Consider the following 230,686-nt stretch of genomic DNA (forward strand, 5'->3'; position numbering starts at 1 on the left):
CGTTGGCGCCAGACCTGTCGACCAAGCGAATTATCAAGCAGGCCGTCGCCACGGCGTTCATCATCTGAAACCTGGCGGAATACTCGCGGCTTAGTCTTCCCGTCAGACTGGGTCGAACATCTCCCTGAACTCCGGATCGGCAAAGTAGGCAAGCTTCTCAGCAAAAATTGGCCGCTGTCCGGCCAGAAACAGCAATTGTCCGCTCGCCGGAAGATTGCGCACTTCATCAGGGGTGAGTAGCGGCCGACCGGTATGCTGTTGGCTGTAGGAGATCCCCGTCTTATCGGAATCGAGGGCCCTCGCCATCGTCTGGAACACGACCGTTTCCTGTCCGAGCAAATCAGAGATGAGGCGGGCGCTGTCATGATCGTTGACGCCGAAAACCTGCAGCACGCCGGCGTTTGACAGGAAAGTTCCGGCGCGGTGACCGTAAGTGGCACGCAGCTGATGGATGTCCTGGAGGATGGGCCAAAGCTGGACACCATAACCCGCCATCAGACCCATCGCGCGTTCGACTGGAGCCAAATGCCCAAGGGATGCGAACTCATCGAGCAGATAGAGAACCGGTGTCGCCGGCTTTGTCGGATCGCGTGCCATTTCGATCAGGCTTTGTGAGACAAGCAGGCGCAGCCAGCGTGAATAGGTCGAGAGGCGATCAGGAGGAAGCACGAGGAACACCGTCACGTTGCTGTGCTTGAGATCGGCAAACCGGAAATCCGAGTGACTGAGGACGGCCGTCATGCGCGGTGAATCCAGAAAATGCGTATGGCGTAGGGCTGCGGAGAGAACGCCTGCAGCTTCGCGATCGGATTTTCCGAGGTGGCGGTTTGCGGCACGCGCGACAAGACCTCTCACCGCATCGCTGTCCTGCATACGCTTGAGCAGTGCTGCGAATTGTTCCGGAGCAAGGGTGAGATAGTCGCGGAGTGTTGCGAGGTGCCTGCGTCTCAAAGGCTCAGATGCAACGATCTCGAGCAACAATCCGCCGATAAGAGCTTTTGCCTCCTCGTTCCAATGCGCCTCGCCTGCCATTCCCGGTTCGTCGAACACGAGAGCGTCGGCAAGGGTGTTGGCATCGTCCGCGACATCGAGGCTGTGGGGATCAAGCAGGGCCAGGGGATTGAAGGCTGCCGAGGATCTGCCGGTGACCCCGAAAGGATCGAGCACATGAACCGGCCCGAATTTCTGGCGAGCACGGCCGGTGATCCTTGCATTCTCACCTTTCGGATCAACGCAGATCACGGAACGGTCGGAGGTCAGCAGGTTCGGGATGATCGTGCCAACACCCTTGCCGGTACGGGTCGGCGCCATCGTAAGCAGATGGGCCGGGCCATCATAGCGCAGAGGCCTGGCCGTTTTCGTATCACGCCCGATCAAGAGGCCGGAACCGGATGAGGTGAGAGCGGCTATCTCCTTGTGTGTCGCGAAGCGGGCGGAGCCATGGGTCTCATCGTCATTATCCCCGAAATGCAAAATCAGCGCACTGGTGATGAACCAAAAGGTGATAACGGCGAGCGCCAGCAGGGTTAAGAGACCTGGGACAATGTCGACAGGCGAGCCGTGCCCGAAACCCATTTGATCAAGGAAGTGAGCGCCACCCATGCCGATCACAAACGTGACGATGAACAGGATGAACATAAATCCAAGAAGCCGTTTCCAGATCCGGAAGGGCATGGAAATCAAAACCAGAAATGCCCAAAGCGGATCACGCGCGGCGGCTCGCATCATGTTTTTGAATGCGTCGCGGGCAAGTCGCAATCGCTTCATGGAGCACCCTGCACGCCGTCGCCAGTCTCTGCTGTGCCCGGCTGTATTGGTCCGATCAGATCGGCAAAGAGCGCCTTGTCATTCACCCGGCGGCCGGCGCTCGTCATCGGTGCCCTTAACCTGTATGAGCACGAGCGAGACTTGCTCCTCCTCATTTGTTACCAAGCTCCAGCCATCGAAGCCTAGCGCGGGCTGGTTGCGATTTCCTTTCGTCGCATGGAGAGCCGGCGGAGTCGCGAAGCCGAATACGACGCTTAGCGCCTCTCTGGCTATGATCTCGGCAGTTTCCGATCTGAAGTTCTTTAGATGCTCAGGTTTATTGCCCTCCTTATCAGGATTCGGCAGCCCTGCACGGAACATTTTAATTAATCGTTCGGTATGGAAGTTCGCATCTACGCCGTCAGCAGGCGCCGGGATCGGCGGCAGGGCCTCCGCCATTTGCCTGAATTTTTCCTGTCCGTAGATACGCCTGATCGCTTGAGCAACGTGCTGGAGGAAAGGATCATCTCCATTTTCAGGGTCACAAGTTTCACGCACGACGGCCCATCGGTGGATCTCGTCGACAGTTATTTCATGCTTGGTGTATATCAAGAGATGCCCCCAGCCCCTACTGGGAAATTACACACCTTCACGTTGTAGTCAATCGGCCAACGCCCGCGGCGCTGCTCACTTTGTTGCTGTAGGCTTTTACTCAACACCAACAGGTCGCGCATCGATTCTGCTGAGGCTTGCTGCTTAACACATGTGCAATCAGCAAAATTTTGCTTCAGATGGCCACGGGGACGAGAGCCCTAGCGACCGGCGGTGCGCATTCTTCAAGTCCACATCAGGGACAGTCGCAAATGGTTTCACAAATCTGTTCAAACTTCCGAATGCCTGTTGGTCAAATTGGGTGACGTATTTACTACGTTAAGTGTAATTAGCCCTTTATAACTTAAGTTAGTTCGTTTCTTGTTAGGAGAAGTAATGGTGCCATCTGCTGGACAGTTCGTTCGCGTTCGCGCGCGCTGTTGGCTTGTCGAGCGTGGGCCATCGAACGCACTTTTCCCAATTGTCCGATTAGCATGCGTAGACGATGATGCGGCAGGTGAGGTCGTTGACGTTCTTTGGGACGCCGAACTCGACGCCGAGGTGCTTGCCAACGAAGGCTGGGGAAAGATTGCCAAGCAAGGCACCGACGACCCGGCGACCTTCTCCGCTTATCTCAAGACGCTTCGATGGAACACTGCAACGTCGTCTGATCGTGATCTGTTTCAGGCGCCCTTCCGCGCTGGAATCCATTTGGACGCCTTTCAGCTTTTGCCCTTGCGCAAAGCGTTGAAACTCCCGCGCGTTAACCTCCTGATTGCCGACGACGTTGGTGCAGGCAAGACAATCGAGGCCGGTCTCGTCCTCCGCGAATTGCTGCTTCGTCACCGGATCGATTTCGTTCTTGTTGCCGCCCCTCCTGGCACCGTGCGCCAATGGCAGGATGAGTTGGAAACCAAGTTCGGCCTTTCGTTCCCAATCATCGAACGCGAGTATTTGAACGTTCTGCGGCGGGAACGAGGATACAGCGCTGAACCTTGGTCTTCGGGTTCGCGATTTATCCTCTCTCATTCGCTGTTGACGGACGAGACGTATGTCGCCGGCCTTCGAGACCTGCTTGGCGACTTTCGTCCGCGGTCGCTACTCATTCTTGACGAGGCACATCATGCCGCCCCAGCAAGCGGTATGAAGTATGCGATTGAGAGCCAGTTCACGCGTGTCGTGCGCGGTCTCGCAGATCGGTTCGAACATCGCCTGTTCCTATCAGCGACACCGCACAACGGGCATTCGAACTCGTTCTCGGCGCTACTCGAGATCCTCGACCCACAGCGTTTTACCCGTGGGGTGCCGGTCCGCCCGAAGGATCTGGAACCGATCATGGTCCGACGCCTGAAGTCGGATCTGCGCCATTTCGGGGAGCGCTTCCCACTGCGCAAGATTGAGCCTATTCGGATTGCTGATTTGCCGCAGAGTGCGCCCGAACTCGTGCTAGCCTCTATGCTGCGTGCCTACGCCGACACGGTCCGGGCGAAGGCGGAGGGACTGCCGCAGCGGCAGGCTGGATACGTGCGGCTGACCCTTGTAGGTTTGCAGCAGCGGCTCCTTTCCTCCATTGCGGCGTTCGCACAAACGTTGGAGGTCCATCGCAAAGGACTCCTTCGGGCGGCTGAAGGTGAGACGGTAAACTTCTCAGCGAGCGAGATCGGCCGGGCTGCCGAAGTGGAGGAAGAGCCGCAAGACGAGGCCGCCGCAGAACAGTTGCTTGATCTGGATGAGAACGCCGCAGCCGAAGCCGCAGGCATGGCCACAGCCGCCGTCTCCGACGTGGCAATGGTCGATGATATGCTCAAGATAGCGCGCCGGTATGCGCATGAGCCGGATGCACGTGTCGTTCGACTTGCTCAGTGGATTCGTGAGAACATGGTGCCAGCCGGGCGCTGGAACGAGCGCCGTCTCATTCTCTTCACCGAGTACGAGGACACCAGGCGTTGGCTGGAGAAGCGTCTCCAAGAAGCGCTCGACGATCTTTTGCCGGACGAGCGCATCGCGTGCTTCACCGGCGCGACTTCGACAGACAGCCGCGAGGAACTGAAGCGCCGGTTCAACGCCGATCCGACGGCAGACCCGCTGCGGATCCTTATCTGCACCGATGCCGCCCGCGAGGGCATCAATCTGCAGATGCGTTGCCACGACCTAGTCCACGTCGATCTGCCTTGGAATCCCGCGCGGCTTGAGCAGCGTAATGGCCGTATCGACCGAAAGTTGCAGCCTTCTCCTGTCGTGTACTGCCGATATTTCGTCTACGAGCAGCGTGAAGAAGACGTCGTTCTACAGGCGCTGGTTCGGAAGACAGAGAAGATCCATGACGAACTAGGCTCTGCTGGTCAGGTCATTACCGAGCGTATCAACCGGCGTCTCATGCAGGATGGCATACGCGGTGCCCAAGGGCTCGCCCACGAGATCGATGGCGACGGCGAGACACCCGACCAGCAAACCCAGACGGCCGTCGAGGAGATGGACGACTCGACTGTTGCGCGCCGTGCTCGCCAGGCTAAGGAACTCGACGACCTCCGATCCGCGCTAGAGAACTCGCGTGCGCGCGTCGGTGTTGATCCGAACGACCTCAAGGCGGTAATGTCGGTGGCCCTCAAGCGCACAGGTTCCTCGCTAGACGCTCACCGTGACGGCGCGGTCGGAGAGACTGCGACCTTCCATCTCGACCCGTCGGAGCCGGCTTTCCAGACGTCGGGTTGGGCGGAAGCACTGGACGATCTGCGTATTCGCCGCCGCAAACGCGGTGAGACCCTGAAGGACTGGCGCCGAGATGCCCCGGTTCGCTCCTTTAGCTTTAAGCCTGCCATAACCACGGCGGGCGTTGATGCCGAGGGCGTGGTTCAGGTGCATCTGGAGCATAGACTCGTAAGGCGCCTGCTGGCGCGCTTCGTGGCGCAAGGATCTGCATCTGGCTTGTCACGGGCAAGCGTGGTGATTGGTCCCGGTGCCCAGCCGCGTGTCGTGTTGATCGGTCGGCTGGCGCTCTATGGGCCGGGGGCTGCGCGCCTTCACGAGGAGATCATCCTGGTGACAGCGGCATGGACGGAAGCTGGGCGGGGCAGCAAACCGCTGAAGCCATTCGGCCCGACGCGTGAGGCCGCGACCCTTGTCCAACTCGAGGAAGCATTCAGGACTGCTCGCGTACCCGCACGCCAGATCGTTGATCGCATCCGCCAGTACGCGGCCCAGGATGCCGCTGACTTGGAACCGGAGCTTCGCGTTCGCGCCGATGAGGCCAATGCCGAGGCGGCGAAGGATCTAGTCAGGATCGCCGAGGCGGAGGCGACCTCGCTGAAGCGCCTGCTGGAGGACCAACGCGCGCGCATCGCCAAGGCCGACGCCGAGCCGGACGACAAACAGATGAGCTTCCTGCCCGAGATCGTGGAGGAGGTAGAGCAGCGGCGGCGCGATCGACGGCACTGGAAGGCGAAGATCGACCGCCTCTCGAGTGATATTGAGACAGGGCCGAGCCGCGTACGTGAGTCCTATAGCATAGTTGCGGACCGCCTGGAGACGATAGGACTCGTCTACCTCTGGCCGGAGGGGAATTAAAGCATGGCATCATTCGATCCGAACGAGGAATGGCTCGGCCATGTCCAGCCGATCGGGCTCGTCGTCGCCCCGGTGGTGCTGAAGGCCTATGAGCTTGTTCCTGAGCAGCAGACACGCTCTGATTCCTGAGGCGATCAAGCCGCATTTGTCGCCAAAAGACTCCGGACCGGCGCTTCTCGATCCCTGGGTCTTCTTCTCCAACATTCTCGGCTGGCGTCCCGGCCGGGTGGCTGGCAGCCCCGGCGGCACGCCGATTCCTGACGATCTTATTTTGCGCATCGATGAAAGCGATATCGAGATTGCGCCACACTGGGGCGGTCGCCGATCCCAACGGCGGCTGGCAGATGCTGGTGCGTGTCGAGGCGGCGGGCGTCGACCCAGACGGACGAGGCGCGCTGGAAGGCTGGGAGGCGACGCCGCATCAGCGGCTGGAACGGCTATGTAAAGACCGGGGTATCCGCACGGGAATCCTTGTGACAGATTGCGAGCTGCGCCTGATCCACGCACCCCGCGGTGAGACTAGCGGCTGGCTTCGCTTCCCGCTACGCTCCCTTGGAGAGGTGGGTGGTCGGCCAATGCTTGGCGGCCTAAAGTTACTCCTCTCCTCGTTCCGGCTGCACAACGACGCGCCAGAGCGCCGCCTGCCGGCGCTGCTTCAGAAGAGCCGCGACGAACAGGCCGAGGTTTCGACCAAACTCGCCGCACAAGTGCTCGGCGCGTTGCACGAGCTGATGCGCGGCCTGCACGACGCTGACCGTGAGCGTATGGAACGGTTGGCTCGCGAGCGGCCCGAGCATGTCTATGACGGTCTACTGACCGTGCTGCTTCGCTTAGTGTTCCTGCTGTACGCCGAGGATCGCGAACTCATTCCCTCGCGTACAGACGCCGAAGCGCGACGGCTCTACGACCAGGGCTACGGCGTGCGGACGTTGCATGCGCGGCTGGTGGAGGATCGTGCGCGGCACGAGCTGACTATGCACCTGCGTCGTGGCGCCTGGTCGCGACTGCTTACGTTGTTCCGCCTCGTTCATCAGGGGGACCGTACCGGCGAATGGATCCGCGGGCGCGGAGGCAAGCTGTTCGATCCCTCCGCCTTTCCTTTCCTGCAGGGGCAGGAAGATCCGGGGGAATTGCCGAAACCGGCTGAGGTATCGGATGAATGCATTGCGAAGGTGCTTGACCGCTTGCTGGTGCTGGGCGGCGAGAAGCTCTCTTACCGCACGTTAGACGTCGAGCAGATCGGAAGCGTCTACGAGACCGTGATGGGCTTTACGGTGGAAACCATGGACGGGCCTGCCGTAGCCATCCGCGCGGGCAAGAATGATAAGACCCCGGTCTTCGTGGATCTGAACAAGCTGCTTGCAGCGAAGCCGAACGATCGGACGAAATTCCTTAAGGAGGAAGCGGACCGCGGCACAGTGACCGACAAGGTCGGCAAGGCACTGAAGGGGGCCACTACGATCGAGGAGGTCGCCGCGGCACTGACGCCCATCGTTGACGAACGCGCCTCGCCGGGCGCTGCCTTGGCGGCTCCCGGCACGCCACTTCTGCAGCCGACCGACGAGCGGCGACGGACAGGTAGCCATTATACGCCGCGCTCGCTTACTGCACCCATCGTACAGCACGCGCTGGAGCCAGCCTTTCACCGCATTGGTCTTGACGCCACCCCAGAGGACGTCCTCTCGCTGAAGGTGTGCGATCCAGCCATGGGTTCGGGCGCCTTTCTCGTGGAAGCCTGTCGGGCGCTGGGCGATCGTCTTGTGTTGTCCTGGGCGCGTTGGCCGCTCACTCGCCCCACTATTCCGCCGGACGAGGACGAGCCGCTTCACGCGCGTCGGCTTGTTGTGCAACGTTGCCTCTACGGCGTAGACAAAAACCCGCGGGCAGTTGACCTTGCTAAGTTGTCGCTCTGGCTTGCGACGCTTGCCCGTGATCACGAGTTCACCTTTCTTGATCATGCATTGAAGTGTGGCGACAGCCTCGTCGGGCTTGATGACCGGCAGATCGCTGCTATGCACTGGGACACATCAATCCCCGGCCTGCCGCTGTTCAGGAAATTCATCGCAGATCGCGTAGAAGAACTGGCTAAGAAGCGCGCAGAGATTCAGGCTGCGCCAGACGACACGACGCGGGTAGTCCTGGAGGCGAAGCATCGCGAAGTGGAGACAGTCGCAGGCGACGTGCGCGCGCTGGGTGACGCAGTCCTTTCGGCGTTCTTCGCCGAGGATAAGCCGAAAGCAAGGGAAAAGCGCCGGGTTGAGATTGAGAGCTGGATCTCAGGATTTGGCGAAGCAAAGTGGGATATGCTTAAGGCTGCAGCGCAGGGTCCTCGCGCTGGAAAGCATCCTATCGAGGCGTTCCATTGGCAGATCGAGTTTCCGGAGGTGTTCCGGCGAGATAATCCAGGCTTCGATGCGATTGTCGGTAATCCGCCGTTCGCTGGCAAGAACACAATCATTGCTGGCAACCGTCCATACTATTTGCCTTGGCTGCAAACGCTACATAAAGGCGCGCATGGCAATGCTGACTTAGTGGCGCACTTTTTCCGCCGCGCGTTCTCGCTGATCCGCGATGGTGCGGCCTTTGGCCTCATCGCGACCAACACCATCGGCCAAGGCGATACCCGCGACACCGGCCTCGCGACACTTCTCGAGGCGGGCGGCGCGATTTCTCGCGCCACGCGCCGGCTGAAGTGGCCGGGTGAAGCAGCGGTGGTGGTGAGCGTTGTCCACGTGGTGCGCGGTTCCGCTCCCTTTCCGGTACTCGACGGCAGGCAGGTTCCACGGATTTCTGCCTATGTTGTCTCGGGTGATCTCGACCGTTCGCCCGCGCGGCTGGCGGCCAATGCTCGAAGGGCGTTCCAAGGTTCTATCGTATTGGGGAAAGGCTTTACGTTCGACGATGTTGCGGCGGCGAAGGGCGAAGCCGAGAGCCTAAATGCTATGCAGGATCTGATCGCCAAAGATCCGAGAAATGCAGAGCGGATCTTTCCATACATTGGTGGTGAGGAGGTAAACAACTCTCTGAACTATGCGCACCAGCGGTATATTATAGATTTTGCTGACTATCCGCTGCGACGCGATATTTCGTTACCGTCTTGGTACAAGGCGCTGCCGCACGAGCATGAGAATTGGCTACGCAACGGCATCGTGCCTGTGGACTACCCCAAGCAGGTTGCAGCCGACTGGCCCGATCTGTTGGATGTTGTCGAGCAGCGGGTTAAACCGGGAAGACTAAAGGTCAACGACCAAGTGGGGAAAGTGTCGTGGTGGCGTTTTCTGCGCCGTCGAGATCGATTGTATAGCCAAATAGCTTCGCAGGAAAGAATTTTGGTTCGCTCACTAACGAGCACAAATTTCCCAACGTTCACGTTTTTAAGATCCGGACAGGTATATGACCAAACGTTGATTATATGGTCCTCAGATAGCGACGCAACATTTTGCATATTAACATCTCGCGTTCACGAGGTTTGGGTTAGATTTCTCGGCGCTACAATGAAAGATGACAGTCGCTACAACATCGCAGACTGCTTTGAGACATTCCCTTTCATTCTCGACGAGCAATCGGCCATTTCGTTACTCGCGTCCGGCCAACTTTATTATGAGTTCCGTACTCAGCTGATGATTGATGAACAAATAGGGATGACTAAGACGTACAACCGTTTCGACGATCCAGTCGAACGCGCAAAGAGCATCGTCCGGCTGCGTGAGCTACACGCCGAAATGGACCGCGCAGTGCTCTCTGCCTACGGCTGGGACGATCTTGCGGCCTTGGCCGAACCAGTCTTCCTCGACGACACGAATGAAGAAGATCACGCCTATCAGCGCCGCCTTTTTTGGCCATCCGATTTCCGAGATGAGGTTTTGGCGCGCTTACTTGCGCTGAATGCAGAGCGCGCAACTGCGGAAAAGGAGGCAGGATCAGCTTTGGCGGTTGATGTTGATCGAGAGGACGAAGATCAAGATGAATAAAGCTGAAACAATTCGCTCTACCAAGCTAGGTAAAAAGGAGCTTCGCCTCGTTAGGATGAACAGCCGCTACTTCGGTCTCGCCGATGGCGTTCGCTGCTCCGAGGGAGAGGACGCCGATGACGTCTGGCGGCAATTGCACGATGAGGCGGGGAAGAGCGACCCGAAATACTTTGGTTTCCACGGGGCCCGGACGCGCTTCCTGATCTTCTTTCCGAATGGCTTCCATTCCGATGGATACGGATCGCAGGAGCGCGACTACAAGCTTGCGGCAAAGACTAAGCTGGACGAGACAGCGCCGCTAGAAAAGGCGGTCGATGGGACAGGATTTGGCGAAGCGGTGCTTGCCGTATTCCGGGCGACGAACATGCTCTCGCCGTTCGAAAAGACGCGGCTGCAGGACGTGCTGCGTGGTGCACATGCTGACGATTTCGTCCGGGCCGCAGCTCGCTTCACGCTGGACGGCAGCAAGTCAAATCTTCTCGCAATGGAGCAGGCTCTTAAGCCGCATGACAACGCGAAATGGACTGTTGCGACCTACCTGCCATATCTCTGGCGGCCCGACACCCACATGTTCCTGAAGCCGGAAGCTACCAAGGATTTCGCTACCCGCGTCGGCCATCGCTTCGTCTCGGAATACGAACCGCGACTTAGCCTACCGGTCTACGAGAGCTTACTTGATCTTATCAGGAAGACGGAGCAAGAACTGGCCGACATGCGTCCGCTCGACAGGATCGATATCCAGAGCTTCATCTGGGTAGTGGGCGACTATAAGGAAGGACGGGAAGCCATCTACGAATAAAAGTTGGGGCAGCGGGTACTGCCGGACGGCGACGAGACCCAAGGGGGAAGAATGAGCATTGATCCGAAATTGCCGACAGCCGTCCGCGGACGTCTTGTCGAGACGCTGCGGCGCGATCTGATCGGGCCCGACTTACGTGACATCGATATCACGTCCGAGAAGCTCGATACGAATCCTTCGCGTTGGTACCTGACAGGATTTCTGGTTCCAGCTCCGAAAGATGGAGGTGAGGAGGTAGACCAGCCGGAGGAACCCGGCGATATGGTAACCGACGGCGACGAGCAAGTGGATCCGGATACGGGAAGCGCTCGAGCCGCTGACGATACAGCACCCGACGACCCCGCCCCAAGAAGGCCGCTCGCACCGTCCGCGTGTGGGCTGACCGTGTTGGTCGATGCACGTGCAGAAACCGTCGACGTGACCGCCACGTGGGGCGACTACGTAACTGAGCCGCCTCTGCCTCCTGAGGTGTTCCTTGATGATACGGCCGCGTTTGACCCTAAACACCGCAATGTTGCGTGGCAGCGCATACCCGGTATGGCTCGCGTTACAATAGCCGTGCCAAGACCCGGCGAGCGCGTAACCCGAACGCTTGAAGGCTCGGCCGGAAAGCAACGTCCGGGCGGTGGACTCGTCGTCGAAGCTTTTGCGAGGCCTTACAGCTTGACCCAGCCGGACGGCAGCAAGGCAGACGTCGTGGCGCTAACGGTGATGCTCGTCAACCGTCGCGACCCGACTCGCCGCCGCTTTGCCGACGTGACCTTCGCGTTCCAGGTCAAGCTGGAGGTCCGCAGCGAGCTGCCCCTATTTGCGCGCACCGATATGACAGGGTTTGGCTCCGACGATCCTGACGCCGCAACGGCCGACCTTCACTATCACGACGTAGCGGAATTTGCTGTGGGCAATGCGACGTCAGCAGGCTGGATGCCAGACGACGATGACTTTGTGCGTGCAGCTTACACCGACTTCCTTCCCATGGCAGAGGTCGAACGCGTTGAGCCCAACGAACGAATCGGTGCAACGTTCGGCATGGAAGACTTGGCGAAGCTCGCTGGCGGCGATGCGGACGCACTCGTAGCCGCGCTCTCGGGCCTTCCGCAGGAATATGCAAGCTGGATTGATAACGAGGGCGGTAACGTCGGAAGTATCGATGGAGAGCCGCGGCGGAAGACTGCTGAGCGACTTCTTGATGCTGCCCGCCGCGCACAAACCCGCATCGAGGCGGGCATCGAGCTCCTCAAGAAGGACAAGTGGGCGCGGCTTGCCTTTCTGGCGATGAATGAAGCTGTCGCCCGCGCGGCACGGCAGCGAACTGCCGGTCGCAATGGAAATCCGGCGGAGCAGAATCAGCCAATTTGGCGACCATTTCAGCTTGCATTCGTGTTGCTCAACTTGCCCGGCCTGAATGACAAACTGCACCACGACAGAGAAATTGTTGACCTGCTTTTCTTTCCGACAGGTGGCGGCAAAACGGAGGCCTATCTCGGCCTTGCCGCGTGGACAATCGCCCATCGCCGCCTGACGGCAAGCGGCAAGCTTGGGGCGGGTGTTTCGGTGCTGATGCGCTACACTTTGCGGCTACTCACGCTCGACCAGTTGACGCGCGCGGCGGGTGTTGTGTGCGCACTGGAGCTGATGCGTGGGGAACCCGCGTGGATGGACGGCAAGTCACGTCTCCTTGGTGATTGGCCGATCGAGATTGGCCTTTGGGTGGGATCCGCCGCCTCGCCAAACCGCCTAGGCGGCAAAGCGAACCCAAATCCGGACACGGCAGTCATCCGCGTAAAGCGCTTTAAGACTTCAGGACGGGAAGCGCCAGCGCCGATCAAGGCATGCCCTTGGTGCTCAGAGCCATTTACGGCTGACAGCTTCGCCTGTACGCCAAACGCCATTGCGCCGAAAAACATGGAAATTCGGTGTAGCAACGCGGACTGCGACTTCACCGGCGCAAAGCCATTGCCGATCCTTACTGTCGACGAAGCGATCTATCGGCGGCTCCCAGCATTTGTTATCGCCACGGTCGATAAGTTCGCGGGACTTCCCTGGCTTGGCGAGGCAGGCGCCTTCTTTGGCCATGTAAACCGCGCGGACGAGTGGGGCTTCTACGGCGCGAACGATAAGGCAGGAGAAGGAAAGCCGCTGGGCAACGGCTTCAGCCTCGATCCGCCGGACTTGATTATTCAGGATGAGCTACACCTGATCAGCGGGCCTCTCGGGACTGTCGCGGCGCTCTACGAGGTTGCTCTTGATCGGCTTGCTACTCGAAAGATGATGGGCGTCCGTGTTCGGCCGAAAATAGTCGCCTCGACAGCGACCGTCCGACGCGCCTCGGCACAGATCAAGGCGCTCTTCGACCGCGAAGCCACAGAAATTTTTCCGCCACCGGGACCGGACCGACGCGACAGCTTCTTTGCGAAGACCGTACCACCGAGTCAGCGTCCGGCGCGGCTATATCTAGGGCTCGCCGCTCCCGGCAAAGGGCCGAAACTCGTCTTCCTCCGCACGCTGACCACGTTGCTCGCCGCCGCCCAGAAAGAGGCCGACGAAGGCAATGATGCCGATCCCTACATGACGGCGCTCGGCTACTTCAACGCGTTGCGCGAACTTGGCGGAGCGCGCCGCATCGTTGAAGACGAGGTCCGAAGCTACCTTTCCGACTACGGCGACAAGCGCCGGCGCATCACACCACACGATCTGCCCTTTGCAAGCCGTCGACTGCGTGATGTGCTCGAACTCACCTCTCGTGAGAGCACCGACAAAGTCGCTGCAGCGAAGGACGCGCTTGGCATATCCGCTGTTGATAAGGCGGGCGTCGACGTTGCACTGGCGACTAACATGATTTCCGTTGGTTTGGACATCACCAGGCTTGGGCTGATGCTTATGCAAGGGCAACCAAAGTCGGCTTCGGAATACATCCAGGCGTCCAGCCGCGTGGGGCGACAATCCGACAAACCTGGCCTTGTAGTGACGCTTCTGAACGCGCAGAAGCCGCGCGATCGTTTGCATTTCGAACGTTTCCGGCAGTTCCACGCTGCCTTCTACCGCGTCGTCGAACCGACCAGCGTAACGCCTTGGGCAGCACGCGCTATAGACCGTGCACTTGCCGCTGTTGTGGTGGCATGCGTGCGACATCTGCACCCGCAACTTACCGATGAGCGCAATGCCGTCGAAATTTCCGATCATGTGCAGGCGCAGGATATTATTGACATTATCCTATCCCGCGCACCTCCGGATGCGGTTGTCGGAGGGCACGCCGCACTAAGGGCGATCGTGGAAGGGCTGCTCGACACCTGGAGGCGAATCGCCGACGATCGACGCGGAAACGCGGAAAAACTCTACTACGGCTTTCCAGGCACCCAGGCGCTACTACATCAGCCCCTTGATCCGCTACTCGCGGGCCTCGATCCAGACCTTAAAGCCTTCAAGGCGGGCCGTTCGATGCGCGACGTCGAACATGCCTCGGCTCTGAAAATCATCGACAATTTCGGCAACACACTGAATTGAGGCCCACTATGGCGAAAGACCAGATCCGTACGGGACAAGTGGTCGGACTTTTCGGTCCGGGCTCGATGATGGACCTGCCCGACCGTTCCGTCTTGGTGATGGGACTCGATCATTGGGAATCCTTCGGTCCCCAAGCATTTGAGCCAATCGAGGAACCGCGGCTCGCGCAATTGTTGGAGCGCAGGCTTGCAGGCGGCAATGACAAGCGAGTGTCCTCCGAGAAGCCGCTCAGTTTCCGCACGCCGCCGATCGATCCTGGAAATCCGCGCCTGCCGTCGCCGGCCATCAAGGCGAAGGTATTTCCGGAGTGGTTCGCCTGTGACTCCATCGCCGGCGATGCGCCGAACCGACGCCGGATCATCCGCTTCAGTGAGCTAGAGGCACCCAAGCGCCTCGACTGGAAAGGTGATGACGGCAAGAAGCGCCACGCATCGCCGCTCCGCTTCGTCTGTGGATGCGAAAAGGGACACTTGCAGGACATCGAGTGGCGGCGGGTCGTCCACGCTGGGCGGTTTGGGGAGGCACGGGGCGACGGCGGTGCGTGCCGACGAGCGATGTGGCTAGAGGACTCGGGCACCAGCGCAGATCCTCGCGACACTCGCATCGTTTGTGAATGCGGCGCGCAACTTTCGCTGGAGGAATTGTTTCAACCCGGTCGGCTTGGCGCCTGTAGCGGCAAGCGACCTTGGATAGGCCCGGACGATCCCGACGGCTGTGACAACTCTTTGCGGCTCCTTACCCGTAGCGCGACGAATACATACTTCCCGCAGATCGTAAGGGTGATCTCGCTGCCGGAAGCGAACGACGCACTCGACAAGGCGCTCGACGCGGTGTGGTCGAACGTAAGTACGTGTTCGTCCGCAACAGAGGTTGCGATGGCAAAACGATTCAACCCTGTTGTCGCAGCCAACCTTGGTCCCTTCTCTGACGCCGAAATTCTGGCTCGAATTGAATCTCGTGCCGTGGCTGGAAACGCCGATCAGAGTGATCAGATGAACCCGAGGATCGCGGAGTTCCAGCTACTCACGAGCGGTCGGACGTTAATCGGCGAAAATCGCCCGGACGCCAGACTCCACGCTGAAACGCTCGATCGAAACCTCTGGGATCCGAAACGTGAACCCATGCTCGCCGGAATCAGGGACCTTGTGGCGGTTCACCGACTTCGGGAGGTTTCCTGCCTATATGGTTTCACGCGTTTTGAACCTGCGCCATTGGCTGACGATGGAGTGGAGGACGTTGGCCTTGCTGTGAACGGCGCACCGCTGGGTGAGGTTCCGGAGTGGTTGCCAGCAATCGAACAGTATGGCGAAGGCTTTTTAATACGCTTCGATCCTAGCGCACTGATGGCATGGGCATCGCGGTCAAGGGTTAGGGAGCGTAAATCCATCTTGGATGGCGGTCTCAGAGCATGGAGGAAATCGCGTCGCGACCGCGGCGCTTCTGACAAGATGGCATGGGAAGGAGAGCACATTGAATACACAATGATGCACAGTCTCTCACATGCTCTGATTAACGAGGTCGCAATTGACTGCGGCTATCCTGCTAGCTCCTTGAAAGAGCGCCTTTATCTTATTCCCGGTCTCCCAGGCCAGCCAAAGGAGTGCGCTATACTGATCTACACTGCCAGTGCTGGCAATCAGGGAACGCTTGGCGGACTTGTTGAAGTTACTCGCCGCTTCCCGAACGTGCTGGCGTCCGCCCTGAGCCGGTTGGAACTGTGCTCTGGTGATCCGATTTGTGCCGACCACGATCCGCTGAAGGCGTCAGAGGACCGAGCACTCCATGGTGCCGCGTGTCACGGTTGCTTGCTGATCGCTGAAACAAGTTGTGAACAACGCAACGTCTATCTGGACCGGAGCCTACTGGTCCAAACGATTGCGGGGTCTTCAGCCTTTTTTTGTGAATGACGCTCAAGGCTTTCGTATGCTAGCGAAGATTGTCCGAGCTGCAATGCTTCGGCACATCAAACAATGGCATCGATTGTTACACGGTATGCAGACGATCTCGATCACGGGCTGATGGACGTTCTTCGGGATGGGGCCGCCGTCGCTATTACGCCTCGGTCGTCGTCTTGGCATCTCACCCGATAAACGCGTTTGGCGTTGGGCCATGGACGGCTTTCGCTGCGGGCTTACGGCGTAAGATCGCATGAACACGGCGATATCCATAGGTCGGCATCTCGGAGATGATCGCTTTGATTTCATCGATGAGATCATCATCGGCGAGCGGCGGCCGACCACGGGCTTTGGAGGGACGCTGTTTCACACGCTGAGCCATGTTTGACCGGGCAAGATCAAAAGTCTCGCACACAGCCGTCATCGGGAACTTCCCTTCGGCAATGACAGCGAGCGCAACAGCTGTTTTTTTGGGCCGGTGGCGATCTCAAGCGCCTCTTTGAGAATCTCGCCTTCCATCGTCTTCTTGCCGAGCAGGCGCTGCAACTCTTTGACCTGGTTCTGAAGGGTACGATATTCGGACGCCGGAACAACATCCTCCTCCGCAGCCGTGGCCGTCAGAGCCCCTTGAGTGGCGAGCTTACGCTAGGTGAACAACTGGTTCGGCTGAATGCCGTAACGCCGCGCAACGATGCTGACGGTCGCGTCCGGCTCGTATGTCTCCTGGATGATGGCAAGCTTCTCTGTCGTCGACCAGCGACGGCGGCGCTCAGGGCCGGACAGGACTTCTATTTTAGGACTGTGACTGGTCATAATGGCCACGCCGTCGCATACCCATGCAAAATTGCATTTTTTTGTGCGTAAGTAGTCCCTGCGGATCTATATGTCGGATTCACCGAGGAAATACGCTAGAATTCTGTTTCTATTTGAAGTTGATATCAGTGAAGTAACCGACTCTGGAGAGCCGGAAAGTAAACTCGCGATCAAATCAGATGATTAATGTGGAACGGCGGGACAACGCCCCAAAACTAAGTCCGATCGAACACAATGCTACGGGCGTCATCTGATGCGCCCAGGCCAGTTCGAGTTACCTAAGAACAAGAGCAGCCGAGAAAGCGACACCGTTGTCGTATTCGTGCACGGCCTATCCGGGTCGGCAATATCGACTTGGCGCGCAATGTCGAAATGTTTCGCCGAGGACACCGATTTTGCCGACATAGAATTGGATTACTATACCTATCCCACAAGGCTTATCCGACTGCCGTTTACTCCACCATTGCCGGGCATTCGCGATCTTGCCGACGGATTTCGCACGTTTCTTGAAGAACGTCACTGCACGAAAAAGAAGATACTTATCATAGCGCACAGCCTCGGAGGGGTGATCGCTCGACAGATGATAGTCAGCGCTCTCCGATCAGGTCACCTAGCCAATATCAGCAAGCTCGCACTCCTCGCTTCACCGAGTACCGGCTCACAATTGGCCAACGTGGGAGCGATGGTGTCATTTGCTCACGGACAGCTCAAAGCACTCTGTAAAGATGAACAGGGTCTCGCGGCAATCAACGTTGATTGGGAGCAGATGAAAATCGAAGAAAACATTTCGGTCAAATATATCTTAGGTGGAAGTGACCGAGTGGTGCCCAGCGAGAGTGCCTCACCATACTTAGGTAGAGACAACAAGGCAGTTTTAATCAACGCTAACCACCGATCGATCGTATCGCCCGACGATGCTGAGGACATACGTTACAAAACAGTAAAACGGTTTCTCCTGGATCAGCCCCTGAGAGCGACAAATGCGGCTGCCACGATATCCCCGGGGGTCATTCGCCCTGCTGATCCACTTTTCGATGTCTATACGCCAAAAGAGGACGCGTATTATCTTGTGCGATCGTTCGACAACGTTCTTTCAAGTGTTCTGTCAAGCGGCCATGTCTGGTTGACCGGTGAATCCGGTATAGGAAAGTCAGCCTCCGCACGGCGAGCTGTATTCTCCAACGGTTGGAAGCTATTCCATATCAATCTATCGAGCCACGAGATACACAGCCCGCACAAATTAATCGGGGCAATTACATCTGAGATATCATCAATTACTGGAGAGAGCCTTATAGCAGAAAGTGCTCCACTTTCGGAGCAAATGTCGTCACTCAAACGGGCCCTTCTCGCCGCGAGATCCGATCAGATAATTACGGAGGTAGTTGAGGAAATGCCAATTAAAGAAGAACATCTCGGAGAGTCGGCAAACCTTGTAGCCCAGCTATTGGAGCATGTTGACACTGATGAGCGGTTGTTCGGGCAGATCAGGTTTATATTTTCCTCACGAAACTCACCACAGAATGTTTCGGGCGGACTAAAAAATAAGACGCGCGAAAAGCTTCAGTTTCTTCCTGTTGAGACATGGACGCAGGGCGACATTACTCGCTTGGTTCAATTACTCGCACCAGCAATTAGACCAAATTTATCTTCAGCTGAGCAGCAATACATATCTGCGGCTTCAGGCGGTTCGCCTCGGTTCGTGAAGATGATGTTTCGGCATTGGAGAAATGGAACATCAAATAGCAGTTCCATCGAAGCTCTGTGCCATCAAGTCTCGAAGGAGCTAGTAATTTGATTCACAGCCCCAAAATGTTAAGTGCGCGTACGATTATACCGGACAATCTATATGTGGATCGGGATGCCGATCGACAGCTATCCAACGTTATTGATGAAATGGGGCGCCCGGGATATGTTCTTGTCGCCCGACAGATGGGCAAGACAAATCTGCTGCTTCGAATGAAGCGCCAGCGAGAAGTTCTCGGCGAGTTGGCGGTCTATGTCGACCTGTCCATTGGCTTCGGCGATGCACGTGGCCTTTTCCGACATCTTATCGACCGTTTACTTGAAGCCTCTGAGCTCACGACCCTCCAGTCCCAGATTGAAACTGACCGAATCGATAGTTCTCTCGATCCTAGCTTGGAATATGATCGACACTTGCGTCGCATTTTGAGTGCCGTGCAAAAGAATAGAGTAATCATCATTTTAGATGAAATCGACTCTCTAGTCGGTCAACCTTATTCGGACCGGATCCTGTCACAGGTTCGGAGCATGTATTTTGCTCGCGCAAACTTTCCGATTTATGAGCATCTCACTTATGTTTTGTCCGGCGTTGCCGAACCAACTGATTTAATCAAAGACAAGAACATCTCACCTTTCAACATCGGGGAGAAAATTTACCTTAACGATTTTAGTCGTACTGAGGCAGGATCCTTGCTGGAGAAAGCAGGAATCCAATTACCCGACGACGTCATCAATATGGTTTTCGATTGGACGAGCGGCAACCCGCGTATGACGTGGGACATTTTTGCTGCACTTGAAGACGAGCTTCCCAAAGGAAACTTGAATCCCGATTCTGTAAACGCCATTGTACAGAAGCTCTATCTTACTCGGTATGATCGAGCACCGTTAGACCACATTAGAGCATTGGCAGAAAATGACGCCGATGTCCGCGCTGCGCTTGTTGCCCTCCTTTATGGCAAAGGTGACACGCTTGACGACCGCTCTCGGAGCAAGCTGTATCTAGCGGGTATAACTACCGCGGCGGCGAATGAAGCACCTAGAATTAAGAACCGCGTTATCGAGTCAGCCCTATCCGAGACTTGGCTTGCTCAAGTTGAGGCAGGACAAAAAGGACTCCTCACTGCAGCGTCTAGGCGGTATGATAGCGGCGAGCACTCCGAAGCAGTCTCTCTCGTGCATCAATACCTGAGTTCAGGAGGTTCTATAGAGAACTTGAACGAAGTTGAAATGTTCGAGTATGGGATGGCGCTTTACCATACCGGTGACTACCTCGACTCAATCGCAATACTGCGTGATGCTAGCATTCAAAGCCGCTCAAATGAGGTCCGAACAGTCATCGCATATCACATCGGGCTATCTGCCATGTTGGTGGGTAATATCGACAGTGCGCTAGAAGCCTTTGAGCCACTTTCAAAAACAGATGGGCCGTATAGGCTGAGAGCGCTGCACGCGCTGGGCAATGCATATCTCAAAACTTCGATTAAAGATCGCGCGGAGGATATAATCTCAATTAACCGCCGAGTCCTTTTCGAGGCGGACGAGGATCCGAATCTCAAAGAGAACGAGAAGGCAGAACTTGTCTACGCTGCGCACTACAATTTGGGTCAAGTATATGTAGCCCAAGGTAATCGCGAGGCCGCGAGAAAAGCGTTCGCCGACGCAAACCGGTCCGCATCACCATCAATGAAGCCAGCGTTTGCATCGGCTCGCCTGAGTGTTGCGAACGTCGATGAAGAGCGCGCGGCAATCTTGGAAGAGGTGGCGGAGATCATCATTCGAGATCAGACCCCTTACAGTCGAAGCAAAGGCACACTCGGGTTCGATCAGGATGACATGGCAGAACTTTTGGCTGTCGCGTTAGATATCGGCAATGATGGAATCTTCCGAAGCCTGTTGACGTCAGCAGTCTCAAGAACCGGAACGAACGCTTTCGAAACGCTCGTGACGCTTGCAACTGAAACGGACTTCAAGACCAACTTAGGCCACACCCACACCCTATTGAGACAGGCGCTCACAGACCAGACCATCGTATGCGAAGCCCTGCTTAAGCAAAAGCTCAATGCCGCGACAATCTGGCTAGCTAACTCCATTGAAGGCAAACGAGCCGACGCATTTAAGGCCTATTGGAGCATAGTTACTGAACCAGCTGCGGCTGAATTTTTGTCAGCGAATGATACCGTTGTATTAGCAAATCACGTCGGCGAGCTGGTCCAGAGTGGCGACCTGTTGCTCGCGAAGAAAATAACGGCGTTCGTACGTAAAAATGAGGATATTTTGGCAGCCGCGAGCGCGACCACGTTTGCGTTTTTTGTCTATCATGAAATGTTAGTCCACAAGCTAGAAGCCAATGATGAAAGAGCCCGGCGGGCCGCTCGGGAAATTCTAAAGCTTGTCTCCGCACACGAAATCTCTGCTGATATATTCGCGAGGAGGCAACCGCAGCTAATCGAGAATCTGCGCCGTGCTGCATCAGATCAAATTGAGATTAAAGTTCGCACGCCAAGTAAGTTTCGAAGAAATGAGGTTGTTGAGGTGGTAGATACGCGGACAGGCCTTCGCTATAAGGCGAAATATAAAAAGGTATCGGAAGGACTTGAAGCCGGGTATCTAGAGCTATTAAGTGGCTCAAGCCACACATCGCCTTTTCAGCGAAGATGAGAGTTCATAGTACTCCCCACGCCCGAAACCTCCCCCTCCCCGTCATCTCCCTGAGGCCGAGCTCAAAAACAATCCGCCGAGCCGCCTGCGGCGTCACCTCGAGCGTCTTCGCCACCATTTTTGCCGACACCAATGGCTTCGCCATCACCAAGTCGACGAGCTCGGGCAATTTCGAAGGAGTTCGGCGTCCCTCCAGCTTTCGCTCGAACAGTGTCCGGGCCAGCGCGAGCCTGTCATGCTCCTTGAGTCCGGTCTCCGCGGCGGCGATCAGTCCGTGGGCTATGGCGAGCAACCGAGTCTCCCGGTCACGATGCCGGCGCCGATCGACCGGAATGGTTTTCAGACCGAGGTTGATGGCGGCGGGATACGCACCGGTGGTGATGCCGGCCTGGCGCAAGATCGACGCGGCCAACAAGCGGCCAAGCCATGGCGCGTGCTGCAGGACGGATAGTTCCGTTCCAGGCATCGAGGGCAATGATCGCCTGCAGCACCGCCGGCAACTCGTTGGCCCGGCGCAGCACGCCACGCCATTCGTTGAGCCGCGCATCCTCGTCCCAGTCGAGATCATAGACGAGAGTATCTCGCTCGCGGGTGTCGAAAGCCGGCCGCATCAAGTCAATCATGCTGATTTTCTCGAGATCGTAAGCCATTGAAATCATAGTAAATGATTTCCTAAACGAACTCTATCAAACCAATAGAGTTCGTGACATGGTATAGTTCCGGATTGGTATATCTACCATCGATAAGTACTCCATTTCATCAGTATAATTGACAGATTCGCAGTAAATTTATATCGATATATTCGTTATTTATACTAATCTATACTTAAAGAAGTCTTACGGACGAGCTCCCGATCAACCAAACGCCCGCGCGTTGGGGACGCGCAGGTGGCAATTGTCGCCGGCCCTGCGGGCGAAGAAATCCATCCGGATCAATATGGCCGCATCAAGCTGTGGTTCCCTTTGGGATCGCAACGCAAAGAAGGATGGCACGGACAAGTGGGATAATCCGGCCCGCACAATGCGCAAGAACGATTGTGCAACGCACAAATTTCGGAGGAATGGTTATGAAATTCGGATTTTTAGATACATATCATCCGAAAAAATTGGGTTAAAACTCTCCCAACTCAAGGAGAGACACCATGACGGACACGACATCAGAATTTGATGGGTCAACGATTGGCCTGGAGGCCGCAGAGGAACCCGCATGGACCGCCGCAACCTGGTTTGCGGTTCTTTCGATGGCGGCCACCAGTTTTGCGCTGGTATCGGCCGAGTTTCTGCCAGCGGGATTGTTGACGCCCATGGCGCGCGATCTCGGCATTACAGAGGGTACGGCGGGACAGGTCGTCACGGCGACCGCTTCCGTGGGCGCTGTAACGGCTTTACTGAGCAATGTTCTAATCGGCAAACTGAACCGCAAGACCGTGCTTGTCGGTCTTAGCGCGCTGGCGATTGGCTCCAACATTCTTGCATCAGTTGCTGCAGATTTCTGGCTATTGCTGGTCGGCCGGGCCGGACTGGGTATTGCGCTCAGCGGTTTCTGGGCACTTTCGGTTGCCGTTGTGGCGCGGCTCGTTGGCGCGAATTCGACCGGGCGCGGCATGGCTATCGTCACACTCGGCGTTTCACTCGCCACCATAGCGGCTCCCTCCATGGGCGCCTTGATCAGCGACTGGGTGGGGTGGCGCATTGCCATGTCGATGACGGCGGGGCTTGCCGTCATTGCCATGCTGCTGCAAATATTCAGCCTGCCCTCGCTGCCGGCAAGTACAAGCAACAGTCTTTCCGATGTTTTCCGCCTGACGCGGCGGCGCAGCGTTCAGCTGGGGATGCTGGCAATCCTATTGCTGATGACGGGGCATTTTGCCGGTTCGGTCTATGTACGTCCCTTCCTCGAACAGGTGACGCTGCTTGAGACCACGCCGATTGCTCTCGCCCTGCTCGGCTTTGGCGTTGCTTCCGTGATCGGCAACGTGCTGGGTGGCCGCATGGCGGACACCAGTATCCGCCTCGCACTCATCGTTACCGCCGCCCTGATGGCATTTGCAACAATCGCCCTCGTCCTATGGGGTGTTCATAGCAGCGCCGCATTCGCGCTCGTCGCGCTCTGGGGCCTTGCCTTTGGCATGGCGCCCGTGGTGCTGCCGACCAACCTTTCCCGCGGCGCACCCGATGCTCTGGAAGCTGCCGGCAGCCTGATGGTTGTTTCTTTCCAGGTGGCTATCAGTATCGGGGCTGTTGTCGGCGGCTATATCGTGGATTCCTACGGTGCCACTGCGCCGCTGGCGCTGACCGCGATCCTGGCTGGATCCACGGTCGCACTTGCCTTGTTACAGCGTCGCGATTGACCCTGTCCGTGACGGCAGATGCCTAAAACGAAAGTCCCGCCCGGAATTTGGTCCGGGCGGGACATTTGTGAAAAGCCGATTTTTCTTGCCGTCGCTCTGGTTACTTGCGGTATGAAAGACCACCCCAGATACGGCCTTCGTCTCTGTGTCGGCCACCGTGTACTGCGCCGATATAAGCAGCGGCAGCGGAAACGAGTGCGGAAGCGGCCAGCAGGAACGCGGTCAGAATGCCTGCGACGCGCGCTTTTTCTGCAGCATCCGCAGCCTTGGTCTTGGCATCGTCCAACGCCTTCTGTGCCTCAGCCTTCAGGGTTTCGACCTGCTTCTGCGCTTCATCGACCTTCTTCTGCGCTTCCGCCCTTACGGCCTGCACGCGTTCAACCGTCTGATTTACGCGCGTTTGCGCATCCGTCTGGCTGATGTTTGTACGGGCAGCGACCTGGTTGGCGAGCCATGTCTTGTCGGCATCGGATATCTCACCGGTTGCAAGAAGATTGCCGAGGATGCCGCTGATCTGGCGCTGATAATCGCCGGCGCTCTGGTCACCCGTCAGAGGGGCGGCGGGCGCATCGGTTCTCAAAAGACTATCCGTGAAATAGTCGATTGGATTGGCTTTCAGGCCCTGCGGAAGCATTTGTTCGATGCTGGGTGCTGCAGCCTGACCGGCGCCTTGCGCCAGACCACCTGCTGCACTGCCAGCGCCGGAAATGATGCCGCCCGCAAGTTGGCCAGCACCCTGAACGGCGCCACCGACAGCCGAACCCGTTGCCTCAACCGCGGTCTGCGCCACGCTGCCGACAGCCTTGGCGCCACCGGACAGAACGCCGAGCGCTAGAAACGCCGAGACGACCGTGCCGAGACCCCATACGACCAAGCCATTCACACCGTCGCGGACGGTCAATTCGTTCCTGTCGGCAGCGCCGGCAGGCCGACGCATGCGGCCGGCAATATAGCCACCCAGCATGTAGGAGCCGACCATGGAAATGATGACGAAGAGCGCGGTTATGATGAGCCAGACTGTGCTGACCTCGCCACCATTGTCCGCCGAGATAGAGCTGAGGCCCAAGCCGCCCGCGAATGCGGTGAGGATGGCCATGGCGCCCGAGGAAATTACGGCACCGGCGAAAATCGCTGGCCAGTCCACATAGCTGCGGTTTGGATTCGTTTCGATACCCGTTGGATCAACCATCAGCGTAGCCCCAACAATGAGAGGATGAACAGGACGACGACGACGAGGCCGACTAGATAGATGATGGAATTCATGCGATCTCCTCCGAATGGACGATCAATCCTCCGCGTAGCGGCGATTATATGCAGTGAGACATGCGAGCTGATTGCTCCTTCACCAAACTCGCCGCGCTCCAAAAAGTTTCACGACTTCTCGTTGCTTCGGAATGATTTTGCGCAATACCGCCGGCGAGGTGACGAAAGAAATGTGCTCGTGGTCGGCAAAGAGAGGTCGCCGAACGCAGGCAAGCAGCATGACCAGCCAGACACAAGCCACCCGAACCAGATTGCGACCGAAGGAGATATACCATGTCTGCAATCGATCGAATTGGCTCCACCGCCTCGCTTTACATACGCCCGCGGCCACAGGACGTTTCCCAGGCCGTGCCCGATCCCACACCCGAACGGTCGGCATCGTTGATCGGAGGGGGCGCCGCGCCTTCGCTCTCCTCCAATCTTGCCAACGCACTCTGGTCACTCCGGGGGCAGGAGGGCGGAATAGAAGAGACCCCGCTTGAGGGCGGCGGAACAGGCTCCGATGAGGCCGAGCTTAGCCGCTGGGCAAATATGAGTCTTGGTGAGAAAATCCGGGCCCAATATCTGGAGGCGCGGGGATTGTCCGAAAGCGACCTTGCCGCCATGCCACCCGACGAAAGGAAGGCAATAGAGGACGAGATCCAGAAGGCAATAAGGGTCGCGATGGAGGCTCCAAAAGACGATGACGTGAGCGTGCTCGCCGGCCTTTAAGCGTGACATGCCCCCGGGGGCACTGCGCAGCGCTACGATTTGATACATAAATGCGGGTTTCAGGAAACATGCCGGATACCTGCGGGGCAGATCATTGCCTGATCTATTTCGGATCAGGCAGGATTTCCCATGAAGAGGCAGATTTTCTTCGCCGTCGCCCTATCGGGTGCGGCAGCAGGTTTTGGAACCGTTTATTCGCGCTCAGCGGACACGCCGCCGGAACTTGCTTCTCCCATCTATGGTGTCACGCTTCCTGAAGGATATCGTGACTGGAAGTTCATCGCGCCCGCGCAGGAAGCGCCGCCGCTTGACGAGCTTCGCGCTGTTCTGGCAAACGATATCGCCGTCGACGCCTACAAGAGCGGAACCCTGCCCTTCCCCGACGGCTCGATACTGGTGAAGCTCGCCTATAAACGGCAGCAATCCACGGAGTTTCCGCCGGCCACGGTTCCGGGCGCGGCGACCACTGTGCAGGTGATGGTGAAAGACTCCAGGAAATATGCCGCCAGCCACGGCTGGGGCTTCGGGCGGTTTGTCAACGGCAAGCCGGTGGACGCCGCCCAGCATGAGACGTGCCTCTCCTGCCACGAGGGCAACGTCAAGGACCATGATTTCGTCTTCACGCGATATGCACCGTAACCGATGCCGGGGCTCGGGCGATTTCGCCTTCGCGACTGTTCGCGGAAAGGCGGCCTCTACACTCGATTACAATTTCACCTAAGCCCCGACACATCAGGGATACGTGAGGCCGGGAAATTGGTGCCATCACCGGGTCGCCTTCGCCGCCCGGAGCCCCGAACTCCTGCCTGAAAGGACAAGATGATGACGTTTCTGGTCATTGCCTATCTCGGAGGGGCGCTGACAATTCTCAGCCCCTGTATCCTGCCCATCCTTCCCTTCGTATTTGCGCGGGCGGGGCAACCCTTCCTGCGCAGCACGCTGCCCCTGCTTACTGGAATGGCGGCAACCTTTTGCGCCGTCGCGACGCTTGCCGCTGTTGGCGGGAGCTGGGCAATCAGCGCCAATGAATATGGTCGGCTCGTGGCGCTTGCGCTGCTTGCGATCTTCGGTGTCGGCCTGATTTCGCCCCGCGCGGCCAGCATCATCACCCGCCCGGTCGTCGAACTCGGCAACCGGCTCGCCAATGCCGCCGGCAAGCCCGGGTCAGTACCGACGATTGCGGGCTCGCTGATACTCGGCATCGCCACCGGCCTTTTATGGGCACCCTGCGCGGGACCAATCCTCGGGCTTGTGCTGACGGGGGCGGCCCTGAAGGGGGCCAATCTGGAAACGAGCCTGCTGCTTGCCGCCTACGCCGCCGGGGCAGCGACATCCCTTGCCGTTGCCATCCTCGTCGGCGGCCGGGTATTTGCGGTTATGAAGCGGTCTCTGGGTTTCAGCGAGCGGATTCGCCAGGCGCTTGGCGCGGCGGTGCTTGCCGGCGTCACGGTCATCGCACTCGGGCTGGATACGGGTGTCCTGTCGCAGATTTCCTATGCGAGCACGGCATCCTTCGAACAGCAGGTGCTCGACCGGCTCCACACCGCCAAAGCGCCTAAAGCGGCGACCGCGGCAAGCGCCAGCGCCAGCGCTGCTGCCGCCCGGTCAGAGCTGCGGGTTGAGGGCAAGGCTCCATCCCTCGACGGCGCTGTCGAGTGGTTCAATTCCCCACCGCTCACGCGCGAACAATTGCGTGGCAAGGTCGTCCTCGTCGACTTCTGGACCTATTCCTGCATCAACTGCATCCGCACCATTCCTTACGTGCGCGCCTGGGCGGACAAATACCGGGATCAGGGCCTCGTCGTCATCGGTGTCCACGCCCCCGAATTCGCCTTTGAAAAGAAAATCGACAATGTCAGGAAGGCCGTCGCCGGCTTCAAGATCGATTACCCGGTGGCAATCGACAATGATTACAAGATTTGGCGCGCCTTTGAGAACAGCTATTGGCCGGCGCATTACCTGATCGATGCCAAGGGCCAGATCCGCTACCACCATTTCGGCGAAGGCGATTATCGGCAGACCGAAGAGGCGATCCAGGACCTGCTGCGCGAGGCCGGCAGCAGCGCCTCAGCCAGCGCACCGGTGAGCCCGGAGGCGACAGGAGCCGAAGCCGTTGCGGATATCGCGCACATGCGCTCGGGCGAAACCTATATTGGGTACCGGCAGGCTCGAAGCTTCGCATCCAACGAGGCGATGCGTGCAGACACGGCGCGCAACTACTCCGTCACGACGCCTTCCCTTAACGAATGGGGACTTTCCGGTACCTGGACGGTTGGCGCGGAAGCGGCCACACTTGATGCGGCTGATGGCGGCATCACTTATCGCTTCAGCGCCCGTGACCTGCATCTGGTCCTTGGGCCGGCAAGCGCCGGAAAACCGGTTCGTTTCCAGGTCACCATCGACGGGCATCCGCCGGGCGCAGATCACGGCGCCGACACGGATGCCGAGGGCAACGGCGTTGTTACCTCAACTCGTCTTTACCAGCTCGTCCGCCAGCCCGGCACCGTTGAAGCGAGAACCTTTGCCATCCGCTTCCTCGACCCCGGCGTGCAGGCCTATGCCTTCACGTTCGGCTGAACCTGCATTTTCGTTCCCTTTCACATTAAACCAGAGGAAAAACTTGATGCACCGTCGTCTCATGCCAAAATTCGCGATTGCCATCGCAACCGCACTGATCGCTTTTGCCTCACATGCGGCAGAGGTGAAGAATGTCGTCATAGTCCATGGCGCGCTGGCCGATGGTTCGTCCTGGCGCCGGACGACAGAGATCCTTCAAAGTCGCGGTTTTAACGTCACGATCGTGCAGGAGCCTATCACCTCTCTTGTCGATGACGTGGCGGCCACCAACCGTGTCCTCGATCTCCAGCAGGGCCCCAGCCTGCTTGTCGGGCACAGCTACGGCGGCATGGTGATCTCGGAAGCGGGTAACCGGCCGGATGCGGCCGGGCTGGTCTATGTCGCGGCCTTCCAGCCGGAGAAGGGAGAGAGCCTTCTCGACCTCGCCGGCTCCAAACCGCCGGCCGGCAACGGCATCAAGCCGACGAAGGATGGCGCGTTCCTTTATCTCGATCCCGCCGTCTTTGGACAAGATTTCGCCGGCGATCTGCCACGTGAGGACGCGGCCTTGATGGCAAGAAGTCAGGTCTTCGCCGCCAAGGCCGCCTTTGCCGCCAAGGCCGGCGAACCCGCCTGGAAAACCAAAAAAAGCTGGTCGATTGTCGCAACGCAGGACCGGTCAATCAACCCCGATCTCGAGCGTGACATGGCCAAGCGCGCCGGCAGTGCGGTGACCGAGATTGCGGCAAGCCATGCGGTCTTTGCCTCCCAGCCCGATAAGGTTGCAGACGTCATCGAACAGGCCGCCCGGCAATCCTCAAAGTAAGCGCACCTCCGTAAGATCAAATGCAGCCGCCCCGGATGTCGGGGCGGCTGATTGCGTTGGAAGGGCGAGCCAAATGTATCAGTCTGTATCCGGAATGCACCCTGCTACAAAACCATTCACATTCGCCTCCCTCGGGACACATCGACGATACACGCACCCCGTTACCTGTCCGGCATCCAACACGGACAGGAGAGACAGCAAATGACTTCCGAGATCAATTTCCAGCGCCGCCGCTTCTTCGGCATTGCCGCAATGACGGTTGCCGCCGTCGAATTCGGCGCCACAGGCCTTGCTCATGCCAAGGGCGAAGCGCCTGCGCCTCAGCCGTCAACCGGACGCGACGGAGCGACCTCCTTTGGCGCCCTTAAGCATGTTGAAGCGGGTGTACTCAGCGTCGGTTACGCAGAAGCTGGCCCCGCAGACGGTCCGGTCGTGCTGCTGCTGCACGGATGGCCTTATGACATCTACAGCTATGTTGATGTCGCGCCCATCCTTGCATCGGCTGGATATCGGGTACTCATCCCCTATCTGCGCGGATATGGCACGACCCGTTTTCTCTCGGACGACACGGCACGCAACGGACAGCAGGCGGCGCTTGCGGTTGACATGATTGCCTTTCTCGACGCACTCGGCGTCAAACAGGCCGTCGTGGCCGGTTATGACTGGGGCGCTCGCACCGCCGACATCATGGCCGCACTCTGGCCCGAGCGTTGCAGCGGGCTCGTGTCGGTCAGCGGCTATCTCATCGGCAGTCAGGAAATCAATAGAAAGCCGCTTCCGCCCAAGGCGGAACTTTCGTGGTGGTATCAGTTCTATTTCGCGACGGAACGCGGCCGTGCGGGTTACGCAGCGAACACCCGCGACTTCGTGCGCCTAATCTGGCAGACGGCATCTCCGACCTGGAAATTCAGTGGCGAGACCTTCAATCGTTCGGCCCCCGCATTCGACAATCCCGACCATGTGGCCATCACCATCCATAACTACCGCTGGCGGTTGGCACTGGCAGAGGGGGAAGCCAAGTACGATAATTACGAGCGCCAGCTTGCGAAACTTCCCGTTATCACCGTGCCGACGATAACGCTGGAAGGCGACGCCAACGGCGCTCCGCATCCGGACCCTTCCGCCTACGCATCGAAGTTTTCCGGCAAGTACCAGCATCGCAACATCAGCGGCGGCATCGGCCATAACCTGCCTCAGGAAGCACCCGAGGCTTTTGCTAGGGCTGTTCTGGACGTCGCAAAGCTTTAAACTTGCCGAAGCTCGCGAACCGTTGTCTTACTGCATGTGACAGCGGGGCGCGCGGTAGCGGGCCGCTCGAACCGTCCGGACGACGAAGGCATCCAATGGACCATATCGACCATATTCTCGTCGTGGACGACGACAGGGAAATCCGGGAGCTGGTCTCCAGCTACCTGAAGAAGAACGGCCTGCGTACGAGCGTGGCGGCCGATGGACGGCAGATGAGAAGTTTTCTCGACGGCAATACCGTCGATCTCATCGTGCTCGACGTGATGATGCCTGGCGATGACGGGCTGGTTCTATGCCGTGAGCTGCGGGCGGGGAAACACAAAGCCACGCCGGTGCTGATGCTGACCGCCCGGGATGACGAGATGGATCGCATTATCGGGCTAGAAATGGGCGCCGACGACTATCTGTCGAAGCCCTTCGCTGCCCGCGAACTTCTTGCGCGGATCAAGGCCATCCTGCGCCGCACGCGGATGCTGCCTCCCAATCTGCAGATCAGCGAGGCCGGGCAGCTCCTGACCTTTGGTGAGTGGCGCCTCGACACGGTGGGCCGTCACCTGCTCGACAGGGAGGGCACGACCGTGGCCTTGAGCGGCGCTGAATACCGGCTCCTCAGGGTCTTCATCGATCATCCCCAGCGCGTCCTCAACCGGGACCAGCTGTTAAATCTCACTCAGGGCCGCGACGCCGAACTTTTCGACCGGTCGATCGATCTTCTCGTGAGCCGCGTGCGCCAAAGGCTGGGGGATGACGCGCGCGAACCCGTCTACATCAAGACGGTGCGGGCGGAAGGCTATGTCTTTGCGGTGCCCGTGGAGATTTCGGAGCCGAGGATATGAATGGCCCACGCCTGCTCGCCGGCTGGTGGCCGCGCTCGTTGCGGTCCAGACTTTTCATCATCCTGTTTGCGGGCCTCGCCATTGCCTACGGTCTGTCGTTCAGCATCCTCTTTGCCGAACGATATATGTCGGCAAAGGCGGTCATGCTCGGCACCCTTGAGCAGGATCTGGCTGTATCGATCGCCATAATCGACCGCCTGCCTGCGGAAGAGCGGGCGCAATGGGTCCATCGCCTGAGCCGCAGCAATTATCAACTCGTCCTCGGCCCGGGTGTTCCAGGTGTTTCCGACATGTCTGGCCGCGGCGCTGAAATTGCGCAGAGGATCGAGGAGGCCGCAGGACACCGTTTCCCCGTCAAGGTCGAGTCCATTCCCGGCGACGGCAAGCGGCTTCAGGCGCATCTGACGCTATCGGACGGCTCACCCCTGACAATTGACGTGACGCCGCGCGGCGTGATGCCGCTGGCGGAGTGGCTGCCTTATGTCTTCGCCGCGCAGATGGCGCTTCTTGTTCTGTGCACCTGGTTTGCAGTGCGACAGACGACCAGACCGCTCAGCGCGCTGGCTGCGGCAGCCGAAGCGTTGGATCCGGGGGATAACGGGTTGCCGATGAGTGAGAGCGGCCCAAGCGAAGTTGTCCACGCCGCCCGCGCCTTCAACGCGATGCGCGATCGCGTCGCCCAATATCTCGAGGAGCGGGTCCAGATTCTTGCGGCGATTTCGCACGACCTGCAGACGCCCATCACCCGGATGCGGTTGCGGGCCGACATGGCAGACGATACGCCGGAAAAGGAAAAGCTGGTCAGTGACCTGCATGAAATCGAACGTCTAGTACAGGATGGTATCGCTTATGCACGCAGCGCTCATGGCAATGGCGAGAAATCCTCACGTATCGATCTGGCCTCTTTCATAGACAGCCTAGCCTACGACTATCAGGATACCGGAAAAGCAGTCACGGTTGACGGTATGGTGCGCGGCACAGTATCGACAAAGCCACATGCCCTGCGAAGAATCCTAACGAACTTGATAGATAACGCACTCAAATTCGGGGGCAGTGCGGAAATCAAGGTCGACCGGCGCACTGACGGCACCGTGGTCATCACGGTGCTCGATCGTGGGCCGGGCATCCCCGACGAGATGCTGCAAAATGCCATGCAGCCCTTTTTCCGGATTGAAACATCGAGAAACCGCGACACCGGCGGAACAGGACTCGGACTTGCGATCGCGCAGCAGCTCGCCGGAACAATCGGCGGCTCGGTGCGCCTCTATAACAGGCAAGGCGGCGGGCTTGCAGCCGAGGTGGCTTTTGCCTGAGAGGGACGCAGATCAACGATAAGTATCCCTTATCATTTGATCAGCACTGGCTCCGGAACAACGACGGCTTGGGCCCTAGTTGAAGCAAGCACTTCGCCAGATGGTCTGCGCCTCTCAGCAACTGCAACCGTCGGCAATGCCGATTCGGCGTTGTGACGAACCAGCCATGCCATGACCGCAGAATCGGCAGCTTTCCTCGAAGTCTGCGACATCAAATTCGTGTCGAGAAAAATCAAAGCTCGACGCCTTTATGAGCGCGTCTGTTTTCATCGATGATACTGTCGAAATCGATATCCGTACCCGACTGCGATGAAAGACGACTATAGAATTTCGCAGCCGGTTCACGTCCTGCCTCACGAGCCTCATAGGTTTCGAGCGCGCGCTCGACGATATCGGCAATCGTGCGATTTTCTTGGCGGGCGAGCTTATGGGCGAGGTCGCGCGCTTTGGAACTGCGGACGGATAGTTGCGGTGTTACCATTGAGTGCTCCTTTCTCTGGATCCACAGTAACTTAAATTGAAATGGCCATCGAGATGGCATCTGCCATCTCGATGGCTATCTAGTATTGCTGATTTGGCGCCCCGTGGTTTGGTCATCATGCATGTTCGTTCCGCGTGGAGGCCAACACATCCCCTCCCCGAACACCATACTTTAAGCAATTTCTGCCGCAGAGGGCCGCCAAAGTGCTTTTGATGCAGGTTTTGTCATGGCTTCACCGAACGCCGCATTTCGAGCCTGATGACGTTGTACTTAGCTCATACACGCTTACAACCGGTCATTTTCTCACGCATTCCTTATCTGCACAAAGCACCTGAAAAATGCGCGAAAACCATGGCAAAACGGCAAGCCGCCAATCCATCGCAGCCCCCCAAACGGGCCGCCGACCTGCCCACCGCAGAACTCCCACCAAAATATCGAAAAGGTGGCGTCTGAAGACCAGTAACAACGATACTTTTCGATACAGTTTTACAGTTTCCGGAAACATGCCGGATACGCCGATCCGGCACAAAGCTCCTATCACGAAACGCCGCAGCAGCGGCAAAATGAAAGGAACCTCCCGTGACCAAGATCGAGACTGTTCTTTATACCGGCAAGACCCACACGACCGGTGGGCGCGACGGATCTGCGCAAAGCGATGATGGAGCGCTTGGCATCAAGCTTTCCCCTCCGGGCAGCGGAAAGCCGGGCACGAATCCCGAGCAGCTCTTTGCGGCAGGCTGGTCGGCATGTTTCATCGGCGCCATGACAAAAGCGGCGGCAAAACACCAGCTCCGGCTTCCAGCCGACACCAATGTCGATGCGGAGGTTGACCTCGGCACGACGGGTGGCGAATTCTTTCTGCAGGCTCGCCTGACTGTAAGCCTGCCCGGTATCGATCGTCCAATCGCGCAGACGATAATAGACGATGCCCACCAGATCTGCCCCTATTCGAAGGCAACCAGGGGGAACATCGATGTTACGCTCATGCTCGCTTAAGCCGATGGTTTCCGCCCGCGCGCTTGTCATCGCCATCGTGTTTGCGGCGATATTTGCAGTACCATGCGTATATGACGCAACATCCGACGAGCCCTCGCCGCTTGCGGGACTTCTGGGCGCGGTTTCATCGATCTGACCTCAAGGAAACGGCTCGGCGCCCCGCCGCGGCCGTTTTCGCCAACACTTCTTCCTGCCATCCCTCTTGGTAACGCAGTCGCGTTGCGCAACGCCCTGCGGCAAGCGGACAATCTGTCCACCACCCTTTCACGATATCGGAGACCGGCCTGCCGGTGGGCAAGCGAGTACTGCCTATGGGCGGCGGGCTGCCGAAACCGCCATCTGAACACGGGTCAAAAATCAGGGAAGGTCATATCTTGCTTCACTCCATCGTTGCGCTACGGTTGCGATCAGGGATTTTCACTGGAGGGACTAGGGAATGTGCAACCATTGCGTGATCGAGAACGTGAAAAAGAACATGCTGTCGCGACGCTTGCTGTTCAAGGGCGCCGTGGCCGGTGTAGCGGCGATGACGGCTGGCAGCCTCGCGGCCCCGGTGCTTGCGCAGACACCCAGACAGGTCGTTGATCTCACACATACATATGATTCCACATTCCCTACATTCGATGGCAAACCGGGCATAGAATACGAATGGGCCGCTGAGCTCGCCAAGGACGGTTATCAGCTACACAAACTCACGATCTACGAACATACCGGAACGCATATTGATGCACCTTTCCACTTTAGCGCCGACGGGGCGAGTGTCGATCAGCTGGAACCGCAGAAACTTGTCGCGCCGCTGGTCATCATAGACATCACAGACCGCGCAAAAGAGGATGCCAATTCCACCATCGAGGCCGAAGACATCGAGCGCTGGATATCCGCAAATGGCGACATCCCGGCAGGTTCTATCGTTGCTCTGCGCTCCGGCTGGGCAACCAGAGTAAAGAGCCCCTCCTTCCGCAATGACGACGCGGGAAAATTCGCCTTCCCCGGTTTCGGCAAGTCGGCAACCGACCTTCTGCTCAAGCACGACACCGTCGCGATCGGCGTCGACACGCTTTCGCTTGATCCTGGCAACTCTGCCGATTTTGCCGTTCACAATTCCTGGCTCCCGGCAGGGCGCTACGGCATCGAAGGCCTCAACAACCTAGAGGCTTTGCCGATAAAGGGCGCGACCATCGTCGTCGGTGCGCCAGCACATCGAGGCGGAACGGGTGGTCCGGCCCGGATTCTGGCTCTGGTCTGAACGCAGCATGGCGGGGCGCCCCCGGACACAGCAACCGCTTACCTGCCGCATCAGATCAATCCGCTCAGCATCCGCCGCGGTCGCAAAGGAAAGGCTGGGCGACGCGTCGCCCCGCGCTTGACAGGAAGAATTCCAAGCGGTGACGTCGCGAAGAAGATATTTTTTTGCCGCATAACGTTAGGTCAAGAAACCACCGCGAGGGAAGGTGGAGCTAGTCGACGCCCGGATTACCGTCTAGAGGGCGCTCAGCCACACCACCGTCATTTTTCCCAGTTCGACCGCTGGTCGCCACGTCGCGGCTCTTCCCCATACCCCCCAGTTCAAGGCCAGGCAGACATGTTTTCCGGCTCTCTGTAACGCGACGCAGGCGTCCCGGATGTCTGGCTACCTGCTCTAATCGGTAGGCACGATTTGCATTGACTGGCCTTTGAACGGGGTGTCGCGCCGCAAGGCGATCATGAGGAATTAGGGCCCTCATCACGTATGATCCACTATATGGACCTTATAGATGCATAAATTAACTGCATAAATCCGTCTATTTACTGTTGATTTCATGAATTTTCCTGTGTATCCCGAATAAATGATTTTGTAACGGTCCATATTGTGGAGGCAATATCCCGATACATTCAGACCTTTGGAGGGGTCTGGCCTGTCTGGCAACAACAGCTATCCTGATGTCGCGGTCGTGGCACGGACATCCTGTTTTGCAGACATGTTCATTGCGAAGGTTGTTCTGTGGGAGAGGAGGCCCCGATGACCATGACCGCAAACGCGAATGACGACGTATTTGTACTCGATGGCGAACTGTTGCACACCGGACAGGTAACAGGCTCCTGGTTCATGCGCCCCATCGAGGCCGTGGCGGCGGTGCTGCTGGCGGTGATGATCGGCCTGCTTCTGCTGGGGGTGACGTCACGTTATGCCCTGCATCTGCCGATTGTCTGGATCGATGAAACGGCGTCCTTGTGCTTTCTGTGGTTTGCCATGCTGGGCGCGGCAATCTCCATCGATCGCAGTGAACACCTGCGCCTCACGCTGTTTCTTAACATGTTCCCGCAACGTGTTCTGGGCTATATCAATTCCCTGGCACTGGTGCTGGTGGCGACATTTCTTGCGGCAATCATCAAGCCCGCCATGGAATACGCCATCGAGGAGTGGGTGGTCACGTCAGCGGCGCTGAATATTCCGATGTCGTTTCGCGCTGCGGCGTTGCCGGTCGGCGCCTGTCTTATGCTGCTTTTGGTGCTCAACAATCTCGTCCGACGAGAAAATCTGCGCGATATCATTGCGGCCCTTGTAACGGTCGCGGTTGCCTCCGGCCTGCTCTATCTGGCATCGCCGATGCTGGAATCCCTCGGCAATTTTAATCTGGCGATCTTCCTCGGCCTGTTCGTTGCGGTATTTCTGGTGCTGGGTGTTCCGATTGCCTTCTGCTTCGGCCTTGGAACCCTCGCCTATCTGACCTTCACCACCTGGGTTCCGACCATTGTGATGATCGGACGCATGGATGAGGGCATGTCCGGCATCATTCTGTTGTCAGTGCCAGTCTTCGTGCTACTCGGCTGCGTGCTCGATGCTACCGGCATGGGCAAGGCGATTGTCGAGCTTCTGTCCTCGATGTTTGGCCACATTCGCGCGGGCATGTCCTATGTTTTGCTCGGTTCTCTGTTTCTTGTCTCCGGCATTTCCGGTTCCAAGGTTTCTGATATGGCAACCGTCGCACCGGCGCTGTTTCCGGAAATGAAGCGCCGTGGCCATAAACCCAAGGAAATGATCGCGCTTCTGGCCACCGGCGCCGCCATGGCCGATACGGTTCCGCCCTCAATCGTGCTGATCGTTCTAGGTTCGGCGGCAGGTGTGTCTATTGCCGGCCTCTTCACCTCCGGTTTCATGATTGCAATGGTACTGCTTCTGGTGCTGGCCGTTCTGGCCCGCTGGAAGGCGCGGGATGAAAACATGGAAGGCGCAAAGCGCACGCCATGGCCGCAGGTCGGCAAGGCAGCCCTGATTGCCGCACCGGCGCTCGTTCTGCCCTTCCTCATCCGCAGCCTGGTGGGCGGCGGTGTCGCCACGGCAACCGAAGTGTCCACTATTGCCGTGCTCTACGCCATGATCGTCGGCGCAGTGCTTTATGGCGGCATCAGCCTCAGGAAGCTTTATTCGATGCTGGTCGAGACGGCAGCCCTTTCAGGGGCGATCCTGCTGATCCTCGGCTGTGCATCGGCCATGGCCTGGGGGCTCACGCAGAGCGGCTTTGCTTTCCAGCTGACCGCGATGATTACCGATCTTCCGGGCGGCTGGATGACCTACATGGTCGTGTCGATCCTGATTTTCATGATCCTGGGCTGCGTCCTGGAAGGACTGCCAGCAATCGTTCTGCTCGCGCCGATCATGTTCCCGATCGCCCGCACGCTTGGCATCAATGACATCCATTATTCGATGGTCGTGGTGGTCGCCATGAATATCGGCCTGATGGCGCCGCCCATCGGTATCGGCTTTTACATCGCCTGCAAGATCGGCAACGTGTCGCCGGACGAAGCCATGGGTGCCATCTGGCCCTATCTCGCAGCCATGATCATCGGCCTGCTGCTGATTGCAGCAATCCCCGGATTTTCGACCATTCTGCTCTGAGACCGTGGCGGGTCCGCCCGCCACGCCGATGAATGATACCTGCTTTATTTTGGGAGGAGAAAGCAATGAATATCAACAGACGTACCATACTCGCCGGCGCCGGTTCCGCCGTACTGGCCACCGCCTTCGTGTCGCGCGCCCGCGCTGCCCAATACAATTATAAATATGCCAATAATCTGCCTGCGGCGCACCCGATGAACATTCGCGCCAAGGAGGCCGCCGAGCGCATCGCCAAGGAGACCGATGGGCAGGTCAATATCAGCATCTTCCCCAGCAGCCAGCTGGGTGCCGACACAGACGTTTTGAGCCAGGTGCGCTCTGGAGGCGTTGAATTCTTCACGCTTTCGCCGCTGATCCTGTCGACGCTGGTACCGAACGCCTCCATCAGTGGCATCGGTTTCGCCTTTCCGAACTACGAGTCCGTATGGGCGGCTATGGATGGCGATCTCGGTAAATATGTCCGTGGCGAAATTGCCAAGCAGAATCTCGTTGCCATGGACACCATCTGGGATAACGGCTTCCGCCAGATCACCAGCGCTTCCAAGCCCATCGCCACGCCGGCCGATCTCGAAAGCTTCAAGATCCGCGTGCCAGTGAGCCCGCTCTGGACCTCTATGTTCAAGGCGTTCAAGTCTGCCCCTGCTTCGATCAATTTCGCCGAGGTCTATACTGCGCTGCAGACCGGTGTGGTCGATGGTCAGGAAAATCCGCTGGCGATCATTTCCACCGCAAAGCTGTTCGAAGTGCAGAAATTCTGCTCGGTCACCAATCACATGTGGGACGGGTTCTGGTTCCTGGCCAACAAGCGCGCCTGGGAGCGTCTGCCGGATGACCTGCGCGCAATCGTCGCCAAAAACCTCAACCAGTCCGGCAAGGATGAACGCGCCGATGTGGCGAAGCTCAATGCCTCGGTCAAGGAAGATCTGGTTTCCAAGGGCATGACCTTCAACGACACGGATGCGACACTCTTCCGCGCCGCGCTGAAAGAGGCAGGCTTCTATTCCGAGTGGAAAGCTAAATACGGCGATGAAGCATGGGCCATTCTTGAAAAGGCCGTTGGTGCAAGCCTGACCTGACCGGTCCGTTGAGTAACTGGCCCCGCCCGTAGCGGGGCCAACCCGACTATGTCTGACGATTGGAATGGAGACTGCTTTGACAGGTCGCCTGACGGGAAAACGCGCGCTTGTGTTTGGCGCAGGATCATCGGGGCCGGGTTTTGGCAACGGCAAGGCTGCGGCCGTGCAATTTGCCCGCGAAGGCGCGCGTGTAGCCTGTGTCGATCTATCCGCTGACGCAGCTCAAGAAACGGCTGAGATCATTCGCGACGAAGGTTTGGAGGCGATTGCGGTTGCCGCCGATGTCACAGAACTACAGTCCGTATCGGCCACCGTTGCCCGCACCTGCGAGGCCTTTGGTGGCATCGATATTCTGCACAATAATGTCGGCGTGACCCATATGGGCGGGCCGGTCGAGCTGGATGAGGAAAGCTTTCGCGCCTCGGTCGATCTCAATATCGGCTCCGTTTATCGCACCGCCAAGGCTGTGTTGCCGGTAATGTTGGCGCAGGGCGGCGGGGCCATTGTCAATATCTCGTCGCTCGCCTCCATTCGCTGGACCGGCTATCCTTATTTTGCCTATTACGCCATGAAGGCAGCTGTAAATCAGGCGACCGTGGCGCTGGCCATGCAATATGCCCGGCAGGGCATTCGCGCCAATTGCATTCTTCCGGGAATGATCGACACCCCACTGATCTACAAGCAGATCAGCAATCAATATGCGTCTGTCGAGGAGATGGTGGCAGCGCGCAATGCAGCTGTCCCGGTGGGCCGCATGGGCGATGCCTTCGATATTGCCCGCGCCGCCGTTTTTCTCGCATCTGATGAGGCTAAGTTCATCACTGGCGTCTGTTTGCCGGTCGATGGCGGGCAAAGCTGTGCGGTGGGGGCGTTTTCCTGAGATGGTAACAACAACAACGATCCCGGTAGAAAACGATCTGACGGGCGCGCGCGCGGTGGACCGAGCTCTGGCGCTGCTCTCCATGGTCGGGAGGCACGCGGAACGCGGCGTGGCGCTTTCGGTCATCGTGACAGAAAGCGGACTGAACAAGCCCACAGCCCGCCGCCTGCTGCTGGCCCTGATCCGCGCCGGCCTTGTGGAGCAGGATGAGGAAACGCGACGTTATTATCTGGGCGAAGAAACCTATGTGCTGGGCAGCCTGTCATCGCGCCGGTTTGGCCTTCTTCAGATGGCGCAGGACGGCCTGACGCGCATTTCCCGCCGCTCGGAGGATCTGAGCTTCCTTTCCGTGCGCCGTGATACATTTGCCCTGTGCCTTTACCGCGAGGAAGGCACCTGGCCGGTGCGCACCCATGCGCTTCAGGCCGGTTTTGAACACCCCTTGGGTATTGGAGCAGGTTCGCTCGCCATGCTGGCGGCGCTGCCAGATGCCGAGGTGGAAAGTATCATTGCGGCCAATAGCGGGCTGATTGCCGCCAATTATCCCGGCATCACGCTTGAGGGCCTGCTCCGTGATGTCGAGTTGACGAGAGCCAATGGCTATTCGCTCAACCCCGGCCTGATCCTTTCCAATTCCTGGGGGATTGGTGTTGCCATCCGCGCGCCTGATGGCGCGGTGGCGGGAGCGTTGAGCATTGCCGCTGTGGACAGCCGCATGCGGCCGGAGCGCCAGCCGGAACTGGCAGCGTTGCTGCGCGAGGAAGTGACCCGCATCGAGACACGCATCGCGGAAATGATGGCCAGCCGCGCCCGAACGCGCGGTGAAGGCGACACGAAACGGCAAACGAGGAGAACGAGCAAATGAGCAAAGCGCAGATCGTCGGCTGGGCGCATTCGCCTTTCGGCAAGTCGGCCCTTGAAAATACCGAGCAACTGATGGCTTCGGTCGTGGCACCGGCCATAGACCATGCGGGCGTCGATGTCGGCGATATCGACGGCATTTTCGTCGGCGTAATGAACAATGGCTTCTCGAAACAGGATTTTCAGGGTGCCCTGGTAGCGATGGGCGATGAGCGCCTCGCCTATACGCCGGCGGTGCGTTTCGAAAATGCCTGCTCAACAGGATCGGCCGCCCTCTATAGCGCCATGGATTTCATCGAGGCCGGGCGCGGCCGCGTCGCGCTCGTTGTCGGCGCCGAAAAAATGACGGCGCTGCCCACCGCAGAGGTGGGCGAAATCCTGCTCTCCGCCTGTTACCGTGCGGAGGAGGCCAATATTCCCGGCGGGTTTGCCGGCCAGTTCGGCCGAATCGCGCAGGCATATTTCCAGCGCTATGGCGACCGCTCCGAAGAGCTGGCGATGATAGCCGCAAAGAACCACGCGAATGGCGCGGTCAATCCATATGCCCATATGCGCAAGGATTTCGGCTTCGATTTCTGCAATACGGTTTCCGACAAGAACCCCTACGTCGCAGGCCCTCTGCGCCGCACCGACTGCTCGCTGATTTCCGATGGCGCTGCCGCGATCATTTTGGCCGACGAGGAAATGGCAGCCACACTCAACCGCGCCATCGGTTTCCGGGGCCGCAAGCATGTCAACGACATCATGGCGTTGAGCCGCCGCGATCCGTTGGCATTTGAGGGCGCGCGGCGCGCCTGGGCCGGCTCGCTGGAACTTGCCGGCGCAACGCTCGACGACCTCTCTTTCGTTGAAACGCATGACTGCTTCACCATTGCCGAACTTATCGAATATGAGGCCATGGGGCTCGCAAAGCCCGGTGAAGGATATCGCGTTGTCCAGGATGGAACGGCGCTGAAGACCGGACGCCTGCCAGTTAACCCATCGGGTGGATTAAAATCGAAAGGTCATCCCGTCGGAGCGACCGGCGTTTCCATGCATGTCATGGCGGCGATGCAATTGATGGGCGAGGCAGGCGACATGCAAATTCCCAATGCCTCCCTGGCTGGCGTGTTCAACATGGGGGGCACGGCGGTTGCCAATTACGTCTCGATCATGGAGCGTGTGAAATGACGATGCAAAGTGCCGTGCAGTATCCCGCGGGCGGGGTTGCGCCCTCCACCACAAGGGTGATGAACCTCTCGCATTTCCTGACCCAGGCGGCACGCCGCAACCCGGACCATATCGGCTTCGTCTGGGGTGAAAAGACATGGACCTGGGCTCAAATGGAAGCCCGCGTCGACGCCATGGCCCATGCGCTGGAGAGTGAATTCGGCGTCAGAAAGGGGGACCGCATTCTGGTTCAGTCCTCCAACAACAACCAGATGTTCGAATCCATGTTCGCATGCTTCCGCGTGGGTGCGGTGTGGGTACCGACCAATTACCGTCAATCGCCCGATGAAGTTGCGTATCTGGCCAAGGCAAGCGGTGCACGCGGCATGATCTGCGCCAGTGCTTTTCCCGATCATGCGAAAGCCAGCCTGGAGGCGACTACAATCGATTTCAGCATTGCCATCGGCACGGCTGAGTTCGGTGAGGATTACGATGCCATCGTGGCCCGTCATATGGGGCAAAAAGTCAAAAGCCAGGCGGTGGATCGGGATGACCCTTGTTGGTTCTTCTTCACCTCAGGCACCACCGGCCGCCCCAAGGCTGCAGTGCTTACCCATGGCCAGATGGCTTTCGTCATCACCAACCATCTCTGCGATCTGATGCCCGGTACCGGACCGGACGACGCCTCCATCGTTGTTGCCCCGCTTTCACACGGTGCGGGCATTCACCAGCTGGTGCAGGTGGCGCATGGCGCGAAAACCGTGCTTCCGGCGGCGGAAAAGCTTGATGTGCCCGCCGTCTGGGCGCTGATCGAAAAATGGCGTGTCACCAATGCCTTTACCGTGCCGACCATCCTGAAAATGCTCGTCGAAGACCCCTCTGTGGATCGCTTCGATCATTCCTCGCTGCGCTATGTAATCTATGCCGGCGCGCCGATGTATCGCGCTGACCAGAAACGGGCGCTTGCCAAGCTCGGCCCAGTGCTGGTGCAGTATTTTGGCCTGGGTGAAGTCACCGGAAACATCACCGTGCTGCCGCCTTCTTTTCATAGCGCCGAGGACGGTCCGGAAACGCGCAGCGGCACCTGCGGCTTCGACCGCACCGGCATGGAAGTGCAGATCCAGAACGATGCTGGCGAGGAGGTTGGCGCAGGCGAAACCGGCGAAATCTGCGTGATTGGTCCCGCCGTTTTCGCCGGCTATTACGATAATCCCGAGGCCAATGCAAAAGCCTTCCGCAATGGCTGGTTCCGCACTGGCGACCTTGGTCACCGCGATGAGAACGGCTTCCTCTACATCACCGGGCGCGCCTCCGACATGTATATTTCTGGCGGCTCGAACATCTATCCGCGCGAAATCGAGGAAAAAATCCTCATGCACCCTGACATCAGCGAGACTGCGGTTCTGGGTGTTCCGGACGCGGTGTGGGGCGAGGTCGGTGTGGCTGTGTGCGTAGCCCGCGAGGGCGCGGATATCGCAGCCATCGATCTGAAGGCCTATCTGGAAGGCAAGATGGCTCGCTACAAGCTGCCGAAATCAGTGGTGTTCTGGGATGCCATGCCGAAATCCGCCTATGGCAAGATCACCAAGAAAATGATCCGCGAGGAACTGGAAAAACGCGGTCAGATGCCGGTTTTCGAAGAAAAGCGGACAGGCTGACAGGCGAGACATTCAACCGGGAGGAGACGGTATGACACAAGAGACGACAGGGACAAAAGGGGCTGTCGCGATCACCGGCGGTGCATCCGGCATCGGCTTTTCCACTGCGCAGCTCCTGATGGCGCGCGGCTGGCAGCCATGGTTGCTGGATCTCAAGCGCGAGGCGCTGGATATAGCCTGCGAAAAGCTCGGTATCGATCTATCGCGCGGCATCGTCTGCAACGTTGCGGACGAGGCATCGATAGAGGCGGCTTTCGCCGCCCTGACCGCGGGAGATTCCGATCATGCGGTTGATCTGGTGGCCGTCGTCAACAGCGCCGGCATCGGTATCGACAAGCTGTCCGTTGACACAAGCGTCGAAGAATTTCGCCGTATCGTTGATGTCAATCTCGTCGGCAGCTTCGCGGTAGCGCGCACTGCCGCACGTTACTGGCTGGAGCGCGATATTGCCGGCTCGATCGTGAATATCAGCTCTGTTTCCGGCATGTGTGGAAATCGTGGCCGCAGCGCCTATGGCGCTTCGAAAGGCGGCGTCAATCTTCTGACGATGGTAATGGCAAACGAGCTGGGGCAATCAGGCATTCGTGTTAATGCGATTGCTCCCGGTCCGGTCGATACCCCCCTCACCCAGGCGGTTCATACTGAAAATGTTCGCGACCAATGGCATAGCCGCGTTCCGATGCATCGCTATGGCAGGACGGACGAGATCGCCTCTGCCGTGGCTTTCCTCGTGTCGGATGACGCAAGCTACATCAACGGACAGGTGCTTGCCGTGGATGGGGGCTTCATTACCGCGGGGCTTGCGGTATGACGGAGACAGGCACGCAAGAGCTTCCCCGCCACATCGTCCATCCCGGACCGATAACGCCTGAACGCTTTCGCGCCGTCGGCTGCCACGCCTATCCTGTTACTCTGACGGTCCGGTCCGGCGTAAGCGCCAACGAAGCGATTGCCGATGCCTTTGCGGAGTTGGGGTTCGAAGGTGGTTACGTCAGACTGAAGAACGTACCGATGAAACGGTTGCATTATGTCATGCCGGCAGCCGCACCGGATGACGCACATGCCGCATGGTATAGCGAAACCTTTTCCATGCCGGGTGGCACAATCATCGATGCCGGCCTGCATATGGGCCGGCGAGATAGCGCGCCGTTTCTGCATTGCCATGGTTCATGGAAGAATGCCGACGGCGTTGTCTCCATGGGGCATCTGCTGCCTTTCGAGACCGAATTTGCTGTAGAAACACCGCTTGAAGCTCTGGCGCTGGATGGAGCGATCCTCGATGTGCAAAAGGATGAGGAAACCAATTTCCCCCTTTTTACACCCATCGCGCAGCAGCGCCGCCAGAAGGGTTCGGGTCTTCGGGCACTTTTATGCACAGTGCGCCCCAATACCGATATATGCACGGCACTCGAAGAGGTCTCTGCCCAGTTTGGCCTGCGAGAAGCCGAAGTCAATGGAATTGGCAGCCTGGTCGGTGCGGATTATGAAGACGGAACAAGCCTCACTGCCTACGCGAGCGAAATCCTCATAAGCAACGGCCGTATCGGCACGGCCGCCTCTGTAGACCGACAGGCAATGCTGGATATTGCGATGGTGGACCTTACCACACATATCAGCGGCGGGCGGCTGGTGCGCGGCAAAAACCCGGTCTGCGTTACTTTCGAGCTACTTCTGACCGAAAGACAGGGGCGCGCCGCATGAGTTGCGCTGAGCAACTCAACGGTCCGCCTTACTACAACTCACGCCGTCTGCGGCTTTTCCGCAGGCAACCACTCTTCCAGCGTCACTTCAAAAGTCATGCAAACCGGGTTAGCTCCGGCGATGAAGGGACCGCCATAAACCGAACCTTCGGTATCGGCGACGACACCGGTCAGCGAGGCGCGCAGCGAGCCGTCAGGCTGGGCACGCACTTCGCCGGCAATGGAGACGATTTCCACAGCGGGACCGCGTATCTGCAAGAACGCGCCGTTGCGGGTGCCGAGACAGGCATCAACGAGACTACCAAGTGCACCGCGCACAAAGGCATTTCGAAAACCTTCGGCAAGGCACAGTTTTTCGACACCGAGAACAAGGTCTTCATTGGGTGCGATGCGGGCATAGGCCACACGCCCCATGGATCCGATTTCGACAGTGTTATGCGTGTTCATCGGCGCGCCCCGTACGGTTCTTGGGTTGAAGAAGGGGAATGTTGGTTTCGGGGTCGAAGGACTGCTGCAGCACGAAACTGTCGAGTGACGTCACCAGGGCGGAAACGCCGCTCTCGCCAACAATACAGGATTCAGTCAGCAGATGGCCGCCCTTGACCACACCTGCCGCGGTGCGCATGGCGGCATGGCAATGGACGATCGGCTCGCCCTTCATGCTGCGCCCGAGCGTAGCATTGCCGAAGACAAGCCAGGCCGCACCGGCGTCGATCGGTTTCGTATAGGCAATGACCGCCTTGCCGGAAGGGTCGGGCGGGGCGACGCAATAGGACAATATGTCGAAATAGCCGCCGAGAATGGTGAGCGAGGCATTCTCAATGCCGTTTTCAAAAAGCGGCTGCACGATTCCATCGTAAAGACTGCGGCCCGCCGCAATGAACAGCCGCACGTGGCGCGCAGATGGCGAGTGCAGGCTGTTGATGCGCACCGGCGAGGAAATGCCGGGATGGATCAACGTTCTCGGCCTTGGAAAATGATGCTGTTCTACGGGTGCCACGCTTGCTCCTCCCTGCCGCCTGTACCTTGCAGTACGGTACTTAAAAATCAGCGGAAGGTGCTTTCGAATGCCACCGCCAAACCACCCGTCGGAAAACATTTCTTTCGCAGGCTGCCGCAGTGACGGCAGATCTTTTGCAACATATTGTGGGGAGACCGGGATGACGAAACCGCTGGACAGAATTGACCGAAAGATATTGCGCACCCTGCTGGAGAACGGCAGGTTGAGCAATGCGGAGCTTTCGGAAAAGGTAGGGCTGTCGCCCAGTCCTTGCTGGCAGCGGGTCAAGCGACTGGAAGACGAAGGCGTCATTCGCGGCTACACCGCCATTCTCGATCAGGCCAAGCTCGGACTGACAGAAACTGTTATCATCGAGGTGATGCTGGACCGCCACGACGACGAGGTTCTGGAACGCTTCGGGGAAGTGATGGCCGCTCTTCCGGAGGTGCTGGAAGCCTATCTGACGACAGGTGAATATGATTATCTCATCAAGGTGGCGGTGGCGGGAACAGCAGGCTACGAGCAGTTTCTGCGCCGGAAGCTCTACAAGATCGAGGGTGTACGCCACTCCCGATCCTGTTTCGCACTCAAATGTCTCAAACACACATTATCAGTCGTACCCGATCCCGAACCTCCGTCAATGGTAGCAACCGGCACTGGCCGCGTGCCGGCAAGATAGCCGTTGCGGATTGCGAATGGCGTACCTGAACGAGCTGCCTGGCCGTGGATTGCAGAGGCAACAACTGCCACTGCCGAAGCATTGAGGTTCGACCCGGTTATCCAATCGATTTTGCCAGAAACGGTGGCTTGGACGTTGTCAATGCTGGTAAGCTGGTAAGCTGGTACCCGTGCGGCCACGCAATTGATCAATATTATGTATATTTTACACGGCAGCTAGTGATCAGAATCTGACCACGACTATTTAGTCCCGGGGCGATTTGCACGCCATACGGGCAGGGCGACTAGCCGGCGGATGGTTAAGCCGCAAAGGCCAATGCCAGGCGCCAGTTGCCTCGAGCCAACCAGCCCACACCTCCAAGACTACCGTGGCAGCATGTGTCGCGGCGCGCCTCGAGGTGTCCCGAAATTATTCGGCAGCATCATTCAACCGCCAACACGATACTGCCCGGGGCTTGACTCTCGGAAAATCAAAAGATATGTCACTTTCAATTCTAATATATCAGTTAGGCATTTGATATGTCTGTTACCCTTGAATTCCCATCGTTACCGCTGTCCGAACTCGTCACCCCGCAAGACCTGCCGGCTGACGGAAACATGACCAACAGGATCCATGCCTTACTTCGCAAACTGATTGTCGAGGTGAAGCTGCTCCCAGGGCGAGCGCTGTCGGAAAAGGAGATCGCGACACTGCTGCATGTCAGCAAAACGCCCGTCCGCGAGGCGATCATTCGCCTTGCCGAAGAAGGTTTCGTGACTGTCGTGCCGCAAGGTGGCACCTACATCTCGCCGATCGACGTTCAGCGGTACATGGAGGCCTGTTTCATCCGGTTCAAGCTGGAAGAAGGCGCTGTGATCGAGGCAACCAAGCGGCATTCGCTGGAAGACATCGCACGGCTAAAAACCTGTCTGTCGCAGCAGCGCACTGCTGCCGCGGATGAGGAATTCACTAACTTTTTCCTGCTCGACGAGGAATTCCACCGCACGATCTTTTCAGCAGCTCGCCTTCCTGGAGCCTGGAGCGTGGTAAATCAGGCGAAAGGCGAAATGGACCGAATGCGACACCTGAAGCGCGTTTTTGCAGTCCGTCGCACCGAGAAGGTTATCGAAGAGCACGAAGCAATCGTGAACTCAATCGAATCCGGCGATGTCGAAGCGGCAAGAGAGGCCGTACAGCGCCACCTCGGATCACTCGAAACCAAAATCGCAGAACTCTCCAAGAACCCGAAGATCTGGACCTTCATCGAGCAGGTCAACACGCGCGTCACGAGGAAGCGCGCTTCACGGGGGCAGAAGACGCCTGACTGAACATTCAAGGCTTTTGAGGAGGGGCCTTTCATGTCCGCAGTTCAAATCAACGACGTCGTCAAGCGCTATGGTGCCCTTGAAGTCGTCCACGGTATCAATCTTTCCATACAGCCGCAGGAATTCGTTGTCCTCGTAGGTCCTTCGGGATGCGGAAAGTCCACCACGCTGCGCATGCTCGCCGGGCTCGAAGACATTTCGGACGGCACCGTTTCAATGGACGGCCGAGTGGTCAACAAGATCGCGCCCAAAGACCGCGATGTCGCGATGGTGTTTCAGAACTACGCGCTTTATCCGCATCTGAGCGTGGCCGATAACATCGCTTTTGGCCTGCGAGTGAGGGGCGAAAAGCGAGCGGTTATCGACAAGGCGGTGGCAGAAGCTGCACAGGTCCTCGGGCTCACCGAATATCTGGGCCGAAAGCCGGCGGATCTTTCCGGTGGCCAGCGCCAACGTGTCGCCATGGGTCGTGCCATCGTGCGCAGGCCGAAAATCTTCCTGTTCGACGAACCTCTCTCGAACCTCGACGCAAAGCTGCGCACCCACATGCGGGCCGAGATTAAACTGCTGCACAAGCGGATGAACGCCACCAGCATCTACGTGACGCACGATCAGGTCGAGGCAATGACACTTGCGGACCGCATCGTCATCATGAATGGCGGCCATATCGAGCAGGTCGGTTCGCCGATGGAGGTTTTCCTCGAACCGGCCAACACGTTCGTCGCAAGTTTTATCGGCTCACCGCCCATGAACCTTCTGGACGGGACGATCGAAAAGCAGGATGGCACCGTAAAGGTCAAAATCACGGGTAGTGCCGGACAACGCTTCAGCGTCCCGGAAGCATTTGCGAAAAATGCGACGGAAGGGCAGCAGGTCAAACTCGGCCTGCGACCCGAAATCATGTCGGTAGAGACCGAAGACAGTCGTGAAAACCTCAATTGCAGCATCGACCTCGTGGAGCCCTTGGGCGCGGAGGCTCTGCTCCACGGCAGGGCTGATGGCCAGCCATTTATCGCCAAGGCGGAAACACTTTACGGCGATCATACTCTCAACGGCGTCACCCGACTTGGCATCGATACCACACGCATCCATGTCTTCGATGCGGCAACCGGAAGGTCGCTGAAAACCCCAAGCGGGGCGCGACCATGAAAAAGGGTTTTCATGGACGCCTTCGCGATCTCCAGGAAGATGTTCGCCGCGACTGGCAGCTCTACCTGCTTCTCGCTCCGATGATTATCTGGTTCGCCGTCTTTCTCTATAAGCCCATGTACGGGCTGGTCATCGCGTTTCAGGACTTCTCGATTTTTCGCGGCATTGCAAAGAGCCCGTGGGTCGGTTTTGAAAACTTCGCGGAACTCTTTCACAATGACATGTTCATCCGCGCCTTCTGGAACACCCTAAAAATCAGCGCTCTCGGCCTGATCTTCGCGTTTCCGGTACCGATCATCCTGGCCTTGATGTTCAACGAGGTTCAAAACAGCGTTGCCCGAAGCTGGGCCCAGACGATCGTTTACCTGCCGCATTTCATTTCGGTGGTGATTGTGGCCGGCATCGTCATCAACTTCCTGTCGCCGTCGATAGGCATCGTCAATCTTCTGCTGAAAGGCCTTGGATTCGAGCCGATATACTTCCTGACCCAGCCGGAATGGTTTCGTCCGATTTATATCGGCTCGTCGGTCTGGAAGGAAGCGGGCTTCGAATCCATCGTCTATCTCGCCGCCATCGCTGGCGTGAGCCCGACGCTTTATGAATCCGCCCGGGTGGACGGGGCATCGCGCTGGCAGATGATGTGGCGGATCACCCTGCCCTGCATCCTGCCGACAATCGTGATCATGCTGATCATCCGCATCGGCAATCTGGTCGAGGTCGGGTTCGAATATATCATTCTGCTCTATCGGCCATCCACCTATGAAACGGCAGATGTCGTTTCCACCTTCATTTACCGCACCGGCTTGCAGGGTACCCAATACGATCTCGCGACGGCCGCCGGACTGTTCAATGCGGTTATCGCTTTCGTCCTCGTCTATTCGGCAAATCGCATCAGCCGAAAAGTCTCGTCGACATCGCTTTGGTGAGGAGCTGAAAGATGGCAAACTTCAATCTTTATTCCCGCGGCGACAGGATTTTTGGCTGGGCAAATGCCATTCTTCTGGGTCTGTTCGTTCTGTCGACGCTTTATCCCTTCATCTATGTGCTTTCGGTCTCGCTATCTTCGGGGGCCGCCGTCACGGCTGGCCGTGTCACGCTATGGCCGGTTGATGTGACCCTTGCCGCTTACGACAGGGTATTGTCCGACAGGATGTTCTGGGTCGCCTATGGCAACACGTTCATCTACACCTTCGGCGGCACGCTGATGAGCCTGCTGATCATGATCCCCGGAGCCTACGCCCTTTCGCGCAAACGCCTGCGCGGCCGCACTTTCTTCAACATCGCCATCGCTTTTACGCTGTGGTTCAACGCCGGCATGATCCCTTTCTTTCTGAACATGCGTGATCTTGGACTTCTCGACAGCCGCTTCGGCATCATCCTCGGATTTGCGGCAAACGCCTTCAACGTCATTCTGCTGCGCAACTTCTTCGAAGCCGTGCCAAAGTCCTTCGAAGAAGCCGCCAAAATGGACGGTGCAAGCGAGTTGCAGCTGCTGTGGAAGGTGTTCATTCCGCTTTCCAAGCCCGCAATCGTCACCGTTGCGCTGTTCTGCATCGTTTCGCGGTGGAACGGTTACTTCTGGGCGATGGTCTTGCTGCGCGGCGAGGAGAAGATCCCGCTTCAGGTCTATCTGAAGCGCGTGATCGTCGATCTTAACTCGAATGACGAATTCGCATCGAGCCTGCTCACCGCCCACTATTCGTTCGAGACGGTAACATCCGCGATCATGATCGCTTCCATCATTCCCGTCCTCATCATTTACCCCTACGCGCAGAAGTATTTCACCAAAGGAATTCTGCTGGGCGGAGTCAAAGAGTAGCAGCACAAGGGAGGAGAACCTGTGAGAGCACTACGAAAAGGCACGCCCCTACTGGCGTTGATGACAGCCGCAACCCTGGCCTTGCCGGCATCGGCGCAGGATTCAGGGAAAATTTCCAAGGATCCGCTGGAGCTTACGATCCATTTCCACTTCCGTGACAAATACGTCTATTCAGAAAAATGGCCGGTGGAGCAAAAGGCCGCCGAGATCACCAACATTCATGTCCGCAACGTGGCGTCGCTGGCGACCACCAGCAGCCGCGATGCATTCAACCTTCTGATCGCCTCGGGCAACCTTCCCGACATCGTCGGCGGCGACGCCACGGGCGGGCTGAAGGAAGACTTCATTCGCTACGGGTTGGAGGGCGCATTCATTCCACTCGATGACCTGATCGAGGAAAACGCCCCCAACCTCAAGGCATTCTTCGACAGCCACAAGGAAATCCGCAACGCCATCTCCGGACCGGACGGCAAGCTCTATTTCATCCCTTACGTCCCTGATGGCAAGTTCTCGCGCGGTTGGTTCATCCGCCAGGATTGGCTCGACAAGCTTGGGCTGAAGCAGCCGGAAACACCGGAAGAGGTCTACGAAGTTCTGAAAGCCTTCCGTGACAAGGACCCGAACGGCAACGGTCTCAAGGATGAAGTTCCCTACTTTGCCCGTGAGGAAATCGATGCGGTCCGCCTTATCAATCTGTGGGATGCGCGCGTGTCCGGATCCGAGCGTTATGGCGACTTTGCCGTTTATGACGGACAACTTCGTCATCCCTGGGCGGAGGAAAACTACAAGACCGGGATTTCCAACGTGGCCAAATGGTACAAGGAAGGCCTGATCGACAAGGAGATTTTCACCCGCGGTGCTCGCTCGCGTGAGTATCTGCTGGGCAACAATCTCGGCGGCATGACGCATGACTGGTTCGCCAGTACCTCGACCTACAACGACGCCCTGTCGCCAAAGATCAACGGTTTCGCGCTAAAGCCGATGCTGCCGCCAAAGACGGTCTCGGGCCAACGGTTTGAGGATTCCCGTCGGCTGCGTGTCCAGCCCGTCGGCTGGGCTATTTCGGCGACCAACGAACACCCGGTCGAAACAATCAAGTATTTCGATTTCTGGTTCTCTCAACAGGGGCGCATCCTGTCGAATTTCGGCGTCGAAGGCCTGACCTACGAGATGGTCGATGGCAAGCCGCAATTCAAGAAGGAAATCCTCGACAACAAGGACCCGGTGAATGCCCAGTTGTGGGCGGTCGGTGCGGCGATCCCGCGCGGATACTGGATGGACTACGAATATGAGCGCCAGTGGACAAACAAGATCGCGCTTGAAGGCATCGATATGTACGACAAGTGCAACTGCCTCAAGGATGAGTTCATGGGCGTTTCCCTGAACGCAGAGGAAAAGGCGACATTCGACCGCTACTGGCCGAGCATCCTCACCTACATGACCGAGATGCAGCAGACCTGGATACTGGGTGCCCAGGACGTCGATGCCGGCTGGGATGCCTACAAGAAGCGCCTCACGGCCCTCGGTTACGACGAGGTCATCAAGATGATGCAATCGGCCTATGACCGCCAGTACAAGGCCGCGCAATAAACCTTCGACCGTGATGGCGGCTTTGTCGCCGCCATCCTTTCCCTTCTGTTTTCATAGGAGTTAGAGCGCAATGTGTCCCTCTGCCCCGGCCATCTCCCGACAGACACTTCTCGATGAACCCCGGCCGGGTTCATTGACCATTGGCTACGAGCCGAGCGAAGAAGTACCGCCGACGGAGAACCCTCCGCGCTTTTCATGGCTGCCCGACATCGACGACGGTGCGCGCTACGTATTGCGGATTTCGTCCGATCCCGGTTTTGCAGACAAAAAGACGCTCGTCTTTGAAGATCTCGCGTGGAATTTCTTCACGCCGGACGAAGCCCTTCCGGAAGGCCGCTATCACTGGTGCTATGCGTTGTGGGGCCAGACGTCCGCGACGCCGGATTCCAACTGGAGTACCGTGCGCAGCTTCGAGATCGGCGCTTCGCTGCCGAAAACGCCGCTACCCGGCAGGAAGGCGCGTCATGCAGCCGCGCATGCCAGCCATCCACGGCTCTGGCTCAATCCGGAAAAGTTGCGCTGCTTCTCGGAGGCGGTGGCAAAGGACCCCAATCATTGCAGCTGGTCCGAGTTCTACGAGAAATCGGTAAAACCCTGGCTTGAGCGGCCGGTCATGCCGGAACCTCAGCCTTATCCCAACAATATGCGCGTCGCAGGACTCTGGCGACAGATGTATATTGACTGCCAGGAAGTGATCTATGCGATCCGGCACCTGGCCATTGCCGGTCGGGTGCTCGGACGCGACGAACTACTCGATGCGTCGCGCACGTGGCTGCTGGCAGTCGCTGGCTGGGATCCGAAAGGCGCGACCTCCCGGGCCTATAATGACGAGGCGGGGTTCCGCGTCGTCGTGGCACTCGCCTGGGGCTATGACTGGCTATACGATTATCTGAGCGAAGACGAGCGCGAGACCGTACGCTCGGTTCTTCTTGAACGAACGCGGGAGGTCGCCGACCATGTTATTGCGCATGCCCGCATCCACGTGTTTCCCTATGACAGCCATGCCGTACGTTCGCTTTCGGCAGTACTGACGCCGGCCTGTATCGCACTTCAGGGCGAAAGCGACGAGGCCGGCGAATGGCTCGATTACACCGTTGAATTCCTCGCCACCCTCTATTCTCCCTGGGCTGGAACTGACGGTGGCTGGGCGGAAGGGCCACATTACTGGATGACCGGCATGGCTTATCTCATAGAGGCCGCCAATCTGGTCCGCTCCTATATCGGTTACGATCTTTATCAGCGGCCATTTTTCCAGAACACGGGGCGCTTCCCGCTTTATACCAAGGCGCCGGGAACCCGTCGCGCCAATTTTGGCGACGACTCCACGCTTGGCGATCTTCCCGGCCTGAAACTGGGTTACAATGTTCGGCAATTTGCCGGCGTTACCGGCAACGGCCATTACCAATGGTATTTCGATCACATCAAGGCCGATGCGACGGGCACAGAAATGGCCTTCTACAATTACGGCTGGTGGGACCTGAACTTCGACGATCTCGTCTATCGTCACGACTATCAGCAGGTGGAAGCAGTCTCGCCTGCAGACTTGCCGGCACTCGCTGTTTTCGATGATATCGGTTGGGCGACCATCCAGCAACATATGGAAGACCCGGAACGGCATCTGCAATTCGTCTTCAAATCAAGTCCCTACGGTTCGCTAAGCCACAGCCATGGCGACCAGAATGCCTTTGTCCTCTATGCCTACGGCGAGGATCTGGCGATCCAGTCCGGCTATTACGTGGCGTTCAACTCGCAGATGCATCTGAACTGGCGCCGTCAGACACGGTCGAAGAACGCCGTCCTGATCGGCGGCAAGGGACAATATGCGGAAAAGGACAAGGCACTCGCGCGTCGTGCCGCCGGCCGTATCGTATCGGTTGAGGAAAATCCCGGACATATCCGGATCCTCGGAGATGCGACGTCTGCCTATCAGGTCGCGAACCCGCTGGTTATGAAAGCGCAGCGCGAAATGCACTTCGTCAACGACAGCTATTTCGTGATTGTCGATGAGGTGGAGTGCTCCGAGCCCCAGGAACTGCAATGGCTTTGCCATACCACAGGGTCACCGCAGACCGGCAAGTCGAGCTTTCGCTACAATGGCCAAAAGGCGGGCTTTTACGGCCAGTTTGTCTTCTCGTCAGCCGGCACACCGCAGATCGCGGCCGTCGAAGGTTTTCCCGACATTGATCCCAAGGAGTTCGAGGGTCTTGATATCCACCATCACGTCTGCGCCACGGTTCCAGCAGCAACTCGGCATCGGCTGGTCACCCTTCTGGTGCCTTACAGTTTAAAGGAGCCGAAGCGCATCTTCAGCTTCATAGACGATCAGGGTTTTTCGACCGACATCTATTTCAGCGACGTCGACGACGAGCGTTTCAAGCTCTCCCTTCCCAAGCAATTCTAACCATACGAGGTTCTTCAAATGCAGCGTTTTACCAACATGACCGTAGTTGTAGCCGGCGCCGGCCGGGATATCGGCCGGGCATGCGCCATTCGTTTTGCGCAGGAAGGCGCCAATGTCGTCCTCACCTATAATGGAGCCGCTGAAGGTGCGGCCACGGCTGTTGCCGAAATCGAAAAGCTTGGCCGTTCGGCTCTGGCGATCAAGGCAGACCTGACAAACGCAAGCGAAGTAGAGGCTGCCATTTCTGCTGCCGCAGACAAATTCGGCGAGATCCATGGCCTCGTCCATGTTGCGGGTGGGCTTATCGCCCGCAAGACAATCACTGACATGGACGAAGCCTTCTGGCATCAGGTCCTCGACGTCAACCTGACGTCGCTGTTCCTGACAGCCAAGGCCGCACTGCCCAAAATGGCAAAGGGCGGCGCGATCGTAACCTTCTCGTCGCAGGCGGGCCGTGACGGCGGTGGGCCGGGCGCGCTCGCCTATGCCACTTCCAAGGGTGCCGTGATGACCTTTACCCGAGGACTTGCCAAGGAAGTTGGCCCGAATATTCGCGTCAACGCCGTCTGCCCCGGCATGATCTCCACCACCTTCCACGACACCTTCACCAAACCCGAAGTGCGTGAAAGGGTGGCAGGCGCCACATCGCTGAAGCGCGAAGGCTCAAGCGAAGACGTTGCCGGTCTGGTGGCGTTTCTCGCGTCCGACGATGCCGCTTATATCACCGGCGCCTGCTACGACATCAATGGCGGCGTCCTGTTCTCCTGATATCCGGTGAAAACCATGTCCGTATCGTTACCAAGGGCGAGCCGGATTGCCGTTCTCGGCACTTCGCTCGTCCAACAGAACCATATTGGCGACGCGTCCTCGCTTGCCACATCGGCCCGCGGCTGGATGAGTTGGGCCGAGGTATTGTCGCATGGCAGGCTTTGCTGCCCTGTCCACCATGATCCATCAGCACCAACAGGCTGGGAACCGAGCAATCGACCGGGTGTCAGCCGGTTCTTTTCCGGCCTCAATTTCGGAGTTTCCGGCCAGAAGGCAATCGAGATCGAACGGCGGCTACCGCGACTGCTGCAATCGGATTTCGATCTGGTCATCGTCGATGCCGGCACAAACGACATGATGGTGGAAACACGCCAGACGATAGCCGATACACGGGCGCGGATCGTTTCGGCTCTGCTCGACGCAGGCAAAACCGTCATCCTGCTCCCGATCCTCGCCCGTGGCACCGGGAAATGGCCGGCTGGCGGTGCGGAGCGGGCAAAAGCGCACTGGATCAACCGGCAGAGCATCGAATTTGCCGCAGATAATGCCAATTGCCATGTCTTCGACTGGAATTCGGCATGGGTCGATCCCGAAAGTGAATTCGGCGAGCCTCATCCCGGCTATTCCGACGACGGCACCCATTTTGCGGTGACAGGCGCTTTTGCCGTAGGAAAGCTGCTTGCTACCTATCTGGAGGCGATTGTGCCGCGAGCGCCGGCCCGTATCCTGGCGACAGACGATCGTTTTGACCCGGTGAACAATCCAGCAGGCAATCTGGCAGTTGATTTTTCAGCCCTGACAGTCACGGAAACAGGTGAACAAAGCCATCGTCTCGGCGGGCGGCTTGTCCATCCGGGCACAGGCTTATGGGTGGAGGCCATATGCGATGTTGATGTGCCGGCGCATAGCGACGTACTCGGAATATCGCTGCGTCTGAAAGATGCTGCAGCCGAAGGACAGGAGGCGGTAGCACTTGCGCCTTTCCGTGCCGAAGACGGCACATTTTTTCCTTTCCCTGCCACCCAATGGACAGGGGCGCTCAGAACTCCTCCCCTGAAACTCAGGCCAGGTGAAGCCCCTCCCGAAGTTTTTCTCGATGTGATCCTGCGGCCCGGTTCTCAACCGATCGAAATCGACGTCAACCGCATCGAGGTTCGACCTGTTTCAAGTCCGGTACGCCAATGAGACCATCTCAAGACAAACCACGGCTGTTGATCGCCATGCGCAACGAGCTTCCCGAAGGTTTCTTTGGTTCGCGCGAATGGGCACGCATGAATGCCGTAACCGACATCATACCGGGTTTCCCCTACACGGATTTCGACACGGAAGCGGGAGCAGAAGCGTTGGCCGAGGCGGACATTCTCCTCGCCGCCTGGGGCACGCCATCCCTGACACGCGAGCGCCTCGCCCGTGCGCCAAAGCTCAGGATGGTCGCTTATGCCGCGTCCTCGGTGCGCGCTGTTGCCCCCGCCGAATTCTGGGAAACATCCGATATTCTTATCACCACGGCCGCATCGGCCATGGCCGTGCCGGTTGCCGAGTTTACCTATGCGGCAATCATCATGTGCGGCAAGGATGTGTTTCGTCTGAGAGACGAGCATCGGGTAGAGCGCGGCACCGGCGGTTTTGGCAGCAGACGTGGCATGAGCTTGCCCTATCTCGGCAATCATTCCCGCAAAGTCGGCATCGTCGGCGCGTCACGGATTGGTCGGCTTGTCATGGAGATGCTGACGCGCGGAAAATTCGAGATCGCCGCCTACGACCCTTTTCTTTCGGTGGAAGACGCGGCCGCACTTGGTGCTACGAAAATGGAGCTCGACGAGCTTCTCGCCTGGTCCGATGTGGTCTCCCTGCACGCGCCGATCCTGCCTGAAACCCGCCACATGATTGGTGCCCGGGAACTGGCACTGATGGCGGATCATGCGATCTTCATCAACACGGCACGGGGCTGGCTGGTCGATCACGACGCATTGCTGGGCGAGGCGCTTTCCGGGCGGCTGCGTATCCTGATCGATACACCAGAGCCGGAACCCCTGCCGACGGATAGCCCATTCTACGATTTGCCCAATGTCGTGCTCACCCCCCACATTGCCGGGGCGCTGGGAAATGAATTGCGGGCGCTTTCCGATCTCGCCATTACCGAGATCGAACGTTTCGTCGCGGGGCTTGCCGCGCTTCACCCGGTCCATAAACAGGATATGGAGCGTATGGCATGAGCGCTTTCGATTATTGTTTTTCAACGCTTGGCTGCTCCGAACTTAGCCTGCACGAAGCGGCCGATCTGGCACAGAGGCATGGCATCGTGCATGTGGAGTTGCGCACGCTCTCCGGTACGGTCGACCTCATCCCGGCACTGACTGCCGAATTTGCCACTCCTTCCAGATTTGCAGCCTTTCTGGCCGAAAGTGATCTCGAGGTAGCCGCCCTAAACACATCCATTCGGCTGTTCGGCAGCACCGATCTTTCCGCCATCGAACCTTTTATAGACTGGGCGGAAGCCGCAAACATTTCCTATCTGCGCATCTTCGACGGTGGCAAACAGTTGGGACAGGATGAGATGACACAGGCAGCGGGCCTGTTGGACGACTGGCAGTCGCTGCGACTATCACGGGGTCTGAATGTCGACCTCATGATCGAAACACACGACGCGCTGGCGGACTTCGAGCAGCTTCTCGCCTTCATCGCATGCGTGCCAGCATCGAAGCTCTTGTGGGACACTCACCACACCTGGGCCAAAGGCAGCGATCTCAAAATCCTTTGGCAACACATCGCACAAAATGTCGTCCATCTGCACGTCAAGGACAGCACCACGGACAGCGATGGCCGACGACGCTACGTATTGCCCGGCCATGGCGATTTTCCCATGGCGGAACTGCTTTCGCTTTTACAGTCGGATGAACGACATATCCCTCTCAGTCTGGAATGGGAACGCCACTGGCATCCCGAACTGTCCCCGCTGGACGATGCGCTAAAGGCTGCGCGCGGCTGGTGGAGACAAGGAGCTTTTTAATGCGGATAGCCGAAATTCACCTCACACCGGTCGCCATTCCCGACAGACCGCTACTGAACTGTAAAGGCGTGCATCAGCCGCATGCGTTGCGCACCGTCATCGAGGTCATATGTGACGACGGCACGGTCGGCCTTGGTGAAAGTTACGGAAGTATCAAGGCGCTGGATGGGTTGCGACGGGCGGCCCCTGCCCTGATCGGGCTCGACCCGTTTCATCTTCACGAGCTGAAATCTCGCGTCATCACCGCATTGCCCGGCAGTGGCGGCATCAATGCTAAATCGGCGGTGGCCGATCACAAGTTGACGGACGTGGTTGCCTCAGCCTTTGAAGTCCCCTGCCTCGACATTCAGGGCAAGCTTCTCGGGCGGCCGGTCTCGGATCTGCTAGGTGGCGCCACTCGTACCAGCGTTCCGTTCAGCGCCTACCTGTTCTTCAAATTCGCAGCCCATATAGGTGAAGCCCCGGATGAATGGGGAGAGGTTCTTACGCCTGATCAGATGGTTGGCGAAGCCCGCAGGATGGTCGACACATACGGTTTCCAGTCGCTGAAGCTCAAGGGTGGCGTGCTGCATCCGGATCTCGAGATCGAGACCATGATGAAGCTTCGGGAAGCTTTTCCCAATCATCCGTTGCGGATCGACCCCAATGGCGGCTGGACTGTGGACACGGCCATCTACATCGCACGCAAGCTTGAGAATATCCTTGAATATCTCGAGGATCCGGTCATCGGTATGGACCAGATGGCACAAGTCGCAGCCGCTACGTCGATCCCGCTCGCCACGAACATGATCGTCCTTGAATTCGACCAGATCGCCGCGGCCTTTCGCAAAAATGCGGTGCAGATTGTGCTGTCAGATCACCATTATTGGGGTGGACTGCGCGCCTCGACCCATCTCGGAAAGATTTGCGAGACGTTGGGTCTTGGCGTCTCCATGCATTCCAACTCGCATCTAGGCATCACTCTGGCGGCAATGGTCCATGCTGCCGCCGCAACGCCGAACCTGAGCTTCGATTGCGACACGCATTACCCATGGACCGGTGTCGACGTGATCGAGGGCACGCCGTTCACGTTCCGTGGCGGTCGCCTCGATGTTCCCAATGGGCCGGGACTTGGCGTGACGCTCGATCGGCAAAAACTCACCGAACTTGCGGCACTTTACGAACAGACCTCGATGAAAGAACGCGATGATACAGCCTATATGAAGCTCTTCGACCCAGCCTATGAAAGACGTGTGCCACGCTGGTGACGAGAAGATGCCATGTTACACCCTCGTCAACCTCGAGGCAGCACACCTGTCCTCCCAACCCAGACCGTGACAGTCTTCGCGGTAATCTCTTTCGCAGGGGCGGCAAATCAGCTCGCTCGGCATTTTAGAGCCCGTGCACGATACCGCCGCCGCATAGCGGACAACTTGCCGCTACACATTTATAACCGCGTCTATCTCAATTCACATGCGGATCTCTGTCGCGCGAAAGGCGAGACGCGGCGATGACACCATCTTCCGGTGCAAGCAGATCGTGTCTTTCGGCAAAGGCTACAAACAAACCGCGGGCGGTCTCCGCTTCAATCTCGCCGCGCAACGCGGCAGCGCATGCCTTAAGAGCAATGGAATGTGCGCTATCTCGGTTTGTTGCGGGCCACTCGGAAAGATGTCGGTAGGCCTCCAGCACGTTTCGAACCTCCGCTGGAAAGCCGAGACCGACAAGAATGAAAACAGGCTGTCTGAACATATCGGGTTTCATTGCTTTCTCCTTCCCATCCCGGATATTGGTGGGCGCCATCGCGACGGCGCCCCTGTTCATCCAACAATGTAAATCAAGCCGCCTTCTGTGCTTCTATCTGCCCCGTGGCAACTGTCGGCACCAGAACCGCATCGGTCTGGATGTCGATTTTCCTGGGCTTCAGGGCCTCCGGGATTTCGCGGACGAGATCGATTGAAAGGAGACCATTTCTCAGTTCGGCGCTGCTCACTCTGACATGATCGGCGAGTTCGAACCGATGCTCGAACGGACGGGCCGCAATGCCGCGGTGCAGGTAGCCCTCCGCGGGTGTCTCCTGCCTCTTGCCTGTCACGGTCAGGAGATTGGACTGGAAAGTGATGTCGATCTCGTCCCGTGTAAAACCAGCCACCGCAATAGAAATCTGATAGCTGTCTTCGGCCGTCCTGATAATGTCATAAGGCGGCCAGTCACTGATCGAGCGAGTGCGCTGGGCGTTTTCGAGAAGATTGAAGACCCGGTCGAATCCGATGCTCGATCGGTACAACGGTGCATAGTCGTAAGATGTTGCCATAACCATATCCTCCTTGAAGCAACATGGGTACCAAAGCGCCAAAAGCGGCGCTTCCAGCACGGCCAGTCCTGTCATCAGCGACTGGCGGCTGACGATTTGGTTTTTCGTGTTTTCAAAATCAAGAGGCGAAGCGAACGAATTTTGCGCTCGCGCCCGTATTAAATGTGGCTCGTGTAAGACACGACAAAACTCATCCAGCGACGCCAATATTTCTATGGGTCGTGAGCGGATAGGACAGCGGCGCTGTTGCCGACATGCCCATGCGCTACCCAACTTCGGATGGAGATGACTGATGTGGTCATCGAGGTAACTTGGGCCGTCACTTCGCCGTTTCCTCGCTTACGGTCAAATCGGCGCGGTGACGGCGCGGCAGCCGCCCATTCAGGACCAGGTAGGCGCCGAGACCGATCACCAGACCCCAGAATGCGCCGCCGATCCCAAGCAGCGTAATATTAGCGGCAGACGCCAGGAAGGTGATGAGCGCCGCTTCACGCGATGTCGGATCGGCCAGTGCTCCGGCGAGGCTGCCGCCAATGGTGCCGAGCAGCGCCAGACCGGCGAGCGTCGTGATGAATGTCGCCGGGAAGGCCATGAAGACGGCGGCAAGCGTGACGCCGAACACCCCGACCAGCACGTAGAAGCTGCCCGCCGCGATACCCGCAATCCAGCGTTTGCGTGGGTCTTCATGCGCTTCCCTGCCGGTGGCAATTGCCGCCGTGATGGCCGCTATGTTGAAGGCATGGGAGCCGAACGGCGCCATGAGGAGGGAGCCGAGGCCCGTCACGGTGACAATAGGATTAGCACTCGTCTTGAAGCCGTCATTCCGCAACACCAGCATTCCCGGCATGTATTGGCCGGTTAGCGTAATAAGGAACAGGGGCAAGGCGACGGACAGAAGCGCATTCAGCGAAAAGGCCGGCATTGTGAAGACGGGCGCAGCGAACTCCAGTTTCAATCCTGAAAGATCGACCCGGTCCTGCATCAGCAGGAAGACCATCCCAAGAGCGAGGAGGCCCACCACGGCATAGCGGGCGGAGAAGCGCTTCAACACGACATAGGCAACTATCAGCAGTCCAACCAGAAGCGGATCAACGCTTGCACCGCCAAATGCACCGATACCGAATTGCAGCAAAATGCCCGCAAGCAGGCCAGAGGCGATGCCCGGCGGAATCAGCCGGATCACCTTCTCGAAATAGCCCGATAGCCCAAGCCCGACGAAGGCGGCGGCCGAGATCATGTAAGCGCCCACCGCCTCCGCATAGGGCGTTGTTGCCAATGCGGTGACAAGAAACGCCGCCGCTGGCGTGGACCAAGCGGTGATTATCGGTTCGCGAAATCTCCAGCTAAGGAATAGTCCCGTCAGCCCGACGCCTATTGAAACCGACCATACCCAGGATGCCGCCAATTCCGCGCTAAGGTCCGCAACCTTTGCGGCCTGAAAGACAAGAATGAAGGTGCCGCCATAGTTGACGATAACGGAGATCAACCCTGCCACGACGGGATGGGTTAGATCGTTGAGACGGATGGCTGATGAACTGGAGAGCATGGTCGTAACGAAACTCCTGAAGGGTTTGGGAGCGAGAAGGCATGAATTGCCTTGACAACTAGCCTTCCAATGGCCTGACTTGCCCTTCCACTTTTCCAGAGAGGCTCAGACCATTTGTTCAAGCACTCCCACCTCGAATCCGTGAAGGCATTGCTTTCCCATCCCGCCAATGCGGCGATGCCGCTTTACGCACGGATTCAGCGGGCCATCCGGCAGCTGATCATCAATGGTGCGCTTGGGCCAGGCAGACCACTGCCAGCTTCGCGTGCGCTCGCAAGATCGCTGGGGGTGTCACGCGACACGATCGAAGCGGCTTACGCCCAGCTTCACGCCGAGGGCTTCATCGATCGCCGGGTCGGTAGCGGCAGTTTTGTGGCCGAAATCACGGAGTTCACACCCGGCCATCGTGTTTCCCAGCGGGACGCGCTCGCGCGCAGCCAAGCCCCGAACCTTAGCAAGCGCGGCAACGGCATGTTCCGAGGCGGCGGGGTCCGCGAGATGCTGATCCCGCGCCCCTTTGCGCACGGTGTGCCGGAAATTCGCACCTTTCCGCTCCCGCTCTGGGAGAGACTGGAACGGCAGGTACGCAAAGAGGTTGGCACGCAGGCTCTGCATCACGGCGATCCGCAGGGTACCGAACCGCTGCGCCGCGCTATCGCCGACTACGTGAACCTTGAGCGCGGAGCTCGCGCCACCGCCGACCGCATATTGGTGCTAACCAGTTCACAACAGGCCATGTCGCTCTGCGCCAATATGCTGCTTGATCCTGGTGATAGGATATTCATCGAAGACCCGGCTTACTATGGTGCGCGCAAAGCCTTCGATGCAGCAGGATTGGAGTGCGTTCCCATCAGGGTTGATCGACAGGGCCTCGTTGTGGAAAAGATAATGGCCGAACCGCGCAAGGCCAGAGCCATCTTCCTGACGCCTTCGCACCAGTTCCCGACCGGCGCGACGCTGTCGCTGGATCGTCGGCTCGCCCTGATCGAATGGGCCGCCCGGCATCAGGCATGGATCATCGAAGACGACTACGACAGCGAGTATCACTATGCCGGCAAACCGACGGCCTGCGTGCAAGGCCTAGATCAGCACGACCGAACTATCTATATCGGCACGTTCACCAAATCGCTCTTTCCGGGCTTGCGGATCGGCTACGTCGTGTTGCCGCCGCAACTGGTGAAGCCTATGACCGTGGCACGCACGCTTCTGGACGGCCACACGGCCCCCATGGCGCAACTGACACTGGCGCGGTTCATTGAAGGCGGGCACTTCGGCGCATATGTTCGCACCATGCGCGGTATATACGCCAATCGACTCGACGTACTTGCAGGGCTGGTCAAAAAGCACCTGTCGGATTTTGTCGAACCGCACGTACCGATCGGCGGGCTGCAAATGCCCTGCCTGCTGATCGCCAATATGTCCGAGCGCGCCGCCATCGATGCGGCGCGACGCGTCGGTGTCGAACTTCTCGGATTGTCGGCGTTGCACGCCTCCGGCGAAGCCAGCAGCGGTTTCCTCATGGGGTTTGCCGCCTATACGCCGACCGAGATGGAGGCTGCGGTCAAGAAGCTATCGAATGCACTCCGGATGGTATCAAGATCATAGATAAACCGTTTCCGTCCTGAACCGAGCGGTCTGCCCAACTCGCAGCAAGCGGAGGTAAACAGCAACTGCACCCATGAGCAGTATTTGTAAAACACTGCCGTGCGAGGGTCGCCCGGCGACCCACCTATCAGGACCTTTAAGGAGATCGGCGATGGTAATATCGGCCGCACCGCACGCATTCCAGAATGCTGAAAACGAAGTCGCAAACCCATCGAACTGATCCCCTCGGAGAAGTTCATGAGCCAGGCCGTGCGCGATGCCGAGGGATCGGTGCTCACCAACAAATATGTCGAGGGCTATCTCACCGCGACGCTGACTGCCATCGTCAATGGTTATCCTCAGAGACAGATTGGTGCACTCCTGCCGTGGAATTACCGAGGGTAATCTATACCTGAGGGCTTCTGTCTGCCTTAGGCTGTAACTGGCTATGTGAAGTATGGCAGCTTCGCGCGTTGGGACAGATAAATACTCATGCGCAACTTGACTTCAAACGCTATCGTGCCACCCTCAACCTGGCTCGTTGGGAGAAGCACAATGATGATAGGCTTTCGCATAGTTTTGGCGATTTCTGCAATCTTCACGGCAGGGCAAGCTATTGCGGCGGTGCCCTTCCTGAATGCGACCTGTCCGGGCAATATCGATGTCCACGCCGATGCCGGTGGTCCCGTTTACTTGAATGGCAAGGAAACAAAACTCAAAGTCGTCAATGAAAACTTCTATGAAGCGACACAAGGCGGCGTAACGCTGTCCATCAGCATCAATCCTGACGGCACCCCTTCAATTTCCTATGAGAAGAAGGGCGGTGGAAATGGTATCTGCACAGTGAGGAGTGGCTCGGCCGCCGCGCCCGTGAATAAGCCATCTGCGATGCCAATGGGCACCGGTGCAGTTATTACGCCGGGCAACCGTCCGGCGTATTGTCGGGGCGAAGTGTCGGGAATGTACGGCACCAAGCCCAGTTATATCAAAACCTCGAAACCCAAAAAGACCGGATCGGGAACGACTATCGACGGTACGGTGGACAAGGGTAATGAAGGCATCAAGAAGTTCCAATGCCGATTTGACGGCAAAGGACGCTTCATCGATGTCATGGCAATGACGCCCGATGGTGAGTGATTGAAAGCAGACCGCCTGTTTGCTTGATGTGGCTTTAGAGATGCAGTCGAGAGGACTGTCATGAGCGACACTGCATTGAGACTTTGCCTATTTTCCGTTGCGCTCCTGTTGTTCCCTGGCTCATCGGCAGCTACCACTGGCAGGGGATGCCTGACGGTCGTAAATGTCGCCTTGGACGACGTTTTGAACCTTCGGAGTAGGCCATCGGCGTCTGCCCGGATCGTTGATACCCTCCAGCCGCAACGCCATGGAATCCTGCATCTCGACGGCCAATGCGAGCCGTCGTCCGTTGCGTGGGGTAGCCGTTGGTGTCCAGTCACCCACTACGACGGTGACCGGACGATCCACGGCTGGCTCAAGGCACGCTATGTCCGCGACAGCGAGTGTCCCTGATAATTGCAGAGCCCACGTCGGCTGAACAAAACTCATTCAATGACGGTTGTAGCGGTGTGATCAGGACACTGCTTTCGATTGGCACTAGAAAATTGCCTACTTCTTCAACAAGCTGACCTGAGTAGATTCCGGTTGTTTCTCACCGCCGGCGTCCGATCACCTTCGACCTCCCTGCCATTTATTGGCTGGGGAATTTTTTTGGAGTCGCTAACCCATAAGGGCGTCATCTGCGTTTCAGCTACCAAAGGGATAGTACGGCGCCAACTTCGGAGTATTGGCCACTCCGTATCGTGAGCCCACTAGTCCTTACGACCAGCTTGTCGCCTGTTTTCACGTCGCCAAGAATGCTTCTTCAGACCGGACGTTTGGCGGGAGAAAAAAGCGTGAGGATGATCTTCCTGAACAGATACGGTTTCCCCGACCAGTCGGCAACAAGCCGGATGATATCGTCGCTGGCCATCTCAATGGCGCAGCGCGGAATGACTGTGACTGTTGTTGCAAGTCGCGAAATACACAATCATCCCGGCAGCGTGTTGCCCGCAACCGAAACGGTTCGGGGTGTACAGATCCGACGGCTCGCAAGCGGTCGCTTCGGCCGGCACAGCCTCATGCGCCGGAGCATTGATTATCTTCTTTTTCAGGTGCTGGCATTCGCCTGGCTTCTGCGCAACGTTCGGGCGACGGACACGGTCGTTGTCTGCACCGATCCTCCGCTCCTCTCCGTCATGAGCAGCATCGCGATCCGCCTCAAGGGCGCACTCATGGTGAACTGGATCATGGATCTTTTTCCGGAGACCGCAATCGAGCTTGGATTTTTCAGGAAACGTGCACGGTGGCTTGCGCCATGGCTGACGCAGGCGCGCAACTGGTCTCTGCGATCCCCCGGCATGGTTGTCTGCCCTACCGACAAGATGGCGGAATTCCTCTTCACACAAGGGCTTGCAAAGGATCGCGTCAGCGTCCTGCATCACTGGTCGGATGGGGAGGAAATCTATCCTGTCTTGCCCCAGGATAACAGCCTGCGGAAGGCGTGGGGACTGCAGGACGTGTTTGTCGTCGGCTATTCAGGAAACTTCGGGCGGGCGCATGAGTTCGGCACTATGCTGGCAGCGGCGAAACGTCTCGAGCACCGGCAGGATATCCGGTTCCTTCTCATTGGCGGCGGACACCAGCACGCGACTGTGAAGACTGTCGTGCAGGATCTCGGTCTTCAAAACGTCATCTTCAAGCCGCTGCAGCCCGTTGAGAAACTTGCTGAAAGCCTGAGCGTTGCTGATGTGCATCTGGTCTCGCTGCTGCCGGAACTGGAACACTGCATCATTCCAAGCAAATTCTATGGCATCCTGGCGGCCGGGAGGCCGACGATCTTCGTTGGCGACCCTGATGGAGAGGTGCCGCGTGTTCTCAGAGCCAAAGGATGCGGCAGCAATGTCGAAATCGGCGAGACCGATAAGCTCTCTGGCATCATCGAAAAGCTCTGCGACGACCCGGATACCACGACAGCAATGGGGGATGCGGCACGGCGGCTGCTTTGTGCCGACTATTCACGAGAAAAGGCGGCAGATGCCTGGGCAGTGCTGATCGCCGGGCTGCAGACTGTCGAGCCTTCCAGGCCCCCTATCGCTCAAGGTATCTCGTCATGAAAGACAAAGTCGTCGTCAGCCAGCTCGGCGCCCGCATGCATTATGCCGTACCGAGAATATTTGCATCCGCTGGCCGCCTTGCGCATTTTTACACCGATATATGCGCCACGAAAGGCTGGCCCCGGATCGTCAATTCGTTTCCGGCAACCCTTTATCCCGCACCTGTCAAACGGCTGGCCGGTCGGCTGCCAAAAGGCGTGCCGACAGCGCTGACGACGGTGTTTTCCAGCTTTGGCCTCCGTTCCGTGCTGCGCCACATGCGAACGAAAGACGTTGTGGAGGAAACCTCTCACGCGATCTGGGCCGGGTCGATTTTCTCCGAAATGGTCGCCCGGCGCGGCTTTCATGGGGCCGCCGGGCTTTACGCCTTCAGCGGCGACGCACTCGAACAGATGCAGGCCGCAAAGCAGCAGGGGCTGTGGACCGCAGTCGAGCAGATGATCGCGCCGCGCGATGTCGTCGAAATGCTTCTCAATCAGGAAATGAAGCGGTTTCCCGCATGGGCAGGTCCCGTGCAGGACAACCCGCATGCGCGTCTCTTCGCCGACCGGGAAAAAGCCGAGTGGCGCCTTGCCGATGTCATCGTCTGCCCGTCGGAATTCGTCCGCAAGAACGTCGTCGCCTGCGGTGGGCCGGAAGACCGGTGTGTCGTCGTTCCCTATGGGGTCAATGCGGCGGCTGCCGTCGACAGACCGGCACGCATGCCGGGGCCGATCAGGGTTTTGACCGTGGGCGAAGTCGGGCTGCGCAAGGGCTCTCCCTATGTCGTGGAAGCCGCCCGACTTATGGAAGGTGCAGCCCGTTTCCGCATGGCGGGCCGCGTTCGCGTACCCGATGATGTCAAGCAGCAGATTTCGCAATGGGTCGAGCTGAGAGGGATCGTTCCGCGCTCGCAGATCGTCGAGGAGTTTCGGTGGGCGGATGTCTTCCTGCTGCCGTCGCTCTGCGAAGGCTCCGCGACCGCCGTCTATGAAGCGCTGGCAGCGGGTCTGCCGGTTATAACGACCGAAAACACCGGCAGCGTCGTTCGCGATGGCATCGAAGGTTTCATCGTTCCCGTCTGCGATCCGGAAGCTATCGCGACCGCGGTGCGTGCGCTTACCGACAATCCCGAGCTGAGGCGGATCATGTCTGCCAATGCACTCCTGCGCGCAGCCGAACATACCGTGGAGTCTTATGGCGAGCGGCTTCTTGCCGCCCTGTCCGGGCCGCATCTGTCGGGGTCCGCTGGTCTTTGCCTGGCGGACGACGCGCGATACCTGGGGAACAAAGAGATATGAAGATCATCCACGTCATCGCTTCGATCGATCCCAAGCATGGCGGCTTGCAGGCCGTTGCCATGCGCCTTGCCGCTGCACAGGCCGGCCTCGGCCTCGATGTGAATATCGTCAGCTATGGCGACGCCGCCATCGAGGCGCAGGTCAAGGAAATCGGCAGCAGCATACCGCATTTCGAGAATATCCGCTGGCATCTCCTGCCGCCCCCCGGCAGGCTGGAGACGCTGTTCTGCTTTAAAGGCCGGCGGGTGCTGAAAGACGTGCTGAAAGATGCATCCTTCATGCATATTCACGGGGTATGGGAGCCTTTTCTGCTCTACGCTTCCAAGCTCGCCCGCGCCGCTGGCGTGCCTTACTGCATTTGCCCGGCCGGCATGCTGGATCACTGGAGCCTTCGGCAGCGATCGTGGAAAAAGAAGATCGCCCTGATGCTCTGCTATCGCAAGATGCTGAACGAGGCCGCCTTCCTGCATCTTTTGAACGTCGATGAGGTGGCAGCCGTCGAGACGCTGAATTTTCAGGCGCGAAATCTGATCATACCGAACGGGGTTTTTGCCGAGGAATTCGATCCCCTGCCGGCCCGGGGACATTTCAAGCAGAAAATTGCCCTGGCGCACGGCAGGCGTTACATTCTGTTCCTGTCACGCCTGCACATCAAAAAAGGTGTCGACATTCTCGCCTCGGCCTTTGCGGCTATCTCTGACACCTATGTCGACGTTGATCTCGTTGTCGCAGGTCCACCCGGTGGAGCAGAGGGCCACTTTATGCACCTGGTCAAAAAACTGAATATCCGGAACCGGGTCTTTATGGTCGGGGCCGTTTACGGCGAAGCAAAGCTCGAAGCCATGGTCGATGCCGACTGCTTCTGCCTGCCAAGCCGACAGGAGGGTTTCAGCATGGCGATCACCGAAGCGCTCGCCTGCGGCACGCCTGTGGTGATCACCGACCAGTGTCACTTTCCCGAAGTCGGATCTGCCGATGCCGGGGTTATCGTCGCGGTTGACGCGGCCGACGTTGCAAAGGGCCTGGCAAGCGTGCTCAGCAACCCAGCCAAAGCGAGAACGATGGGTGAAAACGGTCGCCGACTTGTGCTGGAGAAATTCACCTGGCCGGCCATCGCCCATGCCACCCTGGAGGGCTATCGGCTGAGCGCGTTGGATGCCGCCGCTTCCTGACGACGCGAGCCGACTGGCCTTGCCGGATTGCCGACATAGATCGTCCAGGGCTCCAGTGACTTCGCTGTGACGGCTCGCGCGCCGAGCACAGCCCCCTTGCCGACGACGACACCGGGACCGACGAAGGCTTCCGCCGCTACCCAGGCGTCCTCCTCGATCACCACCGGCCGCGTCACGAGGGGAAACGCGCTGTCCTGAACGTCATGCGACCCTGTGCACAGATGGGCACGTTGCGAGACCGAGGCATATTGGCCGATGGTGATCATATCGACATTGTAGCAGATCACGCCAGGTCCGATCGATGAATGACACTCCATGACGAGGTGCCCCGGCCACCACACGATCGCCTTGGAATGCACCATTGCCGTGGCATGCAGGCGCGCGCCGAAACTGCGCAGGAGAAAATTGCGCCAGCGGCGCATCGGCGGCGGCGTCCAGGAGGCAAGAAACCGCCAGACGATCATCCAGACCAGCCGCTTAAGCCGCAAATGCAGTGAAAAGGTCGGACCTCCGAAGCGCGGCAGGGGCGTCGTTGCATGCTGGAAGACAGGATCGTCGTATCGTGAGCGCATGGCCTATCCTCCGGCTTGAGACGTCAAGGATGGTATCGCGTACCGACGCTGCTGCACGCGCGCGGGTATGACGGCAAATGCCAGCGCCGGCGCTGCAAACATCAGCATATGCACCCAGACCATGAGAACCCAGTCGGTCTGATGCGAGATGGCGTGCATGGACGGTATGATCGACAACAGATAGGTGAATTGCGCAGCGAACTCGCCCGTGTTTGCGGTCACCCAGATCCGGCGCACCAGATAGGCGAGCAGGAAAAATTTGAACGCCCCCAGATACCAGAAGGATCCGAACGCATCCGCCATTCCGGTCTCGGTCGTGCCGAGGACAGGATTGTAGTCGCGCGATTGAACCGGCACCGGCAACATGAAGGATTGCTTGACCTCCACGCCCACGAGTTGCGCGGGCACGAAGTTGAACACCAGCCTGTTCCAGTGGAACTTGCCGTAGTCGAATTGCAAGGTGTTTGCGGTGTTGTCGATCCGCATGATCGCGTTGCGCATCTCGTCGCCGCCGTCCCGGAACACTTTCTCAAGATTGCCGATGACATCTATCCTCTTGATGTCATCCCACACGGGAGCGTCGTTGGCCTTGGTGATGGCGCGGTAGTCGCCCATGCTGTTCATCGACAGTGTGCCGAGGAAAAGCGCAATGATCACGAAGATGCGCGGGATCGCCCATCCCTTGTAAAACCACCATGCCAGCGCGAACATCATGATGAGTTCCACCGCTTCGGCGCGCTTTCCGGTTATCACGATGCGATCCAGGTAAAAGACGAGATCGAACGCAAGGACGGCCAGCGCCAGCCAGGAGAATCGCCGTGCAAGGCAAAGCACCGCAATGGCCAGACCATAACTCAACAACCGCGAAAAGAAGATGTACATGACCGGAACTCCGGTCATCTGCACCGCAATGGTCAACTCTCCCGGCAAACGGCTAAGCTTGAAATAGAAGTAGGCGCCGGCGACCGAGAGAACGGCTGCGACGATCAGCAGACGTGTTTCGTCGAAATCGATACGGAAGAATGCAAAGGGTTTTGCCGTTCTGCTCCATCCCCACCAGCACATGAAAAGGCACAGCATCATGAAAAGCGCGGCTCTGGCAAACGCGCCTTCCGGCAGGAACCGTTCAGACGCCAGTCCGGGAACCTGCGGCAAAATGAAACTGAACGTGATGACGCCCGTCAGAAACGGGAACTCGTAAATTCGCTCCCGACGCATCATTCCCCAACAGATGAGCAGGATAACACCACCGAAGAGGCAAAAAACCAGAAGCGTGCTCATGAGGCGAGCCCCGCCTGAACCGGAGGCAAATCCCGCACGAAACTGCTTCTGATGTCGTAGAGGAGCGCTTTGGCGTACTCCTTGAACACCTGCACCCCGTCGCCGTCGATGGCAAGCCGCCACAGCGACACAGTTCGTTGCGCAGGAAGGGAAATCCACTGGACTTGAGGCATCACAAACCGGAAGCGCTTTACTGCGCGCCGTGAATGAAACCAGCTCGTGACCAGAATGGCGCTTTTTGCCCCCATTCCAGTCAGTATAGGCTGTGCGAATGTCGCGTTTTCCCAGGTGCTGAGCGAAAGACATTCCGTTGAGACGGCTGCGGAATCCACCCCCAACCGCACCAGCATGTCACGGATGAAGTCGCAATCCCCATAACCAGTCACCAGAACGAGCGGCGCCCTTCCCTCGTGCCATAGTTTTGCGGCCTGGGCAGCTCGAGGAGGACCGTCACCGCCCAGAACAACGATGACGTCGGCTTGCGCAGGCGGGTCCTCCACGACAAGGAGCGACCCCGCTGAAACGAGGGCAAGTCCGTAGAGCCCGATTGCACTCAGCATCATCAAGCCCAGTAAAATCGCGTTCCGTTTCAATGGCGGAGCATTTCTGATGTTCCGGGAAATGCGCGAACGCGAAAGCCGTCCTTTCGAAACCGGTGTCAAGGGAATTCGCGGTCCGGGCCACGGCGCTTTCATGATGCGATTACTCTTCATTCGCCGATTGAATGGCTCTTGGCTCCGGTGCGGCGCTGGCGGCGACCGGTAGACGCACCACCTCGCGGTAGAGATCGAAATTACCCCTGTTAAGCCATGTTTTCGAGAGGTAGCCCGTCGCGGTAAGGACGAACGCGGTGTGAAGGGCAATCGGCACGAGAAGGCCGGCGGCCATCATTTCCGCCGGAACACCTGATTTTATCCCGGCAAAACCGATGCCGCCGCAAATGAAGGAAATGACGACCAGCGTGTTCGTTGCCGCCGCCGGCGTGAAACCATAGTCCAGCAGTAGATGATGAAAGTGCCAGCGATCGGCCGACATTGGACTGCGACCGTGCATGATACGACGGACAATCAGGCTGAGCGTATCGGTGATCGGCAGGATCACGATCCAGAGCAATGCCGGAAAGGATACGGCACTGCTTGTGGTCGCCAGCAGGACGATCACATAGGCAATCGTAGCACCCAGTGCGGTACTGCCCGCATCGCCGAGGAATATGCTCGCCCTTGCACGCCATGGACCGCGCATGTTGAAGACCAAAAAAGCGCAGAGGCACACGCAGAGTGCCTGAAGCGGCGCGATGATGTCGCCGACACCTGCGAAGATCGCCACGATCATCAGCCAGATCAACGCGACACCCGCAGTGCCACCTGCAAGCCCGTCGACGCCATCGAGCATGTTCCACGAATTCACCAGCCCGGTCACGAAGAGAACTCCGATGACGAAAAATAGCGGCAGGAACAGCTCGGAATGCTGCGTGAACAGCACGCCGATGGAGAGAGAGCCGATATCGGCGCCGCCTACGAGAGCGATCGCCATTGCCAGTTGCATGAGAAGGCGTCCTGCTGCGGGTAGCGGCCGGCGATCATCGACAACGCCCATTAGTAGAATGACCGCCAGCCCGAGCCAGAAGTTCATGCCGAGAGCCTCGCTCCACCCACCGACGAATGCGGAAACAGCGAAAGCGGCAAAGATTGCGATGCCACCGCAAAGAGGAACGGCTCCCGTGTGGCGTTTGCGAATTGAATCGGGGCGATCCACAAGCTGAAACACAATGGTCAGGCGCCTGAGAGCGACGATGAGGGATACGCACAGAATGAAAGTGGCAATGGTGTTGAAGAGTATCCCCGACATGTCTGATCCCCACACTGAAGCTTGGCGGCGCATTTGCAACGATACTCGCCTCCAGACGATCCTAAAAAACACCGGCCCTGAGGGGTATGCGGGCAAAAGGCGTGTGAAATCCACCAAAGGGAGAGGGTGTCGAAATTAACGTCTACCCTCCCTACCCCCGAACCGGATCGACCATCGAAAGAGCTAGGTTTGAGACCTTGACGGCGAGCGACCACAAATGAACGACTCGGCAGCGAGCGGCATCTTACAAGTGATCATTCCTGTGTGGAGAGAACGGCAATCCAGTCCTGAAAGCCTAAAGCATTCGCCGATGCCGGCACCGTCACGTTACGAAGGCCGCTGCGGCCAAGACGCTCGATCGGTTCGATGTAAATTCCATTCGAGGGATCATACCAGCGAAGGGTTTTCTCGCCTGCCGCCAAACTGTCGAGATCGATCGCAACGGAAGGAGTGTCGAGATAGATCACGGCGAAAGACCCTTCCCTGTGGCGCGCCGCGAATGCGCCCGCATCGCTTTTCAGCAAGCTGCCCTGATCGGGTACGAGCTTCCACCATGCCAGTTGTCTGAAAAGCGAGGCCAGATGGGTGATGCTTTGAGCACCACGGCTGTTCAGCGAACCTTGCCAGCTGTCCTTCGCTTCATAAAGCCCGGCGGCGGAAAAATGCCAGACCGGATTGTTGCCGAAGAGCTGACCGCTCGCTCCTGAAAGCAGCGCACCATAGGCAATAAGACGAACCTGACGCTCCTTCACATCGTTCTCGCCTTCATATGCGCCTTCGATGAGGAAAAAGGACGTCTTGGTCCCGATCGGTAACGATCCAGCACCGCCGCCGCGACATTGCTGTAAGTATAAACTGAATCGATATCGAGCCAGGAAGCGTCCCGCCAAAAATCGCTCGTCACGGTATCGGGATTGCCATGCACGGTCTGCAATGCCGAAGGATCAGTTTCAGCGATCCCCATTGCAACAGCCATGACCAGATTGCGATCGGGCGGATCGTAATCCCCGCCCTGCACCCAGATGATGTTGGGGTACTTCGCAAAACGCTGCCCGAGATAGCGTCCATAAGCCCGCAGCTTTTCTGGCCCGGCCGCGACCATTTCCTGATACCATCCTTCGGGGCCACCGCGTGCGCCGCTATAGGCCGGACAGAGAAGCACCAGCAGGTTGCGACTTGCGGCTGCCTTTATGACGGCTTCTGCCCTGTCGAAATAGGCCTCGTTCGGTTGCTCGAAGGCATCGCCTGCGAAAGGTTTCTCGTCGTAGAAGTTCGCTGGCGCCTTGCGGGAGAACTGATGCTCGATCAACGATACAAGCACGGTGTTGAAGCCCTGCCGCTTTCGGGTTTCCAGGTAAAATTCCGCATCGGGAATAGAGGTGTCGCCAATGAGCGACCACGCACTGTCGCCGACAATCAGGAACGGCAGACCCTTGCTGTCTTCAAGATAACGCCCGTCCTGCGACGTCTGCAGCGGAAAAACGGTATCCTGTGCGTTGCAGGTCGAAAACATGCATAGCCAAAAAAAGAAGACGCCGCACAGATGTCCAAGTCGCCGCTGATCGCCGAACATCGCTTCAGAGCCGTTCACGAACGACGCGAAGCCAGTTTTTCAAGGGCAACGGCAGATAGGTTCGAAGGCCCGGCCTCAAACCGGCGGGAATAGACCAGTCCTCCATCCTGAGCACCGTTGACAGGCCAGGACGATCGTTCAGTGTCATGGTAATGACTTCGTTATAGCGTGCGGCCATCCGTTCGATGCTGAAGCGGTTCAGGACCATTTCCTTTCCCGCGATCGACATCCGCTCGAGAAGGTCGCGATCGGCATGCAAGCGCGCGATCGCATTGGCCGCTGCCGTATAATTGCCGATCGGGAACAGAAAGCCGTTTCGGCCCGGCTCGACAATCGTGTCCGTCACGCCACGGATATGAGACACGACCGGGACGCAGCCGCCGGCCATTGCCTCGATCATCGTCATGCCAAGCCCCTCGAAGCGGGAGGGCATGATAAGAACATCGTGACTAGCCATGATGACCGGTATGTCTGAAAGCTGAACGGATCCTGCGTAACTGACGCGATCACCATGGCCGTCTAGCCTTCGCTTGAGCTTGCCCATATCCGGACCATCTCCGACGATCGTCAGGCGTACCGCCTCGGGCGAGGCATCCAGTATCTCCCGCAGCCACATCACGCCTTTCGATGCATCTTCAATGCGGCCGACGAAGAGAACCTTGAGTTCCGGCCCCCGGTTGACGCGCCGAACCGCTTGGCTCCGGAACGCATCGCTGTCCACCGCATTCGGGATTGCGTAGGTGCGATCCTTCGAAAAGCCATTGCGCGCGACCAGATCGGCGCGGCACCGCTCCGATACGCCGATCGTAACATGGGCATAGTCCCGGATCGAGCGCGCGGCAGCGTATGTTCCGGGTGAGATATTATGAACGACGAGAATACGCAGGATACCTTCTGGCAGATAGCGCGCGATATTTGTCTGCAACTGATCGCCAAGAACATTGACGATCACACCGTCGAACCCTCCGTCTTCGATGGCAGCCGCCATTCGCGCTGCACATTCGCGTTCGCTGAGATTGACGGGCATCCGCAGCAATTGACCAAAAGCCTTCTCACCCTGGAGATCGAAAGGCAGTCCGAATGTTTCCTTGCACACGCCGAGCCATCGCACGTCTATGCCATAGGCGGCGAGACCTTTGCGAAGATGTTTGAAGACGGAATAGGTGCCGCCGATATGGGGAAGAACAAAATAGGCAAGCTTCATGGGACACTCTCGCTCTTGCATCCACAACCATGCCGCAACGGATCGACGGCGGATGGTTCGAGTGGCTGCTAAGGCGACATACTAAAAAGCCACGGGATGACAGTCAGTTGCATCTTAGGCTTAGCTGTATCTTCCTTTGAGCGGTTTGCGTCAGTCAGACTATTCGTTTGGCGTAAGACGCAACCCGAATGTCGGTGTGGGGTCGTACTGCTCCAGCGGATATCAATGCCATATCGAGCGTGTCGGCGCCGGGCTGCGATTGGAAAATAAATGAGGATCACTCTCCTTGGACAATTTGGCTCTGGTAATTCGGGCAATGACGGATCGCTGGAAGCCATGCTCCTTTATCTGCGCAGGATGAGGCCCGATGCCGATCTGTTGTGTATCTGTGCAAGTCCGACAGTCGTAAGTGCGAAGTTCAATATTCCTGCGATGGGTGTTGGGGGGCCTCCCCTGACGAATGCATGGATGAGGCAACTGGACAAGCTACTCGGCAAGGTGCCTTCACGGCTCATGCTATTGGTCAGTTCCCTCTTTAGTTTCGACAAGGCTGACCTGATGATCATACCGGGGACCGGCATTCTCGATGATTTTCAGGAAAAGTGGTTCGGCTGGCCCTTTGTCGTGTTTTGCTGGTGTCTCGTTGCACGCCTTCGCAACACACGGATCGCCTTCGTCAGCATCGGCGCCGGCCCGATGAAAAGCCGTCTCAGCCGCTGGTTCCTGCGCTCTGCCGCACAGATGGCCTCCTATCGATCCTACCGGGACGATTTCTCGCTCAACTACATGAAAACGATCGGTGTCGACGTGTCGCGAGACCACCGTTACCCCGATATCGCCTTTGATCTTCCTTTTCATGTCCCCCACCGGCAGAGCCCCGCCGACGGCGTAATGAGAATAGGCGTCGGCGTCATGGACTATCGCGGCTGGCGTCACAACGATCCCGAGGCCGCCAGGATTTACAAGACCTACATCCACAAGCTCTCACGGCTCGTGAGCTGGTTGATCGGTGAAGGCCATCGCATCACCCTTTTGATGGGAGACATTACGGACAGGGTCGCCTGCGCGGATCTGATGTTTCTGCTGACGGATATGCTCTCCGAGGACGAGTTGGCGAAGATCGACATCAGCTCGGCCGCAACGCTGCGCGATATCATGCAGCAGATGGCAGCAATCGACCTTGCGGTGGTGTCGAGATATCATGGAGTTGTCTGTTCCCTGAAACTCGGAAATCCGACGATATCAATAGGTTATGCCAGAAAGTTCGATGATCTGATGAACGATTTCGACCAGGAGAAATTTGCCCGACACATCGACACGTTCGAAGTCGAGGAAGTTATCGAGCTGGTGAAGGAGATACTCGCTGGAGCCGGGGCGGTAAGACAGCGGATCGACCGCGCCAATGATCGCTTCAAGCGCCAGCTTTCCGAGCAAGAGGCGCTACTCGGCCGGGAATTTCTCTCAACTGATGCCGTCGCAACGCCGCAGAGCGTTACGCCTTAGCAAAGGTGTCACGCAGCCTAATGCTTTCGACGTAATACCGAGGCTCTTCAACACTCGACGGGAGTAGTGCGCACAATGTCGCACGCCCTTCAACGGACATTCTCCAAACGGCCTACACCTACGGATCCGGCTGCCATCCCAACGGTCAGATTTCCAAGATCCAAGTCTCCACTCTAGATTTGACGCTACCGTCGATTATCGGCGACGCTGTCGGAGCCCTCGATGCACAAAGTCCGCCGCGCCTTTTTCATGGCCATGCTGGAACAGCACCTCGGAATTGCGATCAATCTCGCTCTGATCGCGATCGTATCGAGACTATTGTCGCCGGCGGAAGTTGGCTTTGCCGTCATCGGCTACGGGGTGACGTCGGTGATCTTCGCCTTTCGCGAATTCGTTTCGTCCGATTTCCTCATTCAGCTCGATGTCGTTGAACGCGATGACATCAACACGTCGCTTACACTCTTGCTCCTCGTCAGCGGCATTCTCGGGATCGTTCTCTATCTATGCGGACCCTATCTGGCGATTTTCTACCACCAGCCCGGTCTCCAGCATTATCTTATCCTCGCAATTGCCGCCGTCATGGCCGAAAGCCTGGGCATGCCGGCGTTTTCAATGCTGCGTCGACGGCTGGCATTCGGCACCATCGCACGCGTCCGAACCATCGGCCTCGTGGCTATGGCTGTCGTGACGATCTTCGCTGCCAGCAATGGATGGGGCTTCGTCAGCTTCGCGCTCGGCCTGCTCGTCGGCAACAGCGTTGCCAGCGCCCTTGCCGCCTATGCCGATCCGGCCCAGCGTACAGCACGCCTTTCGCTCAAGTCGTGGCGCCGTATGGCCGATTTCGGCCGTTACAGGGGCGCTGCAACCATCGTCGACAAATTGTACGAGTCCCTGCCGCAACTGGTGCTCGGCTTTGCCATGACACCGACAGCGGTCGCGATCTACAATCGCGCCAATACAGTTTGCTCCATTCCCGATCGCATTTTCCTCTCAGCAATCTTTTCCTTCGCCTTCCCGGCACTCGCCGCCGAAGTTCGCGAAGGTGGAGACGTCCGCAGGTCCTACCTGCGCGCCCTCAGTTACATCACCGTGCTGTATTGGCCGTCGCTGATCATGGTGGCCATTCTCGCCGATCCCATCGTGCGCCTTGCACTTGGAGACCAGTGGCTCGCCGCCGTACCGATCACCCGGATTCTCGCGCTTGCGTCGATCTTCTGGTTTCCCATGGTTTTGACAACGCCGCTGCTGATCGCTCTAAACGCCAACCGGGAGGCTTTCCTGGGCAATTTCGTCTGCCGCAGCGTCTCGGCAATTGTGCTCTGCTCTGCCAGCTTCTTCGGCCTGACCGCGGTAGCGCTGAGCCAGTTCGTCACGCTGCCCTTCCAGATGCTCGTCGCCTTCTATCTCGTCAGACGCCATGCGCACTTTAAATTACCCGAACTGTTCGCAGCCATCGGGCCGAGTGCCGCCGTGACCCTTGCCGCGATTGTGGGGCCGCTTGCCATATCTGCCTGGATGGGATTCCGCTTTGATTACTCCCTCGCCCAGACTGGCGGCGCCGCCCCTCCTTTCGGTAACAGGCTGGGCCGCTTGCCTGTTTCTTCTGCGTCACCCACTCGTCAGCGAAATACGTTCGACGCTCGATGCTTTTGCCGGGCGTCTGCGCAGGATCGGAAAACCTCCTGCATCGGCTTCCATTTCCGACACCGTCGTTCCCGCAGCGGTGGAACCATGAGCAGCATCGATATCGTGATCCCCAACTACAATTACGGTCGCTTTCTGGAGGGATGCGTAGAAAGCGTCCTTGGCCAGAACATCCCGGACATGCGTATCCTCATCATCGACAACGCCTCCACAGACGAAAGTGTCGCGGTCGCCCGGTCTCTCGCGACAACAAATCCCCGTATCGAAACGTGCCTGCGGCCAAAGATCTTGGCGGTCACGCGTCTTTCAACGAAGGCATTGATTGGGCCCGGGCCGACTATTTCGCCATCATCTGCGCCGACGATGTCCTGTCGCCGGGAGCACTCGCGCGCGCGATGGAGGCGCTCGACAATCACCCCGGCGCGCACATGGCCTTCGGGCGCACCGCCTTCTTCCGTGACGACGCCGAAATAGAATCGGGCCTTCGCAGCGACGCCAATGGCATGCAGCTTCATCGGGGCATGGACTTCATCGCCAAAATTTGCGCGACGGGACGCAGCCCGGTGCCAGGCCCACTCGCTGTCACCAGAACACACATTCAACAACATGCCGGTCACTATCGGCCAGCACTGCGCCATACTGACGATGTCGAGATGTGGATGCGGCTCGCAGTTCTGGGCGATATCGTCGAACTTGACGCCGTGCAGAATTTCACCCGTATCCACGGTGCCAACCAGTCGGCCATCCTTGATAACGTCCTTGCCTGGAATACCGAAATCGAAGCCGCGCTCGAAAGCTTCTTTGGCAATGAAGGGGCTTTGCTTGCCGATGCCCAAACCCTGCTCCGGCGCGGTCGCGCGAGCCTGAGCGATCGCGCCTATTGGTGTGCGCTTTCCAATCTGGTCCGGCGCCGGCCCGGCGCGGGTGCCCTTCTCGCACAGGCTTTCCGCCTGAGACCCGCTTCAGCGTTTCTGCCGCCGGTAAGTTATCTTGTGCGCCGACCTGATGCGTTGCATCGAATTCGCGCAGCGATCGCCCGCCGATAGTGATCGACCGGCCAAATTTTCGATGATGAAGGCCTATTCTTCTGCATTCAGGACAAGCCGCAAGAGCGCCGGCAACGAAGTGGATTTCGTTCGGCGCATTATTGAGGCGCGATGATTCTCGACAGTGCGCTGACTAAGCTTCAAATCGGCTGCAATGACCTTGTTGGCCTGCCCCTGAACAATTCGGTCAAGGATCTGACGTTGCTTGCGAGTAAGCATCGCCAGCGTGGCTCGAGCTGTTTCACGCCGCTCTTCGCGCTCGTTCGCATCACGCGATCGCTCGAGGGCCGACTGCACGCTCCGATATATTTCCTGGTAAGAAAAAGGCTTCTCGATGAAATCGGCCGCTCCATATCGCATCGAATTGATTGCCATACGGACATCGCTGCGACCCGTGATCACAATCACCGGAAACCGATGATGTCTTTCTTTCAGCAAACGTAACAACTCCATGCCGACCATGCCGGGGAGATACGCATCGACAAGCAGACAACCTGATCTGTCGGGCTTGTAGTTTGCAAGATACTCTTCTGCCGAAACATAGGTTGCGACCACCCAGCCTTCTCCTTCGAACAGAGCGCGCAAATTGTCTCTTATGTCCTGCTGGTCGTCTATGACTTCGATGAGCCTGCCCGTCATCGGCTCCATATATTCAGGTTCGCTTATGTGACCTGCTCTCTCGCCGTTTTGGCGAACGACCAGTGTCTCCACCATCTGCATGACGTCCTTGAGTTTCGCCGGCTTGTGCAGATAAGGAATTTCGTGCTGAGCAAAATCCCTCAGGGCCTTGCTTGAAATATCGCCAGTGAGAATGAGTGCCGGAACATTTTGGCGGAGTGCTTGCCGAATATCTTCAATCGCAGCTATGCCATTCCCGCCTGTAGGAAGATTGTAGTCTGCGAGAACAACGTCGGGCATGAACTTCAGCCCTCGAACAATCGCGATCGCTTCGGCAGCAGTTGAGGTCGCAGCGACCACGTATCCAGTCTGCTCCAGACCGATCTTGAGCAGATCGCGCATTCCGTTTTCGTCTTCGATGATCAAAATCGACGCGGACGACAGGGCGATCGCTTGACGCGAATTGTCATCGACTGGCGCACGCAATGGCGCAAGCGGCTCCCCTACCGGCGCCCGATCGATTTCGATCATGAATGCGGAACCTTCATGCAATCGCGACCGCACCGCTATCTTCAGTCCCAGAAGTTCGCTCAGCCGCTTGACGATTGACAATCCCAGCCCCAAACCCCGGTCTTCCGCGCCAGCAGATGCGTCGAGTTGATGGTATTCCTGGAAGACTTCCTCTATATGGTTTTCGGGAATGCCTATACCGGTGTCCCACACTTCGAACCGAACCTTTGCATCGACCCGGCGACAACCGACCAGAATTTTTCCGCTCGGCGTGTATTTCAGTGCATTGGATAAAAGGTTGCGAACGATCTGCTCGAACAGGCGGGGATCGGTGCGAACGGCAAGGCTGGACGGTACGACACGGAGTTGCAGCCCCGCCGCCCGAGCGGGATAATAAAATTCCTTGAAGAGCCTTCCCAGAAGATCGCCAATCGCAAAGCTCACGATCTGCGGTTCCACCATCCCCGCTTCGATCTGGTTGATGTCAAGAACAGAGTTGAGTATACCCAGCATCGAGGACAGCGTCTCCCCCATCCTCTGGACGAAAGTGCGTGCTTGCCCTTCAGCCACGTTCCTTTCCAAAAGCCCGTGCAACAGCTTCAAGGTTTGCAGCGGCTGACGCAGATCGTGGCTTGCCGCAGACAGGAATTGCGACTTGGCCTCGGTCGCCCGCTCGGCGAATTTCTTGGCAGCTTCCCTGCTTTCGGCAACCTGTTTCTGGGCACTTATATCGATGAAGGTGATGACCACTCCGTCGATTGCCTCGCTCGCGCCGCGATAGGGTTTGACGCGGCGGACATACCAGCGACCATCGGGTCCTCCTATCTCTCGGTCGATTGTGTTGCCTCGGAGCAGCGTCGCCGTTGCGTCGACTTGAAGCGTAATGTCGCCATCAAAGCCGCTAAGGTCCGAGAGGGGACGGCCGACATCGGAGGATATGATGTTGAATACCGAACGGGTGGCCGGTGTGAAGAACCGTATACGAAGGCTGGAATCCAGAAAGAGCGTCGGGACATCCGTGCTGTACAGGACATTTTGCAGATCGTTGGAAACTGCCCGCTGACGCTCCAGTGCTTCTTGCAATTGATTGTTGAGGGCTGTCAGCTCTTCATTGAGGGATTGCAGTTCCTCTTTCGAAGTAAAGAGTTCCTCATTCGTCGACTGATACTCCTCATTCAGAGACAGCGCTTCGGCGGTGATCTGCTTCTGTTCTTCGCTGGCAATTTCCAGATTGCGTATGGCGCCCTGCAATTCCGCCCGTGTCTCCTCCAGTTCGAATTCAAGCTCGGTAATGGGCGACGCATCTGTCGTTGATGATTTCTGCGATCGGACAACACCGTTGGCCTGCGCAGCATCCTCCACAAAACATATGAGGAACAGCTCTTCACCCTGACTGAAGAGCGGCTCGACATGAATGTTGAACTCGATGTGTGCGCCGTTGCTGTCGAGTTTTGCATTTTTGGCTACGAACGGCTTTTGATCCCGGCTCGCATGGTGGATCGCAGACCTGATCTTATTATGGAGCGCCGTCGGTGTGATGGCGAACAGGTCATGCGATGCCGGGCCTGAAGCGATCCGCAGGAACCTTGCTGTCGGGCCGATGGAGTAGAGATACTCATACTTCCGATTGACGAGGATTGCGGCGGGCACGTAGCTACCCAGCAGAACCTGGGAAACCGCCTCGGCAAGCGCACTGTGCCTCGACGCTGAAGTCACCTTTCCTAGCGAAGAGGGAATTCTGACATTTCCGCCCGCAACCGCACCGAAATTAAGATCACCGAAAACCGGCGGCCCGATACGCCGATATACCCTTTCGGATTCCGAAATCAGCTTGAAACGGTCATCCATTCCGCCAACGGTTTCGGATTTTCCGACCAGTAAAATGCCGTTCTCCCGCAGGGCGAACCTGAAAAGCGACAAAACCTTGGCTTGGGCTTCCGCTTCGAGGTAAATCAACAAGTTGCGGCATGAAATCAGATCGATCCGTGAGAACGGTGGGTCGCTGAGGACATTCTGCACGGTAAATACCACCGCCCCACGCAGTTGGGCCGTCACGGTGTATCCGTTGTCATCCCTTACGAAATATTTTTCCAGCAAGTCGGGCGGCAGCGATTTGGTCGCCTCATGTGAATAATGTCCATCTCTGGCAATTGCCACCGCCTCGCTATCAGCGTCCGAGGCAAACATCTGAAACTGGAGACGAAGGCCCATGGACTGAATGAGCTCGAGGAAGAGAATAGCCAGAGAATATGCTTCTTCCCCCGTGCTGCATCCAGCGACCCAGACCCGCACTGCTTCGTGAGCCGCTTTTGCATGGAGAATATCCGGAATAATGGTATCGCGTAGAAAGTCGAACACCTTCCCGTCGCGGAAGAAGCTGGTGACGTTGATCAGGAGATCCCTGACGAGATTTTGCCGCTCGTCTTCGCTGCTTTCGAGAATCTCAAGATACCGGTCTATCTTCTCAATCTCGATACCGAGAACCGCCATGCGTTTTTCGACCCGGCGCTGCATCGTTCCATGTTTATAGGCCGAAAAATCATTCGCTGTGGAAACCCTCAATATCTCGATGATCCGGCCTAGCTGGGGCATTCGGCGCTCTATCGAGTGATCGGCTCGAAGCCGCGACAAAAGCGCAATATGTTTGGCGATGGCCGCAGGCATCTCTTCGACCGGTAAAACCGTAGCGCCAATGCCCAGCGAAATGACACTTTCGGGCATGCCGCCAAACTGTGCCTCTTGAGGCTCCTGGACCAGAACAAGTCCCTTGAAATCCCTGATCTGCTGGACGCCGGATGAGCCATCTGACCCCGTGCCGGACAGGACAGCGGCTATCGCCCACGGCCCGAATTCCTTGGCCATAGAACCCAGGAGAAAATCAAACGGCAGAGGTGCCTCATGCAGTTCCCGCCGGGGCGACAGATATATCCTTCCTCCGTCAACCGACATCAGGAATTTTGGTGGAATGACATAGACGTGCTCGGGCTCTATCAAGGCAAGGTTGACAGCCTCCGTTACGACCATAGTCGTTTCGCTCGCCAGAAGTTCTGCGAGCATGCTTTCATGCGACCGGTCAAGATGCTGAACGAGAAGAAACGCACAGCCGGTTTTTTCAGGCAACGCTTTGAGCAGGGCTCTGAACGCATTCAGTCCACCCGATGAAGCACCGACGCCGACAATCGGGAACATCCTAACAGGACGTCCTTCCTGTGATCCGGACATCGAACCGGTGTCTACCTCGAAAGTAGAAGGAACCTTGTTACTATCCTCGCCGCGTTCCGCCATATTCACTCTCGTTAAAATTGACGCGCATTCCAAATAGAGATCGACCCTTGCGAAGCGTCAGGCGTTATGGGTCAACAAGTCTTGAAAGCAGCCATCAAGGCCTTGAGATCATCGGTCAGGGATACATAGTCACCATTCCCCGTCACATGCGGGGCGCAGCGCGTCCGATTGTCGTGAGATGCAATTTCAAAATACGATTAACACGCATAAGTTGCTGACATCGCGAACAAAAGCACGAATGGAGGATGATAAATCAATCCGGCCGCGATTATAATTCATCCATTATAGTTAGTGGTGTCGCGCAAAACATGATGATGGCCTGAAAGAATTATATTTCAACAGTTATGGCGTGTCTGGTTGTCTACCCACATCATGCCAGATTGAACGCCCGCTCGAAATCTCAATCAAAAGTGAGTAATTTCCGAACCTTTTCCAGTTGCGATACTCCATTGTAGGATGCCGGAGTCGAAATTCGGGTAGTGCCACGTCTGTTGATTTCTGGCCGATTTTTAAATTCCGAAAAATCCAGACCGCAACAGAGTAGCTTCCGAAGTTCTGATTGATGACGGCGTTCCGGGTTGAATTACTTCAAACTTCCGTGGTGCCGAGATCTTAGAAAGAAAATCTTCGGTTGCGTCTCTGCCAAGCCAGACAGATCCGCAAAGCACTCTTTAGCGCGGATAGGACATACCATGCTGACATCAGTTCCCAACAACGGACATAGCCAATTCTCATCAAATTTCCATGTGGTTGCGCACTCGAAACCTATGGAAACTTCGGTCAGAAAGCTGGCGATCATCGACGACCGTGCGCTCGACCGTGAGTGTCTGGCTCAGAGCCTGATCGCATACGGCCTTGATATGGAAGTCGAGTTGTTTTCATCACTCGACGACTGGAGACATGCTCCAAACGGCCAGCATAGCGGCATCCTGGTCAACGTCGGTCGCAGCGATTTTTGCGATGACGTATCCCTTCATGAGTTGCGGGAATTCATTGCCGATTTCCCCTATCTGCCGGTCGTCATTCTCGCTGAAAACCGCGATCTGCGTCAGGTCATGAGGGCGTTTGACGCGGGCGTTCGGGGATACATCTCCTCGTCGATAGGACTGGCGGTTTGCGTGGGCGCCATCTCACTTGCATTGGCAGGCGGCGCTTTCGTATCAGCTGAAAATTTGAGCGATCTCAGGCAGTTGCTCGTGGTTGCGGAAGACAAGGAACGCCAGCGTACGGCCATGTTCACCCAACGTGAGGTCGACGTTATCAACGCATTGACGCAAGGTAAGCCAAACAAGATCATCGCCTATGAGCTCAATCTTCGTGAAAGCACCGTAAAGGTACATATTCGCAATATCATGAAGAAAGTAGGCGCCAAAAACAGAACAGAAGTGATCTTCAAAATATCCGATCTCTTCAAAAACTAAAATCAAGTGTCGTGCGGTGGACCTATTGCAGAACCATAATTGCCTGCGGGTGTCGGGCCCCGCATGATGCGGACGCATCGGAGCGATTATGACGGGAAGGCTGTACATCTCCTCTAAGCCTTTCGGCTAGCATTCCCAACATAAAGACGGGGTAACGGCCACCGAGCCGGATACGGTAATCTACGGTCATTGGACATATGGACCCGGGATTGCGCCATGCAAACTTTCGTCGAAAATTTCGAAAACTCGGATCGTCTGCGCCAGCGCTCCCGCAACATCATACCGGGCGGTGCACATACCTATGCAAAGGGTGACGACCAGTACCCTGTCCTGTCTCCCGGCTTCATTGAAAGGGGATATGGTTGTCATGTCTGGGATGTCGATGGAAATGAATACATCGAGTATGGCATGGGCAATCGGGCTGTCGGCCTTGGCCATGCCTATGCCGACGTCGTAGAGGCGGCGCGTGCGGAACTATACCGCGGCTGCAATTTCACGCGCCCGTCAAAGATCGAGGTGGATTGCGCCTCGACCTTCCTTGATACGATCCAGACGGCCGAAATGGTCAAATTCTGCAAGAACGGTTCCGATGCGACATCCGCCGCGATACGACTTGCACGAGCTGTTACCGGCCGTGACCTGATCGCGCGCTGCAGCGACCACCCCTTTTTCTCGACGGACGACTGGTTCATCGGAACAACGGAGATGAATGCGGGCATTCCTCAGGCGATCCAGGATCTGGTCCTTGGCTTCAGCTACAATGATCTGGCGAGTGCGCGCAGTCTGTTTGACCGCTTTCCAGGTCGTATCGCCGCCTTTATTTTGGAGCCGTCACGCGGTGATCCGCCTCGGGACCAGTTTCTTCACAAACTCCAGAAGCTTTGCCACGAAAACGGCGCGCTTTTTATTCTCGACGAAATGATCACCGGCTTCCGCTGGGATGCAGGTGGCGCGCAGAAGACATACGATATCGTCCCCGATCTATCCTGTTTCGGCAAGGCGCTGGGGAACGGCTTTTCGATTTCCGCACTTGCCGGCAAGCGGGAGTTCATGGAACGAGGCGGTATCGATCAAACCGATGCCCCCCGTGTCTTCCTGCTTTCGACGACGCATGGCGCGGAAACGCATGCGATGGCGGCGGCCATCGCGACCATGAAAGTTTACACGCAGGAACCCGTGGTCCCACATCTGGTCCGACAGGGAAATTCGCTGCGCGCCGCCATCAGCCAGATCGCAATTGCGCACGGACTGGATTCCTACTTCGGCATTCAGGGCCACTCCGCCTGCCTCAGCTACTTCACGCTGGACCAGACCGGAAAGCCGTCTCAGGCTTTTCGCTCGCTGTTTCTGCAGGAAACCATCCGTCGCGGCCTTCTCGCACCGTCTCTCGTTGTAAGCTACACGCATGAGGACGAGGATATAGCCAAAACGCTTGACGCCATCGATGGAGCGCTCGTCGTCTACCGTAAAGCGCTGGAATACGGCGTCGACAAATTCCTGACGGGACGCCCATCCGAGGTTGTCTTCAGGCGTTTCAACGGCAACGCGCAGCATCACGCCAGCCATGGGTTGGTCATGGCCGACATGCCCGGATTATCGGAAAGCATCCGAAAGCCTTAACCGGCCGGGGCACCTAGACCGTTCGCATTATCGATACAGCCGCTTTGCGCGGTGCATCGATCTCGCCTGAAAAGATACGCTCGTTGTAATCGAAAATAGATTTTGAGGGGAAATTTCATGCACGTTCTGGTCACCGGGCATCGCGGATATATCGGCTCCGTCATGGTACCCATCCTGCGCAAGGCGGGTCACGAAGTACACGGCTATGACACTGAATTCTACCATCGCTGCGCTTATGTTCCAGGCGGACCTTTGCCGCAGGTCCCCGGCGTATGCAAGGATATCCGCGATATCCAGCCTTCGGATATGGAAGGTTTCGACGCTGTCATTCATCTTGCGGCGCTGTCCAACGATCCGCTGAGCAATCTCAATCCGGAAATTACCTATGAGATCAATTACCGCGGCAGCGTTCGGGCAGCGCGAGCCGCAAAACAGGCCGGCGTCAAGCGTTTCATCTTCGCCTCGTCGTGCAGCAATTACGGCGCCGCTGGCGAGGGACTGGTCAACGAGACGGCAGAGCTGAAACCGGTATCGGCCTACGGCACGTCAAAGGTCTTGGCGGAGCGGGAGATTGCAAGCCTCGCGAGCCCCGGCTTCTCGCCGGTCTATATGCGTCCGGCAACAGCGTATGGCCTTTCGCCCATGCTGCGTTTCGATATCGTCCTCAACAACCTGACCGCTTGGGCGGTGACGGAAGGACTGATCCTCCTGAAATCCGACGGATCGCCATGGCGCCCAATCGTTCACATCGAGGATATTTCGCGCGCCTTTCTGGCTGCGCTCGAAGCGCCGACCGATGCCATACACAATCAGGCTTTCAACGTCGGACAGGATGCGCACAACTATCAGATCCGAGAGATCGCCGAAATCGTCGCTCTCACGGTACCTGGATGCCGGCTGCAATATGCGAGCGATGCAAGCCCCGATACCCGTTCCTACCGCGTCGATTTTGGCAAGATCGCCCGTGCGCTTCCGGCGTTCAAACCGACATGGACGGCGGCCGCAGGTGCCGAGCAACTCTACCGGGCCTACAAGAGCGCCGGCCTGACAATGGCCGAATTCGAGGGACCGCACTATCAGCGGATCGGCCAGCTCCAGAAGCTGATCGGCGACAAGGATATCGACATCAACCTGCGCCGCCCCATGGCCGCGCCGCGCCAGAACGCCGATATTGCGGCATCGGTTTAAACAGGAGGCCCGGATGGGCAAGATGGAGCCTGGTGCAAAGCTGACAGGCGATGCATGGAGAGAGGCAGGTATCGGCCAGACTATTCATGATCTGGCTTCCCGCCTCTTTCCGATCTGTCGCAGCATCACCGGCAAAGGCGTGCGCGACACCATCGATATCCTTAAAGACTATATCGATATCGAGCAGCGCGCCGTCCCAAGCGGGACGCGGGTTTTCGACTGGACGGTGCCCCAGGAATGGAACGTCCGGGACGCCTATGTGAAGAACGGTGCGGGACGCAAGGTGATCGACTTTCAAATGTCGAACCTGCATCTCATGAGCTACAGCATCCCTCAACGTCGCGTGATGCCGCTGGCCGAACTGCAAGCGCATATCTACACCTTGCCGGCACAACCCGATCTCATTCCTTACAAAACAGCCTATTACACGGATGCCTGGGGCTTTTGCATGTCGCATCATGAATTCCTCAAGCTAGAGGAAGGCGACTATGAGGTCGTCATCGACACCGAAAAAGCGTCAGGCAATCTGTATTACGGCGAATATCTGCATATCGGACAAAGCACCAAAGAGGTGCTTCTCTTCGCGCATATCTGTCACCCGTCGCTCGCAAACGACAATTGTTCCGGCCTGGCATTGCTGACGTGTCTTGCTGCAGGCCTGAAAAGCAGGTCCACATATTACAGCTACAGGTTCGTCTTCGCACCCGGAACGATCGGCTCCCTGTCATGGCTTGCGCAGAACGAAGACGGGATATCGAACATTGCGCATGGTCTTGTGGTTTCGTGCATTGGTGACGGGGGCGGGCCGAACTACAAGCGCAGCCGCAGGGGAGATGCACTGATCGACCGGATCGCCGCCTGCACCCGCTGCGGAGAGGATCGCAAACATCTGGCAATCGCCGACTTCATTCCCTACGGCTATGACGAGCGCCAGTTCTGTTCGCCGGGCTTCAACCTGCCGGTCGGACTATTGCAAAGAAGCGCTTTCGGAACCTTTCCCGAATATCACACCTCGGCCGATAATCTCGACTTCATCCGGCCCGAACATCTCGACTCATCCTTTTGGATGATCATGGACATGATCGATGCTCTCGAAGACAACTGGACGCCGTTGAACCTTCGGCCCAAGGGTGAGCCACAGCTGGGAAAATACGGGCTTTTTCCTGCGATAGGCGGCCATAAGACGAATGACGACCGCACCATGGCCTATCTATGGATACTCAACCTCGCCGATGGAACCAACTCACTACTGGATATCGCCGAAAGGTCTAAAATGCCGTTTGTCGATATTGCGAGCGCTGCCGGCAGGCTGCTCGAGGCGGGCCTTGTCTCGAACCTCGGTTTCCTGACGCGCTAGACCTTCATTGCAAAGCGGGCCAACCGAGGTCCTTTTCCGATATGACCGAGGGCGGCGCAGGCCATTCTACACCTATCGCGGGCTCGTCATACCGGATCCCTGCCGCACTTGCCTCGGCATAGGGCACCGAAATCAAATAGGACACAGCAACGTCGTCGCTGAGCGACTGGAAGCCGTGTGCAAAACCCTCGGGAATGTAGAACTGCGCGCCATTGTCGGCCGACAACACCGTGCCAACCCATTGCAGATAGGTGGGCGAGCCCCGGCGCAGATCGACGGCGACATCCCAGATCGATCCTTTGACGCAGGAAACCAGCTTTGTCTCCTGATGCGGCGGTCGCTGGAAATGCAGCCCTCGTACCGTGTGTTTCAGCTTCGATAGAGAAAGGCTGTGCTGACTGAAGTCCGATACCAGCGCGTTGCTCTCAAATTCGCGTTTGCAGAACGTCCTGGCAAAAGAGCCGCGACTGTCCCGCACAGGCACCGTTTTGACGACCCAGAGCCCCTCGATTTTCGTCTTCTCAAACAGCATTCGGCGCTCCTGATGCAATCCCGTATTCAAGAAGAATTCTCCGCCATTTCAGCGGCTCCGGAATACACCCATAGGCAGCACCATACCTTGAAGGCGGGCTGGCAAATAAGTCACCCTTTCGGTTGCGGAAACCAGCCGCCGGAAGCGAATTTTAGCGGATTCCAATATAACCCTACGGCTTATGGATGACGTTTTCGAGCCGAATGCAGTATCGTCACCCACCCCGATCCATAGTATTTTTTCCAGTTAATAAAAGAATTTTCTGAAATTCACTCGAAGACAATGCGATGAAATCAGGGGGCGTCAGATGAATAATGAGGCAGTTTTTTCTGCAAGACTGAGCTCGACGCATCACGTCGGGCTTTGCCGTCTTTGCAGCTCGCCATTGGTGCATACCTTCGTCGATCTTGGAATGTCTCCGCCCTGCGAAAGCTTCGTCGCAGCTGACGCAGCCAACGACGTCGAGCCGTTTTATCCGCTCCACGCATTCGTTTGCGACGAATGCTTCCTCGTCCAGCTTCAGGAATATGTAGCGCCCGAGAATATTTTCACGGAGTACGCGTATTTCTCCTCGTTCTCGGACAGTTGGGTCGCTCACGCAAAGCGGTACTGCGACATGGTCATCGAGCGCTTCGCGCTTGGCGAATCCAGTTTCGTTGTCGAGCTTGCCAGCAACGACGGGTACCTGCTGCAACATTTCCTGACCAGCAACATCCCGATGCTCGGAATTGAACCGGCGGTCAACGTCGCAAAGGTGGCGATCGGCAAAGGTATTCCGACACTGACTGAATTTTTCAACGAGGCTCTAGCAACCGATATGGCGGCCAGAGGCCAAAAAGCTGATCTCATCATCGGCAACAATGTCCTTGCCCAGGTGCCTGATATCAACGATTTCGTCGCCGGTATGAAAGTGCTGCTTAAGCCTGAAGGCGTCATCACCCTTGAGTTCCCGCATATCGAAAAGCTAATCGCGGAAAACCAGTTCGACACCATCTATCACGAGCACTTTTCCTACTTCTCATTGCTGACCATAGAAAAAATGGCCCGCCGTCATGGGTTAAAGGTTTTCGATGTCGAAGAGATTCCCACACATGGCGGTTCGCTGCGGGTCTTTTTCTCGCACGAAGACAGCAAGTTCCCGCGTGAAGCCCGCGTGGATAGCCTCCTGGAACGGGAGCTGAATGCCGGGCTCGACAGAATAGAGACCTATACGGCCTTCTCCGAAGCCGTGCGCCAGACAAAGCGAAACCTCCTGTCTTTCCTCATCCGCCTCAAGGAGATGCGCAAATCGATCTGCGCCTATGGCGCACCGGGAAAGGGCAACACGCTGCTGAATTATTGCGGTATCGGCACCGATTTCATCGATTTTGCAGTCGATCGCAATCCTTACAAACATGGTCGCCTCACGCCGGGAATGCATATTCCGATCCGGCCCGTGAGCGAAATCCAGCGCATGAAGCCGGATTACGTTCTCATTCTCCCCTGGAACCTGAAGAATGAGATCGTTGCACAAATGAACGACATCAGAAACTGGGGTGGGAAATTCGTCGTTCCAATTCCCGACATATCCATCATTGATCCGAGGGAGTTGGTACAATGAAGGTCGTCTTGTTCTGTGGCGGCAGGGGTACTCGCATCAGGGAATATTCCGAAAGCGTCCCGAAACCGCTGATCCCGCTCGGGTCTCAACCGATCATGCGGCATGTCATGCAATATTACGCCCGTTTCGGGCATGAGGACTTCATCCTCTGCCTTGGCTACAAGGCGCATGTCATAAAAGAATTCTTTCTGAACAGCCGGCCGGAAAGCTATGCCGACTGCGTCATATCGAGCCCCGGACGCGTGGAATTGCTCGAGGAACTGCCAAGGGACTGGCGCGTATCCCTGATCGATACGGGGATATGGCGCAATATAGGCGAGCGCCTCTGGGCCGTACGTCATCATCTCAAGGGCGAGAAGATGTTCCTTGCCAATTATAGCGACGGCCTGACCGACGTCGATCTCGACGACATGATTGCCCAATTCGAAAAGAGCGACAAGCTCGCCTGTTTTCTGGCTGTCAGACCGCCCCTCACTTACCACCTGGCGGAGATCGACGAGAGCGGAAGGGTCCGGGAATTTCGGTCGTCGGAAACATCCGACATGTGGATAAACGGCGGCTACTTCCTGATGCGACCAGAAATTTTCGACTACATGCGCGAGGGTGAGGAACTCGTGCTGGAACCGTTCTCGAGGTTGATTTCTGAAGATAAATTGATGGCCTACAAACATGAGGGTTTCTGGCGGTCAATGGATACGCTGCGCGACTGGCAGACGTTGGAGGCAATGGTAGAGCGTGGTGACATGCCATGGATTGGAGACGATGCCTCGATGGCACGCAAGTCGTCAAACACGAAGCTGCTGCCATGAAAAACATGTCCCTCGCCTCCGCCGGTGATCACCTGTCGATCCTTTGTCTAGGAGCTCACTCCGACGACATTGAAATCGGCGTCGGAGGCACGGTCCTCAGCCTGCTTTCAAAGGGCGTATTGCTTGATGTCTATTGGTGCGTTCTCAGTGCCGGGAACGAGCGGGCCCTGGAGGCACGCAGTTCCGCCGAAGCTTTTCTTGCAAGAGCAGCATCCTACTCAATTGAGCTGGCATCGTTTCAGGACAGCTACTTTCCCTCGCAGAGCCGCGAGATCAAGTCATGGCTGCTGACATTGGGCGACAAAGTCAGCCCCGACGTCATATTCACGCATAGCCGCGAGGACGCGCATCAGGATCACCGCGAAATCAACAGGCTCACATCCAACATCTTCAGAAATCACCTGATCATGGAATACGAAATCCCGAAATGGGACGGCGATTTCGGCAGAAGAAACGCCTACGTGCCGTTGAGCGAAGACGCGATGAACATGAAGGTCGAGCTTCTCTTGCAGCATTTTGGAACACAGAGATCCAAGGACTGGTTCGATGCGGATACCTTTCGCGGTCTGGCGCGGCTGCGGGGAATGGAATGCCGTGCGCCTACACGTTTTGCGGAAGCCTTTACCGTCAGGAAGCTGACGTTCGCCTGAACAGGCAGAAGGCCCGTTTACGGTACGAAATCGACGTTTTGCGGAAATTAAAAGAAACCAAAAACAATACAGGGGGCATTGTCGTCATGATCCAGAACCACATCTCCGAAAACCCGCCGGAAGGCACACTGCATCCGCAGGCCGCAGCAAGTGCGGCTGGCTATATCGGCATCATAGATCGTCGCATGCTGGAGCGGGAATGCCTCGCCCATAGTCTCAACTATCAATATGCGGACAGGCGCATCCTGACCTTCTCCAATCTCGGCGAATGGCAACAGGCACGCGCGGAAATCGGCATGCCTGCGGCAGTTCTGGTCAGTGCCTGGCCCGGTCCGTCCGCAGAGACAAACCGCGATCTTGCAGAGATTGTGGCTGCCGTGTCTCCGGCCGCCGTCGTCGTGCTCTCTGACGATCAGGATATCAATACCATTCTGGATACGATCGCTCTTGGCGTGCGCGGGTACATATCGAGTTCCGTCAGCATCGACGTCTGCGTCCAGGCGATCAGTCTTGCAATCGCGGGCGGCCGTTTCATACCAGCCAGCAGCGTCATGAACATGAAAAGTCTGTTCGGCCTGACTGCACACGCATCCGTTCCTCCGACGAAATTTACAAGCCGTCAATCGGCTATTGCGGAGGCCTTGCGGTGCGGAAAGGCGAACAAGGATATCGCTCTGGAGCTGAACCTTTGTGAAAGCACCATAAAGGTGCATATCCGCAATATCATGAAGAAGCTTGGTGCAACGAACCGCACGGAAGTTGCCTGCAAGATTGGCGACATGGCGTACGACCGCTAAGCACACGACATCCACTGACCGCTACCGAACGCCCCGCTTACAGCAGGAACCGTCATGATCCAGTCGTCATCATCTCCGGTTGAGCAGGAAGGTATTTCCCGCTTCATATCCATACTGCGGGAGCGGCGCAGAGCCGTCTTCATCTGCTTTCTCGCCAGTTTCGCAATCGCGGCAATCGGCTATGCGCGAACCCCGATCCGTTACAAGGCCGAGGCAACCCTTGCGCTTGATGTCCGTAAGCTTCAGGCGCTCCCCACTGAATCCGTGGTCTCTCCGCTGCCTCAGGAAAGCCCGGTGCTTCGAACCGAACTCGACATCATCGGGTCGAGGTCCATGGCGGAACGGGTTCTCGTCATCCTGCAAAAAGATCGACTGCTCGAAGGGCGGCAACCCAACTCCGACCGGGCGGACGCCGACGCGATCGTGCTTGGCAACGACGCCGAGACATCGAAAATGATCGATAACCTCATGACCAATGTTCGTGTGATGAATGATGGCCGGTCGTATACAATCTACATATCCTATTACGCCAACGATCCGGCGCTTGCCGCGAAAGTCGCCAATGCTTTCGGAGCAGCCTATATCGACTATCAGATCGACCTCCAGACAACGGCAACCCGGCGTGTCAGCGCATGGCTCGGCGAACGGCTGGTCAGTCTTCGGACGGAACTCGAGGAGTCCGAACGCCAGGCGTCGCAATTTCGCGAAAAATCCGGATTGATAGACACTGGTGGTCTTCCGTTGCAGTCGCAGCGTCTTTCAAGTCTAAATGTCGAGCTGACAACGCTACAGGCCAAGTTGGCGGGGTCAAGGGCGCGCCTGGCCACAGCACTCGAACTGCAGAAAAGCGGTGACGGGCTCGGGATTACGGAAGTTCTGTCCTCACCATCAATCCAGCTTTTAAGGGCGGAGCAGGCAAGGGTCATCAGAGCCATTGCCCAGATCGATGAAAGCGGCGCCGTCATGAGCCCAGAGCGGCCGCAGTTATCCTCCCAGCTCAGTTCACTCAACAAGCAGATCGATTCAGAGATCGCCCAGATCATCGCTGCATTGCGCAACGAGATCGAGGTCAACGAAAAACAGCGGCAGGAAGTAGAGGCCAGCCTCAATGATGTGCAACGCGCCATTTCCACGACGGACATGGCAATGGTTCAATCCGGGCAACTTGACCGGGAAGCAGCAGCGAACCGCTCGATCTACGAGACATACCTTGCACGCTACAAGCAGACCATCGAACAGGACGGTATCGCAACTGCCGAGGCGCGGATCATATCGAGCGCCATGCCTTCCCGTAAACCGACCAGTCCTGACGAGCGTCTGTGGGCACTGGTCGCGCTTCTTCTTGGTTGCAGCACCGGCTTGGCGGCAGCTTTTATCCTGAACTTTACGGACCGGTCCGTTGGCTCCATCACGTCTCTTCAACAGAAAACCGGACTGAACGTCATCGGAAGCATTCCACGCATTTCCTTCAGAGAGCTCCAGAATACGCCCGGAAAATTCAGCAGCGGCGCGGCGGATTTCTACAGCGCGTTTGCCGACCTTCAGACCCACATACAGTTGGCCGAGAGCAAGGCGAAAGTGATAGCCTTCACCTCTTCGGCAGATGGAGAAGGCAAGACGTTCGTGATCGCCAATCTTGCCAGATCTCTTGCGATGAGCGGGGTTAATCTGCTGCTGATCGATGCCAATCTGCGAAACCCGGCTCTCGGGGGGGAATTCGATGTGGGATCGACGTCGCATGTTGGCCAGCCGGTCAGCCGTGAGGTGTCTCTGGACGACATCATCCAACGCGATCAGGCCTCCGGGGTCGATATCATCGTCGCCGAGAAAAGCGACCTGCCGCCAAATCTTGTTCTTGGAAGCAAGCGCTTCGCCGGCCTGATTGCAGAGGCGAGACAGCGATACGAACTGGTATTGATCGAGGCCCCATCCGTTTCCCATGACCTGGACCTGTTGCGGATCGCCACCCTCTCGGATGCCGTATCGTTCGTGGTCCGGCAGGACGTCGCAGATGGCACGGGCATGAAAAATGCCGTCATCAAGCTGCGGGTCGCGGGACGGCCGATCACAGGCATCATCCTCAACGGAATCCGACGCCCGAGAAAGCGCCACCCCCCGGTCTGGCCGAGGATTTTCCGGGACTGGAATACTCATTTCAAGCTGCGGAAACGGGCGACAAGTCTGCGCCCCCCGGCTGTCGTCCATAGCGAGAGGTGAAACATGCGCTTCGTGACAAGGTCCAGGGGCTTTTCCCTGATGATGGCCAGCACCACCTTGCTGTCTCTGGCCGTTTGCCAATTACCGGCCGCCGCAGATGGCACGAACTACAAGGTCGCTACCGGCGACGTCTTGACGATCTCCGTCTACGGCGACCCGGGCCTGACCGGCCTCTTCCCCGTCAGTGCAGATGGAACGATCGGTTATCCACTTCTTGGCAACGTCAACGTGGTCGACCAGACAGTGAACGAAATCGGTGCGCGGATCAGCCGCGATCTGGCAAGCCATGTGGCAAACCGCTCCGTTGCCGTTGCGGTCAAGGAATATGCTCCGATCTTCGTTGTCGGCGACGTCCAGAAGCCGGGAAAATATGAATACCGTCCCGGCATGATCGTGCTTGAGCTCTTCGCACTCGGCGGGGGATTGCGCGAGTCGAATGCACAGAGGGATACCTCGGGCGTACAGTTGATCTCTGCCCAGCAGGAATATGAAGACATGTCGATGCAACTCCTGTCGCAGGATATCCGGCGCGTCCGACTGGAAGCGGAACTCAACGACACGGAATTTGAATATAAGGGCGACGAAATCGGACTCGTCCGGGATCGTACCGCACTGGAGAAGATCGTAGAATCTGAAAAAAGTCTGTTTCGCCTTCGCCTCTCGGCGCAGCAAGACGAAAAGACCAACCTCGAGGTCCAACGACAGAACTTCATTCAGGAGATAGACACGCTCCAGAAAAGCAACGTCATGCGCACCCAGCAACTAGAGTTGCTCGACATGGACGTCAACGCCTCGAAGGAACTTGTCACGCGCGGCGCAGCCTCAGAATCAGCACTGAGAGAGCGTAAGCGCGAACTACTATCCATGAACCAGCAGGTGCTGGAATCGACATCGTTTCTGGCGCGCGCGCAACAAAACAAAAGCGAAGTAGAGCGGCGTATTCTGGAGCTGAAAAGCAAAAGGCACAATGACGCCGCAACCGAATTGCGGGAAACCTCCCTGGACATCATGCGTTTGAAGAAAAAGCTGGCCTTCAGCCTTCAATCCATGGCCGAGATCGGCTCGACGGCGCGGCGGGTTTCCAGCCTCGAGGACATGATCCAGACCAAATTCTTCATCGTGCGTCAGGTTGCAGGTACATACCGCGAAACAGCTGCGGACGAGCATACGCAGGTCCGGGCGGGAGACGTTGTCCGCGTCCGCCTGTCGGTATCCGGCAGAGACCCTGTTTCAGCGGCAGTCGTCACAGGAAGCGTCAACTAAGAGAGACGAGCGTCTCCGACGCCCCTGCTTGAGCGGCCCTGAAAGCAGCTACCGCTTTTGGAGAGCTATAGCGCCATGTCGCAATTTGCTATCCTCAATAGTGCCCTCCAGCAGTCTCGTAGGACCAGCACCAATCAAAAGAGTTTGCCGGCGTTCCGATCGGTAGGATCTCGATTTCCTCCACAGAATAGAAACGACCGGTACCAATGCCAGGGAGACGGAGATGGAATCTGCGAACGTTCCGGTTGGTTATCATATGGTCAGGCAGCGTGCCGTCATCATCGTGAACGGCGAGAAAGGGCTGCAGCCCGTCAATGTGACGCAAGATGCCCTGAACGACATCCAGTCCCCACCGCGGTGCGATGCGCAACGCCTGGCACAATTCGTCGACGTGTTTGCAACGATAGCGGCATCCAAAATCGAGAAGGGAATGTTCGCGTTCGATGGACGGATCTGGATCACAGCGACCGACGTGCATGCCTGGCTCAATTTGGCGGCGGAAAACGGGGCCGCCAAGTAACGTCTCTCAAACTCTAACGCTTTTGTCCCTATACTTTTATCCCAAGCGCGAAAATTCGGCGCACAGCACATGGATTGGTGCGAACCCTACCGCTTATAGCCAGATTGAACCGAAACGATAAAAGCGGTTTGTAAGAGTAACCCGTCGCCCCCTGATACTTTGGCGGGTCCCTGGCAACCGGGGTTACCCGGTAACTGGGAGGGCTCGCTCGTTCAACCGGGCGAGCCTATTTGCGTTCGGCACAAACCGTCACCAGCGCCGCGCAAATCTTGTTGCGCCGACGGGTTGAGATTGAAATTTGCAAGAATATTACCTCGTCAAACTGGAACCACAGATCGCTCGCCACTCATGGAGTAACGAACGATCCGTCGGTCCCCTCGCCTGAAATGACAACCATCGAGCCTTGATCTCAATGGCCCGTGGCATCGCATTGCCTTGATTGATTGATTGATTGAGCCATATTCGCGACTTTCCGGCAGCTCGTCAATTCACCGCAGATACGTCATTAGAGGTACCTTGCCGGGATTTTCGGGGAATAGACTCCGGTTCAATCAGGTGTCAGCCTTGCAGCATTGGAGGACGATTTAACGGTGACGGCCTTAGGCCCCTCGTTTCCCATTGCAAAACCGCTCCATGTAGAGCCGACATTTATCCAGCTGTTCTGCGGATGCATCGTCAGGAAGCCCGCACTTTGAACGGGTCCTGGCGTTCCTCGGGTAAAATGATTGTTGTAGAGCACCGTGTTGATCCGCCTTGAGCGTTCGGCCGGTGCGGCCTTGAAGCTGCCGTCGTGCGTCCACATGAGTTTGTAGGCATCTACGAAGCCGTAACGGACGTTGGCGAAGGTATTTCCATCGAAGACCGTCCCATTATAGTCGGCGCCGGAATGGTTCCAGGTTTCATATTCGACGCCGATATAGGCGATATCCGTGAACCTGTTCCTGCGATAAATATTCCCCAGACCGCCCCAGATGCCGGCAACCCCGGAATCCGCGAATGTCGTGCCGACATAGAGGCCGCTGTTGCTGCGAGTCACACTGTTGTTGGAATATTGCAGGAAATACGGGCTGAGTCCCCGCGTCGAGTCCAGCGCAACCGTCATCATGCCGTGTCGCATCTGAGAGATGCGGTTGCTGTCGACCACCACGTCATAGACGTTGCCGTAGAGAAGAACGCCGGTGGAATCGGAATCATGCTCCGCATAGCTTGCCCTGCCATCGAACACATTATCGTATATCACGGCTCTCGATGCGGTCGCTGCCAGAGCAAAACGGCTCGTTCGATCCGGCACGACATTCCAGGGTTGCTCGAGCAGAACGACAGATCCGTCCGTCGACGCGATGTGACGGTGTTGCCCGGCCCCTCGCCCGCCAACGATGACGAGATCGAAGCCGCCCGGCTTGGCCTCCCCCAGATCCGACAGGGATTTGAAGGTAACCGAGTTCGAGGAAGCGCGGACGAAATCGTTTTTAAGCTTGCTCCCGACGATCTCGAAGCAGATCTGTTCGCCCTTGTTGCAATCGACCTTGGTGCAGTCGTGGGGCGCGGCGTTTCGCGAGATGTTTTTCTCAAAATAGAGGTTTCGCATGCTCCCGAAATGCGCCTGGCCAACAAAAAAACGTCCGATGCCATGACCGTCGTCGCGGCTTTCATCCGCATTTGTCAGCTCGTTGCCCGTCATGGCGAAATCGCGCCCACCCCATAGCGCGACGACGGATTCGCCGTAACCCGTCATCCGAAACCTATTGTTGGAGAAAAACACCTGCCGGCTCGCGCCGTAAAAGGATCCGTTCTCGATCAACTCGGACGCATGCACAAAAAGACCTACGGTGTCCTGGGCATCAAACGCCGGCACGCCCCAGGCGTCGATACGTACGGAATCCAGCCGTGTGTTTTTGGCGTTGCGCAAAGCAAGAAGAGGTTTACCCGCAATGTTGCGGTTGGCATTGAGGGTCAGGTTTCCGAACCGGGTGTCGTCGCCGTTAACGACAACCATGCTCTGATCAATCCCGTGGTTCAGCCTGATCTCCGTTTTGTTCACCCCTTCCCCGAACCACGCCACATTGGCGGGCGCAACCAAAGGCTTTGTCACGAGATAAATCCCGGCGGGGAAATACAAAACCGATGGCGTCGTTGCGGCCGCGGCGTCGAGCGCGCGCAAAATGGCTGCGGTGTCGTCGGTCATGCCATCGCCCGTTGCCCCGAACTGCCTGGCATCGATGCGCTTTTTATCCTGCACCGCCCATGGCGATTGCGACAGGACCTCAAGCGTCAGCGGACCGCTCCAGCCGAAGCGGCCGCCATGGGTATTGTGAACCCAAACTTCATAGTTACCCGGTGGCAGAGCCGGCACCTCGAAATCGACCTTAAAGGGGTTGACGGAGATTGCCGGAACATACGAGCCGGCAACAGCGACCGGCTTGATATAGAGATAGGATTGGCTGGCCCCGTTGGACCGCGAAAGGTTGCGTCCATAGACCGAGACGATGGCTCCCGGCGCTGCGGCATCGGGCCCGATCCACCAGCTTTCCGTGCGATTGATTGCGAAGCTGCGCCCTTGAAGAGTGCTACCCTGGGGCTTGATCAGGTAGGTGGACCATGAAGGAAGCGTGGCTGGCAGCAGCAGCGTCGCCGCCGTCGCGTCAGCCGTCAGCGACGCCAACGGGGTCACCACGCCCTCCGCGGCACCGGGGTGTTGCGAAAAGACTTCGAAACCCGTTCGTCCATCGAGATCGACACCGGTCATCGAGACAACCTCGCCAGGGCCCGCCGTTCTCGAAATTTCCGCGATTGCCGGCCCCTTGCCGCCTACCTCTGTCCAAGGTGGATTGAAGGCATCCGCATCATCCGGCAATCGTGGTTCTGGAACAGGTATCGGGAAACCGAACTGCCGTGGATCAGGTTGGCTGGCTTGCTCTTGCCCTCCCCGCACCGCAGGCTGCCCGGCAGACGAGAGACCCGAAAATGCGAGCACAAGGGCGGCAAGCAAAATCGATAATATCAGGGCATTTGGCGATCTCATCTTGCCGCTTGTCGTAACATATCCGATTGCAGCGACTTCGGTTGTCGCCACCACTCATACAAGTCCTGAATTCCGTATCTGAGCTCGACCGTCGAGTTCCAGCCAAGCGCGTTGAGCCGCGAGCAATCGAGCAGCTTTCTGGGGGCTCCATCCGGTTTGCTGGTGTCAAAAACGATCTGCCCATCGTAGCCGACGATGCCTGCAATCAGATGGGCGAGATTGCGGATGGATATCTCCCGCCCCGAGCCGATATTGATCAGCGGAAAATGCGCCGATGATTTCATGAGGAAGCAACAGGCATCCGCCAGATCGTCCACATGGAGAAACTCCCGCAGAGGACTGCCGGTGCCCCATAGAACAATCTTGTTCTGGCCGCTGATTTTCGCTTCATGCATTCTCCTGATCATCGCAGGAATGACGTGTGAGCTTTGCGGATCGAAATTGTCGTTCAGCCCGTAAATATTTGTCGGCATGACGGAGACGCAATTCAGGCCGTACTGACTGGAGTAGAATTGGGAAAGCTTGAGCGCCGCGATCTTCGCAATCGCGTAGGCCTCGTTGGTAGGCTCCAAAGGGCCTGTCAAAAGGGCATTTTCCGTGATCGGCTGCGCTGCGAATTTCGGGTAGATGCAGCTAGATCCCATCCAGAGAAGCTTTTCAACACCGATATCGGCAGCCGATTTCATGATATTCATCGAAATTAGCGTATTGGTGTAAAGAAAGTCCGCCGGATAGGCCGCATTTGCTGCGATGCCTCCAACCTTGGCGGCAGCGACAAAAATGACCTCAGGTCTTGCCGCCGCCATCCATTGCTCCGTCTCGTACTGTCGGGTCAGATCGAGCTCGCTGCGAGAGACTTTGAGAATTTCGCAATTTTCGCGCTGGAGACGTCGCACGAGTGCCGAGCCGACCATTCCGGTATGGCCGGCAACCCAGACGCGCTTGCCATTCAAGCTGAACGGGATTTCCTGCGATTTATGCGACGAATTCATTTCTTCCCTCTTCCAACATCACGAGGCGAAGATCCGCTTCGACCATTTCCTGAACGAGGTCGCAAAAGGAAGTCGAGTGGCTCCAGTTGAGTTTCCTGCGCGCCTTGCTGGGGTCGCCGAGAAGAAAATCCACTTCCGCCGGACGAAAATATCTGGGATCGATTTCGATGATCGTATTGCCAGTTTTGGCGTCGTATCCCACTTCGTCACTGCCATCGCCATTCCACTCGATGGTCTTTCCGACCACGCCGAAAGCAAGCTCAACGAATTCCCGCACCGTATGTGCCTCGCCGGTTGCGAGCACATAGTCCTCGGGTATTTCCTGCTGCACGATACGCCACATGCCTTCAACATAATCGCGCGCATGCCCCCAGTCCCTCTTTGCGTCGAGATTACCAAGACGCAGCTTGCTCATGAGACCGCGTTCGATGGCGGCAACGCCGCGCGTGATTTTCCGCGTGACGAATGTCTCCCCGCGAATGGGGCTCTCATGGTTGAAGAGAATGCCGTTGGATGCGTGAAAGCCGTAACTTTCCCGGTAATTGACCGTCATCCAGTATGCGTAGAGTTTTGCCGCAGCATAAGGGCTTCTTGGATAGAACGGCGTACCCTCGTGCTGAGCAACAGTGCCCATCCCGCCGAACAGCTCCGACGTGGACGCCTGATAAAACCGGCAACGGTCGCCGAGGTTCAGAATGCGCATGGCTTCCAGCAGCCTCAGCGTGCCAAGCGCATCCGCATTTGCCGTATATTCCGGCGTCTCGAAGCTGACCTGGACATGGCTTTGGGCACCGAGATTGTAGATCTCGTCGGGCTGGACCTCCTGAATGACCCGGCACAGGTTCGTGGCGTCCGTCAGGTCACCGAAGTGAAGACGAAAGCGAAGGTTTTCCTCGAAGGGATCTTGATAAAGATGATCGATCCGGCCGGTGTTGAATGAGGAAGACCGCCTTTTCAGGCCGTGCACAATATATCCCTTGGCAAGCAGCAATTCACTGAGATAAGCGCCGTCTTGCCCGGTTACGCCGATAATCAAGGCTCTCTTGTCTACCATCCACCACATCTCCCAGCGGTTCCGGCCCCGGATGGCGCCTCCTTGAAAGGTATAACGAGGCCCTGCGCATCGGCAGCATACCAAAAGGGAGAGGACGGCCGGTCAGAACTGGCTGATTCACCGTCCACCACGTCGACATCTGCCTTTAAGAGGAGGCAGGGTGGGTATCCCCGCTTCCGACTTAAGCCTTTTGGTCGAGTTGCAGGTCACGCAGGCCGTGCCAGACTTCAAAAATACAACGCCGGGTCGCGCACGATCTTTACGATAACAGGTAGCGCGAGACGACATCATCTACGGTTCATGGAGGCGGATTGGATGGGTACGTTCGCGACGACTTACGAAAAAATGCAGAACTTCAACTGGCTGACGCGCTTTCTGCATGCAGGCCGCTATCGAAAGCTGCTCGAGGTCCTCGAAACAGTGCAGAAGGACGTCGGCAATCGGAAGGTCAGAATACTGGATATCGGCTGCGGCCCCGGAACCGCGGTCGGACATATTCTGGAAAAATTCGACGTTGATTACGTCGGTATCGACTACGATCCAATCTTCATCGAGGCCGCGCGCAATCGCTACAGCAACTACGAAAACTGCCGCTTCATCGTCGGCGACGCCACCGACGAGAGCCTTTACGAAACGATCGAGGCCGACATCGTCATCGCGCTGGAAACGCTTGAACATATCCACCTCAACCGCACCGTCCGTGTCATCGAGCACGTCTGCGCAATCGTTCGTCCCCGCATTTTCCTGGTTACTGTACCCGTCGAAGTCGGGCCAGCCGTATGGATCAAGAACTGGGGTTCGGCCCTCATGGGCTACGACCGGCAATCCGGCAATCTGAAAGAGACTTTTTGGGCAGGCTTATACCGGCTGGACCGGGTGCCCGCTCACCATACGTCACATCAGGGCTTCGACTGGCGGTGTCTGGCGCAGCTTATCCGCGTCAACGCGCCCCTGCGCGAAATCCGCAGCCTGCCGTTTTCTTTTGTTCCACGCTTGCTCAGTCCGAACGTCGCGCTGATCGCCGAGCCGGTAAAATCGAGGATCGATCTGGCAAACGATGACCCCGAAGCATGGAAGATCAACCATGGCCAGACAACCTGGAACCAACAGCATATTGTCGACGGTGCCGTTGCAACCGATGCTGCGCGCCACGCCAAGTCCTCGTCAATATGGTCGATGCGCCTCAAGGGATTGCTGGGAATGGGCCTCGCCACCATGCCATTTGCCTGGCATCGCTGGTCTTACATCTCCATTTCCCCAGGCGAACTGCACTCATCGCATTTCCTGCTGACGATCGACAAACACTTGCTGCGGCCTCATCAACAGATGGACGGCGACATTATCGTCCTTGCAGGGCAAGCCATTGTTCAACGCATTTCTGAAGCCAGCTATCTGCTGATCTAGGATAAGGACTTGTCAGCCGCAGCGAGCGCAGAGAAGACGAAAGTCGGACATGGATCGTTCCGGGTTACGGACATCCACAGGGGGCCGACAACTCCCGTCAAACCCGATATCGCAGGGCCTCCAAAACCCTGACGAACGCCGGTGATGCCTGGCGACGGCTGGGGTAATAGAGGTAATATCCGTCCCAGGGCGGGGAATATTTCTGCAGCACGCGAACCAGCCGGCCGTCTGCGACATAAGGAAGGATCATTTCCTCCGGGATGTAGGCAAGCCCGAAGCCGTCAAGCGCGGCTTCCAGCGAATTGAAACTGTTGTTGAAGGCGAGCTGGCCATCGACCTTGATCTTGATCTCGCGGCCCTTGTCCTCGAACTCCCATACATAAAGGCCGCCGGCACTCGGCAGCCGGAAGTTGATGCAATCATGGCCGACCAGGTCCTTGGGATGCCTCGGGTGTGGTCGGTTCTTGAAGTAGGCGGGCGATCCGACGACAGCGAGACAAAAGTCGGGACCGATCCTTGCGGAGATCATGTCTTTCGCGAGATGTTCACCCATACGCACCCCCGCATCATAACGCTCCGTCACGATGTCGGTCAGTCCGTTGTCGAGGATCAGCTCGACCTTGATGTCGGGATATTGAGGCAAAAATTTCCTGAGTTTGGGCCAGAGGACATAGGTGATCGCGTACTCGGCGGCGACGATACGGATCGTTCCCGCCGGCTTTTCCCTCAGTTCGTTCAACGCATCGACATGCGCTTCGATCTCGTCGAAATGTGGACCGATCCCGTTTAGCAGCCGCTCGCCCGCCTCCGTCGGCGAAACCGCTCTGGTCGTCCGCATCAGGAGACGCACGCCCAACCTGGCTTCAAGCTGGCGAAGTGTGTGGCTCAATGCTGACTGCGATACGCCCAGCTTCGCCGCCGCCCGGGTAAAGCTCTGTTCTCGGGCAACAGCAATGAAAGCTGCAAGATCGTTGACGGTATCGCGTGCCATTCATGAGCCTCCTGCATCCAGACCTGTTGATTATGGCATAATGCTCATGCCGCACTAACAGAAAAAGAGCCCGCTTTGGGCGGGCTCCTGAGCTGTTACGTCACTGCAGGACGTATCAAGCCGACAGGTGCTGCTCAAAGAAGCTGGCGAGCTTGGTGAAGGGGATCACATCCATCTTGTCGTAGAGGTCCGTGTGGCTTGCGCCGGGAATGACATGGAGTTCCTTCGGTTCGGCCGCCGCCGCATACGCGGTCTCTGCGAAATAGAGAGAATGGGCCTTCTCGCCATGAATGAATAGAACCGGGCGCGGCGAAATTTCCGCGATGTAGCTCAGGATCGGCATGTTCATGAACGAAATTGGCGTTGTTTGCGACCAGGCGTTCCGGGAGTTGACCGCCCGCTGATGATAACCGCGTGGTGTCGAGTAGTAGTCGTGATAATCGACCATGAACTGCGGCGCGTCGGGTCCGACTTCCGCGTTGTAGGCCGCCTGATAGGCAGGTGTACCCTTTTCCGCATCGACCCACCGCTGGCGGCTCAACTGTTCCAGGGTCGCCGTGCGCTGCTCCAGCGTGACGCTGTCGTTGTAGCCCTTGGACATAACGCGGGTCATATCGTACATGGTGCTGGCAACCACGGCCTTCACACGCTTGTCCGAGGCTACGGCATTGAGCGCCATGCCACCCCAGCCGCAGACACCGATGACGCCGATCCGTTCGCGATCGACTTCGGGACGCAGACCGATGTAGTCCACAGCCGCACTGAAATCCTCGGTATTGGTGTCGGGAGACGCGATATTGCGCGGTTCGCCGCCGCTCTCACCTGTATAGGAAGGATCGAATGCCAGAGTGACGAAACCGCGTTCGGCCATCGTCTGTGCGTAAAGGCCGGACGATTGTTCCTTGACCGCGCCAAACGGTCCGCTCACCACGATTGCGGGGTTTCCGACGCTGTTGCGGGTTTTGGGCATGTAGAGGTCGGCCGCCAGGGTGATGCCATAACGGTTTTTGAACGAGACCTTCTGGTGATCGACCTTCTCGCTCTTCGGAAAAACCTTGTCCCAGTCCTGCGTCATCTTCAATGCTTGCGCCTCTGCCTTCGATACCGCCATCACTGACGCCGCGCCAATCGCGGCGATGCCGACACCCGTAATCTTGAGAAGGCCACGGCGGCCCATGTCCAGGCCCTCTCCCGTAGAAGCGTTTTCGTTCTGATTGCTCACTTCACTCTCCATTGTCGTTGCCGTGACGAGCGGCCGGTGGGCTGCTTTGAGGGGTGATGCAGCAGCGTCGTTCAAAAGATAGATCGGAGATTGTCGCGAGATTAGACCGCAGCGAAGGCATGCCGTCATGAGCGATATTCATGAATGAACCGAGCCCCTGCATCGACGTGGATAATACGCAAGCAGGCCGGGCGCGGCTAAACAAGACCCTTTGATGAGCATCGTTCATGACTGCATCCCGTGACAGGCGGCTTATTGCAAGATGCTTCATGACTTATGTTTCACCTCGCTGCCTCCCATCAGCAGCGGAAGAGCGTTGAAGAAATAGCCAAGAAAAGCTGCCGTACCATGTCCATAGAAACTACAATTTCCACAGGGGAAGCCAGATCCCGATCCGCAAACTGGGGCGGTGTGTTGGCGATGACGCTCTGCGTTTTCGCCCTGATCGCGTCTGAATTCATGCCTCTCAGCCTGCTGACGCCGATCGCGGATGAACTGCGCATCAGCGAAGGATCGGCCGGACATTCGATCGCGATCTCCGGCGCTTTCGCCGTCGTCACGAGCCTCTTTGTCTCGTATCTCGCGGGAGAGTGGGACCGTAAGCTGCTGTTGCTTGCTCTGACGGCACTGATGGCCCTTTCTGGCGTGACCGTGGCGATCGCACCGAACTATGAAATATTCATGGTCGGGCGCGCGCTCATCGGGATAGTGATCGGTGGGTTCTGGTCCATATCGGTAGCGACCGCCATGCGTCTTGTACCGGAGCATCTCGTGCCCCGAGCGCTTGCAATCTTTAACAGCGGTAACGCGCTGGCAACTGTCGTTGCTCCTCCGCTCGGCGCGTTTCTTGGATCGATCATCGGTTGGCGAGGTGCCTTCTTCACTGTCGTCCCCGTCGCGGCGATCGCATTCCTGTGGCAGCTGGCAAGCCTCCCTTCCATGAAACCCCTCCCCGGGAAAACGTCAAAGAATGCATTCAGGCTACTGAACCGTCCCTTGATCGCTATCGGCATGGCATCGGTCTCGGTTTTCTTTATGGGCCAGTTCACGCTGTTCACCTATGTCCGCCCGTTTCTCGAAACTGTGACACGAGTAGATATCTCGGTACTCACCTTCATTCTTCTGGGCATCGGAGTTGCCGGCATCGTTGGCACCAGCCTAATCGGTTACTTTCTCGCCAACCGCCTGTATCGCGTTCTGATCGTCATCCCGGCTCTGATGGCGGTGACGGCCGTGATACTTGTTGCCTTCGGCAACAGTCTCCCTGTCGCGGCGATAGCGCTTGCGGTCTGGGGAATGATCGCCACCGCGGCGCCAGTGGGTTGGTGGGCGTGGCTCGCCCGCTCAATGCCGCAGGATGCGGAAGCCGGAGGTGGTCTCATGGTTGCGGTCATCCAGCTTGCGATATCAGCCGGTGCGATAGTGGGCGGATTTCTTTACGACGCATCCGGCTACCGCATGACTTTCCTGGCAAGCGCAGGTTTGCTCCTGGCCGCGTCAGCGCTGGCATTCAAATCATCGAGAATATCCTCGTAAAGCAGTTCGGCATGAGAGCATTCCAATGATCGACCGGCGTCTATTTCTTGGGCTGGCTACCGCGGCCACAGCTTTCCCGTCCGCATTGTTCGGTCAGGTAACAAAAACGGAGGTATCCTTGATGAGTTTCCGAATGGCCTTTGGTGGTCACAGCATGACCGCGACCTTGTTTGACAACCCGTCGGCACGCGAGCTCATGAAAATGCTGCCGCTCGATCTCACGATCGAAGACTATTCGACCAACGAGAAAATCGCATATCTGCCTCGAAAGTTGACGCAGGTGACTGACACGCCTTTCGATAACGCACGTCCCGGCGACATCGCTTATTACGCGCCATGGGGTAATCTAGTCTTCTATTACGACAGCTACCGATACTCGAAAGGGCTGATCCGCCTCGGACGTTTCGATGACGGCTTCGAGCCACTTTTCACCCGAGGCGAATTCTCTCTGCGCATAGAGCGCGCCTGACACGCGCCTGCCAAAGGTAAATGCCATTAACGTCGGGAAAGCAAGCGGGCCATGGCATGATGGGGTGCCGGCTTATCGCTATCCGGTCCGCTTTCCCTTTCGAGACGTGCACGAATCTTTTCGATTTCCTCTTCCGTGAGGTGCTCGATCCCAATGAAGTCACCGCGCGCCTGCTCCACCGCCCGCAACAACTCGTCCAGTTTTGCTTCCATCGCTGCGGAATCCCTGTTCTGTGAATTCTGCACGAGAAAAATCATCAGGAAGGTGACAATGGTCGTACCCGTATTGATGACCAGTTGCCAGACCTCCGAAAACCCAAACAGCGGTCCGCTGATCCCCCATACGAGCACGGTTCCGAGAGCCACCATGAAAGCCGTTGGAGAGCCGGAAAATGAAGCTATAGTGCTTGCGAAGCGAGTGAAGAATTTATTCATAACACGCTGCCCCTTGTTGCCGTTTTAGGGATGCCAACCAACAAAATGCACGATTGTTCCGGGGTGCCGTGACAGCAGAAGTTCCAATTTGCACTTCGATCCGCGGCAAGCCCTCATTCTGTTCGTTCTCGCCAAAGTGGTCGGTGAATTCTCCCCAACGACAATGAGCGGCCACCAACTCTCCTACCCCGGCATTCAAGCAGGTCAGCACAAGCGTCGGTGCCATCACCTCCGCTTGACTATTCTCCGCAGCATGGAGCCTCTCGCCTTGCGAGGAATGAGATCGATATCGCTGACAAGCTTTGCGCCCCCCTCCCGCCGTTCCAATGTGATCTTCCGGCTATGAAACGCTTCCAGTTCGGCACGATGCGCTACGCTTACGATCGTCGCATCGGGTAGCTCATCAATTACCGTCTGCATCATCTTGTCCTGACTTTTCTCGTCCAGAGCCGCCGTCGCCTCGTCCATGACGATGATGTCGGGGGCGTTCAGCAACAGGCGTGCGAAGGTCAGCCGTTGTTTTTCGCCACCTGATAACGTCTGGTCCCACGGCGCCTCGTCTTCAATCTTGTCCTTGAGTTGACCCAGACCGACCTTGTCGAGAGCGGCCCCGATCTCTTCCGGCGTCCAGCTCTCGGCCGGTTGCGGATAGCAGACCGCCCGACGTAGCGTGCCAGCCGGAATATATGGCCGCTGCGGCAGCATGAACAATCGGCTGCCGGCGCGAAAATTGACGCTGCCTCCACCCCATGGCCAGAGACCGGAAATGGCCCGAACCAGTGTGCTTTTGCCCGAGCCCGATTCCCCCGCGACAAGCACTCTCTCGCCCGCGCCGATCTCGACATCCGTCTCCTTGACGACGGCCGTTCCGTCACCGAGAGAAACGGACACATCCTTGAGGCTGAGTATTGTCTCGCCTTCCGTTTCGCCTCGCACGATCCGACCGAGAGTGTCGCTCTTTTCGGCGCGCTCAAGGCCATCGAGCGACATCATCAGGGAGGCAACACGTCTCGCGCAGGCGTTCCAGTCGGCCAGACGGGGATAGTTGTCGACCAGCCAGCCAAATGCGGATTGAACAATGGTGAAAGCGGAGGCAGCCTGCATTACCTCGCCAAGAGACATGCTTCCATCGAGAAACTTCGGCGCGCACAACAGAACCGGTACGACGGGGGCAATCAACATCGATCCATTCGATACGACCGTGGTGCGCATATATTGCTGCGCCATGAGACGCCACTGCCGCCGGACATTGCCGAAGCGCTTGTCCAGATCGCTGCGCTCCTCGTCTTCGCCGCCAAGCAGGGCGATGCTCTCACCATTCTCCCTGACGCGCGTAAGCGTGTAGCGAAACTCCGCTTCAACCTGGTTCTTGACTTCGGAAACCTTGACGAAGTTCCGGGCAATGAAGGCGATGGAACTGGATGTGATGATTGCATAGATAACAGCCGCAATCACGAGAAAGCCGGGGATCGTGATCCAGACACCCGCGATAGAGACCGTAAGAGCGCCACCAATCGTCCACAAGACAACGATAAAAGTAGAGGCAGACACGAATGCAGCGATGACACCTGAAACAAAATCCACGGGCGCCTCGGTGGCAATACGCATATCCTCCGAGAGCCTTGCCTCGGGGTTTTGATGGTCACCATCGATCAAATTGAGCTGATAATAGCGGCCATTCGCAATCCATCTCCCAACGAGCGACTTTGTCAGCCAGGAACGCCAGCGCCGCTGAATGCGCATCCTGACATAGACCTGCGAGGTCACGATAAAGACACTTCCCAGGACGAGCAGCGGAAAGACGGATCCGAGAAAATAGACCGTCGACGCGTCGCGTTTCTCAATGGCGTCAAAAATCCCGCGATTCCAGACGTTGATGCCATACTGGAAGCCGACATTTATGCCGATCATAGCCAGAAGCCCGAGCGAAAACAGCCAGGCCAGCCGATCGCCGCGACGGCTCCAGAAACCTCGCGCGCTGATCCAGAAGCGCTTCAGCAGATATTTCCTGCGAGCCTCCTCGGCCTCCTCCGGCGTCAAGCCCAAAGCAGGTTCCATCTCCTCTGGCGGGAGCGGATCATCGTTTTCATGGGCATCGTTTTCGGATGCGGTTTGGGTGCCAGTCTCGTCGGCACCAACGACCGGCTTCGGTCCTGCGTCATTATCGATCATGGGCGCTAAACGAACGATGCGTCGAAAGGTTTCACGGCTTTGTGATGCGTCGTGAAATATAATTCCGTTGCTGCGCGGGGCTTTTCAAAAGCCTCTAAATACACGGCTTTCTGGCCCGCTGCCGACATACCGGAATCGCGCTGGCGGATATTGTGACCGTTGGTGGAGACGGTCCAGGTGCATCGCCATGGGGTGCCTGACTTGGCCCGCGGTGCGACAGATCATATTGACGGTTAACCGCGTGTTGACTTCCCGTTTGACGAGATGGCCTAACATAAGCAGACTCTGAAATTGGACCCCGCCGCACCCGGTTTTCATGCCATGCGGCAAGCATACGGCGCCATCATGCGACTTAGTACCATCACGAACCTGGCTTATGCTGTCACCCTCGTGCTCACGACAGTATCGGCGACCACATTCATTCTATCGGCCAGAAGCGCTTCTCAAGAGCGGGTGGCAATCCAGAATCATCTCGAACTGACCGATCTCGCCGAAGAACTGGCGATCATTGCGGACGAGCGCACCGAGGAGGCGCGTCTTTACGTCATGCGGGGCGACGAGCAACATCTCGCAAAATTCTACGTCGACGAAGATCAGGAAAAGCACCTTGAAAACACCCTGGACAAACTCGCAGCTCTTGGTGTTTCGCCGCAAGAGGCAGGCTCATTTCAGGACATACGAAAGAGCGCCGACGCACTGGACAAGATGGAGCGCGATGCAATCGGTTTCTATCGATCCGGCCGCCAGAACGATGCACAGCAGGTCCTGTTCGGCGATGAGCACTATCGACTGCATACGGACCTGCTGACAACCGTCGCGACGCTGAGAGAAGCCATTGCGGCCCGCTCGCAGGCAATGGTTGACCAGGCTAAAGACCGAAGCGATTTCTACGGATCGATCGCGAAGGTGATGCTTGCGCTCACCGCCCTGATGTTTGTGGCCGTACTCTATTTTGTCCTCAGCAGACGCGTTGCCTTGCCGCTTATCAAAATGAGCAACATCGTCACGCGCCTTGCCCGGCAGGATTACAGTATCGACCTGCCCGACGAAGGCCGGCGTGACGAAATCGGTGAAATGAACCAGGCTATCAGGATCTTCCGCAGCAACGGACTGGAACGGGAACGGCTTGACGCGGAGCACCGCAGGAATCAACGCATCAAGGACCTGATCCTGCAGATGATGCATCGGATTCAGGCCTGCCAGAATCAGGAAGAATTGTCCGACGTCGTTTCGAAATTCATGCCGCAAATTTTCCCGGCCATTGCCGGCCGCCTGCTTGTTCTCAAGGAAAACAGTTCGGTTCTCCATTCGACCGGACAATGGTCCGATCCTTCGTTTTCCGCCCCGGAATTTTCGATAGACGATTGCTGGGCTCTCCGTCGCGGACGTCCCCACGCCAGCAACCCGGGCGGAGACGATGTTGTCTGCCATCACCTACATGGCAGTTTCGGAACAGGCCTGTGCATACCACTCACCGCATTGGGAGAAACCGTCGGCTTATTGTATCTTGAAATTCCGCAGAGTAGCGAGACGCTGGAGTTAGAGCGGCTATATCTCGAACTCCTCGCCGAAAATATAGGCCTTGCCGTTGCAAACCTCCAGCTTCGGCAGCGGCTAGTTGGCATGGCACGGCAAGACGCCCTGACTGGTCTTTTGAACCGTCGATCGCTTGATGAGACGCTGAACAGGCATATTGAAAAGCCAACCAATTCGCTTGCATGTCTGATGCTCGACATCGACCATTTCAAGCGCTTCAACGACCGGTTTGGCCATGATGCCGGTGATGCGGTGATGCAATATGTCGCCCAGGTGCTGTCGGAAGCTGTCGGCGATCTGGGTGAACTATTCCGTTTCGGCGGCGAGGAATTCACCGTGCTCATGCCGGCTGGGGGCATTGAAGATGCCATCAAGGTTGCGGAGAAACTCCGGCATGCGGTCGAGCGCGCACCTTTCACCTACCGGGGCCGTCTGCTTGACTCGATCACCATATCCATCGGTATCGCAACGTCACCGGGCGCCGGAACCGTGAGCAGCGTCCTGGAAAGGGCGGACGCTGCGCTTTTGAGCGCCAAGCAGACAGGCCGGAACAAGTGGGTGTCGGCCGAGAAGCCTCCAACCGATTAGGTAGAGGCTCCGCCGCGCCGATTGCGTGGTTATCGAAGCAGCAGCCGACCTAGCATATTTGACCGGCTAGACGATGAGGTTCGGGTTCTTCCACAGCTGGAATCCGCCTTCGAAAGCAAGCGCATTATCTCCGCGGCGGCATCCGGGCGGCAGGGTATCGAGTTTTTCGACATTACCGCCGCCGATGACCACCTCATCCGGTTCAAGGGCGGCAGTCAGACGCTCTACGACATCAGTGACGCGCTTTTGCCATTTGGCATTGCCCTTCTCTTCGCGATACGCCTCTCGGAGATAGTGCTCGTACGTTTTGCCCTTCCGATAGGGAAGATGAGCGATCTCCATGGGCTGGGCCACGTTTTCGACAATCATCGCAGCTCCCAAGCCTGTTCCGAGACCGAGAAACAACATGCGCCCGCCCTGATAGGAGCCGATTGCCTGGATCAGCGCATCGTTAACGATACGAACGGGGCAGCGGAAAGCGCCGGCGTAATCATAACCGACCCAGCCTGTACCCAGATTGACCGGTTCGCGAAGCGGTTTGTTGTGGACGACCGGACCGGGATATCCCATGGCGATGACGTCATAGGTCATGTCTTTCGCCATGGCGGTTACGGCAATGACCATTTCTGGCCCGGTCATCGCCTTGCCGCTTTCGACCTTGCGCTCGTCGCCACCGGCACTTGAGCGGATCTTGACGTGGCTGCCGCCGATATCGATCGCTAGAACGATCCGATCCTGTGTCATTGAACTACCGTCCGTGGTATTTGCCGGCATGGGCGTCACTCCGGATCAACCCAACCGCCAGGCGGCGCGAAACTCTCCATCTCGACCGGACCCCAGCTTCCTACGGCATAGCGTGGCGGCACGGCCGGGTCGTCGAGAATGGGCTCAACGATTTTCCATGCAAGTTCTGCCGCATCCTGACGGGTGAAAAGCTGGCGTTCGCCTGCCATCGCATCGCCGATCAGCCTTTCATAAGGTGCCATGTCGCCGATGCCGTCATCGACAGCGCCCAGTTCCACCGCCTCGCCGAGCATACCGTCCCCGGCAGCCTTGCGGCGCGCGCCAATGCCGATGGCGATATCTGGCCCGAGCCGGAAGCGCACATAATTTGCGGCCGCCGCCTCAACATCGCCGAAAAGCGCTATCGGCGGCCGCTTGAAACGCACCACAACTTCGGTTGCATGTGCAGGCAGGTTCTTTCCGGCGCGGATGAAGAAAGGCACGCCGTTCCAGCGCCATGTGGCCACGCGAAACCGCACGGCGGCAAAGGTTTCGCGGCTTGAGCCGGGCGCAACGCCGGGTTCGTCAAGGTAACCGTCGAACTGGCCACGCACCACATCCTCGCGGCTGAGCGGTGGCATGGCTTTGAGGATCTGCACTTTCTCATCGACAAGATCATCCGAAGCGCTTGTTGCCGGTGGCTCCATGGCCAGTAGCAACAGCACGTTGATGAGATGGTTCTGGATCACATCCCGGATGCATCCAACCTCGTCATAAAACTTTCCACGTCCCTTGATGCCAAAATCCTCGGCCATGGTGATCTGCACGCTTTCAACATGGTCGCGGTTCCAGACCGGCTCAAGAAAGGCATTGGCGAACCGGAAATAAAGAAGGTTCTGAATCGCCTCCTTGCCGAGAAAATGGTCGATGCGAAAAATGGCATCCTCTTCGAAAACCGCATGCAGCGACTGGTTCAGGGCCTCCGCCGTGGCAAGATCGCGGCCGAACGGTTTTTCCACCATCAATCGCGCCGAGGCTGCTATCCCGGCCTTATCAAGCCCGGTCACGACGGTTTCAAACAGTGACGGCGGAATGGCGAGGTAATAAAGCGGATGACCGTGGTCACCGAGTGCGGCGCGCAGCTTTTCGAATGTCGCCTCGTTACGGTAGTCGCCGGACACGTAATGCAGTTGAGAAGCGAATTTTTCGAAGACGGCTTCATCGATCTTGTCGACGTGGCTGGTAACCGCGTCGCGCGCCCGCGCGATCAGCTGATCGCGCGACCAGTCATCGAAGGCGACACCGACGACTGGCGTTTGAAGCGCGCCGCGTTTCACCATGGCGTAAAGGGAAGGAAAGATCATTTTGTAGGCAAGGTCGCCGGTGGCACCGAACACCACGAGTACGTCCGATCGCTGCTTATCCATGGCCGACGCCCTCATTTTGCTTTTTCCAGATGGCCACCAAAGGCATTGCGCATGGCCGAGAGTACCTTGCCGGCAAACTCCGCCTCACCGCGTGAGGAGAAGCGCTCGAACAGGGCGGAAGCCAAAACAGGCGCAGGAACACCCGTTTCGACGGCCGCCTGAAGGGTCCAGCGCCCTTCGCCTGAATCTGACACCCGCCCGCCATACTGGTCGAGATGAGGGTCCTGCTTCAGCGCCTCCGCCGTCAGATCGAGCAACCACGAGCCGATGACGGACCCATGCCGCCAGACCTCCGTCACGGCAGGAAGATCGATGTCGAACTGGTAGTATTGCGGGTGGGCGAGCGGCGCTGTTTCCGCATCGGCCTCCCGGTGCTGCGTGCCGGCATTCGCTGCCTTCAAGATATTCAGGCCTTCCGCATAGGCGGCCATAACACCGTATTCGATGCCATTGTGAACCATCTTGACGAAATGCCCTGCGCCTGACGGTCCGCAATGCAAATATCCCATTGGCGCCGTGCCGGTGACGGGATCGGCCGCGATGCCCTGGCCCGTACCGGGAGCAAGTGAGGCAAAAATCGGATCGAGCCGCTGCACGGCACCCAACGGGCCACCGATCATCAGAGAATAGCCGCGCTCCAGACCCCAGACGCCACCGGATGTACCGGTGTCGATGAAGTCGATGCGACGGGGCGCAAATTCCGCCGCCAAATCGATGGCATCCCGGTAGAAGGAGTTGCCGCCATCGATGATGGCATCGCCCGCCTGCAGTCTGGCGGCAAAGTCACGAGCAATTTTCGGCGTTATTGCCGCCGGCAGCATTAGCCAGACGGCGCGTGGCGGTGACAGCTTCGCGACCAGGTCGTCTGGCGAGGTCGCGCCAACTGCGCCTTCCTTCACCAATGCTGCGACATTGTCGAGATTGACGTCGAAGACCACGCAATCATGACCCTGTTTCAGAAGACGGCGCACCATGTTTGCGCCCATTCGTCCAAGCCCAACCATTCCGATCTGCATGCTGACACTCCATTTGTCCAATGCGCGATATGTACTTCATTCGCCGAGGCGAACGGTGAAATCCTGGTTTTCCCAATTCCCTGTGTTTGGCCAAAAGAAAGTAAAAACGATTGCGTCGCCCGCCGCCATATCCTGAACGGGCAAGTCGACGAAATATGTGCCAAGGCCGGAAGCAATCGTTCTGGTGTCACTGGTCGTCACCCAGCCATCCGCACTCCAGTGCACGACAGCATCATCCGTCAGTTCGAGGCGCAACATCTTGCCGGCCGGTATCCCGGCAATCTTGTTATTGAAACACCAGATCCGAAGGTGCGACGGCGTCTTGTTGAGGATGTAGCGTTCCACACCCTGCGGCGGCATGTCGAAAACGGAACCATCGGCAAGCGACCGCAGAAGTTTGATATGTTCAGCATGCGCCCAGACCAGCGGCATCGCACTTCCTGAGGGCTGGCCGTAGAAAAGCTCGTATTCAGGGATGTCGGGCTGGTCCCAGATCTGCTCGGGGAAAAGGCCGTTCCCACCGGCCGATTTCTCCAGCGTTACCAGCAGCGCTTCGGCCACCTCCCGCCTTCCCGCAGCAAGCTCGTAGTGGGCGCGTTCGCCGGTCAAAAGCGGCCATGGCCGCCCCTGCCCGGTGCCGTCGAACGCTGCTCCATCGGCGTGCTCACCATATCCATCGCCCGTATATCTATACCATACAGGCCCCTGCGGCAGATCGGCACGCAGGCAATGGTCGATTGCTTTGATCGTCGCGAGAATATGCGGATCGTCAGGCGCGCGCAGGCCGAAGCGAACTAGGGCAAGCGCATCGGGGCTGATGACGTCGCTGGTCGGCAGCGTGGAACGGTCCGGCGTCTGGTTGCGGATGGGCGTATCGCCGAATGGTCGAGCTACGTCGGTCGCGTCAGGCGAAGCGATGCGAACATAGTGGCCGGAAATGCCAAGCGCGGCGCAGAATGTCTCGTCACCGGCAAAGGTCCATTGTTCGATCTGCTCGTTCCAGCAATCAGCCGTTTCCCGTAGATGCACGGCTTCGGCAGCATCACCGTCCATATCGATAAGGTCGGCAGCGGCAAGCAGCGCAGCGATCTCGACGGCAAGGGTGAAGGGACTGTAGCCGGCATCCTCTTCCCACCTGTCCTCCCCGGTCGTCGGGCCGTTTGCCAGAATATAGGCTGCGGCACGGTGGATCATCGGCATAAAATCCGCCCGCGTGGCATGATCCAGGTGACCATGTCGATGCAGCATATCCGCCAGCAGGATCGGAAAGGCGCATTCATCCATCTGTACGCCCGGCCAATAGGGTTTGCCATCCAGCCAGAGATTTTGCGGCCAGCGGCCCGACGGTTGCTGCACCTGACGAAGATAATTGAGGATCGCCAGCGCCTCGTGGTGATCGCCGGCCGCCAAAAATCCGCCGGCCGCTTCCACCAGATCGCGCGGCCAGACCAAATGATAACCACCGAGATCGTCATCGCTCTTCGATGCTCCCCATGGGATCGACAGGCTTGCAACAACAGCGCCCGGCCGGTCGGCGGCACGATGTGCGGCGAGCACTGCTGTCGACACCCGATAGGAATTGATGCCGTGATGCGTATCGCGGTCGAGCGTTTCCAGCCGGTCTTGCCAGTTGCGCCAGTTGGCAACGTAGGCCTCGTGCGCCCGTTCAAAGCCATGCTTCAGACTGTAAACGGCCGCCGCCGCCGCTTCATATTCCGTCTCGCCAAAGCCGAGCGCCAATGTTGCCGCGCCATTGACATCACTGAAGTCGATCTCACCTGCCAGCGAGACATTTCCGTCATCGGCTCGCTGGTACTCTTCAACGATGCGTCCGTGCCGATGCAACTGCTGCCAACCATCGGAAACACCCACGAAACCGGCGCTGACTGCCCGCCAGGGCAGATCGCAGATAAGCGCAAGATATCGTGAACGGCCGGTCGCGAAGAGGACCTGATGTCCCTCATAGTCGCCAATCCAAGCCGAGTTAAGATTGCCTGCATTGACGAGATGAGGTGCCAGCAGCGCAGTCACGCGATAATCCGAAATTTGTCCCTTCAGGGGAATGAACGAAAGCTGCTGAAGAACACTGGCCCGCGCGGGATCGCTGATCACCTGTTTCTCAATTCTGAACGAGCCATCCGTCGCCGTATTGGTAATGTGAAATGCCGGAATTCCACTTTTAAAAGGGCGGGTGACGGATACGCAGTCGCGTTTTTCTTCCGAAAAGTAACCCTCAGGCCCAGTGACAACAAAACCGAGATCGCGGGTGCAGGCACTGTCTATCCTCGGATAATAGACCTCGTTCAGAATGCCGTGGCTGAGCGTGAACCAGATAGGCGATGCTTCCGACAGCGCAGTGCCGACCCCGTTTTTGGCGCTCGACGTCCAGCGCGCTTCTATGCCAGGCGCGCCCGGTGCAAAATCCAGTCCGGTGCGCATCATGAAATGTCTCGGTTACGCTGATGAGGCAGGCGAAAGTGGCGCGAATTGCAGTCCTGAACAGTCATGACGGGGTATCTCGACCTTGAACCAAGGCTCTGTTCCTGGATAACAACACGAAACGGGCTTACCGGTTCCTTGCTCATATCCAAAACGGATGCAGCCTCGCCATAAAGCTAGGTATTGGCGAACTGGTACACAACTAAAGATTTGGTAATTTAAGCCGCGCCGCGCGTTGAGGTTTTGGGTTGCAGGACCAACACGCTCAGCCACTAAGCCGCCGCTAGAGCGGGCGGCCGTTGTGGATCACACCAATATTGCCGATGAACCGGCTATTCCAAGTGGACATCAACCGCCGACCAGCTCCTTGCGTTGCCTATGGCGCGTGCAAAGCGAGCGTGATCCGCTTCTTCGACCGATCCGTCGGGTTTGAATATCTCGGCATCTTTTCGCATGGCGGTGACATCGATATCGCACAGTTCGGCGAGACCAAGCGCCGTCAACTCGCGCATGGCCGGAACGCAGATGGTCCGACCACTGGCAGCGGCCAGGAAACGGGCGAAATAGCGACTGTTCGACAGGCCGCCATCTATCGAAATCGTGTCGCCGATGGGAACGAAAGTCTGCGCGGCTTCGATCAACCGAACCGTCAGCAAGGCAATGCCCTCAAGCAGGGCGCGCACCATGTCACTCCGCGCCGTTGCGTGGTCCATGCCGATGAAAAGCGGTACGGCCTGTCTATCCCAATATGGCGCGGCAAGGCCCGAAAATGCAGGCACGAACACCAGGCCACGACGAACGGCCGATGAACCCTCAAAACCGTCAAGTTCAGTATTGTCAACATACAGGCCGATCTTTCGCGCCCATTCCAGCGCGGCACCGGCGTCATAAACCCCGCCTTCTATGGCGAAAATGGCTGCGCCGCCTTGCTTCTGCCAGCCAATGGTGGGCAGAAGCTCCCCGCCAACGGGCGTTCGTGACCAGCGATGGCCAACAGGAAGGCGCCCGTGCCGAAGGTTATCTTACAATCGCCCGGTTTGCGGCAACCGTGCCCATAAAGCGCCGCCTGCTGATCGACGATGGAAACGCGAATGGGCGTTCCCTCGATGGAACCGAAGCCGCCATTAACAGGACCGATTGCGGGCAGGCAATCCAGCGGCACCCCATGAAGAGCGCAGAGTTCCGGGCTCCAGGCACCTGTTGCCAGATCAAGCAGTCCCGTCCGCGAGGCCGTTGCAAGGTCGGTGCGGAAACAGCTTGCAAGCCGATCCAGAAAGAATGCGTCGGTGGTGCCCAGGCGCAACCGCCCTTCGGCTCTCGCCCGTGCCACCGCCGGATTGTGCCTTAGCAACCACGACAGTTTGCTCGCCGAAAAATAGGGATCGAGCGGCAATCCGCAAATCTCTTTCGATCGTTCCGCAGCCGATTGGGGCAGAGCGGCCAGGGCTTCGGCGGTGCGGGCATCCTGCCAGACGATGACCGGCGAAAGCGCTTCCCCACTCTCGGCATCCCACGCCAGGCAACTCTCGCCCTGGTTGGCGATCGCGATCGCATCTACCGGTCCGGCATCGGCCAGTACCGCGCGGATGTTGCGCAACAGCTCTTCCGGATCATGCTCCACATGACCGGGGTTTGGATAGAACTGTGCATGACGCAGGCTTGAGACGAGTTGCGCCGTGCCACCGTCGCTTATCACAAGGCATCGGGTCGACGTCGTTCCCTGATCGATCGCCGCTATGCGCATCAATTCGTCTCCTGAAAGTGAAAGGCAATCTGGGTCGCCTCAACGGCGGCGCGGGGAATGGGCACAAGCACACGGCGTTCCGGCAGCCATCGGCCGGACTTGCTCCACACTTCGGTTCCATCAAGATGAAGCGAAAGCCTGCCTTGAACACGTCTGATGAAGCGCAGCTGAAAATCGAGAAAAGCCGGCCGGTCGAGCCGCCCCGATCGCACCATGGTGGGTACCGCGAGTTTGAGCGGGTCGGCGAAAGCGATACGCACTGCCTTTGCGTTGCAGGGTTCGCGGGTGAGATCGTCGGCAACGGCAGCACCCACGCGGCGGCCTTCGCGAAACGACCAGCCACCCGTTTCCACGGCGCGCAATACGTTCCCCGTAGCGAAGAACATCGGGTTGGCCATCCGGCCGTCCTGATCGATCGTAGGTCCATCGCTGCCTGCCGCAAGATCAACAGGGGATGCGTTCAGAAGCGTTGCCTCCGGCGTGAACCGCCCGGTGAGGAGAACACCATCGCACTTGACGGTGAGGATACGGCCATCTGCCAGCCGGATGTCGGCCTCCTCGACACGACCGCTCCCACGAATGTCCACAAGTGTCGCGCGGCAATAAAAGGGCACTCCGACCAATCGGGGAAACCACCGGAAAAGCGACCGCGCCAGCGGTTCCGGCTCAAGCTCGATCATCGCCACCGGCCGCGCGCCATGCGTCAGGCATGTGAGAAGCGCGGAAAAGGAAACCAGTTCCGAACCAAGGATAAGCGGCCGGCGAAAGGGCATGATGCCGTGAAAGGCGACATAGGATTGCAGCGTGCCGGTGGTGATCACTCCCACCGGCCGGTCGCCCGGCAGGAGCCGTGCTGAGCGTGGTTTTTCCCGCGCGCCGGTCGCCAGCACAATGCGCCGGGCCTTCAACGTCTCCACGCCGCGCGCAGACGTAACCAGCAGCGTACCGTCCTGTCCGAGTTCCACTACGGAATGACCGGTGCGGACATCAACGCCCGCATCCTGCGCATGCCGCTGCAGACGTCGCGCATAGGCCGGGCCGAAATAAACGCGTCCGAATTCGCGCATGCCGAAAGGCGAATGTGTGCAATGACGGGGTGCGCCGCCAAGGGCTGGCTCACGCTCGAGGATCGTCACACGCGCAACGCCGCGTGCTTTCAGCTCCAGCGCTGCCGCCACGCCCGCCGGGCCGCCGCCGACCACGATTACATCTGCATCCGGAATGTTTTCTTGCGTCTGCTGAAAAGGCTTCCGGGAGCTCATCGATCGTCTCCCGGACGGACCGCAAGCGGTACAGCCAGACGGTCGCCCGTCATCGCGGCCAGCCGGGCGTTGCAGTAAAATCCCTGACAGCGCCCCATGCCAGCGCGGGTGCGCCGCCGCAAACCTCCGAAATCACCCGGCGGCACCGCGCTGGAAAATGTCGCCTCGATCTCACGGCGGGTGACAAGCTCGCAATGGCAGACGATTTCGCCATGATCGGCGCGCTGCCAGTCCCGCTCGAAGGTTTCGCTCAGGTTCGGCATCGTCACATGAGGCACTGCGGGCGGGGGCATGAAGCGCGTGCCGAAACTTTCGTGAAGCGCCAGAGCGTGCTGCGCCAGACCAAGTGCCGCACTGAGACCGGTGGATCGCACGCCGCCAAGCGTGATCGCGCGCAGGTCCGGCCGTGCGGAAATCCGGTAATGTTTCTTCTCGGAGGCCGGGCGCAAGCCGGCATAGATAGCGGTCACGGGAATGGAGGCCAGTGCCGGAACGATCTCCCTGCCGCGCGTCAGCAGCGCTTCCAGCGCCGCCGTTTCTACCGTCGCACGCTCGCGGTCATCCTGTTCTTCCGCCGTCGGGCCGATGAGAACGTTGCCGAAGGCGGTTGGACACACAACGATGCCCTTGGTGATTTCGGTGGGAACGGGCAGGACGATGCGCGGCACGTGTCGGCGGGCGGCCTTGTCGAGAACGACGAATTGTCCCTTGCGAGGCTTGATGGTGAAGTCTGGGACAAGCCCCAGCCGCGCATCGACGATATCGCCGAACAATCCGGCCGCATTGACAACGCTCGCCGCAAGAATCGGACCCGCCGTCGTCTCTATCTGCCACGCGCCATCAAACGCACCGGACAAGACTTCGGCGTTGCGCACCAGCTGCGCGCCAAGCGCCACCGCTTGCGTAAGATAGCCCAGCGGCGCGGACCAGGGATCGATGACATGTTCACCCGGAACTTCGAGTGCTGCGACAAGACGGTCGGACAATCCGGGCATGAATTCCCGGGCCTGCCGGGCCGTAAGCAGACCGAGCTCGGCAATGCCGTTGCGTCGCCCCTGCTCGGCGATCGCCTCCAGGCTTTGCGCCTCGTCGGGATTCCACGCACAGACCAACGCGCCGGTTTCAACGAGGCTAAGGCCCATCTGCCTGTGGAGGGACAGATATTCTGCCCGGCCTGCCTTCACCAATTCCAGTTCCAGACTGCCTTCGGGCGCATCGAAGCCGGTGTGGAGGATAGCGCTGTTAGCCTTCGATGCCCCGGAAAGAATATCGGACCCCTTCTCGATGATCACGACCCTCGCACCAGCCAGCGCGAAACGACGGGCAACCGCGCAACCGACCACCCCGGCACCGATGACGGCGACGTCGAATGCTGTGGAGAGGCTCTGGACCATGGGCTTGCCTTTATTTTCGTGGTTCGAAAGCGAAATCAACAGGCGCAACGGATCGAGCCGATGCACCTTGCCGGTTCGTGGCTATGAATGAGATCTGCTTTGTTTCTAGTCGGACAAAGCCGTAAGCGGCTTTTCGAATTCAACCAGCGTCACGCCACTTGTCTCCTGCTGGCACATGGCGCTGATCAGGGTCATGATCTTCCCCGCCGCTTCGAAGGGCGGCACGCCACCATCACGAATATTGGAAATGCAGTTGCGTCGGGAATCCGGCAGCCCGGTCTCCGGCCTGAAGGTGACATAGGCGCCAAGACTGTCGGCTGCCGAAAGGCCCGGCCGCTCGCCAATCAGGATCACCGCCACCTTTGCGCCGAGGAGGGCTCCCACATCATCCGCCAGCGCAACCCGTGCCTGCGTGGCAAGTGTGAGCGGCGCAACCGTCAATCCGTTGCTTGCGAGTGAATTAAGCAACGCCGTTGCCAACGGCACTGCATTCATCTCCACAGCCGTTGCGGAAAGCCCGTCGGCGATTACCAATGCGACATCGGCTCCCTTGGCCTGCCCGTCGAGCGCCAGACGGCCTTCGTTTGAAAGAGCACGGCCGAGATCGGGTCGGCGCAGGTAATCCGCACGGTCCTGCGCGCGGCTTGCGACATGCACGACATCCGCACCCGAAGCGCGCAAGTCACGCTCCATTTTTTCAATGTCCAGCGGACGCCACACGGCCTGGCGCGCCTGCGCATGATCCAACAGAAATGTCTGTACCGCGCGCGTGGGCGGGCTTGCACCCGTGCGGCCGAGCGCCACGCGTGCATCGGTTGCCACACGCAGGGCCTTGAGACGTTCCGGCGGGCTGGAGATGAGGGAGGGCCGGCGGTCACGCATCAGGCAGCGTCCCTTCCAAGAAAATCAAGTTCGCGAAGCCCGCGGTTCATCAGCGCAGGGTTCTCGATCATATGGCCGGCGGCATCCGTGACGCCCATATTCACCAGCCACTCCTCAAACTCCGGCGCAGGCCGATGCTTCAGCGTTTCGCGGGCATAGATTGAATCGTGATGGGAAAGCGTCTGGTAATTCAGCATGACGTCGTCCGAGCTTGGCACGGTAATGACGAAGTTCACATCAGCGGCGCACAGCATGGTCAGCAGCACGTCCATGTCTTCCTGGTCGGCATCGGCGTGGTTGGTGTAGCAGACGTCGACACCCATCGGCAGGCCAAGCAGCTTTCCGCAGAAATGATCTTCAAGCCCGGCGCGAATGATCTGCTTGCCATTATAGAGATATTCCGGACCGATGAAGCCGACGACGGTATTCACCAGAAGCGGCGAGAATTCGCGCGCCACGGCATAGGCACGCGCCTCCATCGTTTGCTGATCGACACCAAAATGCGCATCGGCCGACAGGGCAGCCCCCTGCCCCGTCTCGAAATACATGAGGTCGCTGCCGATAGTTCCGCGCTTCAGCGACTGACCAGCCTCATGAGCCTCTCGCAGAACGGCAAGATCAATGCCGAAGCCCGCATTGGCCTTCTGGGAACCGGCAATCGACTGGAAAACCAGATCGACGGGTGCAGCGCGCTCCATCGCCTTGATAGCCGTCGTCACATGGCCAAGGCAGCAGGTCTGGGTTGGAATGTCCAGCCATTGCCGCAGATCGTCAAGCAACTGCACGACGCGGATATAGTCCGTCACAGCGCTGGTGGCCGGGTTAACACCGATCACCGCATCGCCGCTCCCCAGCAGCAACCCGTCAATGGCCGAGATGGCGATGCCACGGGAACTGTCAGTCGGATGATTTGGCTGGTTGCGGGTGGAAAGGCGGCCGGAAAGACCAATAGTGTTGCGAAAACGGGTCACGACTTCCCGTTTGGCCGATACCGTCACGAGATCCTGCAGACGCATGATCTTGGAGACTGCCGCCACCATTTCCGGTGTCAGACCCCAACTTACCGCTTCAAGTTCCGCGTGCCCGACCTTGGAATTGAGCAGCCACTCGCGAAATTCGCCAACCGTCAGAGAAGACACCGGCGCGAAGGCCACTGCGTCGTGCTGGCGCGCGATCAGGGCCGAAATCTCATCCTCGTCCGAGGCGATCAATTCCTGTGCAACAAAGGTGGAAAGCGGCAGATCGGCCAGCGCCATCTGCGCCGCCAGTCTCTCCACCGGCCCTTCCGCCGCGATCCCGGCCAATTGGTCACCGGACCTTTCCGGCGTCGCCTTTGCCATCAGGGTTTTCAGATCGTCGAAACGATAGGTCGTGCCGGCTGCGATCTGTCGATAAGCCATTTTTCCGGCCCCTTACTTCACGAAAGTCTTCGTGAGGCCCACCGTGCGGTCCACGATCAGGACGACGGCAAGCGTGAGCACAATCAGAAGAACGGAGATGGCGGCAACAAGCGGATCAGCCTGGGTTTCGACATGCTGATACATGGCAACGGGAAGCGTCGTGATGCGCGGACCGGTGAGGAACAGCGAAATCACGGCTTCATCGAACGAGACGAGAAAGGAAAGCGCTGCCGTTGCAACGATGCCAGGCGCAATCATCGGCATGGTGACGCGGCGAAAGACGGTAAGAGGTGACGCCCCGAGCGTGGAGGCGGCCTCCTCGTAGATCAGCGGCAGGCCCGCAAGCGACGTGGTGAGTACACGCAGCGCATAGGGCAACACGATGATCAGATGCGCGATCACCAGACCCGTGAATGTACCGAGCAGGCCCGCACCGGCAAAGACGATCAGGATCGCAAGGCCCAGAACGATGGTCGGCAGAAGAAGCGGCGCGGTGAAGAAGGCGAGCAATGTATCCGCGCCAATCACCCGCATCCGCACGATGGCATAGGAGGCGGGCAGCGCAATCAGCATGGACAGCACGGTAACGATAACCGCAAGGAGCGTGCTGGTGCCGAGGGCGCCGATCATCTTGGAATTATGCATGAGATCCACATACCAGCGCAGGCTCCACCCGGAGGGTGGGAAGGTCATATAGCTGTCGGCCGAAAACGAGATCGGCACGACGAGCACCACGGGCGCAAGGAGGAAAAGGAACATGATGAAGGCGACAATTTTCAGCGCCAGCGGAGCGGGACGTTCTTCCATCTTCGATCTCCTTTACAGAATGGCCCGCAGAAGCCGGGAATAGAGCACCAGGGCGGCACCGAAAATCACGAGGATGATCATCGAAAGCGTAGCGGCGAGTGGCCAGTTGAGCGTCACGATGGCCTGATCATAGATTTCCGTTGCCAGAAGGAAGACGCGGCCACCGCCGAGTAGCTTGGGAGTGATGAACGAACTGACGGCCAGCACGAAGGAGAGCAGGCAACCCAGGGCCACGCCGGGCATGGTGAGCGGCACGATGATCCGCCAGAACACTTTCCAGGGCGATGCGCCGAGCGTTTCCGCAGCTTCCTCGACGCGAGGATCAAGCCTGCCGAAGCCAGCGAGGAGCGCCAGGATCATATAGGGCATCAGGATTTCGGTAAGCCCGATGACGACGCCGATCTTGTTGAACAGCAGACGCACCCCGCCTTGCGCACCCAGTGCGAAGAGGATGTTGTTGATGAGGCCGTCATCCGCCAGGATTGCGATCCAGCCATAAGTGCGCACCACCGCCGAGGTGAGCAGCGGTGAAATGACCAGCACCAACAAAAGCGTTTTCCAGCGACCCTGCGCCCGGTGAAGGTAGAGGGCGATGGGATAGGAGGCGAGCAGCGTGAGAACGGTGATCATAAGGCTGGTCAGAATGCTCTGACCAATCAGCTCGATATAAAAACCGTCGGTCAGTGTCGACGACCAGTTGTCGAGCGTATGGGCTTCCCCAAGACCGCCGCCACCGAGGCTTTCGCGGAAGGAAAGCAGCAGCAGGTTGAAGACGGGCAACACGAAGGCCAGACCGTTGACCGCAATGATGGGTCCAAGAAGAAGAGTTGCGAGAAACACGATGGAAGAGGTACGGCCACCGGGCGCCGTGATCATGACCGCCGCCGTCATCGGTTTGCTCCGAAGACCAGAGTATCCTCCACGCGCCAGACGAGACTGACCGCGCTGCCTGCCGCGACCGGCGTTTCACCGCCGGAGGTCGCGCGTTCCACGGACAGGGTCTGCCCACCAGCGGCGATCTCGTAGTGGAGGATGTCGCCGGCATAATAGACATCGCGGACTTCGCCGGCGATGCGATTGACGGGCGCTCCGTCGAAATCGGGGACGGCGTCGCCAGCGACAGTCATGGCCATGCGATGCGGCCGTACCATCAGGTCGATCTTACCGCTGTGCGCACCGGGCGCTCGCAGCACCGCGTCGCCAACCGTGATGCGGTCACCGGCGGCGTTGCCGACCAGCCTGTTGGTGCGACCGACGAAGGAGGCGACGAATGCAGTGGCAGGGCGCTCATAGAGATCGTGCGGCGTGCCAAGCTGTTCCAGGTGCCCGCCATTGAGCACAGCGACCTTGTCGCACATGCTGAGCGCCTCGACCTGATCATGCGTGACGAAGATGGAAGTGATGCCAAGCTGTTTCTGGATACGGCGAATCTCGGCGCGCATCTCGTCGCGCAGCTTTGCGTCGAGATTGGAAAGAGGTTCGTCAAACAAGAGAATGGACGGCTGGATGACGAGGGCGCGCGCCAGTGCGACGCGCTGCTGCTGGCCTCCGGAAAGCTGGGCGGGGCGACGGTCCTCGCGCCCTTCCAGACGCACCATGGCAATGGCCTCACGGGCACGGCGTTCCGCCTCGGCAGCAGGCACTTTGCGCATTTCAAGACCGAACATGACATTCTTGAGGACCGTCATGTGGGGGAAGAGCGCGTAGCTCTGGAAAACGAGGCCAATATCACGCTTATAAGGCGCAAGTTTCGTCACGTCCTTGCCGTCGATCAGGATAGACCCCGAGGAGACAGGAGAGAGGCCTGCAATCATGCGCAACGACGTCGACTTGCCGCAGCCGGAAGGACCGAGGAAGGCAACCAGTTCGCCCTTGGGAATCTCGAGATTGAGATTATCCACGGCGACGATTGTCTCGTAGCGCTTGGTCAATGAACGAATCGAGAGGAATCCTGGCTGCATGGTATCTGAAGTTCCCATTCTGGCTTCTTGCCTTTCTCCAGAACATCTCCGACCCGCAGGGAATCGGAAATGCCTTGGCCCTTGATCTACGCAAGCGCGGCGAAAATTCGCTGCGCCGTTTCGCGGTGCCCCCCGATGCAGGCCTTGGGGGCCGCTCGGCATGCATGTCCGCGTCGGCTCCCACCTCTTCCGCCCCAGCGCCGACAGAGGAGATGAACCGAGTGTTTTGGTATGCTGCTTCCGCGACTGCCATGGGAGCCGCGGAAGTCCTTTCTTTTTTTGCGCCAGGCGCAGAAGTCTCAACGGCTGAGGGGAATGACCTTGCGGCGCCAGTCCTGCGTAATCTGGTCGCGGACCTTCGAGAGGCCAATCCAGTCCACCGGGATGACCTTGTCCATCGCCTTGACGACCGTACGCTCACTCACATCGGCAGAGACAGAGGACTTGGAATTGGTCGGTGCATAATACATGGCGGCGGTAAAGGCAGCCTGGACTTCCGGGCTCAGCGCATAATCAACGAACTTGCGCGCAGCCTCGGATGACGGACCACCCTTGACGAGGTTGAGCGTGTTGATCTGGAGGATCGTGCCTTCCTTCGGAAGAACCACCTTCATCTTGCCTTTGGAACCGTCAGCATTCACCTGGCTACGGGCGTTCCAGCCTACGCCCAGCGAAACCTGGCCGTTGACAACGTTCGGATAGACTTCCGGCTTCGGCTCCCAGGTCTGCACATTCGGAGCAACTTCAGCCATCGCATTGATGCCGGCATCGATGTTCTTGATGAAATCAGTGCCGCCATTCATATGGTCCATGATGATGGTGGTACCAATACCGACGATATCGGGGGCGCTCAGCATGGCGACTTTGCCCTTGAGGGCGCTATCCTTCAGAGCGTTCCAACTGTCGGGAGCCGTCTTGATGGCATCGGTATTGTAGATGAGCACGAGATTGTCGAACGTTACGCCAACCCCGGCCACGCCTTCGAAGCGGGCATTAGGATAGAGGTCGGCGACATTCTTGGTTACGCTTTCGTCGATCTTGTCAAACAGACCTTCGTCCGTACCTGTTTTGGCGACGGAGACGTCCATCAGAGCGATATCGGACTGCGGCGCAGCCTTCTGGGCGCGCAACGAGCCGAGCATTGCAGCAGAGCCCTGCTGCGGGAAATATTCGATCTTGATATCAGGGTTAGCCGCCATGAAAGGTTCGATGACGGCCTTGGTGTAACGCTCCTGGAAAAGGCCGCTATAGCCGAGGAACGTCACGGTCTGCTGGGCGTGCGCCGGCAGAGCGGCCGCGCCGAGCATGAGAATCCCACTCAGAAGTATTGTTTTCTTCATTGTCCTGTTCTCCTCTATTGTTATTTGGAGTGGCGGACTGATCCGCCACCCATAAGACGATGTCAGGCGCTCAGCTTGGCCTGAACGAGCTTGTTGGCGCCAGAAATGTCCGGCAATTTCTCACCGTTGCGCAGGCGCTGCAGAAGCACGAGTTCGGCTTCCTGCATGCCGATGGCGCGTTCAGCCATGGCTCGAGCCTGGCTTGGATGAAGAGCGACAACACCGCTTTCATCGCACAGGATCGCATCACCCGGATTGATCACCTGGCCGCCGACGCTGATCGGAACGTTGATCGCACCTTCGAGGCCGAGGATCTTGGTGGTGATGGGCGAAGGACCACGGCACCACATCGGCATGTCGACCTTGGCGAACTCCGAGAAGTCGGTCGCCGGGCCATCAACGACACCGGCCTTAACGCCGGCCATCTTCATGGTGTTGGTGATGACACCGCCCCAGCAGGCGTGACGGGTATCGCCGCAACGGTCGATGAGGACGATATCCCCGGGACGCACGAACTGCGACAGATAGTGGAGCATGGTCAGATCCGCATTGGGGATGCGGAGCGTGACGGCAGTGCCTGCCACACGTTTGCCCGGAAGGACGGCGCGGATTTCAGGATCGACGAAGCCGGAGTGAAGCACGTGACCGATCGTTGCGACTTCGACCTTCTCAAGAAGCTCGATGATGTCGGCACCGATCTGTTCGGGCATGGGGTTGGCGATAAACATTGAGTCTTTCTCCGATCAGAGAACGTGGTGGTTCGCCACCGGTACGTTGGCGCGCACCTTGGCCGAATAGTCGAAGTCAAGGACGGCACCGGCCGTTCCAACGCTGTCGGAGCATTGGGCGACGATGTGGCCCCACGGATCGATGACCATGGAATGCCCCCAGCATGCCTTCTTGCCACCCGCATGGGTGCCGATCTGGCCGACGGCCAGAAAGTAGGTCTGGGTTTCGACGGCACGGGCGCGCGCCAGAACTTCCCAATGGTCCTTGCCTGTCATCAGGGTGAAGGCCGCTGGGAGAACGATGACGTCTGCACCTTTGTCCCGCAGGGCGCGAAACAGTTCAGGGAAGCGAATATCGTAGCAGATGCCACAACCGACCGTCTTGTCGCCAACCTTGTAGGTCACCACTTCTTCGCCACGGGCAACGGAGTCGGATTCGCGGTAGCTGATGCCGTTCGGCGTATCGACGTCGAACAGGTGCATCTTGCGGTAACGGGCGATCTGTTTGCCATCCGGCCCGAAAACGAGCGTCGAATTGTAAAAGCGATTGCCTTCCTTCTCGACGATGGAGCCGGCATGCAGAGTGATCGCGTGCTTCTTGGCCAGCCCCGAGAGCAGCGTGTAAATCTCGCCGTCAGGGAATTCCTCCCCGCTCTCATGCATCTCCTGGGGATTATCTCCAAGAAATGCAAAGTATTCCGGAAGAACAACAAGGTCAGGATTATCCGCCTTGACTGCCTTCTCAATAAGATCGGCAGCAACCTTAAGGTTTTCTGCCTTGTCATTCTGGGTATTCATTTGAACAAGTGAGACTTTCACGTTGCTCTCCTCTCATGTTGCGAGGAGAATTAAGAACGGGAACTGTTTTCATTACAAACGGAAAAACTCTATCGAAACCCATAAGGTAAGCTTATAGATTAATCATTTTGCGCTGCAGCGCAAAATTTAGGCGGCAGCCGTCATCCATTGCGTGGTGGTTTCACTGACGATTTCCGTCGCCATATCGGCAATGGCCCGGGCTATCGCGTTGTCGCCACGCTCCTGATAAACGGTGTGAAATGTGAGGGGCGGTACTGACGGACTAATGTCGAGAATACGCGCCTCACCGGATTTGATGATGCCGTCCACCAGCACACGCGGCAAAGCGCCCACCCCAACGGCCGCGGCCACAAGGCGGGTCATGATCGACAGCGAATTGGAATTATAGATGCGGCTGTCGGACAACCCGTGAGAATCGAGCAACGCGCGCAACGCCTGATGTGGCTGCGAGCCTGTCGAGAAGGTAAGTAACGGAAAATGCGCGATATCTTCGAGTGTGACGCCCGTTTCCGGCAGCGGCAATTCGACCGCGCCAACCCAACAGGACTCGAACGTACAGAGCGGTGAGTTGTAGATATTTGCAGCCATGATCGGCCCCATGATGAAACCGACATCCACCTCACCGTTTTGAATGCGCTGGGATAGTTTCAGGCTGGTGTCGATGGTCAGATCCAGACTGACGCCGGGGTAACGTTCGTTCATGCGGCGAATGAGCAGCGGTAACCAGGCATAGACGATCGTGTCGGCAGCACCGATGCGCACGGTGCCTCTCAGCGCCTCCCGGCTACTCACGATCTGTCGGAACTCACCGGTCAGATTGACGATCTTTTCGGCATGCTGCAGCGCCAGACGACCAGCAGGTGTCAAGTTGACGCAGCGCACATCGCGCGTGAAAAGCACGACGCCAAGCTCCCTTTCGAGGGCGGCAATTCGGTTGGACACCGACGCCTGGGTGGTATTCAACCGTTCAGCGGCCGCCGAAAAGCTGTTCAGCCGTGCAGCCCAGAGGAAAGTTTCGAGAAATCGCGTATTCATGAGGTAAAATCTTCCCGCATGGCTCCGCGAGCCGGCACTAACGTCGCTGGCTCGTCTTGCCCTTGGCCCTTTGTGGTTCGAGTGCAAGTATGTCCGATGCACGCCCCCATAAGCAAGGGATCAACGCCCTGGCCCTGGCACCGTTTTTTGCACCGGCTGGGGCTGGGAAAAGGGATGACGGTCACAAGGATGTTTCAAATGAGTGGCCTGTTTTGCACCAGCTGCTTCCCAAACCATTGAACGCAAACAGGGCTCTGCGTCTCCTCGGAGCCCTGTTTCTTTAAATCTTTGATTGTCGGACCATCAGCGTTGCACCGGATTGCTGTGACGAAAGACAGATCGGCGAGACCTAAATCCTCGTGCCCCGCATGCAGGACACAGCCTGCCTTAAGTCTGCAGGCACCCCTCCCCCAAACCTCACGGCTTCGGGATGACAGTTGCGAGCTTGCGGAACGGCGACAGGATTTCGAGGCGGCTTGGCACGCCCTTGGCGATGCTGATAATCGATCCGGGACCGATCTTCACCGGGACGGCTTCGCCCTGCGAATACATTGCCTCGCCCTCAACGACGACAAAAGTTTCCTCGAGGTCACGACCCGGATAGTTGTAGATGCCGGGCTCGGCCTTCCAGACTGCGACGATCGTGCCATTTTCGATCGGGTCCTGCCATATCTGGCGACGATACGAACCGCCTTCACGGCCTTCGGCGGGCATGGCCGGAACAAGATCCACGTCATCGGAAATGTTGAAAATCGGCATGGTCACGGGAATTCTCCTTGCTTTGTCAATGTTGGCACGGACCTTGTGGCCGCGCCGGTTCAGGCATGGGGTGGCAGTTCCGCCCCAGCTAGTTTCGTGGATATGTTGTCGCGCAGCCGGTAGTAACGCAGCGCCATTGCGGGTGCGAAACCCATAAAGAAGGGAGCTGCCTTCAGTGGTTCAAGCTTCAGGGCAAGCTCGTTCTCCGGCTTACCAAGCGCCCATTCCGAAAGAATGGAACCGAGCATCGAGCCGGTCGGCACACCACGGCCCGAAAGACCGGTCAAAGCCACAACGCCCGGCGCGAGACCATAAAACCGCGGTACGGTGCGATATTGCATATCGAGTTCGCCGAACCAGAAATACTCCCAGCGGATCTCTTCCCGGAGCTTTGGATGCAGCCATTTGAGCCGTTCGCTCATGACCTGTCTCGTATAGGCCATGTCGCGGCCGCGGCGTCCCATGGGAAACATCGATGCGACGATCCGGCCTTCGGCATTGTATTTGTAGACGTAGATATCGCCGCGACCATCATGAATGGTCGTGTTCTGCGGCAGGACGGTCCGGCGTGTCTCTTCGGACAAAATTTGCGTAGCGGCAACGAACACGCGTTGAATCTTGAAGGTTCGATCCAGCTTGGGCCAACCACCAACCGTATAAGCGCCAGTGGTAAAGATCACTTTCGACGCGACCACTTCTCCGCGATCGGTCTTGACCTTCCAGCCTCCGGTTATGTCGCGTTCGCAACCCGTCACCGCCGAGCCGGTAAATATCTTTCCGCGCTCCTGGATGACAGCACGACCGAGACCGCGGGCGTAACCGAGCGGATTGAGGTGACCTGCCTCTTCGTGCAGCCAGCCGCCGTCGAAACGCGGACTGCCGGTGACCGCTTCCACCTCGTCACGGTCGAGCAGCCGGGTTTTCGCGCCCACAGCATTATAGGTCTCGACCTTGCGCCTGATCTCATCCATGGCGCCCTTATGCGGTGCGCCCATCACATAACCGTTCTGTACCCATTCGCAGTCGATCTGATAGTCGCGGATCATGCTCGAGACGCGGTTATTTGCCCGCGTTTGCCGTTCGATCAGCCGTTCCGCCCAGGGCTCGCCCAGCATCCTGCGCAGCTCTGGCAGGCTATAATGGGTAAAGGTCGGGGTGCAATGTCCGGCATTGCGGCCCGAACCGCCGAAGCCGATTTCCTTCCGCTCCAGAAGCACGACATTGATGCCGATTTTCGCCAGCTCCAATGCGGTCGTCAGACCGGTATAACCCGCGCCGACGATGCAGACATCGGCCTGCACGCGACCAGAAAGAGGCTCCGTATGCGGTGCTGAAGCTGCGGTCGCATACCACAGTGTCACGTCAAAGGGTGAGAACGAAACCATCTACCGAAACCTTCAGTTCAGGTCGCTGCGCGCATCGAGCGCATCACGAAGCCCATCACCGATGAAATTGAAGCTGGTGACGGCAAGCGTGATGGCGACTCCCGGCACGATGGCGAGCCAGGGCGCCTTGTCGAGATATTGCTGGGCTCCGTTCAGCATATTGCCCCAGCTCGGCAGCGGCGGCTGAATGCCATAACCGAGAAAGCTGATATAGGCTTCCAGAAGGATGGCACGCGCAACCGTCAGGGTCGCGGCAACGATGATGGGGCCGACAGCATTCGGCAGCAGTTCCCGGAACATGATCCAGCCATTGGGCAGGCCCAGCATACGGGCTGCCATGACGAAGTCGCGTTCGCGCAGAGACCGCACTTCCGCTTCAACCAGACGGGCAATTTCCATCCAGCTCGTGACGGCAATGATAACCGTGATCATGAACGGGCTCGGCTTGACGAAAGCAGCCAGAGCGAGAAGCAGGAAAATACTCGGGAAAGACAGAAAGGCATCGACGAAACGCATCAGTATCGCGCCGATGCGCCCGCCATAATAACCGGCAACGACACCGATGATGGTGCCGATCAGTGTCGACAGCACCATGGCGAAAAACCCGACCAGCAGTGAAATGCGGCCGGCATTGAAAAGGCGCGCGGCTATGTCGCGTCCGAGCGGATCGGTGCCGAAAATATGGTAACCGGTCATCGGCGGGGCAAAACGGGCGCGCAGATCGATGAACAATTCATCGTAAGGCAAGAGATAGGGCCCGACCACGCAGGCGAAAATCATGACGGTGATCATGATGAGGCCGAGCACAGCAAGCTTGTGGCGGGCGAAACGGCGCAGCGTGCGGTTCTGCCACCAGTGAAACCGCGGTGCGGCCTGCGAGGGATGGAGGGTTGCAGCGGACATGGTCTTTCCTTCGATTGAGTGCGGCGTTTCGTCGATCCGGCTCTATCCGAGCCGGATGCGGGGATCGACGAGAGCAACCATGAGGTCAGCGAGCAGGCTTCCGATGAGTACGAGGATTGCGGAAAACATCAGAAGCCCCATCACGACGGGGTAGTCGTGATAACCAAGGCTATCGAGGAACAGGCGGCCCATGCCGGGCCAGGTAAAGACCGTCTCCGTGACAAGCGCGCCGCCGAGAATCGTCGGGAGCTGGAGACCGGCAAGGGTAATCATTGGCAGAAGTGCATTGCCGACGACGTGTTTCATCAGAACCCGGCGCGGGGTCAGCCCCTTGGCGCGGGCGGTGCGGACAAAATCCTGATTGATGACGTCAAGCGTCGCAGTCCGCATGTAGCGGCTCCAGACGGCGATGTTGACGAGGGCGAGTACCAGGCTCGGCATGATCAGGTGAATTGCATAGTCATAAAAAGACTGATCGCCGATCGTATACATGTTGCCCGCCGGCAGCCATTTCAGCCTGAGCGCGAAAACATAGATGGCCACCAGCCCGAACCAGAAGGTGGGAATTGACAGCGCGACCATGGCCCCGACCGTGGCGGTGTAATCGAACAGCGTGTAACGTTTGGTCGCCCCCTTGATGCCGATCCAGGTGCCGACAAGGATGGATACGACGGTTGATGAGACCATCAACAGCAGGGTCGCAAACAAATGCCCGGAGATGATATCGAGAACCGGACGTTGGTCGCGATAGGATTTCCCCCAATCGCCTTGCAGCAGGCGCCAGGCCCATTCGAGATATTGCACCGGCAAGGGTCGATCGAGACCCATCTGGTGGGCGATGCGATCAAGCGCCTCCCGCGTCATGCCGGGCGTCAGGGCAAATTGCGACAATGGCCCGCCAGGCGCGAGGTTGAGGATTGCAAAACCGATGATCGAGACAAGCAGCAGAAGTACGAGGCTCTGCCATATCCGATGGAGAAGAAAGGTCAGCATGATGAGACTCCAGGTCGCATCGTGGAACTGGCTAGCAACCATCCACGAATAGCCGTCAGAGTGCCGGCTGCTTCAAAGCCGGCACTTCACATGGATCGGGCATAAAGCCCTGTCTGCGGCAGGCTTTACGCCAGACGCCAGGTCGCAACGTTCCAGGTATCGATACGGTTATTGACGTTTGGCTTCACGTTTTCGACGCCCTGCTTGTGACCACGCACCGTTGCGTACTGGAACAGCGGCAACAGCGGCAGCTCCTTGCGCATGATCTCCTGGATCTTCAGGTAGACGGCCTTGCGCTCCTCCGGCACGAACAGACTGCCGCCCTTGGCCAGAAGATCATCGACGTCCTTGTTGACGAACTGCCAGGTATTCTGGCCCGAGCCGCCTTTTGCAGCACTCGACGTCGAGCGGAAGAAGTCGGAGGTATCGGGATCCGGGCCGGTCAGGAAGTCGAGCCCGACGATAACCGAATCGAACTTCGACAGCATCCAGTAGTCACCCCACATGACAGCTGGCGGCAGGTTCGAAATGGTCATCTCCACGCCGATATCCTTGAAGGATTGCTGCATGTATTGCTGAACCTGTTCGCGGATGTGATTACCCGCTGTCGTGGAGCAGGTGAAGGCGAGCTTCACGCCATCCTTGGCGCGAATACCGTCCGCCCCGGGCGCCCAGCCCGCATCGTCGAGCAGCTTTTTAGCTTTCTCGATGGAATATTCATGCTTGGGAAGATCTGGATTGTAATAGAAAGACTGCTGCGGAACGTAGCTTTCGGTGGGTGTGGGCAAACCGTAATAAAGTGCCTCGATGATCGACTGTTTGTCGATCGCCGCATAAAGCGCCTCTCTTACCGCCGGCTCCTTGAACTGTGGACGTTCCATGTTGAACGAGAGGGATTCAATTGTCGAGCCCGGCACGACGTTGACCACCTTGCCGGCGAGATCCTTGGCCTCGTCATAATGGTCGGGTGTGATCCATTGCAGGCCCACCACGTCTATGTCGCCGGTCTTGAACTGGGTGTACATCACATTCAGGTCGGGTACGTATTTGTAGACCAGACGCTCTATATGCGGGCCATCACCAAAATACTCGGTATTGGCGTCGAGCAGAATGTAGTCACCCGCAACCCGCTCCTTCCATTTGAATGCGCCCGTTCCAACCGGCGCGTTGTTATAGGCGGCGGTATTGCGGTCAGCTTCCGCACCTAGAAGGTGCTTCGGCGTAATAAATGTGGAAGCAAGGATCGAGGGATAGGGCGCGAATGGCTTTTCCATCTTCCAGGTAATTTCCGTCGGCGAAACCACGGTCAAATCCCTTACGAATTCGTGCCCGGTCTTGCGCCATGAACGGAAGTTGGGATCGACCAGGAGTTCAAGCGTGAACTTCACGTCTTCAGCGGTGAACGGCTTGCCGTCGTGCCATTTGACGTCGTCACGCAGCTTGACCTTCCAGTTGAGACCATCGGCGGAAATGCCGCCGTTTTCGACCGTCGGCACTTCGGCGGCGAGAGCTGCCACGAAGGCACCTTTCTCGTCGACATAAAACAGCGGGTCGAAGATGCTGAAATGGATGCCTTCGTCTACTTCAATATGCGGCATATGTGGATTGAACACGGTAGGCTCCTGCGAGAAGCCGACCGTGAGCTGGCCTTTGGCGGCCTTGTCCTGCGCCATGGCGCGGGAAAAAGCCGGAAGACCGGAAAGGACGACGCCGGATGCGCCGAGCGCCAAAAGGCCGAGTGCCTGGCGGCGGGTGGTATTGATAAGCGGCTTGTTCTGGTCGGACATTTTTTAGTTCCCCTTGATCCGATGGTTGAACACGACGATTATTTTTGCTTCCGCCTCTTTGGGCGGTACTACTCCCATCAGCAGTTGCCTGCCTCATGCGTCAAAAGGATCGGCGGCACCTGACCGCCGGGCTTCTCATTTCAAAAGCCGCTGACCAGTTCGATCTTCGAACCGTCGCTGAAGCGGCTGAAACGGAAATCGCGACGATCGACAATCGGATTGCGGCCTGTGACGATATCAGCCATGAGTTTTCCAGCCGCCGGGCCGATGCCGAAACCATGGCCGGAAAAGCCGGTTGCAACATGAAAGCCCGGAATGGCGTCGATATTGTCGATGACCGGAATAGCGTCAGGCGTCACATCGATCATGCCCGCCCAGCGCTGCGAAATTTCGGCCTTTTCGAAGACCGGGAAGGCTTTCTTCAGCTTGGCAAAGGCACCGTCCGTCATGTCCATGGCCGGAACGGGATCGAGCACGCGATTATATTCGAAGGGCGAAGCCTCATCGAGCGCCCAGCGGCGCGGAATGCGCCATTCATCGTAAAAGCGGCCAGTCAGGCGCAGGTCGAGCGAGCGCCACTCATGCCGCAGAGCCGGCAGGAATTTCAGTGCATAACGGAAAGATGCGGGCACGATGTCGACGATGTTCTGGAAGCCGTTCGCGATCGTATATCCGCCGTCGAGGCGCTTGCGGATCGCAAAACCGTTCGACCAGATTGCCTCTTCCGGGCCGCCTTCCAGCGGCTTTGTGCGCAGCACGGAATTCATGACCTTGAGCTGAGGCAGATCGAGACCGTTGTTGCCGAGAAACAGGCTGGACCACGCGCCACCCGCCATGACCGCCGCCTTGCAGGCAATTTCACCGCGCTCTGTCACGACACCCGACACCTTGCCGCCGGAGAGCTGCAGACCGCGCACGGCGCATTCGGTCAGAATGAAAGCGCCGCGGTCGCGGGCAGCTTCCGCAATGGCAGGCGCGGCGCGCTGCGGCTCGGCCCGGCAATCACCGGCAGTATAGAGGGCACCGGCGACATCCATGTTGGAGCCGGGATATTTCGCCTTGAATTCCTTTGCACTCAGCATGCGGCTTTCAATCTGGTAGCCTTCCAGATTGCGATTCCAGCGTTCGTGCTCGAAAAATTCCTTTTCGTTTGCGCATGTAAAGACGATGCCGGAACGCTTGAAACCAGTCTCCCGCCCTGTACGACGATTGAGATCCGCCCAGATGCGCAGCGATTCTGCCATCAAGGGCACCTCGCGTGGGTCGCGGCGGGAAATGCGCACCCAGCCCCAGTTGCGGCTCGACTGCTCGTGGCCGATACCGCCCTTTTCGCAAAGCGCAACACGCAGCCCCTGATCGACGAGTTCAAGCGCGGTTGAGGTGCCGATAATGCCGCCGCCAATGACGACGACATCGACTTCTTTCGGCAATTCCGCATCGCCATGGACGGGAACGACATAAGGACCGGGCATGTCAGAAAAACTCCTCAAGCTGGCAATTGATGGCGAATTCGGCGACGGAAGCCTCATTCGGTAAGGACAGCAGCATGGCAATGATGCGGGCAAGATCGGCGGGCTGGGTCATTTGATCCGCCGGCCGTTCGGATAAGGCGGTCGCCATATCTGTCGCAACGAAACCGGGGCATACGGCTGTCGCGCGCACGCCGCTTTCGAAGCCCGCCTGTCGGATGGCATGCGCAAGCGCGACCGCCGCGAATTTGGAGAGAGAATAGCTACCGGCAGATGCGGACTTCACCCGCTTGCCGGAGAGGGAAGCGAGGATGATGACCCGGCCACGACCGCTCTCGCTCAACGCCTCCCAGGCGGCCTTAACCAGCCTTCTCGGTGCCTTGACGTTGACCGCAAGCATGGCGTCGATGTCTTCGTCATCCGCTTCGATCACTGTCTTCGGTATCATGATGCCGGCATTGGCCACGACAGCGTCGATACGACCGAAATGCTGATACGCTTCATCGGCCCAGCGCTTCTCCGCACTCGCATCATTTGCGTCATAATGGGCAAGATGGACCTGTCCCTCGTGACCCACAGCCCATTGCGGCAGCGACGGGCTGCGCATACCAAGCGATACCGACCAGCCTTCGCCAAGAAGAGTAGCAGCGATATGGTCGCCTATACCCCGGCTTGCACCGGATATGAGAGCAACGCGTTTTGTCGTTCGTTCCATCATGCAAGCCCCACAATATGGCGGTAGGCGCGACGCAAAATGTCGATAACCTGCTTCTGCTCGTGTTCCGGGATGAAGCTGAAGAAATCGCGCGATTGCTGCGGAACGATCTCCCGGATTTTCGTTGCAAGCGCCGCTCCGGCTTCGGTGATGTAAAGCTCCTGGGCGCGGCTGTCCTCCTGCGACACTTCCCGGCGTATCAGATTGTGCGACACCATCTGGTCGATGATCCTGCCCATTGCAGACCGGTCCCGCATCGTCAGATGAGCTATCACTGAAGGACGGATACCCGGGTAGTCATCGACGAGCAGCAGGGTCGTGATCTTTCCAGTTCCCTTCGCCACATCCAGCCCGTCCAGCCGGGCATCGAGATCGCGCGATACGGCAAGATTGATCGTGCGGATGTAAAAGCTCAGCGTGTCTTCAAGCACGTCGAGATTGATATCAGTTGGCGATGTCGGCGGGTTTTCGTTTGGTTTGGACATGGAGTTTCCGTTCGAATGGTCAAAGATCGACATTGGCGCACACGCTTTCCCGGCGTGCCGCAGTGCAGGTTTTCGGCCATGTCGTATGTCAGTTTCGTGACTGAATGAAAGGATAATTAGTAGACAAACGCAACTACTTTTTATTCCTGAAATCATATTTTTATTATTTAAATCATATATTTAAAAGGAAAACCTCTCGCGCCGCCGGATCCACGATAATCCGGCGGTGCAATCGGTCTTTGATGTCGCGCGATGCAAAGTCTGACGAGATGTCCGGCTCGTCAGACTTCGATGTTATGTGCCGACGGCAGTTGCCGCAGGTTCCCAATCCGCACCGGGGATCGCAGCAACGAGTTTGCGGGTATAGGGATGGGCCGGCGACCGGAAGATTTTTGTCGGCGGCCCCTGTTCGACAACCGTTCCCTTGTGCATGACAAGCACATCGTCGCAAATCTGGCTTGCGACTCTCAAGTCATGGGTGATGAAGATCATCGCCACCTTCATTTCAGCCTGCACCCGCGCCAGAAGCTCCAGAACCTGCGCCTGTATGGAAACGTCGAGAGCAGACACGGCTTCGTCGGCCACAAGGACGACCGGATCAAACATCAGTGCACGGGCAATGCCGATGCGCTGGCGTTGGCCGCCGGAGAATTCGTGCGGGTAACGGTCATAGGCCTGTTCATCCAGCCCCACGAGCTTCAGAATTCCGAGAGCCTTTATTCTCGCCTCATGCACAGCCATTCCGTGGGCAACGGGGCCGACCGTCAAGATCCTGCCGATCGTATGGCGGGGATTAAGCGACGCGAAAGGATCCTGAAAAATCATCTGGATATAGGGCCGCAACGATCGAAACGTCGTTTCGTCCATCGCTGCTATGTCACGGCCATCGAAGCATATTGAACCGCCATCCGCCTCCAGCAATTTCAGCAGGACACGCCCGAGCGAGGACTTGCCCGACCCGCTTTCGCCAACGATACCAAGGGTCTGGCCCTTGTGAAGCTTGAAGCTGACACCATTGACCGCTTTGACGATACGGGCCTTGCGGAAAAACGAGCCGGAGCTGCGATATTCCTTCTCAAGATTTTCGACCTTGAGAACGACGGGAGCTTCTTCGCTGACTGAACGCTCAGTGCTCCGCATCCGCGGAACCGCAGCGACAAGTCGCTGGGTATAGGGGTGGACGGGATTGACCAGAACCTGGTCCGCCCTTCCCTGCTCCACAAGATATCCCTTCTCCATCACCACGACGCGATCGGCAATTTCGGCAACGACGCCGAAATCATGGGTGATGAACATGACGCTCATGTTCTTGCGCTTCTGTATCTTGCGGATGAGCTCAAGGATCTGCGCCTGGGTGGTAACGTCGAGAGCGGTTGTTGGCTCATCGGCAATCAGGACATCCGGATCGAGTGCCAGTGCCATGGCGATCATGACCCGCTGGCGTTGTCCGCCAGACAGACGGAATGGATATTGCAGCCGCATCAGAGGCGGGTCGGGAAGACCGACTTCTTCAAGTAGATCCAGAACCTTGGTCTTGCGGGTTTCAGGCGTTCCATAGCCATGCGCTTCAAGCACTTCGGCGATCTGATCCCCGATTGTCATCAACGGATTGAGCGCGGAGAGCGGATCCTGGAAAATGATTGAGACCGCCTGACCACGCAGCGGCCGGATTTTATCTTCCCTGGCCGCAAGTATGTCCATTCCCTTGAAATGGATTTCGCCGGAGCTGACTTTTATCACGGGCGACAACAGCCCCATGATCGTGCTGGCAGTGACGGATTTGCCGGACCCGGATTCACCGATAATGCACAGGATTTCACCTGCGTGGAGGTCGAAAGAGATATTCATGACCGCGTGGGTGCGCTCCATTCCCGGCGGAAGATCCACCGTGAGATTGCGAACGGACAGCACCACGTCGGCTGACGTGGTTGGATGCGACATAAGTTCCCCTTGTTTTTTTGTAACTTTGTTCGCTTTGGCCGACGCTTCATACGTCGGAAACAATATGGTGGACTATGTCTACTATATTGTCCAGTGAGTGGCGGTAGCTGAGACGGTCGAACCGGCACCACCTTGGCGCTGTCCAGCATTCTTGACCTTTATGATCTGCAAAATGCCAGGCTGTCCCGTTTGATGTTTGGTCAGGAACGGACCCGGCGTTTTGCGTTTCGGGACAAGTTCTCCAACTGTCCCGCTAGCGCCCACTTGCGGAGCAACTTTCGCGTGCTTAAAAGGCGTGCAGTTTCAAATCGCGTCGGAGAGGACCAATTTCGTGGAACAGGTAAATACCCAAACCGGTAAGGGCCGGACCAAAGCTTTATGGGCGGCGGTTGCGATTATTGCTGTTGCTGCTGCAGGCGTCATCGGGGGTAAGGCCTTCTACGAAGCAAAGGTCAGCGAACTCGTTGCTCGCACTGGCGCAACTGCCCGTTCCGTTGAGGTTGATTTCCTCGGGCAGATTCATATTCGCGAACTGGCCTTGCCGCTTGCCGATGGCAAGAACATCCGGATTGCAGCTATCGATGGACGTCCAAAATTTCCTTTCCTGGATGGCGCACTGGAGCTGAACGACATTAATGTTGACGTGCCAACCGGCAAGATCTCGATGGCGCATGCGCGTGTCGAGAATGCCGCGTTCACAAAACCGGATGCGGCTGAAGTATCCGGAGACGGAAATGCCAACTCTCTGCCTAAGCGCATAGAGCGCTTTGCAGCAGAGCGTATTTCCACGCCTGAGATGACATTCACGCAGTCCATCGCCACCACCGAGCAGAAGACTGTTTATAAGAACGTAGCCTTCTCGGACATCGCCAAAGGCCGGGTCGCCCGATATTCCATCGACAACGCCAGCTACGACATCCAGATGGATCTACCGGACAGCACTGGCGCGATGAAAAAGAAGCACTTGGTCGTATCGACCGGCGCCGTAGCCGGACAGGACTTCGATGCCGCTTACCTCGCAAGGCTCTATACGGAAAAAGCGGGTCCCGAAGATAAGGACGCAAAGCTTCTCTATGGCCCGCTCTCCGTCAGCAAAATCTCGTTCTCAGACGGAGACGGTCATTTCACTTACGATGAAATACGCAGCGACGGCTTCAGCGCCCGCATGCCGGCCGAGCCTCTTCTGGAAACGATGAACGCGCTTTCGGCGACCAAAAATACCGACGAGCTTTCACCTCAGGAACGCCAGGCAATTTTCGCCAAGGCCCTGTCCATTCTCGATATGATTGGCAAGAGCAACATGCAGTTGCTCGGGTTCAAGGCCGACGCGCCTGATGAAAGCGAAGGGGCTGCCGGTAAAAGGGTCAAGGTCGGCATTGATCGTATCGATATGCAGATGGACAGCCGTAAGCTCGACTTCGGCCTGAATGGCATGTCGATCGGAAATGGCGTCGACACGATCGAAGTCGCCGAGGCAAGCCTCAAGGGCTTTGACTGGAGTTCCACAATCGAGAGTCTCTCCAAAATCGTCGGGCTTGACGACAAGCAGATCGAGACTTTCCCGTTTAATCACCTGATACCGGAACTGGGCACCGTCCGCGTCGGAGGCATCAATGTTGACGTCGCCGCCCCGGAACAGACAGACGACGAGACTGGTGAAAAGACGGAGGGCGTGCCTGAGCGCATCAAGTTCACGCTCAGGAATTTCGAGATGGGTCTGACAAAGCCCTTCAACGGCATACCCACAGATATCGTGATCAGGCAGGATGACCTTTCTCTTCCGATCCCGGAAGATTCGACCGAGGAAGTTTTTGTTGAAGCCCGCAAACTGGGTTTCGAGGCACTCGCCCTGTCTTATGCCCTTGCAGCCGGCTGGGATGAACCGAACAAGAACCTGGTGATCCGGGAAATCTCCATGCGCGGCAAGGATATTGGCAGCGTCAATTTTTCCGGTCTGGCGAGCGGGTTCACGGAGGAGTTCTTCTCCTTCGACACCAATCGTACCCAGGCCGCCCTCCTGGGGCTCGCGGGTCGCGAGGTAAAGCTGACGATCAAGGACGAAGGTATGATGGCCAAGGCTATCAAGCTGTATGCTCTGCAAAACGACATGACCGAGGATCAAGTGCGCGGTGTTCTGACACTCGTGGCAAGCGCGGGGTTGCAGCAGATCGCAGCTGAACAGCCCAAACTCAAGAGTGCGGTGGACGCGTTGCTTCGCTTCATCAACAACCCAGGTACTCTTACGGTTACCGCCCGCTCCACTGGACCAAACGGTCTTGGTCTTTTTGATCTGGTTGCAGCGTCTGAAAACCCGATGCTTCTTCTCGACAAGGTCGATATCCAGGCGACGGCCGAGTAAGTCGTCCGATCGCACCCCCAAACGGTTCAAGCTCCGGTTCTCGGAGCTTGAACACACCGGGCGCGGAGCTTCTAGCAAAGCTTAGATGCGCCGCGCCTTGATCGTGTTCATGACAAAGCTGGTCTCGATGGTGTCGACGCATTTCAGCTTCGCGATCTTCTCTTTGATGAAGCGCTCGTAGTCCTCGAGCCCACCGCACATGACCTTGAGCATGTAGTCCCTCGAACCCGTGACGAGGTGACATTCCAGAACCTCGTCCCAGTCCAGAACGGCCGCCTCGAACATCTGGATTTCGTCATCGTGCTGACGACTGAGGCGGATGGATGCAAGCGCGGTCATCGTCCATCCCTCGATTGCCGGATCGACGATCGCGGAATAACCTTTGATCACCCCCGTATCTTCCAGCCGTCGCAGCCTCCGCAGACATGCAGATGCCGACAAGCCGACTCGCTCGGCAAGTTCGTTGTTGGTGATCCTTGCGTCGGCAGACAGCTCCTTGACTATCCGCCGGTCGATTGGATCTGCAATTTTTTGCGACATAAAGCACAATTCTCCGCAATATATTGCTTCATCAGACATATCCACGCTTCAGAATGCAAGGTATTTTGGCTTGATTGGATGTAAGCTGCGGACAGTTCAACGTCTGTTGAGGAGGACCTTCCGCAAATGACCGCACCGCATCCGTCTAAAACCCATATCGGCAACCACGCTCTCCATCCTGAAACCCAGATGCTCAATTACGGCTACGATCCGGAATTGTCGGAAGGAGCGGTGAAGCCGCCTGTGTTTCTGACCTCAACCTTCGTCTTCAAGTCGGCGGAAGACGGTCGCGACTTCTTCGACTATGTCTCCGGCCGCAAGGAGCCGCCCGCAGGCAGAGGTGCAGGCCTCGTCTATTCGCGTTTCAACCATCCCAATAGCGAGATCGTCGAGGACCGCCTTGCCGTTTACGAACGCACCGAGAGTTGTGCGCTCTTCTCGTCCGGCATGTCCGCCATTTCGACGACGCTTTTCGCTTTCGTCCGGCCCGGCGACACCGTACTCCATTCCCAGCCTTTGTACGGCGGCACTGAGACGCTGCTGGCAAAGACCTTCCACAATTTCGGCGTTTCGGCGGTGGGTTTCGCCGATGGTGTCAGCGAGGCCTCGGTGATATCCGCCGCAGAGGCTGCGATGGCGAAAGGCAGGGTGTCCGTCATCCTCATCGAGACCCCCGCCAACCCGACAAACAGTATTGTCGATATCGCTATGATCAGCCGCGTTGCCGACGTGATCGGCCAGAAGCAGGGACACAGGCCAATCATCGCGTGCGACAACACACTCCTCGGTCCGGTGTTCCAGCGGCCTATCGAGCACGGTGCCGATATCTCGCTCTATTCACTGACAAAATACGTTGGCGGGCACTCCGACCTCATTGCCGGAGCAGCGCTCGGTCGCAAGGATGTCATGAAGCAGGTAAAGGCATTACGCGGAGCGATAGGCACGCAGCTCGACCCGCATTCGTGCTGGATGCTCGGGCGCTCGCTTGAGACGCTACAAATCCGCATGGAGCGGGCAAATAGCAATGCCGAGGTGGTGGCCGAATTCCTGAAGGCGCATCCCAAGGTCGAGAAAATCCATTATCTGCCGTTTCACGATCCGGCGTCCCCGGTTGGCAAGGTGTTTGCAGATCAATGCACCGGTGCGGGATCGACCTTCTCGTTTGACATTGCGGGCGGGCAGGCAGCGTCTTTCAAATTCCTCAACGCTCTCACGATATTCAAACTCGCGGTCAGCCTTGGCGGTACGGAATCTCTCGCCTCCCATCCTGCAACGATGACGCATTCGGGTGTTCCGGCCGACGTCCGCCAGCGCATTGGTGTGCTTGATTCCACGATCCGGCTGTCAATCGGCATCGAACATCCCGACGATCTGGTCGCCGACCTGACCCTCTCTCTGGATGCCGCCTGACGAAGAGGCAAATGCCGCTCCTCCCCGACTGCAATACCTATGGGTTTTCCAGTACATACGAAACACGGAAACAAACGTAGTGCAGGAAGGCGATAAGGGGAGCGGCGTTACCTTCCGCTACGAGTGGAGCCAGTCCCGAACCGGCAATATGATACAGAAGCGGCGAATGACGGGTTGAGATGGCGTCGGGCAAAGGGTATCAGGTGCCTCAATTCCAGGCGGACCTCCCGCAAGCAACAAGGCTTATCCTGACATGATCCCGGATTTTCTCGTCACCCATTCCGGTGGCTTCCATGCCGACGAACTGCTGTCCAGCGTCATCCTGACCCGACTTTTCCCGCAGGCCCGCATCGTCCGCAGCCGGGCGCCGGAATGGATCACCCCCGGCGTGGACCGCATCATCTACGATGTCGGCGGCGCCTATGACGCGACAAGCAGGATATTCGATCACCATCAGCGCGGCGCGCCGCTGAGGGATGACGGTCAGCCATATAGTTCATTCGGACTGATCTGGAAGCATTTCGGCCGGGACTATCTTGCCGCCTTCGGCATCCCCGATGAACATGTCGAAACCGTCCATACCTCTTTCGATGGCAGCTTTGTGCTGCCGGTCGATCTGGTCGACAATGGTGCGGTCAGCCCATCCGTCGCCGGGCCGCTGGTTGCGCTGACGCTGCCTGTCCTGCTGGAAACTCTGAAACCTGTTTTTGACGAGACCGACCCCGAAGCCGATGATCGCAGTTTCCACGCGGCGCTCGTCATTGCCCGCAGCTTCGTCGAGGCGAAAATAGCCAAAAGCGCTGCGAAACTGCGCGCCGAGGCGCTTGTAATGCAGGCTATCATCGATGCCGGTGAGGGTCATATTCTGGAATTGCCGATGGGCATGCCGTTTCGGCCCGCCATTGTGAAGGCGGGCGCCGACAATCTGCTGTTTGTCGTTCACCCGCGTGACAAGGACTGGTGTCTCACCGGTATCCGTCGCGCAGATGAAGGCTTTGAACTGCGGGCAGACCTGCCTGCCGCATGGGCTGGCCTTACAAATGGCGATCTGGAAGCCGTTTGCGGCATTGAAGGCGCGAGTTTCTGCCACAACGGCCGGTTTATTGCCGCCGCCAAAACCCGTGATGCCGCACTCGCCATGGCAGAGCTGGCTGTGAAAGAGGCGATCTTGCCTGCTCCCGTAGTGTAGTCCATTGAACAACGGAACATGAGTAGGAGATCGCCCGGAAGGCGGGCCGGCGGAGCATATCAAAGGATATGCCCGCAAATGTTCTTCGGCCGCATCACTGGACTCTCCTCCTCCATGCCCAACCGGGAACACCGTGTTCGTTCCCGATAATCTACGGAGCCGTCACTTTGTCGGCGACCGCAGTACTATTTGGCAGCAGGAGAAGGACTGCGATGGCGCATAGCGCCGTTACCGCGGCAAGCCACCAGCAAAGTGTCGAAAACGCAGTCTGATAGGCATCCCGCAACAGGTCGTCCCCGATGTGGGACGATATTGCCGCTGCACCCGCCAGGTCGCCCACTGCCAGACGCTGACCTGTCTGATTCAAGAGGGGCGTAGACACAGGCGCGAGCCGTCCGAGGGATGCCGAGGTCAATGCCGACAGGGCGGCGCTGACGACTGCAAGCGCGATGCCCTCACCGGCGACCCGCACGGTACTGAATATGCCGGTCGCCATTCCCGCACGCTCCACCGGCACGACGCCAACGGACAAGCCATCCATCAGGCCCCATGGCAGGCCGGCGCCCACCCCGATGACGAGCATGGGCAGAACGATCATGGCTCCATCCTCTGCGGTGAAGCCGGCAAGCCAGACGAGGCCAGAGGCGGCGATCAGCAGGCCGATGCCGCAGAGCATGCCCGGCGAAACATGACGCGCCAACATCGTCGCAACTATAGGCACCACCAGCATCGGAGCCGACAGTCCCAACATGATGAACCCCGCCCCGATTGCTCCTTGTTGCTCGATACCGATGAGGCGCAACGGGATGATAACAAGAAAAACAACGAAACAGGCGCAGGTGGCGATTGGCAATAGCTGCACCCCCACGAACCGCGGATAACGGAACAGCGATAAGTCCAGCATCGGCCGCGCTGCCCGCATTTCGATCAAGACGAAGGCTGCAAGCGAAAACGCAAATCCTGTGCTGAAAGCGATGATACCGTTAGACCCGAGAACAGGCAGTTCGATCATCGCAACGGTGAAGAGGGTGAGTGTGAGGGTAAAGCTTGCAGCGCCCAGCCAGTCGAGTTCCGCCGCATTGGGATCCCTCGTTTCACGCATCCGTGGCGGGCCGAGGATCAGGGCAAGGAGGCCGATCAGGCCGCCGGCAAGAAATATTGCCCGCCATCCGACCGTTTCGATCATCAATCCCGTCAGCAGCGGACCAGATGCAAGACCGACACCGAAGGTCGTTCCAAGCAACCCAAAGGCGCGCGTCCTAGCGTGGCCGTCGAATTCCTGCGCAAGTGCGGCCGTACCTCCGGCCAGGGCCGCGGCGGCGCCCACGCCTTGACCGGCACGTAGCAGATCGATGATCCACACCGAAGGCGCAAATCCAAGCGCAAAGGAGAAGCCGGTAAACAGCGCAAGGCCGATCAAGAACACCCGCCTTCTGCCATATCGATCTGCCAGCGCGCCTGCCGCCATCAGAAGACTTCCGAAAGCCAGCATGAAGGCATTGGTGATCCAGGTCAGGGATGCAGGCGATCCCCCGAGGTCCTGCCCGATCGCCGGCGTGGCAACCGCACCGGCGGAGAAGTTCAAAGGAAGGGTCAAGGCGGCAAGACACACCGCCACCAATACCGAATTCCGGCTGGCTGAGGCTCTATGAGGGGCGTCGTTCATGCAAACTCCAATCGTGAAATGGCATCGCGACACCAAGGCCGCGTATCGGCATCCATCCTCATCAGACGACATCAATTCGACAATCGGCCTCACGGGCCTTTCATTGCGGATTAAAATTCTCTAATCAGTGACAATGGATAAGTTGAGCGAGATCGATGCCTTCGTCCGGGTTGCCGAAAGGCTGAATTTTGCCAAGGCCGGGCAGAGCCTGGGCCTGTCACCTTCTGCTGTCGGAAAAAGCGTTGCCCGACTGGAGGCATCTCTGGGCGTACGGCTGTTCAATCGCACCACCCGGCAGGTCTCCCTGACCAATGAAGGGGCAATGCTGTTTGAGCGGTATCGGTCCATCCTGACCGATCTGCGCGACGCACATGAAGCAGTCACGGACAATCTGGCCCTACCTCGCGGCAGTCTGCGCGTGACGCTTCCGACAATCGGATACCGCTTTCTGCTGCCGATCGTGCCTGAATTTCGCCGGCGTTATCCCGATATCGATCTGGAACTCGACTTTAACGACAGGCGCGTCGATCTGATCGAGGGCGGCTTTGATGCTGCAATCCGCAGTGGTGAGCTTGATGATTCCAGCCTGATAGCGCGGCGTCTTGGTCCATTCCGCTTTATTTTATGCGCGTCGCCGGACTATTTTCAACGAATGGGCACGCCCCTGCACCCCAGCCAATTGCCAGAGCATGATGCATTGCGCTTCCGCTTTCCGACCTCCGGCAGGTTTCAGGAATGGCTGCTGGAAAACGGCGACAACCCCCTGTCGAGCATGCGTATCGCCCTCACCTGCGGTAATATGGAGGCGATAAGGGCGGCGGCGATTGACGGGATGGGGCTCGCTTACATGCCTGAATTCCTGGCGACGGACGCCATCAGGGATGGCCTGCTCGAGACGGTCCTGAACGAACATCTCGCCGCACCAGGCCAGTTTTCAATTGTCTGGCCATCAGCCCGCTTCATGGCGCCGCGGCTGCGCGCTTTCATCGATTTTGCGATCGAAAATCTGTTTGTCGAAACGTGACTGGAGTATCAGCGCATGACAGATGCCGGCAGGCTTATGCGCGCCGGTGGAGTTCGTCCATTGAAGCCATCGGCGGACTAATACGGTGCATTTCTTGACCAATAAGACAGTGGTGGGTAAATAAAGGATGCTGATGAGGAGTTTATGACCATGGACAAAGATCGCCGATAATCCGGACTTACGTCGATGACAGCGCAGTCTTTTTAAAACGACGCGTTGGCTGGCTCAGCATTTGCATCAAAGGAACATTCATGCCCAGACTTTCTGGAAAGACCGCAATCGTGACCGGCGCGGCGCGCGGAATTGGTGCGGCTATCGCCCAAGCGTTTGCTGACGAGGGGGCACAGGTCATCGTTACCGATATAGACGTGGATGGCGGCTTGTTGACCGCAGGCTCAATCGGCGGGAGGTTTGTCCGTCTCGACGTCGCATGCGAGGCAGGCTGGGCGAAAATTGCCAGTCAATTTCCCAAGATCGACGTCGTCGTCAACAATGCGGGAATAACAGGCTTTGAAGGACCATTCGAAGGAGCCCCGCCAGCCCATGATCCAGAAAATGCCCAACTTGCTGATTGGCACAAGGTCCATGCGGTCAACCTGGATGGCACCTTTCTGGGCTGCCGTTATGCAATCCGCGCCATGCGAGCAAATGGTGCGGGGTCGATTATCAACATTTCCTCACGCTCAGGGCTTGTCGGAATTCCAATGGCAGCGGCCTACGCCTCATCCAAGGCCGCCGTCCGCAACCACACCAAGAGCGTGGCCCTATACTGCGCCGGTCAGGGCCTGAACATCCGGTGCAACTCAATTCACCCTGCGGCCGTGATGACACCGATGTGGGAGCCGATGTTGGGAAATGGCCCGGATCGCAAAGATCGTGAAGCCGCGCTGGTCAAAGAAACGCCCATGCAACGCTTTGGCAGGGCCGAGGAGGTAGCCGCGCTCGCAGTCCTGCTCGCATCTGACGAGGCAACTTATATGACTGGGGCCGAACTGAACATCGATGGCGGCATTCTTGCAGGATCAGCCGCAGCACCGGGAAGCTAGAATAACGGGCTATGGGATGACCGAACCTTTTTGGTTCATTGCACCCATTATGATGGAAGATAGTAAAGGTCGAACTTCCACCGACCAGTTCTGTGGCACACCCGGCAAACGCGTCAAAACCTTGGATCATTTGGGAAGAGTTCGGCCCAAATGATCGATGACGGCAATTGGCGCAAACCGATCAATCTATGCGTTGAAGATCGTCGCTAAAAACTCAAGACGCACCCAGACGGAAAAGGCCCTCCCGGTTCGGAGAGGGCCTGTTTTCATTACCATCGATAGTCGCGACGGTCTCGCCATTCGCGATGTTCGCGCCAATCTCTGCGCTCGCGCCATTCTCTGCGGGCCTGACGTTCACGCCACTCCCTGCGGGCTTCCCAGCGATTACGTCTGTCCCAGCCGCGCTCATATCTCGGCGGTCCATTGGGCCGGCAATATCCGCGCGGCGATAGATGAAAGCCGCGTCCGCAAGCATAGTCCACACTTTGAACGTTGGATGCCAGGGGTGCGGCCGGTTGACCGACAGGCATCGCGTTCGCGCCACTGCCGAACAGGGCACCGAGAATTATTCCAGCGCTTAAAATCATCTTACGCATTTCATCTCCCTCCTTCCGGGATGGAGGGATTTAGCGCCCTTGCCGGTGAACTGTGGCTGAATGAATCTTGATGTTTTCGTGGCAAAAACTCCACAATTGTGGCAGATACCGGCTTCGCGTTCCGATCACTGCGAAAGGGTGAAGCGGCGTCAAGGCGGCGCGGCTCACTGCCCCGCCCCAGTCAATGCAGACCTGTTATTCTTTTATGTGCCAGTGGTTTGAAGGGGCGAGATGTATCCCCTCCGGTTGCAGTCCCGCGGTTTTCGTCATAGTCCTCAAGCGAATGAGGAGACGGTGATTGAACCCCAATCTGGACACAAAGCCCGAACCAAAGCCAAAGAGCAAACGCCTCATCTGGCCTTGGGTGCTGTTGGCCGTTCTAACGCTTGCAGCCGTTCTCACGCTTGCGGGCATCTATATTTACAGGGAGCTGACGTCGACGGCCGAGGATCTGGCTCGAACCTGGCGCGACCTCGTGCAATTGTTCTGGCTGATAATGCCGGACCGTCAGCCCTAGTCTTGGGTAACAGAAAGGCGCTAGTGGCAAAGCCTGAGCGCAGCATGGAATCCCAAAAAAATTGAAGAGTTTGCGGCGGCGGTGTATCGGATCGCAAACTCTGTTTTTGGGAACCTGAATGCAACCGTCTTTTAGATTGCCGCCGCTGGAGGCGCTTGTTGTTTTTGAGGCAGCGTCCCGTTTGGGCAGCTTCTCCCGCGCGGGCAACGAGCTGGGCCTGACGCAGAGCGCCGTCAGCCGGCAGATCGGCAAGCTGGAAGCGTTCATTGGCTCCAAGCTTTTCGAGCGCGTGCCGACAGGCGTGCGACTGACGACCATCGGCGAAAACTACTCGATCGATATATCGCGGCTGATCCTCGATATCGCAAGTGTCACGGACGGCGTCCGCTCGTGGACCGGCGCCAGCCAGATCACCATCGCCTGCTCTCGCGGGATTGCGGATCAATGGTTCATGCCTCGCCTGCAGAAACTGAAAAGCGATATCCCGGGCATCGAATTGCGGGTGCGGGTAACTGACGATGTGGCGCATCTGCGTCTGGATGAATTCGACCTGGCTATTTTCTATCGCAAGGAAAGACCGATTGGCGTCTGGCTATCGGAACTCGGCCAGGAGGAGGTCGTCCCCGTTTCTGCCCGCGGCATGACCAATCTTATGGAGCAGAGGGCACCGGTTTTGATATCCATCGAAGATTCGATGCGGGAATGGCAGGATTGGAGCGACTGGTGGCGCTCGTCACACCTGTTGCCGCCACAGGATGCAATCCAGTGGAAACTCGGAGACTATGGCCTCTGCGTCGCGGCGGCATCGCAGGGGCTTGGTGCAACGCTTGGGTGGACCTGGCTCATCCGCGACCAACTGGATAGCGGAGCGCTCGTTCCTGTGCATTCCCATGCCATGCGCTCGGAAGGCAAATTTTACCTGATGCGACCGGCAGATCGCCACCAGCGTAAAATTGTGCGCGAGGTTTCCGATTGGCTGATTGCAGACAACCATAAAACCGCGCGCTGAAACCCGTCATGCCTGCGCAGGAGGTGTCTTGCGGCGCCGGTCCAGGAGGAACCGCGCGTAGCCGATGATGGTGAACAGCAGCCAGGCGACCTGTGAAATCAGCGAGCCGAGGTTGAAATTCCATATCAGCGAGTAGATCAGAAACACGCCACCCAGAACATTTAAGAGAGTGTAGCGCCAGTCTTCTATCGTCAGAAGTCGCAGCTGCAACAGGGCATAGGCGAAGAGATAAAAAAACGCTCCTGCAAGGCCGACAAGATCCGCTAGCCCCATTTGTATCCACTCCATAAACACGCCCGCCCGGCGAGCGCCTGCTACACCGGACCCGCTCCGGCGCATCCCTTTACTCCGCTTCGCAGATAACCGGATGCGCTCAGATTTCATGACCCCATGCGCAAAAATCATACCCCCCTGCGCGCATCGGTATCTAGTGCCGAACCGTCGAGTACGATACGCCACTGCCAGCCGCGCCTCGTCCGGCCCCGATAAAAAACAGGGAACCCAAACATGACATCCTCCCCCTTTTCCTTCTCGCTCGACCGGCGGCATTTTCTTGCCGGCGCGGCCAGCCTCGCGGCGCTTTCTGCCGGTTTCATCACAGACGCCAGTGCGCAAGGCGCGGACACACCGAAGAAGGGTGGCGTTTTGAAATTGGGTATCGGCGGCGGCAGCACCACGGATAACCTCGATCCCCGCATCCTGAAAGGCTGGGTGCCGGTCAATCAGGCCTTCATGATCATGAACGGCCTTGTCGAGATCGATGCCAGCAATCACGCTGTGCCTGAATTGTTCGAAAGCTGGGAAGCGCAGCCCGGCGCCGTGGAGTGGGTCTTCAAGCTGCGTCAGGGTGTCACCTTCCACAATGGCAAGACCCTGACGGTGGAAGACGTCATCTACTCCATCAACCTGCACCGTGGCGAAACCACCTCTGCGGCACGCTCGGTTGCGTCTGCGCTTAAGAGCGTCGACAAGCTTTCCGACACCGAGGTCAAGATCGTCCTCGAAAGCGGCAATGCCGACCTTCCTTACATCCTGTCCGACTACCATTTCCTCGTTGTGCCCGAAGGCTGGACGGATTTCAACAAACCTGTCGGCACCGGGCCATTCGTGTTCGAAAGCTACGATCCGGGCGTTCGTTCGCGCTTTACCCGTAATCCGAATTACTGGAAGCCGAATGCCGCTCACGTTGACGCCGTGGAAGTCATCGTCATCAACGATATCGCCGCACGCACCAATGCCATGATGTCGGGTCAGGTCCATGCGATCAACCAACTCGACTTCAAGACAGTAGACCTGCTGCGCCGTAACCCCAACCTCAACATCGTCCAATCGGCTGGCGGCCAGCACTTCACATTCCTGATGGATTGCACGCAGGCGCCATACAAGGACAACAATATCCGCCTTGCCATCAAGCACGCCATCGACCGCGAGCAGCTTTTGAAAACCGCGCTGCGTGGCTACGGCCGCATCGGGAACGATCATCCGATCCCGAGTTCTGACCGCTTTTATGCCGCGGATCTGGCGCAGCGTCCCTACGACCCCGACAAGGCGAAGTTTTATCTGAAGCAGGCTGGCCTCGATACGCTCAAGGTAGAGATTTCCGCTTCCGACGCCGCCTTCTCCGGCGCTGTGGATGCAGCGGCGATTTTCCGCACGAGTGCGGCCAAGGGCGGCATCGATGTTTCTATCAAGCGCGAACCCGCCGATGGCTACTGGGACAACGTCTGGATGAAAGCTCCATTCTGCATGTCATACTGGGGCGGACGCCCGACAGCAGACCAGATGCTGACCATCGCTTACCAGTCCACCTCGGCGCAAAATGATACGCACTGGAAGAACGAAAACTTCGACAGGAAACTCATCGAGGCGCGTGCACTTCTCGATGATGCGAAGCGCAAGGAAATCTATGCCGAGCTTCAGGCGCTCATCTCCAATGAGGGCGGCGCCATGATCCCGATGTTCGGAGATTATCTGGATGCGACATCCAAGAAACTGAAGGGCGTGACCACGCATCCGATGTTCAACTTCATGGGTGCCCGTCTCGCTGAAAAGGTCTGGTTGGACGCATAATGACTAAGCTTATCCTGAAGCGCATTGCTTTGGGTATTTTGACGCTTCTGCTGGTGTCGGCGCTTATTTTCGCCGGCACTCAGCTTCTTCCCGGAGATGTGGCGTCGGCAATACTCGGACAGAATGCGACGCCTGAATCTCTCGCCGTGCTGCGCGCCGATCTCGGTCTGGAGCAGCCCCTTCTGCAACGTTATCTTTCCTGGCTCGGCGGTTTCGTAACCGGCGACCTTGGAAATTCGCTGGCAAACCACCAGCCTGTCGCAGCTCTCCTATGGCCGCGGTTCTGGAACACCATGGCGCTGGCGCTGTATGCCGCCGTCGTGTCCGTTCCGGTTGCCGTGCTTCTGGGTCTGTTCAGTGCCATCTGGCGCGGCAGCCTGTTCGATCGGGCTGTCAACATCGTTGCGCTGGGCTTTGTTTCCCTTCCGGAATATTTTCTGGGCCTGTTGCTGATCCTTTTCGTGTCCGTGCAGTACAATCTTTTGCCGAGCCTTGCTGACACTTATCCGGGCATGGGCTTTGCGGATTGGCTGAAAGCCACCACGCTTCCTGCTCTGACGCTGGTTCTGGTGACTGTGGCGCAGATGCTGCGCATGACCCGCACCGCCGTTCTTGCGGTGATGGATCAGGCCTATGTCGAAACAGCCTATCTCAAGGGATTGCGGACCAAACGCGTGGTTCTCCGCCACGCGCTTCCCAACGCCGCGGCCCCGATCGTCAACGTCGTATCGTTCAACATCGCCTATCTCATCACCGGTGTGGTGCTGGTAGAGGCCGTGTTCAACTATAACGGCCTTGGCCGCTTCATGGTCGATGCCGTTTCGAAGCGGGACCTTCCGTTGGTACAAGCGGCAGCCCTCGTTTTCGGCGCAACCTACGTCATTCTAAACATCATTGCCGATGTGTCGGCAATTGCGCTTAACCCGCGCCTGAGGCATCCCCGATGAAAATGCTCCGCACCATCACCCCAACCGCATGGGTCGGTCTTTTCATCATCTCGGTCAACATCGTCCTGTTCGCAGCCGGTCCGCATATTGCGCCTTTCGGGCAGGAGGAGATCGTCGGTTCGCCTTTCGATCCGCCTTCGGCAATACACTGGTTTGGCCTTGATCAGAACGGACGCGACATGCTGTCGCGCCTTTTGGCCGGTGCGCAAATCTCCATCGGCGTTTCGCTGGCGGCGTCCCTGCTCTCCTTCACAATCGGGATCACGCTTGGTTTCATCGCGGCCATCTTCGGCGGCTGGCTCGATATGGTGCTTTCGCGCATCGTCGACACTGTCATGTGTATTCCAGTGCTGATCTCGGCTCTTGTCGTGCTGCAGGCGCTAGGCTCGTCCATCCCCGTGCTGATAGTGACCATTGCGCTTCTGGATTCCACCCGCGTCTTCCGTCTGGCGCGCATTGTCGCCCAGGGCGTGAATGTGCTGGAATATGCCGAGACCGCGCGCCTGCGCGGAGAAGGCCTGATCTGGCTGGTGTTCAGGGAGATACTGCCCAATGCCCTGCCGCCGCTCATTGCGGAATTCGGCCTGCGTTTCTGCTTCACCTTTCTGTTCGTGGCCGGTCTGTCCTTTCTCGGGCTTGGCGTTCAGCCGCCTTTCGCAGACTGGGGCGGCATGGTGAAGGACAACCAGCAGGCCATTCTTTACGGCCTCTACGCACCGCTATATCCGGCCGCTGCCATCGCTGTTCTCACCATCGGCGTCAATCTCGTCGTGGACTGGCTGCTGGCTGGCCGCAGCGCAATTCAGGGAGCAGACCGATGACTAACAATGAGGTCCTGCAAATTCGCGGCCTGAAAGTTGCCGCACCGAATGGAGCAATTCTAGTTGATGGTATCGATCTGGATCTCAAGCGCGGTGAGGTCAAAGGGCTGATCGGTGAATCCGGCGCCGGTAAATCCACCATCGGGCTTGCCGCCATGGGATATGGCCGAAACGGTTGCCGAATCGTTGGTGGAGAAATCGTCGTGAATGGCGTTTCGCTGATGACGGTCGATCGCGCCGGTCGTGAGGCGGCGCGCGGTGCGCGCATCGCCTATGTGGCGCAAAGTGCAGCTGCGGCGTTCAACCCTGCCATGAAGATTGGCGAACAGATTATCGAGGGGCCGCTTTACCACGGCGTCATGAACCGGCGGGAAGCCGAAGCCTGGATGCTGGAACTGCTGCAAGCGCTGCAACTTCCCGATTATCAGAATTTCGGCGACCGTTACCCGCATCAGGTCTCCGGTGGGCAGTTACAGCGTGCGATGGTGGCCATGGCAATGTCATGCCGCCCTGACATACTCGTGCTGGACGAACCCACAACGGCACTCGATGTCACCACGCAGATTGAGGTCCTGGCCCTGCTCCGCAGTCTCATCCAGCGCTACAATACCGCCGCCCTCTACATCACGCATGACCTTGCCGTCGTCGCGCAGATTGCTGACAGCATCATGGTCTTGCGCCATGGCAAGAAGGTAGAGGCCGGTTCTGCCGAGGATATCCTCGAGCACCCGCAGGAAGACTATACGCGCCGTCTTGTTTCCGAACGCCAAGCCAGCATGTCCGGCGGATCCGTCCAGAACAGGGGTGGTGAAATCCTGCTCGAAGCGCGTGACGTCACCGCCTACTACGGTCGCAAGAAGGTGCTGGACAACGTTCACTGCGAAATCCGAAAGGGCGAAACACTGGCAGTCGTGGGTGAATCCGGTTCGGGAAAATCCACTTTGGCCAGGGTTATCGCCGGGTTGCCGCCGCAATCCTCCGGTGTCGTTTCGCTGGCTGGACACCGGCTTGCGGACAAGTACTCCAGGCGTTCGCGCGAAGATCTGCGCCGTATCCAGCTCGTCTACCAGCTTCCGGATGTGGCGCTCAATCCACGCCACACCGTCGGCGAGATCATCGGCCGTCCCATGTCGTTCTATTTCGGAATGAATGACGATGAGCGCGCCTCCGAGGTGAACCGGTTGCTGGACCTGATCGGTCTGCCCCGGGAGTTTGCAGAGCGCCTGCCAAAAGCGCTTTCCGGGGGGCAGAAGCAGCGCGTGTGTATCGCACGCGCACTTGCAGCAAGACCCGATCTTATCATCTGCGACGAGGTGACATCGGCACTTGATCCTCTCGTGGCGGAAGAAATTCTCAGACTGTTGCGCTCGTTGCAGGATGAACTGGGCGTCTCCTATCTGTTCATCACCCATGACCTCGGCGTCGTTCGCCGGCTGGCCGACAGGACGATGGTGATGCAGCATGGCCGCATTGTCGAAACCGGCACGACCAAGGAGGTTTTTGCACCTCCTTACCAACCCTATACCGAACAGCTCATCACCTCGGTCCCCGAACTGCGGCGCGACTGGCTGGATGGCGTGCTGGCAAAACGTGGCCTCCCCGCCGCATGATCTGCGGGGCGGTTCACTCTTTGATGGGAGCCGCCTCGCATTCTTTCATTGTTGTCTCCCGGCAAAGCGATGCCCGCTTCAAATGACCCGACTGGAATACCCCAAATGACAATACGTGTTGAAGAACATATCTGGATTCCCATGAGCGATGGCGTACGCCTTGGTGCTCGCCTTTGGCTGCCGGAGGGCGCGGAACAATCGCCGGTTCCCGCCATTCTCGAGTATATTCCCTATCGCAAGCGAGACGGAACCCGCGGGCGCGACGAGCCGATGCACGGCTATTTTGCCAGCCAGGGATATGCCGCAATTCGCGTGGACATGCGCGGCACCGGCGAATCCGATGGCCACATGGCAGACGAATATCTGAAGCAGGAACAGGACGACGCACTCGAGGTGATTGACTGGATTTCCCGCCAGCCGTGGTGCAGCGGCAATGTCGGCATGATGGGCAAGAGCTGGGGCGGCTTCAACGGCCTGCAGGTGGCCGCCCGCCGTCCGCCGGCACTGAAAGCTGTCATCACCGCCTATTCGACGGACAACCGTTATACCGACGACATTCACTACATGGGCGGCCTGCTGCTGAACGACAATCTGTGGTGGGGCACCATCATGCTTGCTTATCAGAGCCGTCCGCTTGATCCGGAGATCGTTGGCGACACGTGGCGCGACAGCTGGATCGAGCGCCTGGAGAAGCTCCCCTTCTTTCCCGCACTCTGGCTGGAACACCAACGTTACGACGATTACTGGAAACACGGCTCGGTCTGCGAAGACTGGAGCGCCATTGAATGCCCGGTCCTTGCCATCGGCGCATGGGCGGACAGCTATACCAATGCCGTCCCGCGGCTTCTGGAGAACCTTCAGGTCCCGCGTCGCGGCATCATCGGTCCGTGGGGCCATATCTACCCCCAAGATGGTGTTCCCGGTCCCGCAATTGGCTTCCTGCAGGAAGCAACGCGCTGGTGGGACCATTGGCTGAAAGGCAAGGACACCGGCGTCATGGACGAGCCGATGCTGCGCGCCTTCGTCAGCGACACGATCGAACCGACCGGTACGCGCACGACGACGCAAGGCCGCTGGGTGGGTGAAGCGACATGGCCTTCGCCTGAAATCGCAACTCGCTCACTTTACCCCGGTGCAGCGAAGGAACTGCGCGATACGGCAGGCGAACCGGCAATTCTCAGCATTCGTTCGCCGCAAAGCCACGGCAAGGCGGGCGGGGAATGGATGGCGACCGGATGCCCCGGCGAACATCCAACCGATCAGCGGCTCGACAACGGTGGCGCGCTCGTTTTCGAAACCGCCTTGATGGAAGAGGATTTCGATATTCTCGGTGCGCCGGTAGCGCGTCTGCGCATTGCCGCAGATTGCCCTGTCGCGCAGATTTCACTGCGCCTCAACGACGTCTTGCCGGATGGCCGTGTCACACGTGTCAGTTATCAGGTTTTCAACCTGACCCACCGCGATAGCCACGAAAATCCGGAAGCGTTGGAACCCGGCAAATTTTACGATGTCGCAATTAAGCTCAATGACTGCGGTTATCGTTTTGCCAAAGGGCACCGGCTGCAACTCGCCATCGCTACGGCCTACTGGCCGATGGTATGGACATCGCCTTACGATGCGACGATCAGCGTTTCCGTTGCAGAAAGCGCGCTTGACCTGCCCGTGCGTGCCACCGGTGACGACAAGCCTGTGCGTTTCGAGGCCCCTGCCCACGGCCCATCGACACCCATGACGCAGGTCGATCCCGGCACGGTCCGCCGCTGGACCGAACAGGACCATGAGACGGGTATCAACACCTATGTCACGGAAGGCGTGGGCGGCTTGTTCGGCGAGGGCGTGTTGCGGTTTGACGACATCGACACCGAACTCAGCCATAGCCTGCGGCGTGAATTGACCATTCGCGACGGAGATCCCCTCTCCGCGAAATACGTCCTCACCCAGACATATGAAATTGGCCGCGATGGGTGGCGCATCAAGATCGAGAGCCGCACCGAGATGCGCTCCGACAGGGAGAATTTCTACCTGACCGGAGAACTTTCGGCACTCGAAAATGGCAGCCTCGTCAAAACCCGGAAGTGGGTTGAGCGCTACAAACGCGACCTCATCTGATGTTGCATGGCCCCTGCAGCTATTTGCGGGGGCCTAAAACATGCCATTGTCTCGGTACCGTATCTGTCAGCTTTCCTGTTCAGGAGCGATCAATGTCACGGTTGGGAAATAGGATCGATATCGGCCTACGTCTCGTGTCAGAAGCGGGAGACCTTGAACCGCGGCATGAGCCCCAATAAAAAAGTCTGGCAAAACTCCTGTGCGGGATCCGCCCACACGGCGATACTGCGTGAAGACCTTCCCGCTAAAAACAATGCAGAGCGAGTAAAAGGGATGGCCAAGCACAACTTTTTGTCGAGACGCAAAAATTAGAAAAACTAATAGTTGACGCAACCGTGCAAGCACGCTATAACGAACCATCGAATTTGCTTGCTTAGCTTTGCTTGTTGCGCGATTGGCACCGCGTTCTGAACGAACCTTTCCTTTCAAAATCGCTATCAATGTTCGCAGCGCTTTTTAGTGCTGTGGGTCCTCTATCGCTATGAAAGGGTTCATCATGACCACTGGCACAGTTAAATGGTTTAATTCCAGTAAAGGCTTCGGCTTCATTCAGCCTGACAACGGCGGCACAGATGCCTTCGTTCATATCTCCGCCGTTGAGCGGGCTGGTATGCGCGAACTCGTCGAAGGCCAGAAGATCGGCTTCGACCTGGAACGCGACAACAAGTCCGGCAAAATGTCGGCCTGCAATCTGCAGGCTGCCTAACGGGTTTTGCTTCCCTTTGACCACGGATGTACTGGCACTGCCGGAAGCACCCCGAACCAATCAAGGCCAGGCAAATTGCCTGGCCTTTTGTTTTCCGCTCGCATGCCGAGCCTTATCACCGGAACACCCATGACAGAAAAATACAGTATCTCGCGCCAGAAGGCCGAGGTTGCCTTCAGCAACATCCAGACGCCGTTCTTCGCAAAGGACAAAGCGCTCGACGAGCTTGATTCGATCACGCAATCCCGCGACGCCAAGACCTTGCGGCTTCGGGAAGCACGTCTTGCAAAGGAACAGTCTGATCGCATTTCTGCGACATCCGCTCTTCTTGCCAAGCGTGCCCGTGCACGATGATGGTTTTGACGGCATCGTCAGAACCGGTGCCTGAAGCCAATTCGCATCAGACGGCTTCCTGACCATCCCGGTATATACAGACGCCGGGCCTTGAGCTGTTGCATGCCTGTCAACTCCCAGGCAAGCTTACGTTCCAGCTGCCCAAGCGCGGCGCCAGTTATATTAAATCACTAAATTGGAATTATATTTAAAAACCGAAGCTATCGGCGATTACGTCTCGCTCCAGGTCATCGTGTAACGCGTTCCCTTGGCCTGTTCCGGGTGCGTATGCGTTTGCTCGACGCGAGCACCAATGTTCTGAGCCATTGCCATAATCAGCTTTGTTCCGAGGCCAGTTCCACGCGGAGATGCGCCGGGCTTTGAACCGACACCATCATCTTCGACAACGAGAACAAATTGCCGATTTTCTTCCGAAAGTCCGACGCGAACCGTGCCGGATTGATCTGGATAAGCGTACTTCAGCGCGTTGGTCAGCAGCTCGGTAATGATGACACCCAGAGCTACGGCATGGTCTGCCTTGAGGCTGATGTCACAAAGCGATGTTTCGACGGTAATGGACGAAGATCCTGGAACCGCCTGAAACAACCCATCGATGATCGACGTCAGGTACGAATTGAGCGATACCAGACCTATATTGTCGGTATTGTAAAGGCTGCGGTGAACGCCGGCGATCGCCGAAATCCTGCTTTGGGTTTCCAGCAATGCGACTTCGGCTTCCTCAGACTTGATGGTGTTTATCTGCAGGCGGATCATGGCGGATACCAGCGAGAGGCTGTTGGCGACCCGATGGTTCATCTCCTTCACCATCATTTCCGCATGTTCCTTGGCCTTCACCAGTAACCGGTCGGATTCCTCCTTCGTCTGACGCAGACGATGGTTTTCCAGCGACTGATCGATAGCCGTAAGCAACAGCGGGAAAAAGTCGTCACCGACATTCTTTATGACGTAGTCGGCGGCACCCGCCTTGAGGGCGTCGATCGCGATCTGGGCTTCGTTCGATCCCGTTACATAAAGAACGGGAACCCGCCGCGGCAAGGACTGAATCGCGGCAAGGAACTCCATTCCCGTCGATGTCTGGAAGTAATGGTCCAGAACGACGATATCGAACTGCTCGTCTTGAAACATCTTGAGCCCGGACGCCACGGATGCGGCATGGACCACCTCCATTCCGTGACGACCAAGGATCCGGCTGGAAAGCCGCGCCAGAGCCGGATCATCATCAACATACAAAACGCGCAATGCCATCATGCCTTCAAGGTACTTGAATTACGGAGAAGAACAGGCCGAGGTTCTTTATCGCACTCGCAAAGCCTTCGTAGTCGACCGGCTTGGTTATATAGACATTTGCACCAAGGTCATAACATTTCTGAATCTCGGTTTCGTCATCCGTCGTCGTCAAAACGACCACCGGCAAACGGCGCGTATATTCGTTACTCTTGATCTCCTCGAGAATTCGGATACCCGACATATCAGGGAGGTTAAGATCGAGCAAAACGAGAAGATATCGATCTTTGCTGACAACGCCATCGCGGTTTTCACCGAGGATGTAGTCGAGTGCCTTTGCACCGAGCGTAAAGGGCATGATCTCGTTGTTCACACCTGCGCGACGTACGTTCTTCTCGATCAGCCGAGCATGACCTTCGTCATCCTCGATCATAATGATCGTTACCTCTTGACCGGTTGCCTTCATTTTTCGCCTTCTTTCGTCACTTTTCTGAGATCGCTCGGCAGCAGCAACGTAAATGTACTGCCTTTGCCAAGTTCGGAACTCACCTTAATGTCTCCTCCTAAACTTCTTATTAGCGACCGAACATGGGCAAGGCCGATGCCTTCCCCCGGCTGATCCTGATCACCGGCGCGGCGAAAGAGTTCGAACACCCGTTCCAGATCATGCTCGCCAATGCCGCGCCCGTTGTCGCTGACTTCGATGCTGATGGCACCCCGCCCGGACGGATAAGCACGGGCAGTCAATCGCAGCGGTCGTCCCGGCATCTGGTATTTCACCGCATTGTCGAAAAGATTGCCAAGGATTTGGTCGAGAGAGATACGATCCGTCACGACTGTCAGCTTTGATGTCTCGACACTGATCTCGCCGCCATTGGCATTGATCTGGTGACGAACCGTCTCGGAGAGCGATGACAGCAATGTCTCTATGTCGACTTTTTCCGGCTGCAGCTTTCGCTGACCATCGCGCGATATCTTCAAGATCGCATTGATCAGCTGGTCCATCTTGCGTGTCGAAGAGCGGATGAAACTGATCGCCTCGGGAAGATCTTCCTCGACAGCCAGTCTGGCATCCCGAACCACGTCGTCGGAAGGCATTTTGCCGTCTGCGAGCACATAGGCGGTGACCGGCTTCAGGGACGTATCGAATTCCGAGAGGAACCCCATGATATTGACGAGCGGCGCACGCAAATCATGCGTGACGATATAGGCGAAGCGCTGAATTTCCTGATTGGCGCTGCGAAGATCACGGGTTCTTTCCTGAACCCGCTCCTCCAGATGGCGATTTAGCTCGTCAACATCTTCCCGAGACCGGTTCAACGCACGGATATATGTGAAAACCAGAAAGATTGAACCGCCGACAACAAGCAGGATCGCCAGCGTGCCGCCGAGCGTTACCCATTGCAATGTATTGGCGGCGCCAAGTTGGTCTCCGACGATGATGCGTAGCCGATCGTCGGTCTGCGATTGCAGCTTCGACAAGATCGCCCTGATTTCGTTCATGAACCGTTTGCCGTCATTCTCACGGACGACCTCGACTGCCTCGGTGATGCGTCCTGCCTTTTGCAGATCGATGGTTTCCTGGGTTTCAGCCAGCTTGTTGGCGACGGCATTACCGAGATCCGTCAGATCCTGCTCGTATTGCTTCTGGTCCTTCAGCACTTCGAGAAGTCTGGACTGCCTCTGCGGCAACAGGCTCAAGGCCTCCTGATAAGGGCCCAGATACTCGATGTTGTTGGTCAGCAGATAACCCCTCTGCCCCGTTTCAATGTCCTGCATCGACGTCAGGATATCGAGAATGGCTGCCCGAACACGGCGCAACTCGGCTGTTTCTTGCGAGTACCGGTTGTTCACCTGCACTAGCCACAGCGAAGTGGCGACCATTCCGGTCAATATTGCAACACCCACAGCGAGCATAAACAGACTTCGCTGAGCAAAAGGCGAAAAACTAATCACAGTTGAAAATTCCCGGCATGCACCTCATTCGCGCGCAAACTAGAATATGCGGCGCATTGAATCGAACGTTTTATTTTCGATTCATATGGGAACCACTTTTGACGACGCGCGTTGAGCAAGGCTGTAAAAGATATTCCGCTCAGAAAAGCGGATAGCGGTGCGAAACTTCACGGTTTTTCAATGCGGAATGCCAGAATTGCCTTAAACAACCTGAACCAGATGGCCCGGGGAAACGGTTTTGTAGTTTCGCGTCGGCGTTTGAAATCCCATCGGCCGAATCGGGCTTTTCAGTTCATCGTTGGATATACCGCGCTTTATTCCGCGTCGCGCCGGATCGGGTACCGGCACTGCCGACATAAGTTTCTTCGTGTAGGCATGTTGCGGATTGTCGAAAACAGCAGCGCGCGGACCGATCTCCACAATCTCACCGAGATACATCACCGCGACGCGATGGCTGACACGCTCCACCACCGCCATATCGTGGGAGATGAAGAGGAAGGCGAGATTGAGGCTCTGTTGCAGGTCGAGGAGCAGGTTGCAGACCTGCGCCTTGATCGAAACATCGAGAGCCGACACGCTTTCGTCGGCAACAATGACCTTCGGATCGAGGGCAAGCGCACGGGCAATCGCGATGCGCTGGCGCTGGCCGCCGGAAAATTCGTGAGGATAGCGGCTCGCCATGTCGGCGGTTAGACCAACCTTTTCGAGGAGGTCGGCAGTCTTTTCCTTCGCCTGCTTCGTGGTGCCCAGTTTGTGCTTGATGAAGGGTTCGGAAATCGCCGTACCCACCGTCATGCGCGGATTGAGCGACGAGAACGGATCCTGAAAGATCATCTGTACGGACTTACGCATATTGCGCAGGCCGACGGTATCGAGCCGCATCACATCGTAACCATCGAGCGAAACCTCGCCGGCCGTCGGTTCGACAAGACGCATGATCGAGCGGCCGGTCGTCGACTTTCCGCAACCGGACTCGCCGACCAGTGCAAGCGTCTCCCCCTGAAACAGATCGAAGGAGACGTTTTCGACCGCGTGGACCGCACCCGTCTGCCGGGCCAAAAGGCCGGAGCGGATGGGAAAGCGCGTCACGAGGTTCTTGACCGACAGGACAGGTGTCTGTCCGCTCGCAACCGTTTCGGCCACTTCTACCGGCTCGGTCGACAAGCCGGTTTTCATGTCGAGGACCGGAAAGCGCGTCGGCCACTGCCGGTCGCGCATCGAGCCGAGCTTCGGCACCGCCGAAAGCAGCGCCCGCGTATAGGGATGCTTGCCGCGCTGGAATATATCCCCGGTCGGTCCGGTCTCGACCTCATCGCCGCGGAACATGACAATGGTGCGGTCGGCGATCTCCGCCACGACGCCCATATCATGAGTAATGAAGAGGACCGACATGCCCTCCTCTTCCTGAAGCAGTTTGATCAGATCGAGAATCTGGCCCTGAATGGTGACGTCGAGCGCGGTCGTCGGTTCATCGGCGATCAGCAGTTTCGGCCGGGAAGCGAGCGCCATTGCGATCATCACGCGCTGGCGCATGCCACCGGAAAACTGATGCGGATACTCGTCGAAGCGACCGGCCGCGTTGGGAATACGAACCTTTTCGAGAAGCCGGACCGTCTCCGCCCTTGCCTGCTGCTTCGAAAAGCCCTTGTGCCGGATGAGGACCTCGGAAATCTGGCGGCCGATCGTGAAGATCGGATTGAGCGACGTCATAGGCTCCTGAAATATCATCGAGACGTCGTTGCCCCGCACGCCCCGCATGTCCTTCTCGGAAAGCGCCAGAAGATTGCGCCCGCTCAAGAGAACTTCACCCTCAATCCGGCTGAAAGCGGGGCTAAGCAGGCGCATGATGGACAGCGAGGTGACGGACTTTCCCGAACCGGACTCACCGACAATCGCGACGGTTTCGCCCGGAGCGACATCGAAGGAGACGTTACGGACGACGCTCTTCCAAGCATCATCGACGAGAAAAGAAGTGGTCAGGTTTCTAACGGAGAGAACAGGTGTCGTATTCATGATGTCATCGTCCCACAGCATAGGCCTGCATCAGTCGCGGGGTTGCGGCGGCCCGCAGCAGGCCATCGGCATCCCGCTTTGCGGCAGTCAGGCGCCCCACCGACCACGCATCGGCAACGGTGACCTTGTGTCCGCGGCGGCGAAGCTCCTGCAGCGTGATATCACCCACGGTGCTTTCCACCATGATCTCGGCCGGCGAACTGGTGCGCGGATAAAACGAGCCCGGAAAATGCGAGGTATGGAACAGCGGCATGTCGATGGCCGCCTGCAGGTTCTTGCCGTGATGCGCATAACGCAGGAAGAAGGGCAGCTGCCACTGATCCTGCTGATCGCCGCCCGGAGTACCGAACACCATGGAAGGGCGTCCCCGATGCAGCGCGAGCGAGGGTGTCAACGTGGTGCGCGGGCGTTTTCCCGGTGCAAGCGAGGTCGGCAGGCCTTCCTTCAACCAGAACATCTGGGCGCGGGAATTGAGCGCAAAGCCCAATCCCGGAACGATTGGCGATGATTGCAGCCAGCCGCCGGACGGCGTGGTTGAGACCATGTTGCCCCAGCGGTCTATGACATCGATATGCACGGTATCGCCGCGTTTTTCTGTAAGATGCGACATGGTAGGCTCGTAGACGGTGCCCTTGCCGCTCATTTCGGCGAGCATGGCCATGGTGGCGTCCACCTGCTTCTCGTAACCCGGCACGATGCCGGGACGCAGATCGAGGGATGCCTCGGTGCCAATCAGTTTACGACGCCCGGCATTGTAGCCTTCAGAGAGAAGATATTCCGTCGGAATCTGGCCGAAATCAGGATCGCCGTAATAGACCTCACGGTCGGCAAAGGCGAGCTTCATGGCCTCAACGATGGTGTGGATGAAATCGGGGCCGGACGGGTCCATGGCCGCAAGATCGAAGCCGTTCAACAGGGCGAGCGACTGCAACAAAACCGGTCCCTGCCCCCAGGCAGGCGTCTTTGCAATCGTCCAGTCATGATAATCAAGCGTCTGCGGCGCCTCGATGGTCGCGCTCCAGTCCGCCATATCCTGCGCCGTCAACACGCCCTTGTGCTTGGTGCCGCTTGCATCCATGACTTCAGCGGTCTTGACGTAAGTGTCGATGGCTTCCGCTACGAAACCCCGATAGAAAGCGTCGCGTGCAGCTTCAATCTGGTTTTCGCGACCCGAACGCGCTTCGGATTCAGTGACGATCCGCTTGTAGGTTTCCGCAAGTACAGGATTCCTGAAAAGGGCGTGCGGCTCGGGTGCGGCACCACCCGGCAGCCAGGTCTCATAGGATGTCGGCCATTCCTTCTCGAAGAATTCTGCAAGCCCCTTGATGGTGGCGGAAACGCGCGGCAGGGTCGGATGTCCGTATTCGGCATAATAGATGGCCGGTTCCAGCACCTCGCGCACGCTCATCGTGCCGTAGTCGCGCAGCATCAGCATCCAGCCATCGAAGGCTCCGGGAATGACGGTTGCAAGCAGACCATCGCCGGGGATCAGCTTAAGCCCCTCCGAGGTATAGTGCTCGATGGTCGCGCCACTCGGAGCAGGCCCCTGCGCGCAGATGACTTCGACCTTGTCCTTCTTCTTTGAATAAAAGACGGCAGGCATGTCGCCGCCGGGGCCACAGAGATGCGGTTCGACGATCTGCAGCACGAAGCCGGTGGCAATCGCTGCGTCGAAGGCGTTACCTCCCTTTTCGAGGATTGCCATGCCCACGGCCGATGCGATCCAGTGCGTCGAGGTGACGACGCCGAATGTGCCAAGGATCTCGGGGCGTGTGGTAAATTCGGTCATTCAGTCAGTTCCTTATGAGAAATCATGCTTCGCGCGGATCGAGCGCATCACGAAGGCCATCGCCCAGGAGATTGAAGCCTATGACGACGAGGAAAATTGCAATGCCGGGCCACATCGTCATCCACGGCGCCTGGCTCAGAAAGTTCTTCGCGGTGTTCAGCATGGAACCCCACGACGGCGCCGGTGCCTGCTGGCCAAGGCCGAGGAAGGAAAGGCTCGCTTCCGCAATGATGGCGGTCGCAACCGTCAAGGTCGCCTGCACGATGATGGGAGCAAAGACATTTGGCAGGATGTATCGTGTCATGATGTCGAAGTGGTTGAGGCCAATCGACCTTGCCCCCTCGACATAATCTTCCATCTTGACCGCCAGCACCTGACCACGGGTCAACCGAACGAAAATCGGCATGGCGGAAAGCCCGATGGCGATCATCGCGTTGGTAAGGCTCGGGCCGAGGAAGGCCGCAAGGGCAATTGCCATGATGAGGAACGGCATAGCCAACAGCGCTTCGGTGATGCGCGATATGACCATATCCACCCAGCCACCGAAATAACCGGCGATCAACCCGAAGGGTACGCCGATGACCACCGCGATCATGACGGAGACAACACCCGCCATCAGCGAGGCGCGCGCGCCATAAATCATGCGCGAAAGGATATCACGGCCAAGATCGTCGGTGCCGAGCCAGTGGGCGGCGGACGGCGCCTTGCGGATGGCCGACCAGCTGGTCGCGATAGGGTCAGAAATCGGCAGGATCGGTGCTGCAACGGCAAGTACCGTGAAGAAAAGCACGATAATCAGACCGGCCAGCGCCGATTTGTTGCGCTTCATTTTCTTCCAGGCGCGGCTTTCCTGCCGCGGCACCGGTACGGACAGGTTTTGATCGAGAGCGGTCATGATATCAGGCCTCAGATCGTCGCCTTGAGGCGAGGGTTAAGCAGGACATAGGCAATGTCCGCCAGCAGGTTCATGAGGATGAAGCCGACCGCGGTGCAGAGCACGATGCCCTGGACGACGGCGTAATCGCGGGTGAAGACCGCATCGACGGTCATCTTGCCGAAGCCGGGAATGGTGAATATCTGCTCCGTCAGAACCGCACCGGCCAGCAACTCACCGAAAAGCAGTGCCAACAGCGTGATCACGGGCAGAAGCGCATTGCGAAAACTGTGCGACAGGATGATTTCGCGCGGCGAAAGCCCCTTGGCGCGGGCGGTGCGGATATAGTCTGAACTCAAAACCGCAACCATTGCCGAACGCGTGTGGCGCATCAACGTTGCCGCAAGCGCATTGCCGAGCACGAAGGCGGGCATGATCATCGTCTCGATGGAGCGAACGGGGTCGACGAATATCGATTCATATCCGGATGCCGGCAGCCAGCCGAGCTTCACTGAAACCAGCAGAATAAGCATGATACCGAGCCAGAAATTCGGGATCGACAGGCCGGAAAGCGCCACGATATTGGCGGTGTAGTCGATCCATGTGTTTTTCTTGACGGCGGCCAGAATGCCGATCGGAATACCGATGACCATCGCAAAGAACATCGCCATCACAGCCAGCTGGATGGTGACCGGCAGCTTCTGGCCGATCAGTTCCAGCACCGGCTGGTTGGTCCTCAGCGAAATACCGAAATCGCCGGTCACCACGCCGCCCAGCCAGTTGATGTACTGAAGCGGTACCGGGTCGTTCAGGCGATACTTCTCCCGCAGGAATTCAATCGTCGCCGGATCACGCTCCTCACCCGCCATGGCGAGAACCGGATCACCCGGCAACAGTTTCTGCAGCGAGAAGACGAAGATGGAGATGATCAAAAGCGTCGGGATCGCGACCAGCAGTCGCTTGCCGATATAGACAGGCATGGCATTGCCCCCGTTCGTGCACGTTCTGGAGGGCCGCACGGCAAGCCGTGCGGCGGATTTGAAGCGCTTAGTCCTTGCTGACGCCGAGAAGGCGGATCATGCCATCAGGCGAAGGCTCCCAGCCCTTGACCTTCTTGGAAATGGCATAGGCATAGGGCTGGTGGCCGAGATAGATGATCGGCATGTCGTCGTTTAGGATGACGCTTGCCGCATCGTATTTCTCCTTGCGGACCGCATCTTCAGTCGAGGCGCGTGCTTCGTTCAGCAGCTTGTCGACTTCAGGATTACAATATTTCACATCGTTGATGCCGCCCTTGCAGGTGACGAACTGGTGAAGATTGCCATCGGGATCGATACGACCAGACCAGTCGGAACGGCTGAGCTGATAGTTGCCGGCGGTCTGTTCGGAAAGAAGCGTCGCAAATTCGGTGGCCTTCAGCGTAACGTTGAAGCCAGCCTCCGCCACCATGGACTGGATCACCTGCATCATCTGCGTCTGCGTGGTGTTGTTGGCGTGCTGAAGTTCGATATCGAGCTTCTCGTAGCCAGCCTCCTTCATCAACTGCTTGGCCTTGTCGATATCGCGTGGCGGCACCGGCAGGTTCTGGTTGAACCATGGGCTTGTCGGCGGGAATGACTGATTGCCGGCCTTGGACGTACCCTCAAACACGATCTGGCCGATCGCTTCGCGGTCAATCGCATAGGAGAAGGCCTGACGCAGGCGCTTGTCCTTGCCGAGCGGATTGTCAGCGCGCGCGCCGTTGTTGATGTTGACATACATGGCCATGTAGCCCGGACCGATCACGTCCGCATAGGTCAATTTGGGGTCATTCTTGACGGATTCCGCATCGGACGCCGAGATACGTTCGGCAATGTCGAGATCGCCAGAGCGGAGGTTTGCAAGCTTCACAGTTGTATCGGGAATTGGCAGGTAGACGATCCTGTCGACCTTGATCTTGTCTTTGTCCCAATAATCCGCGAATTTTTCGAGGACGATACGGTCCTGCTGGATGCGCTCGACGAATTTGAACGGTCCGGCGCAAACCGGCTTGGAGCCGAAATTCGCGCCCAGTTCCTTGGCGGCCTTCGGCGCGACGATCATGCCCGCGCGATCTGAAAGCTGGGCAAGCAGCGTGACATCGGGCGTCTTCAGCGTGAACTTGACTTCCAGCGGCCCGGTGGCCTCAACCTTTTCAACCGAGGACAACTCACTCTTGCGGCGGGATTCCGGAAGGGTCATGTTGCGCTCGATGGTGGCGACGACGGCGGCCGCATCCAGCGTCTCGCCGTCGTGGAACTTCACGCCGTCGCGAATTTTCATCGTCAGCACCTTGCCACCCTCGGACCAGGCCCATTCGGTGGCAAGCTGGGGAACGATCTTCATGTCCTGCGAGATATCCACCAGCTTGTCGCACATGGAGGTGTAGACGATACGGCCGACGAAGGTGCGCGATTGCGCGGGATCAAGCACGTCCGCGTCATCGTTAAGGCCGATGCGCAATTCGGAAGCCATGGCTGGTGCGGTCAGAAACGCGCTTGCCAACAGCGCCGCAGTCAGTGTGTAGATTTTCTTCATGTTCGATCCTCTGGTCTGGTTTTCTTTGACTTTTGTCATTGGCCGGCCCCGAAGGCCCGGCGGGTTTTCGTCCGCGGCCTATGAGGCCGGGGTAAGCGGACTGTCGGCTTCGTTGATGCTCTTCGCCGCACGGTCTTCCGCAGCGCTCTCCTCCTGAAACCCGAGCGAAGTGGCGCGGATCAATCGTTCCTGATGCATGAGAAGGTGCTGGCGCATCGCCTCTCCGGCACGCGCCGGATCGCGATCGGCAATGGCATCGACGATGGCGACATGCTGTTCGAAAGACGCCTTGCCATTCGTGCCACTGCGCCGGGCAAGTTCGCGGATCGACTGCCAGGCATCGTCCTGGCGAATACGGTTCACGACATCGAAGATCGACAGGAACAGTTTGTTGCCAGCACTCTGGGCTATCTGGCGGTGGAGCGAGCCGTCCCACAATTCCTTGGCATCGGCATCCGTGCTTTCGCCGGTCTTCTTGACGAGCGCGCGCATGCGCTCCACCTCGGCGGGCTTGGCGCGCATCGCTGCAAGCTGCGCCAGTTGCGGTTCGATGCGCAGGCGGACTTCCATGATTTCCATGATATCGGTGCTGGCGACCATTTCGGTCACCTGGGTGGACCAATCGTCCGGCTTTTCACCCACAAAGGTTCCGGCCCCCTGGCGACGCCAGATAAGACCCTCGGCCTCCAAAACCTCCAGAGCACGGCGGATTGACCGGCGGCCGACATTGAAGGTCTCGGCAAATGCCCGCTCCGTCGGCAGACGGCCGTCATTCGCGAGATTCTTTGTCTGAATGTACTCGCGCAGCTTCGCCAGAGCGTAGTTTGAATTGTCGTTAGGGTTTGTCGCCAAGCCGCACCATTTGTGTGAACCAATCGAACATTGGTTCATTTGGTGAGAAATTTCGACAGACGTCAAGCCCATTTTTGAGCCTTGATTACAAGCGCTCAAAATATGGGCATACGCCGATTTTCAGGGTCGGAAATGCATGCTTTCAAGGCAAGGATGACAATGCAGGCGAGCAAATGAATTACGACCGAAATGCCACCCTTGTCCTGTACGCGTTTAAGCCAGCATTGACATCATTCGGAGCTTTTGAGTCCGTTCAAAATCTCGTAAGCCACGGCAACACGATCCTCATTGGGATAGTTTTTATTGGCCAGAATGACGATACCGAGTTTTTGCTCCGGTATGAACGCCACATAGGCGCCGAAACCGTTGGTGGAGCCGGTCTTGTTGATGAAGACATCGTCACGCGGCTTTATCGGCGGCGAAATTTCCGATACCGGCACCGTCTTGAGCAAGGCGCCGGAGTTCGTTTCGATCAGTGTTTTCAGCGCGGCTGGGTAGCCATATTGCTCCCAGATCATATCCTGCGTCATCGCGCCAACGCTGAAATATCCCGTATGAGTGTTGGCGATCGCCTGCTGGAGTTTTCCGTCCAGCTTTTCCAGCCCCATATTCGCATTGACGAAACGGATCATGTCGGTCGCCGTCGATCTGACCCCGTAAGCCTCCGATGAGAGAATGGCTGGCGTCATGCGGGCCGGTTCGCCGGTTCTCTTATAACCCTGCGCATAATCGGCCATCTTTGCCTTGGGCACCACGGTGAAGGTGCTCTTCAATCCAAGCGCCGGAAACAGTACGTCCTGCATTGCGCTGTCATAGCTTTGGCCCATGGCCTTTGCGGTGACGTATCCGAGCATTCCGATGCTGGGATTGGCGTAGGTTCTGTGCGTTCCCGCCTTGTATGCAGGCTTCCAGGCCTTAAGATAGGCCAAAAGCTGCGGCTCCGTCTTGACATTGTCCGGCACCTGCAACGGAAAGCCGCCGGCGGTGTGGGTGCCAAGATGCATCAGCGTGACATCGCCAAACGGTTTGCCCTTCATTGAGGGAAGATAGTCTTCGACCTTGCCTGATAGTGACAGTTTCCCGTGCGTCTCCGCATAGGTACTGAGCGTGACCGTAAATGTCTTGCTGATGGAACCCAGCTCGAAAAGCGTCTGCGGGGTAACCGGCTGGCCCGTAGTTTTGGACATGACACCGTAGGTGAAGACGTGGTTTTCGCCATCGACACTAATGCCAACGGCCAGACCCGGAATACCGTTCTTCTCCATCACCGGCTTGATCGCTGCATCCGTTATCGCTTTCAGCCTGGCATCATCAGCGGCAAAAGTCTGCGTGAACAGGCTCGTCGAGATCAATGTGGCCAATGCAATATGTCTGCGATTAAGTTTCATCTTTCGCGTTCTCCAAAACCTCAAGTGGATTTTCGGCGCCTGCGCCGTCCCCAGCGAAAGACGTTTAACCGCCCTACATTGCACGAACAAATCATGATATCTCGGACGAGGCATAACAAAATCTAGGTCTTGAATGGTTCGGCAATTTCTTCCACTGAACGGCTTGAGGGCATTTGAGGCATCAGCGCGGCACCTCAGTTTCACCCGCGCGGCCATAGAACTCTGCGTGACGCAGGCGGCTGTGAGCCAACAGGTGAAGGGCCTCGAAAAACGACTGGGGGTTTCCCTTTTTCAACGGCTTCCAAGAGGCCTGAAAATCACCGCGGAAGGCGAAGCCCTGCTACCGACGGTCACCAGCTCTTTCGATCAGATGGCGATCACGCTCGACAGGATCGAAGCCGGTCAGGTGCGCGAACTGCTGTTTCTGGGCGTCGTGGGAACCTTTGCCGTGGGCTGGCTGCTGCCGCGGCTGAGGGAATTTCAAAAGCGGCACCCGTTCATCGACGTGCGCGTTTCCACCAACAACAACCGCGTGGACATGGCCGCCGAAGGCCTGGATTTCGCCATTCGATTCGGCCAGGGCTCCTGGCATGGCACGGATGCATTCCGGCTTTTCGAGGCGCCCCTTTCGCCTCTCTGTACGCCGAAACTGGCGGAGACACTGAAATCCCCCGCTGATCTCGCGGACGCCACGCTGTTGCGCAGCTACAGGTCTGACGAATGGGCCACGTGGTTTGCAGCGGCTGGCGTAACACCGGTGGCGCAGGTGAATGCCGGCATCGTTTTCGATACCTCGCTCGGCATGATGGAGGCCGCATTGCAAGGGCTCGGCGTGGCGCTCGCCCCGCCATCGATGTTCTCGCGGCATCTGGCATCCGGGACTATCGTCCAGCCCTTCCCCGTCACCATATCGCTTGGCAGCTACTGGCTGACGAGGCTGCAATCAAAGCCGCCGACACCAGCCATGCAGGCCTTCTCGGACTGGATGTTTACCAATATCGGTCCTGCGCAAGACGGCCTATGACAGGGCGAGCAGAACGCCACCAATCGCGCAGATGACCACCACGATCCATGGCGGCGTCTTCCACACCGTCAACAGGATGAAACCCGTCAGCGCAAGTGCAAAATCCTTCGGCATGAAGATGGCGCTTGTCCACACCGGATCATAAAGCGCGGCCCCGAGAATGCCAACGACGGCGGCATTTGCGCCGCGCATGGCAGCCTGCGCCAGAAGGTGCTTGCGAAACCCCTCCCAGAAGGGCAGCGCACCGACGAGCAGTAGCATGCCCGGCAAAAAGATCGCGACAAGCGCAATGACTGCTCCCGCAATCCCGTTCGGCTGCGGCCCCACCACAGCGCCGAGGTAGGCCGCGAAGGTGAACAGCGGGCCGGGAACGGCCTGGGTTGCACCGTAACCGGCGATAAACGCATCTTCTGTCACCCAGCCCGTGGAAACCACTGCCGATTGGAGCAACGGCAGCACCACATGGCCGCCACCAAAGACAAGGGCGCCGGCACGATAGAACGCATCGAACAATGAGAGGCCTTGCGAGCCGGCCATCGCCGCGAAGACCGGCAGGAAGGCCAGCAGGAGCGCGAAAGTGGCAAGCGCAATGTATCCGACACTTTTCGGCACCCGGAATGCGAGATGGGATGCCTGACGCGCGGCCTCGCTGCGGCAGAAGAAAAGCCCCGCAATGGCACCCAAGGCAAGCGCCAGAATCTGGCCAAAAGCCCCCGCGACAAACACGACGCAGATGATGCCGACGAGCGCGATGCTGGCACGCTGTCTATCTGGGGCAAGGCTCTTTGCCATGCCCCAGACGGCCTGCGCCACCACGGCGACCGCAACGATCTTGAGGCCATGCAACAGGCCGGTACCGACCGGCCCTTCTATCGACGCGGCGACCATGGCGAAGAGAAGCAGGAGGATAGCGGATGGCAGGGTGAAGGCCGTCCAGGCCGCCAGCGCACCGAGCGGCCCTGCCCGCAGCAACCCAAGGGCAAAACCGACCTGGCTGGAGGCCGGCCCCGGCAAGAACTGGCAGAGCGCCACGAGATCGGCATAACCCGCCTCATCGATCCATTTGCGCCGCACGACCAGCTCATCGCGAAAATAACCGAGATGGGCGATGGGACCGCCGAAGGAGGTGACCCCGAGCTTCAGGAACGCCGTAAAAACTTCGCCGGGCGTGCCGCTTCGAGGGGTGGCCGCTTCAGTGCGGATGGTTTGCGTTGACGACTTCACGAAAAAGCTCCCTGAGCGTGCAACGGCTGTTCGTCTACACAATGTCCGTATCTAAAACGATATCGATATCAGACACTATTATGACAGGGATATGAAGAGGCTGGAGCGCGTCCTCGATGAACGGGATCGTTCGACGCGCGCCATATCTTCGTTTCACGCCTTTTCGAGCCTCAGACGATCAGTCCCTTCATGGGCCGGATGGCCTCCGAACCGGGAAAGACCGCCTTGTCAAGCATGGCAGCGCTTGCGCCGAGATGATCGACCGCGAGACCCTTGATGATCGCGCGAATATCCGTCGTGGGCGCAAGGTCCCGCCCATCCCGCAACTGCGCGAGCTTGAGGCCGGGCCAATCGGCGATGACACGCCCGCCACGGATGCTGCCGCCGGCGAGAAAGGCCGTTGTTGCCGTTCCGTGGTCAGTCCCTTCCGTACCGTTGATACGGGCGGTACGGCCAAATTCCGTCGCGACCAATATTGCCGTATCCTTCCAGACCGGCCCCAGCTCCTGCTCGAAGGCGGCAAGCGCATTGTCCAGCCCGCTCAACAATTTTGAAAGGCGGTCGACCTCATGGGCATGGGTGTCCCAACCCTCGAAAGCCAGCGCCGCAACGCGCGGCCCTTCCGGGTGCGCAATCAGCCGTGCTGCACCCCGCGCCATCTGCTCCATGCCAACAGGATCACCCGGACCACCACGCGCCTTGATATCGACGCCGGAGGCGATCCTACCGGTTTCGATGCCCTCGGCAAGCAATGCCGCCAGCATCGGGTCAGTCTGGCCGTAGAGATCGGCAAGGCGCGGAGAGAGATCGCCATCGGCGGGTTTGAGAACGGATGGCGCCCATCCCAATATCGGGGCCTTGCCGCGAATGACAAGCGGAGCACTGGCGCCAATGGCAAGGCCGCTCACCCGCTGCCCGGCCGTAGCTGGATTGATAGTTTCACCCGCCGGCAACTGTTCGAGCAGACGGTTCAGCCAACCCGTCTCGACATGGCCGGGGGTTGGAAAACCAGATTCCAGCACATCCTGGCCATCAAAATGCGAACGGTCACGATAACCGGTGGCGCTGGCGTGGACCACCGCTGCCTCGCCCTTCCGGTACAGCCGCTGGAAATTGCGAAGGGATGGATGGAGCGCAAAGAAACCATCCAGCGCGAGGGCTGGATTGTCGCCTTCAGTGCGCATGGCGATCTGTTGCCTTAGCGCCTCATAGTCGGGGTCGCCGACGGGCGGCACGGCGGTCAGCCCGTCGAGCGCGCCGCGCAGGATGATGGTGACGAAACGTGGGTCGCGCCCGCCGGCAGCAAAAGCAAAACGCGGCATGAAGGCCCAGGCAAAAAGCGCGCCGCCTGTGCCAAGAAGAGCGCGGCGGGTTGGGGAAAGATGTTCACACAGCATGGTCAACGCCTCTGGAATTCGGGGGAAAGGAAAGCAATCGTCAGTCCCTGCGGTTTGCTCTCAGCCCGCTGCACGGCCTTTTTCGTCTCCTCGGACAAAAGTGGCCCCAGCCGGTCTGCGACGAAGTCGCGCGGATCGATTGAACCCGCAACCTGATGGGCGAACAGACTGGCGGCATCGATACGCGTCGCCAGGCCCTCGGAAGAACCCCAGCTATCGGTGAAATCGGCAAAACCGTTCGGTCCGGAGGGGTTCCACAGCGGCTGTCCCAACGCGTTGAGCACGGAAATTACCTGCTCGGGTTTTGGCACTATTCCACTCGCCCTGATGACGGTCGTCACGAAATCTAACGGGGGTCTGAGCTTGGTCAGCGCCGGGCTCCAAGACTGTTCAGCCTCGATCAGCGCCATATAGGTGGCAGAAAGATCGCCGTGGCTCTTGGTGTAGGCGGCGGCAAGTTTCGCCACCAGCTCCGGCGGTGGCTGGTCGCTGATGAAGTGACGTACGAGCTTGTAGGCGAGATGGCGCGCGGTGGACGGATGGTGCGCAAGATCGCGCAGCACCCGCCGCCCCTGCTCTACCCCCGCTTCACCGTAGGTGATGCCCATCACGGCATGGTCGCCGGGTTCATGGTTGTTGGCGTTGAAGGAAAATCGGCCAAGCGGGCCCGGACGCTTCTCGTCGCGATAGACGCTCCAGCCGGTGATGATGCGGGCAAGTGCTGTAACATCGGCCTGACTATAGCCGCCATCCACCCCGAGCGTATGCAGTTCCATGATTTCGCGCGCGAGGTTTTCGTTGAGCCCGCGCTTGCCGTTCCTGTTGGCCTGCGAATTCGGTCCGATCGATTGCTGATTGTCGAGAAAATACAGCATGGCGGGGTGGGTCTCGACTGCGACCAGCATATCCTCGAAATTGCCAAAGACATGCGGACGGATCGCCTCACGCTCGAAAGCGCCAGCGAGAATGTGCACATCACCGCCCTTGCCGGTGGCAACCGCGAAGTGATTGGCCCAGAACATTGCCAACCGCTCGCCAAAACCGATCAGCGGCTGGCGTATCGTGCCGTTGAAGCGGGCGTCCGCCTCCGCAAGCAGTATCTGCTGGGGAAAATAGGGGCGCTTGGTGGCCGGCACGTCCGGCTTCTTGTCCTGTGAAGCACTGGCAGGCGGCACCATGCCCGCATTGTCCATAGCGTTTGCGGCAGTTGCCATTGCCGGCGATGGTGGGCTCATGGCCCCTGCGGTCGCACCCGCGGCGCCGGTGGTGGCCGCGACGGCAAGGACAGCAGGTTTTTCACGCTCGGCCTTGATCTCCTTGTTATACGCCATCAGCGATATCAGAAGATCGGCGCTGGAATGAAGCTGTGCGCCGACAGGAATTGATGTGGCGCGTTCGGTAATTTCCAGCCGCAACAGATCGCGCGGGTCGTCTTTGATCGCCTGGATATCGCCTTCACGCGCGCCGAGGCCGAAACGCCACAGACAGAGTGCTGCATCCAATTCCCTGGAATTTGACATGGCCGATACGAACTCCGTTTCGTTATCGACCATTCAACGGGCGCCAGGGCCAAAATCCGTCGCTGTTGAAATGTGATTATTTCGTGGCCGGTTTCGGCGCCTCACGGGCGAGCAAGCCTTCCGCCAGCCGGCGCCGCGCCTCTAGCGACAATGTGCGGGCGAACTCCACGGCCTGCATCTCGGTTGCGGCGCGGACCTCATATTCCGCCTTGCGGGCACGCTCAAGCGCTGCGGACAATGCCTCCGGGTCAAGCGTTTCCGCGCCCATCAGGGACGCCGCCTCGATACGCGCCTGGCGCGCCTCGGCGGAGGTTTCCCGCATGGTCCTGCGTGCATCGCTGAGGCTGCGCCGGAAGGCCTCCCTTTCGGTCTTTGGCAATTGTTCGCCCGCAAGCGGCATGCGGGCAGCGGCAGCGGCCGGGTCGTTCCGCAGATAAACGAACCCTGCGCCGGCAAGCGCGCAGACAAGAAACGTATTCGCGACGAGAAGGACAACGACTATCCAGCGGAAATTCTGATCGCTCATTTCGTCTCCTCGGTCATTTCGTTTTCGGTTTGCAGGTTTCCGAACGCGGTCAACGTATCGCCCAATGTCAGGGCGGGCGGTGGCGTGAGGTTGATGACGGCAACCGCTCCCGTCAGCGCGCCCGCAAGGCTGATGCCGATCATGCCCGCACCCAGCCCGTACCGGACGATCCATCTGCGTCTGGTGGTCTGCGCCTTTGCCTGCGCAATGATCTTCGCGTTGAGCATGGCCGAAGGGTCGCGAAGACGATATGCCGACAGCGTAAAATCGAGAGGCGCCGCCTGCGCAATCAGGCGCCTGCCGTCTGCCGTCTCCGCATAAGCCATGGCCTCCGGCCGCCGGTCTTCCGGCCAGCGTTGTGGATCGGCACCATAGGCCGCCACAAGATCGGAAAAAACCTTGTTATCCATGAGCGTCTTCTTCGCCCCATTCATTGGTCGCCCTCATTCAAAATCGCATGGAGTGCCCGGCGGCCACGCGCCAGAAGGCTTTCCAGTGCGTCCACACTGACATGCATGACATCAGCCGCCTCGCGGTTCGACATCTCCTGATAATAGACCAGAACGATCGCCTCCCTTTGTCGCGCGGGTATGGCCTGCAAGGCGCGCGCCACGGCACCGCTCTCGTCACCATCATATGGCAGGGCGGCATCGGGCAGCACACTGCCGTCAATCTGTTCGGGCGGCTCAGCAACCGATATTTCCCGGCGCTTTCGCAACCGGTCGTAACAGAGGTTCAGCGCCACCCGGTGGATCCATGTGTCGAATTTCGCACGCCCCTGCCGCCACGTGCCTGCATGTTTCCATATGCGCAGGAAGGTCTCCTGCGCGATGTCTTCCGCCTCTGCCGGATCACCCAGCATACGCGTGGCAAGCGCCATGATCCTCGGCAGTTTGGCCGTCACCAGAGCCTGCATCGCGCGGACATCTCCCGCAGCGACATCCGCCACCAAATCTGCATCCGGATCGCTTACCATGTATCGGGCTTTGTCTCCGTACTGTCCTGTCGGACACGCGCGAAATCCATGCGGAATGACGGCGGCTTCAGTGAGGATGTCCCGCACCTTGCCACTTTAACGCAGACCCGCGCAAAATCCGTCGCCGATTTCTGGGAAATATTCGCGTGCATTTTACGGCAGACCGCGGCACCGCCCGAACACATTGGAACGGCTGTTTCAACCGTCCACAGATACCCCGGCAAGCCTGTCCGGCCCGAACGCTTCAAGCAATCCGCGATAGGGCTTGGCGAGTGGCGTGGCATAGGCGCCGCGCTTGGCGGTCGAAAGCCCCATCGATACCAGCGATTCTGCCTGTTTCACCGCCGCAGCGACTCCATCGATAACAGGCACGCCGAATTCGCTGCGCAGCTCGGCGGTCAGATCCGCCATACCTGCGCAGCCAAGCACGATCGCTTCGGCGCGATCTTGACGCAGGGCCAGTGAAATCTCTTCCCGCAGCCTCTCCCTGGCATTTGATGCCGGATCTTCCAGCGACAGGACGGGAATATCGGCGGCACGCACATTGCAGCGGGCAGACATGCCATAACGGTGAACGAGATGTTCGAGCGGCAGCCGCGAACGCTCCATCGTCGTAACGATCGTAAACCTCTGCGCGATGAATGCCGTGGCTGAAACCGCCGCTTCGCAAATCCCAATTACGGGTATGTCGGCGAGCGCGCGGGCCGCATCGAGCCCGGTGTCGTCGAAACAGGCGATGACGGCTGCCGTGGCACCAAGCGTCGGCGCCTTGGCAAGCTCGAGCAGCAGGCCGGGTACCGCGAAAACCTCATCGTAATATCCTTCGATGGAGACAGGCCCCATGGAAGAGGTCACTGCCAGGATTTCCGTATCGCAACTGGCCGCCCGCGTCGCCGCGTCGGCGATCGTCGCCGTCATGGATTGCGTCGTATTCGGATTAATGACGAGGATGCGCATGTTCTGTTTTTTCATCAACGCGAATGGCGACGGTTCAGAGTGACGATCAGGCCAAGCGTGCCCGCAATAACCAGGAAGGAGAAAAGGGTCGTGACGGCTCCGAGCGCGTAAAGCACCGGCGTGGTGACGTTGGTGGTCATGCCGTAGATTTCCAGTGGCAGGGTGTTGTAGGTGCCTGACGTCATCAGCGTGCGGGCAAATTCGTCATAGGAAAGCGTAAAGCCGAACAGGCCGACGCCTATCAGGCTCGGTGCAATCATCGGCAGCACCACATGGGCAAAGGTCTGCCAGGCGGATGCCCCGAGATCGCGGGCGGCTTCTTCATAGGATGGAGAAAAACGGTTGAAAACCGCCAGCATGATGAGCACGCCGAATGGCAGCGTCCAGGTCAGGTGCGCGCCGAATGCTGATGTATACCATGAAGGTTCCAGCCCAAGTTGTTGGAAAAGAACGCCGATACCGAGTGATATGATGATCGATGGCACCACGAGGCTTGCGACGGAAAGATAGAATAGCGGCGTCGCGCCGATGAATTTGCGCCGGAAAGCGAGACCCGCCAAAAGCGAGACGAGCACCGTGACGACCATGACCATGACGCCAAGCCCGAAGGAACGGCGGAACGAGCCGCCAAAATCGCCGACCGCCTGCTGTTCGAAAAGATTGCCGAACCAGTGCAGCGAAACGCCGTTGAGTGGAAAGGTCAGTCCGCCATTCGGCCCCTGAAAGGCAAGGATGAGGATCGCCGACAGCGGGCCGTAGAGGAACAGCACGAAGAGCAGAAAAAAGAAGGCGAGGACATAGAATTCACGGCCGCGTTTTTCCGAATGCATGGGTCACAGCTCCTTGCGGATATCGACGATGCGCAGGATGCCCGCGACCATCAGAAGAACGAGGATGAGCAGGATGACGGCATTTGCGGCCGCTGCGGGATATTGCAGCAGCGACATCTGGTTCTTCATCATCAGTGCCACCGACGCGCTCTGCCCGCCGGACATCACCTGAACCGTGGAGAAATCGGCCATGACAAGCGTCACGACAAAGATGCTGCCGATCGCCATGCCAGGTTTGGCAAGCGGAATGATAACGTTCCAGAGGGTCTGCCAGCCAGTCGCCCCGGCATCGCGCGCCGCTTCGATCAGCGATTTATCGATGCGCATCAGCGTGTTGAAGATGGGTGTGACCATGAAAAGCGTATAAAGATGCACCATGGCCAGCACCACGGCAAAATCCGAATAGAGCAGCCATTCGATTGGCGCAGGTACGATGCCGGCGCTGACCAGCGCGCTGTTGACCAGACCGTTGCGCCCGAGAACGGGAATCCAGGAAATCATGCGGATGATATTCGATGTCAGGAACGGCACGGTGCAGACGAGGAACAGAACCATCTGCATGGTGGTGGTGCGGATGTGGAACGCCAGGAAATAGGCAACCCAGAAACCGCAGAACAGCGTTATCGCCCAGACGATGGCGGCAAATTTGAGCGTGTTGATATAGGTCTGCCATGTAACCCAGGACCCGAGCGTCTCGGTATAGTTGAAGGTCACGAAACCCGGATACATCTGGGCAAAATCATAATCCCAGAAACTGACGACGGCGATCATGACGATCGGTAAAAGCAGGAAAAAGCCGAGGATCAGGAAAAGCGGTGTGGCCTGAATATAGGACACAAGCTTCTGCGGCAGGGCGAAGCTGCGGGACGGCTTGTCCTTTTTTTCGCTCACGCCGATGAATCTGACTGTCACCAAGGCTTTTCTCCTGCTGGCTGCCTGTGAAAGAGAGGCCGCGTCGGCGCGGCCTCGTGTCTGCGAAAGGCGAGAAGATCAGGCCGCGATGAACTCGTTCCAGCGACGAACCATGTAGCGGTCCTCGTCCATGACGGAGTTCCAGCAGGCGACCTTGCCCATGCGCTCCTGGAACGAACCGCCGTCGCGCACTGCACCGGCCTTTTCCATGACCTTGCCATCAGGCGCGATGATATCGCCCTGCGCGGGCTTGCCTTCGACCCCAGTAGCCCCACTCGTCGGCCGACATATGTTCCTTGGCCGTATCCATGGCGGCGGAGTAATAGCCCTGACGGTTGAGGTAGGCGCCGACCCAGCCGGAGGTGTACCAGTTGATATACTCGTAAGCCGCATCCAGCTTTGCGCCGGAGAGGTGCTTGGCAAGGCCAAGGCCGCCGCCCCACGAGCGATAACCTTCCTTGAGCGGCTGGTATTTGCAGGCGATGCCCTTGGAGCGAACGGCGGCGACGGCGGGCGACCACATGGACTGGATCACGACTTCACCCGACGCCATGAGGTTGACGCTTTCATCGAAGCTCTTCCAGAAGGCACGGAACTGGCCGTCCTTCTTGGCCTTGATGAGGAAGTCGATGGTCTTGTCGATCTCCTCCTTCGTCATGTTGCCCTTGTCGGCATATTTGATGTTGCCCATGGCTTCCATGATCATCGCCGCATCCATGATGCCGATGGAGGGGATGTTGAGGATAGAGGCCTTGCCCTTGAACTTGGGGTCCATGATATCGGCCCAGCTGGTGATATCGCGGCCGACGAGATCGGGGCGAATGCCGAGCGTATCGGCATTGTAGATCGTCGGAACCATGGTGAAATAATCGGTTTCGCTTTTCGCAAACTTCTTGTCGCCGGGCTTTTCGACGAAACCGACCGTGTGCGGGGCGGTACCCTGGGCCACGACGCTATCGGGCGTCAGCTTGCCGTTTTTAAACAGCGGAACGATCTTGTCGTAATATTTCAGCTTCTTGATTTCCATCGGCTGAATGACACCCGCCGGGTAGACCTTCTTCAGGATCCAGTATTCGATATCGGCGATATCGTAGGAGTTCGGCTGGGTCACGGCGCGCTGCGCGGCCGCATCCGAATCCGTCGCCGTCATCTCCAGTGTGATACCGAGATCAGCCTTGCACTTTTCGGCAATCGCATTGAGGTTCGAAACACCCGTGCCGAACTGGCGGATCGTGATCGGGTTCTGCGCCCATATGGTCGGGAAACCGGTGACAAGGCCGGAGCCGATGGCCGCGCCTGTTGCGGCGGCACCTGCTTTTAGAAGGCCGCGGCGGGACAGGCCCTTGCTGCTGTTGGAGTTGTCGGTCATTTCAAAGTTCTCCTCTGGTTATTTTTGGGGTCACTTCTCTACCCGGCCGAGCACGATGGCATCGGCCGCATTCCATGAAAGCGGTATGGCGTCGCCGGTCTTTACCGGCTTTTCGAAGAAGGCGACGTCGCTGAGGATGGCGTTGAAATCCTCAATGCCCGCGCCGGTCACGGCGATCTTCACGCTTGCACCGCGATATTCGACATTCGAGACGATGCCGGTAAAACCGAAACCGGGTTGATCCGCCTCGCCGACGCGCACACGGTCGGTACGAACGGCGATATCGACCGCGCCGTCATCCGGGGCAACGCCGCTCGCCGTGAAGGTGCCGCCGCCCGCAACCTCCAGCGTGACGAGATCGCCGTTCTTTTCCTTGAACCGGCCGGAAATGACATTGTGATCGCCCATGAAGCGGGCGACGAAAGCGGTGGCCGGGCGCTCAAACAGCTCGCGCGGCGTCGCTGCCTGCTCGATGCGGCCATCATTCATGACGACGATGACGTCGGCCAGCGCCATTGCCTCTTCCTGACTGTGTGTGACGTGAACAAAGGTGATGCCGAGCGAGGTTTGCAGCTTCTTCAGCTCGGCCCGCATACGGATCTTGAGGAAAGGATCGAGTGCCGAAAGCGGCTCATCCAGCAGCAACGCCTCGGGGTCGGTGATAAGCGCGCGAGCCAACGCCACGCGCTGCTGCTGCCCGCCGGAAAGCTGGGCCGGGCGCCGGGTGGCATAGGGTTCGAGCTGCATCAGCCGCAGCATCTCCAGCGCCTTGGCGCGGCGCGCTTCCTTGTCCACCCCCTTCATCTTGAGGCTGAAGGCAACGTTGTCGACGAGATCGAGATGCGGAAACAGCGCATAGGACTGGAACATCATTGCCGTGCCGCGTTTGGCGGGCGGCAGATCGGTGACGACCACATTACCAAGCCTGACATCGCCGCTTGAAATGCTTTCGTGGCCGGCGATCATTCGCAGTGTCGAGGTCTTGCCGCAGCCCGAAGGACCGAGCAGGCAGCAGTAACTTCCTGCCGGTATCTTGAGGCTTATGGCATGCACCGCGGTGGTGTTGCCATAAATCTTGGAAACGGAAGCGATGTCGATTGCTGCGGCTTTGCTCATGAACACTCTCCTGCGACGTCTTTGTCATGCAGGAGCCGTGCCAATCGGCTTTGCCATTGATATAAAAAGGGAATTTCGATTTGCCCACCGGTCCCGTCACCGGCCTGCTCAAATTTACATCGATTGTTTTCGATTTGGTGCGGAAATTGTATGCGATCTGAGCGACCGACAGCGAAACATGAAATCGGGAAAAGAGTGCCATCGAAACGAACTGGCTGACACCACTGGAATAGCGGACATTTTCCCGGCAAACACAAAATAAAGGCTACTGCCGACGCACGCACCGCTCCGGTCGCGTGCGTCGGTACTGCGCTTAGATCATGCCAAGGAACTGCTTGAGTTCCGGCGTCTGGGGGTTGGCAAAAACATCTTCCGGCGGCCCGATCTCGTGCACGCGGCCCTGATGCATGAAGACGACGCGCGAGCAGACGTCGCGAGCAAACTTCATTTCATGCGTCACCATCAACAGGGTCATGCCTTCCTTTGCCAGTTCGCGCACGACGGCTAGCACCTCAGACACGAGTTCGGGGTCGAGCGCCGAGGTAATCTCGTCACAGAGAAGGGCGATAGGCTGCATGGCAAGGGCGCGGGCAATCGCCACGCGCTGCTGCTGGCCGCCGGACAGTTCATCCGGATAGGCATAGAACTTGTGCGCCAGCCCGACACGCTCCAGCATCCTGCGCGCCGTCACCTCGGCCTCCGGCTTGGTGACTTTTTTCACCACCATCTGCGAAAGCATGACATTGCCGCCGGCCGTCAGATGCGGAAAGAGGTTGAATTGCTGGAAGATCATGCCGACCTTCAGCCGCAATGCCTTCAGATGCAGCTCATCGTCCAGCAACTGCGCACCTGCCACCTGGATCGAGCCGGCGCTGATCGTCTCCAGTCCGTTGATGCAGCGAAGCAGCGTCGATTTTCCCGAGCCGCTTTTGCCGATGATTGCGATCACCTCGCCGGGTTCGACATCCAGATTTATGCCCTTCAGCACCTCATTGTCGCCAAAGCTCTTGTGGACTTCAGTGATTTCGATGAGCGACATTGAGCTTCCTTTCTAAGAACTGGCTGGATTTCGACAGCGGCCAGCAGAGGGCGAAATAGATGAGAGCAACCAGGCCATAGACGGTGAAGGGCTGGAAGGTGGCATTGGTGACGATCGTGCCGGCCTTGGACAGCTCAACGAAACCGATGATGGAGGTGAGTGCTGTGCCCTTGACGACCTGCACGGAAAAACCGACCGTTGGCGGAATGGCGATCTTGAGCGCCTGCGGCAGGATGACGTAGCGCATCTGTTGCAGGCGGCCCATGGCAAGGCTGGCGGACGCCTCCCACTGGCCCTTCGCAATCGCCTCAACGCAGCCACGCCAGATTTCCGCAAGGAAGGCAGCGGTCCAGAGGATAAGCGCCACGCCAGCCGCAAGCCAGGCCGGAACATCAACCCCGAGGAGACCGAGACCGAAAAAAGCGATGAAAAGCTGCATCAGCAGCGGGGTGCCCTGAAAGACTTCGATATAGATGCGGGCAGCACGGTTCAAAGCCCGGCGCGGGCTGATGCGCAACCACAGAAGCACGATGCCCACCATACCGCCGCCGATGAAGGAAACGAGCGATAGCAACAGCGTCCAGCGGGTGGAGAGCAGCAGGTTGCGCAGAATGTCCCAAAAGGTGAATTCAGTCATCGTGCCGCCCTCCTCGGGAAAAGAAAGCTGCCGAGCGCCAGCATGCCCTGCCGCAACAGGATGGCGAGCAGCAGGTAGATGACGGTTGACAGGATGTAGGCTTCGAAGGCGCGGAACGTGCGCGACTGGATGAAGTTCGCCGCAAAGGTCAGGTCTTCCACCGCAATCTGCGAAACGACGGCCGAGCCGAGCATGACGATCACCACTTGCGAGGAAAGCGCCGGCCAGATGCGTTGCAGCGAGGGTGTGAGCACCACATGGCGAAACGTTTCGAAGCGCGTCATGGCAAGGCTCGCGCCCGCCTCGAACTGGCCCTTCGGCGTCGCCTGAATACCGGCGCGGATGATCTCGCAACTATAGGCGCCCAGATTGACGATCATCGCCAGATTTGCCGCGGTCAGCTCTGTAAGCTTGAAACCAAGCGATGGCAGGCCAAAGAAGATGAAAAACAACTGGATCAGAAAAGGCGTATTGCGGATGAGCTCCACATAGGTGCCGACGATGGGCTTCAACCATGAAGGTCCGAGCGCCCTGGCCCAGGCGCAGGCGATGCCAAGTGAAACGCCGACCACGCCGCCGACCAGCGTGAGTTGGCTGGTAATGGCGATGCCTTTGGCAATTTGTGGCCAATATTCGCCAAGCCACAGGAAATCAAATTGATAGCTCAAGAAACAGTCCCCTTGCGCCGGTGGAGAAAGGCGTCATCCCGGCGGATCCGGGATGACCATGGCAAACGATGATCAAAGGTCTTTCGGCAGATCCTGGCCAAGCCACTTGGTGGCGATCGCATTCAGCGAGCCGTCGGCCTTGGCTGCAGCTACGGTGGCGTTGACCTTTTCCAGTAAGGCCGGCTCGTTCTTGTTGAGGCCGATGTAGCAGGGAGAGTTCTTGATGAGGAACTTCAATTCCGGACGCTTCGGCGGGTTCTTGGCGAGGATGGCGGCTGCAACCACGTTGCCGGTCGCGACAACTTCCACCTGGCCCGAAAGGAAGGCCGAGATGGTGCCGTTATTGTCCTCGTAACGCTTGATGGTGGCGTCCGAAGGCGCGACCTTCGTCAGTTCCAGGTCCTCGACGGCACCGCGCGTGACGGCGATGGTCTTGCCCTTAAGGTCTTCGGCCTTGGAGATCGCGACGTCGGCCGGGCCGAAAACGCCGTTGAAGAAAGGCGCGTAAGCATCAGAGAAATCAATAACTTTTTCACGATCTGGATTCTTGCCGAGGCTGGAGATAACGAGATCGACCTTGTTGGTCTGGAGATAGGGAACACGGTTGGCACTGGTGACCGGGACGAGTTCCACCTTCACGCCCAGCTTGTCGGCGATCATCTTGGCCATGTCGATGTCATAACCCTGCGGGGTCATATCAGCAGCAACGCTGCCGAAGGGCGGGAAATCCTGCGGTACGGCCACACGCAGCGTGCCGCGTGCGGTGATGTCGGCAAGGGCATCCGCCTTGGCGGGCGCGGAAAGACCAAAGGCGGCAGCCATGGCGGCGGCAGCGATGAGGGTCCGTCTGAAGATCATATGTCATTCTCCTTGTGTTGATTGTGTTGCATGTGAATTTTATCCGGATCGCCGCCATTCATTTCCGGTAGGGCGAGCGACCGGCGAAGGCCGGCGAGAGGATCGGGGCGTCGTGTGAGGTCGAGGCCGGTTTCCACCTCGTCGAGATGCTCGATGGAAAGCTCCGCCGCCCTCACGAAATCGCCCGCAGCCATCGCGTCGAAGATACGGCAATGCCCCTCATGGGACTGGAGGGCATGAAACTCCGACTGGTAGAGCATGGAGATCAGAATTGTCCGGGCGGTCAGATCGCGTAGCAGCTCGATGAGCACGGCATTGCCGCAAAGCTCGGCGATGCGGATATGAAAATCGCCCATGAGGCAGGTAAGGCGCTGGCGGTCACCTGCGGCTATTGCGACTTTCTCTTCCTCAAGATGCGCGACGAGGACCTTGCGCCCCTCCTCCGACAGCATCCGCATGCTGCGAAGCAATCCGGATTCGATAATCCGCCGCGCCTCATAGATGGTCATCGCCTCCTCGGCGGAGGGCTCGACGACGAACCACCCTCGCCGCGCGCTGACATGGACGATGCCACGTGTTTCCAGCCGCATCATCGCCTCCCGTACCCGCGTACGTGAAACGGAGAAGAGCCCAGCCAGCTGATTTTCGCTGAGCCGCGTGCCCGGCCGGATGCGCGCCGAAAGAATGCCGGAAACGATGGCTTCTTCGATGTTTATCTGACGGTCCTGCTTGGTATGTAAATCTTGCATACAAGACTGAAAGCAAGGCCCGTGCCAGAACAGATATTGTTTTAAAATCAAAATGCCGCGAAAAAGCTCGTGCCTACTCGCTCAAATTTTGAGCAAGAAAATCGACAAACATCAAAAAAAACGCAGAGCTGTGCAAACTTGACGGTATGACCGTCGCGGTTTCTTTCTAACCGGCTTTGAACCGGTCGAATGCCGTCAGATACTTGACCGTGGGATCGGCGTCCCAGCGGTAAATTTCGGTTCGGAGGAAATGCAGCTCTTCTTCGAGCTTTTCCTCCGCCAGTTCCACCCACCAGGATTTCGGCCGGCCATCGGAACCATCAGACCAGCGATAGCCCCGCTTTTTCAGATGATCCTTCATGTCGAACGGGCTGTTCTCCGCGTAAATGCGAACCCGGGAGTGCTGGCTGGCTTCATGGAGTTCCATGAAGGGCGTCCCGCTTTGGCCGGCGCGTACCTGTTCCAGCACCTCCAGCAGAGCGAAACAATCGTCGACTGCTCGGTGGCCGTCATGGAAATAGCCGGATTGCCCGATGAGGTAGGCGAGCTTGCTGCCCTCAAAACCCCGACCACTCCAGTCAATCTCAGAGACGGAGCAGGCCCAGGCCTTATTGCGGAAGATCGGCGAGAAGGCCTCGCAAAACGGACGATCGAAGCCGGCATTGTGGGCAATGATCAGATCAGCACCTTCAACAAGGGAGGTCAGCCGGTCGATGTCTATCGTCTGTCCGGCAACCATTTCATCGGTGATACCCGTCAGGCGCGTGATTTCTTCCGGAATGGAAGTGCCCGGCTGTCGCAGACCGCCATAGACCCCGGTGACATCCCCGATCGTGCCCTGATCGTCGAATGTGAAGGTAATGACGCCGATTTCGATGATCTCATCGGTTCGGTGGTTGAGGCCCGTGGTCTCGGTGTCGAGGATCACGCCCTCACGTGGAAACCCCGGTCGCGGCTGCTCGCATATCGCGCGCGGCTGCAACTTGCGCAGGACGCGGTAATTGCCTGTGGATTCGAGATATCCGACCAAGGCCTCATCATCAGGAACCGATTTCTGCATCGTTTCACGACCACCCGCTTTTCGCCCGCGCTCAGCCTGAGGAAGCCGCGCCGTCGCGGAAGCGAAAAATCCAACTGGGAGGTCATTGTTCTTCTGTCCGCTTTGGCCGGAAATCGATATTGAGTTTTCCAACATATGCGCAGAGGCTGACACTAACAACAGCGGTTGCCGTGATCCACAGAAACCGGGCGGCGTCCGTTTGGCATTGCCCGCATTGGATTCAGAAAGGGGGCGGAATGTTCCGCCCCCTTTGTGCATTACCTTTATCGATCGAAATACCCGTGGTCAGCGTGTGTGGTGAACCGGTTGCAATGCATAGACAGGTGTAGGAAGCCCCTCCATGCGCGCTTTCAACTGCAAGGCGAGATATTGCGAATAATGCCGCGACTGGTGCAGGTTGCCGCCGTGGAACCACAGCGCCTCCTGCTGCGTCGGCTTCCACATGTTGCGCTGCTCGCCTTCCCACGGCCCCGGGTCTTTCGGCGTATCCGAACCGAGACCCCAGACCTTGCCGACCCTGTCTGCCGTTTCCTGATCGATGAGATCGGCGACCCAGCCATTCATCGAACCATATCCCGTCGCATAGACAATGACGTCAGCAGGGATCTCCTTGCCGTCAGCGAGCTTGATCGAATTTTCGGTGATCTCGTCCACCTGACCGGCGGCAAGCTTCACCTTGCCATCGATGATCAGCTGCGAGGCGCCGATATCAATATAATAACCGGAGCCGCGCCGCAGGTACTTCATGAAGAGGCCCGAGCCATCCGCACCCCAGTCTAGCTGGAACCCGGCTTTTTCCAGTGCGGCGTAAAAATCGGCGTCGCGCTCCCTCATCTTGTCGTAAAGCGGGATCTGGAACTCATGCATGATCCGGTAGGGCAGCGACGCGAAGATGAGATCGGCCTTCGCCGTCGTCACCCCATTCGCCAGGGCCTGTTCGGAATAGAGCGCACCGAGTCCTATATCCATCAGCGTATCGGATTTGACGATATGGGTCGTCGAGCGCTGGATCATGGTCACATCGACACCCGCTTCGTAGAGCGCGGCGCAGATATCATGGGCCGAATTGTTGGAACCGATCACGGCGACCTTCTTGCCCTTGTACCCATCCGGCCCCGGATGCTGCGAGGAATGGTGCTGATCGCCGTTGAAGCGCTCGCGCCCCTTGAAATCCGGAATATTAGCCTTGCCGGACATGCCGGTGGCAAAGACCAGTTGCTTTGGCCGGAGCACGACTTCCTCGCCATCGCGATCGACGACGATCGACCATTCCTTCGCCGCCTCGTCCCACTTGGCGGATTTGGCAGTGGAGCGGGTCCAGTAGTTCAGTTCCATCACCTTGGTGTAGAATTCGAGCCAGTCACCGATCTTGTCCTTGGGGGCAAAGACCGGCCAGTTCTTCGGAAAATCGATGTAAGGCAGATGGTCGTACCAGACCGGATCATGCAGGCAGAGCGACTTGTAGCGCTTGCGCCAGCTGTCACCCGGCCGCTCGTTCTTTTCGAGTATGATCGTCGGCACGCCGAGCTGGCGCAACCGGGCGCCGAGCGCGATGCCGCCCTGTCCACCGCCGATGATGACGGTATAGGGCTGCTTGTCATAACCGAGCGTGCGCGCTTCCTCCTCGCGCTCCTCCATCCAGGTTTTGGCACCAAGGTTCTGGCCGTGCCTTGCGCCGAGCGGGCGGGTGAAGCCCGATTTTTCCTCATGGCCCTTCAGTTCGGAAAGCGCCGTCAGCAGCGTCCATATCTGCCCGTTCCTGAAGCGCACGAGGCCGTAGCCGCGCCCTGTCGCCGTCTCGAAGGTGATCCAGCTTTCAAGCACACCATCCGCCTCCGTTGCCTCCTCGCCGGTAGCGATGCGCCAGTTTGTGGGTCTGGCCGTCGAAAGCTGCGCCTGCAGCATGTCGCGCACCTGATCGCGACCTTCAACGGTCTTGATGTTCCAGGTAAAGGCAACGAGGTCGCGCCAGTAGCAATCCTCGGCAAACAGATTAACGGCATCATCGATGCGGCCAGCTTCGAGTGCTGCCCCGAACGGATCGAGAAGCGCCTGAAGGCGCGTGGTGGGGGTCTTGTCGAGCATGTATTCCTCCTCCTGCTCAATGTGGAAACGGGACGGCTCCTCAACCGCCCCGCACTTCAAATCGGCCTATCGCGACAGGTCGATCAGGATCTTCAGATGCTTGCCGGCCGGGTCGAGCAGCTGGTCGAACCCTTCCGTGACCGCCTCGCTGAGTGAGACGTTTTTGGTAACGATCCGGCTCGCCGGGATCTGGCCGCTGGCAATCAGCCGGGCAACACGCGGCCAGTAGTGAGTCGGATAGGCCCAGGAGCCGCGGATATCGATGTCCTTGAAAGTCACGTCGAACCAGTTCAGCGGGTTTTCGCCGGGGTGGAGGCCGGTCTGCACCACAACGCCCTGCTTGCGCACGGCATCGGCGCAGTTCTTCAGCGCATATTCATTGCCGACGCATTCGATGGCGACATCGCAGCCAACATTGCCTTCGGTCTCGGCGCGGATGACATCGCCCACCTTTTCCGTCTTGGGATTGATCGTGCGCACCTCGCCAAGCGCCGCCCGCGCCAGCGCCAGACGCGTGTCGTTGAGATCGGAAAGAAATATCTGCGAGGCACCGGCCGCCCTGGCCGCCATGGCGACGAGAATGCCGATCGGCCCGGCACCGGTCACAAGCACGCTGCTGCCGGCCGTGACACCGCCACGGTCGCAGGCATAAACCGCGACTGCCGTCGGCTCGATGAGGGCCGCTTCCTGATCGGAAAGCGCATCGGGTATCGGCTGGACGTTATAGTCGTTGAGAAGAGCGGCCTGCGCCATGCCGCCGGAATGCCAGGACAGACCGGCGAGAGCGAGATTTGTGCTCAGGTGATAAAGACCGCGATCAGCATAATAGTCGCCATGACGCGGCATGATGAGCGGCTGGATCGATACCCGGTCGCCGGGCTTTACATGGCTAACGCCCTCGCCTACGGCCTTTACGACACCGCCGAATTCATGACCGAGAATTTGCGGTCCGTGCGCGCCGGTGAAAGGATGCGGCTCCTTCGGCACGAAGATCGGGCCATAGGCATATTCGTGCAGGTCCGTGCCGCAGATGCCGCAGAACTTGTTTTCGACGAGCACCTCACCCGGACCGGGCTCGGGCGGCATATCCACATCCTCGATGCGTAGGTCCTTGGCGGCGTGAAAGCGCAGTGCCTTCATTGCATTTCCTCCTGTAGTTCTTGCACAGAAGGATCAGCAAGCGGCATGCCAGAATGGCTTGCGCCATATCTTGAAGTATTTTCAATTGGTTACAAATTCAGCTCTTAGGCTCGCCGGCAGAATGCAACAGGTTCCGTGCAACAGGTGTTGCAATGGTCGCACCGGTTCGGACGCAGTCAATTCAGGCGTTTGAGACGGCGGTGAATGGTGGAGCGGTTGACGCCGAGGCTTCGCGCCAGCGCCGAGACGTTGTTGCCGCAGTCCTTCAGCGCCCGGCGCAGATCGTCGTCATCGCGCAAAGCATCATCGGTGGCGACTTCGGCAAAGAGGTGTTCAGGCAGGCAACCCGGATCGATCTTGCCGCCATCGGAAAGCGCGGCTGCAACCCGCAGTGCATTGAAGAGTTCGCGCAGATTGCCCGGCCAGTCATGGTCAAGCAGAATTGCCCGTGCCGCCTTATCGATCCTGTAGGTCTCGCCGTTTTCCTTCTCGATGCGGCGGAGAAACTGATCGATCAGCCAGCCGAGATCCTCGCGCTCCCGCAGCGCCGGCAGCGTCACCGTTGCGGCGTTCAGGCGATAATAGAGGTCCTGCCGGAAACGGCCTTCCTTCACCAGTTCGGCAAGATCGCGGTGCGATGCGGACAGTACTCTCAGACGCACCGGCTTGGCTTTCAATGCGCCCACCGGCTGCACCTCGTTTTCCGAAAGCACGCGCAGCAGGCGGCTTTGAAGAGAAAGCGGCATGTCGCCAATCTCATCCAGGAACAAAGTGCCGCCACTTGCCTCCTCGATGAGACCGCGCTTGCCCTTCTGGCTGGCGCCGGTGAAGGCACCGGGTGTGTAACCGAACAATTCGGATTCGATCAGATGCTCCGGGATTGCCGCACAATTGACGGCGACGAAATTGCCGTCGCTGTTGCAGCTGTCATGGATCGCCCGTGCCAGATATTCCTTGCCGCTGCCCGTCTCACCCTGAATGAGGATGGGAATATCGCGGGCGGCAAGCTTTGCTGCCCGCGCCTGCACCTTTTCCATCGCTGGATCGCCGTTGCTCATGTCCCTCAGCGCTCGTGGCAGGCGTGGCTCAGGCGTGATAGGGGCGCGAATGCTGACGGCGGGCGCGATCGCGCTGGCAAAAAGCACCAGACCGTTGCGGGCGCGCAAAAGCCGCTCGCCATTCGGCCGCCCGCGCATGAAGCGCGGCAGGTCGTCCACATCGATATCGAAGACCGAGGAAATCGGCTGGCCGAGAAAATCGCGGGTGGCAAGACCGTGCATGTTCATGGAGCGCGCCAGCGCCCCGAAGCCACCATGGGTCATGCCGGTGATACGTCCGCTGCCATCAAGGGCGATCGCCGCATCGGGATCGACGTCAAGAAACTCAGGTGAACGGGCAAGACGCAACACCCAGTCATTGCGGGTGCGGGTCATGAGATTGGCAAGCTCGATGCGCCGCGCGGTGGAGGCAACGAGATGCAGCGCCAGTTGCTGGCTGGCCTTGGCCGTCGGCGAGCGCAGCTGGGAAATGTCGAGCACGGCGGTGAGATCGCCGAGCGTATCGAAGACAGGCGCCGCAGTGCAGGTCAGCCCGATATGGCTGGTATCGAAATGGTCATCCTGATGGATGATCACCGGCTCGCCGGAAACGAGGCAGGCGCCAACAGCGCAGGTGCCGGCCCGGTTTTCCGACCATTCCGAGCCAAGGTAAAGCCCCGCCCTCCGCAACTGGTTGTCGAAGGTCGGGTCGCCCATGAAATCGACGGTAACGCCGCGCGCATCCGACAGCAGCAGGACGTAATTCTGCTCGGCAATCTGGTTGAACAGGGCTTCGAGACCGGAGCGGCCGATACGGATGAGCTCCTCGGCCTGCTCGCGATGCTCCCGAAGCTTCAGCTCGGGCACGATATAGGCTTCCTGCGCAATCGTTGGGTCAAGCTTGTAGTCATTGAGGCAGCGCAGCCAGGACTGGATGACCGGCGTATCACGCGGGCTGACCGCGCCCATGCCGACACGTTCGATCTCCCGTATATGCGACAGCGTCGATACCATGCACGCATCCTCCGGCACGGATGGTCGCATATTAGGAGATCGCCCACAATCCACCTCTTACGGTGGTTCGGTCGTTCGAAGCGATGCGACAGTCGCGAATGCGACCGCCTCAGGTGTTTGGGCGATTGATAATGTTCTCGCAATTGGCCGGATTGCCGATGATTTCGCTGGTCTTGATGGTGGAAGCGGAATCCGCGGTGATCTTGATGATGCAGTCGCGGCGATGCTCCTTGATCTTCATGCCTTCCGTTTCCGATATCCGCACCTGCCCGTTCAAGGTGCGGATTTCCCGCTTGTTGGAGAGGCCGGCATAGGTCTCAACATCCACCTTCAGCCAATAGGATTCCGTCGCACCCTTGTCGATGATCACCTTGTTAGGACGGCCGAGTCTGGCGATAGCCGCATCCAGGGGTTGGCCCACGAGGCTCGCCACCGTTTGCGATGCGTCCGTCTGCCCGGTCGTGGCGCACCCAGAAATGGCGGCCAGCACGCCGACCAGACATCCCGTTTCAAGCCATCTCATTTTCAGTTTTCTTCCCTCACAGAATACCATCAGCCGACACGTTCCGTCGTCAGCGTTGCAATCTAGGCTCGATAATTTTGCTCTGAAAGGAGGTGCGACCCAGATGCTGATCAACTTGTTATGATCGACAGGGTCATACAAGTGTTCTCATCTGTTGCGGAACACGGTGCAGGGAATGCCGGCCTGGCGGATTTCGCCGCAAAGCTCGTTGGCCTGGGCGCGTGTATCGCGGCCGATGCGGGCGGCATAACGCGGGCGCGAACCGAAATTGCCGCCTCGCTGCCGCACGATCAAAGCTCGTTCGGCATTAAGCGGCCCGGATAGTTGGCCAATGGCGCGGGTAAAAAGCCGGTTCGCCACCGCCGGATTATAATGCGCGGCAAGCTGCACGCCCCAGGGCGCCCAGTCGGCCGACGAGATGAGTACAGGATCGTTCATCGTTCGCGTATCAGCCAGACGCAGACAGGCATCGATGAAAGAGCGGGTCTCATCCAATGCCGGGGCCGCCTTTTCCGGCGGATTGTCCTTCCATTTCTCAACCGGATATCCCGTTATCGCAAACACATAATCCCGGGTTTCCGTCGGCAGCCGACCGGTCGCGATAAAATTCCGCAATCCCGCCTCGCCCGCATTATAAGCTGCGGCGGCGAGACCGAAATTGCCAAACTGCTTATTCAACTCGGACAGATACCGGGAAGAAGCCTCGAGTGCGGCGATTATGTTGAAGCTGTCTTTGAGACCACGCAGCTTTGCGGTTCCAGGCATGAACTGTGCTATGCCTTCCGCGCCCTTCGGGCTGACCGCATTGGCCCGGAACAGGCTTTCCCGCCAGATGAGCCGGGCGAAATAATCCGGCGGAACGGCGTGGCGCCCGGCCAGAACCTCGATGGCGTGACACAGGTCGTTATTGTAGCTTTCGACACGGATGCACAATTCCGGCGCGACATCATGGGTGTAGGTGCAGGAGACTTTGCCATCGGCCTTCTCCTCGGCCCCGGTCGTGCCACTGGCAAGCGCCAGCAACCACAGAGCAAGACCCACGCAGCGTGTCGATATCCCCGCCAAGCAAAATTCCCCGCAAATCCCACGCCCGATACGCCGATTATCAGGCATTCTGCAAGATATGCCCAGACCTATGGCTCATCTTCAATGGAAGCTTCGGTTTGGGCCTTGCCGAGGCTTCCATGCGTCCAGAATAAAGGTCGCATTTCCGCGTCGGCAAGGCCATCTTGTGTGCTTAGAAGTCCTGCCAATCCTCATGTTCGACGGCGACTGCAGCGGAACCGCGCACCGCAAGCGGGCGGGATGCCGGGCGACGCGGAGTGGCAAAGGTAGCCTGCTGCTCGAAGCCGCTCCGCGACGACGATGTCGAGTGCGATGCGTCATCGAACCGGAATTGCCCTAAAAGCTCAAACAACGCTGCCGCTTCCCGTGCAAGGCTGTGGCTGGCAGCCGTCTGCTCCTCAACCATCGCGGCATTCTGCTGCGTTCCCTGGTCAACGGTGTTGACTGCCTGATTTATCTCGGCGAGCGCGGTCGACTGTTCGCGCGCGGCATCGACGATCGCTACGACATTGGTGTTGATGTCGCGCACCTGTTCCGCGATTTCCTGCAAGGCAGAGCCCGCTTTGGTAACAAGGCCAACGCCGTTTTCAACCTGCGTACCAGACGCGTTGATCAGGCTCTTGATTTCCTTTGCGGCCGTCGCCGAGCGTTGCGCAAGTTCGCGAACTTCCTGCGCGACCACGGCAAAACCCTTGCCTGCTTCGCCTGCGCGGGCAGCTTCCACGCCTGCATTCAGCGCAAGCAGATTGGTCTGAAAGGCAATCTCGTCGATAACGCCGATAATATTCGAAATCTCACGCGACGATTTTTCGATCTGGTCCATGGCACTGATCGCATCGCGCACAACCTGACCTGAATGTTCGGCGTGGTCGCGGGCACGGCCGACGATTTTTCCAGCCTCTTCCGCCCGGCGGCTTGAATCATTGACGGTGGTGGTGATCTCCTCGAGGGCCGCAGCCGTCTCCTCGATAGAGGCGGCCTGCTGTTCCGTACGTCTGGCGAGATCGTCGGCCGCGGATCTTATTTCATTCGACCCCGAAGAAATGGCGCCGGCATTTTCAGAGACCAGCGTCATGGCCTTCTTGAGCTTTTTCGAGGCTGCGTTGAAGTCGGACCGCAATCTTTCAAGCGAGGGGATAAAGGGTTTGTCGATGCTCTGCGAAAGATCACCGTCAGCCAGATTGGTCAGGGACTGCGCGAGCTTTTCGACATTTTCAACACGTCCGGTCACGTCGGTAGCAAATTTGACAACTTTGAACACCTTGCCGGACAAATCGAAGATCGGATTATAGGAGGCCTGAATGAAAACCTTGCGACCGCCCTTGCCAAGCCGCATGAATTCATCCGCCACCAGATCGCCGCCGGCAAGCCTTTTCCAGAATTGCGCATATTGCGGGGACTGTGTGTAGGCGGGTTCGCAGAACATCGAATGATGCCTTCCCTGCACCTCGGCGAGCGAATAGCCGAGCGCCGCCAGAAAATTCTCGTTGGCCGTCAGGACCTCGCCGTTCGGAGAGAACTCGATGATGGCCTGCGCCCGCGACAGGGCGTCGATCTTGCCCGCATCTTCCGCCGCCTTCAGCTTGCGCTCGGTAATATCCGTGGCGATCTTGACCACTTTCACCGGCTTGCCGCGACGGTACACCGGATTATAGGATGCCTCGATCCAGACTTCCCTGCCACCCTTGCCAATGCGCTTGTACTGCCGCTGATCGAACTGGCCGGCCGAAAGCTTTGACCAGAAGGCCTTGTAGTCCTGCGATGACACGACTTCAGGTTCAACGAACATGCTGTGATGTCTGCCGACTATTTCCGCCAGCTCGTAACCGAGCGCCCGACAGAAATTCTCGTTGGCGGCGAGAATCTTTCCGGCCATATCAAATTCGATGATGGCTTGAGATTTGGAGAGCGCGGCAAGAACCGCGAAAGCATTGGCACCACGATCAAGAAAACTCACGCGCGATCCTCCGATGGCAGCTGGACAGTTTCTACTGAAAATCGTTCACCAACAATATGATTACATTATTAAATAATATTTAAGGATAATCTTGACGTTGATCACGCGAGTTGATGGTACGGGCGAAATTTGGGCAATACGCGTCTTCCTGCCGCAAAAATCTGCATATTAGGTCAAGCACGCGCTTCACGTTACAAAGAGACATTGTTTCATATTTATTCTTCAGAACGGGCGCGGCTGGGCCCGGCATATGATGCCTATCGCCGAAAGGTGAGGCGCTGGATTTAAATATCCATGCGCGTCGCGTTTGATCATCGCGCCGGCACCGTCATGACGCACAACCTTTATTCCTTTGCAAAACTGCACCTTCCCGCCTCCTTTCGGAACGATCGGCGCATGGCGACATTGTTTACCGAATGGGGCTTTCTTTTGGGAGGAACACGCCGTGAAGAAGAACATGATCTGCATCTGGTACGATAGGGATGCCGAGGCCGCAGCCAGATTTTATGCCGAGACCTTTCCCGACAGCACCGTCAATTCCGTCTATCGGGCGCCGGGCGATTACCCCTCCGGCAAGGAGGGGGACGTGCTTATGGTGGAATTCACGGTGGCAGGCGTCTCCTGTATCGGCCTCAACGGTGGGCCGACATTCAAGCACACCGAGGCTTTCTCGTTCCAGATTTCGACTGAGGATCAGGAAGAGACGGACCGATACTGGAATGCCATCGTCGGCAACGGCGGAGAAGAAAGTGCCTGCGGCTGGTGCAAGGACCGATGGGGCATCTCCTGGCAGATCACCCCGCGGGTGCTGATGGAAGCAATGTCCGCCGGCGGCGCCGAGGCCAAACGTGCCTTCGCGGCAATGATGGATATGAAGAAAATCGACGTCGCCACCATCGAGGCGGCACGTCGGGGTTGATGCTAACAGATCATTCAGCGAAAAGTAGCGAAGAAAGACATTTCAAGTAAAGAACTGAAAAACAACGGAAAATCAGATAAAACCCGTTCATCTGATTTTCCCTGGACGCCTATGCGTGCCTGTACCTTCACTCATCACAAAACGTTCAACAAAGTGTAAGCGATCCGTCAAAGACGGCTGCTAGCAGAGCCCGTGGCTTCGTGTTGGGGACGTGACGTCCTCGCCGGTCATGCCATTACTCCATCAACGGGGCTCAACTTATGAAATCTTCCGCTCTGACCTCTTTCGTGGCAGGCGTTGCCATTGCCGCCGCCTTCGGCGCCACGGCTGCCCACGCAGAAAAGACCAAATTCGAATTCTGGCACGGCCTTTCCGGCGATCTCGGCGACCGCGTTCAGGAAACCTGCAAGAAGTTCAACGACTCCCAGGCTGAATTCGAAATCGTCTGCACGTCGCAGAACGACTACGACGCCACGCTGCAGAACACCATTGCCGCCTACCGCGCCAAGAAGCAGCCCGCCATTACCCAGATCTACGATGCCGGCACGCTGGACATGATGTTGTCCAAGGCTTTCGTTCCCGCCAAGAAGCTGATGGCCGACAACGGCTACAAGATCGACTGGAACAACTATTTCCCCGGCATTGCCAATTATTATGCAACGGCTGACGGCGAGCTGAACTCCTTCCCCTATAATTCCTCCACCGCGGTCTTCTATTACAATGTCACCGCTTTCGAAAAAGCCGGCATCACCTTCAAGCCAGACACATGGGAACAGGTTGAAGAAGCCGCCCGGAAGCTCAAGACGGCCGGTTTCGAATGCCCGCTGGCCTTTAATTTCGACACCTGGATGCTGATGGAACAGTTCTCTGCCATCCACAACCAGCCAATCGCCACCAAGGGCAACGGTTATCAGGGCCTCGACGCCGAACTGACGATCAACAAGACGAAGTTCGTTGATCAGGTCAAATTCTTCAAGAAGATGCAGGACGAGAAGCTGTTCGTCGTCAAGACCAAGCAGCTCGGCATGGACATCCTGCCCGCTTTCACCTCGCAGACCTGCCAGATGTTCATGTCCTCGATTGCGGGCCACGGGACCGTCGGCAAGACCATGCCTGAGGGCGTGAAGTGGGACGTCGCCATGCTGCCGATCTGGAAGGGCACCGAGCGCCACAACTCGCTGGTTGGCGGCGCTTCGCTCTGGGTCATGGCTGGTCGTCCGGAAGCTGAATACAAGGGTGCGGCCGCATTCCTGAACTTCATCGCGCAGCCTGATATGGTTGAGTGGTGGTCGACCGTTACCGGCTACATCCCGGTCACCAAGACCGGCTTCGACGCCATGAAGGCCAACGGCTTCTACGACAAGGCGCCCTACAAGGGCCGTGAAAAGGCAATCGAAAGCCTCACGTTTACGCCGCCGTCCGAATATACCCGCGGCATCCGCCTCGGCGGCTTCACGCAGATCCGCAAGGAGGTCTCAACCTCGCTCGAAGCCATCTTCATGCAGAACGCCGATATTCAGACCGAACTCGACAAGGCTGTCGAGCGCTCGAATGCCGGCCTGCGCCGCTTCGAAAAGACCTATGCCGGCGCCAAGCTGAACTAAGCGGTCCTTTTCGCCTGGGTTTGCCCGTCTCCGCGCGGGCAAACCCTTAATGCCATTTTCTGTTTCGGATATTTCATGGAAAAGCGCGCCGTTTTCAAAAGCACATGGTTGCCGCTGCTGTTCGCATTGCCGCAGCTGGCACTGATCCTCCTGTTCTTCTACTGGCCCGTGGCGGCGGTGATCAACTGGGCCTTCACCCTCCAGCCGCCCTTCGGCGGCGCGGCAGAATTCGTTGGTTTCGCCAATTTCCAGGAAGTCTTCTCTGATCCATTCTACTGGCATTCCGTTACCGTCAGCCTGATCTTCGCGACCGTCGGCCCCTTCGTCGCCATCCTCATCGGCCTCACCCTGGCGCTCTCCGTCGACCGCCAGCTTCCCGGCTCTGGATTTTTCCGGGTTCTGTATATCCTGCCCTTCGCCATCGCAGGTCCCGCCGCAGGCATGGCCTTCCGCTTCATCCTGTCGCCGGAACGCGGGTTGGCCGCTTCACTCAACGCCGCCTGGCCAGATATCTGGAACCCGGCGAAATACGGCGAACATGCACTGGCGCTCGTCATCGCCATCTTTATCTGGAAATGGGCGGGCTACACCTTCATCTTCCTGTTTGCCGGCCTGCAATCCGTACCCCGTTCGCTGACGGAAGCTGCGGCGATGGATGGCTCCGGCCCGATCCGCCGCGCTATAGACATTCAGGTGCCGTTGCTCGCACCCACGCTGTTCTTCCTGATGGTGACGATGATGACCGAGGGTTTCGTCGGCCAGGACACGTTCGGCATCGTGCATTCGCTGACAGCGGGCGGCCCCAACCGCGCCACCGATGTGATGGTTTACCGCATCGTCACCGAGGCCTTCGAAGGGCTGAACTATTCCGGCGCCTCGGCACAAACCATCGTCCTCATCGGCCTCATCATGGTCTTCACCTTCATCCAGTTCCGCTTCATCGAGCGGCGCGTCCATTACAAGTGAGGCCTGAGAGATGATCCAGCGCACGCCCTATGCCGACGCCTTTACCTATGTGGTCATGGTCGCGGGACTTCTGCTTCTTATCGGCCCCTTCATCGTGGTACTGGCAGGCGCCAGCCAGACGGTGCAGCAGGTGAACCACACGCCCTTCAGCTTCATGCCGCAGGGCGAGCTTTTCAAAAATCTCAGCACCGCCTGGAACCGCGCCAATCTGGGCAACGCCATGTTCAACAGCCTGGTGATGGCCTCGCTCGTCACTGCGGGCAAGGTAGCCCTTTCCGCTCTGACCGCCTTCGCCATCGTGTTTTTCCGCTCGCCGCTGAAACACCTGTTTTTCTGGTCCGTCTTCATCACGCTGATGCTGCCGCTCGAAATTCGCGCCGTTCCGACCTATGCCGTGGCAGCGGATGTGTTCCAGCCGTTCCGTTACCTTATAGCGCTGGTGAGCGGTGTCGAAGTCAACATCGAATGGAACCTGCTGAATTCCTATGCGGGCCTGTCGCTGCCGCTTGTCGCCACGGCCACCGGCACCTTTCTCTACCGGCAGTTTTTCATGACCCTGCCTGATGAACTTGCGGAGGCGGCGCGCATGGATGGCTCCGGCCCCGTGCGTTTCTTTTTCGACGTGCTGCTGCCGCTCTCGCGCACAAACATGCTGGCCCTCACCACCATTCTCTTCGTCTCCTCGTGGAACCAGTATCTGTGGCCGCTGCTGATGGTCACCGATCCCTCCTACAAGACGGTGATGATGTCGTTGCGTGCCCTTTTGCCTTCGGAGGACGGCACGCCGGACTGGAACGTCACGCTTGCCGGTTCCCTCATCATCATCATGCCGCCGCTTCTCGTCGTGGCGTTCCTGCAACGCTGGTTCGTGCGCGGTCTCGTGTCATCCGACAAGTGACGACGCGACGCGTGGCTCTCAACAACAAGGTTCTTAATATCATGGCTCAGATCGATATTCGGCAGGTCCGCAAATCCTATGGCAAGACCCCGACCCTGCACGGCGTGGATCTCACTTTCGAAACCGGGGAATTCGTCGTCATCCTCGGCCCCTCGGGCTGCGGCAAGTCCACACTTCTGCGAATGATCGCTGGGCTGGAGGATATCACGTCAGGTGAAATCGCCATTGGCGGGCGCGTCGTCAACACGCTGGAGCCGCGCGAGCGCGGTTGCGCCATGGTGTTCCAGAACTACGCGCTTTATCCGCATATGACGGTATCAGGTAATATCGGTTATGCGCTGAAGGTCGCAGGCGTTCCCAAGGCTGAACGTCTTCGCCGCATCGAGGAAACGGCCAAGATCGTTGGCCTTTCCGACTATCTCGAACGAAAGCCTGCCGCCCTTTCCGGTGGCCAGCGCCAGCGCGTGGCCATGGCCCGCGCAATCATCCGCGAACCGCAGGTATTCCTGTTCGATGAACCGCTGTCCAACCTCGATGCAAAGCTGCGTGTGACGATGCGCGCCGAAATCCGCAAACTGCACCAGCGCCTATCGGCCACCTCCGTCTTCGTCACCCATGATCAGGTGGAAGCCATGACGCTGGCCGACCGGCTGGTGGTGATGAACAAGGGCAATGTGGAGCAGGTCGGTCATCCGCTCGATATCTATCACCGCCCCGCCAGCACCTTCGTAGCCTCCTTCATCGGCTCACCGGCGATGAACCTGTTCAACACACGGGTGGAGGTCAGATCTCCATCCGTCATGCTGGGCGGCCAGCCGGTGAAACTCTTCCCCGAGACCGCGCTGGAGCTGCGCGGGCGCGACGTGACAGTCGGCATTCGCCCTGAACAATGCCTGGTCAGCATCGAGGGTGCGGGCGTGCCCGCAACCGTGGACTTTGTAGAAGAGTTGGGTTCCGGCCGCATCGTACATGCGGAAATCGCCGGCGAAACTTTCTCCGCAGCCATCGGCGAAGATCTGTTGGTCAAACCCGGCCAGCGCATCCACTTCGAACTGCCTCCGGCCCACCTCCACTTTTTCGATCCGGCCACCGGCAAGCGCATCGAAACGGAGGGCGCCATCGAGACAACCCGCATCGGCAACGAAAAGCTGCTGGCAGTTTGATGGCGGACGTTTGAGCACGGATCAGTCCGGCGCGGTTTGGGGGTGTCCCAACCACGCCGGATCTCCAAACGACGTTTTCGATCTCTAACTACGATTTCGAAATCATCCAGTGCATTAGCTACATCGACCAATATTTTGAATTTACGCCATTTTCTCACTGGAATCACTGCGCGAAATACGTCGAAATTTGCTTGGCGATCACCACGTGAAGCACATCGCTTGCCGGATATTACGTCAACACGATGAGGCAAACCCGTTGCAGGCAAAGCGATCTTGCGAAATGAATGATTTCAGGAAAAATCTTTCGGTTTGGAAGTCATAATCGCAATAGTCTTTGCCGCACAGAGCCGCCAGCAAGGCTATCGTCGCTATGAGGACCGAGCCGGTCTTCGATCCTTGGCGGCCGACAGACAAAACGCTCGGGTCAAAACTTCAACGGAAGAGTGAAGCCCAATGGCAAACGATCGCAAACTGCATCTCGGCGCCTTCATGCGGCCCGTCAGTCTTCACACGGGTGCGTGGCGTTATCCCGGATCCTTCCCGGACGCGAACTTCAATTTCGGCCATCTGGCGCGATTTGCGCAACAGCTTGAAGCCGCGAAATTCGATGCATTTTTCATGGCCGATCATCTGGCGGTGCTAAACATGCCGACGGAAGCACTGCGCCGCAGCCATACCGTTACGTCTTTCGAACCCTTCACCCTGCTTTCGGCGCTCGCCGCCGTCACCTCCCGCATTGGGCTGGTTGCCACCGCCTCCACAACATTCGATGAACCCTACCACGTAGCGCGGCGTTTCGCCTCACTCGATCACCTCAGCAATGGTCGCGCCGGCTGGAACATCGTCACCACAGCAAATCCGGATGCGGCGCTTAATTTCGGCCGGGACGAACAGCCTGACCACACGGAGCGTTATGGAAGAGCGCGGGAATTTTACGACGTCGTTACCGGGCTGTGGGATTCCTTTTCCGATGATGCCTTTCTCCGGGATGTCGATAGCGGGGTGTTCTTTGACCCTGAAAAAATGCATGTGCTTAATCACAAGGGACCGGAATTTTCCGTGCGCGGTCCGCTCAATATAGCGCGTCCGGTGCAGGGCTGGCCCGTCATCGTTCAGGCCGGGGCTTCAGAGCCGGGGCGCCAGCTTGCAGCCGAAACTGCCGAGGTCGTTTTTGCGGCAACACCCACGCTTGCGGCGGGAAAAGCGTTCTACAGGGACGTCAAGGACAGGACCGTTGCGGCAGGCCGTTCCCGCGACGGCATTGTCATCCTGCCGGGCGCTTTCGTTCTGGTCGGCGATAGCGTGGAAGAAGCAAAGGCCAAACGCGCCAGGCTCGACAGCCTCGTCCATTACGAAAGCGCGATAGCCTCGCTTTCGATTGCGCTCGGCCACGATGCTTCGAGTTTCGATCCCGATGGCCCCTTGCCTGACATTCCCGAAACCAATGCAAGCAAATCCAGCCGCGAGAGGGTGATCGAACTTGCAAGGAGCGAGGGGCTGACGGTGCGCCAGCTGGCGCAGCGGCTGGGTGGCTATGGGGGTCTCGCATTTGTCGGCACGGCAAAAACCATCGCCGACGAGATGGAACAATGGCTATACGAAGAGGGGTCGGATGGCTTCAACGTCACCTTCCCGTTCCTGCCTGCCGGACTTGACGATTTCACGACCCTGCTTGTGCCCGAACTGCAAAGGCGAGGCCTGTTTCGAAAGGACTATGAGGGAACGACATTGCGCGATCATCTCGGCTTGCAACGTCCGGCCAATCGTTTTTTCCCTGAATAACGCGCCGTCGCGCCGATCCGGCCAGCGGTAGGGAGATTTTCCACGCCCGCCCTGAAGTTTGGGATGAGGTTCCAGAAGGCTGGATTGACCTCATAAACGCCGGCCCATACCCTTTAAATACACAAATTACATAAATTAGGTACACTATTATGAAGGCTAAACATTCTCGCCGCCAGATCCTGAAACTCAGCATTGCCGGGGCTCTCGCAGCACCCTTTGCCACGGGCAGCGCGCTGGCCCAAAGCTCACAGGAGTTTCCTGCTGAGCTGAAGCTGGATTGGGGATTTTACTCCTCACACACGCTGCTGATAAAGAACAAGGGCTGGCTTGAGGAAGCGTTCAAGGATGTCGGCACCAAGATCACCTGGGTACAATCCCGCGGAAGCAACAATTCGCTCGAATTCCTGAAGGTCGGCTCGACGGATTTTGCCGGTTCGGCAGCACTTTCCGCGTTTCTGGCCCGCGCCAATGGTGTGCCGCTGAAGGTGATCTATGTGGCAAGCTGGGGCGGTTCTTCCATCATACAGGTTCGCCCGGATTCGCCGGTCAAGACCGTCGCCGATCTCAAGGGCAAAACCATTGCGGTCACCAAGGGTACCGCGCCCTATTTCACCCTCCTGCGCGCCCTTGCCCAAAACAAGCTTTCGATCGATGACCTCAAGGTCGTGAACCTGCAGCATCCAGAAGGATTCAACGCGCTTCAGCAGGGACAGGTTGATGCATGGGTCGGCATCGATCCACACACATCCCAGGCAGAACTTGCCGGCGACAGGGCGATTTTCGATGAGCGTAGCTGGCGCGACGGCAGCGTCTTCAGCGTTTCCGAGGAGTTTCTGGCGAAATACCCGAAAGCGGTCGAACGCCTCCTCGGTGTCTGGGTCGAGACACAAAGATGGATCCGTGAAAACAACGGCGAATTCATCGATTTCGTCACGAAGGTCACCGGCAACGATCCCCAGATCACCAAGCTGACGATCGAAAAGCGCGACTGGAAGGATCCTGTTCCGGGCGAGGAACTGCTGAACTCGATCCGTATCGTGACCCCGTTGCTTGGCGACGATGTGCTGCGTCCTGGCGTCAATGTCGACAGCGTCCTTTCGTCGCTGATCGATCCGGCACCGGCGAAAAAGGCGCTGGGAGCATGAATTCTCATCCGCGCGAATTTCAGCGCGTGAAGCAGACTGCGAAACAACTCCCTTCCCGACTGCAGTTCGTGCAAAGAGTGGGGAATTTCCTGGGACGGTTCGACCTGCGCGGCGCGATCGTGCCGGTCGGCTCATTGTTGCTGCTGGAATTCTTTGTGCGCGTGGGCTGGGTAAGCCCCTATGTGCTGCCGCCGCCCTCAGAGCTTTATGACACGTTTCTAAGGCTCGCCGAGGGTCCTTTGTGGACGAATGTCGCAGCCAGTACGGCCCGTGTCTTTGTCGGCTTCGTCATTGGCTCCCTTCTTGCAATCGTCGTCGGTTCGCTGGTCGGGCTGGTCGTTGCCGCCGAGCGTTATCTTGAGCCGACGTTTCAGGCGTTACGCGCGGTTCCGAGCCTCGCCTGGGTGCCGCTGCTGATGATCTGGTTCGGCATTGGCGAAACCTCGAAAATCGTGCTGATCGCCAAAAGCGCGTTTTTCCCTGTTTATCTCAACCTCTTCTCCGGCATCCGGAATGTCGACCGCAAGTTGGTGGAAGTGGGCGAGATGTATCGCCAGCCGCTGCCAGTGCTGGTTTGGCGGATTTTCATTCCCGCTTCTTTGCCACATCTGTTCACGGGCTTGCGTTACGGCCTGTCGCTGGCCTGGCTGAGCGTTGTCGCAGCGGAACTTCTGGCGGCTTCCGAGGGCATCGGCTACATGCTATCCGATGGGCGCGAACTCTCCCGACCCGATCTGGTGATGATAGCGATTATCTGCCTTGCCGTCCTCGGCAAGATTTCCGACAGCCTTTTCAAGATAGTCGAGGAACGTTGCCTCAGATGGCGCGACACTTATCCCCTTCAGCAAGGAGGGCGCCTGCGATGAGTTTGCTCAATGTCGATGTTCGCGAAAAAGCCTTCGGAGACACGGTTGTCCTTCAGGATATTCACCTGACGCTCGGCGATGGTGAAGCGGCGGTTCTTCTCGGACCAAGTGGGTGCGGGAAAAGCACCTTGCTGCGCATCGCCGCCGGCCTCGATCGGCATTTCTCAGGCGCTGTGAAGGTTCAGCAGGCAAAGGAAGTTCAGGCATCGGACTCACCGCCCATCGCCTTTGTCTTTCAGGAACCCCGCCTGATGCCGTGGCTGACAGTTGCCGAAAACATCGGTTATGCGGCCGGCAAGAAATATGATGTCGAGCGGGTAGAAGGACTGATCAACGATGTGGGCTTGAGCGGCCATGGCAGCGCGTTACCGAAAGCCCTTTCAGGCGGCATGGCGCAGCGTGTCGCCATAGCAAGAGCGCTCTATACCCGGCCGCGCATCTTGCTGCTCGACGAACCCTTCAGCGCGGTCGATGCTTTCACGCGGATGAAATTGCAGGACCTAGTTCTGAAACTCGTCGAACAGCGCGGCATTTCCTTCCTGCTCGTCACCCACGATATTGACGAGGCGCTTTATCTCGGTGACCGCATTTACATGATGGGTGCCCATGACGGCCGTATCCAGCAGCGGATAGAAGTGGACGAGCCGCGCCCGCGCGACAGACGGTCGCCGCAACTCGCCACCCTCAAGAACGAGGTGCTGACTGCCCTGCACAACGCTCACGTCATCTGACCGGCACCGGCATCTTTCGCCGCCCTCACCCCTTCACGCCGGACGAAATCATGATGGCTTCCGTCACGCGTCGCTGAAAGATGACGTAGGCGACGATGACCGGCAGCGCGGCCAGCATGGCAATCGCCATCAGGCGTGCATAAACGATGCCGAAGGTGTCGTTGACCTGCGTGATGCCGACGGGGATCGTCATCATGTTTTCGGACGTGATGACGAGGAAAGGCCAGAAGAAGGCGTTCCACACCGTAATGAAGGTCACAATCGCCATGGCGGTCGTAATGCCCCAGTTCAGCGGCAGAAACACCTTGAACAGGATCGTGTATTCGCCGCCACCATCCAGAACTACCGCTTCCCGCATCTCTTTGGGCACGCTGTCGAAGAACTGCTTGTAGACGATGATGACGATTGGCGTGATCAGCTGCGGCAGGATGATGCCCGCCCAGGTATTGATGAGGTTGAGGTTCTTCATCAGGATGAACTGTGTCACGACAAGCGTCTGCGCGGGCACCATGAAACTCGCGAGCACGATGCCATAGAGCAGTCGCCGTCCCGGAAAGCGGATCTGCGACAGCGCATAGGCGCATAACATCGAAATGATGAGCACAGAGACCGTGACGATCGCGGCGGTGCCAATGGAATTCACGTACCAGGTCAACAGCCGCGTATTGAAGATGGCATTCACATAGGCACCAAGCTGGAACTCATCAGGCAGTAGCGACGTGTTGCCCGCAACATTCTCGTCCGAGCGCAACGACGTCACGAACCCCCAGTAAAGCGGGAAAATCCATACCAGTGCTGCCGAAAACGTCAGCAGGGTCAGGACGACGTTCTCAAGTCTTTTGGTCAGGCTCATGAATTCCTCCGGATGCGTAGCAACTGGAACTGGAGAACGGATACGATGACGATCAACAGGAAGAGCACGGTCGCCACGGCCGATGCATAACCGCCATTGTTCATCTGGAAGGCTTCCCGGTAGACCTTAAGGAGAAGCACGAAACTGGAATTGAAGGGTCCGCCGCCGCTCAAGAGGTAGATCTGGTCGAATATCTTCAGTTGCAGGATCAATTGGAGCGTCAGGATCAGCGCGGTCACCGGCCACAGAAGCGGCCATGTGACGCGCCGGAACTTTTGCCATGTCGTTGCGCCATCAAGAGCTGCGGCCTCATAAAGCTCGGTCGGAATGTTTCGCAAGCCGGCAATGAAGAGCAGAACGTTAAAACCGTTCGTCCACCAGATGGTGACGACGGCGACCATCGGCATGACCCAATTGGGGTTCTTGAAAACCGCGACCGGTTTGCCCGCCAGCAACGAAATGACCGGTTGGAGAATGCCGAACTGCAGATCAAGCATCCAGGCCCAGATTTCGGTGACAACCGAAACCGGCAGGACATAAGGCAGGAAAAACAGGCTCATGGCGATTGTCTGCTTGATGCCGGACAAACGGCTGACCGCAAGCGCAATCAACAGGGCGATGACCGTTGTTGGCACCACCGTCAGCAGCACGAAATAGCCGTTATTCTTGAGCGAGGTGACGAACAGGCGGTCGCTCAGCAATTTTATGTAGTTCTGCAGGCCGACCCAGTTGCCATCGCCGATCAGCGGCGCATCCGTGAAGCTGATGCGTATCATCTCGATCAGGGGGTAAAGAAAGAACGTGGCGAAGACCACGATGAATGGCGTCACCATCGACAGTGCGATGAGCGACTTCTTGCGCCGGTTTTCAATCATAGCCATGGAATGCCTCCGGGACCTCCCGCATTGCACGCTGCCCTCCGGCTGACAGCCAGAGGGCAGTCACGGATTACTTGAGCTTGCCCTGAAGCTCGGACTTGATCTGCTCGACCGCATCCGCGCCGCTCATGTAGCCCTGGATGGCCGGAGCGATGATATTAAGCGCCGCATCGTAAGCGGGTGAGGCAACTCCGGTAATCGTGGTCTTCGGATCGAACACTGCCGCCTCCGCCAGCGAGGCATATGTGGCATTCGGCTGCATCGCCTTGTATTCGCTGCTTTCGGTGATCGATTTATAGGCCGGAATATGCCCCGCATCGGCCCAGCTGATGGCGTGTTTTTCCATCCAGCCAATAACCGTCATGACAGCGGCGCGTTTCTCGCCGGAAACGGTCTTGTCACCCTGGTTGGGGATCGCAAAGGCGTGCGAATCCGCCCAGGTGGCGCGCTTGCCCATGAAAGGCGGAACTTCCACAGCGCTCCATTTGAAGCCGAGCTTGCCGTTCTTTTCCAGATCCTTGTAGGTCGGAACTTCCCAGACGCCATTAAGCTGGAAGGCAGATTTGCCAGCGGAGAAGAGAGCAACGGACGCCGGATATTCCGCCTGCTCGGGCGCCCATCCGTTTTCCCGCCATTTCGACATGGTATCGATCGCTTTGGCAGCCTTTTCCGCATTGTCGCCGGCAAGCACCTCGTTATTGGTGACCAGTTCGCCGCCCTGTTGTGAGAACAGTGTATAAAAGACACGCCAGACACCGGCTTCGCCACCCGACTGATAGGTAACCGGCGTCTGAACGCCCTTGTCCTTCGCCCAGGCCAGCGCCTTTTCGAAATCCTCCATCGTCTTGATACCGGTCAACTTACCCTCGGCATCGAGATAGGGAGACCCTTTCAGAAGATCGGCGTTGTAATAAAGAATAAGGGCATGGATATCGAACGGCACCGCATAAAGCTTGCCGTCGTGGGTTGCCGCTTCGACGGGTGCGCTGAAAAAGTCGCTGGTCTTCAACCCGGCATCATCAAGGTCCTTTGTGGTAATTTCGCTCAATACTTTTTCATCAAGGCCGAGCGGCGCGCGCGACAGGTGATAGGTCATGACATCAGGCCCCTCACCCACGGCGGACGCCGTGCGTACCTTGGTATAGAACGGAACGCCCCACTCTAGCGTCGTTCCCTTGATCTGAATGTCAGGGTGCTCCTTGTTGAAGGCAGCAATCAGGGCTTTCATGCGCACGCCGTCGCCGCCCGACAGAAAGTCCCACCAGACGATATCCTGCTTCGCCAGTGCCGGCAGGGCGCTCAGGCCCAGAACCGTACCAACAAGCAATGTCTTGATCAGTCGCATCGTTCACTCCTCCCGTTTGTTGGAAACACCCCGTTCAAGGGGCGGTCTGCTACTGCATCGAAAGGCGCCTCCTCGCGCCTATCGCAACCTTTTGCCGTCGCTGCCGAAAACCATGATGTGATCGGGCGAAGCACTCAGTGAGACGGACCGGCCATCCAGCCGCTCGCGCGAGCCCTGCCGCTGCACGACAAGTTCTTTCCCGGCACGCGTTCGGGTATAGAGATAGGAAAGGTCGCCAAGCTCCTCCGCCACCTCGACATTGACAGGCAAAGTACCCTCTTGCGTGATCACCAGATGCTCGGGCCTTATGCCGATTTCGACCCGCTGACCGGGGGAAACCGGATGCGAAAGCCGGGCTTCAAGGTGCTTTTCACCACCTTCAGGCGCGAGCATAACGATGCCGTCCCGCTGCCCGACGATGTCGGCAGCAAGGAAATTCATCGCGGGCGATCCGATGAAGCCAGCGACGAAACGATTGTCCGGATCGTCGTAAAGGGTGAGCGGCGCGCCGGCCTGTTGCACGATGCCGCCCTTCAGCACGAAAATCTTGTCCGCAAGCGTCATGGCCTCTACCTGGTCATGCGTGACGTAGATCATCGTGGCGCCGAGCTTGCGGTGAAGCCGGGTCAGTTCCAGCCGCATCTGCACGCGCAGTTCCGCATCCAGGTTCGACAGGGGTTCATCGAAGAGAAACACCTTCGGCTGTCGCACGATCGCGCGGCCTATGGCCACGCGCTGCCTCTGGCCGCCGGAAAGCTGTGATGGCTTCTTGTGCAGATTGTCCTCGAGCTGGAGGATGCGGGCAGCTTCCCCCACTCTCTCATTCACCTCCGCTTTCGGCCGGCGGGCGAGACGCAGGCTGAAAGCCATGTTCTCGAACACCGTCAGATGCGGGTAAAGCGCATAATTCTGGAAGACCATGGCAACGCCGCGATCCGCCGGCTCGACAGCGGTGACGTCGCGCTCGTCGATGGCGATGTGACCGCCGCTGGTTTCCTCAAGACCGGCGATCATGCGCAACAGGGTGGATTTTCCGCAACCGGATGGCCCCACGAAAACCGCGAAGCTGCCCGTCGGAATCTCCATCGAAACGTCCCGGATGGCTGCAAAGGAGCCGAAGGACTTGGCGATATTGCTGAGACGGACACCCATCACCGCCTCACTGAACCTTCACGCGCAGAACATGATAGGACAGCGCCGGCACCGAGCCTTTGAGCGCCCCATCCTCGACACCAATGCCGCTGCCCGGCACCGGCACGACGCGGTCAGGTTGATCCGGACCGTTGCCGATCCTCAGATCATATCCCGCCATGGAAAGATGCAGGCTGAGTGACACAGGCGAAAAGCCGGTTAGACCGACGTTGAGCTCTGCTGCTTCGGTCAGATGACGATTGAGGACAAACAGCGTCACCACGCCCTCGTCCTCATCAAACACGCCGGCAACATCGAGATATTTGACGTCATCGGCCGCGTTGCAGTCGTAGGTCGGGCAATCGACGGCAATGTTCAGTGCAACGCCGCGACCATAAAGCGAGGCGAACTGATAGGGGTAATAGATGGTCTGGCGCCATGCCGGTCCGTTCTTTTCAGCGCGGATGGGGGCGATGACATTGACGAGCTGGGCAATGCAGGCGATGCGCACCCTGTCCGAGCGACGGATGAACTCGTTGAGCAACCCGGCCACGAAGAGAGCATCCTCGAAATTGTAGGTCTCCTCCAGAAGTGCAGGCGCTTCCGGCCAGTCCCAGCTCTTGATGCGTTTACCGTCGTCTTCGCGGATATGGTACCAGACATTCCACTCGTCGAAGCAGATGGAGACATCGTTCTTGGCGCGCTTCTTGGCTTTCACGTAATCGATGACACCGGCGATAGTCTGAATGTAACGCCCTGTTTCTTCGATCTTGCCGAAGTAATTCAGCGTGTCGCGGCTGTTATTGCCGAAATATTTATGCAGTGAGATGTGGTCCACATTCTCGTAGCATTCTTCCAGCACCTCGCGCTCCCATTCGGGATAGGTCGGCATGCCGTCGTTGGAACTTCCGCAGACGATTGCCTCGATGGTGGGGTCGAAACCCTTGAAGGCTTTCGCGGTTTCGTTGGCCAGCCGGCCATACTCCACCGCCGTCTTGTGGCCAATCTGCCAGGGGCCGTCCATCTCGTTGCCGAGGCACCACATCTTCACGCCATGCGGATTTTCGGCGCCGTGGCTGCGGCGAAGGTCGCTAAGCTCGGTGCCGCCGGGGAAATTCACGTATTCGAGAAAGTTGCGGGCATCATCCAGACCACGGGAACCGAGGTTGACGGCGAGCATCATCTCGATGCCTGCCATCGACGCCCAGTCTGCGAACTCGTTGACGCCGATCTGGTTGGTTTCCTTGGAGCGCCATGCAAGATCAAGCCGCACGGGCCGTTTGTCACGGGGGCCGATGCCGTCTTCCCAGCGATAGGCCGAAACGAAGTTGCCGCCGGGATAACGGATCGCCGGAATTTTCAGATCCTGGACGAATTTCAGCACATCCTTGCGAAAACCGTTTTCATCCGCCTGCGGATGGCCGGGCTCGTAAATCCCGCCATAGATCGCCCGCCCCATATGTTCGATGAAGGCGGAATATAGGCGATCGTCGATACGCCCAATCCGGAAGTCCCGGTGGACTGAAACCCGCGCTTTCATAGGCTCTCCTCCCATGCGCATTTATATCTTAAAATATGATATGAACCATATTTCATAATATAGTTGCCAATGGAAGCCGCGCCTGTCAACCGCGAAAATCATACTTTATGAAATTGGCCCGATCAGTCTGCGGTGCGCAGACGCAATACGATGTCCTGATCGTAATTCCCAAAGCCCCGACCGAAGATGTTGAGCCCGCCTGGATGCTTTGCATCCGCCTTTACCTCGATCCGCAGACGGATTGAGCGGTGGCTGGACAGATCTATGTCCGCAAGCGTCACATCGGAAATGCGCGTGCCATCGACATAGGTTCCCTGGGCAGTAATGCGCCAGGTTTTGAGCATTCCATACTGCGAGCCGGACAGTTTCCACCAGTCGGGCGTAAACGTACCCCGCTTGTCGCCGAAATCGCCGGGCGAGGTCCAGACCCCGATCTCCTTGCCGTTGACGGAGAGGGTAATGTCTGACGGCCAGTTGCTGTGCGTTCCTGGCACCTCGGAACTGACCTCCATCGAAAACTCGACTTCCTCGACGTTTCGCCCCTGAATCTTGGCATTATTGGGGAATTGATACTCGACATGACCCGATGTGAACCACAAAAGTGCAGTCTTCATGCGGTCGGGATCCATGAAGGTATCAGGGACATCCAGAAGTCCGATAATGCCCTCCGGCGAACAGATGCCGCAAGGCGCGGTCACCGAACTCTGCGTATAGAGGCCGAGCGGCATGGCGACGGCAATGTAGTTGGATACAGCCGGCGTCTCGGGGCTTCGAAACGAAACGATAAGCTCGTCGCAGGTCGCAAAACAGATTTTCTGGCTGCCCTTGCGCGCCTTGCGCGTTTCGGTTCGCAGCAACCCCGCCTCTTCAAGAACGGTCACACCGGCCGACACGGTGGACTGGGGAAGGTCCAGCCTCTGCGCAATCTCGTTGACATTGAGACCGTTGGCCTCGTGCAGCAGCTTCAATATCTGCACACGGATCAGCGACGCCGCCGCCTTCAAAACATCGAATTCTTTTTCAGCGTCAATAAGTAGGAAATTGGGAGCCATTGTCTAATCTTCAGATTTAGCGATCTAGATCAGAATTTCTGGCTTAAATATTTTATGCTGTCCAGCATTGTTTGTCGGGTCGATATATTCAAAGTCAGACACGCAAGGAATGATTGCGAATGGAGGCAGCGCAGGCGGTTTCGATAACGCATGCGCTACCTCTTTTTCCTTACCCGCGCTTGCGCAACGTGCGGGTGCCGGTATCGACAAGATTCTGCGCTGCCTCATCCACAGTGGCGCGGCCAAAGGCGAGTGAGTCGGCAATCGGACGCATTACCCCACGGTCGAACTCATTGGCGCCGATGGGGGCAGGCTCCGGATAAGTATCGAGCTTGCCGGACAGGCTCTCGATGTAATCGACCGTCTTGCGTTCAGTCTCGTTGAGGCTTGGCAACACAGCTTCGCGTACCTTCTTCGCCGGCGGCACGCCGCGTTCGACGCCAAGAACCTTGCCCGCTTCCAGATCGTTGACAAAGAAGTTGATGAACTTCGCCGCAGCTTCCGGAGTGGTGGAGGTGGACGAAATGCACCAGATAAGCCCCGGCCGGTAATAATGCCCGGTCGGTTTTCCCGCCCCCTCGCCCGGCAGCATGCCAATGGACAGCGTCTTCTTGTTGAGCGCCTGGTAACCGACAAGCTGGTTGGAATAGGCAAAGCCGATTGCGGAATTGCCAAGAGTCAGCGCGTTGGATTCGATGGTATTGTCATCGCGCGTCTGGATATCGGCAGAGACGCAAAGCTTCTTCTCGCGCAGATCCTCCCAATAGGCGAACCATTCCTTGGCATCTTCCTTGTTGAAACCGATGGTGCCGTCCTGGAACAGGAGCTTGCCGCGCTGGCGCAGCCAGACATCGAAGACGTAGTGATAACGGGCGCCATAGGGCACCGCCCAATAATTGCGGCGCGCCGGAGCGTTCTTCTTGAAATCGCGCGCCAGTTCCGCCAGCGCCTTCCAGGTGATCTGCTCCTTCGGCACGGAGACGCCGGCCTCCTTCAGCGTCTCTGCATCATACATCATGCAGAACGAATTCAGCCCGAGACCGACGCCGTAAAGCTTGCCGTCGATGCGGCAAAGATCGACTTCGCTTTTGCCGAAATTGGAAAGATCAAGCGACGAGCCGACAAACTGGTCAAGTTCCATGCAGGCGCCACGGCCGGAATAATCGGCAATGGTGGAAGGCTCGAGCTGAAAGATATCGGCGACGTTACGTCCCGCCATGGACGTCGCAAGCTTGGTCCAATAGTCGGAACCGGCGATCATCTCGCCGCTGATTACCGTTTGTGGATCTGCCTTCTGGTAGAGGGCAATCACATCATTGGTGCGCTTGTTGCGGTCAGCCGAACCCCACCATACGCAACGAAGCCGGGTTTCGGCCGCCATCGCGCGGAAACCGCCCGCCGCCGCGCCAAGACTTGCCAGTGCCGCCGTCACCAAAAATCCGCGTCTATCGATAGTTTGCATCTGCTCCTCCCGCGTTTTGCAAATTTCTCACTTATCACTTAAATTCTTGCAAATTTTCATTATTTGCAATATTTGCATCATAATAGAATTTTTTGCAAGAGCAGGAGAAGACATGAACGATACGCCCGACATCAGCCGCCCGCGCCAGTCGGATATCGCCCAGCGTGCAGGGGTTTCCATCAGCACGGTCTCACGGGTTCTCGCCGGGGAAAAAGGCATCAGCGCATCGATCCAGACCAAGGTTCTTGGCGTGGCGGCGGAACTTGGTTATCCGCTGCGGCCAGTCACCAGCCAGACCGGCGGCATCTCGCTGGAGGGCAAGAAAATCCTCGCCCTCATGTCCGCCGAACGAGCGACCGGCGATATCGGCGCCTTTTATCACGATATTTTCGACATGCTGCGCAGCCTTGCCCAGACAGAGGGTTTCGAACTCGATATCCGGCTGCTGCACCAGAGGCAGATCGACGACGCCCTTACACAGCGGGTCTGCGAGGTCGATGGCCTTCTCGCCATTGGCCTTGACCCCGAAGAGGAGATCATCCACCGCATCACGCAGGGTGTGCTGCAACCGGTTCTCGTCAATAGCGCCGATCCCTCGATGATGCTGGATTGCGTCTCGCCCTCCAATTTTTACGGCGGGGCGATGGCGGCGCGGCGGCTGCTGGAACTGGGGCACCGCAAGGTCGCCTATATCGGTCCGCAACACCGTCACACTATAAGAGAGCGCATGCGGGGCTTTCGGCAGGTTATCATCGAGGAAGAGGGTGCCACCTATGAGGAGTTTCTGCTTTCCACGGCGGATAGCGGCTTCGGTCAGGCCGGTGATGCGGTTCGTCAGCTGCTGGCCAAAAACCCCGATCTGACTGGCATTTTCTGCATGAACGATGCGATCGCGCTCGGCGCGCTGGGAGCAGCACAAGAGCTTGGTCTCGGGGTACCGGACGATCTTTCCATCATCGGCTTCGACGACCTGCCCTTCGCCGAACTTTCCACTCCCCGGCTCAGCACAATCCGGGTAGACCGCCGCGAGATTGCCCGCGAGGCGGTGGAGCTGATGCGCCGCCGGCTGGCGGAGCCATCGGCCAATGCCCGGCAGGTTCAGCTGGGTGTACAGCTCGTGGAAGGACAGACCGCGGGTCGAGCAAAAAAAACGGGAAAGGCGGCGCGCGATGCATAAGCCAGCAAACCATGATCCAATGACCCGCTTCAATCCGCTTTACGGCAATCCACTTAAGACCCGCGCCGACGTCAGACGGGCATTGGACGACAGTTTCGCACCGCTGCTTCCCTATTTCTCAGAGAGCGGCGCAAGAGTGACGCTAAGCGGCACCGCCGCGCATTTCGACCGGGCAGCGGCCGATCTGGAAGGATTTGCGCGACCACTCTGGGGCATCGCGCCGCTTGCGCTCAGCGGCGATGCCTTCGCCCATTGGCCGCTTCTGGCCAGAGGCATCGCCAATGGCACCGATCCCGCCCATGCCGATTACTGGGGCGATGTGCGGCAGAAGGATCAGCGGCTGGTGGAACTGGCCGCCCTCGGCTTTGCGCTTCGGCTTGCGCCGCAACATCTGTGGGAACCCTTGTCCGAAGCGCAAAAGGCGAATGTGCGCCATTATCTTCTGGCGGCGCGCGAGCGCATCTATGCCGACAATAACTGGAAGTTTTTCCGGGTGATGGTCGATGCGGCGCTCGATCATCTCGGTATCGAATTCGACCGGAGCCTCACCGAAACATATCTGAAAGAGCTGGACGGATTTTACATCGCCGACGGCTGGTATCGCGACGGCAACTATCGCCGCATCGACCACTACATCGCCTTCGCCATGCATTTTTACGGGCTGATCTACGCGAAAATCAGCAAACCGGATGATGCATACGCCGAACGCTACCGGGAACGTGCCCGCCTGTTTGCCGGGGATTTCGCAAGCTGGTTCGATGAGGATGGTGGCGCGCTGGCCTTTGGCCGCTCCATGACCTACCGTTTCGCCTGCGGCGGCTTCTGGGGTGCCCTCGCCTTCGCGGATGAGGAAGCGATGCCCTTGGGGGAGATCAAGGGGCTTTATCTGAAACATCTGCGCTGGTGGGCGGGAAAGCCGATTGCCGACCGCGACGGCGTGCTTTCCATCGGTTACGCCTATCCGCAACTGACCATGTCGGAAAGCTATAATTCGGCGGGTTCACCCTATTGGGCCTTCAAGGCTTTCCTGCCGCTCGCCTTGCCGGAAAGCCACCCCTTCTGGCAGGCGGAGGAAAAGCTGCCAGACACATCCACAAAACCACGGCCGCTCGTTCATCCCGGCATGGTGATGATGCGCAGCAAGAGCAACGTCACGGCGCTGACGAGTGGGCAGGAAAACCTGTCCATGCGCGGCGGGCCGGAGAAATACGCCAAATTCGCCTATTCCTCCCGTTACGCTTTCGGCGTGGAAGTGGACGAGCGCGGTTTCAAGACCAATGGTTTCGACAATATGCTGGCCTTTTCCGAAGATGGCCGCCACTACCGGGTGCGCGAAACCAACCGCACTGTGCTCTTGGCCAGCACCAATCTTCGAGCGACTTGGAACCCATTCCCCGATGTCGAGGTCGAAACGACGCTGGTTGCCGCGGGAGAGTGGCATATCCGGTTGCACCGGATTACTTCCGCGCGGCCACTTTTGGTCACCGAAGGCGGCTTTGCGATAAACCGCAACGATGGCGACCGCGATGCGGTGACCGAAGACAGCGGCCGGGCAACGGCCGATTGCGGCACCGACATATCCGCCATCATCGATCTCGGCTCCAGCGCATCCCGCCAGGGCGTGGCGCTGAAGGCGCTGCCCAATACCAATCTCATCAATGCCAAAACCACTGTGCCGCAATTGCGGGGCGACATTCCAGCGGGCAAAACCCTGCTCGCCTGCGCCGTCTTTGTGGGACTGGCGGGACCTGAAAGCGAAACAGCTTTGGCGACAGTTCCCGCACTTCCGGACATGGAAGCGCTTGACCGCCTGTTTGTTGAGCGCGGTGTTCCCGTAAGCAGTATGGCGGCGGCGGGAGAACCGCAATGATGAGCCCGCGTCCGCGTCTCAGCCTTGCCATGGACCCGGAGCGGACGCAGCATGTGCTGACGCCACAGGCGCTTGAAAAGCTGTCGCAGAGCGTCGACATACTCGACACCCGGCCGGTCTGCGATTTTCACGACCCAGCTGTGACTGCCCAGTTGGAGAGAACAGATATTCTTCTGACTGGCTGGGGTTGTCCCGAGATCGACATGCGGGAACTGGCAATGATGCCGAACCTTCGGTTGATTTCACATGCCGCCGGGACGGTGAAATACTTCCTGTCCCAGGCGGTTTTCGAACGAAACGTTACGGTGTGCAGCGCGGCCGAGGCGAATGCGCAGCCGGTCGCGGAGTTTACGCTGGCAATGATCCTGCTTTCCGGCAAGCGTACCTTTGGTTTCCGGCGCATCTACGGAGAGGATCGCGCACGGCGAAACGTCGACCGCCTGCAGTCGCAGGTCATCGGCAATCTCGGCCTGACCGTCGGCATTGTCGGGGCGTCACGCATCGGGCGTCGGGTCATCAATCTGCTGCAGCCCTTCGATCTCGATCTCATCCTTTTCGACCCGTTTTTAAGCGCGGTGGAGGCACAAAAGCTCGGTGTGCGTCTCGTATCGCTCCATGAGCTCATGGCGGTAAGCGACGTCATTTCCCTGCACGCGCCATCCCTGCCGCAAACCCGGCACATGATCGGCGCCGATGCGCTTGCCCTGATGAAGGACGGAGCGACCTTGATCAACACGGCCCGCGGCGCGCTGGTGGACGAAGACGCCCTGCTGGCGGAACTGAAAACCGGACGCATAGAGGCCGTCATCGACGTGACCGATCCGGAAGTGCCGTCACCGGATTCGCCCTTTTACAGCCTTCCGAACGTGTTCCTGACGCCGCATATCGCCGGCGCCGTCGGCCTTGAACGCGCCCGGCTCGGCGACATGGCGATTGCCGAGATCGAACGCTTCTGCCGGGCAGAACCAATGCAACAGCAGGTACGTCCAGAACATCTGGAACTGATCGCATGAGAATTTTCGAGCCGGGCCTCTGCTCTGTCACCTTCAGGTCCATGACACCGCAGGCCGTGATTAACCTTGCCGTTGCAAATGGCATCAAGGCGATAGAATGGGGTGCCGATATCCATGTGCCACCTGGCGACTTAGAAAATGCAAGGGATGTGGCGGCGCGTACGGTGAAAGCCGGTCTTACCGTCTCTTCCTACGGATCCTACATTTTCGCACCGGATTTTGCGCCGGAGGATGTGACCGCAGTTCTGGAAACCGCGAAAGCGCTCGGCACCGGCCATATCCGCATCTGGCCCGGCAGCCGCAAACGCCCATCCGCGGATTATTCACCAGAGGAACGCCGTGCGGCAACCGACGCGTTGGCGGCACTTTCCCGGCGGGCAGACGACCACGGAATGACAATCGGCCTCGAATATCACCCCAATTCGCTGACCGACACGCTGACCTCGGCCTTGCAGCTCATGCAGGATTTGCCGATGCCTAACCTGTTCTTTTACTGGCAGCCAGCCCCAGGTCTACCGCTGGATGACGCCCTTGCGGAAATATCCGCGCTCGGCTCGCGCATCTGCCACCTGCACGTCTTCGCGTGGCTCACCGATGCCAGCCGCCTGCCGCTCGGCGAGCGCGCGGACTATTGGCGGGCTTGCGTTGATGCCTTGCCAGCAAGCGACTGGACTAAACCGGCTTATGCGATGCTGGAGTTCGTCAAAGGTGACAATGTCGCCCAGTTCTCGGAAGATGCGGCGGTGCTAAGCGAGATTCTCGCCCGCTCTTAGAACCGCTTGTTTTTTATCGAAAACCGACGCGGCGGACTAAAATTCGCTATCCATCACAACCGCCCACTGCCCTCATCCCTGTACCCCCTACAGGGATCTAGCCAGCCCAAGTCTTTGGGCTGATTGATTTCCTCGCCGCGCAGACGCGTCAGCTGGACTTCTGTGACAAGCACAGAAATAAGGGAAGGTCTGTTCCTCCCCCCGGTTTTTCCTCTTATATTCGCCGCCCATCTGCCCCGAACAGATGCGTCTTCGCCAGATCAAACGCAAAGGGAATGGTCTCGCCGATGCGGATATGGCGCTGGCCGTCCAGCAGCAGGGTGGCGGGCTGGCCATCTGGGGTGCTGGTATAAACCACCGTCGAGCCGCCGAGATGTTCAACGAGCTGGATGGACGCATCGCCAAGCGAGGCCGATTGCGCCTGTGGGTTTACGTGTTCGGGACGAATGCCGAAAGTGAGTGGCTCGCCTTCCTCAGCCGCGACCGGCTTTTCGAGCAGAATGCGCTGGCCGGCGACCTCGATGGTACGGTTGGAGCTGTCGCCTGAAGCCACTTTCGCGGAAAGGAAGTTCATCTTTGGCGAACCGATGAAACCCGCCACAAACTGGTTGGCCGGATTGTTGTAGAGATCAAGCGGGCGGCCGACCTGCATGATGCGGCCGTCACGCAGGACCACGATCTTGTCGGCCATCGTCATGGCCTCCACCTGGTCATGCGTCACATAGATCATGGTGCTGCCGAGCGTCTGGTGCAGCTTGGCAATTTCGACACGCATCTGCACGCGCAGTTCCGCATCGAGGTTGGACAGGGGTTCATCGAACAGAAAGATTTTCGGCTCGCGGACGATAGCCCGACCGATGGCGACACGCTGGCGCTGGCCACCAGAAAGCGCCTTCGGCTTGCGCTGTAACAACGGGCCGATCTGCAGGATATCGGCAGCTTTCTGCACCCGCGCCTCGACTTCCGGTTTCTTGTAACCCGCCGTCTCCAGCCCGAAAGCGAGGTTTTTGTAAACGCTCATATGCGGATAAAGCGCATAGGACTGGAACACCATGGCGATACCGCGCTTGGAAGCGGCTGTTTCGTTGACCCTTTCGCCATCGATGCGAAGATCACCCTCGGAGATTTCCTCCAGACCGGCGATCATGCGCAGAAGCGTGGATTTGCCGCAGCCCGAGGGGCCGACGAAAACAGTGAACTCGCCCGGCTCGATCTTGAGATCGATGCCGTGGACGACCGGAAAGGCGCCGAACCGCTTGACGATTTTTTCCAGAGTAATGCTGCTTGCCATGCTATTTCTCCCGACCGTCGCGCTGCAGACAAGGCAGCCGCGACGGTGTTGATGTTCTGCAATTCGTTTTCGGTCCCGTTTCGTCCGTTCAGCGTTTCATTCCGGTGGTAGCGATGCCTTCAATCAGCAGCCGCTGGAAGAACAGGAAGAACAGGAAGACCGGTACCAGCGACAGGTTGGACATGGCGAAAAGCGACGTCCAATCCGAGCTGCCGGTGGAATCCACGAAGGATCTGAGGCCGAGCTGCACGGTGTAGGTGTTGATGTCGTTCAGATAGATCAACGGACCGAAGAAATCGTCCCAGGTCCAGATAAAGGAAAAGATCGCGGCCGTTGCCAGAACCGGCAGAGAGAGGGGCAGCATGATCTTCCAGTAGATGCGGAAGGGCGAGCAACCGTCCATCACCGCTGCCTCATCCAGCTCACGCGGAATACCCCGGAAGAACTGCACCATCAGGAAGATGAAGAAGGCGTCGGTTGCCAGATATTTGGGCACGATCAGCGGCAGCGACGTATTCACCCAACCCATTTCCAGAAACAGGATATATTGCGGGATGAGCACAACGTGATAGGGCAGCATCAAGGTGCCGAGCATCAGCGCGAACCAGAAATTGCGCCCACCGAACCGCAGGCGGGCGAAAGCGAAGGCGGCAAGTGAGCAGCCAACGACGTTGCCGATGGTGGCGAGCACCGAGATGAAGAACGAGTTCCAGAAGAATTGCCCGAAACTGACCTGAAGCCCGGTCCAGCCGCGAATATAGCCGCCAAAATCGACCGACGAAGGAATGAGCGAGGAGGAACCGAACAGCTCGTCCTGCGGGCGGAACGAACCCGAAATCATCCACAGGATCGGATAAAGCATCGCAAAGGAGGCAAGGATCAGCACCGCATGCAGCAAAACCGACATTAGCGGTGAGCGTTGCGGGCCTTGTCCCGGCCGGGGAGCGGTAACAGCGTCAGTCATCGTAATGCACCCAGTATTTCGCGCTGAGGAACGAGAAGGCCGTGAACAGCGCGATGATGATCACGAGAATCCAGGCAAGCGCCGAGGCATATCCCATGCGGAAGAAACCGAAGGCTTCCTGATAGAGATAGAGCGTGTAGAACAGCGTCGAGTTGATCGGCCCGCCCGTGCCTTCGGAAATGATGAAGGCGGGCGTGAAGGCCTTGAAGGCATCGATCGTCTGGATCACGGCGTTGAAGAAGATCACCGGCGTCAACAGCGGCAGCGTAATACGGAAGAACTGCCGCATCTTGCTCGCGCCGTCGATATCGGCGGCCTCGTACATATCCTGCGGGATTTGCCGGAGCCCTGCGAGGAAGATGATCATTGGCGAGCCGAACTGCCAGACGGACAGGATCACCAGCGTGTAGAGCGAGTAGTCCGGATTGGAAATCCAGCTCGGCCCCTCATAACCGAAAACCTGCCACAGGACCATGTTGACGAGGCCATCTGACGCGAAAAGCTGCCGCCAGAGAACAGCTATCGCCACGCTGGAACCGAGCAGCGACGGCAGATAGAAGATCGCCCGGTAAAGCGTGAGCCCCTTTATGCCGCGATTGAAGGCGAGCGCCACCAGCAGTGCAAAAATCAGCTTCAACGGCACCGAAAGCAGCACATAGGTAAAGGTGACCTGCATGGCGGCTGCGAATTTAGGGTCGGCAGTGGCGATGCGCACATAATTGGCCGCCCCCACCCAGTCCGGGGATTGAAGCAGGTCATAATTGGTGAAGGACAGATAAAGCGACACCAGCGCAGGCCCGAGGGTAAGACCGAAGAAACCGATCAGCCACGGCAGGAGAAACAGGTACGCGTGAACGTTGCGGTCCAAAAGCCGCTTCACGCCTGCCCGCTTCGGGAGAGCCGCGCCACGGCTCTCCTCCACGAGAGTTTCAGATCGAAAGGCCATCTGCCATCACTTCCGTTTAATGACGGTTTCGGATTCCTTGACGAGCCGGTCACCACCCTCAGCCGCCGAAATCTTGCCAAAGCCGATCTCTTCCGCTGTACGTTTCAGGACGAAGGCGAATTCGCCTGCACCCGGAGGGGGTGCCGGCGGCAGATCGCCAACGCCGGGGGTAATCTCGGCAATATATTCCACCATGCTCTTGCTGACGGCATCGAGCTTGGCGGTCAGCGCGTTACGCATCGATTCCGATGCCGGAACGCCGCGCTCCACACCCAGAACATCGACGCCCTGTGGTTCGGCAACGAGAAAGTTGATGAAACCGACCGCCTGCTCGATGCCGGCACTGCCATTGGCGACGCTGATGAGCATGGATGGTTTCAGGTAGTGACCGGAAGGACCATCCTTCTTGCTTTTCGGATAGGAGGTCATCGCCAGCTTGGCTTTGTTGAGTGCCTGATAACCGACAAACTGGTTGGAATGGGCAAATGCCGTTGCCGCCTTGCCCGTCGTCAGCGCGTTGGTTTCAATATTCAACTGGTCGAGCGCCTGAATATCGGCCGGCACGCATGCACCGCTCTTGCGCAAATCCGCCCACATGGTGAACCATTTGGTCGCGTCGGTCGGATCAAAACCGATACCGCCATCCTGTGTGTAGAGTGATTTGCCGTTCTGACGCAGCCAGTTCTCGAAGCTCGGCTCGACGCCGCTGGCATCGGCCGTGGCGTAATAGCCGGGCTTCGGCTTGTTCTTGCTGAGCTTGGCGGCGTTTTCGGCAAACTCTTCCCAGGTCTGCCCGATCGCTGGCGGGGTCGCGCCGGATTTTTCCCAAGCCGCCTTGTCGAAGAAGACAGCGCTGGAATTCACGCCAAGATTAACCCCGTAAAGCTTGCCGTCGACCCGACCGGAGTCGATGTTCATCTTGCCGAAATCTTCTATCTTCAGGCCCTTGCCAATATAGTCATCAAGGGGAGCAAGGGCGCCGCGCCGGCCATATTCGAAGATGTAGCGATAATCCATCTGGATCAGATCAGGCGCGTTGCGGCCTGCCACCTGCGTGGCAAGGCGCGGCCAGTAGTCGCTCCAGCCGGCAAATTCCCCGGCAATATCGAGATCCGGCTTGATTTGCTTATATGCGGCGATCGCCTTGTTGGTGCGATCCGCACGCTCCTGCGATCCCCACCACAACATACGCAGCCGCGCGGCCTGAGCCTGCGCCGAGCCACCTCCCAATGTTGCGAGTGAAAGGGCCGCAAGCCCTGCTGAAAGCACACTTCTCCTGTGAAGCATCACGGGCATTGGCAACTCCTCCCTAATTGACTGCCAAATTGATGATGGGGGTAAACGACTATTGCCGTTTTATAACTAATTGGTTACATGGGAACACTGATCGCCAACATTGTCAAGCGGGTGCTAAGATGGACGAAACGACGAAAAACCAGCTGCCCGATCCGGCCGTCGAGGAAACGCCTGCCCCCAAGCGCAAACGCGGGGCGGCACAGGTGCGAAACCCGGAGAGAACACGCGCCGCCATTCTTGAAGCCGCCCGCCGCGAGGTGGCCGCAAAGGGCCTGGCGGGCGCGAGAATCGATGTCGTGGCGCGGCGTGCCGGCACCAACAAGCGGATGATCTACCATTATTTTGGCGACAAGGACGCGCTTTATCTCGCCGTTCTGGAGGACGCCTATCGCCACATCCGCCACACCGAACGGCGGCTGGACCTGACCCGCAAGGCGCCTTCGGAAGGCTTGCGGGAACTTGCGCTTTTCACCTGGCATTATTTTCTGGATCACCCGGAATTTCTGAGCATTCTCGCAACAGAAAACCTCAATAAAGCCCGATATCTCAGGCAATCCGCTACGATTGCGGCAATGCATTCAAACTTCATTTCCGAGCTTGAGGACGTGCTGCGGCGCGGCCGCGATACTGGCGAATTCCGTGACGGTCTCGATCCGATCGACGTCTATCTGACGATCGCCTCGCTCGGCGCCTTTTATCTTTCGAACCGATTCACGCTGTCGACGATCTTCCAGCGCGACCTGACCGACCCCGCCGAACTTGAACGCTGGGGCCAGCATATCGTAGATACCCTGCTTGCTGCGGTGCGGCCGGTCTGAGCCGTAAAAACCGAATTTCCCTTTAACAACAGCGACGACGCGCCATTCGCATCCGCGAAGCGCGTCTTTTCCTTTTGCAGCGCGGCACAAACCCGTGATTTCTGCCGCCGCAAGTGCATGTGAATTTCCTGCCAAAAACACCTTGACAGATCGCATCCTTCACGATCACAAAT

185 protein-coding genes and 8 pseudogenes are annotated in these 230,686 nt (G+C 58.1%); 90 read left to right on the forward strand and 103 right to left on the reverse strand.

The features are described 5' to 3' along the window. Nucleotides 1-102 precede the first annotated feature (102 nt). Nucleotides 103-1,767 carry a type IV secretory system conjugative DNA transfer family protein gene (locus tag RBH71_RS03760; protein WP_323687112.1) on the reverse strand — a complete coding sequence of 555 codons (1,665 nt, stop codon included), beginning with the start codon at nucleotides 1,765-1,767 and terminating at the stop codon, nucleotides 103-105. A 78-nt stretch (nucleotides 1,768-1,845) separates the two neighbouring features. Beyond that, nucleotides 1,846-2,358 carry a hypothetical protein gene (locus RBH71_RS03765; RefSeq protein WP_323687113.1) on the reverse strand — a complete coding sequence of 171 codons (513 nt, stop codon included), beginning with the start codon at nucleotides 2,356-2,358 and terminating at the stop codon, nucleotides 1,846-1,848. Between the two features lie 375 nt (nucleotides 2,359-2,733). Between RBH71_RS03765 and drmD the strand changes: the two genes are divergently transcribed. The 6 genes from drmD (at nucleotide 2,734) to RBH71_RS03795 (ending at nucleotide 16,082) form a co-directional block, all read left to right on the forward strand. Further along, the gene (gene drmD, locus RBH71_RS03770; protein WP_323687114.1) at nucleotides 2,734-5,901 is read left to right on the forward strand and encodes a DISARM system SNF2-like helicase DrmD; all 3,168 of its coding nucleotides are present in this window, start codon (nucleotides 2,734-2,736) and stop codon (nucleotides 5,899-5,901) included. A gap of 3 nt (nucleotides 5,902-5,904) precedes the next feature. Further along, a complete protein-coding gene (locus RBH71_RS03775; protein WP_323687115.1) occupies nucleotides 5,905-6,030 on the forward strand; it encodes a hypothetical protein in 126 nt (41 codons plus the stop codon). Between the two features lie 152 nt (nucleotides 6,031-6,182). Beyond that, a complete protein-coding gene (locus RBH71_RS03780) occupies nucleotides 6,183-9,872 on the forward strand; it encodes an Eco57I restriction-modification methylase domain-containing protein (protein ID WP_323687116.1) in 3,690 nt (1,229 codons plus the stop codon). 55 nt (nucleotides 9,873-9,927) lie between these two features. After that, a complete protein-coding gene (locus tag RBH71_RS03785; RefSeq protein WP_323687117.1) occupies nucleotides 9,928-10,671 on the forward strand; it encodes a hypothetical protein in 744 nt (247 codons plus the stop codon). A 51-nt stretch (nucleotides 10,672-10,722) separates the two neighbouring features. Then, complete coding sequence (gene drmA / locus RBH71_RS03790) at nucleotides 10,723-14,175, forward strand: DISARM system helicase DrmA (RefSeq protein WP_323687118.1); 3,453 nt, start codon at nucleotides 10,723-10,725, stop codon at nucleotides 14,173-14,175. An 8-nt stretch (nucleotides 14,176-14,183) separates the two neighbouring features. Continuing rightward, on the forward strand, nucleotides 14,184-16,082 hold the full coding sequence (locus RBH71_RS03795) for a DUF1998 domain-containing protein (protein ID WP_323687119.1): 1,899 nt from the start codon (nucleotides 14,184-14,186) through the stop codon (nucleotides 16,080-16,082). A 173-nt stretch (nucleotides 16,083-16,255) separates the two neighbouring features. Here RBH71_RS03795 and RBH71_RS03800 read toward each other — a convergent pair. After that, a pseudogene (locus RBH71_RS03800) lies at nucleotides 16,256-16,883 on the reverse strand (transposase); the annotation flags it as partial. Nucleotides 16,884-17,136: 253 nt separating this feature from the next. Between RBH71_RS03800 and RBH71_RS03805 the strand changes: the two are divergent. After that, nucleotides 17,137-18,678 (forward strand): esterase/lipase family protein, encoded by a 1,542-nt coding sequence (locus RBH71_RS03805; RefSeq protein WP_323687120.1) that lies wholly within the window; start codon nucleotides 17,137-17,139, stop codon nucleotides 18,676-18,678. Continuing rightward, nucleotides 18,675-21,281 carry an AAA-like domain-containing protein gene (locus RBH71_RS03810; protein ID WP_323687121.1) on the forward strand — a complete coding sequence of 869 codons (2,607 nt, stop codon included), beginning with the start codon at nucleotides 18,675-18,677 and terminating at the stop codon, nucleotides 21,279-21,281. Before RBH71_RS03805 ends, RBH71_RS03810 begins: the two co-directional genes overlap by 4 nt. A gap of 4 nt (nucleotides 21,282-21,285) precedes the next feature. Here the strand turns inward: RBH71_RS03810 and RBH71_RS26630 are convergent, their stop codons facing one another. Continuing rightward, complete coding sequence (locus RBH71_RS26630; protein WP_416349313.1) at nucleotides 21,286-21,426, reverse strand: helix-turn-helix domain-containing protein; 141 nt, start codon at nucleotides 21,424-21,426, stop codon at nucleotides 21,286-21,288. Between the two features lie 108 nt (nucleotides 21,427-21,534). Further along, nucleotides 21,535-21,940: pseudogene (locus RBH71_RS26635) on the reverse strand (DUF1612 domain-containing protein); the annotation flags it as partial. Nucleotides 21,941-22,422: 482 nt separating this feature from the next. Between RBH71_RS26635 and RBH71_RS03820 the strand changes: the two are divergent. Continuing rightward, entirely contained in the window at nucleotides 22,423-23,631 is a 1,209-nt protein-coding gene (locus RBH71_RS03820) for an MFS transporter (RefSeq protein ID WP_323687122.1), read from the forward strand. A 100-nt stretch (nucleotides 23,632-23,731) separates the two neighbouring features. On the opposite strand, the gene RBH71_RS03825 is transcribed toward RBH71_RS03820, so the two are convergent. Next, nucleotides 23,732-24,820 carry a hypothetical protein gene (locus tag RBH71_RS03825; RefSeq protein WP_112295808.1) on the reverse strand — a complete coding sequence of 363 codons (1,089 nt, stop codon included), beginning with the start codon at nucleotides 24,818-24,820 and terminating at the stop codon, nucleotides 23,732-23,734. 347 nt (nucleotides 24,821-25,167) lie between these two features. Here RBH71_RS03825 and RBH71_RS03830 point away from each other — a divergent pair, with 347 nt between their 5' ends. The 7 genes from RBH71_RS03830 (at nucleotide 25,168) to RBH71_RS03860 (ending at nucleotide 32,384) form a co-directional block, all read left to right on the forward strand. Then, nucleotides 25,168-25,605, forward strand: a complete 438-nt coding sequence (locus RBH71_RS03830; RefSeq protein WP_323687123.1) for a hypothetical protein — start codon at nucleotides 25,168-25,170, stop codon at nucleotides 25,603-25,605. Between the two features lie 129 nt (nucleotides 25,606-25,734). Beyond that, nucleotides 25,735-26,244 carry a cytochrome P460 family protein gene (locus tag RBH71_RS03835; protein ID WP_323687124.1) on the forward strand — a complete coding sequence of 170 codons (510 nt, stop codon included), beginning with the start codon at nucleotides 25,735-25,737 and terminating at the stop codon, nucleotides 26,242-26,244. Nucleotides 26,245-26,427: 183 nt separating this feature from the next. Then, nucleotides 26,428-28,182 carry a cytochrome c biogenesis protein DipZ gene (locus RBH71_RS03840; protein WP_323687125.1) on the forward strand — a complete coding sequence of 585 codons (1,755 nt, stop codon included), beginning with the start codon at nucleotides 26,428-26,430 and terminating at the stop codon, nucleotides 28,180-28,182. A gap of 46 nt (nucleotides 28,183-28,228) precedes the next feature. Then, on the forward strand, nucleotides 28,229-28,987 hold the full coding sequence (locus RBH71_RS03845) for an alpha/beta hydrolase (protein ID WP_323687126.1): 759 nt from the start codon (nucleotides 28,229-28,231) through the stop codon (nucleotides 28,985-28,987). A 201-nt stretch (nucleotides 28,988-29,188) separates the two neighbouring features. Continuing rightward, entirely contained in the window at nucleotides 29,189-30,235 is a 1,047-nt protein-coding gene (locus tag RBH71_RS03850) for an alpha/beta hydrolase (RefSeq protein ID WP_323687127.1), read from the forward strand. A gap of 95 nt (nucleotides 30,236-30,330) precedes the next feature. Beyond that, nucleotides 30,331-31,071 (forward strand): response regulator, encoded by a 741-nt coding sequence (locus RBH71_RS03855; protein ID WP_003508322.1) that lies wholly within the window; start codon nucleotides 30,331-30,333, stop codon nucleotides 31,069-31,071. Next, nucleotides 31,068-32,384: an ATP-binding protein gene (locus RBH71_RS03860; RefSeq protein ID WP_323687128.1), complete on the forward strand. Its 1,317-nt coding sequence runs from the start codon at nucleotides 31,068-31,070 to the stop codon at nucleotides 32,382-32,384. Before RBH71_RS03855 ends, RBH71_RS03860 begins: the two co-directional genes overlap by 4 nt. Nucleotides 32,385-32,497: 113 nt before the next feature. Here RBH71_RS03860 and RBH71_RS03865 read toward each other — a convergent pair. Continuing rightward, nucleotides 32,498-32,620 (reverse strand): annotated as a pseudogene (locus RBH71_RS03865) (type II toxin-antitoxin system VapC family toxin); the annotation flags it as partial. After that, nucleotides 32,617-32,865 (reverse strand): type II toxin-antitoxin system VapB family antitoxin, encoded by a 249-nt coding sequence (locus tag RBH71_RS03870; protein WP_323687129.1) that lies wholly within the window; start codon nucleotides 32,863-32,865, stop codon nucleotides 32,617-32,619. The gene RBH71_RS03870 and the pseudogene RBH71_RS03865, both read right to left, overlap by 4 nt. A 579-nt stretch (nucleotides 32,866-33,444) precedes the next feature. Between RBH71_RS03870 and RBH71_RS03875 the strand changes: the two genes are divergently transcribed. The 10 genes from RBH71_RS03875 (at nucleotide 33,445) to RBH71_RS03920 (ending at nucleotide 45,063) form a co-directional block, all read left to right on the forward strand. Next, entirely contained in the window at nucleotides 33,445-33,861 is a 417-nt protein-coding gene (locus RBH71_RS03875) for an organic hydroperoxide resistance protein (protein ID WP_003519224.1), read from the forward strand. A gap of 436 nt (nucleotides 33,862-34,297) precedes the next feature. Then, nucleotides 34,298-35,107, forward strand: coding sequence for a cyclase family protein (locus RBH71_RS03880; RefSeq protein ID WP_323687130.1), 810 nt, complete (start codon nucleotides 34,298-34,300; stop codon nucleotides 35,105-35,107). A 753-nt stretch (nucleotides 35,108-35,860) separates the two neighbouring features. Beyond that, nucleotides 35,861-37,738: a TRAP transporter large permease subunit gene (locus RBH71_RS03885; protein WP_323687131.1), complete on the forward strand. Its 1,878-nt coding sequence runs from the start codon at nucleotides 35,861-35,863 to the stop codon at nucleotides 37,736-37,738. Between the two features lie 65 nt (nucleotides 37,739-37,803). Beyond that, complete coding sequence (locus tag RBH71_RS03890; protein ID WP_323687132.1) at nucleotides 37,804-38,814, forward strand: TRAP transporter substrate-binding protein; 1,011 nt, start codon at nucleotides 37,804-37,806, stop codon at nucleotides 38,812-38,814. A gap of 76 nt (nucleotides 38,815-38,890) precedes the next feature. After that, on the forward strand, nucleotides 38,891-39,694 hold the full coding sequence (locus RBH71_RS03895; protein ID WP_194288223.1) for an SDR family NAD(P)-dependent oxidoreductase: 804 nt from the start codon (nucleotides 38,891-38,893) through the stop codon (nucleotides 39,692-39,694). A gap of 1 nt (nucleotide 39,695) precedes the next feature. Further along, on the forward strand, nucleotides 39,696-40,559 hold the full coding sequence (locus tag RBH71_RS03900) for an IclR family transcriptional regulator (protein ID WP_323687133.1): 864 nt from the start codon (nucleotides 39,696-39,698) through the stop codon (nucleotides 40,557-40,559). Continuing rightward, complete coding sequence (locus RBH71_RS03905; protein ID WP_323687134.1) at nucleotides 40,556-41,725, forward strand: acetyl-CoA acetyltransferase; 1,170 nt, start codon at nucleotides 40,556-40,558, stop codon at nucleotides 41,723-41,725. Before RBH71_RS03900 ends, RBH71_RS03905 begins: the two co-directional genes overlap by 4 nt. Continuing rightward, nucleotides 41,722-43,362 (forward strand): acyl-CoA synthetase, encoded by a 1,641-nt coding sequence (locus RBH71_RS03910; RefSeq protein WP_323687135.1) that lies wholly within the window; start codon nucleotides 41,722-41,724, stop codon nucleotides 43,360-43,362. Before RBH71_RS03905 ends, RBH71_RS03910 begins: the two co-directional genes overlap by 4 nt. 31 nt (nucleotides 43,363-43,393) lie before the next feature. Next, a complete protein-coding gene (locus RBH71_RS03915; RefSeq protein ID WP_323687136.1) occupies nucleotides 43,394-44,173 on the forward strand; it encodes an SDR family oxidoreductase in 780 nt (259 codons plus the stop codon). Further along, entirely contained in the window at nucleotides 44,170-45,063 is an 894-nt protein-coding gene (locus RBH71_RS03920; RefSeq protein WP_323687137.1) for a DUF296 domain-containing protein, read from the forward strand. The genes RBH71_RS03915 and RBH71_RS03920 overlap by 4 nt, the downstream gene beginning before the upstream one ends. 38 nt (nucleotides 45,064-45,101) lie before the next feature. Here RBH71_RS03920 and RBH71_RS03925 read toward each other — a convergent pair whose 3' ends face one another. Both RBH71_RS03925 and RBH71_RS03930 read right to left on the reverse strand, forming a co-directional pair. After that, nucleotides 45,102-45,509 (reverse strand): PPC domain-containing DNA-binding protein, encoded by a 408-nt coding sequence (locus tag RBH71_RS03925; protein WP_323687138.1) that lies wholly within the window; start codon nucleotides 45,507-45,509, stop codon nucleotides 45,102-45,104. Next, nucleotides 45,496-46,062 (reverse strand): DUF296 domain-containing protein, encoded by a 567-nt coding sequence (locus RBH71_RS03930; RefSeq protein ID WP_323687139.1) that lies wholly within the window; start codon nucleotides 46,060-46,062, stop codon nucleotides 45,496-45,498. Before RBH71_RS03930 ends, RBH71_RS03925 begins: the two co-directional genes overlap by 14 nt. Nucleotides 46,063-46,222: 160 nt before the next feature. Here RBH71_RS03930 and RBH71_RS03935 point away from each other — a divergent pair, with 160 nt between their 5' ends. The 12 genes from RBH71_RS03935 (at nucleotide 46,223) to RBH71_RS03990 (ending at nucleotide 60,029) form a co-directional block, all read left to right on the forward strand. Further along, nucleotides 46,223-46,741 (forward strand): Lrp/AsnC family transcriptional regulator, encoded by a 519-nt coding sequence (locus RBH71_RS03935; RefSeq protein ID WP_323687140.1) that lies wholly within the window; start codon nucleotides 46,223-46,225, stop codon nucleotides 46,739-46,741. Between the two features lie 518 nt (nucleotides 46,742-47,259). Next, nucleotides 47,260-48,048 carry a GntR family transcriptional regulator gene (locus RBH71_RS03940; RefSeq protein ID WP_323687141.1) on the forward strand — a complete coding sequence of 263 codons (789 nt, stop codon included), beginning with the start codon at nucleotides 47,260-47,262 and terminating at the stop codon, nucleotides 48,046-48,048. A 30-nt stretch (nucleotides 48,049-48,078) separates the two neighbouring features. Then, entirely contained in the window at nucleotides 48,079-49,194 is a 1,116-nt protein-coding gene (locus RBH71_RS03945; protein WP_320187675.1) for a sn-glycerol-3-phosphate ABC transporter ATP-binding protein UgpC, read from the forward strand. Further along, entirely contained in the window at nucleotides 49,191-50,120 is a 930-nt protein-coding gene (locus RBH71_RS03950) for a sugar ABC transporter permease (RefSeq protein WP_323687142.1), read from the forward strand. Before RBH71_RS03945 ends, RBH71_RS03950 begins: the two co-directional genes overlap by 4 nt. Nucleotides 50,121-50,131: 11 nt before the next feature. After that, nucleotides 50,132-51,013 (forward strand): carbohydrate ABC transporter permease, encoded by an 882-nt coding sequence (locus RBH71_RS03955; RefSeq protein WP_003517572.1) that lies wholly within the window; start codon nucleotides 50,132-50,134, stop codon nucleotides 51,011-51,013. Between the two features lie 60 nt (nucleotides 51,014-51,073). Next, a complete protein-coding gene (locus tag RBH71_RS03960; RefSeq protein ID WP_003517573.1) occupies nucleotides 51,074-52,603 on the forward strand; it encodes an extracellular solute-binding protein in 1,530 nt (509 codons plus the stop codon). 70 nt (nucleotides 52,604-52,673) lie between these two features. Beyond that, nucleotides 52,674-55,004, forward strand: a complete 2,331-nt coding sequence (locus tag RBH71_RS03965; RefSeq protein ID WP_323687143.1) for an alginate lyase — start codon at nucleotides 52,674-52,676, stop codon at nucleotides 55,002-55,004. 18 nt (nucleotides 55,005-55,022) lie between these two features. After that, entirely contained in the window at nucleotides 55,023-55,772 is a 750-nt protein-coding gene (locus RBH71_RS03970) for an SDR family NAD(P)-dependent oxidoreductase (protein WP_323687144.1), read from the forward strand. 15 nt (nucleotides 55,773-55,787) lie between these two features. Continuing rightward, nucleotides 55,788-56,957, forward strand: a complete 1,170-nt coding sequence (locus RBH71_RS03975; RefSeq protein WP_323687145.1) for an SGNH/GDSL hydrolase family protein — start codon at nucleotides 55,788-55,790, stop codon at nucleotides 56,955-56,957. After that, nucleotides 56,954-57,988, forward strand: a complete 1,035-nt coding sequence (locus RBH71_RS03980; protein ID WP_323687146.1) for a hydroxyacid dehydrogenase — start codon at nucleotides 56,954-56,956, stop codon at nucleotides 57,986-57,988. Before RBH71_RS03975 ends, RBH71_RS03980 begins: the two co-directional genes overlap by 4 nt. Then, entirely contained in the window at nucleotides 57,985-58,782 is a 798-nt protein-coding gene (locus tag RBH71_RS03985; protein WP_003517579.1) for a sugar phosphate isomerase/epimerase family protein, read from the forward strand. Before RBH71_RS03980 ends, RBH71_RS03985 begins: the two co-directional genes overlap by 4 nt. Further along, complete coding sequence (locus tag RBH71_RS03990) at nucleotides 58,782-60,029, forward strand: glucarate dehydratase family protein (protein WP_323687147.1); 1,248 nt, start codon at nucleotides 58,782-58,784, stop codon at nucleotides 60,027-60,029. Before RBH71_RS03985 ends, RBH71_RS03990 begins: the two co-directional genes overlap by 1 nt. A 196-nt stretch (nucleotides 60,030-60,225) precedes the next feature. Here the strand turns inward: RBH71_RS03990 and RBH71_RS03995 are convergent, their stop codons facing one another. The 3 genes from RBH71_RS03995 to RBH71_RS04005 all read right to left on the reverse strand — a co-directional run bounded on the left by RBH71_RS03995 (nucleotide 60,226) and on the right by RBH71_RS04005 (nucleotide 62,621). Then, nucleotides 60,226-60,525: a DUF982 domain-containing protein gene (locus RBH71_RS03995; RefSeq protein WP_035199246.1), complete on the reverse strand. Its 300-nt coding sequence runs from the start codon at nucleotides 60,523-60,525 to the stop codon at nucleotides 60,226-60,228. A 73-nt stretch (nucleotides 60,526-60,598) separates the two neighbouring features. Then, nucleotides 60,599-61,075, reverse strand: coding sequence for an Hsp20 family protein (locus RBH71_RS04000; RefSeq protein ID WP_111801619.1), 477 nt, complete (start codon nucleotides 61,073-61,075; stop codon nucleotides 60,599-60,601). A 319-nt stretch (nucleotides 61,076-61,394) separates the two neighbouring features. Beyond that, on the reverse strand, nucleotides 61,395-62,621 hold the full coding sequence (locus RBH71_RS04005; RefSeq protein ID WP_111801566.1) for a benzoate/H(+) symporter BenE family transporter: 1,227 nt from the start codon (nucleotides 62,619-62,621) through the stop codon (nucleotides 61,395-61,397). A 114-nt stretch (nucleotides 62,622-62,735) separates the two neighbouring features. Between RBH71_RS04005 and RBH71_RS04010 the strand changes: the two genes are divergently transcribed. The 6 genes and pseudogenes from RBH71_RS04010 (at nucleotide 62,736) to RBH71_RS04035 (ending at nucleotide 69,830) form a co-directional block, all read left to right on the forward strand. Next, the gene (locus tag RBH71_RS04010) at nucleotides 62,736-64,226 is read left to right on the forward strand and encodes a PLP-dependent aminotransferase family protein (protein WP_111801565.1); all 1,491 of its coding nucleotides are present in this window, start codon (nucleotides 62,736-62,738) and stop codon (nucleotides 64,224-64,226) included. A 195-nt stretch (nucleotides 64,227-64,421) separates the two neighbouring features. Next, a pseudogene (locus RBH71_RS04015) lies at nucleotides 64,422-64,526 on the forward strand (hypothetical protein); the annotation flags it as partial. A gap of 234 nt (nucleotides 64,527-64,760) precedes the next feature. Continuing rightward, nucleotides 64,761-65,342, forward strand: coding sequence for a hypothetical protein (locus RBH71_RS04020; RefSeq protein WP_323687148.1), 582 nt, complete (start codon nucleotides 64,761-64,763; stop codon nucleotides 65,340-65,342). Between the two features lie 782 nt (nucleotides 65,343-66,124). After that, nucleotides 66,125-67,378, forward strand: coding sequence for a glycosyltransferase family 4 protein (locus RBH71_RS04025; protein WP_111801564.1), 1,254 nt, complete (start codon nucleotides 66,125-66,127; stop codon nucleotides 67,376-67,378). After that, entirely contained in the window at nucleotides 67,375-68,658 is a 1,284-nt protein-coding gene (locus RBH71_RS04030) for a glycosyltransferase family 4 protein (protein WP_111801563.1), read from the forward strand. The genes RBH71_RS04025 and RBH71_RS04030 overlap by 4 nt, the downstream gene beginning before the upstream one ends. Continuing rightward, entirely contained in the window at nucleotides 68,655-69,830 is a 1,176-nt protein-coding gene (locus RBH71_RS04035; RefSeq protein ID WP_323687149.1) for a glycosyltransferase, read from the forward strand. Before RBH71_RS04030 ends, RBH71_RS04035 begins: the two co-directional genes overlap by 4 nt. Here the strand turns inward: RBH71_RS04035 and RBH71_RS04040 are convergent. The 7 genes from RBH71_RS04040 to RBH71_RS04070 all read right to left on the reverse strand — a co-directional run bounded on the left by RBH71_RS04040 (nucleotide 69,794) and on the right by RBH71_RS04070 (nucleotide 76,308). Continuing rightward, nucleotides 69,794-70,402, reverse strand: coding sequence for a putative colanic acid biosynthesis acetyltransferase (locus RBH71_RS04040; protein ID WP_111801561.1), 609 nt, complete (start codon nucleotides 70,400-70,402; stop codon nucleotides 69,794-69,796). The two genes, RBH71_RS04035 and RBH71_RS04040, sit on opposite strands and share 37 nt — an antisense overlap. Nucleotides 70,403-70,405: 3 nt before the next feature. Next, the gene (locus RBH71_RS04045; protein ID WP_162687872.1) at nucleotides 70,406-71,683 is read right to left on the reverse strand and encodes a hypothetical protein; all 1,278 of its coding nucleotides are present in this window, start codon (nucleotides 71,681-71,683) and stop codon (nucleotides 70,406-70,408) included. Beyond that, complete coding sequence (locus RBH71_RS04050) at nucleotides 71,680-72,243, reverse strand: YdcF family protein (protein WP_323687150.1); 564 nt, start codon at nucleotides 72,241-72,243, stop codon at nucleotides 71,680-71,682. The genes RBH71_RS04045 and RBH71_RS04050 overlap by 4 nt, the downstream gene beginning before the upstream one ends. A 142-nt stretch (nucleotides 72,244-72,385) precedes the next feature. Beyond that, nucleotides 72,386-73,531 (reverse strand): MraY family glycosyltransferase, encoded by a 1,146-nt coding sequence (locus tag RBH71_RS04055; protein ID WP_111801559.1) that lies wholly within the window; start codon nucleotides 73,529-73,531, stop codon nucleotides 72,386-72,388. Between the two features lie 254 nt (nucleotides 73,532-73,785). Further along, on the reverse strand, nucleotides 73,786-74,283 hold the full coding sequence (locus tag RBH71_RS04060) for a DUF4038 domain-containing protein (RefSeq protein ID WP_323687151.1): 498 nt from the start codon (nucleotides 74,281-74,283) through the stop codon (nucleotides 73,786-73,788). Continuing rightward, on the reverse strand, nucleotides 74,280-75,044 hold the full coding sequence (locus RBH71_RS04065; protein ID WP_323687152.1) for a DUF4038 domain-containing protein: 765 nt from the start codon (nucleotides 75,042-75,044) through the stop codon (nucleotides 74,280-74,282). The genes RBH71_RS04060 and RBH71_RS04065 overlap by 4 nt, the downstream gene beginning before the upstream one ends. Before the next feature lie 64 nt (nucleotides 75,045-75,108). After that, on the reverse strand, nucleotides 75,109-76,308 hold the full coding sequence (locus RBH71_RS04070; RefSeq protein ID WP_112161415.1) for a glycosyltransferase family 4 protein: 1,200 nt from the start codon (nucleotides 76,306-76,308) through the stop codon (nucleotides 75,109-75,111). A 270-nt stretch (nucleotides 76,309-76,578) separates the two neighbouring features. Between RBH71_RS04070 and RBH71_RS04075 the strand changes: the two genes are divergently transcribed. Both RBH71_RS04075 and RBH71_RS04080 read left to right on the forward strand, forming a co-directional pair. Next, nucleotides 76,579-77,811: a polysaccharide pyruvyl transferase family protein gene (locus RBH71_RS04075; RefSeq protein WP_112360988.1), complete on the forward strand. Its 1,233-nt coding sequence runs from the start codon at nucleotides 76,579-76,581 to the stop codon at nucleotides 77,809-77,811. Between the two features lie 255 nt (nucleotides 77,812-78,066). After that, nucleotides 78,067-80,501: pseudogene (locus RBH71_RS04080) on the forward strand (oligosaccharide flippase family protein). 33 nt (nucleotides 80,502-80,534) lie between these two features. Here the strand turns inward: RBH71_RS04080 and RBH71_RS04085 are convergent. Further along, complete coding sequence (locus RBH71_RS04085; protein ID WP_323687153.1) at nucleotides 80,535-84,914, reverse strand: CheR family methyltransferase; 4,380 nt, start codon at nucleotides 84,912-84,914, stop codon at nucleotides 80,535-80,537. A gap of 692 nt (nucleotides 84,915-85,606) precedes the next feature. On the opposite strand from RBH71_RS04085, the gene RBH71_RS04090 reads away from it, so the two are divergent. From RBH71_RS04090 to RBH71_RS04105, 4 genes are all read left to right on the forward strand, one after another. Next, the gene (locus RBH71_RS04090; protein ID WP_038493595.1) at nucleotides 85,607-86,335 is read left to right on the forward strand and encodes a LuxR C-terminal-related transcriptional regulator; all 729 of its coding nucleotides are present in this window, start codon (nucleotides 85,607-85,609) and stop codon (nucleotides 86,333-86,335) included. 216 nt (nucleotides 86,336-86,551) lie between these two features. After that, on the forward strand, nucleotides 86,552-87,955 hold the full coding sequence (locus tag RBH71_RS04095) for a glutamate-1-semialdehyde 2,1-aminomutase (protein WP_111827714.1): 1,404 nt from the start codon (nucleotides 86,552-86,554) through the stop codon (nucleotides 87,953-87,955). Between the two features lie 117 nt (nucleotides 87,956-88,072). After that, on the forward strand, nucleotides 88,073-89,143 hold the full coding sequence (locus tag RBH71_RS04100; RefSeq protein WP_003517624.1) for an NAD-dependent epimerase/dehydratase family protein: 1,071 nt from the start codon (nucleotides 88,073-88,075) through the stop codon (nucleotides 89,141-89,143). A 13-nt stretch (nucleotides 89,144-89,156) separates the two neighbouring features. Then, on the forward strand, nucleotides 89,157-90,500 hold the full coding sequence (locus RBH71_RS04105; RefSeq protein ID WP_111801553.1) for a DUF4910 domain-containing protein: 1,344 nt from the start codon (nucleotides 89,157-89,159) through the stop codon (nucleotides 90,498-90,500). Nucleotides 90,501-90,504: 4 nt separating this feature from the next. Here the strand turns inward: RBH71_RS04105 and rfbC are convergent, their stop codons facing one another. Then, complete coding sequence (gene rfbC, locus RBH71_RS04110; RefSeq protein WP_111801552.1) at nucleotides 90,505-91,032, reverse strand: dTDP-4-dehydrorhamnose 3,5-epimerase; 528 nt, start codon at nucleotides 91,030-91,032, stop codon at nucleotides 90,505-90,507. Between the two features lie 307 nt (nucleotides 91,033-91,339). On the opposite strand from rfbC, the gene RBH71_RS04115 reads away from it, so the two are divergent. The 7 genes from RBH71_RS04115 to RBH71_RS04145 all read left to right on the forward strand — a co-directional run bounded on the left by RBH71_RS04115 (nucleotide 91,340) and on the right by RBH71_RS04145 (nucleotide 98,888). Then, nucleotides 91,340-92,632, forward strand: a complete 1,293-nt coding sequence (locus RBH71_RS04115; protein ID WP_111801551.1) for a methyltransferase domain-containing protein — start codon at nucleotides 91,340-91,342, stop codon at nucleotides 92,630-92,632. Continuing rightward, on the forward strand, nucleotides 92,629-93,441 hold the full coding sequence (locus tag RBH71_RS04120) for a glucose-1-phosphate cytidylyltransferase (RefSeq protein WP_019566371.1): 813 nt from the start codon (nucleotides 92,629-92,631) through the stop codon (nucleotides 93,439-93,441). The genes RBH71_RS04115 and RBH71_RS04120 overlap by 4 nt, the downstream gene beginning before the upstream one ends. Further along, the gene (locus RBH71_RS04125; protein ID WP_323687154.1) at nucleotides 93,438-94,091 is read left to right on the forward strand and encodes a PIG-L deacetylase family protein; all 654 of its coding nucleotides are present in this window, start codon (nucleotides 93,438-93,440) and stop codon (nucleotides 94,089-94,091) included. Before RBH71_RS04120 ends, RBH71_RS04125 begins: the two co-directional genes overlap by 4 nt. Nucleotides 94,092-94,177: 86 nt before the next feature. Further along, nucleotides 94,178-94,888, forward strand: a complete 711-nt coding sequence (locus tag RBH71_RS04130) for a response regulator transcription factor (protein WP_065663168.1) — start codon at nucleotides 94,178-94,180, stop codon at nucleotides 94,886-94,888. A 54-nt stretch (nucleotides 94,889-94,942) separates the two neighbouring features. Then, on the forward strand, nucleotides 94,943-97,105 hold the full coding sequence (locus tag RBH71_RS04135) for a polysaccharide biosynthesis tyrosine autokinase (protein WP_323687155.1): 2,163 nt from the start codon (nucleotides 94,943-94,945) through the stop codon (nucleotides 97,103-97,105). 39 nt (nucleotides 97,106-97,144) lie between these two features. After that, nucleotides 97,145-98,368, forward strand: coding sequence for a polysaccharide biosynthesis/export family protein (locus tag RBH71_RS04140; protein WP_323687156.1), 1,224 nt, complete (start codon nucleotides 97,145-97,147; stop codon nucleotides 98,366-98,368). A gap of 223 nt (nucleotides 98,369-98,591) precedes the next feature. Further along, on the forward strand, nucleotides 98,592-98,888 hold the full coding sequence (locus RBH71_RS04145; protein WP_065663102.1) for a hypothetical protein: 297 nt from the start codon (nucleotides 98,592-98,594) through the stop codon (nucleotides 98,886-98,888). Between the two features lie 547 nt (nucleotides 98,889-99,435). Here the strand turns inward: RBH71_RS04145 and RBH71_RS04150 are convergent. The 3 genes from RBH71_RS04150 to gmd are packed head-to-tail and all read right to left on the reverse strand — an operon-like array spanning nucleotide 99,436 to nucleotide 103,956. Beyond that, entirely contained in the window at nucleotides 99,436-101,964 is a 2,529-nt protein-coding gene (locus RBH71_RS04150; protein ID WP_323687157.1) for a glycoside hydrolase family 28 protein, read from the reverse strand. Beyond that, a complete protein-coding gene (locus RBH71_RS04155) occupies nucleotides 101,907-102,902 on the reverse strand; it encodes a GDP-L-fucose synthase family protein (RefSeq protein WP_153793266.1) in 996 nt (331 codons plus the stop codon). The genes RBH71_RS04150 and RBH71_RS04155 overlap by 58 nt, the downstream gene beginning before the upstream one ends. Further along, nucleotides 102,886-103,956 carry a GDP-mannose 4,6-dehydratase gene (gene gmd, locus RBH71_RS04160; RefSeq protein WP_019566379.1) on the reverse strand — a complete coding sequence of 357 codons (1,071 nt, stop codon included), beginning with the start codon at nucleotides 103,954-103,956 and terminating at the stop codon, nucleotides 102,886-102,888. Before gmd ends, RBH71_RS04155 begins: the two co-directional genes overlap by 17 nt. A gap of 42 nt (nucleotides 103,957-103,998) precedes the next feature. On the opposite strand from gmd, the gene RBH71_RS04165 reads away from it, so the two are divergent. Next, on the forward strand, nucleotides 103,999-105,360 hold the full coding sequence (locus RBH71_RS04165; RefSeq protein WP_323687158.1) for a class I SAM-dependent methyltransferase: 1,362 nt from the start codon (nucleotides 103,999-104,001) through the stop codon (nucleotides 105,358-105,360). A 97-nt stretch (nucleotides 105,361-105,457) separates the two neighbouring features. Here the strand turns inward: RBH71_RS04165 and RBH71_RS04170 are convergent, their stop codons facing one another. Continuing rightward, the gene (locus tag RBH71_RS04170) at nucleotides 105,458-106,351 is read right to left on the reverse strand and encodes a LysR family transcriptional regulator (RefSeq protein ID WP_013761305.1); all 894 of its coding nucleotides are present in this window, start codon (nucleotides 106,349-106,351) and stop codon (nucleotides 105,458-105,460) included. A gap of 115 nt (nucleotides 106,352-106,466) precedes the next feature. Next, nucleotides 106,467-107,528, reverse strand: a complete 1,062-nt coding sequence (locus RBH71_RS04175) for an alpha/beta hydrolase (RefSeq protein ID WP_112360992.1) — start codon at nucleotides 107,526-107,528, stop codon at nucleotides 106,467-106,469. A gap of 393 nt (nucleotides 107,529-107,921) precedes the next feature. On the opposite strand from RBH71_RS04175, the gene RBH71_RS04180 reads away from it, so the two are divergent. Both RBH71_RS04180 and RBH71_RS04185 read left to right on the forward strand, forming a co-directional pair. Beyond that, nucleotides 107,922-109,109 carry an MFS transporter gene (locus RBH71_RS04180; protein ID WP_416349303.1) on the forward strand — a complete coding sequence of 396 codons (1,188 nt, stop codon included), beginning with the start codon at nucleotides 107,922-107,924 and terminating at the stop codon, nucleotides 109,107-109,109. A gap of 25 nt (nucleotides 109,110-109,134) precedes the next feature. After that, a complete protein-coding gene (locus RBH71_RS04185; protein WP_236735842.1) occupies nucleotides 109,135-109,578 on the forward strand; it encodes a cyclophilin-like fold protein in 444 nt (147 codons plus the stop codon). A gap of 26 nt (nucleotides 109,579-109,604) precedes the next feature. Here RBH71_RS04185 and RBH71_RS04190 read toward each other — a convergent pair whose 3' ends face one another. Together RBH71_RS04190 and RBH71_RS04195 are read right to left on the reverse strand one after the other, a co-directional pair. Continuing rightward, on the reverse strand, nucleotides 109,605-110,012 hold the full coding sequence (locus RBH71_RS04190) for a low affinity iron permease family protein (RefSeq protein WP_026330957.1): 408 nt from the start codon (nucleotides 110,010-110,012) through the stop codon (nucleotides 109,605-109,607). A 225-nt stretch (nucleotides 110,013-110,237) separates the two neighbouring features. After that, nucleotides 110,238-112,184 carry an ABC transporter ATP-binding protein/permease gene (locus RBH71_RS04195; RefSeq protein WP_038493635.1) on the reverse strand — a complete coding sequence of 649 codons (1,947 nt, stop codon included), beginning with the start codon at nucleotides 112,182-112,184 and terminating at the stop codon, nucleotides 110,238-110,240. A gap of 345 nt (nucleotides 112,185-112,529) precedes the next feature. Here RBH71_RS04195 and RBH71_RS04200 point away from each other — a divergent pair, with 345 nt between their 5' ends. Continuing rightward, nucleotides 112,530-114,308, forward strand: a complete 1,779-nt coding sequence (locus RBH71_RS04200; RefSeq protein WP_111801615.1) for a diguanylate cyclase — start codon at nucleotides 112,530-112,532, stop codon at nucleotides 114,306-114,308. A gap of 66 nt (nucleotides 114,309-114,374) precedes the next feature. Here RBH71_RS04200 and RBH71_RS04205 read toward each other — a convergent pair whose 3' ends face one another. The 25 genes and pseudogenes from RBH71_RS04205 to RBH71_RS04325 form a co-directional block, all read right to left on the reverse strand. Then, entirely contained in the window at nucleotides 114,375-115,052 is a 678-nt protein-coding gene (locus RBH71_RS04205; RefSeq protein WP_111801546.1) for an ROK family protein, read from the reverse strand. A 35-nt stretch (nucleotides 115,053-115,087) separates the two neighbouring features. Then, nucleotides 115,088-116,473, reverse strand: coding sequence for a glucose-6-phosphate dehydrogenase (gene zwf, locus RBH71_RS04210; protein WP_111801545.1), 1,386 nt, complete (start codon nucleotides 116,471-116,473; stop codon nucleotides 115,088-115,090). Continuing rightward, nucleotides 116,470-117,474, reverse strand: coding sequence for a phosphogluconate dehydrogenase (NAD(+)-dependent, decarboxylating) (gene gnd, locus RBH71_RS04215; protein ID WP_111801544.1), 1,005 nt, complete (start codon nucleotides 117,472-117,474; stop codon nucleotides 116,470-116,472). The genes zwf and gnd overlap by 4 nt, the downstream gene beginning before the upstream one ends. A 36-nt stretch (nucleotides 117,475-117,510) precedes the next feature. After that, on the reverse strand, nucleotides 117,511-119,916 hold the full coding sequence (locus RBH71_RS04220) for a glucan 1,4-alpha-glucosidase (RefSeq protein WP_162687023.1): 2,406 nt from the start codon (nucleotides 119,914-119,916) through the stop codon (nucleotides 117,511-117,513). A 329-nt stretch (nucleotides 119,917-120,245) separates the two neighbouring features. Then, a pseudogene (locus RBH71_RS04225) lies at nucleotides 120,246-121,657 on the reverse strand (FGGY family carbohydrate kinase). Continuing rightward, entirely contained in the window at nucleotides 121,657-122,919 is a 1,263-nt protein-coding gene (locus RBH71_RS04230) for an NAD(P)/FAD-dependent oxidoreductase (RefSeq protein WP_111801542.1), read from the reverse strand. Before RBH71_RS04230 ends, RBH71_RS04225 begins: the two are co-directional and overlap by 1 nt. Then, a complete protein-coding gene (locus tag RBH71_RS04235; protein ID WP_111801613.1) occupies nucleotides 122,916-124,313 on the reverse strand; it encodes an NAD(P)/FAD-dependent oxidoreductase in 1,398 nt (465 codons plus the stop codon). The genes RBH71_RS04230 and RBH71_RS04235 overlap by 4 nt, the downstream gene beginning before the upstream one ends. Nucleotides 124,314-124,418: 105 nt before the next feature. Next, nucleotides 124,419-125,195, reverse strand: coding sequence for an ethanolamine ammonia-lyase subunit EutC (gene eutC, locus RBH71_RS04240; RefSeq protein WP_111801541.1), 777 nt, complete (start codon nucleotides 125,193-125,195; stop codon nucleotides 124,419-124,421). Then, the gene (locus RBH71_RS04245; RefSeq protein ID WP_323687159.1) at nucleotides 125,195-126,595 is read right to left on the reverse strand and encodes an ethanolamine ammonia-lyase subunit EutB; all 1,401 of its coding nucleotides are present in this window, start codon (nucleotides 126,593-126,595) and stop codon (nucleotides 125,195-125,197) included. The genes eutC and RBH71_RS04245 overlap by 1 nt, the downstream gene beginning before the upstream one ends. A gap of 12 nt (nucleotides 126,596-126,607) precedes the next feature. Further along, nucleotides 126,608-127,402: an ABC transporter permease gene (locus RBH71_RS04250; protein WP_013761321.1), complete on the reverse strand. Its 795-nt coding sequence runs from the start codon at nucleotides 127,400-127,402 to the stop codon at nucleotides 126,608-126,610. A gap of 12 nt (nucleotides 127,403-127,414) precedes the next feature. Further along, complete coding sequence (locus RBH71_RS04255; protein ID WP_003517681.1) at nucleotides 127,415-128,293, reverse strand: ABC transporter permease; 879 nt, start codon at nucleotides 128,291-128,293, stop codon at nucleotides 127,415-127,417. Next, nucleotides 128,290-129,363: an ABC transporter ATP-binding protein gene (locus RBH71_RS04260; RefSeq protein ID WP_019566397.1), complete on the reverse strand. Its 1,074-nt coding sequence runs from the start codon at nucleotides 129,361-129,363 to the stop codon at nucleotides 128,290-128,292. Before RBH71_RS04260 ends, RBH71_RS04255 begins: the two co-directional genes overlap by 4 nt. 299 nt (nucleotides 129,364-129,662) lie before the next feature. Beyond that, nucleotides 129,663-130,703 (reverse strand): ABC transporter substrate-binding protein, encoded by a 1,041-nt coding sequence (locus RBH71_RS04265; RefSeq protein WP_111801539.1) that lies wholly within the window; start codon nucleotides 130,701-130,703, stop codon nucleotides 129,663-129,665. A gap of 62 nt (nucleotides 130,704-130,765) precedes the next feature. Further along, nucleotides 130,766-131,431, reverse strand: coding sequence for an RraA family protein (locus tag RBH71_RS04270; protein ID WP_323687160.1), 666 nt, complete (start codon nucleotides 131,429-131,431; stop codon nucleotides 130,766-130,768). Nucleotides 131,432-131,446: 15 nt separating this feature from the next. Continuing rightward, the gene (locus tag RBH71_RS04275; RefSeq protein ID WP_003517686.1) at nucleotides 131,447-132,229 is read right to left on the reverse strand and encodes a carbon-nitrogen hydrolase family protein; all 783 of its coding nucleotides are present in this window, start codon (nucleotides 132,227-132,229) and stop codon (nucleotides 131,447-131,449) included. A 147-nt stretch (nucleotides 132,230-132,376) separates the two neighbouring features. Further along, nucleotides 132,377-133,285, reverse strand: coding sequence for a LysR family transcriptional regulator (locus RBH71_RS04280; RefSeq protein ID WP_003517687.1), 909 nt, complete (start codon nucleotides 133,283-133,285; stop codon nucleotides 132,377-132,379). Between the two features lie 417 nt (nucleotides 133,286-133,702). Beyond that, a complete protein-coding gene (locus RBH71_RS04285) occupies nucleotides 133,703-134,044 on the reverse strand; it encodes a cupin domain-containing protein (RefSeq protein WP_003517688.1) in 342 nt (113 codons plus the stop codon). A gap of 59 nt (nucleotides 134,045-134,103) precedes the next feature. Then, on the reverse strand, nucleotides 134,104-135,429 hold the full coding sequence (locus tag RBH71_RS04290; protein WP_112176413.1) for an NAD(P)/FAD-dependent oxidoreductase: 1,326 nt from the start codon (nucleotides 135,427-135,429) through the stop codon (nucleotides 134,104-134,106). Between the two features lie 12 nt (nucleotides 135,430-135,441). Continuing rightward, nucleotides 135,442-136,332, reverse strand: a complete 891-nt coding sequence (locus RBH71_RS04295) for an ABC transporter permease (protein ID WP_003517690.1) — start codon at nucleotides 136,330-136,332, stop codon at nucleotides 135,442-135,444. A 42-nt stretch (nucleotides 136,333-136,374) separates the two neighbouring features. Next, nucleotides 136,375-137,325: an ABC transporter permease gene (locus tag RBH71_RS04300; protein WP_013761327.1), complete on the reverse strand. Its 951-nt coding sequence runs from the start codon at nucleotides 137,323-137,325 to the stop codon at nucleotides 136,375-136,377. 125 nt (nucleotides 137,326-137,450) lie between these two features. Then, nucleotides 137,451-139,112: a peptide ABC transporter substrate-binding protein gene (locus RBH71_RS04305; RefSeq protein ID WP_323687161.1), complete on the reverse strand. Its 1,662-nt coding sequence runs from the start codon at nucleotides 139,110-139,112 to the stop codon at nucleotides 137,451-137,453. A 140-nt stretch (nucleotides 139,113-139,252) separates the two neighbouring features. Beyond that, nucleotides 139,253-140,584: an FAD-binding oxidoreductase gene (locus RBH71_RS04310; RefSeq protein WP_323687162.1), complete on the reverse strand. Its 1,332-nt coding sequence runs from the start codon at nucleotides 140,582-140,584 to the stop codon at nucleotides 139,253-139,255. A gap of 1 nt (nucleotide 140,585) precedes the next feature. Then, nucleotides 140,586-141,296, reverse strand: a complete 711-nt coding sequence (locus tag RBH71_RS04315; RefSeq protein ID WP_025596016.1) for an SDR family NAD(P)-dependent oxidoreductase — start codon at nucleotides 141,294-141,296, stop codon at nucleotides 140,586-140,588. Next, on the reverse strand, nucleotides 141,296-141,781 hold the full coding sequence (locus RBH71_RS04320) for a MarR family winged helix-turn-helix transcriptional regulator (protein ID WP_323687163.1): 486 nt from the start codon (nucleotides 141,779-141,781) through the stop codon (nucleotides 141,296-141,298). The genes RBH71_RS04315 and RBH71_RS04320 overlap by 1 nt, the downstream gene beginning before the upstream one ends. Before the next feature lie 294 nt (nucleotides 141,782-142,075). Further along, entirely contained in the window at nucleotides 142,076-143,722 is a 1,647-nt protein-coding gene (locus RBH71_RS04325) for an ABC transporter ATP-binding protein (RefSeq protein WP_323687164.1), read from the reverse strand. Between the two features lie 331 nt (nucleotides 143,723-144,053). Between RBH71_RS04325 and RBH71_RS04330 the strand changes: the two genes are divergently transcribed. Beyond that, nucleotides 144,054-146,081, forward strand: coding sequence for a hypothetical protein (locus RBH71_RS04330; RefSeq protein ID WP_065660094.1), 2,028 nt, complete (start codon nucleotides 144,054-144,056; stop codon nucleotides 146,079-146,081). Nucleotides 146,082-146,162: 81 nt separating this feature from the next. Here the strand turns inward: RBH71_RS04330 and RBH71_RS04335 are convergent, their stop codons facing one another. Next, nucleotides 146,163-146,621: an Lrp/AsnC family transcriptional regulator gene (locus RBH71_RS04335; protein ID WP_111842008.1), complete on the reverse strand. Its 459-nt coding sequence runs from the start codon at nucleotides 146,619-146,621 to the stop codon at nucleotides 146,163-146,165. Nucleotides 146,622-146,747: 126 nt separating this feature from the next. Here RBH71_RS04335 and RBH71_RS04340 point away from each other — a divergent pair, with 126 nt between their 5' ends. Beyond that, a complete protein-coding gene (locus RBH71_RS04340) occupies nucleotides 146,748-148,031 on the forward strand; it encodes a cystathionine gamma-synthase family protein (protein WP_038493665.1) in 1,284 nt (427 codons plus the stop codon). 253 nt (nucleotides 148,032-148,284) lie between these two features. Beyond that, nucleotides 148,285-149,220, forward strand: a complete 936-nt coding sequence (locus RBH71_RS04345) for an MYG1 family protein (RefSeq protein ID WP_323687165.1) — start codon at nucleotides 148,285-148,287, stop codon at nucleotides 149,218-149,220. A gap of 151 nt (nucleotides 149,221-149,371) precedes the next feature. Here RBH71_RS04345 and RBH71_RS04350 read toward each other — a convergent pair whose 3' ends face one another. After that, a complete protein-coding gene (locus tag RBH71_RS04350) occupies nucleotides 149,372-150,886 on the reverse strand; it encodes an MFS transporter (RefSeq protein WP_323687166.1) in 1,515 nt (504 codons plus the stop codon). Nucleotides 150,887-151,019: 133 nt separating this feature from the next. Between RBH71_RS04350 and RBH71_RS04355 the strand changes: the two genes are divergently transcribed. Next, nucleotides 151,020-151,910: a LysR family transcriptional regulator gene (locus RBH71_RS04355; protein WP_112200873.1), complete on the forward strand. Its 891-nt coding sequence runs from the start codon at nucleotides 151,020-151,022 to the stop codon at nucleotides 151,908-151,910. 251 nt (nucleotides 151,911-152,161) lie between these two features. Further along, entirely contained in the window at nucleotides 152,162-152,956 is a 795-nt protein-coding gene (locus tag RBH71_RS04360) for an SDR family oxidoreductase (protein WP_323687167.1), read from the forward strand. Between the two features lie 269 nt (nucleotides 152,957-153,225). Here the strand turns inward: RBH71_RS04360 and RBH71_RS04365 are convergent, their stop codons facing one another. Next, nucleotides 153,226-153,552 carry a GCG_CRPN prefix-to-repeats domain-containing protein gene (locus RBH71_RS04365; protein ID WP_111842014.1) on the reverse strand — a complete coding sequence of 109 codons (327 nt, stop codon included), beginning with the start codon at nucleotides 153,550-153,552 and terminating at the stop codon, nucleotides 153,226-153,228. A gap of 298 nt (nucleotides 153,553-153,850) precedes the next feature. Here RBH71_RS04365 and RBH71_RS04370 point away from each other — a divergent pair, with 298 nt between their 5' ends. Both RBH71_RS04370 and RBH71_RS04375 read left to right on the forward strand, forming a co-directional pair. Continuing rightward, on the forward strand, nucleotides 153,851-154,069 hold the full coding sequence (locus tag RBH71_RS04370; RefSeq protein ID WP_003517716.1) for a hypothetical protein: 219 nt from the start codon (nucleotides 153,851-153,853) through the stop codon (nucleotides 154,067-154,069). A 118-nt stretch (nucleotides 154,070-154,187) separates the two neighbouring features. Next, the gene (locus RBH71_RS04375) at nucleotides 154,188-155,078 is read left to right on the forward strand and encodes a LysR substrate-binding domain-containing protein (protein WP_111842015.1); all 891 of its coding nucleotides are present in this window, start codon (nucleotides 154,188-154,190) and stop codon (nucleotides 155,076-155,078) included. Between the two features lie 6 nt (nucleotides 155,079-155,084). Here the strand turns inward: RBH71_RS04375 and RBH71_RS04380 are convergent, their stop codons facing one another. Next, the gene (locus RBH71_RS04380; RefSeq protein WP_003517727.1) at nucleotides 155,085-155,351 is read right to left on the reverse strand and encodes a CBU_0592 family membrane protein; all 267 of its coding nucleotides are present in this window, start codon (nucleotides 155,349-155,351) and stop codon (nucleotides 155,085-155,087) included. 234 nt (nucleotides 155,352-155,585) lie between these two features. On the opposite strand from RBH71_RS04380, the gene RBH71_RS04385 reads away from it, so the two are divergent. From RBH71_RS04385 to RBH71_RS04405, 5 genes are all read left to right on the forward strand, one after another. Beyond that, nucleotides 155,586-157,148: an ABC transporter substrate-binding protein gene (locus RBH71_RS04385; protein WP_323687168.1), complete on the forward strand. Its 1,563-nt coding sequence runs from the start codon at nucleotides 155,586-155,588 to the stop codon at nucleotides 157,146-157,148. Then, nucleotides 157,148-158,095, forward strand: coding sequence for an ABC transporter permease (locus RBH71_RS04390; RefSeq protein ID WP_003517729.1), 948 nt, complete (start codon nucleotides 157,148-157,150; stop codon nucleotides 158,093-158,095). The genes RBH71_RS04385 and RBH71_RS04390 overlap by 1 nt, the downstream gene beginning before the upstream one ends. Then, on the forward strand, nucleotides 158,092-158,916 hold the full coding sequence (locus RBH71_RS04395; RefSeq protein ID WP_003517730.1) for an ABC transporter permease: 825 nt from the start codon (nucleotides 158,092-158,094) through the stop codon (nucleotides 158,914-158,916). The genes RBH71_RS04390 and RBH71_RS04395 overlap by 4 nt, the downstream gene beginning before the upstream one ends. Continuing rightward, nucleotides 158,913-160,526 (forward strand): ABC transporter ATP-binding protein, encoded by a 1,614-nt coding sequence (locus RBH71_RS04400; protein WP_323687169.1) that lies wholly within the window; start codon nucleotides 158,913-158,915, stop codon nucleotides 160,524-160,526. Before RBH71_RS04395 ends, RBH71_RS04400 begins: the two co-directional genes overlap by 4 nt. A 105-nt stretch (nucleotides 160,527-160,631) precedes the next feature. Next, the gene (locus RBH71_RS04405; protein WP_003517732.1) at nucleotides 160,632-162,635 is read left to right on the forward strand and encodes a CocE/NonD family hydrolase; all 2,004 of its coding nucleotides are present in this window, start codon (nucleotides 160,632-160,634) and stop codon (nucleotides 162,633-162,635) included. A gap of 66 nt (nucleotides 162,636-162,701) precedes the next feature. On the opposite strand, the pseudogene RBH71_RS04410 reads toward RBH71_RS04405, so the two are convergent. Next, nucleotides 162,702-162,907 (reverse strand): annotated as a pseudogene (locus RBH71_RS04410) (type II toxin-antitoxin system VapC family toxin); the annotation flags it as partial. A 224-nt stretch (nucleotides 162,908-163,131) separates the two neighbouring features. Between RBH71_RS04410 and RBH71_RS04415 the strand changes: the two are divergent. Together RBH71_RS04415 and RBH71_RS04420 are read left to right on the forward strand one after the other, a co-directional pair. Beyond that, complete coding sequence (locus RBH71_RS04415; protein ID WP_323687376.1) at nucleotides 163,132-163,341, forward strand: cold-shock protein; 210 nt, start codon at nucleotides 163,132-163,134, stop codon at nucleotides 163,339-163,341. A 129-nt stretch (nucleotides 163,342-163,470) separates the two neighbouring features. Continuing rightward, a complete protein-coding gene (locus RBH71_RS04420; protein ID WP_003517740.1) occupies nucleotides 163,471-163,695 on the forward strand; it encodes a hypothetical protein in 225 nt (74 codons plus the stop codon). 210 nt (nucleotides 163,696-163,905) lie between these two features. On the opposite strand, the gene RBH71_RS04425 is transcribed toward RBH71_RS04420, so the two are convergent. The 10 genes from RBH71_RS04425 to ampC form a co-directional block, all read right to left on the reverse strand. Continuing rightward, the gene (locus RBH71_RS04425) at nucleotides 163,906-164,943 is read right to left on the reverse strand and encodes a sensor histidine kinase (protein WP_111842018.1); all 1,038 of its coding nucleotides are present in this window, start codon (nucleotides 164,941-164,943) and stop codon (nucleotides 163,906-163,908) included. A gap of 4 nt (nucleotides 164,944-164,947) precedes the next feature. After that, nucleotides 164,948-165,385, reverse strand: a complete 438-nt coding sequence (locus RBH71_RS04430) for a response regulator (RefSeq protein WP_003517744.1) — start codon at nucleotides 165,383-165,385, stop codon at nucleotides 164,948-164,950. Then, nucleotides 165,382-166,836: a sensor histidine kinase gene (locus RBH71_RS04435; RefSeq protein ID WP_323687170.1), complete on the reverse strand. Its 1,455-nt coding sequence runs from the start codon at nucleotides 166,834-166,836 to the stop codon at nucleotides 165,382-165,384. The genes RBH71_RS04430 and RBH71_RS04435 overlap by 4 nt, the downstream gene beginning before the upstream one ends. Before the next feature lie 240 nt (nucleotides 166,837-167,076). Beyond that, complete coding sequence (locus tag RBH71_RS04440) at nucleotides 167,077-168,888, reverse strand: ABC transporter ATP-binding protein (RefSeq protein ID WP_323687171.1); 1,812 nt, start codon at nucleotides 168,886-168,888, stop codon at nucleotides 167,077-167,079. A gap of 4 nt (nucleotides 168,889-168,892) precedes the next feature. Next, nucleotides 168,893-170,677, reverse strand: a complete 1,785-nt coding sequence (locus RBH71_RS04445; RefSeq protein ID WP_323687172.1) for a gamma-glutamyltransferase family protein — start codon at nucleotides 170,675-170,677, stop codon at nucleotides 168,893-168,895. A 22-nt stretch (nucleotides 170,678-170,699) separates the two neighbouring features. After that, entirely contained in the window at nucleotides 170,700-171,572 is an 873-nt protein-coding gene (locus tag RBH71_RS04450) for an ABC transporter permease (RefSeq protein WP_162648903.1), read from the reverse strand. 11 nt (nucleotides 171,573-171,583) lie between these two features. After that, on the reverse strand, nucleotides 171,584-172,531 hold the full coding sequence (locus RBH71_RS04455; protein WP_003517753.1) for an ABC transporter permease: 948 nt from the start codon (nucleotides 172,529-172,531) through the stop codon (nucleotides 171,584-171,586). 67 nt (nucleotides 172,532-172,598) lie between these two features. Beyond that, on the reverse strand, nucleotides 172,599-174,107 hold the full coding sequence (locus tag RBH71_RS04460) for an ABC transporter substrate-binding protein (protein ID WP_003517755.1): 1,509 nt from the start codon (nucleotides 174,105-174,107) through the stop codon (nucleotides 172,599-172,601). A gap of 78 nt (nucleotides 174,108-174,185) precedes the next feature. Next, on the reverse strand, nucleotides 174,186-174,998 hold the full coding sequence (locus tag RBH71_RS04465) for a FadR/GntR family transcriptional regulator (protein WP_323687173.1): 813 nt from the start codon (nucleotides 174,996-174,998) through the stop codon (nucleotides 174,186-174,188). Nucleotides 174,999-175,189: 191 nt separating this feature from the next. Next, nucleotides 175,190-176,347, reverse strand: coding sequence for a class C beta-lactamase (gene ampC / locus RBH71_RS04470; RefSeq protein WP_323687174.1), 1,158 nt, complete (start codon nucleotides 176,345-176,347; stop codon nucleotides 175,190-175,192). Nucleotides 176,348-176,480: 133 nt separating this feature from the next. Here ampC and RBH71_RS04475 point away from each other — a divergent pair, with 133 nt between their 5' ends. Then, a complete protein-coding gene (locus tag RBH71_RS04475; protein WP_019566422.1) occupies nucleotides 176,481-177,371 on the forward strand; it encodes a LysR substrate-binding domain-containing protein in 891 nt (296 codons plus the stop codon). Here the strand turns inward: RBH71_RS04475 and chrA are convergent. From chrA to RBH71_RS04590, 23 genes and pseudogenes are all read right to left on the reverse strand, one after another. After that, the gene (chrA, locus tag RBH71_RS04480) at nucleotides 177,366-178,595 is read right to left on the reverse strand and encodes a chromate efflux transporter (protein WP_035199296.1); all 1,230 of its coding nucleotides are present in this window, start codon (nucleotides 178,593-178,595) and stop codon (nucleotides 177,366-177,368) included. The genes RBH71_RS04475 and chrA overlap by 6 nt on opposite strands. A 170-nt stretch (nucleotides 178,596-178,765) precedes the next feature. Next, nucleotides 178,766-179,992: a DUF1501 domain-containing protein gene (locus tag RBH71_RS04485; RefSeq protein ID WP_323687175.1), complete on the reverse strand. Its 1,227-nt coding sequence runs from the start codon at nucleotides 179,990-179,992 to the stop codon at nucleotides 178,766-178,768. 2 nt (nucleotides 179,993-179,994) lie between these two features. Then, entirely contained in the window at nucleotides 179,995-181,512 is a 1,518-nt protein-coding gene (locus RBH71_RS04490) for a DUF1800 family protein (protein WP_323687176.1), read from the reverse strand. A gap of 76 nt (nucleotides 181,513-181,588) precedes the next feature. Further along, nucleotides 181,589-182,038 carry a periplasmic heavy metal sensor gene (locus RBH71_RS04495; protein ID WP_003517770.1) on the reverse strand — a complete coding sequence of 150 codons (450 nt, stop codon included), beginning with the start codon at nucleotides 182,036-182,038 and terminating at the stop codon, nucleotides 181,589-181,591. After that, nucleotides 182,035-182,448, reverse strand: a complete 414-nt coding sequence (locus tag RBH71_RS04500) for a hypothetical protein (protein ID WP_323687177.1) — start codon at nucleotides 182,446-182,448, stop codon at nucleotides 182,035-182,037. The genes RBH71_RS04495 and RBH71_RS04500 overlap by 4 nt, the downstream gene beginning before the upstream one ends. A 20-nt stretch (nucleotides 182,449-182,468) precedes the next feature. Next, nucleotides 182,469-183,014 (reverse strand): RNA polymerase sigma factor, encoded by a 546-nt coding sequence (locus tag RBH71_RS04505; protein ID WP_019566427.1) that lies wholly within the window; start codon nucleotides 183,012-183,014, stop codon nucleotides 182,469-182,471. A 198-nt stretch (nucleotides 183,015-183,212) separates the two neighbouring features. Beyond that, nucleotides 183,213-183,971, reverse strand: a complete 759-nt coding sequence (locus RBH71_RS04510) for an aspartate/glutamate racemase family protein (RefSeq protein WP_112161462.1) — start codon at nucleotides 183,969-183,971, stop codon at nucleotides 183,213-183,215. A 14-nt stretch (nucleotides 183,972-183,985) separates the two neighbouring features. Beyond that, nucleotides 183,986-184,801, reverse strand: a complete 816-nt coding sequence (locus RBH71_RS04515; RefSeq protein WP_097170353.1) for an ABC transporter permease — start codon at nucleotides 184,799-184,801, stop codon at nucleotides 183,986-183,988. 3 nt (nucleotides 184,802-184,804) lie between these two features. Beyond that, on the reverse strand, nucleotides 184,805-185,716 hold the full coding sequence (locus RBH71_RS04520) for an ABC transporter permease (protein WP_019566429.1): 912 nt from the start codon (nucleotides 185,714-185,716) through the stop codon (nucleotides 184,805-184,807). A 75-nt stretch (nucleotides 185,717-185,791) separates the two neighbouring features. Continuing rightward, nucleotides 185,792-187,082 (reverse strand): annotated as a pseudogene (locus RBH71_RS04525) (ABC transporter substrate-binding protein). Nucleotides 187,083-187,112: 30 nt separating this feature from the next. Then, nucleotides 187,113-188,198, reverse strand: a complete 1,086-nt coding sequence (locus tag RBH71_RS04530; protein WP_111842031.1) for an ABC transporter ATP-binding protein — start codon at nucleotides 188,196-188,198, stop codon at nucleotides 187,113-187,115. Between the two features lie 313 nt (nucleotides 188,199-188,511). After that, a complete protein-coding gene (locus tag RBH71_RS04535; protein ID WP_323687178.1) occupies nucleotides 188,512-189,237 on the reverse strand; it encodes an amino acid ABC transporter ATP-binding protein in 726 nt (241 codons plus the stop codon). Then, entirely contained in the window at nucleotides 189,215-189,874 is a 660-nt protein-coding gene (locus RBH71_RS04540) for an amino acid ABC transporter permease (RefSeq protein ID WP_019566432.1), read from the reverse strand. Before RBH71_RS04540 ends, RBH71_RS04535 begins: the two co-directional genes overlap by 23 nt. Continuing rightward, on the reverse strand, nucleotides 189,871-190,542 hold the full coding sequence (locus RBH71_RS04545; RefSeq protein WP_003517793.1) for an amino acid ABC transporter permease: 672 nt from the start codon (nucleotides 190,540-190,542) through the stop codon (nucleotides 189,871-189,873). The genes RBH71_RS04540 and RBH71_RS04545 overlap by 4 nt, the downstream gene beginning before the upstream one ends. A gap of 72 nt (nucleotides 190,543-190,614) precedes the next feature. Then, entirely contained in the window at nucleotides 190,615-191,400 is a 786-nt protein-coding gene (locus tag RBH71_RS04550; RefSeq protein WP_003517795.1) for a transporter substrate-binding domain-containing protein, read from the reverse strand. Then, complete coding sequence (locus RBH71_RS04555) at nucleotides 191,397-192,149, reverse strand: GntR family transcriptional regulator (RefSeq protein ID WP_003517798.1); 753 nt, start codon at nucleotides 192,147-192,149, stop codon at nucleotides 191,397-191,399. The genes RBH71_RS04550 and RBH71_RS04555 overlap by 4 nt, the downstream gene beginning before the upstream one ends. Before the next feature lie 166 nt (nucleotides 192,150-192,315). Continuing rightward, nucleotides 192,316-193,209 carry a 3'-5' exonuclease gene (locus RBH71_RS04560; RefSeq protein WP_323687179.1) on the reverse strand — a complete coding sequence of 298 codons (894 nt, stop codon included), beginning with the start codon at nucleotides 193,207-193,209 and terminating at the stop codon, nucleotides 192,316-192,318. A 285-nt stretch (nucleotides 193,210-193,494) separates the two neighbouring features. Next, nucleotides 193,495-195,294, reverse strand: coding sequence for an NAD(P)/FAD-dependent oxidoreductase (locus RBH71_RS04565; protein ID WP_323687180.1), 1,800 nt, complete (start codon nucleotides 195,292-195,294; stop codon nucleotides 193,495-193,497). A gap of 66 nt (nucleotides 195,295-195,360) precedes the next feature. Further along, nucleotides 195,361-196,434 (reverse strand): 2,3-butanediol dehydrogenase, encoded by a 1,074-nt coding sequence (locus tag RBH71_RS04570; protein ID WP_013761375.1) that lies wholly within the window; start codon nucleotides 196,432-196,434, stop codon nucleotides 195,361-195,363. Between the two features lie 176 nt (nucleotides 196,435-196,610). Next, the gene (locus tag RBH71_RS04575; protein ID WP_112161436.1) at nucleotides 196,611-198,485 is read right to left on the reverse strand and encodes a sigma-54-dependent Fis family transcriptional regulator; all 1,875 of its coding nucleotides are present in this window, start codon (nucleotides 198,483-198,485) and stop codon (nucleotides 196,611-196,613) included. Between the two features lie 109 nt (nucleotides 198,486-198,594). Next, nucleotides 198,595-199,008: a hypothetical protein gene (locus RBH71_RS04580; protein WP_112161437.1), complete on the reverse strand. Its 414-nt coding sequence runs from the start codon at nucleotides 199,006-199,008 to the stop codon at nucleotides 198,595-198,597. A gap of 147 nt (nucleotides 199,009-199,155) precedes the next feature. Continuing rightward, nucleotides 199,156-200,049: a lytic transglycosylase domain-containing protein gene (locus tag RBH71_RS04585; RefSeq protein ID WP_111842034.1), complete on the reverse strand. Its 894-nt coding sequence runs from the start codon at nucleotides 200,047-200,049 to the stop codon at nucleotides 199,156-199,158. 196 nt (nucleotides 200,050-200,245) lie between these two features. Next, on the reverse strand, nucleotides 200,246-202,030 hold the full coding sequence (locus RBH71_RS04590; RefSeq protein WP_003517811.1) for a methyl-accepting chemotaxis protein: 1,785 nt from the start codon (nucleotides 202,028-202,030) through the stop codon (nucleotides 200,246-200,248). Nucleotides 202,031-202,475: 445 nt separating this feature from the next. Between RBH71_RS04590 and RBH71_RS04595 the strand changes: the two genes are divergently transcribed. The 9 genes from RBH71_RS04595 (at nucleotide 202,476) to RBH71_RS04635 (ending at nucleotide 212,104) form a co-directional block, all read left to right on the forward strand. Then, a complete protein-coding gene (locus RBH71_RS04595) occupies nucleotides 202,476-202,949 on the forward strand; it encodes a VOC family protein (protein WP_025595986.1) in 474 nt (157 codons plus the stop codon). A 260-nt stretch (nucleotides 202,950-203,209) separates the two neighbouring features. After that, nucleotides 203,210-204,553, forward strand: a complete 1,344-nt coding sequence (locus RBH71_RS04600) for an extracellular solute-binding protein (protein WP_003517816.1) — start codon at nucleotides 203,210-203,212, stop codon at nucleotides 204,551-204,553. A gap of 75 nt (nucleotides 204,554-204,628) precedes the next feature. Next, nucleotides 204,629-205,519, forward strand: a complete 891-nt coding sequence (locus tag RBH71_RS04605) for a carbohydrate ABC transporter permease (protein ID WP_003517818.1) — start codon at nucleotides 204,629-204,631, stop codon at nucleotides 205,517-205,519. A 10-nt stretch (nucleotides 205,520-205,529) separates the two neighbouring features. After that, complete coding sequence (locus RBH71_RS04610; RefSeq protein WP_003517820.1) at nucleotides 205,530-206,417, forward strand: ABC transporter permease subunit; 888 nt, start codon at nucleotides 205,530-205,532, stop codon at nucleotides 206,415-206,417. 41 nt (nucleotides 206,418-206,458) lie between these two features. After that, complete coding sequence (locus tag RBH71_RS04615; protein ID WP_323687181.1) at nucleotides 206,459-207,580, forward strand: sn-glycerol-3-phosphate import ATP-binding protein UgpC; 1,122 nt, start codon at nucleotides 206,459-206,461, stop codon at nucleotides 207,578-207,580. 453 nt (nucleotides 207,581-208,033) lie between these two features. Next, nucleotides 208,034-209,362 (forward strand): LLM class flavin-dependent oxidoreductase, encoded by a 1,329-nt coding sequence (locus RBH71_RS04620; protein ID WP_111842035.1) that lies wholly within the window; start codon nucleotides 208,034-208,036, stop codon nucleotides 209,360-209,362. A gap of 149 nt (nucleotides 209,363-209,511) precedes the next feature. Next, the gene (locus RBH71_RS04625) at nucleotides 209,512-210,507 is read left to right on the forward strand and encodes an aliphatic sulfonate ABC transporter substrate-binding protein (RefSeq protein WP_003517827.1); all 996 of its coding nucleotides are present in this window, start codon (nucleotides 209,512-209,514) and stop codon (nucleotides 210,505-210,507) included. Beyond that, entirely contained in the window at nucleotides 210,504-211,373 is an 870-nt protein-coding gene (locus RBH71_RS04630) for an ABC transporter permease (protein ID WP_111802990.1), read from the forward strand. Before RBH71_RS04625 ends, RBH71_RS04630 begins: the two co-directional genes overlap by 4 nt. Continuing rightward, nucleotides 211,370-212,104, forward strand: a complete 735-nt coding sequence (locus tag RBH71_RS04635) for an ABC transporter ATP-binding protein (protein ID WP_013761384.1) — start codon at nucleotides 211,370-211,372, stop codon at nucleotides 212,102-212,104. Before RBH71_RS04630 ends, RBH71_RS04635 begins: the two co-directional genes overlap by 4 nt. Nucleotides 212,105-212,129: 25 nt before the next feature. Here RBH71_RS04635 and RBH71_RS04640 read toward each other — a convergent pair whose 3' ends face one another. The 7 genes from RBH71_RS04640 to RBH71_RS04670 form a co-directional block, all read right to left on the reverse strand. Then, nucleotides 212,130-212,957, reverse strand: a complete 828-nt coding sequence (locus RBH71_RS04640) for a carbohydrate ABC transporter permease (protein WP_003517833.1) — start codon at nucleotides 212,955-212,957, stop codon at nucleotides 212,130-212,132. After that, nucleotides 212,954-213,838 (reverse strand): carbohydrate ABC transporter permease, encoded by an 885-nt coding sequence (locus tag RBH71_RS04645; protein ID WP_003517835.1) that lies wholly within the window; start codon nucleotides 213,836-213,838, stop codon nucleotides 212,954-212,956. The genes RBH71_RS04640 and RBH71_RS04645 overlap by 4 nt, the downstream gene beginning before the upstream one ends. 67 nt (nucleotides 213,839-213,905) lie before the next feature. Further along, on the reverse strand, nucleotides 213,906-215,180 hold the full coding sequence (locus tag RBH71_RS04650; protein WP_025595973.1) for an extracellular solute-binding protein: 1,275 nt from the start codon (nucleotides 215,178-215,180) through the stop codon (nucleotides 213,906-213,908). Between the two features lie 78 nt (nucleotides 215,181-215,258). Then, nucleotides 215,259-216,332, reverse strand: a complete 1,074-nt coding sequence (locus RBH71_RS04655; protein WP_111802991.1) for an ABC transporter ATP-binding protein — start codon at nucleotides 216,330-216,332, stop codon at nucleotides 215,259-215,261. 7 nt (nucleotides 216,333-216,339) lie between these two features. Continuing rightward, nucleotides 216,340-217,851 (reverse strand): alpha-N-arabinofuranosidase, encoded by a 1,512-nt coding sequence (locus RBH71_RS04660; protein WP_111802992.1) that lies wholly within the window; start codon nucleotides 217,849-217,851, stop codon nucleotides 216,340-216,342. Nucleotides 217,852-217,973: 122 nt separating this feature from the next. Beyond that, nucleotides 217,974-218,903, reverse strand: coding sequence for an ArsR/SmtB family transcription factor (locus RBH71_RS04665; protein ID WP_019566450.1), 930 nt, complete (start codon nucleotides 218,901-218,903; stop codon nucleotides 217,974-217,976). A 169-nt stretch (nucleotides 218,904-219,072) separates the two neighbouring features. Continuing rightward, on the reverse strand, nucleotides 219,073-220,365 hold the full coding sequence (locus RBH71_RS04670) for an ABC transporter substrate-binding protein (protein ID WP_323687182.1): 1,293 nt from the start codon (nucleotides 220,363-220,365) through the stop codon (nucleotides 219,073-219,075). A 112-nt stretch (nucleotides 220,366-220,477) separates the two neighbouring features. Between RBH71_RS04670 and RBH71_RS04675 the strand changes: the two genes are divergently transcribed. Genes RBH71_RS04675 through RBH71_RS04690 form a run of 4 tightly spaced genes read left to right on the forward strand, consistent with a single transcriptional unit; the run spans nucleotide 220,478 to nucleotide 225,198 of the window. After that, complete coding sequence (locus RBH71_RS04675) at nucleotides 220,478-221,542, forward strand: LacI family DNA-binding transcriptional regulator (RefSeq protein ID WP_003517845.1); 1,065 nt, start codon at nucleotides 220,478-220,480, stop codon at nucleotides 221,540-221,542. After that, nucleotides 221,535-223,412 carry a DUF2264 domain-containing protein gene (locus RBH71_RS04680; protein ID WP_111802994.1) on the forward strand — a complete coding sequence of 626 codons (1,878 nt, stop codon included), beginning with the start codon at nucleotides 221,535-221,537 and terminating at the stop codon, nucleotides 223,410-223,412. The genes RBH71_RS04675 and RBH71_RS04680 overlap by 8 nt, the downstream gene beginning before the upstream one ends. Next, entirely contained in the window at nucleotides 223,409-224,425 is a 1,017-nt protein-coding gene (locus tag RBH71_RS04685) for a hydroxyacid dehydrogenase (protein ID WP_111802995.1), read from the forward strand. The genes RBH71_RS04680 and RBH71_RS04685 overlap by 4 nt, the downstream gene beginning before the upstream one ends. Beyond that, on the forward strand, nucleotides 224,422-225,198 hold the full coding sequence (locus RBH71_RS04690) for a sugar phosphate isomerase/epimerase family protein (protein ID WP_112156391.1): 777 nt from the start codon (nucleotides 224,422-224,424) through the stop codon (nucleotides 225,196-225,198). The genes RBH71_RS04685 and RBH71_RS04690 overlap by 4 nt, the downstream gene beginning before the upstream one ends. 214 nt (nucleotides 225,199-225,412) lie before the next feature. Here RBH71_RS04690 and RBH71_RS04695 read toward each other — a convergent pair whose 3' ends face one another. The 4 genes from RBH71_RS04695 to RBH71_RS04710 form a co-directional block, all read right to left on the reverse strand. Further along, nucleotides 225,413-226,489 carry an ABC transporter ATP-binding protein gene (locus RBH71_RS04695; protein WP_003517850.1) on the reverse strand — a complete coding sequence of 359 codons (1,077 nt, stop codon included), beginning with the start codon at nucleotides 226,487-226,489 and terminating at the stop codon, nucleotides 225,413-225,415. Between the two features lie 88 nt (nucleotides 226,490-226,577). Next, complete coding sequence (locus RBH71_RS04700) at nucleotides 226,578-227,453, reverse strand: carbohydrate ABC transporter permease (RefSeq protein ID WP_025595962.1); 876 nt, start codon at nucleotides 227,451-227,453, stop codon at nucleotides 226,578-226,580. Further along, the gene (locus tag RBH71_RS04705) at nucleotides 227,446-228,399 is read right to left on the reverse strand and encodes a carbohydrate ABC transporter permease (protein ID WP_003517854.1); all 954 of its coding nucleotides are present in this window, start codon (nucleotides 228,397-228,399) and stop codon (nucleotides 227,446-227,448) included. The genes RBH71_RS04700 and RBH71_RS04705 overlap by 8 nt, the downstream gene beginning before the upstream one ends. Before the next feature lie 6 nt (nucleotides 228,400-228,405). Further along, on the reverse strand, nucleotides 228,406-229,695 hold the full coding sequence (locus tag RBH71_RS04710; RefSeq protein ID WP_013761393.1) for an ABC transporter substrate-binding protein: 1,290 nt from the start codon (nucleotides 229,693-229,695) through the stop codon (nucleotides 228,406-228,408). A gap of 119 nt (nucleotides 229,696-229,814) precedes the next feature. Here RBH71_RS04710 and RBH71_RS04715 point away from each other — a divergent pair, with 119 nt between their 5' ends. After that, nucleotides 229,815-230,513 (forward strand): TetR/AcrR family transcriptional regulator, encoded by a 699-nt coding sequence (locus RBH71_RS04715; protein ID WP_003517856.1) that lies wholly within the window; start codon nucleotides 229,815-229,817, stop codon nucleotides 230,511-230,513. Nucleotides 230,514-230,686: the final 173 nt, after the last annotated feature.

The sequence above is a fragment of the Rhizobium sp. AN68 genome (assembly GCF_030758035.1).
GTDB lineage: Bacteria > Pseudomonadota > Alphaproteobacteria > Rhizobiales > Rhizobiaceae > Agrobacterium > Agrobacterium tumefaciens.

Excerpts from the sequence above, each read along its gene's own strand:
- RBH71_RS04365 (WP_111842014.1), bottom strand. The coding sequence starts at position 153,552 with ATGCGTAAGATGATTTTAAGCGCTGGAATAATTCTCGGTGCCCTGTTC.
- RBH71_RS04415 (WP_323687376.1), top strand. The coding sequence starts at position 163,132 with ATGACCACTGGCACAGTTAAATGGTTTAATTCCAGTAAAGGCTTCGGC.
- RBH71_RS04275 (WP_003517686.1), bottom strand. The coding sequence starts at position 132,229 with ATGAATACCCAGAATGACAAGGCAGAAAACCTTAAGGTTGCTGCCGAT.
- RBH71_RS03900 (WP_323687133.1), top strand. The coding sequence starts at position 39,696 with ATGGTAACAACAACAACGATCCCGGTAGAAAACGATCTGACGGGCGCG.
- RBH71_RS04380 (WP_003517727.1), bottom strand. The coding sequence starts at position 155,351 with ATGGGGCTAGCGGATCTTGTCGGCCTTGCAGGAGCGTTTTTTTATCTC.
- RBH71_RS04230 (WP_111801542.1), bottom strand. The coding sequence starts at position 122,919 with ATGAGCTCCCGGAAGCCTTTTCAGCAGACGCAAGAAAACATTCCGGAT.
- RBH71_RS03890 (WP_323687132.1), top strand. The coding sequence starts at position 37,804 with ATGAATATCAACAGACGTACCATACTCGCCGGCGCCGGTTCCGCCGTA.
- RBH71_RS04335 (WP_111842008.1), bottom strand. The coding sequence starts at position 146,621 with ATGTCGCAAAAAATTGCAGATCCAATCGACCGGCGGATAGTCAAGGAG.
- RBH71_RS04430 (WP_003517744.1), bottom strand. The coding sequence starts at position 165,385 with ATGAAGGCAACCGGTCAAGAGGTAACGATCATTATGATCGAGGATGAC.
- RBH71_RS03905 (WP_323687134.1), top strand. The coding sequence starts at position 40,556 with ATGAGCAAAGCGCAGATCGTCGGCTGGGCGCATTCGCCTTTCGGCAAG.
- RBH71_RS04710 (WP_013761393.1), bottom strand. The coding sequence starts at position 229,695 with ATGCCCGTGATGCTTCACAGGAGAAGTGTGCTTTCAGCAGGGCTTGCG.
- RBH71_RS04715 (WP_003517856.1), top strand. The coding sequence starts at position 229,815 with ATGGACGAAACGACGAAAAACCAGCTGCCCGATCCGGCCGTCGAGGAA.
- RBH71_RS04495 (WP_003517770.1), bottom strand. The coding sequence starts at position 182,038 with ATGAGCGATCAGAATTTCCGCTGGATAGTCGTTGTCCTTCTCGTCGCG.
- eutC (WP_111801541.1), bottom strand. The coding sequence starts at position 125,195 with ATGCGTGACCGCCGGCCCTCCCTCATCTCCAGCCCGCCGGAACGTCTC.
- RBH71_RS04555 (WP_003517798.1), bottom strand. The coding sequence starts at position 192,149 with ATGCAAGATTTACATACCAAGCAGGACCGTCAGATAAACATCGAAGAA.
- RBH71_RS04455 (WP_003517753.1), bottom strand. The coding sequence starts at position 172,531 with ATGCCTGTCTATATCGGCAAGCGACTGCTGGTCGCGATCCCGACGCTT.
- gnd (WP_111801544.1), bottom strand. The coding sequence starts at position 117,474 with ATGCAGATCGGAATGGTTGGGCTTGGACGAATGGGCGCAAACATGGTG.
- RBH71_RS04390 (WP_003517729.1), top strand. The coding sequence starts at position 157,148 with ATGACTAAGCTTATCCTGAAGCGCATTGCTTTGGGTATTTTGACGCTT.
- RBH71_RS04005 (WP_111801566.1), bottom strand. The coding sequence starts at position 62,621 with ATGCTCTCCAGTTCATCAGCCATCCGTCTCAACGATCTAACCCATCCC.
- RBH71_RS04375 (WP_111842015.1), top strand. The coding sequence starts at position 154,188 with ATGCAACCGTCTTTTAGATTGCCGCCGCTGGAGGCGCTTGTTGTTTTT.
- RBH71_RS03780 (WP_323687116.1), top strand. The coding sequence starts at position 6,183 with ATGAAAGCGATATCGAGATTGCGCCACACTGGGGCGGTCGCCGATCCC.
- RBH71_RS04425 (WP_111842018.1), bottom strand. The coding sequence starts at position 164,943 with ATGATGGCATTGCGCGTTTTGTATGTTGATGATGATCCGGCTCTGGCG.
- RBH71_RS04440 (WP_323687171.1), bottom strand. The coding sequence starts at position 168,888 with ATGAATACGACACCTGTTCTCTCCGTTAGAAACCTGACCACTTCTTTT.
- RBH71_RS04340 (WP_038493665.1), top strand. The coding sequence starts at position 146,748 with ATGACCGCACCGCATCCGTCTAAAACCCATATCGGCAACCACGCTCTC.
- RBH71_RS03945 (WP_320187675.1), top strand. The coding sequence starts at position 48,079 with ATGTCCGCAGTTCAAATCAACGACGTCGTCAAGCGCTATGGTGCCCTT.
- RBH71_RS04400 (WP_323687169.1), top strand. The coding sequence starts at position 158,913 with ATGACTAACAATGAGGTCCTGCAAATTCGCGGCCTGAAAGTTGCCGCA.
- RBH71_RS03915 (WP_323687136.1), top strand. The coding sequence starts at position 43,394 with ATGACACAAGAGACGACAGGGACAAAAGGGGCTGTCGCGATCACCGGC.
- RBH71_RS04445 (WP_323687172.1), bottom strand. The coding sequence starts at position 170,677 with ATGACCGAATTTACCACACGCCCCGAGATCCTTGGCACATTCGGCGTC.
- ampC (WP_323687174.1), bottom strand. The coding sequence starts at position 176,347 with ATGAAACTTAATCGCAGACATATTGCATTGGCCACATTGATCTCGACG.
- RBH71_RS04360 (WP_323687167.1), top strand. The coding sequence starts at position 152,162 with ATGCCCAGACTTTCTGGAAAGACCGCAATCGTGACCGGCGCGGCGCGC.
- RBH71_RS04660 (WP_111802992.1), bottom strand. The coding sequence starts at position 217,851 with ATGAAAGCGCGGGTTTCAGTCCACCGGGACTTCCGGATTGGGCGTATC.
- RBH71_RS04355 (WP_112200873.1), top strand. The coding sequence starts at position 151,020 with ATGGATAAGTTGAGCGAGATCGATGCCTTCGTCCGGGTTGCCGAAAGG.
- rfbC (WP_111801552.1), bottom strand. The coding sequence starts at position 91,032 with ATGCTGTTTGAGAAGACGAAAATCGAGGGGCTCTGGGTCGTCAAAACG.
- RBH71_RS04675 (WP_003517845.1), top strand. The coding sequence starts at position 220,478 with ATGAACGATACGCCCGACATCAGCCGCCCGCGCCAGTCGGATATCGCC.
- RBH71_RS04600 (WP_003517816.1), top strand. The coding sequence starts at position 203,210 with ATGAAATCTTCCGCTCTGACCTCTTTCGTGGCAGGCGTTGCCATTGCC.
- RBH71_RS04045 (WP_162687872.1), bottom strand. The coding sequence starts at position 71,683 with ATGAGCACGCTTCTGGTTTTTTGCCTCTTCGGTGGTGTTATCCTGCTC.
- RBH71_RS04260 (WP_019566397.1), bottom strand. The coding sequence starts at position 129,363 with ATGCAGCCAGGATTCCTCTCGATTCGTTCATTGACCAAGCGCTACGAG.
- RBH71_RS03835 (WP_323687124.1), top strand. The coding sequence starts at position 25,735 with ATGAAGAGGCAGATTTTCTTCGCCGTCGCCCTATCGGGTGCGGCAGCA.
- RBH71_RS03940 (WP_323687141.1), top strand. The coding sequence starts at position 47,260 with ATGTCTGTTACCCTTGAATTCCCATCGTTACCGCTGTCCGAACTCGTC.
- RBH71_RS03975 (WP_323687145.1), top strand. The coding sequence starts at position 55,788 with ATGTCCGTATCGTTACCAAGGGCGAGCCGGATTGCCGTTCTCGGCACT.
- RBH71_RS04285 (WP_003517688.1), bottom strand. The coding sequence starts at position 134,044 with ATGCCGATTTTCAACATTTCCGATGACGTGGATCTTGTTCCGGCCATG.
- RBH71_RS04050 (WP_323687150.1), bottom strand. The coding sequence starts at position 72,243 with ATGCTGAGTGCAATCGGGCTCTACGGACTTGCCCTCGTTTCAGCGGGG.
- RBH71_RS04090 (WP_038493595.1), top strand. The coding sequence starts at position 85,607 with ATGCTGACATCAGTTCCCAACAACGGACATAGCCAATTCTCATCAAAT.
- RBH71_RS03785 (WP_323687117.1), top strand. The coding sequence starts at position 9,928 with ATGAACAGCCGCTACTTCGGTCTCGCCGATGGCGTTCGCTGCTCCGAG.
- RBH71_RS03950 (WP_323687142.1), top strand. The coding sequence starts at position 49,191 with ATGAAAAAGGGTTTTCATGGACGCCTTCGCGATCTCCAGGAAGATGTT.
- RBH71_RS04235 (WP_111801613.1), bottom strand. The coding sequence starts at position 124,313 with ATGGTCCAGAGCCTCTCCACAGCATTCGACGTCGCCGTCATCGGTGCC.
- RBH71_RS03985 (WP_003517579.1), top strand. The coding sequence starts at position 57,985 with ATGAGCGCTTTCGATTATTGTTTTTCAACGCTTGGCTGCTCCGAACTT.
- RBH71_RS04100 (WP_003517624.1), top strand. The coding sequence starts at position 88,073 with ATGCACGTTCTGGTCACCGGGCATCGCGGATATATCGGCTCCGTCATG.
- RBH71_RS03845 (WP_323687126.1), top strand. The coding sequence starts at position 28,229 with ATGCACCGTCGTCTCATGCCAAAATTCGCGATTGCCATCGCAACCGCA.
- RBH71_RS04490 (WP_323687176.1), bottom strand. The coding sequence starts at position 181,512 with ATGTCAAATTCCAGGGAATTGGATGCAGCACTCTGTCTGTGGCGTTTC.
- RBH71_RS04300 (WP_013761327.1), bottom strand. The coding sequence starts at position 137,325 with ATGCTGACCTTTCTTCTCCATCGGATATGGCAGAGCCTCGTACTTCTG.
- RBH71_RS04085 (WP_323687153.1), bottom strand. The coding sequence starts at position 84,914 with ATGGCGGAACGCGGCGAGGATAGTAACAAGGTTCCTTCTACTTTCGAG.
- RBH71_RS04435 (WP_323687170.1), bottom strand. The coding sequence starts at position 166,836 with ATGCTCGCTGTGGGTGTTGCAATATTGACCGGAATGGTCGCCACTTCG.
- RBH71_RS26630 (WP_416349313.1), bottom strand. The coding sequence starts at position 21,426 with ATGGCGAAGCCATTGGTGTCGGCAAAAATGGTGGCGAAGACGCTCGAG.
- RBH71_RS04530 (WP_111842031.1), bottom strand. The coding sequence starts at position 188,198 with ATGAGCAAAGCCGCAGCAATCGACATCGCTTCCGTTTCCAAGATTTAT.
- RBH71_RS04500 (WP_323687177.1), bottom strand. The coding sequence starts at position 182,448 with ATGGATAACAAGGTTTTTTCCGATCTTGTGGCGGCCTATGGTGCCGAT.
- RBH71_RS03820 (WP_323687122.1), top strand. The coding sequence starts at position 22,423 with ATGACGGACACGACATCAGAATTTGATGGGTCAACGATTGGCCTGGAG.
- RBH71_RS04040 (WP_111801561.1), bottom strand. The coding sequence starts at position 70,402 with ATGCGCTCACGATACGACGATCCTGTCTTCCAGCATGCAACGACGCCC.
- RBH71_RS03795 (WP_323687119.1), top strand. The coding sequence starts at position 14,184 with ATGGCGAAAGACCAGATCCGTACGGGACAAGTGGTCGGACTTTTCGGT.
- RBH71_RS04220 (WP_162687023.1), bottom strand. The coding sequence starts at position 119,916 with ATGATGCGCACCGGACTGGATTTTGCACCGGGCGCGCCTGGCATAGAA.
- RBH71_RS04685 (WP_111802995.1), top strand. The coding sequence starts at position 223,409 with ATGATGAGCCCGCGTCCGCGTCTCAGCCTTGCCATGGACCCGGAGCGG.
- RBH71_RS04475 (WP_019566422.1), top strand. The coding sequence starts at position 176,481 with ATGGTTCGGCAATTTCTTCCACTGAACGGCTTGAGGGCATTTGAGGCA.
- RBH71_RS04540 (WP_019566432.1), bottom strand. The coding sequence starts at position 189,874 with ATGACTGAATTCACCTTTTGGGACATTCTGCGCAACCTGCTGCTCTCC.
- RBH71_RS04320 (WP_323687163.1), bottom strand. The coding sequence starts at position 141,781 with ATGTCCAAACCAAACGAAAACCCGCCGACATCGCCAACTGATATCAAT.
- RBH71_RS04645 (WP_003517835.1), bottom strand. The coding sequence starts at position 213,838 with ATGGCTATGATTGAAAACCGGCGCAAGAAGTCGCTCATCGCACTGTCG.
- RBH71_RS03860 (WP_323687128.1), top strand. The coding sequence starts at position 31,068 with ATGAATGGCCCACGCCTGCTCGCCGGCTGGTGGCCGCGCTCGTTGCGG.
- RBH71_RS04155 (WP_153793266.1), bottom strand. The coding sequence starts at position 102,902 with ATGAATTCGTCGCATAAATCGCAGGAAATCCCGTTCAGCTTGAATGGC.
- RBH71_RS04515 (WP_097170353.1), bottom strand. The coding sequence starts at position 184,801 with ATGCATTCGGAAAAACGCGGCCGTGAATTCTATGTCCTCGCCTTCTTT.
- RBH71_RS04395 (WP_003517730.1), top strand. The coding sequence starts at position 158,092 with ATGAAAATGCTCCGCACCATCACCCCAACCGCATGGGTCGGTCTTTTC.
- RBH71_RS03910 (WP_323687135.1), top strand. The coding sequence starts at position 41,722 with ATGACGATGCAAAGTGCCGTGCAGTATCCCGCGGGCGGGGTTGCGCCC.
- RBH71_RS04505 (WP_019566427.1), bottom strand. The coding sequence starts at position 183,014 with ATGGTAAGCGATCCGGATGCAGATTTGGTGGCGGATGTCGCTGCGGGA.
- RBH71_RS04025 (WP_111801564.1), top strand. The coding sequence starts at position 66,125 with ATGATCTTCCTGAACAGATACGGTTTCCCCGACCAGTCGGCAACAAGC.
- RBH71_RS04115 (WP_111801551.1), top strand. The coding sequence starts at position 91,340 with ATGAATAATGAGGCAGTTTTTTCTGCAAGACTGAGCTCGACGCATCAC.
- RBH71_RS04200 (WP_111801615.1), top strand. The coding sequence starts at position 112,530 with ATGCGACTTAGTACCATCACGAACCTGGCTTATGCTGTCACCCTCGTG.
- RBH71_RS04135 (WP_323687155.1), top strand. The coding sequence starts at position 94,943 with ATGATCCAGTCGTCATCATCTCCGGTTGAGCAGGAAGGTATTTCCCGC.
- RBH71_RS04035 (WP_323687149.1), top strand. The coding sequence starts at position 68,655 with ATGAAGATCATCCACGTCATCGCTTCGATCGATCCCAAGCATGGCGGC.
- RBH71_RS04640 (WP_003517833.1), bottom strand. The coding sequence starts at position 212,957 with ATGAGCCTGACCAAAAGACTTGAGAACGTCGTCCTGACCCTGCTGACG.
- RBH71_RS04290 (WP_112176413.1), bottom strand. The coding sequence starts at position 135,429 with ATGGTTTCGTTCTCACCCTTTGACGTGACACTGTGGTATGCGACCGCA.
- RBH71_RS04175 (WP_112360992.1), bottom strand. The coding sequence starts at position 107,528 with ATGGGCCGCCGTGGCCTTCTCAAGATTACGGGTGTCGGCATCGCCGCG.
- RBH71_RS04610 (WP_003517820.1), top strand. The coding sequence starts at position 205,530 with ATGATCCAGCGCACGCCCTATGCCGACGCCTTTACCTATGTGGTCATG.
- RBH71_RS04570 (WP_013761375.1), bottom strand. The coding sequence starts at position 196,434 with ATGAAGGCACTGCGCTTTCACGCCGCCAAGGACCTACGCATCGAGGAT.
- RBH71_RS04420 (WP_003517740.1), top strand. The coding sequence starts at position 163,471 with ATGACAGAAAAATACAGTATCTCGCGCCAGAAGGCCGAGGTTGCCTTC.
- drmD (WP_323687114.1), top strand. The coding sequence starts at position 2,734 with ATGGTGCCATCTGCTGGACAGTTCGTTCGCGTTCGCGCGCGCTGTTGG.
- RBH71_RS04030 (WP_111801563.1), top strand. The coding sequence starts at position 67,375 with ATGAAAGACAAAGTCGTCGTCAGCCAGCTCGGCGCCCGCATGCATTAT.
- RBH71_RS04295 (WP_003517690.1), bottom strand. The coding sequence starts at position 136,332 with ATGTCCGCTGCAACCCTCCATCCCTCGCAGGCCGCACCGCGGTTTCAC.
- RBH71_RS04405 (WP_003517732.1), top strand. The coding sequence starts at position 160,632 with ATGACAATACGTGTTGAAGAACATATCTGGATTCCCATGAGCGATGGC.
- RBH71_RS03830 (WP_323687123.1), top strand. The coding sequence starts at position 25,168 with ATGTCTGCAATCGATCGAATTGGCTCCACCGCCTCGCTTTACATACGC.
- zwf (WP_111801545.1), bottom strand. The coding sequence starts at position 116,473 with ATGAGGGCGTCGGCCATGGATAAGCAGCGATCGGACGTACTCGTGGTG.
- drmA (WP_323687118.1), top strand. The coding sequence starts at position 10,723 with ATGAGCATTGATCCGAAATTGCCGACAGCCGTCCGCGGACGTCTTGTC.
- RBH71_RS04075 (WP_112360988.1), top strand. The coding sequence starts at position 76,579 with ATGAGGATCACTCTCCTTGGACAATTTGGCTCTGGTAATTCGGGCAAT.
- RBH71_RS04680 (WP_111802994.1), top strand. The coding sequence starts at position 221,535 with ATGCATAAGCCAGCAAACCATGATCCAATGACCCGCTTCAATCCGCTT.
- RBH71_RS03840 (WP_323687125.1), top strand. The coding sequence starts at position 26,428 with ATGACGTTTCTGGTCATTGCCTATCTCGGAGGGGCGCTGACAATTCTC.
- RBH71_RS04630 (WP_111802990.1), top strand. The coding sequence starts at position 210,504 with ATGAATTCTCATCCGCGCGAATTTCAGCGCGTGAAGCAGACTGCGAAA.
- RBH71_RS03920 (WP_323687137.1), top strand. The coding sequence starts at position 44,170 with ATGACGGAGACAGGCACGCAAGAGCTTCCCCGCCACATCGTCCATCCC.
- RBH71_RS04170 (WP_013761305.1), bottom strand. The coding sequence starts at position 106,351 with ATGGCACGCGATACCGTCAACGATCTTGCAGCTTTCATTGCTGTTGCC.
- RBH71_RS04635 (WP_013761384.1), top strand. The coding sequence starts at position 211,370 with ATGAGTTTGCTCAATGTCGATGTTCGCGAAAAAGCCTTCGGAGACACG.
- RBH71_RS04270 (WP_323687160.1), bottom strand. The coding sequence starts at position 131,431 with ATGTTTATCGCCAACCCCATGCCCGAACAGATCGGTGCCGACATCATC.
- RBH71_RS04205 (WP_111801546.1), bottom strand. The coding sequence starts at position 115,052 with ATGACACAGGATCGGATCGTTCTAGCGATCGATATCGGCGGCAGCCAC.
- RBH71_RS04510 (WP_112161462.1), bottom strand. The coding sequence starts at position 183,971 with ATGCGCATCCTCGTCATTAATCCGAATACGACGCAATCCATGACGGCG.
- RBH71_RS04180 (WP_416349303.1), top strand. The coding sequence starts at position 107,922 with ATGTCCATAGAAACTACAATTTCCACAGGGGAAGCCAGATCCCGATCC.
- RBH71_RS03855 (WP_003508322.1), top strand. The coding sequence starts at position 30,331 with ATGGACCATATCGACCATATTCTCGTCGTGGACGACGACAGGGAAATC.
- RBH71_RS03805 (WP_323687120.1), top strand. The coding sequence starts at position 17,137 with ATGCGCCCAGGCCAGTTCGAGTTACCTAAGAACAAGAGCAGCCGAGAA.
- RBH71_RS04550 (WP_003517795.1), bottom strand. The coding sequence starts at position 191,400 with ATGATCTTCAGACGGACCCTCATCGCTGCCGCCGCCATGGCTGCCGCC.
- RBH71_RS04105 (WP_111801553.1), top strand. The coding sequence starts at position 89,157 with ATGGGCAAGATGGAGCCTGGTGCAAAGCTGACAGGCGATGCATGGAGA.
- RBH71_RS04350 (WP_323687166.1), bottom strand. The coding sequence starts at position 150,886 with ATGAACGACGCCCCTCATAGAGCCTCAGCCAGCCGGAATTCGGTATTG.
- RBH71_RS04690 (WP_112156391.1), top strand. The coding sequence starts at position 224,422 with ATGAGAATTTTCGAGCCGGGCCTCTGCTCTGTCACCTTCAGGTCCATG.
- RBH71_RS04580 (WP_112161437.1), bottom strand. The coding sequence starts at position 199,008 with ATGAGATGGCTTGAAACGGGATGTCTGGTCGGCGTGCTGGCCGCCATT.
- RBH71_RS04485 (WP_323687175.1), bottom strand. The coding sequence starts at position 179,992 with ATGCTGTGTGAACATCTTTCCCCAACCCGCCGCGCTCTTCTTGGCACA.
- RBH71_RS04655 (WP_111802991.1), bottom strand. The coding sequence starts at position 216,332 with ATGGGTGTCCGTCTCAGCAATATCGCCAAGTCCTTCGGCTCCTTTGCA.
- RBH71_RS04245 (WP_323687159.1), bottom strand. The coding sequence starts at position 126,595 with ATGGCTTATCGACAGATCGCAGCCGGCACGACCTATCGTTTCGACGAT.
- RBH71_RS04000 (WP_111801619.1), bottom strand. The coding sequence starts at position 61,075 with ATGGCAACATCTTACGACTATGCACCGTTGTACCGATCGAGCATCGGA.
- RBH71_RS04560 (WP_323687179.1), bottom strand. The coding sequence starts at position 193,209 with ATGCAGAAATCGGTTCCTGATGATGAGGCCTTGGTCGGATATCTCGAA.
- RBH71_RS04130 (WP_065663168.1), top strand. The coding sequence starts at position 94,178 with ATGATCCAGAACCACATCTCCGAAAACCCGCCGGAAGGCACACTGCAT.
- RBH71_RS03885 (WP_323687131.1), top strand. The coding sequence starts at position 35,861 with ATGACCATGACCGCAAACGCGAATGACGACGTATTTGTACTCGATGGC.
- RBH71_RS04670 (WP_323687182.1), bottom strand. The coding sequence starts at position 220,365 with ATGCAAACTATCGATAGACGCGGATTTTTGGTGACGGCGGCACTGGCA.
- RBH71_RS04055 (WP_111801559.1), bottom strand. The coding sequence starts at position 73,531 with ATGTCGGGGATACTCTTCAACACCATTGCCACTTTCATTCTGTGCGTA.
- RBH71_RS03935 (WP_323687140.1), top strand. The coding sequence starts at position 46,223 with ATGACGAAACCGCTGGACAGAATTGACCGAAAGATATTGCGCACCCTG.
- RBH71_RS04020 (WP_323687148.1), top strand. The coding sequence starts at position 64,761 with ATGATGATAGGCTTTCGCATAGTTTTGGCGATTTCTGCAATCTTCACG.
- RBH71_RS04665 (WP_019566450.1), bottom strand. The coding sequence starts at position 218,903 with ATGGCTCCCAATTTCCTACTTATTGACGCTGAAAAAGAATTCGATGTT.
- RBH71_RS04195 (WP_038493635.1), bottom strand. The coding sequence starts at position 112,184 with ATGATCGATAATGACGCAGGACCGAAGCCGGTCGTTGGTGCCGACGAG.
- RBH71_RS04185 (WP_236735842.1), top strand. The coding sequence starts at position 109,135 with ATGATCGACCGGCGTCTATTTCTTGGGCTGGCTACCGCGGCCACAGCT.
- RBH71_RS04265 (WP_111801539.1), bottom strand. The coding sequence starts at position 130,703 with ATGAAGAAAACAATACTTCTGAGTGGGATTCTCATGCTCGGCGCGGCC.
- RBH71_RS04535 (WP_323687178.1), bottom strand. The coding sequence starts at position 189,237 with ATGTCGCTCATCGAAATCACTGAAGTCCACAAGAGCTTTGGCGACAAT.
- RBH71_RS04120 (WP_019566371.1), top strand. The coding sequence starts at position 92,629 with ATGAAGGTCGTCTTGTTCTGTGGCGGCAGGGGTACTCGCATCAGGGAA.
- RBH71_RS03970 (WP_323687144.1), top strand. The coding sequence starts at position 55,023 with ATGCAGCGTTTTACCAACATGACCGTAGTTGTAGCCGGCGCCGGCCGG.
- RBH71_RS04255 (WP_003517681.1), bottom strand. The coding sequence starts at position 128,293 with ATGACGGCGGCGGTCATGATCACGGCGCCCGGTGGCCGTACCTCTTCC.
- RBH71_RS04280 (WP_003517687.1), bottom strand. The coding sequence starts at position 133,285 with ATGAATACGCGATTTCTCGAAACTTTCCTCTGGGCTGCACGGCTGAAC.
- RBH71_RS03825 (WP_112295808.1), bottom strand. The coding sequence starts at position 24,820 with ATGGTTGATCCAACGGGTATCGAAACGAATCCAAACCGCAGCTATGTG.
- RBH71_RS04460 (WP_003517755.1), bottom strand. The coding sequence starts at position 174,107 with ATGAAGAAAATCTACACACTGACTGCGGCGCTGTTGGCAAGCGCGTTT.
- RBH71_RS04705 (WP_003517854.1), bottom strand. The coding sequence starts at position 228,399 with ATGGCCTTTCGATCTGAAACTCTCGTGGAGGAGAGCCGTGGCGCGGCT.
- RBH71_RS03870 (WP_323687129.1), bottom strand. The coding sequence starts at position 32,865 with ATGGTAACACCGCAACTATCCGTCCGCAGTTCCAAAGCGCGCGACCTC.
- RBH71_RS04190 (WP_026330957.1), bottom strand. The coding sequence starts at position 110,012 with ATGAATAAATTCTTCACTCGCTTCGCAAGCACTATAGCTTCATTTTCC.
- RBH71_RS04325 (WP_323687164.1), bottom strand. The coding sequence starts at position 143,722 with ATGTCGCATCCAACCACGTCAGCCGACGTGGTGCTGTCCGTTCGCAAT.
- RBH71_RS04315 (WP_025596016.1), bottom strand. The coding sequence starts at position 141,296 with ATGGAACGAACGACAAAACGCGTTGCTCTCATATCCGGTGCAAGCCGG.
- RBH71_RS04145 (WP_065663102.1), top strand. The coding sequence starts at position 98,592 with ATGGAATCTGCGAACGTTCCGGTTGGTTATCATATGGTCAGGCAGCGT.
- RBH71_RS03955 (WP_003517572.1), top strand. The coding sequence starts at position 50,132 with ATGGCAAACTTCAATCTTTATTCCCGCGGCGACAGGATTTTTGGCTGG.
- RBH71_RS03850 (WP_323687127.1), top strand. The coding sequence starts at position 29,189 with ATGACTTCCGAGATCAATTTCCAGCGCCGCCGCTTCTTCGGCATTGCC.
- RBH71_RS04650 (WP_025595973.1), bottom strand. The coding sequence starts at position 215,180 with ATGCGACTGATCAAGACATTGCTTGTTGGTACGGTTCTGGGCCTGAGC.
- RBH71_RS03775 (WP_323687115.1), top strand. The coding sequence starts at position 5,905 with ATGGCATCATTCGATCCGAACGAGGAATGGCTCGGCCATGTCCAGCCG.
- RBH71_RS04700 (WP_025595962.1), bottom strand. The coding sequence starts at position 227,453 with ATGACTGACGCTGTTACCGCTCCCCGGCCGGGACAAGGCCCGCAACGC.
- RBH71_RS04695 (WP_003517850.1), bottom strand. The coding sequence starts at position 226,489 with ATGGCAAGCAGCATTACTCTGGAAAAAATCGTCAAGCGGTTCGGCGCC.
- RBH71_RS04095 (WP_111827714.1), top strand. The coding sequence starts at position 86,552 with ATGCAAACTTTCGTCGAAAATTTCGAAAACTCGGATCGTCTGCGCCAG.
- RBH71_RS03925 (WP_323687138.1), bottom strand. The coding sequence starts at position 45,509 with ATGAACACGCATAACACTGTCGAAATCGGATCCATGGGGCGTGTGGCC.
- gmd (WP_019566379.1), bottom strand. The coding sequence starts at position 103,956 with ATGGTAGACAAGAGAGCCTTGATTATCGGCGTAACCGGGCAAGACGGC.
- RBH71_RS03960 (WP_003517573.1), top strand. The coding sequence starts at position 51,074 with ATGACAGCCGCAACCCTGGCCTTGCCGGCATCGGCGCAGGATTCAGGG.
- RBH71_RS04070 (WP_112161415.1), bottom strand. The coding sequence starts at position 76,308 with ATGAAGCTTGCCTATTTTGTTCTTCCCCATATCGGCGGCACCTATTCC.
- RBH71_RS04310 (WP_323687162.1), bottom strand. The coding sequence starts at position 140,584 with ATGCCCGGTCCTTATGTCGTTCCCGTCCATGGCGATGCGGAATTGCCG.
- RBH71_RS04625 (WP_003517827.1), top strand. The coding sequence starts at position 209,512 with ATGAAGGCTAAACATTCTCGCCGCCAGATCCTGAAACTCAGCATTGCC.
- RBH71_RS03880 (WP_323687130.1), top strand. The coding sequence starts at position 34,298 with ATGTGCAACCATTGCGTGATCGAGAACGTGAAAAAGAACATGCTGTCG.
- RBH71_RS04305 (WP_323687161.1), bottom strand. The coding sequence starts at position 139,112 with ATGTCCGACCAGAACAAGCCGCTTATCAATACCACCCGCCGCCAGGCA.
- RBH71_RS04345 (WP_323687165.1), top strand. The coding sequence starts at position 148,285 with ATGATCCCGGATTTTCTCGTCACCCATTCCGGTGGCTTCCATGCCGAC.
- RBH71_RS03760 (WP_323687112.1), bottom strand. The coding sequence starts at position 1,767 with ATGAAGCGATTGCGACTTGCCCGCGACGCATTCAAAAACATGATGCGA.
- RBH71_RS03995 (WP_035199246.1), bottom strand. The coding sequence starts at position 60,525 with ATGAAACCCGATATGTTCAGACAGCCTGTTTTCATTCTTGTCGGTCTC.
- RBH71_RS03965 (WP_323687143.1), top strand. The coding sequence starts at position 52,674 with ATGTGTCCCTCTGCCCCGGCCATCTCCCGACAGACACTTCTCGATGAA.
- RBH71_RS04565 (WP_323687180.1), bottom strand. The coding sequence starts at position 195,294 with ATGCTCGACAAGACCCCCACCACGCGCCTTCAGGCGCTTCTCGATCCG.
- RBH71_RS03990 (WP_323687147.1), top strand. The coding sequence starts at position 58,782 with ATGCGGATAGCCGAAATTCACCTCACACCGGTCGCCATTCCCGACAGA.
- RBH71_RS04575 (WP_112161436.1), bottom strand. The coding sequence starts at position 198,485 with ATGGTATCGACGCTGTCGCATATACGGGAGATCGAACGTGTCGGCATG.
- RBH71_RS04385 (WP_323687168.1), top strand. The coding sequence starts at position 155,586 with ATGACATCCTCCCCCTTTTCCTTCTCGCTCGACCGGCGGCATTTTCTT.
- RBH71_RS04065 (WP_323687152.1), bottom strand. The coding sequence starts at position 75,044 with ATGTTTTCGACCTGCAACGCACAGGATACCGTTTTTCCGCTGCAGACG.
- RBH71_RS04605 (WP_003517818.1), top strand. The coding sequence starts at position 204,629 with ATGGAAAAGCGCGCCGTTTTCAAAAGCACATGGTTGCCGCTGCTGTTC.
- RBH71_RS04615 (WP_323687181.1), top strand. The coding sequence starts at position 206,459 with ATGGCTCAGATCGATATTCGGCAGGTCCGCAAATCCTATGGCAAGACC.
- RBH71_RS04465 (WP_323687173.1), bottom strand. The coding sequence starts at position 174,998 with ATGAACCAATGTTCGATTGGTTCACACAAATGGTGCGGCTTGGCGACA.
- RBH71_RS04450 (WP_162648903.1), bottom strand. The coding sequence starts at position 171,572 with ATGACCGCTCTCGATCAAAACCTGTCCGTACCGGTGCCGCGGCAGGAA.
- RBH71_RS04125 (WP_323687154.1), top strand. The coding sequence starts at position 93,438 with ATGAAAAACATGTCCCTCGCCTCCGCCGGTGATCACCTGTCGATCCTT.
- RBH71_RS04620 (WP_111842035.1), top strand. The coding sequence starts at position 208,034 with ATGGCAAACGATCGCAAACTGCATCTCGGCGCCTTCATGCGGCCCGTC.
- RBH71_RS04250 (WP_013761321.1), bottom strand. The coding sequence starts at position 127,402 with ATGGAAGAACGTCCCGCTCCGCTGGCGCTGAAAATTGTCGCCTTCATC.
- RBH71_RS04140 (WP_323687156.1), top strand. The coding sequence starts at position 97,145 with ATGATGGCCAGCACCACCTTGCTGTCTCTGGCCGTTTGCCAATTACCG.
- RBH71_RS03980 (WP_323687146.1), top strand. The coding sequence starts at position 56,954 with ATGAGACCATCTCAAGACAAACCACGGCTGTTGATCGCCATGCGCAAC.